The organism is Paenibacillus sp. J22R56, from assembly GCF_056269375.1.
Map to the genome: position 1 here is coordinate 173,015 of NZ_JBWDNV010000002.1, position 230,686 is coordinate 403,700.

The following is a 230,686-nucleotide window of genomic DNA, read 5'->3' on the forward strand; positions in this document are numbered from 1 at the left end:
AGAAGCGATTAAACCATCCGGCACAGGTGAGTCACCACTTGCGAATGTTACCGATTGGGTGAATACAGTTGATCCGGAGACAGGCATGAAAGCTCGTCGTGAGACAAACACGATGCCGCAATGGGCGGGAAGCTGCTGGTATTACCTGCGCTTTATCGATCCGAAGAACGAGAACGAAATTTGTTCGCCAGAGAAGCAAAAGGAATGGCTGCCGGTTGACCTGTACATCGGCGGAGCTGAGCATGCGGTGCTTCACCTCTTGTACGCTCGTTTCTGGCATAAAGTACTCTACGATCTTGGCGTCGTGAATACAAAAGAACCTTTCCACAAGCTGGTTAACCAAGGTATGATTCTTGGTACCAACAACGAGAAAATGTCCAAATCACGCGGAAATGTGATTAACCCGGACGATATTGTTGGCGAGTTCGGTGCTGATACACTTCGTATGTACGAAATGTTCATGGGACCTTTGGAAGCAACAAAACCATGGAACACAAACGGCGTAGAAGGCACTTATCGCTTCCTGAGCCGCGTATGGCGCTTGTTCATCAGTGATGACGGCAGCGTAACATCGAAAATCTCAGATGGCGAGACGACTAAGGCGTTCAAGCAAACTTGGCACCGTACAATCAAGAAAGTAACGGATGACTTTGAGAACCTGCGCTTTAATACGGCGATCAGCCAATTGATGATTTTCGTGAACGAAGCTTATAAAACAGATGTTCTGCCGCTTGAAGCGATGAAGAACTTCCTGCAAATGTTGTCACCGCTTGCTCCGCATATTACGGAAGAGCTGTGGGAGAAGCTTGGCGGTACCGAGTCGATCACTTACGCTGAATGGCCGTCCTATGAAGAAGCTTTGACAGTTGATGACGAAGTTGAAATCGTTGTACAAGTAAACGGTAAAATTATCGAGCGCGTATCCATTGCTGCTAACACGGATGAAGCAGAGATGGAACGGATCGCTAAAGACATGGATAAAGTGAAAGAACTGATAGAAGGCAAAACGATCCGGAAGCTGATCGTTGTTAAGGGCAAGCTCGTCAACATTGTGGCGAACTAAATAGCAGACAAAAGAAGAGGTGAGCGGTCCAGCAGCACAAATTGTGCTACTGTCCGTTCACCTCTTTTCCGTAGAAATCATCGGTTATTTTGGCGACATCTTCGTCGAACTTTTGATGTGTCGTACGGATCAGCCGGTTAAAGGTCCCGTCAAGTTCACGGCTCAGGAGCTGGAGTGCTTTAGCGGTTATTCCTCCGGGAACGGCAACTTTGCGCTGAACATCCTCTGGCGACAGTCCGCCTTCAGTCAAGAGCAGCCCTGTACCGAGCAGCATCTCACTTGCTACCTTTACCGCATCCTCACGGGCAATGCCAGTCTCGCATACGGCAGCATCAACAAATTGCTCTACTAGATAGGCGAAAAAAGCAGGTCCGCAGCTCGACAGGTCCGAGACGATCCGTGTGTAAGGCTCCTCAATCGGAAGCGGTTCGCTTATGAATGCAAGCAGATCTTCAATTGTGCGTTGATCCTCCTCATTTATACGTGAGCCATATATGCACAAGGTAGCTCCGCTCCAGACGAGATTGGTGACACTTGGAATGACCTTTGCAATTTTGCAAGGTAATAACTCTTCCAAATGCGCGATAAGGACCGGACTTGTAATAGATATTAGAAGCTGCTCTGGCTGCAAGACCGGTAGCAGCTCATCGATTACATTTTTATATTCATGCGGTTTGACACATAAAAACAAGATATCGCTTGCACTTGCGGTGCTTGCATTCGAACGCTCGGCTCTCATTCCGGGATATCGCTCGGCAAGCGCCTGCGCTTTGGCGTATGTGCGGTTGCTGATAACGATCTGACACGGGTCGAGTGCTCCCGATGCGACGAATGCTTCGATCAGCAGGCTTCCCATCGCGCCCGTCCCAATGAATCCGACATTCATGCTCAGCCCTCCCAACAGTTTTGCTCTTTTAACCTATTCCGTAAGACTTGCCACATATGACATGAAGTTGCTAAAAATCCCTTTTTACGAAGAAAGGAGCGTTATTTTGGATAGTCATCTCTATGGACGTCGAACAAATAAAAATGTATGGCAGCTGATTGTTCCTTTATTGCTTATCGGTATTGCTGCTTTATTATTAGTTGCTGCCTTCGCCCAGCCGAAGCAGAAGGTACCAGATGATTGGACTCAGTTGAACCGTGAAGTGGATAGTGCGTTACAGACGCAAGCAGAAGTGGAAGTGGAAGAGCAAGTGGTGGTGCCTGAGAAGGCTAAGAGCGAAGTGCCGGAAGAAAATAGTTCATCAATTAAACCAACGGAGACTATATTGGATACTTCTGCTGGTAAACTGGACATTAACCGGGCAACGGCTGAACAGCTTGATTCGCTTAAAGGTATAGGACCGGCTAAAGCGCAGGCCATATTGGCAGACCGTGAACAGAATGGACCTTTCCAATCCGTAGATGATCTATTAAGAGTGAAGGGGATCGGAAGTAAATTGCTGGCAGGTATAAAAGATAGCATTGTCGCTGCGCCTTGAGTATGAGAAAATGGGACAAGGTGCAGGGAGCTATTCCCAGCCCAAAGACCATATTCAGGCAGTAAGCCCGATACTAATGGACTACCATATACCGAGCCGCTTGCTTTGAAGTGGTTGAAGCATGTCCATCCTATAATCCAAGGAGTTGTTGCACATGACGAATCAAGATCAGAACAAGCGATCACTCGACACATTGGCTGTCCACGGGGGCCAGGAAATTGACCCTACTACTTTTGCCAGAGCCGTTCCGATTTACCAGACGACCTCGTACGGTTTCCGAGATACGGACCATGCGGCTAACCTGTTCTCCCTGCAGGAATTTGGCAACATTTATACACGTTTAATGAACCCGACAACGGATGTGCTTGAGAAACGTGTAGCTGAGCTCGAAGGAGCACCAGCGGCACTTGCTGTTGCGTCCGGACAAGCTGCTATTACGTATTCCATTATGAATATTGCTGGTGCAGGCGATGAGATAGTATCTGCTACAAGCTTGTATGGCGGTACATATAATTTGTTCTCGACAACCTTGCCAAAGCTTGGCATTCATGTGAACTTTGTGGATCCGTCAAATCCTGAGAATTTCCGTGCAGCGATTACGGATCGGACAAAGGCTTTGTACGCGGAAACGCTGGGTAACCCGAAGGGTGATGTACTTGATATTGAAGCTGTAGCTGCTATTGCGCATGAACATGGCATTCCGCTGATCGTGGATAATACATTCCCAAGTCCATACTTGCTTCGCCCAATTGAGCATGGCGCTGATATCGTTGTACATTCAGCAACCAAATTTATTGGTGGTCATGGTACATCCATTGGCGGCGTTATCGTAGATGGAGGCAAATTCGACTGGAAAGCCAGCGGCAAATTCCCTGGCCTTACGGAGCCGGATCCAAGTTACAATGGCATAGTATATACGGATGCGGTTGGTCCAATTGCCTATATTATTAAAGCACGGGTGCAGCTGCTTCGGGATATGGGTGCAGCTTTGTCACCGTTCAACTCATTCCTGCTGCTCCAAGGGCTTGAAACGCTGCATTTGCGGATGGAACGGCATAGCTCCAACGCCTTAAAAGTCGCACAGTTCCTGGAAACACATGAAGCTGTGGAATGGGTCAGCTACCCCGGTCTGGAATGTCATCCTTCGTATAAGCTGGCTCAGAGATATATGCCTGACGGCCAAGGCGCAATCTTGACCTTTGGTATTAAAGGTGGAGTTGAAGCGGGCAAGAAAGTCATTAATTCCGTGAAGCTGTTCTCGCATTTGGCAAACGTAGGTGATTCGAAGTCGCTTATTATTCACCCGGCAAGTACGACGCATCAGCAGCTGTCGGCAGAAGAGCAGGGAGCAGCGGGCGTAAGCTCCGGTCTGATCAGGCTGTCGATCGGTACAGAAGGAATTCGGGATATTTTATCCGACCTTGATCAAGCTCTGCGCGGAAGCCAATTGAACTCATAAATTAGTCTTATCATGATAGAACCTTATACAACTAGAAAGAGACAGAACCGGCGATTGCCTCCATGAAAAGGTTTATCGCCGGAAAGCTGTCCGTGCAAAAGGAAAAGGAGCTGGACATAATGTCAGAAGTACAAGATGCGTCACGGAAAGACTGGGACACCTATTTTATGGATATCGCTTATATGGTATCGACACGCTCGCGTTGTCCCCGCCGTCATGTAGGTTCGGTGCTGGTGCAGGGTAAGAAGTTGCTTGGTACTGCTTATAATGGTGCTCCGATGGGTGTGCAGGACTGCTCAGAGGCAGGCTGTATGATTGCAGAGGAATGGGAAATGAAGCTTGGTGATGACGGTAAGGAGCAAATGGTAAAAAAACAGCGCTGCATTCGCACCATTCATGCGGAGCAAAACTTACTGCTGTTCACAGATCGGGCAGACCGAGAAGGTTCTACTGTATACGTAACTGACCAGCCTTGCTGGACCTGTGCCAATATGCTGGCGAACAGCGGAGTGAAGGAAATTGTGTTTCACCGCAGCTATCCGAAGGATAGTGATAAGGTCAGCCTGCTGATGAAGCAAAAGGGGATCGTGTTCCGTTCGCTCACCGATTATGAGCCGCCGCCGCAGGCGAGTATGAAAGTCATATCCTAACTGAATAAGCGAATGGGGAAGAACCTCTGTATGCATCTTATTTGATGTGTTCAGAGGTTCTTTTTGCATTGTAAGGGAGGGAAGAAGGGTGAACAAGCGGCCATTGGTTTGGTTTGCTGTGTTTTGGATGGTTGGGAGTACCATTGGGGCTGAGTTTAATCCTATGGGGATTGTGATGGCGGCAGGGGGAATGGCACTCGTGCTAGTTGCCCTTGTGCTGCTAAAGCAGGCGACGCCAAGGCTCGCCGCTGTCTGTTTGCTAGGCTGCGCCTTGGCTGCCGGGGAGAGATTGTGGGCAGATGCCCGCAATGTGACGGCGCTCGCCGGGCTTGATATGCCGGACGCTTCGTACGAAGTCGAAGTGTCCGGCACGATTGTATCCGCGGTCGAGGTCGATGGCGACCGCGCGGCGTTTCGCGTGACGGCTGATACCGTCCGCGTCCAGGGGAAGCAGCCGCTTAAGCTTCGCGAGCGGCTGCTTGTTCAAGTGCGGCTTGCTGAGCAGCCGCACCAGGAGATCGCCGCCGCGTGGCATCGCGGCGACAAAGTGCGCTTCGCCAGCGAACTGTCGCTGCCGGCGGGCGCATCCAATAGCGGCGGCTTCGATTACCGCCGCTATCTATCCAGCCAGCATATCCACTGGCTGGTCAAGGTCACGGGCATCGGCGCCGTCCATGCGGCGCCGGGCCCGGGCTGGACCGCGGCCGCTGTGCTCGGCCGCGTTGATGCCGCGCGCGACTGGCTTGGCGCGCGGTTTGACTCTTTGTACCCGGCCGATCAGTCCGGGTACATGAAGGGTCTGGTCCTCGGCATCCGCGAGGACCTGGACCCGGATCAGTTCCAGCAGTTTTCACGGCTGGGACTGACTCATATTTTAGCCATATCAGGCCTCCATGTAGCTGTATTTATATACGCGCTTGGCGCTATATTGCGGCTGTTTCGCATGACACGGGAGCGAATGCTGATCACGCTTATGCTGGCTGTACCGCTGTATGTGCTGCTGTCCGGCTCTTCACCTTCGGTGGTGCGGGCAGGACTGATGACCATGCTTGGGCTTCTTGCCGCCCGTATGGACAAGCTGAAAGACGGCTTACATCTCCTCGCAGCAGCAGCGGTTGGTATGCTCATGTGGAATCCTTATTTCATACAAGATGTAAGCTTCCAATTGTCCTTTTCTGTTACAGCAGGGTTGATTTTGTTTGTGCCGTCTGTCAGACATGCAATGCCGCATTGGCCAAAAGGTAAAGCGCTGTTTGATCTGCTTGTCGTGACGATTGTTGCGCAGGCCGTTTCTTTCCCGCTGACTATCTATTATTTTAATCAATTTCACCTGTTATCGATTCCGGCGAATCTCATTCTTGTGCCGTTTATCAGCTTCATTATTATGCCGATTGGTGCAGTTGCTTTGTTTTTTGGGTTGTTGTGGCCGCTTGGCGGACAATTACTCGCTGCTGTAAGTGTATACGCGAATGACTGGACATTCCTGTTAGTCGAGAAGCTTGGGGAAGTAGACGTAGTCCATTCCATATGGGCAACGCCGCCACTATGGTGGATTGCTGCTTGGTATTTAATTCTTGCCGTAATTTGTCGCTTACTTCCAGCAGCCCCATCCGTTGTCCACAAGGAGGATATAGATGAAACGGTCCCCTTGCAAGAAGCTGCGGCAAGCCAGGACATGGCTCCTATATGGGAGCTGCAAGAAGAACAACAACGGCCAATATGGCAGAGCAGATTCGCATTCATCACAGCAGCTGGCTTGGCTGGAATCGCATTGCTTTTATATGCGTATTTTCCCGATGTGCTGAATCGTACGGCAGATGTAGATGTGCTGGATGTTGGGCAAGGTGATTCTATTTACATCCGTACGCCGCAGGGCAAACGGATTTTGGTTGATGGCGGTGGTACTCTTTCCTTTCGAAAGCCTGGAGAGGAGTGGAAGGAGCGAAGTGATCCTTTTGAGGTTGGAGGAAAGGTAGTTGTTCCCTTATTAATGAAGCGGGGTGTTCATGCGATTGATCTCTTGGTTATTTCGCATCTGGACAGTGACCATATTCGTGGATTAAAAGCCGTTCTTGATGCGATCCCGGTTCGAGCCATTTTATGGAATGGAAGTATCAAGCGAGTAGAGGACGCAGAAGGACTTCTCAGCGAAGCTGTGCGGAAGGGTATTCCTCTATATCGTGCGGAGCTTGGACAGCAGTGGAAGATGGATAAGGAAACGGCAATAACGGTTTTATGGCCGCCTCCTGCTTCTAACAAAACGATCCCAATAGTTGAAGAGCAAAACGACGACAGTGTCGTGTTACATATGCAGATCTATCAGTCAACGTTCCTCTTGTCCGGCGATATAAGCTCAGAAGCTGAGTCTGCTATTTTGTCACGTTTGGATGAGGCAGACGCCGCGGGAACGTCATCTCAGTCGTTGAAGCAGCAGCTTGCTAAAAGAATTGATGTACTTAAAGTTGCTCATCATGGGAGCCGATTTTCCACCTCGGAAGCCTGGCTTTCGTTTTGGCGGCCACTTCAGGCAGCGATTTCGGTTGGTGCCACCAATACATATGGGCATCCGCACCCGGATGTGCTGAACCGCCTTAAGGCGGCTGCTGTGGATGCTTTTCGCACGGATCAAGATGGTGAGATTCGTTACAAAGTGAAAAGAACGGGAATATATGAGCAAATCATCAAACAGAAATAGGCAGGTGCGAGACGTCTAAAGTACCCCTTTGCCTATCAGGTCATCCTGTTAAAATGCTCCATTAAACCTAAGTCACTAGGAACTACCTATATACGGGGTTCCATTTTTTTGTTATCCTTTAGGTTGGAGTTTTCTACTTTTTCATTCGAATTATTAAAGTATTTTCATTTAGTTATGCAACATTTTATGCAACCAACTCGTCAGAGAGGTTGCAAGAGAGGGGGATCCTTCGTGGTGGAGCCAGGCCTTATTAGAGCCGCTCAGTCAGGAGATCGGGATGCTTTAATTACTCTGTTGCGAGAGATTGAAACCCATGTTTACCGGACAGCCTATTATATATTGAATAACGAACAGGATGCGATGGATGCGGCTCAAGAAGCGCTTATCCGCATATATACGAAAATCGGCTCCTACGAAGAGAAGGCCCAGTTCAAAACATGGATTCAACGTATTGTAACAAATATTTGTATAGATAAGTTTAGAAGAAGCAAGCCAACCGTATCGATAGACGAGCATGAAATGGTATTCCGAGAGAAGCAAAATGTGGAAGATGAGGTCTTGACGACATATGCCGTTCAAGATATTCGCAATGCAATTGACAAACTGCCTGAGCATCATCGCGCAGTAGTTGTACTGCGGTATTTGCAGGATTTCTCCTATAACGAAATCGCGGATTCGCTTGATCTGCCATTAAATACGGTTAAATCATACTTATTCCGAGCTAGGCAGCAGCTTCAAACTTTACTACATGATTATCAGAAAGGTGGTGTCCGGGGATGACTTGTCAAGAGGTGATCGAATACATGAATCGGCAGCTAGACGACGATCTGAATGAACATGAATATGAGATCTTGATCAAGCATACAAGACATTGTCCGGACTGTGCAGCAATGTTTGAGCGGCTGAAAAAACTGTCCGAGGAGCTGGGGAATCTGCCCCAAGTTATGCCGAGGTTCAGTTTGGTAGATGCCATATTACCTAAGCTTGAATTTATGGAGCCAATACGGCTGCCAGAAGCTGCAGCGGTTGAAATTCCGGCAGTTAATATTCCTTCTCAGCAGTCGAACCGTCGGGCAAAATCACGGCATCAGCTCCGATTCCGGGCTATTAGCGGTATTATTGCAGCCAGTGTTGCTGCAGGCTTATTCCTTGTGTCTTATAACGCAGGTTTGTTTAGTCCTTCGCAAAGATTCAGCGACGCGGATAATGCAGGTGCGAATACAGCATCTTCACAGTCGGCTGATACATTTATGTCTGATGCGAGGGTCCAACCATTCTCTAATGACACCAAAGGCACAGTGAGTACGGAGACCGATCGGTCATTTGCAAAAGAAGAGCAAAGCACGACAAATGAGTTTAAATCGGATTCTAATACTGACGGGACATCGGCCAACACGGGGGATTCAAGTGAGAACGGTATTGCAGCTGAGGAACCGCAAACAGGCAGCAACGCTTCTACTGATGATGCCCCATCCAACAGTGACCCTAATGTAGGCAGTGACAATGGAAGCGGCCCAACCCTAGGTATAACCTCGGACCCTGCACAGCTTGAGGCTGCATCACCCGACGGACAATATATTGCGAAAGTTACTGGGTTCGTCATTCATGTTTATAAGAGTGGCGAGGTAGCATCGGTCTTTGAAGCACGTAAAAACGGTAAATTTGCTAATCTTGTTTGGTCGGACGATAACAAACAGCTGACCTATGACATTCAGCTGGAATCCGGCGGTATGGAGCGTTACGTCATTAGTACCGATACGATGACGGAATCAAAGGCTTCTCATTAATCGAGACAATTTTACCGCGATATTCGCACACTTTTCACTCCACCTGCGTAAGATAAAGGAATTGAAGAGTTAACGTAAGCCTTGATCAAAAGTATGACCATCCGCAGGGCGGTACCATGGACCTGCCTGCCGGTGTTTATATAGATGTTCAGGGACAAAGGGATGAGGCCTTATCTGCTCATCCCTTTGTTGCCGTTCAAAAGGCGAAGTAAGTCGGTGTATTAGGTGAAAGAGGTGCAGCGATGGACGCGAAAGAAGCGTTGAAGGAAATCAAAGCGGGTAAGTTTCGTCCCGCATATGTAATATATGGAAAAGACCGGTTTCGGATCGGACAATTTACGGACACGTTGACGGATGCCATGTTCACACCGGATGAACGTGAGCTTGGTGTAGTGAAATTTGATACTTCGGAGACGCTGATTGAAGAAGCAGCGCTTGAAGCGGAGACCCTTCCTTTCTTTGTAGAACGTAAGCTCGTCATTGTACGTGACTCTGTCGTATTCGCCGCTGGCGGCAAGGAAGGCGGCAAGCTGGATCATAAGACGGATCGGCTACAGCATTATTTGGACATGCCGTCCGAGACGACGGTTATGTTATTTATTATCAATGCAGAGAAGCTGGATGAACGTCGCAAGCTGGTGAAGATGCTGAAGGACAGAGATGCGCTCATTGCCTATCAAGAACTGGATGCGGCCGAGCTGCGGCGCTGGGTCGTTAAGCGGGCGGAGGAGCAGAAGCGCACGATGACCCCGGATGCGGCCGATCTACTACTCGTGCGGACAGGACAGAATATGCAGCAGCTGGCCATTGAAGTGGACAAGCTTTGTCTGCATGCAGGTGAAGGCGGCGTCATTGGTGTAGAAGAGACAGATATGCTGACGGTCTCTACGGTTGAAGAGGATGTATTTGCACTAGTGGATGCAATTGCTGGTCTACAGGTTGACCGCTCGCTTAAGCTTTACAGAGCACTGCTTGTACGTCGCGAAGAGCCGATCAAGATTGCTGCCCTTATTGCCAGGCAACTTCGAATTATGCTACAGATTAAGGAGCTTGAACAGCATAGGTATTCGCCGCAGCAAATGGCGGGCCAGATTGGTCTGCATCCATACGCGGTTAAGCTTGCTGCAGAGAAGAGTCAAAAGTTCCAAGTCAAGCGGCTGGGAGCACTTCTTAATGATGTGGCTGATCTGGATTATAAAATGAAAACAGGCGCCATTGATAAGACGCTTGGACTGGAGCTGTTCCTCCTGTCGCTTGGCGTCCAGCAAAGTGCCAAATGAAAATGAAATTAAAAAAGGCTTCGCTCACCGATTGCTCGGGAGGCGAAGCCTTTTTGTTTGCGGTTATTAAGCTTGAGCCGAAAGGGCGTTCAGCTTTTTAGCAAGACGAGATTTTTTGCGGGAAGCCGCATTTTTATGAATCAGGCCTTTAGTAGCCGCTTTATCCAATTTTTTCGTTGCAGCGATCAGAGCCGCTTTAGCAGCATCTACATCAGTGCCAGCGATCGCTTGATCAGCGGATTTAACAGCTGTGCGAAGCGCAGATTTTTGGGAAGCGTTCAAAGCGCGGCGTTTTTCGCTCGTTTTAACGCGTTTAATTGCGGATTTAATGTTTGGCATCGAATTTCACCTCCTACAAAGTTTGCGTAAGCAAACAAAAAGCATACGCTATAAGTCTAGGTAACACAACTTAAAATATATTACCATGTACAGGTCCGAAAAGCAATAGCGTACCGAGCCTGCCATTTTTGCTCATCTCCTGCCAAAGTATGAAATCGTCTCCCTTGCGAACAATAAGCTGGAGATGATGGCATTGCTTTTGAAGGGAGAATGGATAGATGACTGAACTTGATATGCAGATGTACAATATCCGCACGGATCTGGCGCTGGAAGCAAAGGAAATGGCGGAGCAGCTTGGCGGCGGTGGGCCAATTCCAGGCATCCATTCCGAAACAACAGATGATAATGGGATTATGATCACTCATCTTCATGTTCAGAATGAGCAAGGCTCGCGTGCGATAGGCAAAGTGCCCGGCCGTTACGTCACCATAGAAGTGCCTGCGCTGCGGAATCAGGATACGGAGCTGCAGGATCGTGTAGCAACTCAATTCGCGAAGCATTTCGAGATGTTCTTGGAACGGCTTGGGATAGGTAAGACAGCTAAAGTACTTATTGTTGGTCTCGGGAATTGGAACGTCACACCGGATGCGCTTGGACCGCTGGTGGTGGAGAATGTGATGGTTACGCGCCACTTTTTCGAGCTTATGCCAGATCAAGTTGCACCTGGGTATCGTGCGGTTAGTGCCGTCGCTCCGGGTGTACTGGGGATTACGGGGATCGAGTCGAGCGAGATTGTACAAGGAATCGCGGAGAAAACAAAACCCGATGTCATTATTGCAATTGACGCTTTGGCATCCAAATCACTTGATCGGGTAAATACGACGATTCAAATTGCAGACATCGGTATTCATCCGGGCTCAGGGATTGGCAACAAGCGTAAAGGGTTGACGAAGGAGATTCTAGGTATCCCTGTCATTGCGATAGGTGTGCCGACAGTGGTCTATGCATCAACGATTGTGAACCATACAATTGAGCTGATGAGAAGCCATATGGCAGCGAACAATGGGAATAACGATCAGATCTTTGGTCTGATGAATCAGATGGGCGAGGCAGAACGTCTTCAGCTTGTGAAAGAGGCTCTTAACCCCATGGGCCATGATCTGCTTGTAACACCTAAGGAGATTGACGAGTTTATTGAAGATATCGCCAACATCATTGCCAGCGGACTGAACGCCTCTCTCCATGAAGCAGTCGATACTGACAATGTCGCTGCCTATACACATTGATTAATTAGACGCTCTTGAAGCTTAACAGCCTCAGGAGCTTTTTTTCGTTATAAAAACAACTCTCTTAATCTATCAATTGAAATCTAGTATTTCATTTCTGGTTCTATCAAAGCTTCTTGTCTCATAGATTAATAGCAGATGAGCAACGAGAAGTGGGAGGTAGAACTTGTAATGAAAAAAACCATTATGCTGTTTGATCTGACGAGAGGAAGCAAGCGTATTCGAGAGCTGCTCGTAACGGGTAAAACATTCGTGGTGTTGTCGATATGTTCCATGTTGTTTTTTGTTGCAATTGGTATTGCCGGCATGGCGCATCAGCATTCGCTGTCTGCTCCAGTTTCTTCTATGACAGGTTTTGCAGCTTCCGTTTCAAGCGGGTTCTTTGGGGATATGCTAGAAATGGAGATGCCTCAGTTCCATAGCAGTAAATCAGCTGAGGAGTTATCCGGTACACAAATAAGCAGCTTTCTCATCCGACTAATGACGGATGTTAATCCTAGTGATCCAAGAAGCCTCATCGCCGGTGAAATTCCAGGAATGAGTGCAGATGAATCATTTCTGATCGCCAAAGGGGTCGGAACGGATTTGAATGTTTGGCCGGAAGATAATGCGCCAAGTCAAGGAGATTCTAATTCGAATGGAAATGGAAATGATCCTGGCTTGCCTGGTGGAGTCGATGAGCCCACAGAAACAACGACACCGCCAACACCGACACCAACAGAGACGTCGACCCCAACACCAACGCCAGACAATTCAGGCTCAGAACATACAACAGGAAAAGATAAAGTTGTGTTTATCTACCACTCCCACAGCCGGGAATCCTGGTATCCGGAGCTGACGGATAAGAATGGCGACGCAAATTCGGCATCAAAAAATATTACGCTTGTTGGAGCTAGGCTGGCATCGAAGCTGGAAGACCTCGGCGTTGGCACAACTCACTCGGATACGGATTATCCGACAGCCATTAAGAATTATGATTGGAACTACTCCTATAAGTACTCGAAGAAAACGGTGCAAGAAGCATTAGCGAGCAACAAGAAGCTGAAGTTTTTCTTCGATATCCATCGGGATTCGGGCAGACGCAAAACGACAACGGTTGATATTGAAGGTAAAAGCTATGCACAAGTATATTTCATTATTGGACATAAGAATCCGGATTGGAAAAAGAACGCGGAATTTGCAACACAAATTCATGATGCTTTAGAAAAAGAATATCCGGGCATATCTCGTGGGATCCTGGGGAAAACAACCGCAACCGGTAATGGAGAATATAATCAATCGCTTGCCGATGACAGTGTGCTGATAGAGATCGGCGGCGTGGACAATACGTTAACAGAGAGCTACCGGACAGCGGATGTGCTGGCGAAAATTATCGCAGAAATTTACTGGGATGCAGAGAAAGTGTCTGCTACGAAATAATAAATTAGGTCAAGGCTGCTGCGGCAGCCTTACCTCATGGAAGGAGCTGGAGAGCAATGAAGGGTACTCTGAAATGGATACTGCTTGGAGGAGTTCTTGTCTTTATTATTTTGTACGGAGTAGAGATGTCTTCTTCAGGAATAGAAAAGATCTATGGACCAATTGATGGTGAAGGCACTTCGTCAGCTATTATGTCACAAGACAACACGAGGTCTATCTCGGAAGAAGATTACGAAGATACGGTTGAGAGCACAGGATTGTCCAAATCGGCTGAACGGAAAATTGACGCACTTGAGAAAGAACTGAAGGAAGTTCGGAAGATTGCCGAGGAATCTGCCCGTCATGAGCGGCTGCCAGGCATTTCGTCTGATTCCGGTGAGCCAGCGGTGAATAAGGTAGCGGATGGAACTGCCGGATTGCTTCAGTCCGTATCCAGCGGCAGCATAAGGTTCATCGCTTCCATTCTGAATTCCGTGACAGGCTAGCTCCGCATCTTTGTGGCAAACCGCATTGCTGGTACACCGTATAGCTGATATAATGGAAAGAATGATTAGCTATATAATGGATTGTGTGGGGGTTAGGCATGACTGACGTTCGTGACCGGCAAAAGAAAATTAGGAATTTCTCAATTATTGCACATATTGACCACGGGAAGTCGACGCTCGCTGACCGTATTCTTGAGTTTACCGGAGCGTTATCTTCGCGCGAAATGCAAGAGCAGGTCCTCGACCAGATGGATCTGGAGCGGGAGCGCGGTATCACCATTAAACTTCAGGCTGTACGGCTTACGTACAAAGCGGATGATGGTGAAGAATACTTACTTAACTTGATCGATACGCCTGGGCATGTCGATTTCACGTATGAAGTATCCCGCAGTATGGCTGCGTGTGAAGGAGCACTGCTTGTAGTAGATGCTGCACAAGGCATCGAAGCACAGACGCTTGCGAATGTTTACTTGGCACTCGACAACAGCCTGGAGATTCTTCCGGTTATTAATAAAATTGACCTGCCAAGCGCAGAGCCAGAACGCGTGAAGCAAGAGATCGAGGATGTTATTGGTCTTGATGCAAGCGATGCTGTTCTTGCCTCGGCTAAAGCGGGTATCGGAATTAAAGAAATTTTAGAGCAAGTGGTGCAAAAGGTACCGGCTCCAACTGGTGATCCAGATGAACCACTTAAAGCGCTTATCTTTGACTCCCATTATGACCCATACAAAGGGGTTATCGTGTATGTACGTGTCATTGACGGCAGTATCAAACCAGGCAAGAAAATCCGCTTTATGGCGACAGGCGCTGAATTCGAGGTTATCGAGGTAGGTGCGTTCAAACCACGGATGAGTATTGTGGACGAGCTTGCAGTAGGTGACGTTGGCTTCGTCGTAGCGGGTATCAAGAATGTAAAAGATACACGTGTTGGTGATACGGTGACGGAAGCGAAACGTCCGGCTCCTGAAGCACTACCTGGTTACCGCAAAATTAACCCAATGGTATTCTGCGGTCTGTATCCGATTGAAACGCAAGATTATAATGATCTGCGTGAAGCACTTGAGAAGCTTGAGCTGAATGATGCATCGCTGCGTTATGAGCCAGAGACCTCTACAGCGCTTGGATTCGGCTTCCGTTGCGGATTCCTTGGTCTATTGCATATGGAAATTATTCAGGAACGTATCGAACGTGAATTTAATATTCCGCTCATTACGACAGCGCCAAGCGTAATTTACCGTGTAACGCTTACGAATGGTGATGTACTTACCATCGATAATCCGTCCAATTATCCAGAAGCAGGCAAGCTCGACTTTGTTGAAGAGCCATATGTCAAAGCGGCGATTATTGTACCTAATGATTACGTAGGTGCGATTATGGAATTATGCCAAGGCAAGCGAGGCGAGTTCGTCAATATGGAGTACTTGGACACAAACCGTGTTACGCTTACTTATGAAGTTCCGCTGTCGGAGATTGTGTATGACTTCTTCGATCAACTGAAATCAAGCACTAAAGGTTACGCGTCCTTCGACTATGAGGTATCTGGATACCGCAGATCGAATCTTGTGAAGATGGATATTATGTTGAACAACGAGCAAGTTGATGCCTTGTCCGTTATCGTTCACCGTGATCGTGCTTACCATCGCGGCCGGATTATTTGTCAGAAGATGAAAGAGCTTATTCCGCGCCAAATGTTCGAGGTTCCTGTACAGGCTTCGATTGGTACGAAAGTAATCGCTCGTGAGACGGTTAAAGCAATGCGTAAAAACGTTCTTGCCAAATGTTATGGCGGTGACATCAGCCGTAAACGGAAACTTCTGGACAAGCAGAAGGAAGGTAAGAAACGGATGAAGCAGGTCGGCAGCGTAGAGGTTCCTCAAGAGGCCTTCATGGCGGTGCTGAAAATCGACGAGGATTAAGGGGAGTTGCTCCTTAGTCTGTCGTTTCTATAGTGAGTAGGCGGCAGATTGGGGACAGGGTATCTCGTTACAGCCGCTGTTGCCAGCCATTTGCCTGAATCATATTCGGAAGTAGCAAATGTCTGGCAAAGGCGGGCGCTTCGCTCTTCCACGAGATACCCTTTACCCCATCGCCGTAACTCACGTATAACGAATGACAGGACTAAGGAGAGCTTGCTCACCTTAGTCCTGTCGATTTTTTTAGATAGGTAAAAAGAAAAGAGGGAATTTCAAGATGATTAATTACGCGCCTAAGGCGCTTTATATTCATATCCCGTTTTGTACGAACAAATGTCATTATTGTGATTTCACTTCGTATGTATTAAAGGGACAGCCTGTTGATGAGTATCTGGAAGCTCTTGAGAGAGAGATGGCCTTAACTGTTGCTCAAATGCCGCCGGAGAGAATCGATACCGTATTTGTTGGAGGAGGTACGCCAACGGTACTGACCCCGCCGCAGATGGAACGTTTCCTCGCTTCGGTCAAAAAGTATTTTCCACTTGCAGATGATGTGGAGTTTACGATGGAAGCTAACCCTGGTACAACTGATCCTGAGAAGCTTGCAGCTATGTTCGCTGGCGGTGTGAACCGGATCAGCTTTGGCGTGCAGTCGTTCAACAATGCGCTGCTTGAGCGGATTGGCCGTATTCATAGTGTGGAAGATGTATATAAGAGTCTTGAGAATGCCCGTGCTGCAGGTTTTACGAATCTGTCGATCGATCTGATGTTCGGATTGCCAGGCCAAACGGTAGAGACCTTAGAGGATAGCGTTAACAAAGCGCTGGCATTGGACCTGCCGCATTATTCGTTGTACAGCCTCAAGGTAGAGGAGAATACGTTGTTCCACAAGTTGTATCAACGTGATGAACTGCCTTTGCCTCCTGAGGATGAGGAATTTAATATGTATACACTGCTTATGGACCGTCTGAAGGAAGCAGGACGTAATCATTATGAGATCAGCAACTTCGCACGACCAGGCTATGAGAGCAGACATAATTCGACTTATTGGCGTAATGAGCCGTATTACGGACTTGGGGCAGGGGCACATGGATACGCGAGTGGACTGCGTCACGTCAATGTGAAAGGCGTTCAGCCATACATTGAATATACAAAGACAAAGCTGCCGCGGCTGGAAGAGAACTCCGTACCTGAATACGAAGCGATGGAAGACTTTATGATGGTGGGGCTTCGCCTGCTTAAAGGTGTTCGTGCCTCGGATTACGCTGCTCAATTTGAAGGACGTAAACTTGAGGATAAGTTTGGTTCTATTATTGAGAAACTCGAGAAAAATGGTCTGCTTGAACGCATCGAAGATGCAGGAGATACCGTATATAAATTGACGGATAAGGGCGTTCTTTTTGGCAATGACGTGTTTGGGTCGTTCATTGGACTCGAAGAGGAAGTTGCTGGCTAATATTCGGAAAATTAGATCTTGAGAAAACATGCGACATGCTGTATATTTATTCACATGGAATGAATTTGCACCGGGTGGAGGCGATTGCAGCATGGAGGCGACGGAACAATTAACGGTGGTTTGCAGAAAAGCGGCACCGGAAGATGTGGAAACTTTGTATGAACTCATTAAAGGCTATGCGGAACAGGGTATCATGCTGCCCCGCACCCGGGAGACGCTTAAGTATCAGCTGGATACGTTTGTTGTGGCAGAGCTTGGTGACAAGGTCGTTGGCTGCGGCTCATTATTACGGCTTGGCGCTGATTTGGTTGAGATCCGTTCGCTGGGCATGACTGAGGGTTACAGAGGTCTCAAGATCGGCAATAAGCTTGTTGATTTTCTGATCGAACAAGCAAGAGAGCAAGGCATACCAAAAGTTATGGCGCTCACTTATGCGGTTAATTTCTTCCTGCGGAACGGATTTACCGTTGTGGAGAAAGAGATTTTTCCGGAAAAGGTTTGGAAGGACTGTGTAAACTGTCCGAAGCAGCATGCTTGCGACGAAATCGCTGTATTGAAAATGTTGAGCTAATCCGATGAGGATTAGTCAAATCATAAAATGGACAAAAGGTTAGGCAGCATGCCTAGCCTTTTTATTATGTTAATCATTAGAAGACAGGCCTGAAAATGCTGAACCGACTTGACAATGAACAAGGTGGTTTGGTATTTTTGTATTAATGATTAGCACTCGGCTCTAATGAGTGCTAACGAGAAGGTCAGATAATCTTTTTGGAGGGATGCGAATGTTGACTGAACGGCAAAGAATGATACTGAATGCAATTGTAGACGACTATATCCGTTCTGCTGAGCCAGTTGGTTCTAGAAGCATTTCGAAGCGCGGCGACGTAGGCTTCAGCCCTGCAACCATTCGTAATGAAATGGCCGATCTGGAGGAGCTTGGTTTCCTCGAGCAGCCGCATACGTCGGCAGGACGCATTCCATCTACTAAAGGTTATCGGTATTACGTTGATCATCTCGTGAAGCTAAATGAAATTAATGATACAGATATGAATCAGGCTCGTTCCTTCTTCTCAGAGAAAATGAGTCAGATGGAGCAAGTCATCCAGCATGCAGCGATGATCTTGTCCAATCTTACGAACTACACGTCGATCTTGCTTGGGCCGGAGATGTTCAGCAATTCGCTGAAACATTTTAATTTGGTGCCTCTAGATGATAAGTCGGCTGTTGCGATTATTGTGACGAATACCGGTCATGTTGAGAATAGGACGATTACAATTCCTCCCGGCATCCGAATGGATGAGATGGAGAAGATTGTGAACATCCTGAATGCGAAGTTGATTGGCATTCCGCTCGTTCGTCTCAAGTCAAAGCTGTATGCAGAAGTTGGTCAAGAGCTGGAACGTTATGTTGATCATTGCGAAGAAGTGCTTGGTATTCTGGACAGTGCACTGACAAATGATGATGAGCAGCGGATTTTCCTTAGCGGAACAACGAACATGCTTACACAGCCGGAGTTTAAAGATGTTGATAAAGTGAAGACGATCCTGGATTTGCTAGATCAAACACCTGCCGTTATGAAAATGATTTCCGCAGCACCTTCGGGTATACAAGTGAGGATTGGAACAGAAAATGACCAAGAGGCAATCGCGAATTGCAGTTTGATTACGGCAACTTATCAGTTGGACGGAAAGTCACTTGGCACCATTGGAATACTTGGTCCTACCCGTATGGAATACGGGAAAGTTATTAGCCTCCTTGATGTTATTAGTAAGGATTTGGCTTTAATCATGGGACGCTTCTATAAATAGCGTCGGATTGCTGTTGCTTGTTCGATTGGTGCTGTATGCTTGGCGCGTACGAACGTGGTGTTGCCTTCCGTCGCTGTTTAAAACGGGAATTTGGATTGATATTCCTAGCGGAATATTCCCGTTTTCAAAGGCGAGCGCTGCGCTCTTCAGGCATCACCACGTTCTCCCGCGCACGGCGCGCAGCACCAGACGAACGGCAAGGGCAAGCGCGCACGATTTATCTGCGCTTAGACAGTGTAAAGAATTATGCTAACGAAGTAAGAATTGCTTCGCAATAATGCTTACGAAGTAAGAATTGCACGACTGGCTCAGCCAGTTGTGTTGCAATTCTTTTAAGGATTATGCTTACGAAGTAAGAATTGCACGACTGGCTCAGCCAGTTGTGTTGCAATTCTTTTAAGGAGGTGAATATGGTGAGTAATGACCAACAACATAACGAAACAATCGATGAAGTTATAGACGAGCAAGTGGAAGAGCAGCAAGAGGTTGAAGTGCAGGAAGATTCGCGCCTTGAAGAGCTCGAAAAGCTGGCCGAGGAGAATCAACAAAGATACTTACGTGCACAAGCGGACTTCGATAATTTCCGTCGTCGTACGCAAAAGGAAAAAGAAGATCTTGCGCAATACGCTTCCATGAAGCTGATCGGACAACTGCTTCCAGTTGTCGATAACTTCGAACGTGCTGTATCAGCGGCTACCGCTAATCAGGACTTTGATGCGCTTGCCAAAGGCGTGGATATGATTTTCCGTCAACTCGAGCAAACGCTGCAGCAAGAAGGCCTTAAAGCAATGGAGGCTGTTGGTGAGGCGTTTAACCCTGAATTCCATCAAGCAATTATGACAGTGGAATCAGATGAGCACGAAGAAGGCATTGTCGTTGAGGAAGTGCAAAAGGGTTACATCCTGAAGGATCGTGTCCTGCGTCCTGCAATGGTTAAAGTAAGCGGCTAATAATTATTCCTTTCATTGGAATTTAAATAAGATTGATCTATTAAGGAGGAACTTCACGATGAGTAAAGTTATTGGTATTGACCTTGGTACTACAAACTCTTGCGTTGCAGTAATGGAAGGCGGCGAAGCTGTCGTTATCCCGAATCCAGAGGGCAACCGTACAACACCTTCTGTTGTTGGTTTCAAGAAAGATGGCGAGCGTATTGTTGGTGAAACAGCAAAACGTCAAGCGATCACTAACCCTGACCGTACAGTTATGTCGATCAAACGTCATATGGGTACAAACCACAAAGAAGTAATCGATGGGAAAGAATATACAGCTCAAGAAATTTCCGCAATCATCCTGCAGAAGCTGAAATCCGATGCTGAAGCATACCTGGGCCAAACGGTAACACAAGCGGTTATTACGGTTCCGGCTTACTTCAACGACAGTCAGCGGCAAGCAACAAAAGATGCTGGTAAAATCGCAGGTCTGGAAGTTCTTCGTATCGTCAACGAGCCTACAGCGGCAGCACTGGCATACGGGCTTGAGAAAACAGAAGATCAAACGATCCTTGTTTATGACCTTGGCGGCGGTACTTTCGACGTCTCGATCCTTGAACTAGGCGACGGTTTCTTTGAAGTTAAAGCAACTAGCGGCGACAACAAGCTGGGCGGCGATGACTTTGACCAAGTCATCATCGACTACCTCGTAGCTGAATTCAAGAAAGAGCAAGGCGTTGACCTTTCCAAGGACAAAGCTGCAGTTCAACGTTTGAAAGATGCTGCTGAGAAAGCGAAAAAAGAACTGTCTGGCGTTCTGACTACAACAATCTCGCTGCCATTCATCACTATGGCTGATGGCGTTCCACAGCATTTGGAGCTGAACCTGACTCGTGCGAAATTTGAAGAAATTTCGGCACAATTGGTTGAGCGTTCCCTTGCTCCTACACGTCAAGCACTGAGCGACTCGGGTCTGTCTGTAAGTGAAATCGATAAAGTTGTTCTTGTCGGTGGTTCGACTCGTATCCCTGCTGTACAAGAAGCGGTTAAGAAACTGATCGGCAAAGAGCCGCACAAAGGTGTTAACCCTGATGAAGTGGTTGCTCTAGGTGCAGCCGTTCAAGCTGGCGTATTGACTGGTGATGTGAAAGACGTTGTATTGCTTGACGTAACTCCATTGTCCCTTGGTATCGAGACTGCTGGCGGCGTCTTCACGAAGATGATCGACCGTAATACAACGATCCCAACTAGCAAATCGCAAGTGTATTCCACTTATGCAGATAACCAACCGGGCGTTGAAATTCACGTCCTGCAAGGTGAGCGTCAAATGGCTGCTGGCAACAAAACGCTGGGTCGTTTCCAACTGAATGATATTCCATTGGCACCACGTGGCGTACCGCAAATCGAAGTTACTTTTGACATCGATGCTAACGGTATCGTTAACGTATCGGCACTCGATAAAGGTACTGGCAAAAGCCAAAAAATTACGATCACTTCTTCGGGCGGCTTGAGCGAGGCTGAAATCGAACAAATGATGAAGGATGCTGAGCTGAACGCGGAAGAAGATCGTAAACGCCGTGAGCTTGTAGAAGCGAAAAACAGCGCTGACCAACTTGTGTACTCCGTTGACAAAACGTTGAAAGACCTTGGAGATAAAGTGGATGCTTCCGAAATTGAAAAAGCAAATGCTGCCAAAGAGAAAGTAACAAGCGCAATTGCAACAGATGATCTGGAGCAAATTACGAAAGCTTCTGAAGAGCTGACCGAAATCGTTCAACAGCTGTCTGTGAAGCTTTATGAGCAAGCACAAGCGGCTCAGGGCGGTGCTCCTGAAGGCGCTGAAGCAGCAGATGCTGGCGCTCGTGGTAAAGATAATGTCGTTGACGCTGACTACGAAGTGGTTGACGAAAACAAGAAATAAGACTTAACTTGTAATGGGAGAGGTCAAAGACAGGGTCTTCCTGTCTTTGACCTTCTCGTTTGTAATTGAATCAAACATGGGTGGAGGTGAGATGAGTTGGCAGATAAACGCGATTATTATGAGGTGCTTGGCCTAGGCAAAAGTGCTTCAGGCGATGAGATCAAGAAAGCCTATCGGCAATTAGCGCGTAAGTACCACCCTGACGTCAATAAAGAGGCTGACGCAGAGACGAAGTTCAAAGAAGTGAAGGAAGCTTATGATGTCCTGAGCGATGATGGACAACGCGCAAGATATGACCAGTATGGTCATGTTGATCCGAACCAGGGAATGGGCGGAGCTGGCGGATTCTCGGGCAATGGTGATTTTGGCGGTTTTGGTGATATCTTTGATATGTTCTTTGGCGGTGGCGGTGGAGGTCGACGCGACCCTAACGCACCACAGCGCGGCAATGACTTGCAATATTCGATGACTATTGAATTCAAGGAAGCCGTATTTGGCAAAGAAACGGAAATTACGATTCCACGTACGGAATCTTGCGATACTTGTGTGGGCACTGGTGCGAAGCCTGGTACTAAACCGGAGACTTGTTCGGTATGTCGTGGATCCGGTCAGCAAGAGGTTGTCCAAAATACGCCGTTTGGCCGTATGGTCAACCGTCGCGCTTGTTCGAATTGTGGCGGCGCAGGCAAAGTGATCAAAGAGAAATGCGGTACTTGTCATGGCGCTGGAAAAGTGAAAAAACAGCGTAAAATCAATGTTCGTATTCCAGCTGGTGTTGATGACGGCGCACAAATTCGTCTCTCTGGCGAAGGTGAAGGCGGCCTGCGTGGTGGACCTGCCGGCGATCTTTATATCGTTATCCGCGTGAAGGCGCATGATTTCTTCGAGCGTGAGAATGATGATATTTATTGCGAAGTTCCGCTGACTTTCGTACAGGCAGCACTTGGCGATGAGATTGAAATCCCAACGCTCACTGAGAAAGTGAAGCTGAAGATTCCTGCTGGTACGCAGACAGGTACTTATTTCCGACTCAAAGGAAAAGGTGTGCCTAAGCTGCGCGGTTACGGTCAAGGCGACCAGCATGTTAAAGTAACTATCGTTACTCCAACCAAGCTGACCGATGCTCAGAGAGATTTGCTTCGCGAGTTTGGTGGAATTGGCGGCGAGGCTCCATCAGAGAACAGTGAGCATCATGAATCCATTTTCGATAAAATGAAGAAAGCGTTCCGCGGCGAATAGCCCCGGACGTTTTTTTATTTTTACATATGAATAGATCTAGTTCTTAAGTTGCATGCTATTTAAGTAATAGACATGATCTCTTAAGGAGCTGGATTAACAATGACAAACAAGCAAAAAGAAGATATGGAGAAAGTAAACTTCGGCGATTTGCCAATAGGGAAAAATGAAGATGTTGAGTTTTCGGAGGAACTGGCAGATGAAGCTGACAAACAAGCTACCAGTCGTGCTGCGGCTGCAGATGCTCGTGAAGAAAATGAGCAGGGCATATAAATGACTCAGCAGGTTGAGATCAGAGCCAACTTCGGCGGGCCTGGTGCAGCTCAGGAAGCGCTCCGTAAGCTTCAAGCTCTACGGGCTTTTGAAGTGAATGGATTATATGAAAACGGCCTTTTGACGGCTACAGTAGATGAAGATGTAGTAGAGCGGGCGGTCCATATGATCGAGCAGATTGGCGGCCATTCACAGACTGAAACGATTGGCTGATGTCAGAAGCGGCAAACAAGCACTTTTGTTTGCCGCTTTTTTGTGCATAAATGATGAATAGTGTACAATAGAGGGTAGTTTTCTAAGACTATGTTTACGAAGTGAGAATTAACGCAAAGAACGCGCTAATTCTTTTTCAGGAGGGGTACCAATAATGAAATGGCATGAAATTACGATCTCGACAACGGAGCAAGCGATCGAGATGATCTCAAACTTTTTGCATGAAATGGATGCTGACGGCGTATCCATTGAAGAATCGGGCACGCTGAATAAGGAGCGGGATACTTCACTAGGACAATGGTACGAATTGCCGCTTAACGATATTCCGGAAGGTCAGGCAGTTATTAAAGGTTATTTCCTTGAAAGCGTAGATATGGATGCTCTCAAAGCAGTGGTTGTCCCAAGGATTGAACAGCTTCGTGAGTTTGGCATTGATCCTGGCAATTTTGAGATTACATCTAGAGTTGTTGACGAAGAGGATTGGGCGACAGCATGGAAGCAATACTTCAAACCGATTAGAGTATCGGAACGTTTAACGATTAAGCCGACATGGGAAGAATACGAGCCTGCTGAAGGCGAGAACATCATAGAGCTGGACCCTGGAATGGCATTTGGTACTGGCACGCATCCAACGACGTCACTTTGTCTGCAGACGCTTGAGTCGGTTATTAAGGGCCATGAGGAGATTATTGACGTTGGAACGGGTTCAGGTATTCTTGCCATTGGGGCTATGAAGCTTGGAGCACGCCGAGTACTTGCGCTGGATCTGGATCCGGTTGCTGTATCAAGTGCAACGGAAAACGTAAGATTAAATGGCTTGCAGGATGATATTGAAGTGGTGGAAAGTGATCTGCTTGGTGTGCTCGGAGGAAAAGTTGTCCATGCTGTAAATGAGCGGGATGCTCGCAGTACTTCGGTTACTTTACCGGTAGATCTGGTTGTAGCGAACATTTTGGCGGAAATTATTTTGCTCTTCATCGATGATGTGTTTGCAGCACTGAAACCAAACGGTATTTACATAGCATCTGGTATTTTCAAGAATAAGGAAACCGATGTTGAGGATGGTCTTATCCGTTCAGGCTTTGAAGTCATTGATAAACGCCGCGACCAGGACTGGATTGCATTCGTGGCGAGAAAGCCGCAGGTGAATGAATGAACTGGGAGAGTTTCTTAGCTTATCCGGTTGAAGATTTGCCTTTTGTGGCGCTGGTGCTAATTATCTCCTTCACCGTGCATGAGTTCGCTCATGCATACAGCGCGTACAAATTTGGTGACAGAACCGCCTATGATATGGGACGGGTTACACTTAATCCACGTGTACATATTGATGTGCTTGGCGCTATCCTTATTCTGATCGCAGGCTTCGGTTGGGCGAAGCCTGTGCTCGTGAATTCTAATAATTTCAAGAAGCCGCGTCTTATGGGAGTTATCGTATCGGCATTAGGGCCGATTAGTAACTTGCTGCTTGGGGTTATAGGTATTCTAATCTTGTTTACACTTAATTCAACAGGCTTGATGTATGCAGGTTCTAACGGTGTGGATCTTGCAATTGAACGGTTTTTGAGCTATTTTATTTATCTTAATTTCGTCCTGTTTATCTTTAACTTAATTCCACTGCCGCCTCTAGACGGTTATCGGATCGTACAGGGGATTCTGCCGCGTGAAGCAGGTATTAAGCTAGACCAGAACGTACAGTGGGGTATGTATATCTTCCTCTTGCTGGTGTTTCTTCCGCCGCTCAGACGGGTGACACTTGATCCGATTCTTGGCTGGTGGTTACCGCTTAGCAACTTCTTTGCGAGATTATTCCAGCCGTTGTTTTAAGCCGCTCTCATAGATTTTTGGAGCGGAAACATGCTAATATGAAGGATGGTTAGACTGACGCAATGCAGCGATATTTTGTAGCAGCGGAGCAGTTTGACGGCTCTAGCGTGCGTTTAATAGGGGAAGATGCCTTCCATGCCGTCCGCGTTATGCGGATGAAGCCGGAAGAGAAATTTATTGCCAGTGACGGTCTATCCCGTGTTGTACTTGCTGCAGTACGGGAGGCCGATTCTTCGGAAGTGGTTGCCGACATTGTGGAGGAGCTCCCAATGGACTCTGAGTCTAATTGGTCCGTTACAATCGCGCAAAGCTTGCCGAAGGGAGATAAGATGGAACTGGTTATTCAGAAAGGGACGGAGATTGGCGCTTATTCGTTTGCGCCGTTCCAGTCAGAGAGAATGATCGTTCAATACGACGGCAAGAAGGAAGCGAAGCGCCTGGAGCGTTGGAGTAGGATTGCGAAGGAAGCAGCGGAGCAGTCACACCGTTGCCGTGTTCCTGCGATCGAACCAGTGCGCAGCTGGCGTGAGCTGAAGGAAGCTATACCAACTTTTGATTTAGCGTTATTTTGTTATGAACGGGAAGGCGATGCAGCAGCAGGCAAGGGCATAAGAGATGCCGTGCTTAATTGGAAGAAGCAGGCAGGCGATAAGGCTGCCGAGCCCAAGATGCTGCTCATCGTTGGTCCCGAAGGCGGCTTTACGGAACGTGAGGCTGATGAAGCGGAAGCGGCGGGAGCTGTAATTGTTGGCCTAGGCAGGCGGATATTGCGGACAGAAACCGCGGGCATCGTAGGGCTGACATGCCTCATGTACGAAGCCGGAGAAATGGGAGGAGCGTAAGAAATTTATGCCATCGGTTGCATTTTACACCTTGGGATGCAAAGTTAACTTTTACGACACAGAAGCGATTTGGCAGCTGTTCAAGAATGAAGGATATGAGCAGGTTGACTTTGAGTCAACGGCTGATGTGTATCTGATTAATACATGTACAGTTACGAATACTGGCGATAAGAAAAGCCGTCAGATTATTCGCCGCGCAGTTCGCCGGAATCCGGATGCAGTTATCGCGGTAACGGGCTGCTATGCCCAAACTTCACCAGCAGAAATTATGGCGATTCCAGGTGTTGACCTCGTTATCGGTACACAGGATCGCGAGAAGATCATGACATTTGTTAATCAAATTCATGATGACCGTCAACCGGTCAATGCCGTTCGGAACATTATGAAGACTCGTGAATTCGAGGAGCTTGATGTGCCGGACTTCAATGAACGTACTCGTGCCTTTTTGAAGATTCAAGAGGGGTGTAACAATTTCTGTACGTTCTGTATTATTCCATGGTCGCGTGGATTGTCACGCAGCCGTGATTCGAAGAGTGTTCTGGAGCAAGCCAAACAGCTTGTAGCTTCAGGCTACAAGGAAATTGTCCTGACCGGCATTCATACAGGCGGCTATGGCGACGATATGGAAAATTATCGTTTGACTGATTTGTTATGGGATTTGGATAAAATCGAAGGTCTTGAACGAATTCGGATCAGTTCAATCGAAGCTAGCCAGATCGACGATGCTATGATTGACGTTCTGAAGCGTTCGGAGAAAATGTGCCGTCATCTGCACATTCCACTTCAAGCAGGAGATACTTCGGTGCTCAAGCGGATGCGCCGTAAATATACGACAGAAGAATTTGCAGGCAAGCTGAAACGTATTCGTGAAGCAATGCCTGGTGTAGCTATTACTACGGATGTGATTGTTGGTTTCCCTGGTGAGACTGATGAGATGTTCGAGAATGGTTATAAGTTTATGCAAGAAGTCGGTTTCTCCGAAATGCACGTCTTCCCTTACTCGAAGCGTACAGGTACACCTGCAGCACGTATGGAAGATCAAGTGGACGAAGAAGTGAAGAACGAACGCGTTCATAAGCTGATTGATCTATCGGAGAAGATGCAGCTGGCTTATGCTGAGCAATATGTAGGCGCCGTGCTGGACGTGATTCCGGAACGTGATTATAAAGGTGCTCCAGGCACTGGTCTTGTCATGGGTTATTCAGACAACTACATTCAGGTTATCTTCGAAGGTACTGAGGCGCTTGTTGGCAAGCTTTGCCGAGTGAAAATTACGGAAGCTGGCGTTAATGAATGCCGCGCTCAGCTCGTACGTGTTCTTGATGACGTACCTGCAGAAGCGTTGAGAGCTTAGAAATAGAAAAATACGCACGAGGGTTTCCCGCCCATTTCTGTAAGACTGGAGCAGCGGGAAATCCTCGTTGTTGCATGCAAATGTCAAGCAGGCAAGGGGGAAACGGAAATGGTTGAAATTTCGGCAGGAGGCGTGGTCTATCGTCGGAACGAAGCCGGGCTCTTGCAAATCCAGCTGATTCAGGACCGTTATGGCAAAGTGTCACTCCCGAAAGGCAAGATGGAGCCCGGGGAAACCGTTGAACAGACGGCGCTTCGTGAAATTGCCGAGGAAACCGGATTGATCGGGGCTATTATCAAACCGATTGATCAAATTAAGTATCGGTATCATGATTCGCATAAGGGAACTGTCGATAAAGAGGTCCATTATTATTTGGTCGAGGCGGTTGGCGGCTCGCTGCAGGCTCAGGTTGAAGAGATTCGCGGCGTTGAATGGTTTGACCCGCTTGAAGCTTGGAGGCGGCAAAAACAATCCGGTTACGAGAATAATAACCGGATTGTGGCTGGAGCACTTAGTTTGCTTGGCGTAAAATACGACTAGACCGGCAGTTTGCGGAAGGTTGGCAGATAACAGAATGGTAATGCGATCAGCGAGCTCAGAATATTGAAGATCGTCTGCGCATGTGCGATTTGACTAGCAGGAGATTGTGCGAACCAGCCGGAAGCAGCAGCTAGCTCTCCTAGAAATGGCATAAATAATAATGCCCCTCCCGCATTCAGTATGGTATGGGACCAAGCCACATACTGGCCGGACTTCGAACCGCTGAAGGAAGCGATGAGTGCAGTTGCGCAAGTCCCAATGTTCGCGCCAAGTACAACGGCGACACCGATTTCCAGCGGCATGGCTCCAATCGATGCGAAGCCCATGATGATTCCGATAACGGCTGCACTGCTGTGGACGACAGCTGTCAGCACAGCACCAGCTGCAAGCCCCCACCAGAGGCTCTCCGCTGATTTGCCCAGGAACCAGCTGAATAAGGAGCTCTCCTGAACGGCTGGTCCTATGGCTTGCATGATTGCCATGCCAGCGAGCAGCAGGCTGAAGCCGCCTAAAGCAACGGCAGATGAGCGGATGGTCTCGAGAATGCGAACCGACCGCATTCTGGGCCATAATCTCAGCTCATGCAGCAATACGGTTATTAGCCAACCGGTTAAGGATACGAGGAGTAAGGGAGTGGCCAGCTTGTTTAAGCTGAGACCAATCAATTCGGTTGTTAGACAAGTGCCGATATTGCTTCCCAGTATGATGCCTAGTGTGCGCGGAAACGTTAATAAACCTGCATTGACAAGTCCAATCGCAATGACGGTGACAGCGGTACTGCTCTGCAGGAACGCCGTTGTGGCTGTCCCGATGGCAAGTCCATGTATAGGAGTGGCAGTCGAGCGATGCAGGATATGATTGAGGTAAGGGCCTGCTAATCGATGTAAAGCCAGCTCCATCAGCTTCATACCGCTAATAAAAATAGTGAAGCCGATGGCCATAGGCAGTAAAATGGTTTGAAGCATAGTATGTTCTCCTTTATCATCGTTATCGATTGATACATATGCGTGCCATTAGACAAGCATGACAAGCATGGACTAGAGGAAGTACGGCAGAATCAACCGCGCTTAAGAATAGAGAGGAAGATTAACGAAGTGAGCAAAGCAAAAGTATGGCTGCAGAAAGGCCGTAAGAAGCGTCTTGAAGCAGGCCAACCATGGATTTATGCGAGTGAAATTGACAGGTTGGAAGGTGAAGCAGAGCCAGGGCAGCTTGTTGATGTGGTTGGTCATAACGGCCGGTATTTGGCGACGGGCTATTACAATCCGAAATCACAAATTACGGTACGTGTCGTTTCCTACCAGCCATTGGACGAAATGGATGTTGATTTTTTCCGTGAGCGTCTAAGAGCATGCGAGGCTCATCGCAGCCGGTTTGTACCGGATCGTGACTGCAGACTGGTATATGGAGAGGCCGATTTTCTTCCAGGTCTTGTAGTTGATCGGTTCGATGATGTTCTGGTTGTGCAGATCGTTACGCTTGGCATGGATATCAGACGTGAAGCGATAGTCCAGGCATTGGTTGATGTATTCCAGCCGAAGGGGATCTACGAACGAAGTGATGTAGGCGTTAGACAGCTTGAGGGACTGGAACTTCGAACAGGTGTCATGTACGGGGAGTGCCCTCGTATTCTCGAGATTGAAGAGAATGGCTTAAAGCTGGAAGTTGATATCGTGGAAGGGCAGAAGACAGGCTACTTCTATGACCAGCGCGAGAATCGCGCTTCCATCGCACCTCTGATGAAGGGGTGGGGAGGCCGAAGCGGCATCCAATTGGAAAGTCGTGAGGCAGAAGATGGTTCTGGCGAGCGACTTGTTCCTGTGAATTCGAACGGCAAAGAAGTAACATTCCCCTACTGGGATGGTGCAACCGTACTAGAATGCTTTGCTCATACGGGCAGCTTTACACTTCATGCCTGCAAATATGGGGCAAAGAAAGTAACTTGTCTTGATGTATCTGAACATGCCATCGACACAGCACGCCGCAATGTCGAGCGTAATGGCTTTACAGATCGGGTAGAGTTTGTAGTAGCAGATGCATTTGAATATTTACGTTCGCAGGTTAAAGGTGCGGAGGAAAGAACGGAGCGCAGCCGTGCTGGTACGGATACCTCGAAGCCAATCAGCGGCAATGGACGTACTTGGGATGTTGTTATTCTAGATCCTCCTGCTTTCGCAAAGACGAAAAGCGCAGTGGCAGGAGCATGTCGTGGTTATAAGGATATTAATCTGCACGGGATGAAGCTGGTAAATGAAGGCGGATATTTGGTGACAGCGAGCTGCTCGTACCATATGCGCCCTGACTTGTTCCTGGAGACCATTCAGGAGGCGGCTACCGATGCAGGCAAGCTGCTGCGACTCGTTGAATGGCGGGCGGCAGGCAAAGATCATCCGCAGCTTCTTGGCGTACAAGAAGGTCACTATTTGAAGTTTGCAGTGTTTGAGGTTCGGAGTAAGTAAATATAGCTCAAAAAAGCCGCATGGATCCTGATGAGATCCAAGCGGCTTTTTTTATCGATTCGACAGAATATGATATTTATTTTGGAAAATAATGGTTGTAAGAGTATGGGAGATAAGTTATTCTATTTAATGGGCTTCAACAAAAAAATGATATTAAAAAAGGAGATGGGATGATGGAGATGATGAGCATGAAAATGATGATGGCTATGTGTATGGAGGAAATGATGTGCAAGATGAACAATATGAAGATGATGATGGATCAAATGAGCGAGATGAATCGCATGGACATGATGGATATGGGAATGGAAATGGACAGCATGATGATGAAAATGCAGGAATGTGATGAGATGCTGACATCAATGATGGGCATGATGCGTGAAATGAAACAAACGGCGATTTAGTTCAATAAATATACATTTGAATATGCATATTTGATGTGTATAATAGGAATGTAACGCTGAGAGGCAGTCGACTGCACTTAAGCGAAGTTTCATAACGGACAAAGCAGATAACTGTATGTCTAACCAACCCATAATCCGGCAGAGCGGCTAACCGCATGCGGGATTTTTTATTTTTATAGGCTTACATCGTTTCTTTAAATCGTCTGCTAAGTTCGACACGCTTTAATTTGAGCACCCAGACTTCTTCCTGTAAAGTTCTCAATTCGGAGGAGTCATCCGAGGTTCTTAACTGATGATAGAGATCCATCATTTTCTTATTAATGATATCGAACTGCTGCCATAACTCAGAAGCTTTTCTAGTAAGTGCAAGTTGATGGGATTCTTCTTCGGATTGGGCGAGTATGCGGATTAACTGCTGCTGCCACTCGATATCTCCGATCTGTTTGGCGTAATTGTACAAATCCAGATAATCATTTATCCATTGCCGGGCAATCTTCTGATTCGAGATCATGGCCGCCCCTCCAATCCTCATGGTTTATTACCTAGTATTATACTCGGTATTTAAGGGAATGCAATGGCTATTTATTAAAAAGTTAGCATAACTTCCAGAACATACGTTTGTCGTTTGAATGAAAAAGAACTGCCGATATGGTAGAATAATAGATTATGAGATGGAATCGGAAAGGAAGGTCTGGAGATGGGGCTTCGATTTGTGTTAGGCCGTTCAGGAACGGGGAAAACCACATTTTGCCTGGATGCTATTCGGGCAAAACTGCAGCGTGAACCGGATGGAGCGCCGCTTATTATGCTCGTGCCGGAGCAGGCTACTTTCCAGACAGAGTACGCCTTGCTGAGAGGAACCGAGCTAAGCGGGACTATACGGGCTCAAGCACTGAGTTTCCGCCGTCTAGCCTTTCGTGTGATGCAGGAAACAGGCGGCACTGCGCTTATACCGATCAGCGATAACGGCAAGCATATGATGCTTTTCAAGATCATTCACCGCCTAGGCAAGCAGCTGGAATTGTTCCAGAATGGTGCAGGGCAGCCAGGCTTTATTGAACGGCTTGGAGAATTGCTCACAGAGTGGAAACGCTACGGCATTGATGCAGAATTATTAAAAGCAAAGACAGCTTCAGTAGAGGACGCTTCGCTTCTCAATCGCAAGCTGCATGACCTGCGCTTGGTCTATGATAAATTAGAGCTGGAATTAAGCGGATTATATATTGACTCCGAAGACTATTTAACGCAGTTGATCGCAAGTTACGCTTCCGCTCCTGCTATGCATGGCGCTGAGCTGTGGATTGACGGGTTCCATGGCTTTACACCAAAGGAATATGAAGCACTGGGAGCGTTGATCGCTTCTTCTGCGGAGGTAACTGTAGCTCTGACGCTGGACCGTCCTTACGACGAGGGTGAAGTGCCGCATGAGCTGGAGCTGTTCCATCCTACGGCCGAAACATATGGGAAGCTGCTGGCCTTGGCTGCGCAGGCAGGCGTAACGGTACAGGAGACGGTTGTTCTTAGTGAAGGAGTGCCGTCCAGATTTGGAAGAAGTCCAATGCTGGCACATTTGGAGAAGCATTATGGAGGCAGGACGCCGATGCTTCTGCCGGATAAGAAACTTCTTGCCGTGCAGAACCCCGCATGCGGAGTATCTCTTCATGCATCTGCGAACCGGAGAGCGGAAGTTGAAGCAGCCGCTAGGGATATGGTGCGAAGAGCACGAGAGGATGGACTGCGTTGGCGCGATATGGCTGTTATGGTGCGTAATGCGACAGACTATACAGATTATATTCAAACGATATTTGATGACTATCAAATTCCTTATTTCCTTGACCAAAAGAACAATACCGTTCATCATCCGCTCGTCGAATTTATTCGTTCGGCGCTGGAGACTGTGCTTCATGGCTGGCATTATGAGGCTGTTTTCCGCTGTATTAAGACAGAGCTGTTATTCCCGATTGATGGGAGCATGTCCAGAGAGCTGTTCGACCGGCTGGAGAATTACGTACTTGCCGCGGGTGTAGACGGCTGGAAATGGCTTGACCGCTCCAGGTGGCAGCCGTTAATGCAGCAATCGTTGGAAGATGAACCTGAGACGGCAGCAGAGCCAAGCGCCAAAGCTAAACGCGAGTTTAATGCTGTGCTGGCTGCAAGAGAGGCTATTGTGCCTCCTCTTCGCCGATTTGAACAAGCTCTGAAAAAAGCACCAAACGTAAAGGTCATGTGTGAAGCGCTGTATCGTCTGCTAGACCACTCTGATGCAGCAGATCGTCTGGAGCGCTGGAGCCGTGAGGACAGCGCTGCAGGGCGCACACAGCGTGCTAGGGCCCATCGTCAGCTATGGGACGGCGTGATGCAGCTGCTCGACCAGCTCGTTGAGATGGTTGGTGATGAGGGGATGCCGCCTGAGCTGTTCGCTGGCATGATAGAGACAGGCCTTGAGAATTTGAAGCTGGCCGCAGTTCCGCCTGCCCTAGATCAAGCGCTGATCGGCAGTATGGACCGGACTCGTTCTGGGGATGTAAAGATTTGTTATGTGCTTGGCGCTAATGACGGTGTAATGCCGATGCGTATTCAAGAGGACGGTGTGTTGACCGAGCAGGAACGGGAGCGGCTGGCTGATGAAGGGCTTGTTATGGCTCCTGGCGTCCGACGACGCCTCTTGGATGAACGCTTCTTGATTTATAATGCTTTAACCACACCAAGCGCTCATCTGTGGATCAGCTGGGCGCAGGCAGATGAAGAAGGCAAAAGCCTTCTGCCTTCCGAAGTGATTCGGCAGGTTAAGCAGCTGTTCCCTGGCATCCCTGTCTATCAAGCCGCTGGTGAGCCTTCTCCTGGAATGGAAGAAGACGAGCAGCGCTCCTATATTGAGCATCCACAGCGGACGCTTGCCTATTTGATCACCGAACTTCGGGCTTGGCGGCAAGGAGCGGACATCGCGCCTTTCTGGTGGGATATGTACAACTGGTATGCGATCCGTCCGGAATGGCAGGACAAGCTTCAACTGCTTAATGCATCGCTCAGCTACTCCAATCAAGAGCAGGAGCTTACTTTGGCAACGGCTGAACAGCTGTATGGCACAAGACTCAGGGCAAGTGTATCTCGGATGGAGCGGTTCGTGTCCTGTCCGTTTCAACATTTTGCAATCCATGGCCTGCGACTTCGAGAGCGGCAGATGTATCGGCTGGAAGCGCCGGATGTCGGGCAGCTGTTCCATGCGGCACTCAGCCGCTTAGCAGGAGGTCTTGGTCAACGCTGGGGCTCGATGCCGGAAGGACAGATTCGTGAAGCGGCAGCCAAAACAGTTGATGAACTTGCTCCAAGGCTGCAATCACAAATTTTGCTCAGCAGCGGCAGATTTCAATATATCGCTCGCAAGCTGAAGGAGATTGTTGCACAGGCAGCCGTGATCTTAAGTGAGCATTCGCGCAGAGCGCAATTCCAGCCTGTTGGGCTGGAGGTTGATTTTGGTCCGGATGGAACACTTCCCTCGCTTATCATTCCGCTGAATAATGGTGGAACGATGGAGATTATTGGCCGTATTGACCGCGTAGATGCCGCTGAGACGGAGGAAGGGCTGTTGCTGCGTGTGCTCGACTATAAGTCCAGCTCTACACAGCTGAGGCTGGAAGAAGTGGCATTTGGCCTCTCGCTGCAGATGCTCACTTATTTGGATGTGCTTGTTACGCATGCTTCAGAATGGCTAGGTAAGCCGGCATCACCTGCTGGTGTGCTTTATTTCCATGTTCATAATCCTATGCTTGCCGTATCGAACGGCTTGTCCGGAGCTGAAGTTAATGCAAGAATGTTGAAAAAGTTCAAGACACGTGGTCTTATAACTGCAGAGGCGGAGACCGCACGATTAATGGACGACCAGCTGGAATCCGGTTATTCGGAGATTCTGCCCATTGCACTTAAGCGTGACGGTGGATTTTACAGCAGCTCTTCCGTTGTAACCGACGAACAGTGGGATACCCTTCGAAGTTCGGTCAGACGTACTATCGGCCGGATTGGCTCAGAGATTGGCTGCGGGAAAGTATCCATTGAACCATACCGTCTCGGAACCAAGTCGCCGTGTCAATATTGCGATTATAAGCCGGTATGCCAATTTGATCCGTTATTTGACGGCAATGAATATATGAAGCTTGGTAAGCTCTCGGAAGAAGAAATATGGCAGCAGCTGCATGGAGAGGAGGAGTTAATACGTGGAAACGACGACTAGTGTGCCGGCAAAACCGGAGAACAGTACTTGGACAGATGACCAGTGGCGCGCGATTGTGACCGAAGGGTCGGATGTTCTGGTCGCAGCAGCAGCTGGTTCTGGTAAGACAGCTGTTCTTGTAGAACGGATTATCCGGAAGATCTCTTCCTTCTCTGATGTTGACAGACTTCTTGTTGCTACGTTTACGAAAGCCGCGGCAGCCGAGATGAAGGACCGAATCAGGATCGCACTGGAAAAGGAGCTCGAGCGGCAGCCGGATTCCGAGCATTTGCGAAGGCAGCTTGCCCTTATGAACAGGGCGTCGATTACGACACTTCACTCTTTTTGCCTGGACGTCATTCGCCGGTATTATCCGCTCATTGGGCTTGACCCTGGCTTCCGGATTGCGAACGAAACGGAAAGTGAACTGATGCGGATCGACGTGCTTGATCAGTTGTTTGAGGAGAAATATGAGGGTGCTGGTGACGATGGTGCATTCCTGCGACTAGCGGACCGTTACGGCGGAGAACGCGGCGATGAACCCTTATACAGGCTGGTTCAGCAGCTATATGACTTCGCTCAAAGCCATCCGTGGCCCGAGCATTGGCTTCGTCAGACAGCTGCGAGCTTTGCGGTGAACAATGTGGAGGAGCTTCGCAGCAGCCCGTGGGTGGCAAGTCTCCGGTCTGATGTGGAAATGGCGTTGTCAGGAGCCGCTTCCTTATTGAATCAAGCCATGAATTTGACCAGAGAGCCTGCCGGACCAGCCCCTTATGCTGCAACCTTCGAAGAGGATCTTGGACTCGTGAATGGGCTCTCGGAGACGGTACGTATGCTCCCTTGGGAGTTGTGGTTTGAGTCATTCCAATCGATTCAATTCGGTAAGCTTAAGGCCATGCGCGGCGATGACTATGATAAATCCATGCAGGAACAGGCCAAAGAGCTTCGCGACAATGCGAAAAAGCTGATCAGCTCGCTTGCTGATGAGTTGTTTGGCCGCTCTGCAGAGGAATTTGCTGACGAGCTGCAAGAGCTCTCACCACTGATGGGGGCTTTGTCTGAGCTTGTTATTGAGTTCGGACAAAGATATGAAGCAGCTAAACGGGCTAAAGGACTGCTTGATTTCGGCGATCTAGAACATTATTGCCTGCGAATATTGCGGGCACCGGAATCGACGCCTGAAGTAACGGCTCCATCATCAGCTGCGCTTGAATATCAACGCCAATTTGATGAGATCCTGCTCGATGAGTATCAGGATACGAACATGGTGCAGGAGGCAATCGTATCTCTGATCGCGAATCCGAATGCAGGTAATCGCTTTATGGTAGGCGATGTTAAGCAGAGTATTTACCGGTTCCGTCTTGCGGAGCCCAATTTGTTCATGAGTAAGTATAAAAATTACGGAGCACCTGGTGGAGACGGCCTGCGCATTGACCTTGCCCGCAATTTCCGAAGCCGGCTTGAAGTCGTTGATGGAGTTAACGACGTGTTCCGCGCCATTATGCGGGAATCCGTTGCAGAGATGGATTATGACACACGGGCTGAGCTTGTATGCGGCGCCTCATATCCTGAGCCAGAACAGGCTGGACGATTTGCCGTGGAGCTCGCGGTTATTGATAAAGCAGGCTCTCCTGAATCTGAGGATAATCAGGCGTCAGCGGATTCCGAAGAGGATACTGAGCAGGGATCAAGCGGAGCTGAATCAGTCGAAGAGCTTCAAACTGCACAATTGGAGGCTCGTCTCATTGCCCGTCAAATTAGAACGCTGCTTGATGAGGGCTTCCGTGTCTACGATGGTAAGAAGCGGGAAAGCCGTCCAATGGAATGGCGTGATATCGTTATCTTGCTGCGTGCTACCCAGCAGTGGGCACCTGTTATCATTGAGGAGCTTCAAGCTGCGGGCATTCCAGGGTATGCGGAACTCAGCAGCGGGTATTTTGATGCGACAGAGGTTGAAACGATCTTATCCCTGCTTCGTGTAATCGATAATCCGTATCAAGATATTCCGCTGGCGGGTACGCTCCGATCACCGATCTTTGGGCTTAATGCCGAGGAGCTTGCGCTCATTCGAATTGGTGCGATTCATGACACTTATTATGATGCAGTGCTGCAGGCGGCTGGCGATCTGCTACTTCCTGAGGAGCTAAGACGCAAGCTCTCGCTGTTCCTGGATCGGTTGGACCGGTGGCGGAATGACGCGAGACAAGGCTCATTAGCAGATTTGATCTGGAGTATCTACCGGGAGACGGGTTATTATGATTTTGCCGGCGGACTTCCGGGAGGGATACAGCGGCAGGCAAACTTAAGGGCTTTACATGACCGTGCCCGCCAATATGAGGCGACTTCATTCCGTGGTTTATTCCGGTTCCTGCGGTTTGTTGAACGGATGCGTGACAGCGGTGGAGATCTAGGCACAGCAAGGGCGCTTGGTGAGCAGGAGAATGTTGTACGCATCATGTCCATTCATAAGAGTAAAGGTCTGGAATTCCCGGTTGTGTTTGTTGCAGGATTAGGCAAAAACTTCAATCAGCAGGATTTGCGAAGTGCCTTTCTAAAGCATAAGCAGCTTGGATTTGGTCCTAAATTTATTGATCCGGAGAAGCGTGTCAGTTATCCAGCCTTGCCTTTCTTGGCTATTCGTCGACGTATGCGGATGGAGATGCTCGCGGAAGAAATGCGGATCCTGTATGTTGCTTTAACACGCCCTAAGGAGAAAATGTTTCTAATTGGTACAGTGTCGGATGCTGCTGCGAAGCTTCGTCGCTGGCAATCGGCTACGGATTCAACCGGGAATATTTCAGATTTCCGGCTTAGCACGGCTTCAACCTTCCTAGATTGGCTTGGTCCGCTTGCTGCTTCTTCTTTTAATCAAATGCCAGATGATTTTATCTCCGGTGAGGAAGAAGCGCGCTTGCTGCAATGGAGGGCTGGTGTTGTTGAGGCGGCAATGTTGGGCCTTGAAGTCGCTGTAGGTACAGAGCAGCCAACAGACGCGGATCAAGAGCGAGAGGATCGGCTCCAAGGGGTGTTGTCATTAGCCCAGCTTGATCAAGTGGGAGTCGACGAGGAGCTCCGTATTCGATTGGAGTGGCAGTATAGCCATCAGGCGTCAACAGTCGTAGCTGCAAAAACTTCGGTTACTGAGATGAAACGTCTTCATTCAGAAATCTATGAGGAAGCAGAGTCTCTGATCCCTGCAGTCATTACTGAGCAGGATGACAGCCAGAAAAGCACAGGAGGCGGAAGCTACACGTTCCGTTTAAGACGACCTCGGTTCATGGAGGAAGCGGCATTAACAGCTGCTGAGAAGGGAACAGTCAGCCATTTGCTTATGCAGCATATTCCCCTTACTGGTGACGTAAGTGTAGCTGAGCTGGAGACGATGCTCAGCGATATGATTGCGCGAAGATTGCTTACTACAAGGCAGGCGGAATCGATTGATTTGCCTGCTGTTGCTTCTTTCTTCGATACGACAATTGGCCAGCGATTAGTCGCCGCTGATTGGGTTCGCAGGGAAGTGCCGTTCAGCTGTATGTTTCCGGCTCATCGTGTGTACCCAAGTCTTTCTGCGGATGCTGCTGGCGAACCGGTGCTCATTCAAGGCGTTATCGACTGTTTGTTCGAAGATGCGGATGGGGTTGTACTGCTAGATTACAAAACCGATCGAATCTATATGAAGCAGTGGGAGCAGGCAGCCGAACGTCATAGATTCCAGCTCGAGCTGTATGCTGAAGCCATTGAATCTGTCATAGGTAAACCTATTGCGGAAAGCCATGTCTTTTTCTTTGATGGAGGACAGGCGGTTCGATTATAGTTTAGTCATCGGAAGCATTAACCTAAAAACTTTCCAGCAGGAAAGTTTTTAGGTATCATACATATGCATTGCTCAATGATCAGGAAGGATGGACATTCATGGAACAGGAACAACAATCGAAGAAACGGTCATATGCGTTGCCGATCACGTTACTGCTGCTTGTATTCAGTCTCACCGGTAACGTTTTCTTGTACTCGCAATCACTGCAAGGGGAACAAAACGATAAGTATGACAAAGGTATTGCGATAATCGGATCAGCGACTAAAGCCTCTGCTTATTATCAGGCTGTATTGGATAATGCCGGAGCTATACTTGATGGTAAAGATACTGAGGCGGGCACGGTTATTCGGGATGCCTCAGGATTAGTTGAGTTTTTACAGCAATCACACAGCTTTGACGAGAGTAAGTTTGATTCCGATCAAGTGTATGACTATATCATTGATGTCAATAATTCGCTCCAATACATTAATGAGCAGGATGGAACACTAACAGAGGCAGAAACGGGCTATTTGAAATCTTTGAAGGACGTTTATGCGTCACAGCTGGCGATTTTGGAGCAGTTTCAATTTGAAGCAGCCAAGTCTCGCAGCGGTTCTATCCAGATTGGAGCTGGTATCGGGTGGCTTGATATTCCGAAGCAGCTTGAGCAGTCAATAAGCGGGCATTCTAGCATGAAATATCCAGCCCAGTAGCCAAATGCCCAGTCCTGCATACGATAGTAGCAGACGGGAGGCTCACAAAGATGGAGAAAAGCAAGAAGGAAAAAGGAAAGTCATCAGAGGTAAAACCGGCCGCTTCCAAGCCTGCTTCAATTGCTCCTACGAAGGTGGAGAATCAAGCCCCTGTAGCAGAAGCAGCAATAGCCGTGCAGCAGAAGCAGTCGCTGCAAGATCATTGTTCCGCGCATATGCACCGGTATGTGCTTGCTCAAACGCATGACGGCTGGTGTATTGATGGGATTGTTGAGTATGTGGATGACAAATATGTCTGTTTGGCCGTACCATGCAGCGGGTCGCTTGGCTGGGATGCCAGAGCTTTTGTACCATACCCTGGACTGTACCCATATCCTTATTATCCAAGAGGACGGTTCTATCGTCAGGTGATGCCGCTCACAGGTTTGCTTGCCCTGTCGCTGCTGCCATTTTATTAAAAAGGATGCAATACCGGCTCACGAACGCGGCTGCGTTCTGACCGGCGTCCACCGATTGGACGAGCATACCTGTTATCGGTTATAATATTGGAATAGTATGGATGAAGGGAGGGGCATATTTGGATTGCATTTTTTGCAAAATTATCGAAGGCTCCATTCCTTCGAGTAAAGTGTACGAAACCGAGAACGTAATCGCATTCAAAGATATTCAGCCTGCGGCTCCTGTACATATATTGATTATTCCCAAAAAACATATTCCTACGATGAACGATGTAACTGAAGAGGATGATTCGGTTATCGCGGAATTGTTCGCAGCAGCGCGAGAAATCGCTAAGCAGCAAGGGATTGCCGAGTCTGGTTATCGGCTGATTAATAATGTGAATAGTGATGGCGGTCAGGTCGTATATCATTTACACATCCATTTATTAGGTGGAGAGAAGCTAGGAACGTTAGTAGGAAATAGTGTAAGTTGACACTTCATTTTGTTTTGTCTTATAATGAAATTTGATAAACCGTGTTTATTTAATGCTCTGGACGGTCTGTTTCGGAGGGAGGGAAAACTGGTGTCTGAAACTAAAGTTCGCAAAAACGAAACTATTGATGCTGCGCTTCGCCGCTTTAAACGTTCCATCGCTAAAGATGGTGTTTTGGCTGAGGTGAAAAAACGCAAGCATTATGAAAAGCCAAGTGTTAAGCGCAAGAAGAAGTCTGAGGCTGCGCGTAAGAGAAAGTTTTAGGAGGATCCTTCCATAATGAACCTGAGCGATAGATTGACCGACGATATGAAGCAAGCCATGAAGAATCAGGACAAGTTCAAGTTGACGACGATTCGTATGATTCGCGCGGCAATTAAAAATTTGGAGATTGATTTGAAGCGTCCTCTCGAGGATACTGAAGTGGTAGATATACTCAGTCGTGAGATCAAACAACGTAAAGATTCCCTCCAAGAATTTAGCAAAGCCGGCAGAGATGATCTGGTTACAGATCTTTCAGCAGAAATTGAAATTATTAGTCAATACCTTCCCGTTCAGCTGACCGAAGAAGAGATTAAAGCGATTGTAACGCAGACCATCCAGGAACTCGGTGCTTCTTCTAAAGCCGAGATGGGAAAAGTCATGGGTGCGCTTTTGCCAAAAACAAAAGGGCGCGCTGATGGTAAACTAGTAAATCAATATGTACAACAATTTCTGCAATAACTATATGTTCGGACGGAGACACCCCTTAACAGGGGTGTTTTTGCTTTTAGCTAGACATTCCCTTTAAGAGTGGCTAAGCTATTTTCACGTAGATGTGACAATTTTGAAACATAATGTACATATAAGCGTATAAATGGTTACTGATTGAAAAGGAGGAGCGACACTTTGCAAACGAAACGTTGGCATAGATCGGCTGTCATTTGGCCGCTTCTGATGCTCGTCTCACTGCTGCTTGCGACCGTTGGAGGGCTGCTGTCAGGGGGCAAGGCTGTGCAAGGCGCTGAAGCGGGAAGCATAGGTCCCGCCGTATACGTCGTGCCGGTTAAGCAGTCGGTTGAGTCAGGACTCAAGTCCTTCTTGGAAAGGGCGTATAAAGAAGCGGCAGAGGCTAAAGCAGAAAGAGTCGTGCTTGTCATTAATACATTTGGCGGAGAAGTGACAAGCGCCGAGGAAATCGGAGAGCTGATCCGCAAGAGCAAAATTCCTACAACCGCTTTTGTTGAAGGAAAAGCTGTATCGGCAGGCACGTATATTGCGCTTAATGCGGAAAATATCGTGATGGAACCACAGAGTACAATTGGTGCTGCAGCAGTTGTGGATGGTTCAGGAAAGCTCATTGAAAGTCCAAAGGTTATATCCTTCTGGGTGAAAACGATGAGGGATGCAGCCGAGCTGAATGGACGTAATCCAGATATTGCAGCTGCGATGGTTGATCAGAAATTTGTGTTATCTATGCCAGAGATCAGTCAAATTAAGGAAGCTGGACAGATTCTAACTTTAACCGCAGATGAGGCGATTAAAGTAGGCTATGCGGAGCACAAAGCGCAGTCGGTTGAAGAGACAATCAAATGGCTTGGTCTTGATAACCGGGATCGCATTGATCTAAAGCCTTCAGTAGCGGAGAAGATTGCAACGTGGCTGGTGAATCCTCTAGTTATGACAGTACTCTTCACATTGGGTATTGCAGGTATTGCCATTGAGCTGTTTGTTCCTGGCTTTGGCATTCCGGGGCTAGTCGGGATTTTATCCTTTGGTTTGTATTTCTTTGGTCATTATGTAGCCGGATTTGCAGGAATGGAGTCTGTTGTACTATTCGTGATAGGTATAGCCCTATTGATCGTAGAGCTCTTTGTACCAAGCTGGGGTGTACTTGGCATCATCGGCAGTGTCTCGCTAGTGGCAGGCGTTCTGACGGCGGCATCCAGCCCGATCACAGCTTTTGTCTCGTTGGTCATCGCTTTGGCAGTAGCATCGATCGTTCTGTACTTCGTCGTTCGCAAATATAAAGACAGAGGCATCTGGAACAAATTTATTTTGCGCGAGAAGCTGACAACTGATAAAGGCTATCTGTCCGCGGAAACAAAGGATGAACTTCTGGGTAAGGAAGGTGTAGCTATTACACCGCTTCGTCCTGCAGGAACGATCCTGATCGGCGAGAACCGGATAGATGTCGTCACTTCAGGTGAATTTGTTGCTTCAGGCAAGACAGTGAAGGTCATTAAGACCGAAGGGACCTGGGTTGTCGTAAGAGAAGTAGTATAGGATAATAAGAAAAAAATGACATGGAGGGTTATATCAAATGGATCCGATTGTATCCGTATTAATTATTGTAGTAGTTGCGATTATTGTTCTCTCCGTATTCTTAAGCTTTTTCCCGATTATGCTTTGGATTTCCGCCCTTGCTTCGGGCGTAAGAGTCGGCATTATCACGCTGGTAGCTATGCGCCTCCGCCGCGTAGTGCCTAGCCGGATTGTTAATCCGTTAATTAAAGCAACAAAAGCTGGGCTAGGTCTTACGATTAACCAGTTAGAGAGCCATTTCCTGGCAGGCGGTAACGTTGACCGTGTAGTAAATGCGCTGATTGCCGCGCAACGTGCAAACATTCCGCTCGTCTTTGAACGTGCAGCAGCGATTGACCTTGCAGGCCGTGACGTTCTGCAAGCGGTACAAATGAGCGTTAACCCGCGTGTGATTGAGACACCGATCGTAGCTGCGGTAGCAAAAGATGGTATTGAAGTGAAAGTTAAAGCCCGTGTTACAGTACGTGCGAATATCGAGCGACTTGTCGGTGGTGCTGGCGAAGAAACGATTATCGCCCGTGTTGGTGAAGGTATCGTAACAACAGTAGGTTCTTCTAACTCGCATAAAGATGTGCTTGAGAATCCGGATATGATCTCTCGCACCGTGCTTGGCAAAGGTCTGGATGCAGGTACTGCGTTCGAGATTCTGTCTATTGATATTGCGGACGTTGATGTAGGTAAAAACATTGGTGCTCATCTTCAAACAGAGCAAGCTGAGGCTGACAAACGGATCGCTCAGGCGAAAGCCGAGGAACGCCGTGCAATGGCGGTAGCTCAGGAGCAAGAGATGAAAGCACGCGTTGTTGAGATGCGCGCGAAGGTTGTTGAATCCGAATCGCAAGTACCGCTTGCGATGGCAGATGCTCTGAAATCAGGCAAAATTGGTGTAATGGATTATATGAACCTTAAAAATATTGAAGCGGATACCCAAATGCGTAATACAATTGGCAAGCCGGACACTCCTGCCGATAAAGACAACTAAGGCGCCTTGCCGCGTCGCTTGATGGAGGTGCAGGTGTGAACTTAATCAGCTTTCTTCTAGAAAATATTTATTGGGTCATCGTTGTAGGTGGTGTTCTATACTCGATGTTTGGCCGTAACCGATCCAAAGCGCGCACGAACCGTATGCCAAGTTTTGGCGGTGGAAACGATCCAAATCGGGAATCCCGGCAGGAAACGCATTGGGAAGAAGAGGAAGATGAAAGCGTAGAGCCTGCAAGGCCGATCGCTGCGAGACCTCCTTCCGAGCCGTCACAGCCTGAAGTGATCGCGTCTTATGAACGATCCTCTCAAGCGCCTGCACGCCGTCCAGAGCCGCCTCGCGCTCGTATGGCTTATGCTAGGCCGGATTTCATAGCTCCACTCCCTGAGAGCCCTAAGGAGGCTGCTACGTTGTCTCCGAAGGTTGAGGAGATGCGCAAAGCAGTAGTATGGGCTGAAATTTTAGGACCTCCGCGTTCTAAACGGCCATTTGGCAAATAAATAAGCACACTATATCCGCAGTGCGGAAGCAATTAACGACTGGCTCATGATGCCTAAACATCATGAGCCAGTCGTTTTCTATTTTTATCCATAAAGGATGGCATCGTTTATCTCATAATTCACTCCGCTCAAGCATATTTTGGTACAGTACGATAATGTGCACTCGCGCGGCGGAGGGGGACAATGGATCAGATATGGGCCGTATAAACCGAAAATTACGCAAATGGACTGCCGATATATTGGATTTGCCGCAGGATGTTGTCTATGATCTGCCCCGGATGACCATGATTGGCGACCGCCAGCTTTATATCGAGAACCACCGAGGTGTTCTTCATTTCTCGAGTGAGAAGCTTAGACTGGCACTCAGCAAAGGCGAGCTCGAAGTTACAGGAACCTCGCTTGTAATACGGACAATTTGGACGGAAGAAGTATTTATAGAAGGTCAGATTAAAAGTATTGAAGTAAGGGATCAGGAGGGATAAGCATGGCTGGTCAATGGCTGCAGTGGGTGCGCGGTGTTGTTACGGTGCATATCAGGGATGGACAACCTGAAAGGCTTGTCAATCGGGCTCTCGAGGGGGGGCTCGAGTTGTCTTCCATAAGGTGGACAAGCGACGGGAAGCTGGAATTTGAACTGTCCGTTGGAGATTTTTTTCGTCTTCGTCCGTTCTTAAAGGAGACAGGCTGCCGCGTTCATGTAACGAAAAGACATGGGATGCCTTTTTGGCTCATCCGAGTGGAGAAAAGAAAGTTTTTTGCTATTGGACTAGGTGTATTTTTTATCGGTATTTATTTATTGTCCTCGCTTGTCTGGTCAATCGAAGTGAAGGGGAACGTCAAGCTGACGGAGGAGCAGATCCTGGCTGCGGCCAAGCAAGAGGGGATTTTTCCTATGCAGTGGTCATTCAAATTAAAGGATAAAGATATTTTATCCAAGGAACTGGTCACTGACCTTCCCGGAGCCACGTGGGTTGGTGTGGAGAAAAAAGGGACAAGGATTATCATTCAAGTCGTTGAAGCAACAGAACCAGATAAGCAAGATCTGGAAAGTCCACGTCACCTCATAGCTTCTGATGATGCTGTAATAACGGAAATATATACCGAGAAAGGGCGGCCTGTTGTCAAGAAAAATATGAAGGTTCGTAAAGGACAAACCCTTATCTCCGGAACGATCGGAGGAGGCGAGTATACGCAATCGGTAGTCGCTAAGGGCAAAGTCCGAGGCCTTGTATGGTATGAATATAATGTGGCATCTCCTCTGACTCAGGAGGTAAAAGTATATACCGGCGAAAAGAAAACAAAGTGGTATGCCGTGATCGGCAACCGTGCACTGCAAGTCAGTGGATATGGTAAAAATCCATTTGGCACCTCCGAGGATGTTGTCTATGAGGAGCAAGCGGCCTGGCGTAATTGGAAGCTGCCATTTGGGCGTTTGAAGAAGACGATAATGGAGGTTCGTACCGACGTAAGGGAGCTTACTGTCGAAGAAGCGAAAAATAACGGCATGCTTGAGGCAAAAGCAGATGTGATGCAGAAAGCTGGCAGCGACGCTGTCGTATTAAAGGAAATTGTTTTGCATGAAAACTCGGACAATGGTAAAGTTTATATGAAAGTTCTTTTTGAAGTGGAGCAATCAATCGTAGAAGAGATGCCACTAGTCCAGATGCAAGGAGAATGAGGTTGTTGCAGAGTGAAGCAAAAGTAGTCAAAATTCCGCTCCAGAATGCCGTAGAGGGTTTGGCCGTATTTGGCCCCCAAGATAAGTTTCTTAAGCTGGTGCAGCAGCAGATGGAGTCAACTCTATCTTCTCGCGAAGCGGAAATTGTCATTTCCGGTCCGGTGAAAGAGGTGGAATCACTAGAGCAGTTCTACAATGTGCTGCTACAGCTCGTCCGCGGTGGATATATTCCTTCGGAGAGAGATATCACCTATGCGCTAGATCTAGCGCGCGACATGCAAGCGGAAGAATTGCTCGATTTGCTTAAAGCTGAAATTACGACGACTTACAGAGGTAAGCCGATTCGCGTGAAGACGATCGGTCAGCGCCATTATGTGAAGACGATCAAGAAGCAGGATATCGTGTTTGGGATCGGACCTGCAGGTACCGGTAAAACCTATCTTGCGGTTGTTCTAGCTGTGGCGGCCCTTAAAGAAGGCTCTGTTAAAAAAATAATACTGACTCGTCCTGCCGTAGAGGCCGGTGAAAGTCTGGGCTTCCTGCCAGGCGACTTGCAAGAGAAGGTTGACCCTTATTTGCGACCGCTTTATGATGCGCTTCATGATGTCCTTGGCCCTGATCAAACGGTGAAGGCATTCGAACGTGGTACAATCGAGATCGCACCACTTGCGTATATGCGCGGCCGTACACTTGATGATGCCTTTATTATTTTGGACGAAGCACAAAATACGACTCCAGAGCAAATGAAGATGTTCCTGACTAGGCTCGGATTTGGTTCGAAGATGGTTATCACAGGCGACGTAACTCAAATCGATTTGCCTCGGGGCAAAAACTCGGGTCTCATCGAAGCGCAGCGCATTCTAAGAGATATTGAGGAAATTGGTTTCATTCATTTCACAGAGCAAGACGTCGTTCGTCATTCCTTGGTTCAAAAAATAATCGTGGCATACAACTGGGACGCTGAAAACAAAGCATAGAGAGGAATGTCCGCTCCATGAATCAGACTCAGGCCGGTAAACAAGCTTACCAGCAGCGGGAGAAGCCGGCTGGCTGGAAACAGAGCGCGGCTGTACGTTACTTGCTATTATTTATGTTCGTGCTGTTATTTTATTTCAGCCTTGCGCCGCATGTGGTGCCCGAAACTTATGACATTCAAGTGGATGCACCAAGTGATAAAGATATAGCAGCACCACATCAAATTTTTGATAGCAAAGCAACACTTGAAGCGCAGGAAGAGGCGGCGAACAAGATTGATTCGATTTACTCGAACGTCGCCCTGCGCAACGAACAGCTGATTGATCAGATTTTTGTCCGGATTGAGCAATTGAATCTGGATGATCAAGTGACGGTACAGAACAAGGTTGAAATTTACCGGAATGAGATTCCCGGTAAATACAGTACGTTCGTAGATAATTTCGTCAAGATGAATATGGGCTCCGATAAATACAGCGATACGTTGCTTGATGAAATGACGAAGGTGATCAAGGAGCAGGTCTATACGATCCCGGAGGAGACATTCTACAAGCTTCCTAACTTATCGCTAGACCAATTGGAAGAAATGCGTACCGTTGGTCTAGATGTCGTTCGCAAGCTGATGAGTGAACAGCTGCGTGATGCAGAAACGGCGCGGACGAAGGTTGCTGAGCTTGTTAACGCAAGTTCCTTAACCAATCGTACAAGCCGGGAAATTGTGCAGGAATTGGCCCGTTTTACGATTATGCCAAACCGGTTCCTCGATCAACAAGCTACCGACGAAGCGAAGATTCTGGCGAAGCAGAATACGCCTCAGGTCGTAATCAAGGAAGGCGATCTCATCGTGAAACGCGGAGAGATTATTACGCCTGAAATGTATGAGCTGTTGAAAGAATCTGAACTGCTGCAGGATAAACGGAACTATTGGCCGCAGCTTGGTCTGCTGCTAATGTCCGTAATGATCATTGTCGGCCTGTACACGTATCTGCATCAATATAGCGGCAGCAGCGGCACGAAGCCAAGCTACAGCAATACTCATTTGCTGATGCTGTGGCTCATTTATTTGATTAATATCATTACGATGCAAGTTATCTCGCTTACACAAACGGACTCGGCTCCTTACGCAGGTTATTTGGCGCCGGCTGCGCTGGGTACGATGTTAATTACGCTGCTGCTTGATGTGCATCTTGCTTTAATAAGCTCCGTTTTGTTTGCGATAGCGGGAAGTATTATACTGAATACACAAACAGGGCAAATTTTTGATTTCCAATATGGTTTTGTCATCATCGTTGTTTCCCTAGCAGCGATCTTCTCGATCCATCGGGCAAGCCAGCGGTCCACGATTCTGAAAGCCGGCATTATGGTCAGCTTGTTTGGCTCGCTAGCCGTATTGTCGTTAATGTTCCTGACGGAACAGCTGGAACAAGGACCGTTAGTGTACTCACTCGCATTCGCCTTCGCTAGTGGATTGTTAACCGCTATTCTTGTGATTGGTCTTATGCCATTCTTTGAAATTACGTTTGGTATATTGTCTGCCTTGAAGCTGGTAGAGCTCTCTAATCCGAATCATCCGCTGCTGCGCAAGCTATTAACAGAGACGCCGGGAACTTACCATCACAGCGTTATGGTAGGCAACTTGGCTGAAGCGGCTGCTGAGGCTATTGGTGCGGATGGGCTGCTCTGCCGCGTCGGTTCCTATTACCACGATATCGGCAAGACGAAACGGCCAAGCTATTTTATCGAGAATCAGACTAACATGGAGAATCCTCATGATACGATTGAGCCGAAGCTGAGTAAATCGATCATTGTGGCGCATGCCCGTGACGGTGTGGATATGCTGAAGTCGCAAAATCTTCCGAAGCCTATCCGCGATATTGCGGAGCAGCATCATGGAACGACTTCGCTCAAGTTTTTCTACTTCAAAGCACTTAAGCAGGCCGAGGAGCAGGGAATTCAGGCAAACTTCACTGAAGACGACTATAGGTATCCAGGTCCAAAAGCGCAGTCGAAGGAAGCGGCGATTGTTGGTCTTGCAGACTGTGTTGAAGCAGCCGTCCGAAGCCTGAGAAGCCCAACAGTGGAACAGGTAGAGGCAATGATACAGAAGATTATTAAAAGTCGGGTAGATGACAATCAATATAATGAATGCGATCTGACAATGAAAGAGCTTGATAAAATCGCTCATTCCTTGAAGGAAAGTGTAATTGGCATATTCCACTCGCGCATTGAATATCCGGAAGATGTAAAACCAAAGGAGCGTTAACTTTCATGAGCTTGCAATTAGACTGGAGCAATGAACAAGACAAAATTGAAATTCCTGATCAATGGATTGAGAGGTTAGAACAGCTTCTTCAGATCGCCGGCGAGATGGAAGGACTGACGGATGGTGAAGTGACTCTGACGTTTACTGATAACGAGCAGATTCATCAGCTTAACCGTGAATACCGCGCAATCGACCGTCCTACGGATGTACTGTCATTTGCCATGCAGGATGACGGAACAGAAGAGCTCGACATTATTTTTGAGGTGGAGAGCGAGGACGAAGTAGATCCAATCTCCGGCATGCTTGGCGATATTGTCATTTCCGTTGAGAAAGCACAGGAGCAAAGTGAGGATTACGGTCATTCATTGGAACGGGAGATTGGCTTCCTGTTCGTACATGGCTTCCTTCATTTGCTTGGCTATGATCATATGGACGATGCAGGCGAAGCCGAGATGACCGGTAAACAGGAAGCGGTCCTGCAAAAGGCAGGTTTGTCTCGTTAATGCTGAAGTTTATTCGCAGCTTGGGCTATGCTTTTTCAGGGATTGTCTTGGCAGTTCGGACACAAAGGCATATGAAGATTCATTCGATAGCCGCTGTGATTGTATGCCTAATTGGAGCGATGCTCCCGTTGACACGCTTGGAATGGGCAGTTCTGCTGCTAACTATTGCGGTAGTTTTTTCCTTGGAAATGGTGAATACCGCGGTGGAAAATACCGTTGATATGGCTAGCCCTGACATTCATCCGCTTGCAAAAGCGGCGAAAGATGTAGCTGCCGGCGCTGTACTTGTTGCAGCGTGTATTGCTGTTATAATCGGGCTGCTCATTCTTGGGCCGCCCTTATGGCATTTTATCGTGAAATGATACGAAGAATAGGAGTGAGGCTCATGGCGTTCGAGGGATTATCGAAAGAGTATTCGAAATTGCTTGAAGCAGCGAAGGAGGCTATGTCGCGAGCTTACGTACCATACTCCAACTTTCGTGTAGGTGCGGCACTTCTTGATGACAGCGGCCACATTCATTATGGCTGTAATGTGGAGAATGCTGCTTATAGTCCATGTAATTGCGCTGAACGCACAGCTCTCTTCCGGGCAATTGCAGACGGTAAGCGGCCTGGACAATTTCAGGCTATTGCAGTCATAGGCGATACGGAGGGACCTATCACTCCTTGTGGTGTCTGCCGGCAGGTACTGGTCGAGCTTTGCTCACCGGATATGCCGGTTGTAATGGGCAATCTGAACGGTCACTGGAATATCATGACGGTTACAGAACTGCTTCCCGGCGCATTCACGCCGGCTTCATTAGAGAAAGGGAGTTAAAAATAAAGATGAATCAAAACACAACTTCAAGCACGAAATTCCGCTCCGGCTTTGTAGCGATTATTGGCAGGCCGAATGTAGGGAAATCGACGCTTATGAACCATTTAATCGGGCAGAAGATCGCCATTATGTCGGACAAGCCCCAGACAACTCGTAACAAAATCCATGGTGTATATACGACGGAAACATCGCAGATTGTCTTTCTCGATACGCCTGGTATTCATAAGCCTCAATCCAAGCTTGGCGATTATATGATGAAGACGGCAGAAGGCGCCTTGAAAGAGGTAGAAGCCGTGCTTTTCCTGATTGATGTAGCGGAAGGATTTGGCGGCGGCGATCGATTCATTATTGAGCAGCTCAAGAAAGTAGATACGCCAGTATTTCTTGTGATGAACAAGATCGATAAGGTACAGCCAGAGCAGCTTCTAGCAACTATTACGCAATACAAGGATATGTATCCATTTGCAGAGGTTGTGCCGATCTCGGCGCTTCAAGGTAACAATGTCGATACGCTTCTTGCACAGCTTCAGAAATATTTGCCTGAAGGACCGCAATATTATCCGGCTGATCAAATCACAGACCATCCCGAACAATTTGTCGTTTCAGAGCTGATCCGTGAGAAAATCCTGCATATGACGCGTGAAGAAATTCCGCATTCCATTGCTGTTGGTATTGAAGATATGCGTGTGCAGGAGAACGGTGTGGTGTATATTGGGGCTGTTATTTTCGTCGAGCGTGACTCCCAAAAAGGGATTATTATCGGCAAAAAAGGTGCTCTGCTTAAGGAAGTTGGCAAGCAGGCACGCCGCGATATCGAAGCATTGCTTGGATCACGCACTTTCCTGGAGCTTTGGGTCAAAGTGAAGAAGGATTGGCGCAATCAAGAGCGCGTCTTGAAGGATTTCGGCTTCAGACATGATTAAGCTTTTATTGACGAAATTTGTTAAGGATAGCATTCGAGTATTTATCGTATCCTAATTACCGTCTAGGGCTTCATTTCCAAGGCGGAAAGGATGAATACGAATGCGAAATTTTTCGTGGAAGTATTTTACATTGACCGGTGATGTGGAGTCATACATGCTCTACAAGGAAATGGATCAACTTGGTCCAGAGAATCATCCTCAATATTTGCCGGGAGACAATGAGGAGCTAGCTGCTGAGTTCGAGGATTCGTCTGCCCTTTAATTTGTTATCCTGCAGGCTGCCTTGAAGTAAGCATGGGGGAGAAGGAATCAAATCATGTTATATCGTGTGGAGGGCATTGTCATCCGCAGCATGGACTATGGGGAAGGCAATAAAATTATTACGCTGCTTACGAAAACAAACGGTAAGCTCGGTGTAATGGTGCGCGGCGCGAAGAAGGTGAAGAGCAGACATGCTTCTCTCGCGCAGCCATTTACATACGGTGAATTCGTTTTTTTCCGAAATAAAGGGCTTGGCACTCTCAATCATGGTGAGATTCTCGAATCTCACCATCTTTTACGTGAACAACTGGATTTGTCCGCTTATGCTGCTTACTTAGCAGAGGTTACTGACAAGACGCTGCAGGAGGACGAATCTGGTGAATTGTTATTTGAACAGCTGAAAGCTGGTTTGATGGCAATGGTGGAAGGAAAAGACCCGCAAATTGTTTCGCATCTTTACGAGATGCGTATATTAGAGGCAGCTGGCTATTCACCGGAGCTTGAATTCTGCGTGGGCTGCTCGACCGATCAAGGGCCTTTTCGACTTAGTCCGCATTCAGGAGGCGTGTTATGTCCTCGGTGTGCAAGAAATGATGCCCAGGCAATGGCGATGAGTGAGGGTGCTTATAAGCTGCTTAGGCTGTTCAGCCGAATGGATATAAGACGTCTGGGAACGATTCAGGTTAAGCCGGAGACCAAGAAAGAACTGAAAAAAATGATGCGTGAGCTGATGGATGTTCAAATTGGTATTCCTCTTAAATCCCGTTCCTTTCTAGATCAGATGGATAAATACTCATTCGAATAGAAGAATGGGCAATAATACCTAACGCCTGTTTGACAACTGCATTAAAAATGTTTAATATATGTGAATATCAATATATGGACAGTGATGGAGAAAGTAGCAGTTCAAACCTTGAACAAGCGATTTGGGGATCGTGTGAGCCCAGACAAGCTAAACTGTGAAACGGCACTCCGGAGTCAATTAACCAAAAGAGGATTTTCGCACACCGCTTGGAATGAAGCGGTTGAAGCGAAGTCAAGTAGGGTGGAACCGCGGGAGTCAACTCTCGTCCCTACGTCTGGCAGCAGGCGTAGAGACGAGAGTTTTTTGCGTTCTCCATTCGCCTTACTAAAGAATAAAGGAGCGAGAAAAAATCATGAATTTTCAAGGCATGATATTGACACTGCAGCAATTCTGGGCAGAACAAAACTGTATTCTCGTACAGCCGTACGACGTAGAGAAGGGCGCGGGTACAATGAACCCGATGACGTTCCTCCGTACCATTGGTCCGGAGCCGTGGAATGTTGCATATATTGAGCCTTCCCGTCGTCCTGCAGACGGCCGTTATGGCGAGAATCCAAACCGGTTGTATCAGCATCATCAGTTCCAAGTTATCCTTAAGCCTTCCCCGGACAATATCCAAGAGCTTTATCTGGAAAGCTTGAAGCGTCTTGGCATTGATCCAAAGCATCATGATATTCGGTTTGTTGAAGATAACTGGGAATCGCCAACACTTGGCGCTTGGGGCCTCGGCTGGGAAGTATGGCTTAATGGTATGGAGATCACTCAGTTCACGTACTTCCAGCAAGTAGGCGGTATTGATGCTAACCCGGTTGCAGTAGAGATTACTTACGGTATGGAGCGTCTTGCTTCCTACATTCAAGAAAAAGAAAACGTGTTTGATCTGGAATGGGTTGAAGGCGTGAAATATGGCGATGTATTCTGGCAGCCTGAATTCGAGCATTCGAAATATACATTCGAAACTTCTGACTCGGCGATGTTATTCCAATTGTTCAACATGTATGAGGAAGAAGCGAAGAAGACCATTGAACATAAGCTGGTATTCCCGGCTTACGACTATGTCTTGAAATGTTCCCATACCTTCAACCTGCTGGATGCTCGCGGCGCGATCAGCGTAACAGAGCGTACGGGCTACATTATGCGTGTCCGTAATCTGGCGCGTGCTTGTGCGGCGACTTATTTGGAGGAACGGGAACGTCTTGGATTCCCGCTGCTGAAGAAAGGAGTGGAGAACAATGGCTAAAGATTTATTGCTGGAGATTGGACTTGAGGAAGTACCGGCGCGTTTCGTACGCGGTGCTATGAATCAATTGAAAGAGAAGGCTGTCAAATGGCTTGCTGACTCTCGTATTCCTCATGAAGCGGTAGAAGTATTTGGTACACCGCGTCGTATCGCTTTGTATGTACAAGGCGTTGAAGAGAAACAAGCGGATGTGAATGAGCAAGTAAAAGGTCCTTCGCGTAAAATCGCCCTTGACGATCAAGGCAATTGGAGCAAAGCGGCGCTTGGCTTCGCGCGCAGCCAAGGCGTTGAACCTGAGCAGTTCTTCTTCCAAGAGCTGGCTGGCGTTGAATATGTGTATGCAAACAAAAGCAGCGTAGGGACAGACACAGCCTCCGTATTGCCGGAAGGTCTGACGAACCTGATTACATCGATGTCATTTCCGAAAAACATGCGTTGGGGTAGTTATGAATTGAAATTCATTCGCCCAATCAAATGGCTTATAGCTTTATTTGGTCAAGACATCATTCCGCTGGAGATTACGAATGTAGTGAGCGGCAATGTATCACGTGGTCATCGTTTCCTAGGCGAGGAGACGGTTGTCTCGACGCCTGCTGAATACAAAGAGCGTCTTCGCGAGCAGTATGTCATTGTTGACGTCGCTGAACGCGAGCAGTTGATTGTGTCTCAGATTAAGGAACTTGCCAAAGAGAAGAACTGGGAAATTGCGATTAAAGAAGATTTGCTCGAAGAGGTCTTATTCCTGGTCGAGTATCCGAACGTATTATATGGAACATTCGATCCTGCTTTCTTGAACATCCCGCAAGAGGTTCTGATTACGTCGATGCGTGAACATCAGCGTTACTTCCCTGTACTTAATGCAGAAGGTCAATTGCAGCCTTTCTTCGTAACGGTGCGTAACGGTGACCGGACTTCGATTGAGAATGTGGCAAAAGGTAATGAGAAGGTACTCCGCGCACGTCTGTCTGATGCGAAATTCTTCTATGAGGAAGATCAGAAGCTCGCTATTAACGACGCACTTGCGAAGCTTGAGAATATCGTTTATCACGAGGAACTTGGTACGGTTGCTGATAAGGTGAGAAGAATCCGTTCTACGGCTGATCTGCTGGCTGCGAAGCTTGGTGTTGATGCTGATACTGCGGCTGCAGCAAGCCGTGCTGCAGATATTTGCAAATTCGACCTTGTTACTCAAATGGTATATGAATTCCCAGAGCTGCAAGGGATTATGGGCGAAGACTATGCTCGTAAAGCAGGCGAAAGCGAATTGGTAGCGAAAGCAATCAACGAGCATTATCAGCCTCGTTTTGCCGGTGACCGTGCTCCAGCTTCTGTTGTTGGTGCTATCGTAAGCCTTGCGGACAAAATGGATACAATCGCAGGCTGCTTCTCAATTGGTATTATTCCAACTGGCTCGCAGGATCCCTACGCATTGCGCCGCCAAGCTTCGGGAATCGTTCAGATTATTCTGGCTCAAGGCCTGGATTTGAAGCTGACGGACCTGTTTGATGCTGCACTGGCTGTCCATACAGAACGTGGAATGAAACGTGGCGAGGATGAAATTCGTAAAGACTTGAATGACTTCTTTGCCCTTCGCGTGAAGAATGTATTGTCAGAGCAAGCTAATCGTTACGATGTCGTTGATGCTGTAATGGCTACTGGCTTCAATGACTTGCGTATTACGGTAGAACGTGCATCTCTGATTAATGAACTGACATCCGGCAACGAGCGCAGTGAGTTTAAATTGACGATTGATGCATTCAACCGCGTATGTAACCTGGCTTCTAAAGCAGAATCACGCGGAGTGAATCCGTCCTTGTTCGAAGAAGCAGCTGAAGCCGCGCTTTATGAGCAATGGCAAAAAGCTCATCCGGCAGTTGCAAGTGCAATTGCTGAGGGGGATATTGCATCGGCGCTGGCTAATCTATCTTCTCTTAAAGAAGCTATTACCGCTTACTTCGATTCCGTGATGGTTATGGCAAATGACGACGCGGTACGTAACAACCGTCTGGCGTCACTTGCGGTTATCGCGGATGACATTACGGCAATCGCTGATTTCTCGAAACTTGTTTGGTAATTGACCTCGTCGCCCGTATCTTTTTCGTCAGTCCTGAAGAACATGGAAAGAAGGATGATGATTAATGCCCAATTCAGCGGAAGTCATAATTTATGTTGTATCTGATGCTGCTGGCGATACCGGCGAGCTCGTTGTGCGGGCTGCGGTTGCGCAGTTCCATCCGGTTCAAACTGACATCCGTCGCGCACCATTCGTGATGGATGTTCCTACCTTGGAACGTTTTGTTTTGCAGGCGAAGCTGTCCGGCGCCATTGTGCTGTATACACTTGTTATCCCTCATTTGCGGGATGCGATGAAGAGCTTAGCTAGGGAGCATGAGGTAGAAGCTATTGATTTGCTTGGCTCTTTGATTGAAAGTCTGGAGCGGCAAACAGGTCGTCATTCGCGTCAAGAACCTGGTCTCAACCATGTGCTTGATGCGGATTATTTCCGTAAAGTGGATGCTGTCGAATTTGCTGTCCGTTATGATGATGCGAAAGACCCGTCCGGTGTGCTAAAGGCAGACATTATCCTGATTGGTGTATCGCGAACCTCAAAGACACCATTATCAATGTATCTCGCACATCAGAAATACAAAGTCGCCAATATCCCGCTCGTCCCTGAGCTGAAGCCGCCGAAGGAATTGTTTAATGTCCCTGCTGAACGGATCGTCGGCTTAACGATAGGTGTACCGTATTTGAACACCATACGGAAAGAGCGGCTGAAGGCTCTAGGCTTGCCGAACAGTGCTTCGTATGCGGCAGAGGATCGAATCTTGAAGGAGCTTGAATACGCTGAAGTGATTATGAAACAGCTTGGATGCGTCGTCATTGACGTCTCACATCGGGCAGTCGAAGAGACAGCGAGTCTAATTATGGAGCATTTTCGCGGTATTTAACGGTTCATGCAGGATTTTTTTAAAGTCTTGACGTATATAATAGTACGGTAATTGAAATATAGAAGTGAGCGGTGATGCTTGATTGGAGCAAAATCAACCGACAATCGTCGTTGACGGCGACGCTTGTCCCGTCAAAACAGAGATTGCTCGGGCTGCCCGCAGCAGTCGTGTACCGGTCGTTATGGTCTCCTCTTACGATCACCGTCTTGTGCCTGAAGAGGGTGTATCCGTTGTACAGGTGGATCGAAGCGATCAATCCGTCGATCTGTACATTGTGAATCATATTACCAAAGGCGATATTGTCATTACCCAAGATTTCGGCCTCGCCTGTATTGCGATCGGGAAGGGAGCCATCGTCTTATCTCCACGCGGCGAACAATATTCGGACGAGAACATCGATTATTTGATGGAACGGCGTCATGAATTAGCAAAAAGGAGGCGTGCAGGAGGTAAAACGAAGGGCCCAAAAGCAATGAGTAACGAGGATCGGGAGCGTTTTCAACAAAAGTTGACAAAAGTTTTAGCAATCTTGCAGGAGAAACATGACATTTAGCGAATATTATTTACGTGTCATTAGGATGAAGGTGATGGATAATGACCTACGGTAAAATACCGGATGACGTTATTGAGGCGGTACGCCGTCATCATGACATCGTAGATACGGTGAGCAAATACGTTCATCTTACTAAGAACGGCAAATATATGAAGGGGCTGTGTCCATTCCATTCGGAGAAGACACCTTCATTTACGGTTACGCCGGAACTTCAAATTTTCCATTGTTATGGCTGCGGCAAGACAGGCAACGTAATCCGGTTCGTGGAGGAAATTGAAAGTTATACCTTTCCAGAAGCGGTTCGCGTACTGGCTGAGCAAGCAGGCATACCGGTTACTTGGGCTAATCCGGAGGGCGCTAAGCCTACAGCTGCAGATACGGATCGAAGCGCAGTACTTGAGGCTCATGAGCTGACTGCTAAGTTGTACAACTACTTGCTGAACAACACGCAGCATGGCCGTGTGGCGAAAGACTATTTGCGTGACCGGGGGCTCGGGGACAAGCTGATCAATCATTTTATGATTGGTTATGCACCGGAACAGTGGGATACGTTAAGCCGATTTCTATCGGCAAGGAATTTCGATCCCTCCTTAATGGAGAAAGGCGGGCTCTTATCTGCCAAGTCAGACGGAAGTGGATATGTAGACCGGTTTCGGGGACGAATTATATTTCCGATCTGGGATCGAGACGGTAAGGTAACGGCATTTGCAGGACGTATTATCGGAGAAGGCCAGCCGAAATACTTGAACTCTCCGGAGACGATGCTGTTTACGAAAAGCCGTACGCTATACAATCTGCATCATGCGCGACCTGCCATCCGCAAGAGCAAGCAAGTCGTTTTATTCGAAGGGTATATGGATGTTATTAAATCTTGGAGTGCTGGCGTTAAGAATGGGATCGCGACAATGGGAACGGCTTTAACCGATGATCATTGTACGATACTTGCCCGGCAGGCGGAAGAAATTGTGGTGTGCTATGACGGCGATGAAGCGGGACAAGCTGCTGCAATGAAATCCATTCCGATGCTTGAAGGAGCTGGACTTAGAGTTATGGTGTCCATGCTGCCAAGGGGGAAAGACCCGGATGAATACATCACCGAATATGGTCCGGAAGCCTTCCTTCGTGAAGCCATTGATCAGCCTGTCACCACTACAAAATTTAGACTTATATATTCAAGAAAAAACCATATACTGCTAAAAGAAGAAGGCCGAAAAAATTACTTGCTTGAAGCCGCTGGAATTGTGGCAGAGCTTGATTCCGCTATTGAACGCGAAGTTTATCTGCAGGAGCTTTCACGCGAATTTGATTTCCCATTAGAAGTATTGAAGCAGGATTGTCTTATTAAGCATCAGGAATTGCAAAAAAAGAAACCCGGAAGGGATAATAACGACAATTCGTGGAATAATGGTAGGAATGAAAATCGCCGAAGATCGGGGCCTCCTGCGCTGAAGCCCGCATATACGTATGTGGAGCGTCGGCTGCTTCATGTCATGATGCGCGACAGAGATGTAGCGCAGACTGTTCATGAAAAACTGGGGGACGCGTTCAATATTGAGGATCACGCAGCGCTTGCTGCTTATTTATACGCTTTTTATGCGCAGGGCTATGATCCGGATGCCGGACGGTTTATTGCATCACTCCAAGACGAACGTCTGGAGAGAACAGCAGCAGCCATTCTAATGATGGACGGAGATTTTCCTTTTGACGATGCCATTTTGGATGCCGATATACTGGACATAATCAAGGTTCCTAAGTTCCGGGAAGTCGACCGAAAAAAAGAAGAAATGGTAAAGGCGGAACGCGCCGGAGATCATCTGCTCGCTGCGCAAATGTTAAGTGAGATTATAACCCTAGAGAGACTGCTAAAAGGATCGAATTGACGATCGGTTCTAGGGAGGAGGGAGTCGGAATATGGCGAATGATCAGCATACTGAACTAGATGCCGAACAAAAACTTGATTTAGTGAAGGATCAATTGATCGAACAGGGGAAAAAGAGAGCTTCCCTAACTTATAAAGAGATTATGGAGAAATTATCTCCGTTTGATCAAGATCCGGAACAAATTGATGAGTTTTTCGAACAGCTCGACGATTTAGGTATTGAGGTATTAAACGAAAACGATGAACGTGATCGTGATCCGCTTAACCGCGGTGAAGAGCAAGAACGGGAACAAGGTGAGGATTTCAACTTCGATGATGATCTGGCACTGCCACCTGGTATTAAGATCAATGATCCAGTGCGGATGTATTTGAAGGAGATTGGCCGTGTTCCGCTTCTTTCTGCGGATGATGAGATTGAGTTGGCAAGACGGATTGAGAACGGCGATGAGGAAGCAAAGCGCAGACTTGCTGAAGCAAACCTTCGACTCGTTGTCAGTATTGCAAAACGTTATGTCGGCCGTGGTATGCTGTTCCTTGATTTGATTCAAGAGGGCAACATGGGTCTTATCAAAGCAGTAGAAAAGTTCGACCATCAAAAGGGCTTTAAATTCAGTACGTATGCAACATGGTGGATTCGCCAAGCAATTACACGTGCGATCGCTGACCAAGCGCGTACCATTCGGATCCCGGTTCATATGGTGGAGACAATTAACAAGCTTATTCGGGTCTCGAGACAGCTCCTTCAAGAGCTGGGGCGCGAACCAACGCCGGAAGAAATTGCGGCTGAGATGGAGCTTAGCACGGATAAAGTTAGAGAAATCATGAAGATCGCACAAGAGCCAGTATCGCTGGAAACACCAATTGGTGAAGAAGACGATTCGCATCTGGGTGACTTCATTGAAGACCAGGAAGCACTGGCGCCTGCCGATGCAGCGGCTTATGAGCTGCTCAAAGAGCAACTGGAAGATGTTCTTGATACGCTCACTGAACGTGAAGAGAATGTTCTTCGTCTTCGCTTTGGACTTGATGACGGTCGTACACGTACACTCGAAGAAGTGGGTAAAGTATTCGGCGTAACTCGTGAACGGATTCGTCAGATTGAAGCGAAAGCATTGCGCAAGCTTCGTCATCCAAGCCGCAGCAAACGGCTTAAAGATTTCTTAGAATAAATGATCGATAAACGACCTTTCTGCTCCTTGCAGCAAGGTCTTTTTTTCCAATTGATCATATTGTACCTTGAGAGGACAACATCAGGCATATGAATGAAGAGCGACGTCAGATTATCGTTAGAGAAATTGAACACTGGCGCAGAGGCAAGATGCTGCCGGATCAATATTGTGATTTTCTGCTTAACTTGTATATGGATCATGATCGGGAAACGAAGCGTGAATCTACTCATTCGATAGCCAAAGCAGTGATGGCTGTACAGCATGCCTCCGGCAAGCATTGGCTCCTTACATTTGGTTTTTTTACCTTTATTTCCTTTGTTGTGCTTTATTTTAACGTTTTTCATCCGCTATTGCAAATTGGGGTTACGGCTGTTGGCGTCGCTTGCTTGCTCTGGTTGGGCACCCGTCTTCGCCGTCGTCATGAGGCTGCAGGTCTTGCTGTTACGGGTGCAGGCATGGTGCTTATGCTAGGTGCCGGGCTATACATTTTGCAGCAGCATGAACTAACCGAGTGGGGCTGGAAAGCAGCTATGCTTGGCTTATGCGCGTTATTCTGGGTCATCTATGGAATCACGGCACGAATGCAGCTGCTGCATCTATGTGGTTGGTTAGCGGGCATAATGGTATATGCATGGTTATTGGCTAAATTCACAAGTTCGCCCGACTGGTATGAGTCTCAGCTTTATTGGATGCCGCTTTCTATCCTCTTTGGCTGGAGCAGCTGGTTTGTGCACCGATGGTCCAAACCTTCAGCTATGGTGTTATTTGCGGCATGTGCGATCGTTTGGTTCATGCCTGAATTGTATGTAATGCTTGTATGGAACGAGCCGGTTATGCTGCAGCTTCATCTTCAATTGCTGATTAAGATTGCGGCAGGCGGCGGATTATTATTCTTTATGCGAAAAAATTGGATGGTGTGGGTTGCTTAATGTTGAAACTTTCGAAACGTCTGCAGACGATTGCAGAATTTGTGACACCCGGTTCACGTGTAGCTGATATTGGTTCTGATCATGCGCTGCTTCCGGTCTATTTGATTCAATCGAAGCGAGTTCCATCGGCCATTGCTGGTGAGCTTAATCCTGGTCCCTTCGAGGCTGCACGTAAACAGACAGCCGATGCTGGATTAACGAGTAAGCTTCAAGTTCGCCGCGGGGATGGCCTTTCCGTCCTTCAGCCCGGAGAAGCGGACACCGTTACTATTGCCGGCATGGGCGGCAGCTTAATGAGCGGCATTCTGGAGGAAGGCTATTTAGCTGGTAAGCTGGATGGAGTTAAAGAGCTTGTGCTTCAGCCAAACGTAGGCGAAGAGTTCGTGAGAAGCTGGCTGCTCAAACGCGGCTGGCTGCTTGCAGAAGAGACGATTCTGGAAGAAGACGATAAAATCTATGAAGTACTTCATGCTTTTAAATATGAGGAAGTAGAAGTGCTGAAGCGGAATGCTGAAGTTTATGATGCATCGTTCCTGACGCTGCCTACCCATCAAGAGAAAGGGGCGGCTATTTTAGAAAAAATGGGTCCTCATCTGCTTCGGGAGCCCAAAGAAGTCTTTTTCAAGAAATGGCAGTTTGAGCTCGATAAGCTTGGAAAGATCGTGGCTCAAATGTCGCAATCGGATCTTGAACAGGCGGAACTTAAAAAGAAGCAGTTCCGTGAGGAAATGAGTGTAATTGAGGAGGTGCTTCAATGTTTGCAAACGGGCAAACCGTCGTCCAAATAATGGAGCAGCTTGCTCCCAAGCATTATGCGGTTGAGAATGACAAAATTGGATTGCAGCTTGGCACCTTAAATAAAGAAATCCGTAAAGTCGTTGTTGCATTGGATGTAACGGATGAAGTCGTTAATGAAGCAATTGAGGCCGGCGCCGAACTCATAATCGCGCATCATGCCATTATCTATCGTCCATTGGCGAAGCTGGATACGGCTACACCAGCAGGCAAGCTGTACGAGAAGCTGATCAAACATGACATCGCTGTATACATATCGCATACGAACCTTGACGTTGCTGATGGCGGAATTAATGACTGGATGGCTGATCTCGTTGGCATCAAGACAGAAGGTCGTCAGTGTCTGGAGGAGGTACATACAGATAAGCTGTTCAAGCTGGTCGTATTTGTACCTGAGGATCATCATGAGAAGGTACTTCAAGCGTTGTTTAATGCAGGTGCGGGTCACATCGGAGATTACAGCCATTGCAGCTTTAACATCGAAGGGACGGGGACATTCCTTCCAGGTGAAGGAACCAATCCATTCATCGGAAAACAGGGAGTATTGGAGAAGGCCAAAGAAATCCGCATCGAAACCATTGTTCCGCATAGCGTTCACCGCAAAGTTGTACAGGCGATGCTGAAGGCACATCCGTACGAGGAAGTGGCATATGATTTGTATGCGGTGGATTTGAAGGGCCGTTCGTTTGGTCTTGGTCGCAGCGGCAAGCTTGAGTCTCCTGTCACGCTTGGCGAATTAGCGGAAAAGGTGAAGGAAGTATTCGAAGTTCCTTATGTCCGTCTTGTTGGTGATCCAAATCGGATCATTAAGAAAGCTGCGGTATTAGGCGGCTCTGGCGGACGATATACCCGTCATGCTCAGTTTGCTGGAGCTGATGTGCTTATTACTGGTGATATTGATTACCATACGGCACATGATGCTTTAGCTGATGGATTGTCCATTATTGATCCGGGTCATAATGTCGAGAAAATTATGAAACAACGTGTAGCGGAATGGCTGACGGAACAGCTTGCTGCTCGGAAATATGAGACAAAAGCTGTTCATTCCTCCATCAATACGGAGCCTTTCCGATTTGTGTAGCATTTGGCTTGATAAAACAGGTTGAGCTTTTGTGTAATACCTTGTATACTTAGTCGTGCATCGGAAAGTTTGACAGACAATCGCTGGCGGCCTTGTTGCCGCGAGAGGAAAGTCCGGGCTCCACAGGGCAGGGTGCTGGATAACGTCCAGTCAGCGCGAGCTGAAGGATAGTGCCACAGAAATGGACCGCCGATGGCCGGCTTATGCCGGCACAGGCAAGGGTGGAACCGTGGTGTAAGAGACCACGAGGAGTATGGGTGACTATATTCCTGGTAAACCCCACTTGGAGCAAGACCGAGAGAACGTAGCAGCTTCGAGCTGCAGCCTTAGCCCGAGGCTCGTTCGGGTTGGTTGCTTGAGCTGTTCAGCAATGGATGGCCTAGATAGATGATTGTCGCTTCGTCGTGGGAGGGTCGTTCCCGTTATGACCACTTGGAAGTACAGAACCCGGCTTACGGCAAACTTTCCGCAACGGAATACAAATCACGCTTCCTGGCATTTGCTGGGAAGCTTTTTTGTTGTTTTGGTGCTGGGATGGATCGGGGGCGGACGGGGTAACTCTCTCCGGGCGCTGTTGTCCTTCGGACAAAGGCGACCGGAAAGAGTTACCCCTTACCTTACCCGCCATCTAACCCCAAACAACAAACCAGCAGCCTTGGCTCATGCCAAGGCTGCTGGTTTGTAAATTCCTCAATAATAGGGGAGAGCGGGGTCTTATAGACCCTTTCCCCCCGCGCCAGCTCGAAAGAGCCATACCGTTTCGTATCCGCTCTGCTCTGCTGACTTGCGACAAGCTTAAATACAAAAAATTCAGGCTCGAGAGCCCTATGTAGCACCTTATATTGCATAATCTGCAGTATATTCAGCCTCCTTCGCACCACTGGCCTCTAATTGGGCAATTATACTGCATTCCTACAACGTGGGCTGAAGGCAGTAAATATCCTGCAAAAAATACAACTTAGCTCCCCCCGTTACTTCCACCAGGGGAAAGACTTAACAAAAAACAAGCATCCTCGGCAAATGCCAAGGATGCTTGTTTTTACTTTTTTATTATGGGTTGGGCAAGTATGTTCTGGAAGAGTTTACGTCCGCCTTTTTGAGCTCATTTCAACCTTTCAAATTTAATTCAAGAAATGAGCGAAAAACAGCGGCTGGAAGAACATACTGTCCGTCATTCAAGATCCGATCCGTTACCCGTTACCATACTTCCGGCTAATTGCCTCCAGCCGGCGTTCGGTTTGGCTTGGGAAGTTTTGAAGGGCGGTTGTGTAGTTGGAAGCCGCCTTCAGAGCTTTATCGACGTCGATCAGGCCATAGCCGAAGTAGTTATCTTTGCCTTTATTGCCAAGATCAACTGCTGATTTGCGCATAATTTCCATCACTTCTTCATTATTTAGAGCAGGGTTGATCGAGCGGATCAAGCCTGCTAATGCGGCCACATGAGGGCTGGCCATTGATGTACCTGACAAAGCGGCATATTGGCTGCCAGGGTAGGTGCTTGCAATGCTGTCGCCTGGCGCTGCTACGTCGATGTAGTCGCCAAAGTTCGAGAAGGAAGCTTTGTTATTGCTTGCATCAGTAGCTGCAACTGCGAATACTTCTGGATAGGCTGCTGGGTATCCAGGGCGATCCGTGTTATCATTGCCGCTTGCTGCAACCATAACCACATCATGATCGTAAGCATACTTAATGGCATCATGAAGGAATTCCGCCTGCGCATAGTTGCCAAGGCTCATATTGATAACTTTTGCGCCATGGTCAGTTGCCCAGATAATACCTTGTGCAACAGAGTAGGTGGAGCCTGCACCGCTGCTATCGAGTACTTTAACCGGCATAATTTTGTTATACCAGGAGATACCTGCAACTCCTTCGCCATTGTTAACGGAAGCACCAATAATGCCGGCAACATGAGTGCCATGTCCAACGTCATCATTTGGAGCAGCATTAGCATCCACAATGTTGGTACCATCAAGCAGCTTCCCTTTCAAATCAGGGTGGTCCGCTTGTACGCCAGTGTCTAGAATGGCTACGATGACTTTGTCATTCCCTTTCGATAAGCCCCAGCCTTTTTCCGTTTCAATTGAAGGCAGGTTCCATTGGTACTGGGAATAGAGGGCATCGTTTGGAGTAATTACGTCTGCATCATTTGTTGTCTCATTCGTCATATAGAGGTAATGAGGCTCAACGTATTCTGTTTTCCAAGATTTTTGGAAATAGTGAACCATTTTATCGGCATCCATGTCTTTGGAACGGAAGACGTAAGTGTCTCCGATTTGCTGGATGTTTTGCGCATTGATTTTTTGTTTGATTTGATCCAACTGTTTATCTGTCAACTTGTTCTGGAAATGAACAACGACGTCTCGAACATGATAGTGGCTGGCATTACCATTATCTTCACCATTATGGACGGTTGTCTCGCGGTTGGAGCCGGGCTCGACCGATTCAATCCGATAATTGCCTTCGGATGGATACGGAACGAGGCGGAGATTTCTTTTCTGATGACGCTCCACCTGCATGACAATGTTCTGATTGATGACACCAACAACACCAATGCCATTGTTTTTGCCGCTAGGAACACCTAATACCATATAGCGGCTGCCTGTATCGCTGACGAATGGTTCTGATTGATAGGAATTGCCGGCTTTTACCTTAGCTTTTGCTTGAGCAACAAAGCTTGCTGCTTTCTTATCCGGCAAGGCTCCACGCTCCACGCTTCGATTGCCGTTTATCCAACTGATGTAGGACATGTGTTTGTGCATATTCATCATATGAGTGATTCTGTCTGTCGGGTTGTTGCTTTTAGCATTGCCGCCAGCCATCAGCTTATGGAATTCCTTGCTGCATTCGGTTGTGCATAACAGGGAAGTGGCATCCATATCTTTATTTAAGGTTTTGATTTTGAGCGTTTTTTCCTGCTCGACTGAGAACCCTTTAGACTGCGGAGCAGGAGTATTCCGATCTGGGAAAATGTATCGTCCTGCAGGTACAACAATGGCTACCAGTGCTATAATGGCACAAAGACCAATCCATTTTTTCGCATTCATTATTCCAACGTCCCTCCATCGTTAAGCCAGCGTAGTTGTCACACTAATGGATAGGGTGCACATCGACAGCACGAAAATATGCGCATAACATTGTCTGAAACGCCAGTACCACAACTAAGTAATTTGTGGTATCATATTGTCGGTGCCTTAGTTTTTTTTGTTGTAGTAGAAGAAAGGGGAACTACCTTATGCCATCGACCAATGCGAAGTCGCTTAGTGAAACATCGCGTACAAAGTTAAAAGATGCAATTAATCAATTGGAATCGTTTCTTAACCAGTATTCGCTGAACCAATTAATCGGCGAAGAAACTGGTGATGAAGCACAAACGTTTTATAAAGGCCTATTGTCTGACTTGAGACATTTGTTGGTCTTCTCTGAAGTCTCGGTTGAAAAACTGGGAGTATTGCTCAGACGGCCAAATTTCGATAACGATTTTGCTGAACGCGCGTTATACGATGTTTACCATCAGTGCGTGAACGCCTTCTTCTATCCGAAGAATGAATGTTATTCGGAAGACGGTCGTTATGCATACACTGGACAAGATGCAATCCGTTTCCGCTTTAAGCCGGTACGTGAAGCACGTGATATCGTCCTCAGCGTATCCAAAATTTATGAAGAGCTGCGCGATGAGCTGGCTTATTACGAGAATGACTACATGACCCAGCGCCGTATGCAGGGGCAAAAATAGGACGGAATGAATCACTTTCGATCAGGGAAACTTGATATCGGAGGTGATTTTTTTATGCCGAAAGGTGTATCTTGCAGCGTATCGAATTGTAGCTTCTGGCGAGACGGCAACAATTGCAATGCGAATGCCATTTCCATTGATATCGATCAGCATGCGGATTTCAATGAGGAATTCGCGGCTGATGACCTTGGACTGTATCATCAAGACCAAGCGTCAGAATCGTCCGCTACCTGCTGCCACACTTTTAAACCAAAGGAGTGACGGGGAATGGATCAAAGAGGCGTAAAGATCACGGATCGTCATAAGAACGATTATCCGCAATACGAAGTGTCCGCTCCAAATGCAATGCCTGACTTAAATGGCGGTAAAGTGGAAGAGTGGGCAAATGAAAACAATGTGAACAATATTCATGAAGAAATGGCAGCGGATTTCGCTGTCGGCAGTCCCGTCTCTTATGTACCAAGAGAGCAGAGTATTGAAGAGGCTGCAGCAACAGTAGAGGCCGGAGGTACGGCACTTGGCTGGGTAGCGCTAGTATTCGCGGCAGCGTCATGGTTCTTATGGCCAGTGGTGCTGGGCATAACTTCAGCAGTGCTTGGCTTTATTGCCTATCGCCAAGGTGCAAAAGCGCTTGGCAGCTGGGCAATGGCGCTTGGCCTGATCGCCGTATTGCTTTCATTAGTCATTGTTCCCTTTTATTACGCAGTAACGTAAGCTTAAAAGCCTTGGCGGTTATTTGCCGCTAAGGCTTTTTTTGTTACATATGGGTACGAGCATTAGGAATGACAATAACTTTGGATTGCCCCTCTGCCCGATTTTACCTATAATTTATAGATGTATGGGAGGGGAAGACGAATGATTATTGATATTCAGCAAGCAGGCTGGGAACGTAGTGATAAACAAGTTCTGAATAATATCAACTGGCAGGTTCGACCGAATGAACACTGGTGCCTGCTAGGCCTTAATGGATCGGGAAAAACAACGCTTCTTAATATGATAAATGGTTATATATGGCCCACTAGCGGGCAAATCTCAGTGCTGGGCAAAAAGTTCGGCGAATACGATCTGCGTGAGCTGCGCAAAAGTATCGGCTGGGTCAGCACATCGCTTCAGCAAAAGCTTTATGGGAGCGAGAAAGCATTAAGTATCGTCCTTAGCGGCAAGTTTGCCACCATTGGACTATATGATCAAACAAATGAAGAGGATCGAGACAAAGCTCTTTCCTTATTAACGAATCTAGGCTGCGCTTATTTAGCGGAGCGTACGTATGATACGATGTCCCAGGGTGAACGGCAGCGAGTCTTGATTGCGAGAGCCTTAATGGCGGAGCCGAAGCTGCTTATATTGGACGAGCCATGTACGGGACTTGATGTATTTGCAAGAGAACAGCTGTTGTCCATGATTCATAAAGTGGCTGTTAATGGACCTACTATTATATATGTAACTCATCATGTTGAGGAAATATTGCCTTGCTTTAGCCACACTATGCTTATCAAGCAAGGTGAGGTTTTTGCAGCAGGAGCTACTCAAGAGGTATTAACCTCTGAACGAATGAGTCGATTCTTTGATGTTCCTGTTGAGATTGAGCGCCGTGATGGACGGAATTGGCTATTCGTGAAGGAATCGGAGTCGTTATGGAACTCGAACTAATCCAGCAGCCCGCACCTAGAAGAAGAAGGCTTGCAAGTTGGCTTCGCAATCGATTCACACGAAGGCTGGAGTATGACGGGCCGCTCTGGCGGGCAGGCTCTGCAGGATTACTGTTGTTTGGCTCTGCTGCAATTACAACAGCCGCTTTAGGCATGCCGACTGGATTCGGGACAGCTGTTGATATTGGTGCATTTGTATTGGCTAATGCATTAGCTCTGCTTGTTGTGTCACAATTGTTAGCGATTATTTTATCTCTGCTGCATGTTCTGGTTCCGCGTTTATTTGCAGGTTTTCTACTCTATGTTGGATTTGAATGTTATTATATTCTGTCTTATTCTGATTTCGAATTATGGAATTCGATCATTTGTGCCGCTATTTACACAGTGATTGGCGCTATTGCAGGTGTGTTGATTGGTTGGTTCAGCCGATCACGGCTTAGGATCATTGGTGGTTCGTTCTTAGCTGCAGTCCTTATTATTGGAAGTTTCATTTGGTTATTAGAACCACTGAGCAGCAGAGATGTTGCTGCATCAGCCTTTGCAGATGCTGAGGATGCAGATACTTCAGCTTTGATAGACGCCGATAATCCCGGCCAGCCGGGTAATTATGATTATTCCTTTTTCACCTATGGAAGTGGTTCGGATAAACAGCGTCAAGCCTATAGGGAAAAGGCGGATCTGATCTCGAACTCGGTTGATGCGTCCGATTACATTAAGCATTGGTATTGGATGAAAGAGATGTTCTGGGGTTTTGATGAAGGAAACCTGCCGTTAAACGGCCGGGTATGGATGCCGGAAGGGGAAGGTCCTTTTCCTCTCGTGCTTATGGTGCATGGCAATCATCTTATGGAAGACTTCTCGGATGCCGGATACGATTATTTGGGTCAACTGCTTGCGAGCAGAGGATTCATCGCTATATCTGTTGACGAGAATTTCTTAAACTATTCCACTTGGTCGGGCATCCCGGATAATGACTTCAAGGTGCGCGCTTGGTTGCTGCTCAAGCACATACAGCAAATTCAGAGTTTTAGTGAAATGCCAAATAGTGCTTTCTATAATCGAGTTGATTTTACGAATGTAGCCCTTCTTGGTCATTCTAGAGGTGGTCAGGCGGTTGCGATGGCAGCCGATTGGGACACTTGGTTTGCCAAAGACCAAACGCTTGATAGCTTCAAGAATAATGAGGTGCAAATCCAAACGGTAATCGCACTTGCTCCAACGGATAAGTCGATCGACAGTACAACGGCGAAGCTGACCGATGTTAACTATTTGACATTACAGGGAGCTAGGGACGGCGATGTGAATGATTTTTACGGGGATCGGCAGTATATTCGTACAAGCTTCACCGCAGATTCCGGTTACCGCAAAGCATCCGTTTATTTGTCCGAAGCGAACCACAGCCGCTTTAATACGGAATGGGGCACGATGGATGAACGTCCGCCGGGCGGACTGTTCCTAAGCCAGCGAGGAATGATGAAAGCCGAGGAGCAGCAGCAGGTTGCGAAAGTATACGTGGCCGCTTTTCTTGAAACCACGCTGCATCATCAAACCGACTATGTTCCTCTCCTGCAGGACTATCGAACAGGGATGCAATGGCTGCCGGATTCAACTGCTTACGTGACGCGGTATGAGGATTCGTCATTCGATATGATTGCAAGGTTTGATGAGGATCATAATAAGACAACACTGCCTAAAGGCGGGAAGCTTGAAGCTGACAATCTGAAATCCTGGGATGAGCTGGATGTGAAAGACCGCGACCATAATAACAAGGGAACCGTTGGTGCACAGATGGAATGGCTGGATGACAGCTCTTATACGTTATCATTAGCAAAGCCATTTTCATTGCTTTCTGCCGCTCAAGGGAACCAGGTACTAGCTTTCTCAATGGCTAATATGGCTTCGCAGCTTGATCCTGCTAATCAGGAGTCATCACCACAAATAGAAATCACATTGAACGCGGAAGACGGAGAAAGTATGAGTGTGCCGCTTGCTAAGTATATGCCTGTTCAGCAACCGTTCCAAACGACCTATACGATTATTCCATGGCTGGAAAAGTCGATAAAAGGCGGAAAATATAAGCATGCGACAGAATCTGTGTTTCAGACCTACCGGCTTCCACTGGCGGATTTCGTTCAAGCTAATACGAATGAGGATATATCCATTAGCTCGATTACTTTCCGCTTCATCGGTGGACCGGGGAAAATCATGCTGGATGACATTGGTATATCGCAATAAACAAACAAAGGGCTCCTCTTGGAAGGAGCCCTTTTGTTATGCCGTTATTCTTCTTTGTAAGTAAATCGTCTTGCTGCATATAAGAATGGTGTGGAGAAAACCGAAACGAAAAATTTGATGACATAAGTGGAGAGGAAGACGGAAATCCATACACTTCCTTCCAGTGTGCCTGCGAAAGCAATGGTGCAGAAGATTAAAGTATCTACGAACTGGCTGACAATTGTGCTCCCATTATTCCGAATCCAGAGCTGACCGGGGGCAGGAAAGACCCTTTTAAGAATGGAATAAATTCGTACATCTAGAAACTGACTGACGAAATACGCACATAAGCTGCCTAACGCAATTTGAGGCATAAGCCCAAATATCATATGGAGGGCATCATTGGTATCATGCGCCAGATCTGAGCTGTCCGGATGGAAGAGGAGTGCCATCTGCATAATAATAGTAGATGCAATCAGGGTGAAGAATCCGAACCATACGGCTTTTTTAGCCGCACGCTCGCCATACTTCTCATTCAACAGGTCAGACGCGAGATAAATGGTACCGTACATCGTGTTACCTAGCGTAATGATAATGCCAAAAGGCATTTCAACGGTTTTAACAACCTGAATGTTAGCCAGAACGGTTGCCATGCCAATCCACGCATATATGCCAACACGTCCGAATAGACGGTATGAAACAAGGAATAACGAAAAATGAATAAGCATAAATAGTGCGCCAAACCACAAATTAAACATAATTGCCTCCTAAGGGGATCATAAGGGAATATACGAAGCACGACCTTGCAGCCCGGCAACGCAAGGTGTATGATAGATTTTCTGCCTTTGACATTATAATCGTTCACTATCAGGGAATCAAAACAATTTGTCGTCTTTTCTTTGACAGGCAGATTTTGCTACAATGAGAAAACGATCTTTTTACAAGAATAAGAAAGTAAAGTTGCTTGAAGGAGAGGATAAGTTATGCAAGGCGAGCAGCGTATGGAGGAACAAAAACGAGTTGATCGTGTGATGCGTTTAATTCGAGAGCAGTTAGGGAAACTGCTGCAAAGCTCAAGCGGTATGAGGGAAGATATCGTTGATATTCGAAAAAACTTCTGGGATGATGTTACCCTGAACTTTGAGGATTCGGCTGAAGCAGCGGAGTCAGCGGCAAGCTTGAAGCAGCAGGCTGAGGTTCTTGCTGAACGTGAGCATAGCCATAGACATGCCGAGCAGCAGGTCAAGCTGCTTCGGAAGCTGGAGCAATCTCCTTATTTCGGGCGTGTAGACTTTATAGAAGAATCGAGTACGGAGAATGAACAGATTTATCTTGGGATTGGATCCATGTTGGATGAGACTGGTTCAGATTATCTTATTTATGATTGGCGTGCGCCAGTATCCAGCTTGTACTATGATTACTCTCCAGGTCCAGCTGAGTATATTACGCCAACGGGGAATATCAAAGGCGATATGACGCTGAAGCGGCAGTATGTGATTCGCCGAGGGAATATTGTAAGTATGTTCGATACTGGTGTCACGATTGGTGATGAGCTGCTGCAAGAGGTGCTTGGCAAGCAGTCGGATGCGCAGATGAAAAGTATCGTAGGTACGATTCAGCGTGAGCAGAATCAAATTATCCGTAACGAACGCGCTCGATTGCTTGTCGTGCAGGGAGCTGCCGGTAGCGGCAAGACGTCAGCAGCTCTGCAGCGCGTAGCTTATCTGCTGTACCGTTACCGTGGAACGCTGCAGCCGGATCAAATCGTGTTATTCTCACCAAACTCGATGTTCAATAGTTATGTGGCGACCGTTCTTCCAGAGCTGGGCGAACAAAACATGCAGCAAACGACCTATCAGCAATATTTGGAGCATCGAATTGGGCAATCGTTTGCGCTTGAGGATCCGTTTGCTCAGATGGAATATACACTTGGAGCCATGGATGATCCATCCTACGAAACTCGAATCGCATCGATTCGACATAAATCGGGAGCGGCCTTCATGAAGGTGATCGAGCGATATGTCGAATCCCTTGGGGAGTCAGGACTGCTGTTTAAAGCGATTAAGTTTCGTGGTCGTAAGCTGGTATCAGCTGAGGCGATTGAACAGCATTTTTACAGCCTGAATAAATCGTATACGGTTCCGAATAGGATGAAGATGGTAGCAGATTGGCTGCTTAAGGAGCTGACGAGATTAAGTAAGGTAGAGCGGAAGAAGCAGTGGGTAGAAGATGAGATGGAGCTGCTTGATAAAGAGGCTTATATCCATGTCTACAATGAACTGCGCCGCAAAGAAGGCAGCTCGTCGGAATCCTTTGATGAGTTTGACCGGGAAAAAGATATGCTCGCTTCGATGATCGTACAGGAGCGGTTCAAACGACTGCGGAGCCGAGTGAAAAAGCTTCGATTTGTTGATACGCAGACGCTATACCGTCGATTATATGAGAATGAACAGGCACCATGGCTGGAGGAAGTCCACTTACCAGAGTGGGAAGATATTCGCAAGCTTACGGTAGAACAGCTTTACCGCGGAGAGCTTACTTATGAAGATGCAACACCGTACTTATATATGAAGGATTTAATTGAAGGGTTTCAGATGAATACATCGGTACGGCATTTGTTCATTGATGAGGCACAGGATTATTCGCCGTTCCAATTCCATTATTTAAAGCGGGTATTTCCGATGGCTAAGATGACGGCGCTTGGTGATCTCAATCAGTCGATATTTGCACATGCTGCATTAGGCAATGGTTTTGATCCGCTTGGGGATTTATATAATAAGGAAGAGACGGAGACGATTGTACTAACTCGGAGTTATCGTTCGACAAAGCAAATTGTCGAATTTACGAGCAGTATGATTGAAGGCGGGAGTCGAATTGTGCCGTTTAATCGCAATGGTGATGAACCAACGATAACAGCGGCGGCTAATGTTGAGGAACTGCAAGCTGGGGTTGCAGAGAGGATTCGCACACTTCAGGGCGAAGGTGCGCAATCGATTGCGGTCATTTGCAAAACAGCAGCTGAAAGCTTGGCAGCTTTCGAAGCGTTAGCGGGTGTATGTCCTGGGATCCGGCTTGTTGAGAAAGAAACGGTGACCTTTGAGAACGGAACCGTCGTGATTCCTTCTTACTTGGCCAAGGGTGTAGAATTTGATGCGGTCATTTTGTATAACACCTCTAGAAGCGTTTATGGCAAAGAAAGTGAACGTAAGTTGTTCTATACAGCTTGTACTCGTGCCATGCATGAGCTGCATCTCTTTTACACCTCAGAGCCGTCACCATTTCTTTCTCATGCTTTTTCTACCCAAAAGTAGTTCAGCTATTTACCGGCTGTTCCTAACTTCTGGCCAAATATCGCTGACGGCAACTTGCAGTTCAGCAGCAATAAGCTCAGCCGTTAATCGGTTGGGCTTTTGTATGTGGCCATTGCGAAGCTTGGATATGGTTTGAAGCGAGATATTGGTGGAGGCTGCAAGCTGATTGGTGCTTATATCTCGTTTGGCCATCCACATCTTCAATCTTTTGGCGGAATCAAAAACTTGGATGATTGCATTGTCGAGCGGGATACACTCACTTCGATCCTCGAACATAATCAGAGCGTAGCTCTCGTCATCCTCATCGGTTATCGTCAGCGCTCTAAATTCGACATGTACCGCAATATCCTGTTGATTTGCCATTGTAAGGCATGTCTCTTGTGTAAAATGCAAGCTGCTATCACATGGCAAATGGCTGTTGATCAACAGATCAAGTGATACAGATTGCAGCTGATGATGTCTATATCCTGAAAGCCGGCAAAAGGCTTCATTCGATTCGTGTATGGTTATCGCATCTCTTGTCACTCTGACAAGCACCATGGGCTGATCCAGTATCTGAAAGATGTGATAGTACGGTGGCAATAATCTGTTCCTCCCTTTAATACCAAGTGCGCCAATGTATAAAATCGAGTATAAGCCGTTGGCGGAATCTATACAATAGCTTTACTATATTTAACAAAATCGTCACGAATAAATCAATTTTGGTTTAATAAATTAAACTTGCTGGCAGTAAACGGTTCTATCGTTCGGATGATGCCATATCAATGATGAAATGCTAGATTGATCAGCTATCAGCGAGCTTTATTAGAATCCTAGTTCTCAGTTAAGATAAGACAACGCAGGTTGTAGCTATTAGGGGGAAACATACATCATGAAAACATGCGATATCGAGAATTGTTCCAAACCAGTCAAAGCAAGGGATCTATGCGCTATGCATCATCAACGTCTTATGAGACATGGTGACCCGCTTACCGTATTGCCTCGCAGGACAAAGAAATTGCTTTCATGCAGCTGGGTGAATTGTTCGACTCAGGCTGTATCGAAAGGGTATTGTGTTAAGCATTATTACATAAACCGCGTTATGTTAAAAATCGGTCAGATTAATGTAAGGTAACTTGACATCATTTTCTGAAAATGGGGTGTGAATTTTCATAAAAACATGTATAATAAGGGTATCTCCCTAAATTCTAGAGATTGAGCCCTTTTTCGTTGCGGCACCATTATAACTTATGGAGGCGATTGTCGGAAATGATTCAAACGGCACCGTATGGCCTTCAAATGAGCGATTTGTACTTGTTCAACAAGGGCAGCTCTTACCACAGTTTCCGGTTCATGGGTGCACACGTAATGGACGATGAAGGTGAATTTGGCGTCAGGTTTGCCGTTTGGGCACCGAACGCCAGAGAGGTTCGGCTTGTAGGCGATTTTAACGACTGGGATGGTTCCGGATCGTTAATGGAGCGTGTTGGAACGACTGGGATATGGGTTGTATTCATTCCAGGACTAGGCGATGGCACAGCTTACAAGTACGAGATTATAACCTCATCCGGTGAACGATTACTCAAAGCAGATCCTTACGCATTTCTTGCCGAAAGGCGTCCTCAAACCGCTTCCGTTGTCTCTGATCTCAGCGGGTTCCCTTGGCGGGATAAGAAATGGGTGGATACCAAACATCAACGACCCTCATATACCAATCCACTGTTAATTTACGAAGTGCATGCCGGCTCTTGGAAGCTGAAAGGCAAAGAAGATTTCCTTACCTACGATGAAATGGCGGAGCAACTGGTTCCTTACGCCGCCAAGATGGGATACACCCATATCGAGCTGATGCCGATTAACGAACATCCCTTCGACCAATCCTGGGGCTATCAAATTACAGGCTATTATGCACCATCTAGCCGTTTTGGCAGGCCGAAGCAGCTGATGCATTTTATCGATTGCTGCCACGCAAAAGGAATTGGTGTTATCCTGGATTGGGTGCCCGGACATTTTTGCAAAGATGCTCATGGGCTACGGCTTTTTGACGGAACCCCGTTATTCGAAGGGGAAGATGAGAAACTTGCCGAGAAGCCATTATGGGGCACATTAGCTTTTAATTTTAAACGAAATGAAGTAATCAGCTTCTTAATCTCGAACGCCATTTATTGGATGGATATGTTCCATTTCGACGGCCTTCGAATTGATGCAGTTGCCAGCATGATCAACCTCCACATGGATAAACCGCCAGAGCTGTTCACCTGGAACGAGTTTGGCGGTACTGACAATCTAGACGCTCTCCGCTTTATGAAACGGATTAACGAAACCGTATTTCACTACTACCCAGATGCACTTATGATCGCTGAAGATTCTTCCGCTTGGCCTGCAGTTACCTCACCTACCTACTTAGGCGGGCTTGGCTTCAATTTTAAATGGAATATGGGTTGGATGAACGATTTTTTACGCTATATGTCGACCGATCCAGCTGACCGCTCACACTACCACCACCTACTTACTTTCTCACTTCTATATGCTTTCTCAGAAAATTACGTTTTACCGCTGTCACATGATGAAGTCGTACACGGCAAACGATCCCTCCTGAACAAAATGCCTGGCACCTATGAAGAGAAATTCGCTCAATTACGCTTGTTATATGGTTATTGGATCGCACATCCCGGCAAGAAGCTGCTATTCATGGGCGGAGAGTGGGGACAATTCGATGAATGGAAGGATCGTGATCCTCTTGATTGGATGCTGCTAGATTACGAGCTTCATGCCAAGATGCAAGATTACGTCCGAGTTCTGAATCATGTCTACACCAAAGAACAATCGCTGTGGGAACGAGATCAGGACGCAACCGCTTTCCAATGGATTGATGTGAATAATGCTGAACAATCGATCATATCTTTCATTCGTTATGGCAGGAAAGGCTTTTCCGTGACTGTTGCCAACTTCTCCAGAAATGATTATTCCAATTATCGATTAGGCGTGCCGCAGCCAGGCTGTTATCGCATGATCCTAAACAGCAATGAGGAACAGTTTGGAGGTTCGGATTCACGGTCTACACAGCAGTATGACAGCGAGAAAGTGAGCTGGCACGGCTATAACCAAAGCATTTCCATCTATCTCCCCCCTCTATCCTTCCAATTATTCAGCTTTGTGAGTGGGGACACACATTAAGAAGGGGTTGGTGTCATGGGTCGAAAAAAGGAAATGGTTGCAATGCTTTTGGCTGGAGGAGAAGGTAAAAGATTAGGTGTTCTCACGAAGGATTTGGCGAAGCCTGCGGTTTACTTTGGAGGGAAATATCGCATAATCGACTTTACGCTAAGTAATTGCGCGCATTCCGGAATTGATACGGTTGGTGTACTTACGCAATACCAGCCTCTTGAACTGAATCGGTATTTGGGCATTGGAAGCCCGTGGGGGCTCGACCGCAAGGATGGCGGCATGGCCATTCTTCCTCCGTATGTAAAGCAAAAGGGCGGCGTTTGGTATAAAGGCACGGCAAATGCCATTTATCAAAATATGGCGTTTATCGAGCGCTATGATCCCAACTATGTTCTGGTCATCTCGGGTGACCATATTTATAAAATGGACTATGATCTCATGCTGCAGCATCATAAGAAAAGCGGTGCAGATATTACGATTGCCGGGATTGAAGTGCCTTGGAAGGAAGCAAGCCGATTTGGCGTCATGCACGTCGATGACGAGGATCGTATTACAGCATTTGAAGAAAAGCCAAAAACACCAACCAGCAATATTGCCTCCATGGGCGTTTACATTTTCACATGGTCAGTTCTGCAAAAGTATTTGATCAATGACGAATTAAGCCGTAATTCCAGTCATGACTTTGGTAAAGATATCATTCCGGCGATGATGAGAGATGGACTGCATCTAAGCACTTATTCCTTCCGCGGCTATTGGAAAGATGTCGGCACCATCGATAGCTTATGGGAAGCCAATATGGATTTGCTGGACGATAAGCCATCGCTGGATCTAGCGGACAAAGAATGGCGTATTTACTCGGTAAGTCCAAATCGTCCTGCGCAATACATTACATCGGGGGCGAGTGTAACCTCTTCTCTGGTGACGGAAGGCTGCATTGTAGAAGGGGATGTCGAACGGTCTGTGTTGTTTTATGGCGTAACTACAGGCAAGAACAGTATTGTCTGTGAGTCGGTCATTATGCCAAATGTACGTATTGGCAAAGGCGCCCGCATTTACCGCGCAATTATTGGTGAAGGTGCAGTAATCGAAGATGGTGTTTCAATCGGCAGTCCGGATGATGATGCGATAACCGTAGTTGCTGTAGGAGAATTTGTAGCTAACGAACCTGTACTTCTGGAGGTGGAGCCGTCATGAAACATCAGGTAATGGGCGTTATTAATCTTATTCATGAAACAGATGATATGGAGCGGCTGACTCAGAACCGCTGCCTTGCGACCGTGCCTTTTGGCGCGCGATATCGGCTTATTGATTTCATTTTATCGAGTATGGTGAACTCGGGAATCAATAAAGTAGCCATATTTGCACATACGAAATATCGTTCCCTTATGGATCATGTAGGTTCAGGCGACCATTGGGACTTAAATAATCGTCAAAGCGGCTTATTCCTGCTGCCGCCGGCAACCGATGATATTCAAGAAGTGAGCCGCGGAGACTTATATCATTTCTACCAGCACCGTGATTATTTTAATCGATCGACAGCGGAGTATGTTGTTATTGCCCGCAGCCACATGGTATGCAACATTGACTTCGAGCCTATTATTGAAGCCCATAAAGCACGTGAGGCTGATATAACGGTTGTATGCAGAGAAGATGCCGATCTTATGGGCGGCAAAGCGCGCAAGGTGAAGATGAATGCTGATGGGCGGATTACGGCGATGCAGGATCACTATGGAAGGATGCACAGCAGTGTATCTTCCATGGAGATGTTCATTATGCGTAAAGAGCTGCTCATGGAGCTTGTTGAAACCTCGCTAGCACAAGGGCAGGATCATTTGGTCCGTCATGCGATTTTCTCAAGAATTGATAAGCTGCGTGTATATGGTTATATGTACGAAGGTTATTTGGCTGTAGTGAATACATTATCGAGCTTCTATCAAAGCAATATGAGCCTTCTTAGCCAAGACGTATGGCGTGAATTATTCTTCCAGCCGGGTACCATCTTTACAAAGGGCAAGGATGAGCCGCCTGCTCGTTACCTAGGAACCGCCAAAGTAACCGATTCTCTGATTGCAAATGGCTGCCGCATTGAAGGCACCGTCGAGAACAGTATCTTATTCCGTGGTGTTCATGTCCGCAAAGGAGCCGTTGTCCGCAACAGCATCATTATGCAAAATGGCGATATAGGCGAGAATAGTCTCGTTCAACATTGTATTCTCGACAAAGATGTACGCGTTCAATATGACCGTGATATTCGAGGTTCTTCTGAGAATCCGTTTCTTGCAGGTAAACGTAAAATCATATAAAAAATTATACCCATGGATAGGGTGCGAGGTGATCAGATATGAATATATTAATGGCTACTTCTGAAGCGAATCCGCTCGCTAAGACGGGGGGATTAGCTGATGTTGCAGGCGCTTTGCCGAAGGCTCTGAAGCAGCGTGGAGCTGACGCTAGAATCATTTTGCCTAAGTATGAGGAAATCTCTGAAACTTATATTCAGCAATTTGAGAGAGTTGCAGAATTTCAAGTCAATTTCGGCTGGAGGTCGCAGTATTGCGGCCTGTTGAAGGCTGAAATTGATGGAGTCGTATTCTATTTGATCGATAATGAATTTTATTTCAGACGCAGAGGGCTTTATGGCTATGGCGATGATGCTGAGCGTTTTGTATTCTTCTGCTTCGCTGTGATGGAATGCGTTCGTTATCTCGATTTCCGTCCTGATCTTGTCCATTGTCATGACTGGCAGGCGGGGCTTATTCCGTTCCTGCTCAAGACTCGGTATGTTAATGATCCGGGCTGGGCAGGTGTGAAATCTGTGTTTACGATCCACAACTTGATGTATCAAGGGATATTCGGGATTGACCTGCTGAAGGAGCTGCTTGGAGCAGGCGATGATGTGTTCACCGCTGATCGTCTGGAGTTCGAAGGTGCGGCAAGCTGCTTGAAGGGGGGGCTTGTCTATGCGGACAAACTTACCACTGTCAGCGACACCTATGCCAAGGAGATTCAAGGCTGGGAGTATGGAGAACGTCTTGATGGTCTCCTGCGCTATCGATCCGGTGATTTAACCGGCATTGTGAACGGCATCGACACCGAATTATTTGATCCGATGAATGATGCTTCGTTACATACCCCATACCGTTCTTCAATTGCACGCAAACGGAAGAACAAACTATCTTTACAGGCAGAGCTGGGACTTCCAGAATCGGAAGAGACACCACTTCTTGGCGTCGTCAGCAGACTTGTTGAGTCCAAAGGCCTTGATCTGATTACATCGAAGCTGGAGCAGCTGATGCAGGAGGATGTACAGGTTGTCGTGCTTGGAGCAGGGGAGAAGCAGTACGAGGACAGCATGAATTGGTTCGCGGCCCTTTATCCGCATAAATTTAAAGTATGGCTTGGTTATAATGACCGACTTGCAAGACGAATCTATGCTGGCTCGGATATTTTTCTTATGCCATCAAGGTTTGAGCCCTGTGGTCTCAGTCAGCTTCTGGCTCTTCGTTATCGCTCGATTCCGCTCGTTCGGGAAACGGGCGGTCTAAAGGATACGGTGCAATCTTATAATGAAATGACCGGGGAAGGGAACGGCTTCAGCTTTACGTATTATAATGCGGACGATTATTGGTACACACTGAAGCGGGCGCTCGCCTTCTATAAGGATGAAGAGGTATGGCGTAAAATCGTTGATAATGCCGGGAAGGAAGATTATAGCTGGAACCGGTCGGCGAAAGCTTATATGGCCTTGTATGAACAACTTGTTGTTTCTCGAAAGGGGACTGAACAATGGCCCGTCACCTTGTAATCGGCAATGGTAAACTGCTGCTCAATTTGGATCAGCATTGTTTTATCCGGGATATTTATTATCCGTACGTTGGACAGCTTAACCATGTGGGCGGTCACTATTGCCGATTCGGGATTTGGATCGGAGGCGCATTCTCTTGGCTGGATGAGAAGGAATGGACATTCGAGCTCAATTATATCGAGGATTCCCTTGTGACCAATATTATTGCAAAGCATGAGGGTCTTGGTGTTGAACTGCATATAAACGACGGTATTCATCAGCGCGAGTGTATTTACATTAAGCGTGTAGTCGTTCGAAACCGAAGGAACGATAGTCGTGAGGCGAGATTGTTCTTCCATCAGGACCTGATGATTGAGGGCTCTGAGGTTGGCGATACAGCGGCCTATTTTCCGGAGAATAATACCTTGTTCCATTACAAACGGTCGAATTATTTCATGTTCAGCGGATGTACGGATGAAGGCGGCATTATGCAGTATTCGACGGGGATTAAACGATTCCATTCTGCCGAAGGAACATGGCGTGATGCAGAGGACGGCGTCTTAATGGGCAATACGATTGCCCAGGGGTCGGTCGACAGCACGATTGGCCTGCGTACCACTGTACCGGCTAATGGTGAGAAGACTTTATACTACTGGATGTCTGTTGGTAAGAATCTGGAGGAAGTAAAGACGCTGAATAAATATGTGAAGGATAACCATCCGGAGAAGCTGCTCAGCCGGATCGTGATCTACTGGAAGCACTGGCTGCAGCGCGCAGAGACCGATCTAGGCGATTTGCCGAAGGATGTTGTCCGCATGTTCAAACACAGCTTACTGCTCGTAAGAACGCAAGTGGATGAGCGTGGAGCGATCTTAGCAGCTAATGATACCGATATTCTTCAGTACAATCGTGACCATTACAGCTATATGTGGCCGCGTGATGGGGCTCTTATCGCTGAAGCGATGTCGCTGGCTGGCTATCAAAGTGTCATATCGCCATTTTTCCATTTTTGTGCGAATGCACTCTCACCTGAAGGATATTTATATCACAAATATAATCCGGACGGTACAGTGGGCTCTAGTTGGCATCCCTATATCGTGAAGGGAAGCCAGCGTATTCCTATTCAAGAGGATGAGACTGCGCTTGTGCTGTTCACTTTATGGCAGGATTATTCGCGTAATCAGGTCATCGAACTGCCCCAATCCTTATACAGCAATCTCATTCGGAAGGCTGCTTCCTTCCTAAGCGAATATATCGAGCCTGAACTTTCGCTTCCGAAGCCAAGCTATGATCTATGGGAGGAACGGTATGGAATCTGGACGTATACGGCTGCTTCTGTCTATGCCGGACTTATGGCCGGTGCATTCTTTACCGAGTTATTCGGCGATTATGAGCGGAGTGACCACTACAGGAATGTAGCCCATACCATTAAGACGGGGATTTTAACGCATCTTTGGGATGAAGAAACGGGGCGGTTTGCCCGCGGTCTTGTTCAAAGGGATAATCGATGGGTGAAGGATATGACACTGGAGAGCAGTGTCTTTGGTCTGTGGGAGTTTGGTGTCTTGTCCGTCCATGATGAACGTGTTGCTAAGACGATGGATGCGATTAAGGAAGGATTACAAATTCGGACCGATATTGGCGGCATCGCCAGGTATACGAATGATTATTACTTCCAGCAGTCGGGGGAGATTGATCAGGTTCCGGGTAACCCTTGGATTATATGTACATTATGGGTTGCGAATTATGAGATCGATTCTGCACAAACGCTGGCGGATCTGGAAGGACCGTATAAGACGCTGGAATGGGTAGTTGATCATGCTTTGTCCAGTGGTCTGCTCCCTGAGCAGCTAAATCCGTATGACGGTTCTCCGCTCTCTGTTGCGCCGCTGACATGGTCACATGCAACTTTCGTACAGAGCGTCAGCAAATATGCAGCGAAATACAAGGAATTAAAGTCCTTATAATACGTTAAAGCCGCTTAGATCGCTCTAAGCGGCTATTTTTATGATGTTTTGGCTGCATGCCCGTCAATGAAAGGGAGTCCGGACTCCCTTTCATAAGTTCATTCGACAGCGCTTCTTAGTAGAAGTTGCAAGTGCGAATGATGATTACGAGCAAGACAAACAAAACAAGAACGTAAGCCGCACTATTGTTCCAGACTCCTTGAACAGGTGCACAGCCCGTGTTAGCTCCAGCTACAGGATATCCCATCGTTCATTCCTCCCGAAGTCATTGTTGTGATTGCCAATTACAAGAGCAATATATGACGGGGGGATCTTATCGGAATTGGACATTTGTACCTGTGCATATGCATTTGATGAAAATGCCTATCTGATTTCAATAAGTGATTTCTCATACTGTCTGATATGTTTAATACGTGATTCGGCTGTTGTTCGCATGGCATTGCCGGCAAGAAAGCTGGCGGTGGAGCCAACAGCAGTCACATAAACACAACCTACCTTTATACGAGGACAGTGATTCACACGCTGGATGCAAACATCATATCCGGCTTCTGCTTCCGGATCAACGAGTTTTGGGAGCGGACGGCTGAATATCGAATAAGATTCGAAATAGACGCTCCCAGCCTTCGTGTGGTCAATAGCGCGTTGTACGGCAAGAGCTTTCAGCTTAGGAGTTGCTTCCCCTCGATCTCCAAATTGGACAATAGAGGAAAGTGATACATCAACGATGGAAACTAACGCGATCTCGGAAGTGCGTATCGGAAAGTTCTGCTGCATAATGGAAACCTCACTTATCCAGCCATCGGCGCTTCGCCAGCAGCCTGTTCTTCATCTTCTGGAGTCGGAAGCGGAGCCATTGGACCTGCGATAACGGATTCCGGTGGAGTGTCAAACATGGAATAAAGCGTGACGTAATCGGAGTCGCCAATCTGGAACATAGAAGCTGCGGATACGCCTAAGATTTCAATCGATCCTACAGTTAAGCCGCAATTGTGTACAGTAAAATTCAACATACATTCTCAACTCCTCGTCAAACAATACACACTTAAGTTGGATTGCCGCCGCCATTCTGTAACAGCTGCATATATCTTTGCATTGCGGCATCAACATCCCTTATGGTCTTGGAGAATATGACCTCTTTTTTCTGCTGCTCGGTCTCTGCTCCATTCGAATTGGATTCTCCTTCGCCAGGCTTCAGGGTCATATAGAAATGGATACGGGAAGGCATTTGCTTACGGATGTCTTCCAGAACCATTCGTCGGTGGTAAGGATCGAGCTGCACCCCGTATTCGGATTCCAATTCAACCAGCTTTTGCATACCCTGGGCATTCAAATAGTGATCGACCTCGCTGCGAACATCAGCATAAGGAGCTGAAGGAGGCGTTAAGCCAGATGCCGCCGCCGGATAAACGTTTGGCTTAGGAGGGACAGAGAGCTGTTCAATGTCTCCGTCTCCATTGGGCATTCCTGGCGGCGTCATTCCGATATTTAATGTCCCTTCAAGCTTCTCTACTTTTAATTGGTCAAAATGATACTCAAGCTTCTCGATGTTATAAATAGGCTTGCTCTCGATTTGCTTGAGCTGTTCACATATAACAGCAAGCTGCTGCTCTAGAGAATAAATTTGTGTTTGCTGTGCTTTGAGCTTCGATTGAAGCTCAAGTGACCAGGCTTGCCATGGAGATAACCCATTGCCAGGCGGCGGGGGCTGCTGCATAGGGAATGACTCCTCTCTTTAGGCGGGATCAGGAAGCGGGACAAGGGAGAGGGGGCTTTCTTCCCCAAGCTGCGGAGCAGGGCCCGTGAAACCTCCCGAGTTATACATTTGTGACAAGGACCGAATTGATCCCGCGCTTCCCACTTGCAGAACTGAGCTGTTGGATACACTGTTCACCCGGAGCTGCTGAATGGTAATGGTCTGATATATCGTCCAATTCATACATTACACCACAGTTTCCAGGTTGTTCTGAGAATTGTCTTGCACATCCGGATCTAGCGTATTGGTCGCACTAACCGCGTTGTTTGAGTTAGCCAGGCTTCCTGTTAGGAACGAGCCGGAGCCAGCATAGGTTTTGGTCTGGCTGGACGGTGATACTTGAACGGCGTCTCCGAATTGAACAACGGCACTGGAACCAACGCTAACGACTTTTACAAATCCAACGATAGATGGCATGCGTACTCACCCTTTTCCCTTAAAGCGTCTTGTGTATTATCGTATGCGGCATACGCCTAGAGGTTCCGCAGCCCGTGTGGTTAGAAGCCTAACGGACCATGTAGCCTCCCCGCCCAACTTCGCATATGCTGAAGAAAGAAGGGCTGGAGGTGAACGGGACATGGAGAAGAAATGGGATGAGCTGGAGCGGTGGCTGGACGGTCAACGTCTGCCAAAGGGCTTCGATGTCATGAAGGAACCGGATTGGGTTGAGCAGTTTGTTCGTAAGATGATGACAAAATCACTGCCAGCAGCGGCGAATTCTATTCTGGATCAGGCAGAAGAAGAAGGGATCTCCTTTTTCGAGACGCATCATTTCTTACTCGTGAAGTTTCACCTTCCGCGTGAAGTAAACCGTGAAGAACTACGCCTGCTCGTAAGAGATGACCGTCTTCGAATAGAAGGACTTCCAAATAATCAGAAAGAAACGATAAAGCTGCCAAAGCTTGTTCAGCCCAAAATTTGCCGCGCAGTAGTGAAGAACTTTGTGCTACAGGTGAAGCTTCGCAAGAGGCCGAGGGCAGGAGCCTATTATGAAGCCGATATTCGATGGTTGAAAGGCCGCTAAGGAAGGGCCTTGATACTGTCGTTTTTTTGTCGCTAGCGAATGAATGGACAATCCCTTATAATGCTAATAGTGTGTACTTGCATTATTACATAAGGGAGTGTATGCAGTGACTTTAGTCGATGTCAGTGACATCTCTGCTTCATTATTTATTATTGGGATCGTCTTTCTATTGCTTATCTTTGGATTATTAAGCTTAGGTATTCTCCGCATGTTCCAGCAGCGCTTCCGGTATGGCTGGGTATGTTTTGGCGGAGCAGTGGTCAGCTTCGTTGTATTAATGGTTATTTTAAACAAGTGGTATTTGTAGCGGGAGATCTGCAGATGAATTGGAGGTGTGCCCGTTATGATGTGGACGGCAATATGGTTTGTAGTTAATATGTTATTCGTAGCGTCGGTCATTACGTTATTGTTCATGCATCGCTTCGTTACCGAGGCGGCATTGGATCCAGCGGGTGTGCAGCGACTAGCTGTCGCGAAGCGTAGACGAAAGATCGTATCTTTTGTCAGCTTGCTGTTATTTCTTGCTATGTGCGCAAGTTTCTTGATTAATATGCGACTAAATGGCTGATAAAGTTGTGCCTAGCAAAAGGCTCTCATTGACGAGAGTCTTTTTTTTCGGCATTATGAATAAAAAGAGACTTTTTTGTCGGAGGTTCTTACCTTGCATACAATAGAGGAAATTATACAACGAATGACCGGACAGGGTTTACGAATAACGGATCAGCGGAAATCGCTGGCCAAGTTGTTTGCTGAGACGCCGGGTTATCTTGCACCTAAGGAAGTATATGAATATATGGGCAAATCCTACACGGGATTAAGCTTTGATACGGTATACCGCAACTTGCGTGTTATGGAGGAGCTAGGTGTGCTGGAACAGGTCATCTTCGAGGAAGGTGTTAAGTTCAAGCTGCATTGCAGGGAGAACGAGCATCACCATCATATGATCTGCCTGCAATGCGGCAAGACGTATCCGATTATCTTTTGCCCGATGGAGCAGACTGCCGTACCAGATGAGTTTCGTGTCGTGAAGCATAAATTTGAAGTTTTCGGCTACTGTAAAGACTGCATACAGGAAGAGTCGGCTGCTGGAGAAGAGTAATGGCAGGCGGCCGAAGAGCAAGAAGAGTGCTTCAGGCACCGGTTATCTTTTATCGGAAAGTGATTTCACCACTCACTCCGCCATCCTGCCGCTATTATCCGACTTGTTCGGCGTATGCGCTTGAGGCACTGGAGAAGCATGGCGCACTGAAGGGTTCCTGGCTAGCTGCCAAGCGAATCGCACGCTGCCATCCCTTCCACCCAGGTGGATATGATCCCGTTCCGCCTGTTGCTGGCAGCAATGACGAGGAAGAAGGAACAGCTGCTCCTTGACAATGACGCGCTGAATTGGTTATATTTTGTCATATAAGCATATTTGTATATTCGATGAACGGATAAGTACGATGAAGAGTCCATGACAGAGAGCCGGGCAAGGTGCTGGAAGCCGGTATGGATAAGCATCAGAAGATGGTCCGGGAGGATCTGTTTCCGAGCCTGTATCAGTCAGGTAAGGGAATGGCGCGAAGCTGGCGTTAACAGCTCTGCCGTCCTTAATTGGCGGCACACGAAGCTGCTGTGCTTTAAGTACTTCAATCAGCGCAGCGGAAATTTGGGTGGTACCGCGTGAGTGAATGCAACTCTCGTCCCATGTTGGACGGGAGTTTTTTGCGTTCTCATGCATGTATATGATGATAATGGAGGTAGATGAAATGGGAAACGATAACAAAACCTTTTATATTACAACACCGATTTATTATCCAAGTGATAAGCTTCATATCGGACATGCCTACACAACAGTAGCTGGCGACGCAATGGCTCGTTACAAACGTCTTCGCGGCTATGATGTATGGTATTTGACAGGTACTGACGAGCATGGTCAGAAGATTGAACGTAATGCGAAGGATAAAAATAAATCTCCTCAGCAGTTCGTCGATGATATCGTGGTAGGCATTAAAGAGCTTTGGTCTAAGCTTGAGATCTCCAACAATGATTTCATTCGTACGACGGAGCCCCGTCATAAAGAAGCAGTAGAGAAGATTTTCGCGCAATTGCTGAAGCAGGATGATATTTATAAAGGCGAATATGAAGGCTGGTACTGTACACCGTGCGAATCGTTCTTCCTGGAGCGTCAGCTGGTAAATGGCAACTGTCCGGATTGTGGACGTCCTGTTGAACTTGTTAAGGAAGAGAGCTACTTCTTCCGGATGAGCAAATACGCCGATCGCCTTCTGAAGCACTATGAAGAGAATCCGGAGTTCATTCAACCAGAATCACGCAAGAATGAGATGATTAATAACTTTATTAAGCCAGGCCTCGAGGATCTTGCGGTATCCCGCACAACTTTCGATTGGGGTATCAAGGTTCCTGGTGATCCGAAGCATGTTATCTATGTTTGGATTGATGCTTTGTCTAACTATATTACTGCGCTGGGTTATGGGGCAGAGGGTAAAACCAATGATTTGTACGACCGTTTCTGGCCAGCGGATGTTCATTTGGTCGGCAAGGAGATCGTTCGTTTCCATACGATTTATTGGCCAATCATGCTTATGGCTCTTGGGCTGCCGCTACCGAAGAAAGTATTCGCGCATGGCTGGCTTCTGATGAAGGATGGCAAAATGTCGAAGTCGAAGGGCAATGTCGTTGATCCGGTTACCCTTATCGACCGTTACGGCCTTGATGCGGTCCGTTACTATCTGCTGCGTGAAGTGCCGTTTGGTTCCGACGGAACGTTCACCCCAGAGAACTTTGTTGACCGTATTAACTTCGATCTGGCTAATGACCTAGGCAACCTGCTGAACCGTACCGTTGCGATGATTGACAAATATTTCGATGGCGAAATTCCGGCTTATGGCGGGAATGTAACCGAGTTTGATGAATCCCTTCAAGTGCTTGCGGCAGACACCGTTCGTCAAGTTGAAGCATCGATGGAGACAATGGAATTCTCGGTTGCCTTAGCGGCTATCTGGCAGTTTGTCAGCCGTACAAATAAATATATTGATGAGACTTCCCCTTGGGCACTTGCGAAGGACGAAGCGAAAAAAGGTGAGCTGGCTTCGGTTATGTATCACCTAGCGGAGTCGCTTCGTGTCATCTCGATTCTGCTTCAGCCGTTCCTGACTCATGGTCCTCGTGAACTGTGGCGTCAGCTTGGTCTTGAAGAAGGCGAATTGACTATATGGGACAGCACGAAGCAATTCGGCCAGCTGCCTGGCGGAACACGCGTTAGCAAAGGCGCACCTGTCTTCCCGCGTCTTGATGCAGCGGAAGAGGTTGCTTACATTGCTGCGGCAATGGGCGGAGGAACGGCTAACGTTAACGCGGAGACAGCTGCTCCTGCAGCCGAGAATGCAGCTCCTGTAGTTGAAGCTGAATCAAAAGAAGAAATCGGTATTGAGGATTTCGGTAAAGTCGAGCTTCGTGTTGCCCAAGTTATTGCCGCTGAGCCTGTGAAGAAAGCAGATAAGCTGCTGAAGCTGCAGCTTGATCTTGGTTATGAGCAGCGCCAGGTCGTATCTGGTATTGCGAAATTTTACACGCCTGAGCAAATGGTCGGACGCAAAGTTATTTGTGTCACGAACCTGAAGCCGGTGAAGCTTCGTGGTGAATTGTCCCAAGGGATGATTCTGGCAGCTTCCCATGGTGATCAGCTTACTCTTGCGACGGTACCAGATGACATGCCTAACGGCGCTATCGTTAAATAAGGAAGCAAGTGCAAGGGAGAACCGCCCGGATCTTATGATCCGCGGCGGTTCTTTTGTGTTGACGTATGTGCTAGCCCAAGCGTGTAAATAGTAGATAATAGGTTAACTTCAATTATTTCATATTGTGGGTTGACAGGGTTTAAACCCACTCGTATAATCTTAAACGTAATAGTAACGATTACTAAAAAGAAACGATTGGAGATTATACGAATGCGTTATACCAAAAATATGGGCCTTCTTTTTATTGTAATAACAGTATTTCTGGCGGCATGCGGGAGTAATTCGAATAAGGAGCTTGTCGAAGGCAAGACGAATGTGGTGACCAGCTTTTACCCGCTATATTATTTGGCATCAGAGATTGGCGGCGACAATGTAAATGTCGTAAACTTAATACCGGCTGGTGTCGAACCACATGATTGGACACCAAAGAGTCAAGATTTGACGATCGCTTCGAAAGCACAGCTATTCCTGTACAACGGTGCAGGACTTGAAGGCTGGACGGATGATTTCCTGACAGGTCTGCCTAAGAACAGCGGTCTCGTTGCGGCAGAAATGAGCAAAGGGATTGAAATGATTCATGGTAATCCGGAAGAAGATGAGCATGAAGATGAAGGTCATGACCATGATCTGGATGTTGATCCGCATACCTGGGTAAGTCCAAAATCTGCTATAATTATGGCTGCTAACGTAAGAGACAGCTTAGTTCAAGCGGATGCTGCTCACAAAGATGAGTTTGAAGCTAACTATAAAGAACTGGTAGGTAAGCTTGAGGCACTGAATGATGAGTTCGAGACTAAATTAGCGACGGCGCCGCATAATACAATCGTCGTATCCCATCAAGCTTTTGGTTATTTGGCAAGGGATTACGGTTTGAAGCAAATCGCCATAACTGGCCTATCTCCTGATGCAGAGCCGCGTCCTCAAGATCTGCTGAATGTAGCTAAGCTCGTGAAATCGGAAGGCATCAAATATATTTACTTCGAAGAGCTGGTCTCCCGTGATTTGGCCAATACGATTGCCGATGAGACAAATACAGAGCTGCTCGTGCTTAATCCTATTGAAGGTCTTACACCAAAACAGGAAAAAGCAGGAGAAGATTACTTAAGTCTGATGGAACAAAATCTGCAAAACTTATTAACCGGATTGCAATAATAACAAGAATCGAAAGATCCAGAAAGGAGGGCAACGATGCAAAATTCCAGTTGTCATCAAGATATTATTACCCTTGAGGATGTATCCTTTTCCTATCAGAATCAAGCGGTTCATAAAGGTCTTAATTTCTCTGTAAAAGAAAGAGATTTCATTGGACTTATTGGTTCGAATGGTGCAGGTAAAACAACCTTGCTGCGTATGATCGTTGGTCTGCTAAAGCCGGAGAGCGGTACAATAAGGCTGTTTGGCCAGCCTGTCTCTCAGTTCAAACAATGGGATAGAATCGGATATGTGCCGCAAAAGAATTCTTTTAACCCGTTGTTCCCGGCAACGGTTCGGGAAGTCGTATTATCTGGCTTGTACAGCCGCAATAAACTGTTCCGTAAGATTACGAAGGCCGACCAGAAAAAATGTGATGATGCGCTTCATGCCATGAACATTGAGGATTTGGCTATGAAACGGATTGGTGAATTGTCAGGCGGGCAGCAGCAGCGTGTATTTCTCGCTAGAGCACTCATCAATAATCCATCTTTGCTTATCTTGGATGAACCAACAGTTGGCATTGACTCGGAGACACAGGAAGGTTTCTTCCATATGATCAAGCATATGCATCAGCATCATAATATTACGTTCCTGATGGTATCTCATGACATGGAAATGATTCGGTCCTATCTGGGCCAACAGCCTGCAGTGGAGAGCGGCAAGCTGAAATTTTACAAGAAGCATTCGCATGAATTGCAGGATTGTGTAGAGAATGATCTGACGCATAGCTTGAGGGAGCTTCGTCAGCAAATGGAGAGCAGGAGAGAGGTAGTTACGGTTGGAGATCTTAGCTAGTGATTTTTTTCAACGGGCGCTTATTGGAGGCGTGCTGATCGGGATTACGGCTCCTCTTATGGGAATATTCCTCGTTCTGCGCCGTTTATCGATGATTGGAGATACGCTGTCTCATGTATCCATAGCTGGTGTAGCCTTAGGTTTCCTGGTTGGCGTATATCCGGTAGCGGTTGGTTTATTATTCGCGATTATTGCTTCCTTCTTTATTGAGAAGCTGCGGAAAACGTACAAATCCTATGCCGAACTTTCTATTGCTATTATAATGTCCGGGGGTGTAGCCCTTGCGTCCATTATGTTTACGATGGGAAGAGGCTATAACGTTAATGTGAATGGGTATTTGTTCGGCAGTATTCTTACCTTGAATGATACGGATTTAATTACGATTGCCGTTGTGACTGTTGTGGTGCTGGTGGCTATTCGTACGCAGCTGAAAGAGCTGTTTCTGCTTACTTTTGACGAGGACGCAGCAGCTGTAAGCGGCTTGCCCGTTCGGTTCTATAATGTTATGATTAGCGTGCTTACCGCACTTGTTATTAGTGCTTCGATCAAAATCGTAGGGGCCTTGCTGGTCTCAGCCTTACTGACGATCCCGGCTGCTTGCAGTTTAATTATCGCCCGCAGTTTCCGGCAAAGTGTGATTACGGTTGTTATAATTGGTGAGCTTGCTGTCGTTGCTGGTCTGATGATAGCAGGAGTATGGAACCTCGCGCCAGGCGGTACAATCGTATTGCTGTTGATCGCGATTATGCTTATCCTTATGCTGGTGAAGCGCGGCATGCGGTTAGGCAGTTAACTTTGGGTTGAGGTGTATAACTTTGGATAATATTAATGTATGGCTGGCGTTTGGCGCCGGCTTTGCTTCATTTATTTCACCGTGCTGCCTGCCTTTATATCCATCTTATTTATCTTACATAACCGGTATTTCCGTAAGTGATCTGAAACAGAATAATCACACTTCCCACATGAGAATGAGAACGATGACACATACGTTTTTCTTCATTCTCGGGTTTTGTACGGTGTATTACACGCTCGGGTATGGCTCCAATGTGTTTGCGGAATTTTTCAGCCAATATGAATCGCTTATCCGTAAATTATCAGCCATATTGATTGTATTGATGGGTTTATTCCTCGTTGGTATATTTCAACCGCAAGTGTTGATGAAGGAACGCCGTTTCAACATTGACCCCACTAAGAAGACAGGATACATTGGTTCCTTTATTTTTGGTATTGGTTTCTCTGCTGGCTGGACACCCTGTATTGGACCGGCATTAACAGCGATCCTTGCTTTGGCTGCTTCGAAGCCAGGGACATGGTTTGAACTGACAACAGCGTATGCACTAGGCTTTGCGATCCCATTCTTCGCTTTAGCCTTTTTCCTTGGTTCAGCACGTTGGCTGCTGAAATATTCCACGGTTGTTATGCGTATTGGCGGTGGCGTAATGGTTCTAATGGGGATCCTGCTGTTTACAGACCAAATGACAAAAATTACGATTTGGCTGAACCAAGTGACACCAGCTTTTATGAAGTTTTAATGGAAGAACGCAGGCTGATCGGCTTGCAGAGGCATTAAAAATCATTGTATGATACTAAGAGTAACGCCATAAGACAAGGTGTAGAATGCAGGGTTAGGGGGTTCTTCATTGCCGACTCCGAGCATGGAAGACTACTTGGAACGTATTTATAAGCTTATTGATGAGAAAGGCTATGCGCGCGTTTCGGATATAGCCGAAGGGCTTGAAGTGCATCCTTCATCTGTCACCAAGATGATTCAGAAGCTGGATAAAGACAATTATTTGATCTATGAGAAGTACCGTGGACTTGTTCTGACGAGTAAAGGAAAGAAGATGGGCAAACGACTCGTTGACCGTCATCACTTGCTTGAATCGTTCCTAACGATTATCGGTGTACAGGAAGAGAACATCTATCGCGATGTCGAAGGCATCGAGCATCATTTGAGCTGGGACTCGATTACTTGTATCGAGACGCTCGTTGAATATTTTAACCGTGAGCCATCTCGCTTGGACGAGCTGAGAGGGATTCGGTCTGAATTAGAAACTGAGTAAAAAGCTCGCCGCTTGCGGCGGGCTTTTTTAGTTGCCTGATTTGTGGATGGGCAGACTGTGTGCTTGGGGCACGGGGGATCTCCTTACGGCCGCTCTTGTCCGGATATTGCTAGAATTGTACTCGCAGAGGTTGCAATACCCGGACAAAGGCGAACGCTTCGCTCCTTCAGGAGATACCCCTTAGCCCCGGCGCCTCCGTCTGCCGCTTAAGGCAGGCAACACAGTCAGCCCGCCGCGAAAGCGGCGGCTTATCGGATGGGGACAGGGGTGAGCTTCGCTATGGAAATAGCGAAGCGTGAGAGAAACAAAAAAAAAGTTTCAGGTTAGTTTGTTGGTTCCCAGCTCTTCAACCAATCATAGAGTTCGGTTGATTTTAAACGTGTTTGTGTAAAGCTATTTGTTAGAACAATTTCGTTGTCTACGTTGGAACAACTTTTATAAACAGCATCTTGATGCGGGGAGTAAACCCCAAGGGGAGGAGTTTTGGAAGTTGCACACTTGTAGCCAAGCTCCACGTAAATGGATTCGCCATTGTTCAGTAGAATTTTTAATTTTCTAGGGTATCCATGCCTGCCGTATGCGGGTTGAGTGCCAATTGGAACGGAAGCATTTATCCAGCCAACCATCTTTGTGATCATAGCAGTTCCATTCGCGTTCGCATTTGTATATAAGAGAGAAGGCATGGTGCCAGCAAGTCCCCCTACAATTTGCATGGATGCCACTTCTTGTAGCTTCAGTAATGGGGGACTGGCTGTAAGTGTGGCATTGTTGAAGCTGCATGTAATCAGGGCAAAGCAAAAGACTGCGGTAAACAGTCTGAGATAGAGTTTTTTCAATTTGAATAACCTCCAAGCGTTAATACCTTGTATTCTCCCCTGAATTAGGTTAACCCAAGTACCTCTCGAATTATTTCTCTTATTTCCGGCATTCTCTTTTCTTCGAATGCCGGATGAGCCTTAAACCAGCGAATATTGAGAGGTGATGGGTGGGGAAGCACAATAGCCGGTTTATTGTTAAGCGTGTTATTTTTAAAGATCAAATCTTCAAAACTCTCATTTGGGAACAGATATTTTGCCGCTCTTGCGCCGATGATGATATAAAGCTGGTTATCTACCATTTCAATCTCTCTCGCCAGCCATTTATTCGCACAAGCAAGAGGTGGAGGGTTATCGCCGCCTTTTGGATGTTTACCTGGGAAACAGTGAGCGATCGCCGTAATATAAAAGTTATCTTCATCGTAAAAAATGTCATCTGTAATTTGATACCACTGGTATTTTAACTTCGCTCCTGATGGGTCATTGAACGGTAAGCCGGTCTCGTGAACCTTTTTGGAAGGTGCTTGACTGATCTGCATAATCTTCGACCGCTCTGTCCCGTGAAAGATCGGATTCGGTGTAAAGCCAAACTTTTGCTTACAATCCTGGCATGTCGTAATTTGATCTTTTAATTCATTAAAACTCATTGTTTTATCTCCATTGCTTACATATTTGTCTCTAGGTAATAACTCTTCTATTTATTTTCTCACAAATCGTAACATGTAGACAATTCTCCCCGGCATATATACTTTTGATGGGAGCCGAATCGACACTGCTTCCGTTGTCCGGGGGATGCGGAAGTGAAAATTAATGCAGTGTTCGAAGGTGGCGGAGTGAAGGGGATATCGCTGGCTGGGGCAGTCAGGGCGGCGGAGATGCAGGGAATTGGGTTTGAACAGGTAGCAGGTACATCAAGCGGAGCCATCATTGCAGCAATGCTTGCGGCTGGCTACAGTGGTCTTGAAATTAAACGGATCGTGGAGAATACGCCGTTTTCTACTTTCCTGAAGCGGTCTTTTATCTTCAATATGAAGGTGATTAGTCCAGCCCTTAGATTGCTGGTGAAGAAGGGGCTGTACAGTGGCGAGGCATTGGAATATTGGGTATCGCGCTTAATGGAAGCGAAGGGGATTCGGACGTTTGCGGATTTGCCGGAGTGTAAGCTGCGAATTGTAGCCTCAGATATTACCAATGGGCGGCTGCTAGTTTTGCCGGAAGATATCAAGATTTATGGGATGGATCCGAAAAAGCTTAGTGTTGCGAGAGCGGTGCGCATGAGCGCGAGTATTCCGTATTTCTTTGATCCGGTTGTTGTTCGTTATTCCAAGCTTTATTCTTCGTTATCCCAAAAGGAGAAGGAGGAGAAAGAGAAGCCTCATCTTCAAGCTTATATTGTGGACGGGGGATTGCTCAGCAATTTTCCGCTTTGGCTGTTTGATCGGGAGCAGGCGGGGAGGACGAATCCAGTACCAACGGTAGGGTTTCAAATGGTCGGAAAAAACGACAACGAACCGCATGAAATACGCGGTCCGTTGTCGATGCTTGAAGCAATATTTGAGACGATGATGCAGGCTCATGATGAACGGTATATTAAGAAATATGCCCGTGATCGAACCGTCAAAATCCCTACTTTAGGCATCCGGACTACACAGTTTCATCTACCTGATGGGATGGCAGAGAAGCTGTTTCAGTCCGGATTTAAAGCTGCAAATCAATTTTTCGAAGGATTTCGTCAATGATATTTCGGCAGATCATCGTCATCCTTGCCGCCATCGATAACCCGGAACGGCGTACGGCGCGATTTCGGCTTTTGCCGTGGAGTCGTTCTGGACTGCTTCACAAATGGCTGTTGTCTGACTCGTACATTGCTTCCCCATGTGTTAGGCGGATATTTATATAACAGGAAGATGCCGCCAAGCACAATAATAGGAATTAGAAACGAAGTTAGATGCTGTCCGATTCCGTACAAAATCCCAATTGCTAGAAGGGTCAGCACAATAATTGACGATGCGTTCCATTTCCGCGGCATGATACCACCTGTCCTTTATGTTGGAATGGATTATGCTTTGGTGCTCATTTGCTGGTCAAGCTCACGCATCCGGTTGAAGGAGGCGATAGATACAGCAACTTGTTCATCGTTAGGCTCCTTAGTTGTGAGAAGCTGTAGCCACAGGCCAGGATAGCCCAGATAACGAAGTACGGGTACATCACGCAGTGCATTCGTCCAGCGAAGCACTTCGTAGGAAATACCAAGCGTCACTGGAAGAAGCAGAATACGAATGTAGACACGTTCCCAAATCGTATCCCAATCAAAGATCGGAAGGGAATAGATGATAACCCCAACGATTACTGTGAAAATTATAAAACTGCTTCCGCAACGGTAATGAAGTCTGCTGTATTTTTGCACATTGCTTGGTGTTAATACCTCACCGGCTTCATAAGCGCTTATTACCTTATGCTCTGCGCCATGATATTGGAAGAGCCGCTTGATAAGTGGTGTTACAGACATCAGATACAAGTAAACGAGAAGGATAATAAGTTTGATAAGTCCTTCTAATAAGTTATGACCAACTTTGTTCTCGAATACATCCTCGAACAGTAAACTTTCAAGTGCTGCCGGAGCTGCAGTAAGAAGCAGCTTGCCGAATATAAAGGAGATAACACCTGCCGCGGCAACCCCAACGATCATTCCAAGGCTCCAGCCGGACTTTTCTTTCTTTTGAGCGGCTATTTTTTCTGCCTCGGACATATCGGCCGTTTCATCTTCCGCGTATGTTTCCATGGAGAAGTTCAAATGCTGTGAGCCTTTGGCGCTGGAATCGATAATTCCGACAACACCCCGGACAAGAGGAATCCTCTTGAGCGATTGTACCCACCGTTTGGTCGTGCGGGGAACCTCGTAAAATACGATCTCATCGTTCTTCCTGCGTACAGCGGTTACATTCACATGTTTCCCCGCGAACATAACGCCTTCAATAACAGCTTGTCCGCCGTAAATGCTCATATTGTTTTGAGACAAGAGCTTGTCACCTTCCTTAAATAGTATCGTCCCGATCAGGTGACGAAGGTATAAATCTATTGTACTTGATCGTTTATAGATTTGCCAACGTCATCATCTTCCGTTTCCTTTAGATGCACGAATCCTTGGTTATCCTTGGGGACTACGTTGCATACTAGAAGAAAATTGGTTGTGCATGAGAAATGGAGGCATGATGATGGCAGCAACAGGTGCAAAAGCTTTTGGAAAAGGTACAAAAGATAGCAAACAGAACAACGCCAGACAAAGTGGCCAGAAAGAACGGGAAGGAGCGGAGCATCATACGAATCCATGGCTGTTTAGCAGCATGATTGGTTTTTTTGCAGGTTTGGTATGGGGGATAACCCGCTGGCTCTTTTATGAATTAAAATTTACGGTAGAGCTTCCCGGATTGATTGCCGATCCATTCTTTAAGGCTTCTTATTTAAAGACAGGCTGGGGCATAGTCGTAGGGATTGCATGCTATATCGTTTTCTCCATTATAGCGGCCCTACTTTATAAGGCGCTGCTTGGCAAGCTGCGAGGACCTTGGCCGGGGGTGTTCTACGGACTCGGATGGTGGGTGGTCATGTTCTTGATCCTCGGTCCTACAATTGGCTTCTCTCGTCAGATTACGGTCGCAGGATGGAACACCTTGTTCTCAGAATTATGCATCTTCCTGTTATGGGGACTGTTCATTGGATACTCGATTGCCTTTGAATTTACAGACGAAGCTTCGAGAGAGCCGGTGGGCGCACATTGATCAAGGTTTCGACTTCTCAAGCAGCGGTCATTTGTGGTAAAATGGCTAATGATCTTTGGCTAAGTGCAAGATTCGGCTGACTGGGAGGTGCGAAATTGCTTAGAATTGTTGTATTAAACGGGCCTAACTTAAATATGCTTGGCGTACGTGAGCCTGGTGTATACGGCACAGAGACGCTAGCCCAGATCGAAGCGAAATTGCGCGAACAAGCATTGCAGCTCGGCGTGGAGCTGGAGTTTTTCCAATCCAATCACGAGGGTGCCCTCATTGACCGGATACATAGCGCATTTGGGCAAGCAGATGGTATTGTAATTAATCCAGGCGCTTTGACTCATTATAGTTACGCGCTTAGAGACGCATTGAGCACGGTTGCTTTGCCGGTTGTTGAGGTGCATCTGTCCAATATACATAAACGTGAAGCGTTCCGTCATGTATCGGTCATAGCGCCGGTGGCAATTGGTCAAATCGCCGGCTTTGGCGGTCAAAGCTATGAGCTTGGACTTGCAGCGCTTGTTGCAAAGCTTCAAAATGGTGTTGCGTGAAAGGGGAGCTTAACATGACACTCGAAAGAGTTAATCGGCTGAGACAATTGATGGCCGAACAAAGCCTCGAAGCGATCATTATCGGAAGCGAGCACAATAGGCGTTATATCAGTGGGTTTACGGGATCATCCGGTATTGTGGTAGTTACGCTGCAGGAGCAATTTCTGTTTACGGACTTCCGCTACATGACCCAGGCGCCGCAGCAAGCAGCTTCTTTCCAGGTTATTGAACATGGACCAAGAGCCATTGTGAATATCCGGGAGCTGCTTGCGAGCAAAGGAATTCAAACAGCAGCATTCGAACAGGACCAGGTAGTCTTTAGCGAATATATGGCTTGGAGTGAAGCTCTAGGCAATATTAAGCTGACACCGGTATCAGGTCTCGTTGAGAAGCTGCGTATGTTTAAGGATGCTGCAGAACTGCAAATTATGCAGGAGGCGGCAAATCTAGCCGATAAGACCTTCCAGCATATTTTGAACCATATCAAGCCGGGTGTAAAAGAAAGCGACATCGCTCTTGAGATGGAGATGTTCATGCGCAACAATGGCGCAACTTCGTCGTCCTTTGACACGATCGTGGCATCGGGTGAACGCTCTGCTTTGCCGCATGGCGTGGCTAGTGAGCGAGTAATCGGCAATAATGAGTTTGTAAAGCTGGATTTTGGTGCGTATTATAAAGGTTACTGCTCTGACCTTACTCGTACGGTTGTAGTAGGTAAACCAACGGAGAAGCATCTTGAAATCTACAATATCGTGCTGGAAGCACAGCTGCATGCCTTGGAGCATATCCGTCCGGGTATGACGGGTCATGACGCCGATGCGTTAACACGCGATATTATTACGAAGTACGGCTATGGCGACAAGTTCGGGCATAGCACAGGTCATGGACTCGGTATGGAAATTCACGAGTATCCGCGACTTGCAAGAAACAGCGATACGATTTTAACCCCCGGCATGACAGTGACGGTTGAACCTGGCATCTACCTCCCCGGCTTTGGTGGAGTGCGGATTGAGGACGACATCGTCATCACGGAATCCGGTATTAAAATATTAACCTCATCCCCGAAAGCATTGATTACTCTGGGTTAGGGACCATTAAAGCAGTTATTTCAGGAGGGAATTAGAAGTGACAGTTTCAGTAAATGATTTCAAAACAGGTTTGACCATTGAAGTAGAAGGCGATATTTTCTCGGTTACCGAGTTCCAGCACGTTAAACCAGGCAAAGGCGCGGCATTCGTTCGCTCCAAACTGAAAAACCTTCGCAACGGCAACGTTGTTGAGAGAACTTTCCGTGCAGGCGAGTCACTCGGCCGTGCAATTATCGAGACCCGTGAAGTACAATACCTGTACAACTCCGGCGATGAGTATACTTTCATGGATAACGAGTCTTATGACCAATTTGGTCTGGACTACAAACAACTCGAGTGGGAACTGAACTTCCTGAAAGAAAACATGAATGTTAACATCTCCAGCTACAAAGGCGAAATCATCGGTATTCAAATGCCTAACAGCGTTGAACTGAAAGTTGTTGAGACAGATGCAGCCGTTAAAGGCAATACTGCACAAGGCGCTACGAAAAGTGCAAAAGTTGAAACAGGTCTGAACGTACAAGTTCCACTGTTCATCAACGAAGGCGACGTTCTCTTGATCGATACACGCGAAGGTAAATACATCTCCCGTGCTTAGAAAATAGGACAGGCCGTTTGAATCTTAGGATTCGAGCGGCTTTTTTTAATATAAGACAGTATAGGATGGCTCTTTCCTGAACTTATATTACATTTGGAAAGAAATGCGCCTCGCCTCCAGGTTGCACAGCTTTTTCGACAAAATGCTAGGCGCATATACCCAGACATGCTGGGGTTGTGGTATAATATTGTCTTGTATGTTATATGTCAAGGTTGGGAGTGAATCAGCTTTGTCGTTGATAGTGATGAAGTTTGGCGGAAGCTCGGTAGGATCACCTGAGCGGATGCAGCGTGTTGCGAAGCGGATTATTGATAACCAGCAAGCGGGTAACCGTGTTGTAGTTGTCGTTTCCGCAATGGGAGATACAACAGATGATTTAATCGATCAGTCGAAGGCGCTTAACCCTAACCCGCCAGCGCGGGAGATGGATATGCTGCTTACGACAGGTGAACAAATATCGGTTGCATTATTGTCGATGACGATTCATCAGCTTGGCCATCAAGCGGTATCACTGACTGGCTGGCAAGCTGGCATTCGGACGGAAGCAGTACACAGCAAGGCGAAAATCACAGATATTCGTCCAGATCGTTTGTTCAAAGAGCTTGATGCAGGCAATGTCGTCATTGTCGCAGGCTTCCAGGGCATGACGGAAGACGGCGATATTACGACGCTTGGACGCGGCGGTTCAGATACGACAGCCGTAGCGCTTGCCGCTGCTATCGAAGCAGATGTGTGCGAAATTTACACAGACGTGGACGGCGTTTATTCGACGGATCCACGAGTTGTGAAATGCGCACGTAAATTAAATGAAATTTCGTACGATGAAATGCTTGAATTGGCACATTTAGGTGCTGCCGTCCTTCATCCGCGTGCGGTGGAATACGCGAAGCATAACAATGTAAGACTTGTCGTACGTTCCAGCTTTACGCAAAACGAAGGTACAAGTGTGAAGGAGGAAGCGATCATGGAGCAAGGCGTAGTCGTACGCGGCATCGCTTTTGACAAAAATGTAGCAAGAATCAGCATCCTCGGCGTTGAGGATGAGCCAGGCGTACTCGCTAAAGTATTTGGTGCGCTTGCTAATAACGGCATTGACGTTGACGTTATCGTACAAAGCGGAGTGAAAAGCGGTAAAGCGGATTTCTCCTTCACGGTATCGGGCGATGATGTTGCTCGCGCTGTTGATGTAATTAACGGTAATCGCAACGAAGTGCCATTCAACGAAGTAACTTCGGAAGATAACCTTGTGAAAGTATCGATCGTTGGTGCAGGCATGGTCAGCAATCCAGGAGTTGCTGCTACAATGTTTGCAGCAATTTCGGATCTTGGCGTAAGCATCAAGATGGTCAGCACTTCCGAAATTAAAGTATCCTGCATTATCGCTGCAGAGCCGCTGCAAGAAGTTGTACGCGCTCTTCATACGGCTTACGGCCTCGATACAGCAGAGCAAGTATTCGTCGGCGGACCTCAAGACCGTCGTTAATTGAATTATTGTTAGATATTCAAAAAAAGTGACCGCGCATATGTATACAGCGTGGTCACTTTTTTATTTCCTATAAATTGCATTTCTTTAAAGCAGGTTATTTCCATGCGGAGTATTTGAATGATTCTGTAGAAGCGATAGCGATCGGAAGAACATTCAAATACGAAGTGTGGATTTTAACCCATATTTGGAGTGGGATTTTAACCTCCGCTCATAAGCTTAAACAACTTGTACAATATCGCCGTAATCCCAGCTGCCATCAATGGGCCAACCGGGATACCGCGCAGAAAGATAATGCCAAAGATCGATCCGATAACGAGCCCAACAACCATCTGCGGATCAAGCTTAAGCAGATCAAGCCCTTTAGCATTCATATAAGCTGCTACGGCACCACCAATGAGAGCGAGCCAGCCTGGCCAAGTATTAAACGCGGCAATCAGTTCTTTCATCTGGACCTTCCCAGAGGCGAACGGTACAAGTACGCTTAAAGTGAGGAATAATAAGCCAAGCTCCAGCCCTCGACGTTCAATCGAAGGCAGGAACCGGCTTAGATGCAGCAGTTTGACGGCTAGCAGCACACATGCTGCTGTTGCAATAATAGGCGAGCGGCCTATTAAACCTATGATAATCAATCCTACTAATATCAATTCACCAGTCATTGTTAGAACCCCAGTCATGAAGCGGATAAACTGCTTGCTCCATTATATGGACATCCTGTGGCGAATATGTCAGTAGCAGGAACAGATCAGCATATCTCCATTAGTTTGAAGACGAGGGACCTGGCTGTAAGCATCAACTTCCGCACAAATATCAATATCTCTTCCCATACCCAGTTTAACTAATCGTTTGCCTGTGGCACCGGAGCGGATCGTTTCTTTTATTTCATTAGATCGATTCTGATAGAGTGATAGCATGGCGAGTCCGAAGTCATCCATCGTAAGCTCCGACGTGCATGTTGCCTGCATCTTAGCTAGAAGCAGTCCTGCACATAAACCATCCTCAATGGCAAATTCATCATGGCTTCCTGCACATAAAATGACCACATCCCGTCGCAGATCAATGGCTGCTTTCGCACAGGCAGAGGCATTCAACAAGGCTGCCACCAATACATAATCCGCTCGAGTCGATTTATGAATAGCTCGGGTACCGTTAGTCGTTGTAAGAATGACACGACGATCCTTTACGGAATTCATCAGGAATTCATCAGGAGAATTACCGAGATCGAAACCAGGGATTTTTTTGCAAAAACGCTCTCCGCACAGCAAATCGCCGTCTTTCTGCGCCGCTCGGGCATCCATGACCGTTTCAACGGGGACAACGCCAGAGGATCCGGTAGCCAGCGCGGTAATGATTGAGCTGGTTGCTCGAAGCACATCAATAATGATGGCTGTTTTATGGACAAAATGCGCGGAGCTGGCTTCATTTACGCTTGAAATGACTTGAACCTGCATAGCAATCGCTCTTCCTTTCGTGCTTAAATCATATAATGAACAGGTTCCCCCCGCATTCCGAATTCGAAGGTATCGGAACGCAGCCCCCTGCGCATTGCCTCAAGCGCCAATGCGTCGCCTGGTGGAATATTGCCCAGATGAACATTTGGGCCAAATTGCTGGAGCAAATAAGCTTGCTGCTGCTTCAGCGGAGCTTCCCACATTAAGTAGTCTTGGGTCGTCATTTCAGCTAGGATCTGCTCAATTGCCTGCTCACGGCAATTGCCATTTTCGTCAAATAAGCCAACGTCAATACCAGATTCACGCGCTTCAACGGTAATCCACTCAGCGCCAGCAGCAAGATCATAATCGGCTGTTACGGCTAATTGCTCAGGGTCAATGAGCGAACCTGCTGATTTTTTACCATACTCCGTAATAACAAGAAGCCCTCTTTCTTTGCCCTCTTTAATGAGCTCAGTCCGCTGCTTTCTGCTCATCTCAATCGTTCCATCCGATACCTCGATCCCATTAAAGCCAAGCTCGCATATCGTATCGAAGAAAGAAGGGGCTAACCGCTGCTGAACCGCTGTTTCCAGCAAAGTGCCTCCAGGCATGATAATGAGCCCTGCACTTCGGGCAAGTTCGATTTTACGTTTTAGAAGTTCTGGTTCATATAGGACGGCTGTTCCAAAACCAAGCTTTATTACGTTCATGTAGGGAGCCGCTACTTGAAGAAGATCAGAAAATCCATTTAGTCCAATTCCTTTGTCGATAACCATGGTTTTACCTTTATGGCGAACTGGAGCGTAATCGCGGTGTCCGCTTGGATCATGCAGCGTGCGGTGCCATGCCGCGTTACTTGCTTTTGTCATGGGAGTTGACTCCTAACATTTGATGATTCCCGCGTGGGGGGCGGGGCATGAAGCAATATATGCAGCATCTGCTAGGCGTGTGCCCGAACGATAAGCATGAATTGCAGACGAGCCTGCATATGATGTGTTGATGGAGACGTTGATAGTGAACAAGTCAATGCTTACGAAGTAAGAATCACCACAATGGTCTGGAAAGCGACTCACTTGGTGGCAATTCTTTTTAGTTAATGCTTACGAAGTAAGAATCACCACAATGGTCTGGAAAGCGACTCACTTGGTGGCAATTCTTTTTAGGAGGTGAACGGTTATGTTGAATAAGATCGTGCTCACCATGGCGTCCCTTCGGCTGACATCAGGGACAATCGAGATTTGCGCGGCATTACTCATGCTTAGGCTGAACCAGATCGATAAAGCTCTAGTGGTTAACTCATCGCTAGCTCTAGTTGGACCTTTTATATTAATCGCAACAACGACGGTTGGACTCATAGGGATGACAGACAAGCTGTCCTTTGGCAAATTAGCGTGGGTAACTGCAGGTGTTGTTTGTTTGCTCATTGGCATATTGAAAAAATAGTAGAGTCACTTAAGCTTTGCTATACCATCACACTATAAATCTATCATTCTTCAAGAAGTTGGACATATTCAGCCTGGTCAAGCATACAAATAAAACTACGAAGGACAAACATCCGGGAGTGATGACTCATGCTGGATCGTGTCGTACATTTACTTCCGCCGGAGCTTAAGGCGGTACTGGAGCGGCTTCCTGAATCGTCAATGGAACATCTGGAGGAAATTCGTATCCGGGAAGGACGTCCGCTGGAGCTTGGTATTCGCGGACAGTCTCGGTTTGCAGCCTCCGATGGAACGCTCCGTGCGGGCAGCGATGGAGCGTACAAGCCAACTGCCGATATCTGCCGGAAGCTGCTGGAGAAAATAACAAACCATTCGCTTTATGCCATGGAAGAGGAATTAAAGCGAGGATTTATTACCGTTGCAGGAGGGCATCGAATTGGACTGGCTGGCCGGACCATTCTCGATGGCGGGAACGTTCGAGGGATTCGCGATATTGGCGGCTTCAACATTCGGATTGCCCGTGAAGTAGTTGGTTCTGCAAGGAACCTGATTCCCAAGCTGCTGGACAAGAACCGTAAGACCATTCATTCGACACTCATTCTCGCTCCACCTCAGCAAGGGAAAACAACGATTGTCCGCGATATTGCCCGTTCGATCAGCTATGGACATTGGGGAATGTTCGAGAACGCGGCAGGCTGGTCTGGCCGCAAGGTTGCCATCGTGGATGAACGGTCCGAGATTGCTGCTTGTGTTCGGGGAATCCCTACCTTTGATGTTGGACCTAGGACAGATATTATGGATGCTTGCCCGAAGGCAGAAGGTATGATGATGCTGCTTCGCTCCATGTCTCCTGAAGTGGTCATCGTCGATGAGATTGGCCGTCCAGAGGACGCGGAGGCCATTCAAGAAGCAAGTCATGCGGGGATTAGCGTGATTGCCACAGCGCATGCTTATGATCTGCATGATGCAAGAGGAAGACCGGTGTTACGGCAGCTGCTAGATGATGGCACCTTCACTTACGTGGTCGAATTAAAGCGGACGGCAGAAGGGTTTATGCATCGTGTAGTCGCTGCGGATATGAAAGACAAGCTGCCAGCAGCTGCGAGAGAACCAACTGCTGCAGCAAAGGGCGAGCCGGAGAGGGTTGCGCAGGCCTACAGTGGTTTTCAAAGGGGCGATGTCCCTTGATTAAGCTGATAGGAGCTGTTCTCATTCTTTTCGCAGGCACAATGATCGGCTTTCAGCAAGCAGCTAGGCTGGCCGCAAGGCCCCGTCAGCTTCGCCAGCTGGCCCATGCTCTTCAAAGATTGGAGACAGAAATCGGATACGGCCACACACCACTTCCGGAAGCTCTTGAAAGAACAGCCGAAGTAGTAGCAGCTCCATTGGCAGAGTTGTTCCGGAATGCGGCTGAAGGAGTGAAGGGATCCGATGGCTTTACCTTTCGCGAAAGCTGGGAACTGGCGATGAAGAATGGCTGGAGTTCTACCGCGTTACGTCAGACGGAGCTGGCTGTGATGCTGCGGCTTGGTTCAACCCTTGGCATTAGTGACAAGGAGGATCAGCTCAAGCATATCCACCTGGCGCTCCTGCAGCTGAAAGCGGAAGAAGATGCAGCGAGAGATGATCAATCACGCTACGAAAAAATGTGGAAAAGCCTTGGTGTTTTGATCGCCGTGCTCGTCGTGATATTGATGGTTTAGTGGGGTGCCGCACAAATGAATATGGATGTGAGCGCTATTTTCCAAATTGCAGGGATCGGAATCATCATTGGTATGATCCATACGGTTCTTAAGCAAATGGGAAAAGAAGATATGGCGCAATGGGTAACCTTAATCGGCTTTGTTGTAGTCCTATTTATGGTCATACGGTTACTGAACGATTTGTTTCAAGAAATCAAGACGATCTTTCTGTTTCAGTAACGGAAGACGTCTAGAGAAGCCGCAAGTAGGTGAATAAAGTTGGAAATTATTCAGATCGTCGGCCTTGGGCTGATCGCCACAATTCTCATCATAGTCGTTCGGGAGCAGAAACCGTTATTCGCCTTTCTGCTTGCGGCTTTTACCGGCCTTTTTATCTTCATCTTTCTTATCGGTAAAATCGATTCGGTCATCAAAGTACTTGAGGATTTGGCGAACCGCTCAGGCATTCCATCTATCTACTTGAAGACGATTCTGAAAATAATCGGTATCGCCTATATCGCCGAATTCGGAGCCCAGATCGTAAGAGATGCCGGTCAAGACAGCATCGCATCCAGAATCGAATTCGCGGGTAAGGTTCTCATACTCGTCATGGCGGTTCCGATCATTAGCGTCATCGTCGAGACGGTGATCGGGCTGCTGCCGGCGGGGAGTTGAACGGATGAACAAGTTATATGTATATACCACCCGCTTAATCGCCTTTCTGGTCATCGCCTGGCTGGTTAGTATGCTCCTTGTCACGCCGGTTATGGCAGCGGAGAACACACCATCAGAAGGGTCCGGGCAGGGGCAGCAGCAGACCGATCCAGCAATGACTAATCAGCTGACAGAAAGTCAGTTGAAAGGATTAGATACGCAAACGGTAGAGAATTACTGGAGCCAATTGAAAGAAGAATATGGCGGATATTTTCCCGACGAGAAAATGCCCAGTTTCTTCGAAATGCTGAAGCCAGATGGCGAAGGACTCAAGCTCAAAACGGTATTCAAAGGGCTGCTTGGCTATTTCTTTCATGAAGTGCTGTATAACGGCAAACTCCTCGTGACAATCGTCATGCTGACTGTATTCAGCATGGTGCTGGAGACGCTGCAAAACGCCTTTGAACGTAATGCGGTTAGCAAGGTTGCTTATTCGATCACCTACATGGTGCTTATCATTATCGCAGTCAACAGCTTTCATGTCGCCATTGGTTATGCGAAGGATGCAATCGAGACCATGATCCAATTCATGCTCGCGATGATGCCGCTTCTCCTGACACTGCTTGCTGCAATGGGGAATGTGGTCACGGTTTCCATTTTGCATCCGCTGATCATCTTTATGATTCATACGGTTGGGACGGTCATCTATACGATTGTGTTCCCGCTGCTTTTCTTCTCGGCAGTACTTCACATTGTGAGTGCTCTGACAGATAAATTTAAAGTCACACAACTGGCGAATCTGCTTCGGAATATCGGCGTTGCGATCATGGGTGTGCTGGTAACCGTGTTTCTAGGGGTTCTATCCGTTCAGGGGGCAAAAGGAGCGGTAACAGACGGGATTACGATGCGGACTGCGAAGTTCGTAACGGGTAACTTTGTCCCCGTCGTAGGACGGATGTTCTCGGATGCTGCGGATACCGTTATCTCTGCTTCGCTGCTAGCCAAGAATGCGATTGGTCTCGCTGGTGTTATCATCTTGCTCTTCTTATGTGCCTTTCCCGCTGTGAAAATATTGACTCTGGCGCTTATCTACAATGTCTCTGCAGCTGCCATGCAGCCGCTTGGCGATTCTCCCATCGTTGCCTGCCTGCAAACGATAGGCAAAACGATGATTTATGTGTTCGCTGCTCTTGCCGCAGTCAGCCTAATGTTCTTCCTTGCAGTCACTATCGTGCTGACAGCAGGCAACGCTGCTCTTATGGTGCGATGACAGCAAAGCGAATCGAAGGAGGCGAAGAGGTGTGATTGCTTGGCTCAGCGATTGGCTGAGAGATATTATTGCGGTCATCATGCTTGCAACATTCGTGGAGCTGCTGCTGCCGAACAAATCGATGCAGCGTTATGCAAGGCTGGTCATCGGACTTCTCATTCTGCTCACCATCATGTCGCCAATCCTTCGGCTGCTGCAAGGAGATTTTAATGCCAAGCTGAAGGATGGAATATCGAATTGGGATCAGCTAGAGGCACAGCATGAAGTAAAGATGCCAACTCTAAATGACATCCAGAAGAAAGCGGAAGATCTGAATAAGCAGCAAAACAGTGATGCAGCGGCATTGATGGAGCAGACACTGGAGGACTCGATGGTGGATGCCGTAGTGAAGCAGACGGGGCTTTCAGTAGAAGCCGTAGATGTGACGCTGAAATGGGAACAGCACGGCAAGACGATGACACCGTACGTCAACGCTGTGCTCGTCACCTTGCCTACTGACAAGGCAGTGTCGGCTTCATCCGAGGAGTCCAGTGATAAAGTCAAAGAGGTTGCAGCCGTCAGCGTAGATGTAGATGTGGATGTCAATATTGACCGCAGCCAAGATGAAGATCAGCAAGCTGCTGCAGGAACAGGCAAAGAGAAGCCGGATGATGGGTTTGCGATGGTGAATCCATCAGATAGTGAGGAGATAAGGGATGTTCTGGCGGAGGGCTGGGGTGTTAATCCAAGCAGAATTCAGGTGCGGCAGCGGGCAGAGAGCGGCGTCCATTAAAGCGGAAGGAGAGGAAGCAGAGTGGCCAAATGGCTGAGTGGTCTTGAATCGGTAGTGGGCGGCGGTCCAGGCGGCCCGAAGCGGGTAAAATCCTTACGGCTGCTTCTGATCATCGGCTGTATTGGAGCGGCGCTAATGCTGCTCAACTCCTATATCAACTTCAATAAGGTTGATACCGTAACGCAGGGAGCGAACCCTCCTCCCCAGGATACAGGGGCATTTGGGAATACAGACACAACAGATAATTCGCAGTTCGCTGCAATTGAGAGACCTCTTGAGAATCGGCTGAAGGAAATTTTGGAGAAAATCGTTGGTGTCGGCACAGTGGATGTCCTTTTGACAATCGATTCTACCGAGGAGATTGAAATAGCCAGGGAGAGTTCGGAGTCGCAGAGTACTACAGATGAGGATGATCGAAGCGGCGGCAAAAGGCATATCACCGCTATTACCAAGGATGGTAAGGTGGTTATCGTTGAAGTTGCAGGAGATCAGAAGCCGATCGTAACGAAGACGATTAATCCGAGCATTCGCGGTGTGCTAATCGTCGCCAAAGGCGCCGAGAATCAGACCGTGAGACGCCTTATTATAGACGCGGTGGAAAAGGGCGTGAACGTACCTGCCAACCGCATATCAGTAGCCCCAAGCAAGCAATAATAATAAACCATTATTAGGAGGGTGTTCTATGAACACGAAAAGACAAACAATTTGGCTCGTATCAATGCTCAGTTTGATGGTCGTATTATCCGCGTATTACCTGTTTACGCAAGACACCAAATCACCGGATATGCTTTCTGACGGTACACAAACGGAGCAAAAAACAGGAGCAACAGAAGCTTCAGCAAACAATGATCAGATTGTGGTGGATCAAGTGGATCAAGGCGAAACAGCAAATGCCAGCAATGATGGTTTAACTGATGAAGATAAGCAAGTTCTCGAGCAAATTGAAGCTCAAGGCGGCGTAGACAGCAGTGTATTTGCCCAAGTGGAAGAAAAACGCAGCCAGTTAAACAGCGATCAGCAGGATAAACTGTTCTCGGACATCACTGATCTGCAGGACCCTGAAGACTCCAAAGCTGCTATGCAGCAGCTGGAGCAGCTGGAAGAGAAGAACTCGAAATTAACAAGCATCGAGAATGAATTGATGAAGAGCTTCCAGACGGCAATTGTTAACGAAGAAGGCAACGGTTATAAAGTATTGGTCGAAAGTGAAAAGCTGGATAAGACCCAAGCAGCCAACATTATTGATCTCGTTATGAAAACATTAAACGTAGGTGCTGACCAAGTTTCAGTACAATTTATCAAGTAATGTAGAGGAGGCCGGCAGGGATCTTATCCCTGATCGGTCTCTTTTTCTTTTGTATAAAAGTTCCATTATTAATGGCATATTAAAAAATTGATTCGTGTTCCGCCGCGTTTGTGATATAATGTTAGACGTTATGTGACGGATAAATATCCATTAGAAACTGAATAATGCTATTCTATCAGGGTAAAAGCAAACGCATACGAAGCAACAAGGCTTCGGAAACTTTTAAGGAGTGAAAACTATTCATGTTCAAATTGAGCGAGATTAAGGAATTGATCAAACTGGTTGATCAGACTTCCGTTCATGAGCTGGAGATCGAAAACGAAGGAGCACGCTTATTCATTCGCAAGCCTGGCAAAACCGAAGTGGTGAATGTACAAGCAGCCCCAATTACGCATACATATTCGCAGGCGCCTGTATTTGCACCGCAGCCGGCAGCAGAAGCTCCACAAGCAGCTGTACAAGCCAGCACACCTGCAGCAAGTCCTAATATAGACAATCTGCACCAAATTGTTTCGCCAATGGTTGGTACCTTCTACAGCTCTCCGTCTCCTGACGCAGCAGAATTCGTCAAAGCAGGCGACCGTGTAACGGAAAAGAGCGTTGTATGTATTCTCGAAGCGATGAAGCTGATGAACGAGCTGGAAGCAGAAGTTCGCGGTGAGATTGTTGAAGTTCTGGTGTCCAACGGTCAATTGGTGGAATACGGCCAGCCGTTGTTCCTAGTTAAACCGGAATAAGACCAGCTCCGAATTTGGAGAAATTGTTGCCTGAGAGGAGTACGAATGTGAAATTCCAAAAAGTATTAATCGCTAACCGTGGTGAAATCGCGGTACGCATCATTCGCGCTTGTCGCGAGCTCGGTGTTTCGACAGTAGCTGTTTATTCCGAGGCTGACCGTGATTCGCTGCATGTGCGACTTGCAGATGAAGCCTATTGCATCGGTCCTACCGCTTCCAAGGACAGTTATTTAAATTTGACAAACCTGATGAGTGTTGCCACGATTACAGGCTGTGATGCTGTTCATCCGGGTTACGGTTTCTTGGCCGAGAATGCGGATTTCGCAGAGATCTGTGAATCATGCAACATTACCTTCATTGGTCCTTCCCCAGAAGCGATCAGCAAGATGGGTGACAAGGCCGTTGCGAAGCAAACGATGAAGGAAGCGGATGTACCGGTTATTCCGGGCTCCGACGGCCTTATTGAAAATATGGATGACGCAATCCGTATTGCACGCAGCATTGGTTACCCGGTCATTATTAAAGCAACTGCCGGCGGCGGTGGTAAAGGGATTCGTATTGCCGAGGATGAGGATACGCTCATTCAGCAAATTACGACAGCCCAGCAGGAAGCTCAAAAGGCTTTCGGAAATGCCGGTGTGTATTTGGAAAAATATTTGACGGGCATGAAACACGTCGAAATTCAAATTATGGCCGACAAGCACGGCAATGCCGTTCATTTGTTCGAACGTGACTGTTCTGTGCAGCGCCGTCGTCAGAAACTTGTTGAAGAAGCACCTTGCCCGATCCTGTCGCCAACACTTCGTGAGCGTATGGGAAGTGCAGCTGTTCGTGCGGCATTAGCTGTTCAATATTCGGGTGCCGGAACTCTTGAGTTTCTGCTTGGTCCAGACGGCAACTTCTACTTCATGGAGATGAATACTCGTATTCAGGTTGAACATCCGGTTACAGAGATGATAACGAATGTTGACTTGATTAAAGAGATGATCTCCGTTGCAGAAGGCAATCCGTTGTCATTCAAGCAAGAAGATCTTCAAATTAACGGCTGGGCAATTGAATGCCGGATTAATGCGGAAGATTCGGAGCGTAACTTTATGCCGTCTCCAGGTCTAATTCCGTTCTACCTGCCGCCAGGCGGTACGGGCGTTCGGGTAGACAGTGCGGTGTATCCTGGTTACACGATTTCACCGCACTACGATTCGATGATTGCGAAGCTGATTGTGTGGGGAAGAACGAGGGAAGAAGCCATCGCTCGTATGAAGCGTGCGCTTTCCGAATTTGCAATTGATGGTATTAAAACAACCATTCCTTTCCATCAAAAGCTTCTGAATCACCCGATTTTCGTAAAAGGCACGTTTGATATTAAATTCCTGGAAGAATACGACGTGAATCAGCCGGAACAAGCGGAATAGTACAATCTGCACCTGGTTTGTCATATTTCACGTCGAATGTTATAGTATAGAAATAAGATGCGAAGGTAACACTTCGGTTTTTCTAGCCATTACCGGAGCGCGCAACTTTAAGGAGGTGTACAACCATCATGAGTACGATTGCTGCAGATTATGAGAGAACGGACATTGGCACCATTCAAATTGCACCCGAAGTCATTGAAGTGATCGCAGGACTGGCTACTGTAGAAGTGAGTGGAGTAGCGGGAATGAGTGGCGGATTTGCAGGCGGCATTGCCGAACTGCTTGGCCGCAAGAATTTGTCTAAGGGCGTTAAGGTTGAGGTCGGCCAGCGTGAAGCTGCAGTCGATGTGTCGATTATCGTGGAGTACGGCAACCGGATTCCGGAAATCGCCTCGGAAATTCAACGTAATGTAAAACGCTCCATCGAAATGATGACAGGATTGAATGTAATTGAAGTGAACGTACATATTCACGATGTACATTTCAAGACAGAGAGCAAGCCAGAAGAAGAAGACTCAAATTTCCGCGTGAAATAACACACACGCTGATGAATTGAATTAATATAACCCCCTCGTGATGGTTATGCCGCTTCGCGCAAGGGGGTTTTCATTCGCTCTGACGCGGGGAGGCGTTACGTTGATCAGAATTATAGACAAGCTATTCTTGTTTATTTACAGTATAGCCATCGGCATTATCTCCGTCTTTATTGCTTGTATCGGGTTTAATTGGATACAGGAGGACGATTTGAATGATATGGTCAGTGAGCTCTACGGTACGGATTCTCTTCTAATTACTACTGTTGTAGTAGGTTTTATTCTGCTCCTGCTCAGCTTGCGATTCTTCATTGTTTCGCTGAAGCGTTCTTCTTCATCGGCGCCATCTATCGACCAACGCACCGATTTTGGTGATATCCGGATTTCGATAGAGACAATTGAGAATTTAGCGCTTAAGGCTGCAACAAAGCAGCGTGGTGTTAAAGATTTGAAAGCACGCATCCAAGCGTCTGATACTGGCCTTAACATCATTTTACGCGCAGTCGTAGATGGGGAAAGCTCAATTCCAAGTCTTACGGAGGAAATCCAAAAGGCTGTGAAAGAGCATGTTGAGGAGATTGCCGGTATTCCGGTGACGAATGTAGCGGTATTCATCGCTAACGTCATTCAAACCGGGACGAATAAAAGTCGCGTCGAATAAAGGGGAGCATGCCGATGTGGAGGGAGTACTGGGCATCCTATGGGAAACGGACGATCGGCGCTGCCGCAGGTCTGTTTTTCGGATTTGTGTATTTGTTTGCCGGGTTTTGGGACATGCTGTTTTTCATACTGCTCGTCTCGGTCGGTTATTGGTTTGGCAAGCAAAAGGACATGCAAAACGGTTCAATCTTGCCTTGGCAGCGGCTTTGGTCTTGGTTAATGGAAAGGTATCGGCCGTTTAGATAATCCTGTGGTCTCCTCCGTACGCCGGAAGATGGATTGCCTCCAGTTCCGGGCAGGGAGGAGATCATAGGTTTTTTTTCAAATATAAGAGTATATCGGCAGAGAGCTGCCGAGGAGGAAAGCATGAAACGTAGATTAGCACGCGAGATAGCTGTATCAAGCTTATATCAAATGGAAATGAACGATGTAACTGCCATGGAAGCTGTAGATATGCTGATGGAAGAAGCTCGTACCGAGAATGAAATCGAAGCTGAATTTGTAGAAAGTGATCAGACGGATTCTTATGTTCGTGAGCTCGTTAGTGGAGTTGCAGACAATAAGGCAGCGATCGATGAGATGCTGCAGCAATATTTGACTGGCTGGCAGGTAGACCGTCTGTCTCGTGTTGACCGTCAAGTTCTTCGTTTGGCTTGTTTTGAAATTGTGTATAACAATGATGTACCACCTAAAGCGGCAATTAACGAAGCGATTGAGCTGGCCAAGCATTTTGGTACAGAAGAATCCGGCAAATTCGTTAACGGCGTGTTGGGCAAGCTGTTCAAAGAACATGTAGGCGAACAGGCAAATTCAGAATCGACAAATTAGATAAACGGCCTTTTTTGGCCGTGTACATAGGGGAGAGATGATGATGAGCGCACAAATTATTGCAGGGAAACAGATTTCTGATATGATTCGGGAAGAAATTCAGAAAGAGGCAGCTGATCTTAGAGAGAAAGGCATCGTTCCTGGTCTGGCTGTCGTTCTCGTAGGCGAAGATCCAGCATCCAAGGTCTATGTAGGCTCGAAAGAAAAAGCATGCCAACAACTTGGCTTCCATTCCGAGGTTCATCGTTTGGAGGAGTCGACTTCGGAAGAGCAATTGCTTGCGCTTATTGATCAATTGAATAACGATGACAAAATCAACGGTATTCTCGTACAGCTTCCATTGCCTAAACATATTAATGAAAAAGCAGTGATCGACGCTATTCATGTTGACAAAGATGTTGATGGTTTCCATCCGGAAAGCGTAGGCAACCTTGTTATTGGAGACGACAGTCTGCTTCCTTGTACACCTGCCGGCGTTATTGAATTGATCAAACGGAGCAGTGGTGACATCGCGGGCAAACATGCCGTTGTCATTGGCCGCAGTAACATTGTAGGCAAGCCGGTTGCTATGCTTCTTCTTCGTGAGAATGCAACGGTAACGATCTGTCACTCTCGTACAGCGAATATGGAAGAGCTTGCAAAGCAAGCCGACATTCTAGTTGTAGCGATTGGTAAAGCCAAAGCAATTGACAGCAAATATGTGAAACCAGGTGCAGTTGTCATTGATGTGGGCATTAATCGTCTGCCAGACGGCAAACTCGCCGGCGACGTGGATTATGAAGATTGTCTGGAAACAGCAGGCTTTATTACTCCTGTTCCGGGCGGCGTAGGACCGATGACTATTACAATGCTCATGAACAATACGATTACAGCTGCGAAACGAGCACACAAAGTCGGGGAGTGATGATGTCTTATGGCAGATCAACCTCGTATTTATTCGATAAAAGAAATTAACCGTTACATTAAAATGAAACTGGAATCCGATAACCTGCTTGGCGATGTATGGCTAAGAGGGGAAATATCCAATTTCACGCATCATTCCAGTGGTCATATGTACTTTACGTTGAAAGATAAAGATAGCCGACTCAAATGCATCATGTTCGCATCGCATAATCAGCGGCTTCCTTTTATTCCGCGAGAGGGTACGAAAGTAATGGCACGTGGCAATGTATCGGTCTATGAACGTGACGGCAATTATCAATTTTATGTAACTGCAATGCAGCCGGACGGAATTGGAAGCCTGTATCTAGCCTATGAACAGCTGAAGACGAAGCTGGAAACGGAAGGGTTGTTTGCCGAATCGCGCAAACGGCCCATTCCGCGTTTTCCTAAAGGTATTGGAGTTATTACATCCCCTACTGGCGCAGCGGTTCGGGATATCATCATAACCTTGCAGCGCAGACATCCATCGGTTCCCATCTATGTGTTCCCGGTGCTGGTCCAAGGGACGCAAGCAGCACCTTCGATTGTGAAAGCAATCGAATCGATGAACCGTTTTGGCGAAGTCGACGTATTAATTGTAGGCAGGGGCGGCGGGTCTCTCGAAGAGCTTTGGGCATTTAATGAAGAGCTTGTCGCTAGAAGCATCGCTTCATCACAAATTCCGGTCATTAGTGCGGTTGGGCATGAGACGGATTTTACAATTGCTGATTTTGTTGCTGATCTTCGGGCAGCAACGCCAACGGCCGCTGCTGAGCTTGCTGTTCCGCATGTTGCGGAGCTGCAGCAGCAGCTAGTTAGACAACGGCAGCGATTAGAACAATCGCTGCGAATGATGGTACAAGGGAGGAAGGAACGGCTGGAACGAGTTAGGCGGTCGCCGTTCTTCATACATCCCCGCAGATATTTACTTGATCAGGCTCAGCGGCTGGATCGACTCCAGGAACGGCTGCAGCAGAGAACAGTACGGTTAGCAGAACGTGGGAAAGCAAGGCTTGATCGGCTGCATAGTCAATTATCCGGACATCATCCAGGGGAACAAGCGGCCTTCGCAGCTAAGCGGCTTCAAGGTGACGTCAAGCGGTTGGAGCAAGCTATGCAATCATCGCTGAAAGAACGGCGGCTGCAGCTGCATAGTGCGATTCGCCAACTTGATGCTCTAAGTCCTCTGAAGGTAATGGCCAGAGGCTACAGCCTAGTCTATGACGAGCAAGAAAAGCGATTGATTAAATCTATTGCTGATGTTCAGCCAGGTGATCTTGTGAAAGTGAAGGTAGCCGACGGACAGCTTGATTGTCACGTCTGGTCGATGAAAGGAGAAGATGGCGTTGAAAGCAGCAGCGAATAATGAAATAAGCTTTGAAGAAGCCATGGAACAGCTCGAGAAAATCGTTGAGCGGCTTGAAAGCGGAGATGTTCCGCTGGAAACGGCAATCGAATTGTTCCAAGAGGGTATGAAGCTCTCGCAGCTTTGCGGGGGCAAGCTGGAGCAGGTTGAACGCAAGATCGAATTGCTTATTGAGACAGAGCAAGGTTTTCAAAAGAAGGCATTCGCTCCAATGAACGAGGAAAAAGGGGAATAACGTTGATTACAGATATCAAGTCTTACTTGCATGAATGTGCTGCGCTTATTGAAAAGTCACTTCCCGAAGCTCTGCCTGCCGACTGGAATATCCCGCAGCAGCTCAGAGAGTCGATGCTGTATTCCCTGCAGGCTGGCGGTAAACGTTTAAGGCCTGCTCTTGTACTGGCTGCTGCTGAGGCGATCAAAGGTCAATCTGATGCGGTACAACATGCGCTTCCAGTTGCATGCGCGATTGAATATATCCATACTTACTCACTTATTCATGACGATCTTCCTGCCATGGATAATGATGATTACCGCCGCGGGAAGCTGACCAATCACAAGGTATTTGGAGAAGCAATGGCTATTCTTGCAGGCGATGCCTTATTGACGCATGCTTTTCACCTTATTCCAAAGGCGGCTCGTCTTGGTGGGGTAAGCGCTGATGTAGCACTTGATATCGTCGAGGATCTCGCAATGCTCGCAGGGGCTAGAGGCATGGTTGGTGGTCAAGCAGCTGACATGCAAGGGGAACAAGGAACGACCTCGATTGAAGAACTTGAATATATTCATCTTCATAAAACGAGCGATTTGATTGTTTTCTCGGTTACTGCCGGTGGCCGAATTGGTGGTGCAACAGCAGAACAGCTGGAAGCGCTGCGTCTGTACGGACGTAACATCGGCCTTGCTTTCCAGATTCAAGACGATATTCTTGATCTGATTGGTGACGAGAAAAAGCTCGGCAAAAAAACGAACAGCGATGTTGAGCAGCAAAAGGTAACCTACCCGTACCTGCTTGGGATTGAGGAAAGTAAAGCACAAGTCAAACGTTTAACCCGTGAAGCGAAGGCAGTGATCCTTGAAGCTCAAATCGCCGCACCGGATAAATTGCTCTTAATTGCCGATTATCTTGTCCAACGTGACTACTAAGTTAGGATTGTGTAAATGGGTACATTGGGAAAATATCGGAGCTTATGCTATAATGATTGAAATATTTTGACGTTTATTGTGGAATAAGATGTGATCTGATGTCGTATTCCAGAAAGCGAGGAAGTAACGTGCTGCTTGATCAAATTAACGGACCTCAAGATCTGAAAGATTTTTCATTGGAAGAGCTGGAGCAGTTATCTGAAGAAATTCGCCAGTTCCTCATTGAGAAGCTTTCCGTTACAGGTGGTCATCTCGCACCGAATCTTGGAGTTGTGGAGCTGACACTGGTCCTCCATTATCTTTTTGACAGTCCGAAGGATAAGTTTCTTTTTGACGTAGGTCATCAATCGTATGTTCATAAGATTCTGACCGGACGTAAAGACCGGTTTGATACATTACGTGAATATAAAGGTCTATGCGGTTTTGTTAAACGTGCGGAAAGTGAGCATGATGTTTGGGAAGCCGGACATAGCAGTACTTCACTTTCAGGAGCTATGGGTATGGCGTTGGCTCGTGATTTGAAAGGTGAAGACAACCGAGTTGTTGCCATTATTGGCGATGGTGCATTAACGGGCGGAATGGCACTTGAAGCACTCAACCATATTGGCGACGAGAAGAAAAACCTCATTGTTGTTCTGAATGATAATGAGATGTCTATTGCTCCAAACGTAGGTGCGATGCACCATTATTTGAGCAAAATCCGTACAGACCGCCATTATCAGAAAGCGAAGGATGAACTTCAGCATTTCCTGAATAAAATCCCGGCAATCGGCGGTAAACTGGCTAAGACGGCAGAGCGTTTCAAAGACAGCTTGAAATATTTGCTGGTCAGCGGTATTTTGTTTGAGCAATTTGGCTTCACTTACCTTGGACCTGTTGATGGTCATGATATGGAACAGATGCTGGATCTGTTCAAGCAGGCGGACTCCATCCCAGGACCTGTACTGGTACATGTCATTACCGTTAAAGGCAAAGGGTACTCGCCTGCAGAAGCTGATTCCTTCAAGTGGCATGGCATCACGCCATACAAAATTGAATCAGGTCAAGTGATGAAGGCAGTAGGCCCGCCAATGTATACTGATGTATTTGGTAATACGCTGATTGAAATGGCTGAGAAGGACAACCGGATTGTTGCAGTTACTCCGGCAATGCCAGGTGGATCTGGGCTTCTCAAATTTGCAGAGCGATTCCCTGACCGGATGATTGACGTTGGTATCGCTGAGCAGCATGCGGCAACAATGTCTGCAGCGCTTGCAATGGAAGGTATGAAGCCTGTCTATGCAGTGTATTCAACTTTCCTTCAACGTGCTTACGACCAAGTAGTGCATGATATTTGCCGGCAAAATGCAAATGTAGTATTTGCAATTGACCGAGCGGGCTTTGTTGGGCCTGATGGCGAGACTCATCAAGGTGTATATGATATTGCTTTCTTGCGTCACATACCGAATCTTGTCATTATGATGCCTAAGGACGAAAATGAGCTTCGCCGTATGATGAAGACGGCAATTGATTATAATGAAGGACCTATTGCGGTTCGTTATCCGCGTATCAGTGGTCTTGGTGTCAAAATGGATGAAGAACTTCTACCGCTGCCAATTGGTAAGTGGGAGACGGTTAGAGAAGGCGATTCCGCCGTGATCCTGGCAATTGGACCAATGCTTCAGGTTGCAGAAGAAGCTGCAGAGCTTCTAAAGAGAGATGGCCTCAATGTACAAATCGTGAATGCCAGATTCATTAAACCGCTTGATGAGGAAATGCTGCTCTCGTTCGCTTCGGAAGGCAAGCATATTCTTGTTATTGAAGAAAGTTCGGAGCTGGGCGGCTTTGGCAGCGCAGTACTGGAATTCTACTCCCTGCGGGGGATTTATGGCATGCCGGTTCGTATTATGGGTGTTCCAGATCTATTCGTGGAGCATGGTTCCATCAAGGAACAGCGTGTGGAAGTTGGCTTAACTGGAGAGCGAGCAGCGATGGAGCTTAAGAGCATGCTGCCAAGCCGCCAGAAGCGTGCAACAGGGCAGTAACGAAGGAGAACCATGACAACGACACCGAAGGAAAGAATAGATGTATTGCTTGTGGAACGTGGGTTCTATGAGAGCAGAGAGAAGGCTAAAGCAGCTGTTATGGCTGGTTTGGTGCTTGTGAATAACGAGCCTGTTGATAAAGGTGGCATGAAGATTCCGCGGGAAGCCGAGATCAAGGTCAAAGGAGCAGTTCACCCCTATGTTAGCAGAGGTGGACTTAAGCTTGAGAAAGCTATTCGCTCTTTTGAGATTGATTTGACGGACAGAGTTATGCTCGATATTGGGGCTTCTACTGGCGGTTTTACAGATTGTGCCTTGCAGAACGGCGCCTCATTTGTATATGCGATTGATGTTGGCTACAACCAACTGGATTGGTCGCTTCGGCAAGATGAGCGCGTTCGTGTCATGGAGCGAACTAATTTCCGTTATACACAGCCGTCTGATTTGGAAGGACCGCCTCCGACCTTTGCTACAATTGATGTATCCTTTATTTCACTCAAGCTTATTTTACCGGCACTTAGTGGTCTGTTGAGTGTTGGTTCGGGTATTGTAGCACTAATAAAGCCGCAATTCGAAGCAGGGCGGGAGAAGGTTGGGAAATCTGGTGTTGTTCGTGAACCAAGTGTTCATCAAGAAGTTCTCGTAAAGGTTCTCCATACTGCTGCTGAACTAGGTTATAAGCTGCAGGACCTGACCTTCTCGCCAATCACTGGCGGTGAAGGTAATATTGAGTTTCTTGCCTATTGGACATGGGAGAACGAACCTAGTGACCACCTGCCTGACGAGCAAGCGATTACAGCTGTTGTCCGTCAGGCAGGTGAGACCTTTACTGTTCATAAAAAACATTAACCGTTGCAGAACTATGCTGATTCGTGAAATTAACTGCACTCGACGATCAAGTCTGCGCAGGTGTGAAACATTTCCAAGGGAATGCTACGACCGCTATTTAAGCGGCCAGCGTTCCCTTTTGTTTTCCCTCTTTACAAACATGTGTTCGTTTTGCTAAACTAAAAGCAACCAAACATGCGTTCGTCCAATTGTTCAGATATAAGAAAGTATATGTTTTCTCTATACTGTGCTTATATTCCAACGCGAAACGTATGCCCCACTCATAATGATGGTGTAGCCGTTTACGCTCGAGAGAGGAAAATGCTCCCTTCATCACGAACCAATTTAAGAAAGGTTTTAATGAGATGGAGGGTTGCGTATGGGAATGTACGGTGACTGGTTTATTATGCTGGTCGCTGGCGCATTTTTGTTGTTCTGGTTATACCGAGGCGCCTATCGATGGCTGCATCAGCCTATAAGCGTGAATCGTTTAACATTGGGTAAGGGCGGCGAGCTTACAGAAGACGATGAGAACATCATATTCCTGGAACGTTCGGGCTATGAGGTTATATCTGGAAAGCATCGGGTTCCGATCAGAATAGACTTGGACGGACAATCACTTAACAGCCGACTATATATTGATTATATTGCTGAGCAAGATGGCAAAATGTATATAGTGAAAACTGCACGCGAACGAATGCCAATGGATTGGACAGGCAGTGGTGTAAGAGACCGGTTGCTTGTTTATTCGCTTCTGCTGCCGGAATGTACCGGAGTCTTATTCGTTGATGCGAAAGAGCAGATCATTCGGCAAATTATTTTTAATATAAGCGACTAGCATGTTTTGGGAGGAACGTTATGAAAGGCATTAGACAGTACAAGATCAAAGAAATTATCACAAAGCATACGATTGAGACGCAGGAGGAACTGGTGGACGCCCTTCGGGAGGCTGGCTTACAGGTTACTCAAGCGACTGTATCTAGAGATATGAAAGAACTGATGCTCATTAAAGTGCCCGCGGAAGATGGTCGTTATAAGTACTCTCTGCCACAGGAGCAACAGCGTCAGAATCCAGTTAATAAGTTGAAACGTGCACTGATTGACCATTTCACCCATATTGATTACACAGAGAATCTTGTGGTAATGAAATGTTTACCTGGTACAGCCAATACGATTTGCGCGTTAATTGATAATATGGAATGGCCGGAAGTAATGGGGACCATATGCGGTGATGATACGATCCTTATTATTTGCCGGACCAAAGATAAGAGCAGCGAGCTTGTTGAGAAGCTGCTCGAATTACTGAACTAAACATTGTTGGGGGTTATTGGCCATGCTGCGCGAGTTATCCATTCGGAATTTAGCGGTTATTGAGGAAGTAAACGTTTCGTTTCATCGTGGATTTCATGTATTAACAGGAGAGACAGGTGCGGGGAAATCGATTATTATCGATGCACTTAGCTTAATTGTTGGTGGACGAGGCTCCGCAGATATGGTCAGGTACGGTTGTGATAAAGCTGAGATGGAGGCTATGTTTGATTTGCCGGCTATTCATCCGGTGTGGAATGTATTAGAACGGCTTGGTGTCCAAGCGTCCAGAGAAGAGATGCTGGTCATTAGACGTGAGCTGACCTCGCATGGTAAGAGCAGCAGCCGCGTTAATGGTCAACTTGTAACGATGACCATGCTGCGAGAGATCGGCGAATGCCTGGTGAACATTCATGGTCAGCACGAGCATCAATCGTTGTTGCGTACAGAACAGCACTTGGAATGGCTGGATTTGTTCGCTGGTGATTTGCTTATCGAACGAAAGACTGCTTACCGCGCTGTATATCAGCAGCTACAGCAGTCACGTGCATCTGTACGTGAATTAGAGGAGACAACTCGTCATAATGTACAAATGCTCGACTTATATCGGTATCAGATTGAAGAAATTACGAATGCTAATCTAAAAGCAGGTGAAGATGAGCAGCTTGTGGAGGAGAAGCGCAAGCTGCAATATGCAGGCAAGCGCATGGACAGCGTAGCTGAAGCTTACACTCTTCTGTACAATGGCAAGGGCTTGGATGCAATCAGCAAAGCGATAACTAAGCTTACGGATATCCAAGGATATGACCCTGCAGTGCTGACACCTATGCTTGAGCAGCTGCAATCTGCCTTTTATCAAGCGGAAGATGCTGTGTTCCAGCTGCGTGATTATCGGGACAGTATTGATTCTGATCCTGAGCAGCTCTCTATTATTGAAGACAGGCTTGATCTAATTAACGGTCTGAAACGTAAATATGGGGAGTCCATTCCGGAAATTCTTGATTATCTTGACCGAATTGCAACTGAACGAGACAAAATCGAGAACCGCGATGAATATTTGGATAAGCTGCGTAAGGATGAGCTTCGTCTTTATCTTCAGGCACATGAATTAGCGCAGGAGCTGTCAGAACTTCGTGCTCATGCGTCGGATCAATTATCGGCAGCCATTGAGCTTGAGCTGAAGCAGCTACAAATGGGCAATACCGTATTCCGTGTGAAATTGGATCATCCGGCAACCTCGGATACTGCGGAAATGGCTGCTTTAAATGCAAATGGCATTGATGAAGCCATCTTTATGTTATCGACTAACCCAGGTGAGCCGCTTAAGCCATTAAATAAAATTGCCTCCGGCGGTGAAATGTCGCGTATTATGCTCGCCCTGAAAGCAATATTTGCTGAAATTGATCAGGTACCGGTGCTTATATTCGACGAGGTTGATACTGGCGTCAGCGGCAGAGCAGCACAAGCTATTGCAGAGAAGATGTCACAGCTCTCCGTGAAATGTCAGATCTTCTCGATTACGCATTTGCCTCAAGTTGCATGTATGGCCGATCACCATTACGAAATTCGCAAGCATATTATTGAACAGCGTACTTCGACGAACGTGACGAAGCTTGCGGAGCATACACGAATTGAGGAACTTGCCCGTATGTTGGGCGGTGTAGAAGTAACGGAAAAAACTCGTCATCATGCTCAAGAAATGCTTGTTTTGGCGGATCGCCAGAAAGGAGCCTAATGGTAGGCATTCAGGGAATGTTTTTGCGGTCATAAAACATACGGCTGAGGGTAACTTAAAGGTACGCCAATGGCGAAACGACCTACCTCGTCATGCGATGGAATAACAGGGAGCGTGAAATCATTGAACTCCAGCCCAAGGAAGAAATGGTTTGGCCTAGTTCTCGTTATCTGCGTCTGCATGATCGGACTCTCCGCGCCGTTTCAACATTTTGCCGCATTCCCGAATGAACTTCGTTTATTCTCCGGCCAACTGAAACGATTACAATATGGAGTTCCCGTACATGCAGAAGTTACCGTGGATCCACGAATGCTTCAAATTAATGGCTCAACCCGTCAGTCATTATCAGTCAATTTGAATGACCCAATCTCGTTAGAGCCGCATCAAAGCGGGCAAACGAGCATGAAAGTGAAATTATTTGGTAAAATCCCGTTTAAGACCGTCAAAGTAAATGTCGTACCGGATTTGCGGGTAATTCCCGGAGGCCAGACAATAGGCGTGAAAGTGAAATCCGCAGGCATTCTTGTTGTTGGTCATCATCAGGTACGAGCAAGTAACGGTGCGAAGGAGTCTCCAGGTGAAAAGGCTGGTCTCCGTTTGGGTGATCTCATTATTAAGATCGATGGGCAGAATATCAATGAAGTACGCAAGGTCGCTGATCTAGTGGAACAAGCAGGCAAACAGCAGCGTCCACTTTCGATCACTTACAAACGCGGCGGTACAATTGGGGAAACGAAGCTTTATCCGATCAGAGATGCTGAGGAACGTAATTGGAGGCTTGGTCTCTATATTCGAGACTCCGCAGCAGGTGTGGGTACGTTAACGTTCTATGCCCCTGATCAAGGTGTCTACGGTGCTCTTGGCCATGTGATAACGGATATGGATACACAAACGCCAATCGAAGTTGGCGAGGGTCAAATTTTGCAATCCAGTGTGACGTCCATTAACAAAAGTCAAACTGGCGAACCGGGAGAGAAACGGGCGCATTTTGTGAAGGAAAGCAAAGTTTTAGGGAATATAGAACGTAATACACCATTCGGTATTTTTGGCAAGATGAGTGAAAATCCGAATCATAGCTATAGCGAAAAATCAGTTCCGGTGACATTTGCTGAAGAAGTGAAGGAAGGACCGGCTCAAATTTTGACTGTTGTTAATGGTCAGAAGGTCGAGCGATTTGATATTGAAATCGCTCATGTAACCAGACAGCCAGCACCGGCAACGAAAGGTATGGTTATCAAGATTACCGATAAACGTCTTCTTGATAAAACAGGAGGAATCGTTCAAGGGATGTCTGGATCACCAATCATTCAGAACGGGAAGCTAGTTGGGGCAGTAACACATGTATTTGTTAATGATCCTGCTTCTGGTTATGGCTGTTTTATTGAATGGATGCTTCAGGATGCTGGAATCTTGATGAGGGAGCAGCAACAGCAACAATCCACTCAAGGTACAGCTGCGTAATGAAGCTTTAGATGAATAAAACCGCTGTTTGGCCATATTAAGCCATCAGCGGTTTCTTACTTTTTGAACGTCAATAAATGGTTAGATTTGTCGAATATTTCCGAAGCACATCATAAATTGTAATAAATTATTTATTATAACGAAAAAGATTAAAAAATCAAAGGAAAAAATTTTTCGACAGGAGGAATTTAAACTCACATGTCGAAAACTTTATTCAAGACAACTAGGGAAGGTAATCGCGAGTGAATACCAATTAAGGGAGGACCAGACCTTGCACAAGATCGAAGTATTGCTGGCAGATGACAATCGTGAATTCACCAATTTATTATCCGAATACATATCGGATCAAAATGATATGAACGTAAGCGGAGTTGCTTATAACGGTGAAGAGGTATTGTCTTATTTCGAAGAAGGCAGAAAAATACCTGATGTTCTAATTCTTGATATTATAATGCCGCATTTAGATGGTTTAGGCGTACTGGAACGTATCAAAGAAATGAATATTTCTCCAATGCCAAAAATCATCATGCTAACCGCATTTGGTCAAGAAAACATCACTCAAAAAGCCGTTCAGCTTGGCGCGTCATATTATATTTTGAAACCATTCGATATGGAGATTTTAGCGAACCGGATCCGCCAATTGGTGAGCAATACAACGTTTTCATCCTCGGCATCATTTAGTTCTGCCACAACAACGACGATCAAATCAAACGTCGTCCCACTTGCAAAAGGAAAAAACCTGGATGCGAATATTACAAGTATTATCCATGAAATTGGTGTACCTGCTCACATTAAAGGTTATCAGTATCTGCGTGAAGCTATTACCATGGTGTATAACAACATCGAAATTCTTGGAGCAATTACTAAAACGCTTTATCCTGCGATTGCTGAAAAGTTCAAGACGACGCCTTCCCGCGTCGAACGTGCGATTCGCCACGCAATTGAAGTCGCATGGACGCGAGGCAATATCGACAGCATCAGCCACCTGTTCGGGTATACGATTAACATCAGCAAGTCGAAGCCAACCAATAGCGAATTCATCGCTATGGTAGCGGACAAGCTGCGGATCGAGCATAAAGTTAGCTAAACCAAAAAACCGCTATTTATTATTGGGTCTGATTTCACCAATATGAAGGCGGTTTTTTTTCTCCCTAAAAAAATCTTGAGCTCAAGAATAAAAAAACACCCCGCTGCACTCTAAGAGTTGTTGCGGGGTGTTCTATGTAACTTAAGCTTGTGGCTTTGGTGGTCTAGGCCGCTTCGGACGGAATCTAGGGGCAACATAATTACGTTTGCGGTCACGGAAGAAGATCCAGCCGCCGATAAAACCTACTCCAATAGCAAACAATACAAGACCAAACAGGAAACTGAGCCATTGAAAATCTGGAGTAATCGCATCATTACCGAAAGCAGAGAAGTAATTAAATATAGCATTTTTCATTTTCAGAAAACCAATACAAGCCAGAATGCCAGGAATGACAAGCAGCAAAACGGCAATTAAACGAGCAGTAACTAATCTCATGCGTTTGTTGTTCTCCTTATGATCTGATGTACTTTTCTATGATACCTTTTTCTGCTGGTAGTGTCTATTTCGGAAATTTAACGATGTAAATAGGGTTGAAAAAAGGTACAATAGGACGAGTGGTATTAATGATGTGGATGCTTACTAAGTAAGAATTGTCACAAATTCACCCATAATGGTCTTACTAGGTAACAATACTTTAAGCTGATGTTTACGAAGCAAGAATTGCTTCGCAATTCTTTTTAGGAGGGAATACATAATGACAATCCAAGTGGATGTAGCTGTGCTTGGTGGTGGCCCAGGCGGATATACGGCGGCAATTAGAGCCGCTCAGCTTGGCAAAAGCGTAGCAATCGTCGAGCTTGATAAGCTAGGCGGCACTTGCTTACATAGAGGTTGTATACCAAGTAAATCGCTTCTTCGGAGCGCGGAAGTATATGCGACTTTGCTGGAAGCTGATAAATACGGAATTTCGGTGGCAGACGGGGCGTTGTCGCTAAATTTCAATAAAGTACAGGAACGTAAGGAAAAGACGGTTGAGCAGCTGCATCGTGGCTTGAAAGGCCTTATGAAGAAATACGATATTCAAATAATAAATGGTAAAGGCCGGGTTATTGGTCCTTCCATCTTTTCTCCGCGCAGCGGTTCGCTGGCAGTAGAACTTGCCGATGGTGAGATGGAGTCGGTTGTATCTACGAACCTTATTATCGCAACGGGCTCAAGGCCTCGTCATCTGCCGGGTCTAAAACCGGATGGCGTGCATATTTTGTCCAGCGACGATGCTCTTCAGCTTGATAACCTTCCAGCCTCGATTCTCATTGTTGGAGGCGGCGTGATTGGTGTGGAATGGGCTTCCATGCTGCAGGACTTTGGTGTACAAGTAACACTTGTAGAAGTAGGTGGCAGATTACTGCCAGGTGAAGATGTTGAAGTATCGGCAGAGCTCACCCGTCTGCTTCGCCGCCGCGGCGTAAGAGTGTTAACTAATGTCCAATTAAAGACGGAAGAGTTATCTATAAATGCAGATGAAGTATCCATTCATGCTGAGACATCGGAAGGTAATATTCTGATTACAGCGAATAAGATACTTCTGTCTGTTGGCCGTCAAGCAAACATCGAAGGAATTGGCCTTGAAAATACGGACATTCAGACGAAAAACGGCTTTATTTATGCCAACGAACATGGCCAAACAACTGAGCCTCATATTTACGCGATTGGCGATGTCATTGGTGGGGTACAGCTTGCGCATGCAGCAGCACATGAAGGTGTAACAGCGGCTGAGCATATTGCTGGTCATAAGAAAGATGCTATTGATCCAAACCTAATCCCACGTTGTATCTATTCTCGTCCTGAAGTGGCCTCTTATGGCTTAACCGAAGATAGCGCGCGGTCTAAAGGGCATGATATTAAGACGGGAAAAATTCCATTCCAGGCAATCGGCAAAGCACTAGTTCTTGGAGAAGCAGATGGCTTCGTGAAAGTTATTGCTGACCGTAAAACAAATGATATCCTAGGCGTCCATATGATAGGTCCTCATGCAACGGATTTAATCTCAGAAGCTTCTCTTGCAGGCTTATTAAACGCTTCGCCATGGGAAGTAGGGCAGCTTATTCATCCACATCCAACCTTATCGGAAGCACTTGGCGAAGCGATGCTTGCTATTGATGGCAAATCACTGGCTTTGTAGTAGTGAAACATTTTCTTTTTCGTCTAAATGCGGTTATAATAAGTAATATCAAGTCTTAGTACCTGGTTTTAAAATCAGGTTAAAGGAGGCAAAACCTCATGAGTCAAAAGGGTTCAACTGAACAAACCTTTCGTCACAATGAACTGGGCTTAAGCAATGAGCTAGCCGTTGAAATGTATGCAACTATGGTGCTTTCGCGCAAATTCGACGAGAGAAATATGCTATTGCAGCGCGCTGGTAAAATCAACTTCCATGTATCCGGCATCGGCCAAGAAGTGGCACAGGTTGCTGCTGCTTTCGCTTTAGACCGGGAGAATGATTATTTCCTGCCTTATTATCGCGATTATGGATTTGTACTTGCGGTAGGAATGACTGTAAAAGAACTGATGCTGTCTGTATTCGCAAAGGCGGAAGACCCAAACAGCGGTGGTCGTCAAATGCCTGGCCATTTCGGCAGCAAGCGTCTTCGGATTGTAACTGGCTCTAGTCCGGTAACTACACAAGTGCCGCATGCAGTAGGCATTGCAATGGCAGCGAAGATGAAGAAGCAGCCAATCGTCAGCTTCGTAACATTCGGAGAAGGCTCGAGCAACCAAGGGGACTTCCATGAAGGCTGTAATTTTGCCGGAGTACATAAACTACCGGTTATCTTAATGTGTGAGAACAATCAATACGCGATTTCTGTACCGGTGCACAAGCAGCTTGGCGGACGTGTTGCAGACCGTGCATTGGGCTATGGGTTCCCAGGTTTCCAGGTTGACGGTAATGACGCCCTGGAAGTATTCCGCGTCGTGAAAGAAGCTCGTGAACGCGCAATCGCTGGCGAAGGTCCAACACTTATTGAAGCAATGATGTACCGTTTATCCCCGCATTCTACTTCCGATAATGATCTTGCATACCGTACAAAGGAAGAAGTAGATGAGAACCGGGCGAAGGACGGTATTCCTAAATATAAGCAATATTTAGAAGAGTGCGGCCTTTGGAACGAGGAGCTGGAAGCTGAGCTTCTGGCACGTATCCGGAAAGTGGTCGATGAAGCAACGGAATATGGCGATAACGCTCCGTTCCCTGCGCCTGAGTCCGTACTATTGCATGTGTATGCAGAGGAGGGACACTAAAATGGCGAATATGGATTATATCGATGCTATTCGGTTGGCAATGAAGGAAGAAATGGAACGCGATGAGGATGTATTCGTGCTTGGGGAAGACGTCGGAGTAAAAGGCGGCGTATTCACAACTACAAAAGGTCTGCAGGAGCAGTTTGGCGAAAGCCGTGTCCTCGATACGCCGCTTGCGGAGTCTGCCATTGCAGGTGTCGCGATTGGTGCAGCCATGTATGGCATGAAGCCAATTGCTGAAATGCAGTACTCAGACTTTATGTTCCCGGCAACGAACCAGATCATCAGCGAAGCGGCTAAAATTCGTTACCGCTCAAATAACGACTGGACCTGTCCGATCGTTATCCGTGCTCCAATCGGCGGCGGTATATTTGGCGGCTTGTACCATTCTCAATGTCCGGAATCTGTATTTTTTGGTACTCCGGGCTTAAAAATTGTGGCGCCATACAGAGCTTATGATGCAAAAGGGCTGCTCAAGGCTGCGGTACGCGATCCGGATCCTGTTATCTATTTCGAAAATAAAAAATGCTATAAAATGATCAATGGCGATGTGCCGGCTGATGATTTTATTGTAGAAATCGGCAAAGCGAATGTGCTTCGTGAAGGCGATGATATTACAGTAATCGGGTACAGCATGCCTCTTATGTTTGTTGAGCAAGCGGCTGCCGATCTTGAACAGGAAGGCATCAGCACTCATATTCTTGATTTGAGAACCTTGCAGCCGTTAGATAAAGAAGCCATTCTCGCAGCTGTACGCAAGACAGGTAAAGTTCTGATTATTCATGAAGACAACAAAACTGGCGGCGTAGGTGCAGAAGTATCGGCCATTATTGCGGAAGAGCTGTTGTTTGAGCTGGATGCTCCAATTCAAAGGCTCTGCAGTCCGGATGTACCGGCTATGCCGATCAATCCGCCGGGCGAGAAGTACTACATGCTTAATAAAGATAAAGTAAAAGAAGCAATGCGCAATTTGGCGCTATATTAAGCGGCAAGCACGCGTCAGGTAGGGAGATGAATAGTTAATGAAATCAGTGAAGGAGATCGTCATTCCTCAGTTGGCGGAATCATTGGTCTCGGCGACAATTGATAAATGGCTGAAGCAGCCTGGTGACCGGATTGAGATGTATGAGCCGATCTGTGAGCTAATTACAGATAAAGTAAGCGCCGAGCTGCCTTCGACTTTTGCAGGTACAATAGTTGAGATTATGGTTGGCAATGGCGAGACAGTTCCCGTTGGTACTCCTGTATGTCGTGTAGAGACTGAAGTGGCATCCTCAGAAGCTGTTCCAGCTTCTCCAGGGACTAACGGTGCAGCGGCGAATGAAAGCTCGCAAGCTGATGATGGCGATAAATCGATGCGCAATCGTTTTTCTCCGGTTGTACAGCAGTTAGCTGCTGAGCATGGCATTCGTCTAGCTGACGTGCAGGGAACAGGACTTGGCGGAAGAATTACGCGTAAGGACATATTGGCGTACGTTTCTTCAGGAGCAGGACAAGCAGCGGCCAAACCAGTTGCTGCGCCTGCTAGTACAACGGTATCGGAAGTTCGTTCATCTGGACTGCATTTGAGCGAGTCCCCTCGTACACCAACCGTGAATAATCAAAGCACGTCGAATTCGGGCCGTGGAGAAGACTTCATTGACGTATCGCCGATTCGCAGTGCGATTGCACGTAATACGATGCTTAGCGTCAACGAAATTCCGCATGGCTGGATGATGATTGAAGTAGATGTAACGAATCTGGTTCAGCTTCGCAATAAAGTGAAGGATGAATTCATGAAGCGTGAAGGCCTTAACTTGACGTACTTGGCTTTTGTTCTTAAGGCAGTCGTCAATGCTTTGAAAGACTTCCCGATTATGAACTCGATGTGGGCGGTCGACAAAATCATCGTAAAGCGGGATATCAATATTTCGCTTGCGGTAGGTACGGAAGAATCCGTCGCAACTCCTGTCATTAAGAATGCCGATCACAAAACAATTGCCGGGCTTGCTCGTGAAATCGATGATTTAGCTCGTCGCGGCCGTGAAGGTAAACTGACGCTTTCCGATATGCAAGGCGGTACTTTCACTGTTAATAACACGGGTTCATTTGGTTCGATCATTACTAACCCGATCATTAATTATCCACAAGCTGCCATCCTGACCTTCGAATCAATTGTGAAACGTCCTGTCGTGATTAACGACATGATTGCGATCCGTTCGATGGCGAATATGTGCTTGTCCCTTGACCATCGTGTGCTCGACGGCGTCATTTGCGGCCGTTTCCTGCAACGTGTGAAGGACAATTTGGAAAGCTTTAATCTAGACACGAAATTGTATTAAGAAACGGGGTAATCCAGGCATGACTAACACGGTAAAGCAACACGTGGAGCGGCAATTGGAAGCCCGATATATACCGATGATCGGTTATGCAGAAGCTTGGGAGCTGCAGAAATCGATCGTGCGGCAAATCAGCCAGGAGGAGCGTCAGGAGACGCTTCTCCTTCTTCAGCATCCGCCGACTTATACACTAGGTACGGATCGTCATCACGAGCATTTGCTGTTAAGCGAAGATGAGCTGAGAGAGCGCGGGATATCGGTCTTTGAAATCGATCGGGGCGGGGATATTACCTATCATGGACCAGGACAATTAGTTGGTTATCCGATGCTGTTCCTTCCGATGGAAGGGCTGGATCTGCATGCTTATCTACGTACGGTTGAGCAGGCTATAATCAATTGGCTGGCCGAATATGGTATAGAAGCGGGAAGAAAACCGGAATATACAGGGGTATGGGTTGGGAATGAGAAAATTGCCGCTATCGGGGTGAAATTCAACAGAGCCCGAGATCGGGGAGGGTTTGTTACCAGTCACGGGTTTGCCTTGAATATTGAGGCGGGTATTGGCAATCAGGGCTTTAGCGGCATTATCCCTTGCGGGATTGAAGAGTATGGGGTTACATCCTTTAATGACCTCACAAGTCAGAAGGTAACCGTTGAAGAGGCAGCGCGGCAGCTACTGCCGCATTTCTGCCATGTATTTGGGTTCGATACTCCCGAGCTGCTAGAGCAGCGAGCTGAGTGAGGCAACCAGTGTCGTAACCACCAAGGCAGCTACAACTAGAATAGCAACTAGACGAATAAGCTTTTGCATCTTCAAAGAAAAAACTCCTTTCTCTTTTAATTGAAGCGTAAACGCTTGTCCCGCCATCAGTAGGGGCAGCAAGTGGTGTGGCTATGAGTCTATTGTAATCGAAAACATCGAGTGGAGGGAATAGTTATGGTCAATCAGGATCGTATTGTTAATGAATTTATCGAATTGGTGAAGGTAGACAGCGAGACGAGGTTTGAACAAGAAATCAGCAAAGTACTAAAAGCAAAATTCACGGAGCTCGGACTGTCGATAGAAGAAGATGATGCTCAAGAGAAGACAGGTCATGGCGCGAACAATCTGTTCGTTTACATGGAAGGTTCGGATGCGGACAATGCACCAACCATTCTGTTTACTTCGCATATGGATACAGTGGCGCCAGGTAATGGGATTAAGCCGCAAATTGACAACGACGGATACATACGCAGTGATGGAACGACCATTCTTGGCAGTGATGATAAAGCAGGGCTTGCAGCTATGCTGGAGGCGGTCCGCGTATTGAAAGAAAATAATATTCCTCATGGTCCTATTCAATTCGTTATTACGGTAGGGGAAGAATCGGGTCTTCTAGGCGCGCGGAGTATGGATGCTTCCAAACTGAAAGCATCATTTGGCTATGCCATTGATTCCAATGGCTCAATTGGGGATATGGCGGTTGCCGCTCCAACGCAGGCGAAAGTGATCATGAAGCTTCATGGCAAATCCGCTCATGCTGGAGTGAATCCGGAGGATGGCATCAGTGCAATTCAAGTGGCGGCAAAGGCCATTTCACGTATGCCTCTTGGCCGTATTGATAAAGAGACAACTGCGAATATCGGAAGCTTTGAAGGGGGCGGTGCGACAAATGTCGTATGCGACTTCGTGAAGCTGGTAGCGGAAGCGCGCAGTATTGCACAGGAGAAGCTGGATCGGCAGGTCGAGGCGATGCGTCAAGCACTGGAGAGCGCAGCAGAGGAATTTGGTGCACGTGCTGAGTTTGAGAGCAGCTTAATCTACCCGGCTTATGTGCATGACGATAATGCTCCTGTTGTTCAGTTGGCCAAAGCAGCGGCAACAGCAATTGGACTTACGCCTCGCACCTTCCACTCGGGTGGCGGCAGTGATGCTAATATTTTCAACGGGCTTGGTGTTCCTACGGTAAATCTTTCTGTTGGTTATGAGCATATTCATACGACGAAGGAGCAAATCAAGGTCGCTGATCTTGTTAAGATCACAGAGCTGGTTATTGAAATTATTAAGCACGCTGCTAAAGTATAAGAGCTGCTTAGTATATCCACTATTTTGTTTTCTGCGGGGAAAGCAGCTTGTTCAGTGGAATATCCAATCTGGAAAGCTTACGAAGCTGGCTTTGAATTTCCCATGCTTTACCGACAAGACGAAGCTCATTATGCGTTAAATATTGTTTCATCCTTAACACTCTCCTTGTTTAGTAGCTATAAGCAATGGATATGTAAGAATGGGACAAGTTATTCCGATAAAGCATACAGATGTAGATATTAAACGGATTGGGGAGAGGAAAAAGATGAGTCAGAATAACGAGCTGTGGCGTGAGGAAACGATCAGCACAGAACCGATCTTTGAGGGGAAAATGATTACGCTTCAGGTAGACACGGTTGCGATGCCTGATGGTCGTACGGCTACCCGGGAGATTGTAAAACATCCTGGAGCTGCAGCAGTAATGGCACTACTCGATGGTAAGCTGCTAGTTGTAGAACAGTTCCGTAAGCCGCTTGAGAAGTTCCAGATCGAAATTCCTGCCGGCAAGCTGGACGCAGGAGAGGATCCGCTTGAAGCGGCCGCACGTGAGCTGGAAGAAGAGACAGGTTACCGGGCTGACAGCTTGAAGCTGGTCAGCGCATTCTTCACTTCTCCCGGATTTGCCGATGAGAAATTGTATCTGTATTTTGCCGATCAGGTAACGTTAGGTACACAGCATACGGATGAGGATGAGTATTTGCAGGTAGAAGCCATCACTCTCGAGCAGGCGGAAGCTTATATCGCAGAAGGTCGTATCAGCGACGCGAAGACGGTTCTGGCTGTATATGCATGGAAGCTTTATCAACTGACTGGAACCATTTAAATCTTGTCCAGGTTGCTCTCTCAAACGTCATACGATGAAGTAAGGGATCATACACTTTACCATCGGGACAAGGGGGGAGTGTGCCATGCGTTCGCCAACTTTTCAAGAATCGGTGAAAAATCAGCTGACTTTATATGTTTTCGTAGCGGTATTGTTTGTCGTAGGGGCTATATTCGGCGGGCTGATGGTTAACGCTTTGACACTGGAGCAGCAGCAGGATTTGGCGACAGATGTCAATCAATATATCCGTCTGATTAATGACGGCGTGACGCCGGATGCGGCGTTGTCATTTTGGGATCGGCTCTTTTTCCATGGTAAATGGCTATTCCTATTATGGTTTCTTGGCATATCGGTTGTAGGAGTTCCGTTTGTTCTTGCACTCGATTTCTTGAAAGGAGCGCTAGTTGGCTTTGCGGTCGGGTCACTTATTGCCCAACACGCTTGGAAGGGAGTCTTATTCTCTCTAGCCTCAATCGCTCCACCAAATCTGATCGTCGTTCCGGCGATAATGATTACGAGTGTAGCAGCGCTCACTTTTTCGACATTTGTAATCAAGAACAGGCTTTTGCAGCAAAAAGGAGCTTTAGCCCCACAAATAGCCAGCTTTACGTCTACCGCACTGCTGATGCTGCTGCTCCTTGCTGGTGCAGCACTGCTGGAAGCGTATCTTTCGCCCTATTTTATGCAGTGGGCAGCTCCTTATCTGACGGGAGCTTAAACAGGCGTATAGAGGCAAAATGTTTGACTTTAGGAATGGTTAACCCCTATAATGAAAGCAAACGTTTCCTGATGTTGGCGCAGACATGTGGTAGGGGGGAAATCATGGAAGCCCGGATTGAAAAGATTAAACAACAGTTGCAGTCGCAGGGCTACAAATTAACCCCGCAGCGTGAAGCAACCGTCCGTGTATTACTTGAGAATGAAGAAGATCATTTAAGCGCGGAAGATGTGTTCATGCTCGTAAAGGACAAGGCACCGGAAATCGGCCTCGCTACTGTATATCGGACGCTCGAATTGTTGAGCGAGATGCATGTGGTTGAAAAACTTAACTTTGGCGACGGTGTTGCCCGCTATGATCTCCGGACAGATAGCAGCAAGCATCATCACCATCATCTAATCTGCGTACAGTGTGGTGCAATGGACGAGATCAAGGAAGATTGGCTGCTTCCATTGGAAGAACGACTGGAGCAGGAATACGGGTTCACCGTACTCGATCATCGTCTCGACTTCCAAGGCATCTGTCATCGCTGCAACGCAAATAATGACAAAACAAATGAATAAACGGCTTTGCTGCCCAGCGATTCTGGACGGCAAAGCCGTTTTGGCGTTTTTATACACGATCTAACTGTAGAAGTCCAGCTCCTTGCTTAGTCTCCATTTCTGAAGGAAGCGGCAATGCCCAGCTCCGAAGCAGTTCAGCAACTTGGGAAGGACTTAAATTTGGCTGCCTGGACAGCAGAAGAGCAACTCCGCCTGCAGCATGTGGAGAAGACATGCTGGTGCCGGATAAGGTCATATAGCCGCCGTTCAGCCATGTGGATCTAATTTGCTCGCCGGGAGCTGCTAGATCGATGCCGGTGCCTCGGCTGCTGAAGTTCGTTACTTCATTTGCCCGATTTGTGGCGGCGATCGCCATCGTCTCGGGAAAGGAAGCCGGCGCATCTATCATGCCATTATCTTCGGTGCCGGAGTTTCCCGCTGATGCTACGATAACAATTCCTTGATTGTAGGCTTTTGTAATGACATCGCGAAGCGCTTTGCTTACAGATGAGCCAACAAGGCCAAAGCTCATATTAATGACGTTCATCTTATTTCGTATACACCAATCGACACCGGCAATAATGCTGGATACGAATCCGCCGCCTTGGCTGTCTAATGCCTTAATAGCGTACAACTCCACGTCGGGAGCAACCCCTTTAACTCCATCAAGTCCTTTTCCAGCGGTTATGCCTGCAACATGTGTGCCATGCCCATTATCATCAGCATAACTTCCGCCTCGAATCGTATTGACGCCGCCAGCTATTTTCAAATTAGGATGTTCGGCAATTCCAGTATCAATAATAGCTACTTTAATGCTGCTTCCGGTTGTACGAGCCCACGCCTCATTTGCTTTGACTCGGCATATATTCCACGTCAGTTCTGGAGGACAGGTCGAAAGAGCTTGGACCTTCTTCTGCCCAGCCGTGTGGCGATGTTTCTGGTAAAGATGTACCCGAATACGAGCATCACTCTCGACCCGTTTAACTTCCGGATGTCTCGCAATGACTTTCCATGATCGGCGTTTGTCGAAATGGCAGCCAAGGGTGCGAAGGTTGGGAAGCCGCTTATATGGCTTTATTCCTTTTACACGAAGCCTCTTCAAGCATCTTTTATACGAGCGACCCGTTTTAAAGGTAATAAGCTTACGAACCGTATTTTTGGATGGGACGCGCACAGACCTTGTGAACAGCAGCTTTTCCAGCTTAGGCATATACATTCTCCTATTCGTTCTATATAAAGCTGTAAGTGGCTTATGAAAACGTGCTTGTTCAGTGTATGGGGTAAGCGGCGTATTCGTTATGGTCAACTGTACGGACTAAGCGCACATATTTTTAGTTCTTGCTGGAAAAGGTACGCTTAAGGACTAACAATTGTCCCTCACGAATCATACAACATAGTAGATAGTGCGCCACATTCATGAAGGGGGAAGCTAAGCTATGATCATTGGCGTTCCAAAGGAAATCAAAACGAGCGAATATCGAGTTGCTCTTACCCCGGCAGGCGTAACCATGCTGAAGGCGGCAGGCCATGAGGTTATTGTGGAGACGAAAGCCGGCGATGGAAGTGGATTTGAAGATTGGGATTATGAAAGGGAAGGCGCGGAAATTCGGCAAACCGCAGCGGAGATTTGGAACGAAGCGGACATGATTATGAAGGTGAAAGAGCCGCTCAAGGAAGAGTTTCAATATTTTCGTGAAGGTTTATTATTATTTACGTATTTGCACTTGGCGGCAGCTCCTGAGCTGACCCGTGCTTTGATGGACAATGGAGTAACAGGGATCGCTTATGAGACGATACAATTAGCTAATGGAAGCTTGCCGTTATTAACTCCTATGAGTGAAGTAGCAGGACGGATGGCCGTACAGGTTGGTGCGCAATTTCTTGAGGCGTTCCATGGCGGCAGAGGAGTGCTTTTAGGTGGAGTTCCTGGAGTGCCTCCAGCAGAGGTTGTCATTATTGGCGGTGGAATCGTAGGGACGAATGCAGCCAAAATCGCTCTTGGAATGGGAGCTACTGTGGTTATTTTGGAAAGAAGCACAGATCGCATGAGATATTTGGATGACGTCTTTGGTGGAAGGATTCGAACGTTGATGTCGAGCCCTTACAATATTGCGGAAGCCGTAGGCAGAGCAGATCTCCTCATTGGTGCGGTCTTAATTCCCGGTGCGAAAGCCCCGCATCTGGTTACGGAAACGATGGTTCAGGGGATGAAAAAGGGTTCTGTCATTGTGGATGTTGCTGTTGATCAGGGCGGATCGATTGCTACGGTTGACCGGCCTACGACACACAAAGATCCGATCTATGTGAAGCATGGCGTCATTCATTATGCAGTCGCGAATATCCCAGGCGCCGTCCCGCGAACCTCAACATTCGCGCTGACGAACGTTACGATTCCGTATGCCTTGGATCTAGCGAGCCGCGGCTGGGAAGCTGTACGGAGCAGTGTACCGCTGCAAAAAGGTGTAAATACGCATCGTGGCACCGTCACCTACGAACCGGTTGCAACGGCAGCTGGCTTGCCTTACACGCCGATTGAACGATGGCTGGACAGTATTGCCTTTGATAAGCTGGAGCCTTGAACAAGCGCTGGTTCTTGGCTCCTTTAGCATATCCGGCGAACCTCTTTCATAGATTGTTACGGATGGACAACCGTAATGGATGAAGGGGGAAGGAAGAATGGTCCTCTCGGTGCGTAAGTGGTTAAACCGCATTTTGTTTGTTATTATATTCACCTTATTGTTTCTAATCGCGACGGGCAGCTATCGATGGCTGGTTGACGTCATCGCTCCCGTCAATCCTTATCAAACTCCAAAAGGTGCATCCCTTAAAGTGTTTCAAGCTGATCCGGCGACAGCAGAGAAAGGCAGTGTAACAGAACAACTGCGGTGGTTTTATTGGTACGGCGAATGATCAATCAAATATGAATTAAAGTTCAAAAAGCAGGATTTGATCTGCCGGTTGTGGAATAGTTGGTTAGCAGGATATATTGCCACAAGCAAGACCATCGCCCTAAGGCGAATGGCCTTGATCATCTTTCTTGAACGAAAGGAACCGGCATGAAAGATCAAGTACAATCCTTTATAAAATACTTAACCAATGAGCGTGCTTTATCAAGCAGTACGCTGGAATCGTATGGCCGTGACTTACAGGGCCTGCTCAACTATTTGGAAGAACAGTCGGTTGCGAACGTGGGGGACATTCAACGTCACCATTTGTCGCATTATTTGCTGCGTCTGAAAGAGAGCGGACGAAAGGTATCCACCGTATCCAGGCATATTGCTTCCATTCGCGCATTTTTTCATTATTTGGCGGTAAACGGATTGATTCAGCTTAATCCCGCCATCTACATAGAGTCACCCAAGCAGGAGAAAAAAGAGCCCAGTGTCCTGTCTGTCGAGAACGCCGGCCTGCTGCTTGAAACGCCTCAGCCGGTTAATGCTCCCGGGAAGCGAGATAAAGCGATGCTGGAGCTGTTATATGCGACGGGTATCCGGGTCTCTGAGCTCATCTCCCTCAATGTAGACAGTGTTAATGCGCAGCTTAATGTCATCCGTTGCGTCGGCAGCGGGATGAAAGAGCGAATTATCCCTTTTGGCCGCATGGCTGCCACAGCCATAGACGATTATTTGCAATCCGGCCGTTCGGAGCTGCTTAGGCATAATGAATCGGAGCCTGCTCTGTTTCTGAATCAACTGGGTACACGTATGACACGTCAAGGGTTTTGGAAAATGGTGAAAAAATATGCGAAGGAAGCGGGTATTTCGGAGGAAATAACGCCGCATACGCTGCGCCACTCCTTCGCTGCTCATTTGCTGGAGAACGGGGCTGACCTCCGTGCTGTGCAGGAGCTGCTTGGACATGCTGATATTTCGACCACACAGCGTTACACCCGTTTGTCTAAGGTAAGAATGAAGGATGTATACTCGAATGCTCATCCCCGTGCTTAAAGGATATCCATACGCCGGGAGTAGGAGGTAAAATTTATGAAATTTGATCGAATTGCCGTAATTGTGTTAGACAGCGTTGGAATTGGAGAACTGCCGGACGCCTCATCCTTTGGGGACAGTGGTTCTCATACACTTGGCCATATTATAGAGCGGGTGCCAACAATTGAACTCCCGAATATGCGCCGCTGGGGACTCGACCGGATCGCCCAATTATCGGATTGGAAGCCGGAAGGCGAAGCGGCTGCAGCTTACTATGGCAAAATGGCGGAAGTATCGGTTGGCAAAGATACAATGACTGGGCATTGGGAGCTAATGGGGCTCAATATGACAGTTCCATTTCAAGTTTTCCCTGAAGGTTTTCCAGATGAACTGATCTCTGTGTTCGAGGAGCGGACAGGCCGTAAGGTCATTGGCAATAAGCCTGCAAGCGGGACCGAAATATTGGATGAGCTTGGTTCGGAGCAAATGGAAACAGGGGCATGGATCGTTTATACCTCAGCAGACAGTGTCTTTCAAATTGCTGCACATGAGGAGATTATTCCGCTGGAAGAGCTTTACCGCGGCTGCGAAATTGCCCGTGAATTAACGATGGATGAGCGATTTACAGTAGGCAGAGTAATTGCAAGACCGTACACAGGTTCGCCAGGAGCGTTCAAACGTACACCAAACCGCCATGACTATGCTGTGAAGCCTCCGGAGGCGACAGTTCTCAATACGCTTAAGGATAATGGCTTCGATACCATTGCAATCGGGAAGATTAATGATATTTTTGACGGGGAAGGCATTACAGCAACAACCTCGACCAAAAGCAATGCAGATGGAATTACGCGTACAATTGAAGCTCTTAAGAAGCCGTTCAAAGGTCTGCTGTTCACGAATCTTGTGGATTTCGACTCCTTGTTTGGCCATCGCCGTGATCCGGAAGGATATGCAGGTGCGCTGGAGGAATTTGACCGTGCTATTCCTGAGCTTGAAGGAACGATTGGTGAGCGTGATCTGCTAATCGTAACGGCCGACCATGGGAATGATCCGGTTCATCCAGGGACCGACCATACGCGTGAATACGTGCCTCTTTTGTTATACAGCCCGGCATTTGCTAAACCGGCCTTGCTGGATACGAGAGCGACATTCTCAGATCTTGGCGCTACGATTGCTGATAATTTCGGTGTATCATCCCCGCCAAACGGTACAAGCTTTTTGAACTTGCTTCATACAAAAGAATAGATAAGGATTAGAGGAGGAACTTACGATGAGTTCAAATACAATGACGGCAGCCCAGATTAAAGAGGCAGCAGCTTATATTGCAGGTCGTGTACAAGTAAAGCCGGAGATTGGCTTGATTATGGGTTCTGGACTAGGTGTTCTTGGAGATCATATCGAGAATGCAGTAACGATTGATTACAGCGAAATCCCACATTTCCCGGAATCAACGGTAGAAGGTCATGCAGGTGAACTGCTGGTTGGTACATTGTCAGGACGTACTGTACTGCTTATGCGCGGAAGATTTCATATGTATGAAGGATATGGACCACAGCTTACGGCATTCCCTGTCCGTGTCATGAAGGCACTTGGCGTTACTACCTTGCTTGTTACCAATGCTGCTGGCGGTGTGAACCTGGACTACGAAGCAGGTAATTTGATGGTGATCTCTGATCATCTGAACATGACAGGCAAAAATCCGCTTATCGGCCCGAACGATAATGAACTAGGTGTAAGATTCCCGGATATGTCAGAGGCGTACAGCAAACGTCTGCGTGCTATTGCTCGTGAGACAGCTGCCAAACAAGGGCTTAAACTACAAGAGGGTGTTTATGCAGGACTGCTTGGTCCTTCGTATGAAACGCCTGCAGAAATTCGCATGCTGCGCGTATTGGGTGCCGATGCTGTCGGCATGTCGACCGTTGCAGAAGTCATTGCTGCACGTCATTCTGGTATAGAAGTACTAGGTATTTCCTGTATCAGCAATATGGCTGCCGGTGTTTTGGATCAACCATTGTCCCATGATGAGGTTATGGAAACGACTGAGCGGGTAAAAGCTGAATTTTTGGCTCTTGTTAAGGAATTAATCCGACAATTCTAATGGGTGATTGTAATGAAATTGTAATATTCGCCTCGACGGAATATGACAGTATTTGATGGCGGATCGGTCGTATAATGTCCATGATTACGGAGTGATGGAGTGGAGAGAACATGGACAAGCAATTACTCGTCGAAATAGAGCAGTTGCGAGGGAAAATGGTTGAAAAAGCAATGATAAAGAAAACATTTGTACATCGTGAAGTGCTCCAGCTCAGCCAAATGCTGGACGAGCTGATCGTTCGGGAGCAGATGCTGCGAGCGCATTCACATAAATGATTGCGCAGGCCGAAACGGAGTGGATAACATGCGTGCAGTAGATCTTATACAAAAGAAGCGGGACGGCGGTGAGCTGACTGCGAAAGAATTGACGTTTCTGGTGGATGGCTATTGCGAGGGCGGTATTCCGGATTATCAAATGTCAGCTTGGGCGATGGCAGTCTTTTATCGTGGAATGACTCCAGCAGAGACTGCAGCGCTTACGATTGCCATGGCGAATTCGGGAGATCAGGTAGACCTGGCTCCGATTGCAGGCGTAAAGGTAGATAAGCATAGTACAGGCGGCGTAGGAGATAAGACAACTCTTATCATTGCACCGCTGGTAGCGTCTGCAGGAGTTCCGGTTGCCAAGATGTCGGGAAGAGGCCTAGGCCATACAGGCGGTACAATCGACAAATTGGAATCGATTGCAGGTTTTCAAACCGAGCTGTCCAGGGAGAAATTCCTCGAACAGGTGAATGAGCTCGGAATTTCGGTTATTGGGCAAAGCGGTAATTTGGCTCCAGCCGACAAAAAGCTGTATGCTCTGCGGGATGTGACAGCTACCGTCGAATCAATACCTCTAATTGCAAGCTCAGTGATGAGCAAGAAGATTGCTGCAGGTGCAGATGCCATTGTGCTGGACGTGAAGACGGGCAGCGGCGCTTTTATGAAGACGGTTGAGGATTCGGAACAATTAGCGCAAGCGATGGTTGAGATCGGCACACAAGTCGGCCGACAAACAGCAGCTGTTATTAGTGATATGGACCAGCCGCTTGGTTTTGCCATTGGTAATGCACTTGAGGTTCGAGAAGCTATTGAAACTTTACAGGGCAAAGGTCCTGCTGATCTGACTGAATTATGTTTAACGTTAGGTGCGCATATGGTTGTGCTTGGAGGTAAGGCGAAGGATTTTTCCGAGGCAAAAGCCTTGTTGCAGCGGCAATTGGATAGTGGAGAGGCGCTCTCCAAGTTCAAGCAGTTTATTGCAGCACAAGGCGGCGACGCTTCGGTGGCCGATGATGTTGAGCTCTTGCCACAAGCGGCAGAGCAGGTGGAAGTGAAAGCGGCTGGTGCAGGCTACATTGCTTCTATTCACGCCGAGCAGCTTGGTATTGCGGCGATGCTCCTTGGAGCGGGCCGAGCGACAAAGGAAGCGTCAATTGATTACTCTGTAGGGATCATCATCCGCAAAAAGGTTGGCGATTCAGTAAGTGAAGGGGATACGCTGGCTGTACTGCATACCCGCGCTAATGATTCCACTCTGGAAGAAGTAGCAGCGAAGGTTCGGGATGCCTACACCATATCGACTGACAAGCCGGAAGAACGTCCTCTGCTGCTGTCTGTCGTGACGGCTGAAGGAACGGTACGTTACTAGAATTTGAATTTAACCGCCTTACTCCACGGAGTGAGGCGGTTTTTTGTTGTTTATTACACTAAAGCTCGATATCCCCGTAAGTCTGAAATCAGCCTTACAGTATCCAATCTCCTCGCAACGGTTGTTGAACCCCGCCTGAAGGCGCCGAAGGCATCTAAACAGATCGGAAAAATAGCAGATTGCTCACTGTTTTTTTCTAAGGAGTCTAACAGCATGCCGACATGTCCATCGATCTCCTAATTTCCCCACCTGAAGCTCCCAATGAATCTAACAACTCGGATAAAGCAGCAACTCGGATGCTGTAAGCCCCGAAGGAGTCAATCGACTCAGTGAACTGCCTGTCAGATGGTGGTATCAAAAACCGACATCTATCGCGTGGAATATTTTTCATGAAAGAGGTCAAGACTGGAGAAGACAATATAGCCCAATTGCGGTGTTAGAAGCTAACGACATGTACCGCATCATCTTGGAGGAGACCTGCTCATGAAAAAAGTTTGTACGAAGCTGTTCATTCTATTCGCTGCATTCGCCCTCGTTGCAATGCCTGCTGCTGCTTATGCTAATGACAATGTTATTGCTAAGGAGCCAGTACCTTCCGCTCCAGGTCAGCAGCAAGCCGCATCGCTTGATCTAGCACCTTCTGCACGTTCGGCGGTTTTAATGGACGCTGACAGCGGAACTATCATTTTCGAGAAAGACAGCAACGTCAAGCTTCCCCCAGCCAGCATTACGAAAGTGATGACTCTGCTGCTGATCATGGAAGCGCTGGACGACGGAAAACTCAAACTGACCGACAAAGTGCCAACTAGTGAGTACGCTGCTTCGATGGGCGGTTCACAAATCTTTCTCGAGCCAGGCGAAGAAATGTCCGTCGATGAAATGTTGAAAGGCATCGCGCTTGCTTCCGGTAATGATGCATCTGTTGCAATGGCTGAGAAGCTGGCAGGTACCGAGCAGCAGTTCGTCGCCATGATGAATGAGAAGGCACAGCAGTTGGGTCTCCAGAACACCCATTTTGCCAACTGTAATGGTTTGCCTGCGTCAGATCATTACACATCTGCAAATGATATTGCCGTGATGTCTCGTGAGCTTCTTAAGCATTCCGAGATTACGAAATACACCGGTATGTATCAGGATTATTTGCGCAAGTCCTCTGAGAAACCATTCTGGCTTGTAAACACCAATAAGCTTGTACGCTTCTACAGCGGGGCTGACGGGCTGAAAACAGGTTTCACGAATGAAGCCAAGTTCTGCCTAACCGCGACTGCCAAACGCGACAATCTGCGTGTTATTGCCGTTGTTATGGGCGAGCCGAATACCAAAACAAGAAATGCTGAAGTATCGCAAATGCTCGATTTCACGTTCGCCCAGTATATGACGCACCCGATCTTTAAAGAAGGCGACACGATGGGAACGGTGAAAATCGAAAAAGGCGCTGTGAGAGAATTGCCATTGGTTGCGAAGCATCCATATAGCATTTTGCTCAAAAAAGGTGCTGCTACGAAGGATATCCGTTACGAGCTGCAGATCGATCAACCACTTAAAGCACCAGTTGCGATTGGACAATCAATCGGCAAGCTGGTCGTCTATCAGGGTGATCAAATTGTGAAGGAGTTCCCGGTCGATGCTCCTCAGTCAATTGGCAAAGCAGGCTGGTGGATGATGCTCAAACGGTCCTTCGGAGGGTTATTCTAGTAGCGTATTTTGTCGGGTTCTAGCGCTCTGCTTCTAGTTTTGTCGCCGTGCAGGAAACATCGCGATGGATGGAGAAATCGTAGATCGATCCAATAGCGAAGCTTAAAGGAGTTGAACGGCGACAATGAGTTTGCAAGCAGAACTGGAGCATTATCGTAATGTATTGATTGTTCGTCTCCGTGGAGAGCTAGATCATCATACGGCGGACATTGTCAGGAGCAAGATGGAAGCGGAGATCATGCGAGGCGATAGTCGCCACATTATACTCAGCCTGAAGGATCTGCAGTTTATGGACAGCTCCGGATTAGGCGTCATTTTGGGCAGATATAAGCAGGTTCGCAGTAAAGGCGGCAAGATGGTCGTCTGTGATGTGAACCCTAGTGTCTACCGCCTGTTTGAAATGTCGGGCTTGTTTAAAATAATGAGCATCTACGACAACGAGAGAATGGCGATTTCTAGTCTGGAGGTGGTCTCGTAATGGGACGCAACGAAATGACGTTAACCTTTAGCGCCCGGTCGGAGAATGAGGCTTTTGCCCGTATTACTGTAGCCTCGTTTGTGTCACAGCTTGATCCGACTCTTGAGGAGCTGAACGACCTGAAGACCGCGGTGTCTGAGGCCGTTACGAACGCGATTATTCATGGCTACGACAGTGATCCTGCTGGTAAAGTGAACATTGAGGCTTCCATTGACGGAGATGTTGTGTCGATCTCGATTAGCGATAATGGCCGAGGCATTGAGGATCTCGACCTGGCTCGTCAGCCGCTCTATACCTCGAAGCCGGAGCTCGAACGTTCGGGTATGGGCTTTACGATTATGGAAAATTTCATGGACCGTTTTGAAGTTACAAGTGCGCTGGGCCAGGGTACGCGGGTAGCAATGCTAAAGCGTATTGAATCGAAAAAAGCGCTGTATAACTAGCGCATAGGGGTTGAACCTCATGGATGTCGATTTGAAGCAAACGGCTCAGCCGTATTTGGATGATGCGGAAGTTAAGCGTCTTATTGCGTTAAGCCAGTCAGGCGATACATTAGCAAGAGATACGCTTGTGCAGTGTAATATCAGGTTAGTCTGGTCCGTCGTTCAGCGGTTCATTAACCGCGGTTACGAACCGGAAGATTTGTTTCAAATTGGCTGTATCGGCTTACTGAAGTCTGTCGATAAGTTCGATCTATCCTATGATGTGAAATTCTCTACTTATGCGGTGCCAATGATTATCGGGGAGATCCAGCGTTTTCTGCGCGATGATGGTACGCTGAAGGTAAGTCGTTCACTGAAGGAAACCGCGAATAAGGTACGGAAAATGAAGGATGAGTTATCCAAAACGCTTGGTCGCCTGCCAACGGTAAGCGAAGTAGCGGATCGGCTTGGCATAACGCCGGAGGATGTTGTATTCGCTCAGGAAGCGAACAAACCTCCAACTTCCATTCACGAGACCGTATTCGAAAATGACGGCGATCCTATCACGTTGATGGACCAAATCGCCGACGATTCCCAGGAGCGCTGGTTCGATAAGCTGGCTTTGTTAGAAGCAATCGAAGGACTAAGTGAGCGCGAACGGCTTATCGTATACTTACGTTATTACCGTGATAAAACGCAATCCGAGGTCGCCAGCCGACTGGGGATTTCCCAGGTCCAGGTGTCGAGGTTGGAGAAGAAAATTTTGCAGGTTATACGAGAACAAATCGCCCAGTAATGGCGATTTGCTCGTCGTAAATACGTGAACAGATTGCCCAGTAATGGCAATCTGTTCATCGTAGGAAGAGAACAAATCGCCCAGAACTGATCGTTATAGAAACGATCAGTCCACCAGTAACTCCGATTTAAATCCCTACAAAAAGACCAAATGACCAAACGAACCATCTTTACAGATGTTCGTAAGGCCATTTGGTCTTTTTTGTTTCGATAATTATCGTAACAAATGAAATGTATGTACCGTTAAGAATTATAAATGGATATTTTTATTGGAAATCACATAAACAGGGGGTCAAACATGAAGAAGCAAGTTTTTCTCTATGGCATCTTAATCACTCTTGTATAGACATAAATGGTGCTGTTCCAGTACCTTTCGAGCTTACCTTGCCAGCTGGTGATATGGCTCATCGAGAGTTCTTGTTTGCGTATATTTTCCATTCGAAGGTAGAGAGAATTCGTGTCGACGAATCTGCTGGATCACCTTCTCCAATCAAGTTAAGTGATCTGTATCCTAATGTAATCAGAACCAAAAATGTCTTAGTCATCTATTGGTCTTATGACAAAGAGAAACCACTTCTTATGAAGCAGTTCAGCAATGCAATGAAAAAGGTATAGGTATTATGTTAGATGTGCATGAATTCCAGAATGTGGTAATATGGATTTGGAATATTGGATTGTAGAGGAGTGAGACATTGAAGAAATCTGGTTTAATTATTATCCTATTACCTTTTATTATTTTGTTGTTAATCTATAGTAAGGAAATGCCTAAGGATGAGTACACCGTAGTAACTCCAGTTGCTGCTATTAGTACTGACACTCCCGCTCAAGAAGCTCAGGACCAAGCTGAAAAGTTCTCTTTTCTTAAACAACTGCCCTTAGAGAAGCAGGAGGCATTAAACAGATTTAGAGGGGGTTGGGACTTAAGCGAGCTTAATCAGTTTACACCTGAGGACATGATGCTGGTGTATATGTACTGCATATCGATAGGAGACCCTGATTTGCTATATCAGATCACCTACAATGGCGGACAACTTCCGGACTCGAATACCTTTCATGACGATTATTTTAAATATGCAATGACAAATGATTCTGAAACAGCTATGCATTACAGATACTATGATTCTATCAAAGTGGAAGAGAGTACAGCCAAGGAGAATAAAGTAGCCGTATTGATTACTGTAAGTTTAGAAACCAGTACGCAATCCATGGCTTTAGGTCTGCAAAAAGAAGATGGGGTGTGGAAGATAGATATCTACCATTTGTTACAAGATTATAAAAATAAAGCGATTAAGAATGAAGAGGTAAACCATTGATTTTCGACAAGTACATCAGGGGGATTGCAGTTATGGACGGGAAAATACGAACAAGGTGGTTAGGAATTTGCACGTCAGTATTAGCTGTTCTTATCCTATTTGTTGTTGCGATTTATGCTTATGATAGTCCTGGAGGGATCGCAGACTGGAGGTTTTCACGCGCAATAGGAAATGATTGGATCATGCAAATTCCAGTAGGAAAAACTCCTGATGAAGCGGTACAAAAGTTTAGGGGAATTACAAATAATCATGTCATTCATCAGGAGAAGATAGACGGAGGAGCTATTCTGTTCTATAAAAATAATGAGCATAAGGAAGGTTCCGATCTGCAAATCGAGATTGTTCACCATACATGGCTCGGATGGAAATGGGTGTGGGGTGGTGGATATAGCATATCTAATGGTACAGATTCTGATGTTGCATTTGATTATATGAGTATGCCGAGATCTAAAGGTTTACATGGACCGTTTCCTATCTTGGTTGGACAGGTGATGGACTCGAATATAGATAATGTTACGGTTTCTTCAGACGGCGTTAATGCATCAACCTATGATGCCAAGCTGATTCCTATTGGGGCAGAGGAGAAACTATGGTATGTTGTCCTGCCAGCGTCAGCAACTGCACCCTTTAAGATTGATGCACGTAATGCCGATCATAAACTTATTGCCAGCACAACGTTTACGGATCCGCACAATTCCGAAAGTGTTCGCTTAACTAGTTAGATCCTACACATACACTCTTCAAAACAGACCAAATGGCCAAGTGAGTCATCTTGAAAAGGATGATCCTCTGGCCATTTGGTCTATTTTCAAACGCTTATTCCTCTGGCAATGTTCCTGATTTACTAACCGACTCTAGATACCGCTTCGCCTCTCTAGGTGATTTCAAAATCACGATCTGCTTCTCACCAGACAATTGCTTCAGTTTGCTTATGGTCTCCGGTCTCTTTGTCTTCGGATATTCCCAAATCCATTTCAAAAATGTAAGATCGAATCTTTCCTCGCAGCCTTCACCCATATCTGGGCGTGATTGTTTCCGATACTGGATTGTTCTCTTAATTGCACGGTAGAGGCAAATCACTCTAGGAAAATCCAATAATATAATTGTATCCGCCGCATGTAATCGGATGTCAATTGTAGCAGCGTAATTGCCATCAATGATCCAGTCCTTCTGTTTCACTAAGTCATTTTGGACATTTATTTGCTCAACTCTAGGCACCAAAGCCCAATTTGGTTTCCAGAACAAGGCATCTAGATGATACACCTTTTGGTTTAAATCCTGTCCAAGCTTCCTGGCAAACGTAGATTTACCCGCACCACCTGAGCCAATAATGGCGATTTTCATGATGTGATCTCCTTTGGATAATAACGTATCTCTTATAATTCCATTCGATGTGTTTATTTCCTTGTGGAAAGTTTGCATATTTTACCTCTACAAGAATGACTATCCGTTTACTCCTTTTCTCATACTAACAAGGAAGTAAACCCTATGGGAAACAAAGGAATGATGACAGATGGAAGCAGCTCAGCCATCCGCCCTCTATCTTCGTCTTAAGAAAAAAGTAAATATCCGGCCGGAGCGAAGTGTGACACTTGGACAGGTATCACGTCTGCTGGCGCCTACGGATGAGCTGGAGCAGGAGTTAAATGAACTGGTGCTGTACCGTCATCACAAAGGTGACGGCAATCGCGTCGTTATTGACTTGCTTCAGATCGTACGTGTCATACGAGAGGTGGTCCCGTCGTTGTCCGTAGAGGCTTACGGGGATCCTCAAGTGTTGATCATGATTTCGCCCAAGCCGCAGAAGCCCCGGATCGTGGTGCTTTTGTTCGCTTGGCTGCTGCTCTTTTTTGGAGCAGGACTTGCGATTATGAATTTCCATACCGACGTTAGCATGAAGGAAGTGCATATCCGCATTGTGGAGCTTCTGACCGGCAAACGTACCGATCATCCTCTGTGGTTCCAGATCCCGTACTCGCTTGGAATCGGGCTAGGCATGATTTTGTTCTTCAACCATCTCTTCCGTAAAAGGTTCAACGAGGAGCCGAATCCGTTAGAGGTCGAGCTCTATGCCTATCAAGAAAATGTGAATGCCTATGTCATCGCCGATGAGATGCGCAAAAAAAACAACCAACACGGTGAGCGGAGCGAGGATGATGGGTGATTGGCTTATGCATGTTTTCATCATCCTCCTTGGCTTGTCAGGGGGACTTGCGGTCGGCAGCGGATTGGTCGCTTTCCTTATTGTACTTGATCTTATCCCGCGGATCGCCCAAATCGCATACGCGTACCGGATGTCCATTTGGTTCGAATCAGCTGTTATTTGCGGCTCTATGTACTGGACATTCGCTGATTTTATGGATTGGCGGCTTAGCCTGCCGAAGGCTCTGATCTTGACGATCTCCGGACTAATGTCTGGTGTATTTGTTGGAATGCTTGCAGGGGCGTTGACGGAAGTGATGAACGTGCTGCCAATCCTCGCCAAACGTATGAATTTGTCTGATTATCTGGTTGGTCTTGTGATGGCGATGGTACTTGGCAAAACGTTAGGCTCTTTATTTGATTGGCTGTATTTCCAATGGTAATGATCAAAAAGGCGTGGAGGTAGATGGCAGTGACAGATCGGGAAAAAGAACGAGATAAAGATAGAGATAAAGATCGGGAGCACTCAAACGGAGAGCCCCCGTATATGTACATACCGAGTGAACAAAAGAATGAAGAGCAGGGTATGGCGATCCCTACTCCTGCCTTTGAATTGACGAAGGAGTCTAGTCGAACTCGTAAATCTGAGGCCAAAGAAAGTGACAAAAATGACGTCATCCCTGACAGCCTGGATGAAGTCTATACGCGGCTGGAGAATGAAGTTGGTTATAAAGTAAGCTTTGACATCGTTGTGCGGGAAATGACGTTTGGCGAGAGACGTGTTGCCTTTTTCTATATGAACGGATTAGCCAAAGATACGATATTAACCGAGATATTAAAACGCCTTACCTACTTGCAGCAGGATGAGATATCCAGTGATGCTTTCCATTCCTTTCTGAATCATTATGTGCCCGCTGCGCAGGCCGAGAAAAAGGAAAAATGGAATGAGATGCTGACCTTCGTGTTATCTGGCTCAACAGCCATGTTTATTGATAAAGAATCAGAAGTCATTATTATTGATGCCAAAGCTTTCCCGGCACGTAATCCGGAGGAACCAACGCTTGAACGTGTCGTGCGCGGCAGCCGTGATGGCTTTGTCGAGACGATGATGATGAACATTTCACTCGTTCGCAGACGGCTGCGGGATCCGCAGCTTCGCTATGAACTCGTCAGGGTAGGGGAACGGACACAATCCGATGTTTGTATTGCTTATATTAATGACTTGGCTGATCCGGAACTGGTCAAATCGATTAAGGATAAAATCGAGCTGGTGCATATTGACGGCTTGCCCCTCGCCGATAAACAGCTGGAAGAAGCAACGGTGCAGCGTGGCTGGAATCCGTTCCCGCTTGTCCGTTATTCGGAGCGTCCTGACGTTGTAGCTGCCCATTTACTCGAAGGGAATGTCGTTGTCTTTGTGGATACATCGCCAAGTGCGATGATCTTACCAACAACCTTCTTCGACCTGGTTCAACACGCAGAGGAGAACCGCCAGACGCCGTTTATCGGCACCTATCTGCGCTGGGTCAGATTTCTTGGCATATTTTCCTCTCTGTTCCTGCTTCCGCTATGGCTCTTGTTTGTCCTTCATCCGGAGCTGAAGCCTCAGGCGCTTGAATTCCTTGGTCCGGAGAAGATCGGTAAGCTGCCGCTGATCGTCCAGTTCTTAATTGTCGAGGTAGGCGTCGACCTGATGAGGCTTGCCGCCGTGCATACGCCTTCCACGCTGGCCACTGCCGTATCCCTCGTTGCGGCCATCATGGTTGGCGATATAGCGGTCAAGACGGGGCTGTTCATCAATGAGATTATTCTCTATATGGCGATTGCAGCTGTTGGGATGTTTGCAACGCCAAGTTATGAGCTAGGGCTTGCCAACCGCATCGTGCGTCTTGTGCTCATTTTAGCCGTATCAATTTTCCATGCACCTGGTTTTGTTGTTGCAACAACGGCGATTCTCATGATGCTGTGCCTGCAGCGCTCGTTCAATCGTCCGTATATGTGGCCGTTTATTCCATTCGATTACCGGGCAATGTGGAACATCATTGTAAGGAAGCCTGTGCTTAAAAACCGGTCTCGTCCTAATCTGCTTCGGCCGCAGCAAAGCGATAAAATGCCTCGCTCAGAATAGAGGCTAAGAAATACAAATGAAATGTTATTTTATCCATTTCTCTCAAGGGTAGATTACGATATACTGTGTCTATTGGTGCAAATCGTAATTAACTTCTATCGTGTAATGGTAGTCGAAATCCAAGGGGGAAATGATTCATGTATTTACATGGCACAAGCAAAATTAATGCCGAAGGGCATTTAGAAATTGGCGGAGTAGACGTAACAGGATTGGCGCAAGAGTACGGCACTCCGCTGTATATTGTTGACGAGGCGCTTGTTCGTCAACGCGCTAACGAATATGTTACAGCATTCAAGGCTTCCGGCCTTAAATTCCAAGTAGCTTATGCAAGCAAAGCATTCTCTGTTATGGCAATGTGCGCAATTGCTGAGCAAGAAGGATTGTCGCTTGACGTTGTTTCCGACGGTGAGCTTTACACCGCTCTGCAAGCAGGCTTCCCGGCTGCACGCATTCATTTCCATGGCAACAACAAGACACCTGATGAAATCAATATGGCGCTTGACGCGAACATCGGCTGTTTTGTTGTCGATAACTTCGTAGAGCTCCGTTTGCTGAATGCACTTGCTGCTGACAAAGGCAAAAAAGTGAAAATCTTGTTCCGCATTACACCAGGCGTAGAAGCACATACGCATGAATATATTTCGACTGGCCAACAAGATTCGAAGTTTGGCTTCGACCTTGGTAACGGTGCAGCAAAAGAAGCGATCAAAGAAGCGCTTGAGCTTTCGAACATCGAGATTCTGGGCGTTCATTCCCACATCGGCTCCCAAATCTTTGAAGTAGACGGCTTCCGCATGGCAGTTGACAAAGTGGCAGCATTTGCTGTTGAAATCCGTAATGAGCTTGGCCATACTTTCCAAGTTATCAACCTTGGCGGCGGCTTCGGCATTCGTTACGTGGAAGGCGATACACCACTTCCAGTAGCGCAATATGTTGGTGCAATTACAGACGCGATCATTACGAACTTCACAGCTGCAAACTTCCCGCTTCCTGAGATCTGGGTTGAGCCAGGCCGCAGTATCGTAGGCGATGCTGGTACAACACTGTACACAGTGGGCACAATGAAAGAAATTCCAGGCGTTCGCAAATATGTTGCAGTAGATGGCGGTATGATGGATAATCCGCGTCCTGCCCTGTATCAATCCCGTTACGAAGCAATTTTGGCTAATCGCGCGAACGAAGCAAATGTTGAGACGGTTACAATTGCTGGCAAAGCTTGTGAGAGCGGCGATAAGCTGATTATTGACCTTGAACTGCCTAAATCAGAGACAGGCGACCTGCTTGCCGTGTTCTGTACTGGTGCTTACAACTACGCGATGGCGAGCAACTACAACCGTTTCCGCCGCCCTGCAGTTGTATTCGTAAAAGACGGTCAATCGGACCTCGTTGTACAACGTGAATCCCTTGAAAATATCGTGGGCAATGACGTAATTCCGGCAAGACTTCGCAAATCGCTTGCTAAGTAAGGGCGAAATTTGGTAACGTAGTCTTATTCGGACAAAGAAAGGTAGATGTTAGAAATGGCTAAACAAGCAAAAATCACACTTGAGAACGGTGCAGAGGTTATTCTCGATCTGTTCGACCAAGATGCTCCAAAAACAGTAGAAAACTTCGAAAAGCTTGTAAACGAAGGTTACTATAACGGTCTGGTATTCCACCGCGTTATTCCTGGCTTCGTAGCACAAGGCGGCTGCCCTAACGGTACAGGCACCGGTGGTCCAGGCTACACAATCAACTGCGAGATCAACCCGAACAAGCATGAGCGTGGTACACTCGCAATGGCACATGCCGGCCGCAACACTGGCGGAAGCCAATTCTACATCTGTTACCAACCACAGCCGCATCTTGACGGCCAACATACTGTTTTTGGTAAAGTTACAAAAGGTATGGAGCATGTTGACGCGTTCAAAGGACGCGACAAAATGCAAAAGGTTGAAGTTTACGAAGCTTAGTGTTAAGATACTAACAAAATTATAGTATTGTGGCTTACCTTCGGGGCGGGGTGAAATTCCCAACCGGCGGTGATCGAGCGGCGCCTGCACAACTGGTATACCAGCGTGCGGCGCTTTCTCGTCAGTCCGTGACCCGGGCCATTCATGACAAGAGCGATTCCTCGTATTGTTATGGACGGAACGGTGGACCTGGTGCAAATCCGGGACCGACAGTATAGTCTGGATGGGAGAAGGGGACACATTCGATACGAATACGCTGACATGCTTATTTCTTTCTTGTGCATATTTTCACAAGGGAATGATAGGTTTGTTTGAAATATAAAAAAGTATAGGCATATTTATACTGTGTTTATATTTCACTAGCGGAACGTTTACTGCACCTCCTATGGGCGGCGCAGCCGTTTACGCTTGAATAGCTTATTTTTGTTATCTTCGAATGATATTTTCCCACCCCCGTTGGCTAAGCTGGCTAATGGGGGTGTTTTTGCATTTATGGAGATTTTAAATGATTCTTATTATATGAGTCTTGCGATTGAGATGGCCGCTAAAGCCTCAGGGCAAACCGGTATTAATCCGGTGGTTGGCTGTGTTGTAGTAAAAGAAGGGCGGATCATTGGTATCGGCACCCACTTGAAGCGGGGAACAGGCCATGCAGAGGTTCATGCCTTACAAATGGCTGGAGATGAAGCTGAAGGGGCTACGGTCTATGTTACGCTGGAGCCATGCAGCCACTTCGGGAAGACTCCGCCATGCTGTGAACGCATCATTAATGCCAAGGCAGCCCGGGTTGTAGTCGCAACGACAGACCCTAATCCGCAAGTAGCGGGACGAGGTATTGCTCGCCTTCGCGAAGAAGGGATTGAGGTTGAAGTTGGCCTCCTGGAAGAACAATCCCGCAATATGAACGAGAAGTTCAACAAATATATTACGACCCGCCTTCCATTCGTTACGCTTAAGACAGCCAGCACGTTGGATGGGAAGATTGCATCTCATACAGGTGACAGCCGTTGGATTACAGGTTCTGCAGCGCGCGAGCAGGTACATACGCTGCGTCACCAGCATGAAGCGATCATGGTGGGGATCGGCACTTTGCTTGCAGATGACCCGCAATTGACGACGAGATCGGCAGTACCAGCCATCCACCCTACTCGTATTATCGTAGACAGCCAGCTTCGTTTGCCGCTAAACGCCAGAGTGGTGACAGACGGATTGACCAGAACAATTGTCCTCACGTCTGATCAGGCAGAACAATCTCGAGAGGAAGCTTTGATCTCTGCTGGTGTCGAGGTCATCCGCTGCGGCAATGGCCAGCAGGTTGATCTAGCTGAAGCGATGCGTAAGCTCGGCGAGCTCGAGATCGGATCGATTCTGCTTGAAGGCGGCGGCAAATTGAATGGTGCTATGCTGGAAGCGGGATTAATCGATAAAATAATGATTTATATGGCAACGAAAATTATCGGCGGCATTGAATCCCCTGGAACTTTCACTTTCGCCGGATATGAGAAGATGGCGCAGGCGATTGAACTGGAGAACGTGAAAGTCGAGATGGCCGGCGAAGATATTTGTATTTCTGGATATCCCGCTTACGGCAATGAATAGAATGGGGGAGTGCCCGTGTTTACCGGCCTGGTTGAGGAAGTTGGCACATTAAGACGGGTTAAAAAGCAAGGAGAAGCGATGGTGCTTACTGTGGAAGCATCCCATGTGACGGAAGGCGTGGCGCTTGGGGACAGTATTGCTGTGAACGGTGTATGTTTAACCGTTATCGCATTTGATCGCACTTCCTTTGATGCGGATGTAATGCCAGAGACATACCGGAAGTCGAACTTGCAGCAGCTTCGTCCTGGTCAATCTGTGAATCTTGAGCGGGCAATGCTCGCTGGAGGCCGATTCGGCGGGCATATCGTCCAAGGGCATGTGGACGGAACCGGTGTTATTACCGGCCGTGAGACAGATGCGAACGCGGTTGTATTCGCTATTCGTCTTGCAGATGATGACATGCTTCGATATGTCATTCCGAAAGGCTCGATTACGATTGACGGCATTAGCTTAACGGTTGTTGGTACAAATGCGAATGGGTTTTCCGTATCCGTCATCCCGCATACCCTTGCAGAGACAGCCTTGCAGAACAAAAAAGCCGGTGAATCGGTCAATATAGAATGTGATGTCATTGGCAAATATGTCGATCACCTGCTGCATTTCAAGCCGGCTAAGGAAACAGGCAAAGCATCAAGCCGGACGGAATCAAAGCTAAGTGTTGCTTTTCTGAGCGATAATGGATTTCTATAAAAGAAAGATTGGATAGCAGGGAGGGAAATTAATGAACAGACAAGAACTTGAGCTTCAAGAAGAAATCTTTGATTCCATTGAATCTGCATTAGAAGATTTGAAAGCTGGCAAGCCGATCATCGTAGTTGATGATGAAGACCGTGAGAATGAAGGGGATTTGATTGCCCTTGCGGAGACAGCATCACCAGAGGTAATTAATTTCATGATTACTGAAGCACGTGGTTTGGTCTGCGTACCGATTACTCAGGAACGTGCAGAGCAGCTTGATCTGCCGCCGATGGTTCAGCATAATACGGACTATCATGGTACAGCCTTTACTGTCTCCGTGGACCATGTCTCCACAACGACAGGGATCTCGGCCTTTGAACGCTCCCAAACGGTCAAAGCCCTTATTGATCCAGCAACAAAAGCAACGGATTTCCGTAAGCCAGGGCATATTTTCCCGCTGGTTGCAAGAGAAGGAGGAGTCATTCGCCGTGCTGGTCATACGGAAGCAGGCATTGATCTTGCACGTCTTTGCGGCTCTGAACCAGCTGCCGTTATCTGCGAGATCATCAAAGAAGACGGTACGATGGCTCGTCTGCCTGATTTGATTACTTTCAAAGAGAAACATGATTTGAAGCTGATCACCATTCAAGGAATGATTGCTTACCGTAATGCGAAGGAAAAGCTTGTTGATCGTATTGTGGATGTACAAATGCCAACTGACTTTGGCGATTTCCGTGCGATTGCTTTCTCTAATCAGGTAGACGGCAATGAGCATGTCGCTTTCGTGAAAGGGCAGATCGATCCCGCTAAGCCCGTTCTAGTACGTGTTCACTCGGAATGCTTGATGGGCGATGTCTTCCATTCCCGTCGTTGTCAATGTGGCTCTAAGCTCGAATCCGCACTTAAGCAGATCGATGCTGAAGGTGTTGGCGTTCTGCTGTACATGCGTCAAGAAGCCGTTGCGAATGGGCTTGTGAATAAGTTGAAGATGTATGCTTCTCAAGATCAGGGGCAGGGTATTGTGGATGCGAAACATAGACTTGGATCTCCTTCTGATCTTCGTGACTACGGAATTGGCGCTCAAATTCTGAGGGAGCTTGGTGTTAGAAAGCTGCGTCTTCTCTCGAATAATCCGCGCAAAATCAAAGGACTCGAAGGCCATGGTATCGAAATTGTAGAGCGAGTGCCGATCCAAATGGAAGATAACACAAGCAACAATCGTTAGTAACTTGGACGATAAATATATATACAAACATAATTTATAGGAGGCTTTATCATGCCAAACGTATTTGAAGGAAATGTTATTGCAGAAGGATTGAGATTTGGTGTTGTAGTTGGTCGTTTCAATGAATTTATCTCTGGTAAATTGCTGGGTGGAGCGCTTGATGCTTTCAAGCGTCACGGTGCAGAAGACAGCAATGTAGATATCGCTTGGGTACCAGGCGCATTCGAAATTCCATTGATCGCGCAAAAAATGGCTGAGAGCGGCAAATACGACGCTGTTATTACGCTTGGCGCTGTCATCCGTGGTTCAACTCCACATTTCGACTTTGTGTGCAACGAGGCTGCTAAAGGTGTAGCTGCTATTGCACTCAAAACAGGCATTCCTACCATTTTTGGTGTTCTTACGGTGGATTCCATTGAGCAAGCAATTGAACGTGCAGGTACAAAAGCAGGAAATAAAGGATATGAAGCAGCTGTTTCTGCAATAGAGATGGCAAATTTGTCGAAATTACTGCATAATTAGAGTAATAGCTCAAATTATGCTGTCGTTACTTGTTATAGGACGTCAGCCGTTTGCGCATGGCAGGGGGATCGTAAGAAGTGACGATGCATTACAAGTTGGAATCCTTTGAAGGACCACTCGATTTGCTACTTCATCTGATTGATAAGTCAGAAATCGACATTCATGAGGTTTCGATTAGTGAAATAACAGATCAATATATGGAGTATTTGAATGCGATGAAGGAACTGGAGCTTGAGCTCACAAGTGAGTTTCTTGTTATGGCGGCTACTTTGCTTGCCATCAAGAGCAATCAGCTGCTTCCTAAGCCTCCCGTATTTGAAGACTTCTATGAAGAATGGCCGGATGATGGGCTTGACCCAAGGGACGAGCTTATTCAGAAGCTGGTCGAATATCGTAAATTCAAGCAAATTGCAGAACAGCTTCGGGAGAAGGAAATGGAACGCAGTCTCATTTTTTCCCGCGAGCCGGATGATATGACACCATATATGAAAGAAGAGGTCATTAATCCGCTTGAGGGCTTGCATATTTCCGATCTGATTGTCGCATTCCAGCGGGCGCTGCGCAGAGCCGCACGCCGCAACATTGTGGCAACCGTCCAACGGGACGAGATCTCGGTTAAAGACAGAATTCGGGATATTGTAGAGGTCCTGAAGCAGTTTGAGACCGTGCGATTCTCCCGTCTGATCCGCGAGAATATGGGCAAGCATGAGATTGTGGTCACTTTCCTGGCCATTCTGGAACTGATGAAGATGAAACATATTCGCTGCTTCCAGCATCAGCTGTTTGATGACATCGTCATTCATTGGAGAGGAGAAGCGGCGAACGATGGATTACCCGAAATTGAAGTCGATTATTGAGGGCTTATTATTTATGGCTGGCGACGAAGGGCTGAACAAACGTCAGCTTGCCGATATATTGGAGCTGGACGCAGATCTGGCAGCGGACCTTGTGTACGACTTGCATCGCGATCTTGCACGTGAAGAACGCGGTGTTCAAGTGGCAGAGGTGGCCGGTGCTTACAGGATGACAACCAACCCGGATCATGCTGCGTACTTCGAACGTATGGCTTATACACCAACACGTTCCCAGTTATCACAGGCTGCGCTTGAGACACTGTCGATAGTCGCATACCGTCAGCCGATTACCCGTATCGATATTGAAGAAATTCGCGGGGTTAAGAGCGACAGAGCTATTCAATCACTCGTCTCGAAGGATTTAATCGAAGAAGTAGGCCGTGCGGAAGCGATCGGCAGACCGATTTTATACGGTACAACGAAATCATTCCTAGATTATTTTGGATTACCCCATATTAAGGCATTACCAGAGCCAAGACAGGTTGATATTGACGAGGCGCTGGAAGAACAAACGCAGATGCTGTTCGAACGGCTTGGGGAACGTCAAACGACGCTCGACGAGTTCATTCCAGTTGATGCGGATAAGGAATAAGGGTTACATCAGGTCATTCAACAAAATGGATGGTCAAAATGGTGAACGTTTGGTCCGTTATTTCCCGTCACAATGGGATAACGGACTTTTTTACTTTATTATCTAGTGACAACAAGGGCTAAAGTTGTTTATAATGGCCGTTGTTCTTTATTTAGCATGAACAAGGTGTAACAGGGGATTCTAGCAGAAATGGCATAATGGCAGGAGGTTATACCACTGATTGAGCTTTTAGATATAAAAAAATCTTACGGTAATGGTAAAGGCGCAGTTGAAGCTGTTAAAGATATAAGCCTAACCATACAAAAAGGCGAGATTTTCGGCATTATTGGACATTCTGGAGCGGGTAAAAGCACGTTGCTCCGATGCGTTAATTTGCTGGAGCGGCCGACATCCGGGTCGGTTAAGGTAGGCGAAGTAGAGCTGACTCGGTTATCGACGAATCAGCTGCAGAAGGAACGCCGCAGAATTGGCATGATTTTTCAGCATTTTAATCTGCTGTCAATGGCGACTGTCCGCGATAATATCTCATTCCCACTCGAGCTGGCTAAGCTGCCAAGAGCAGAGATCAAGAAGCGTGTGGACGAGCTGCTGAAGCTGGTAGGGCTTGAGCAGCATGCGGATAAGTTCCCGGCCCAGCTCTCAGGCGGGCAAAAGCAGCGCGTTGGGATCGCAAGAGCGCTTGCGAACAACCCAGATGTGCTTCTTTGTGACGAGGCTACCTCGGCATTGGATCCACAAACAACGAATGCTATCTTGTCACTGCTTCTCGATATTAATGCGAAGCTTGGCATAACGATATTGCTTATCACACATGAGATGCACGTTATCCGTTCCATCTGTGACCGTGTTGCGGTTATTGATGGGGGTGAAATCGTCGAGATGGGCGACGTTGTGGAGGTCTTTTTGAAACCGCAGCATTCCATTACAAAGGATTTCGTCAGCCAAATCGCGGATTCATTTGATCCACGTGAGCTCATCAACACAAGGAGCGGGCGTCTCGTGAAAATCAATTATGTAGGTGAGATTACGTACGAGCCACTGTTATTCAATGCGGTCAAATCAACTTCCGTTCAATTTACGATTTTGCAAGGAACGGTATCCCGGATGAAGAATACGCCTTACGGACAGCTGGTTATCGAATTTATTGGTGCAGACGCCGAGATCGACAAGGTGTTTGACGAGCTTCGGGCCAAAGGGCTGGAAGTAGGTGATTTGAAATGATGATGAAACAAGACGTTGATTGGAGCGAAGTGCGCTGGGAGGAAGTTTGGCAAGCATCTAAGGACACGCTGACGATGTTAGGCGCATCGCTGCTATTTACAATTATTCTTGGTCTGCTTATCGGAGTTGTATTGTTCCTGACCTCTAAACGGCAGCTGCTTGAACAGCCAGTTGTATATGCGGTGCTGTCGCTAGTGGTTAACGTACTTCGATCGGTTCCGTTTATTATTCTGATGATTCTCATCATGCCATTGACGAAGGCTCTGACAGGCACGACGTTAGGTGTGCAGGGCTCTATTCCGCCGCTTGTTGTGGCGGCTGCACCGTTCTTCGCCCGATTGGTAGAGACCTCACTGCGCGAGGTGGATCGTGGCGTAATTGAAGCGGCACAAGCGATGGGAGCATCCAGATGGGATATCGTAAGACGGGTGCTGCTCCTTGAAGCAAGACCAGGGCTGCTCGCAGGTATTACCATTACGGCGGTTACACTTGTTTCCTATACGGCAATGTCAGGTGTAATCGGCGGGGGCGGTCTTGGTGACTTAGCGCTTCGATATGGCTATCAAAGATTCCAGACCAGTGTAATGATTGTAACGGTTGCACTGCTTATTATTTTGGTTCAACTCCTGCAGATGGCTGGCGATCATTTGGTTCGTCGTTTCAGCCGGAAGTAAGGTGGACAACATAGAAGCAACATACAGATGATGGAGGAAAAGAAAATGAAGAAATTCAGTTTTATTCTGCTTGCACTTGCGGTTGTTATCGCATTGTCCGCATGCGGCGCCAAGAAAGATGAGAATACGAACAACAATGCGGCGGCGGGTAACAATGAAGTGAAGGAAGTAACATTAAAGGTTGGTGCTTCACCAGTACCTCACGCTGAAATTCTTAATTTCATCAAACCTGCTTTGAAAGAAAAAGGCATTAATCTTGAGGTTGTTGAGTTTAACGATTATGTTCAACCGAATACACAGTTACATGAAAAGCAGCTGGACGCAAACTTCTTCCAGCATGTCCCTTATCTTGATGATTTTAATAAAGAACATGGTTATGACCTTGTTAATGTCGCAGGTGTTCACTTTGAGCCAATGGGCGCTTATTCACAAAAAATCAAAAGTATTGATGAATTGAAGGATGGCGCTAAAGTGGCTATTCCAAACGATGCTACCAACGGTGGACGTGCGCTGCAATTGCTTGCCGCTAACAAGCTGATTACACTGAAGGACGGCGTAGGTGTTGCAGCTACTGTACATGACATTACAGAAAATCCGAAGAACCTGAAAATTACAGAAGTAGAAGCGGCTACTCTTCCGCGTGTTCTTGGTGAAGTGGATCTTGATCTGATCAATTCGAACTTCGCGCTTGAAGCGGATCTTGTTCCGACAGAGGATGCGCTCTTCATCGAAAGCAGCGATTCTCCTTACGTGAACATTCTCGTTGCTCGTCCGGACAACAAGGATTCCGAAGCGATTAAAGCTTTGGCTGCTGCTCTTCAAACTCCAGATGTGAAGAAATTCATTGAAGATACTTATAAAGGTGCCATTTTGCCGGCATTTGAATAATCTTTAAGGTCACAGACTGCTTCCGTACCTCGGAGCGGTCTTTTTTTATGAGGAATTTTCCTTTAAAATGAAATGATAAGGGAAAATAAGGAAGGTGGGTGCTCGTTGTTTAAATTGTTCAGATTTGCACTGGAGTGGATCATCAGTATCATCTATTTATGTTTTTCCCTTGTGCTTCTTGGGATGCTAGATAGCAGCTTGTTTGCGGGTATAAATGATCAGCTCCCTTGGGGGTGGTCTATTATAGGAATAGCTAATTTAATCATTATCTTTATTGTATTTCGTAACTGGTTTGCTCCGAGGTTCAATTGGCTGTTTCAAACAACGGAAAAGCTGCCAAAAACCTATGCCCGTGTGATGGCCGGCTCAGCTATTTTCGCAATCCTCATCATTTATATCTTGCCAGCTATTATCTCTTAGGCATCTTTAGAACTGTTCCATTAGGGACAGTTTTATTTTTTATCTAAATTAATCCGATTAATCGCATAGGATATATAAAATTTAATTGTGGAATAATTTGGTGCATGTTATGATCTACTCGTAATCTACCTTAATAACGTTTAGGAGGAATGAAAGATGGCAAATCAAACTGCGCAAAATTCGACACAGTTAGAGGAGGTTAAGAGGAATATCCGCTTCGATTCCACACCTCGCTGGATTCGTGTGAAATTTAACGGGGAGACAATTGCGGACAGCAAAAATGTCATTGTCGTGCATGAACGCGGCCATTTGCCGGTCTATTATTTTCCAGAGGCGGATGTCCGAACAGATCTCCTCGAGCAAACGGAGCAGTCGACATTCTGCCCATTAAAAGGTGATGCTTCCTACTGGACCATTACAGCAGGCGACCGGTCTTCAGAAAACGCGGTTTGGAGCTACCCGAATCCGATTCCTGAAAGTGAAGGCATCAGAGGGTATTATGCTTTTTATTGGAACAAGGTAGATGCCTGGTACGAGGAAGAGGAGCAGATTTTTGTCCATCCGCGCGATCCGTATAAGCGTGTCGACGCCATTGCCAGCTCACGCCATATTCAAATCAAGCTGAATGGGGAGTTGATTGCTGAGAGCAAACGTCCTGTCATTGTGTTCGAGACTGGAGTTCCAGTCCGTTATTATTTGCCGCAGGAAGATGTCCGCTTCGACCTGCTTGAAGCCTCTGACTCCCAAACAAGCTGCCCTTACAAAGGTAATGCTGTTTATTGGACGGCTGCGGTTAACGGCGAAGTCTATAAAGACATCCTGTGGAGCTATCCGAATCCGATTCCGGAGATCCCTAAGATTGCGGGATTAGTGTCATTCTATAACGAGAAGACGGAAGTATTCGTAGATGGAGAGCGTGAAGCTGAGCCCAAATGGTACAAGTCGGCTTTAGATTTCTTTAACGCAAATGAGATCAAGGCAACAGAATAGACTCGTGCGTGAGTGCAGAATGGCTGACCTGTTCGACGGGAAGTCTTTTTTTATACCTTTAAAACATATAATTCCGATAGAATTAGTAAAAATAATGATTGACAAGGTCAATCCCTACATACTAGTATTGGAAATACCACTAAGAAATGAAAAAAGAATAAAGCGGACTCACCTAACGGTAGGAGGTCTTGTTCCCAATAAGGGGAATAAGGCCTCCTCTTTGTTTTTTTTAGGAATCCGCTTGAGAAAAAGGAGTGGGTAGGGTGGCGGAAGCGGCCGTTGAATTTCGAGATGTAAGTAAAACGTATCGGGCGGACTCCGGATTTGGATTAGACCGGTTTAACCTGCAAATTTCGCAGCGAAAGATCGTGTGTATCATTGGTCCTTCAGGCTGTGGGAAAACAACCCTTCTCAAGCTGATTAACCGGCTGATCGAGCCGGAATCTGGTCAAATCTTCGTAGAAGGCGAGGATATCAGCAAACTGAATCCCGTCCATCTCCGCAGAAGAATCGGCTATGTCATCCAACAAATCGGACTATTCCCGCATATGACCATCGAAGAAAATATTTCGATTGTACCTCGGCTCAGGGGAGACAGCAAAAAAAAGCAGCAGATCAGAACAGAAGAATTGCTTGAGTTAATTGGCCTTCAGCCGGATCAATTCCGTAAACGGTATCCAAGCGAGTTAAGCGGCGGGCAGCAGCAGCGTATCGGTGTAGCAAGGGCGCTTGCAGCAGAACCATCCATAATCCTGATGGATGAACCATTCAGCGCACTGGATCCGATCAGCCGGGTACAACTGCAGAAGGAACTCATCAAACTGAATGAACAGCTGCACAAAACAATTGTTTTCGTTACTCATGACATTGACGAAGCCTTTAAGATCGCCGATGAAATTGTTCTGCTCAAGGATGGGGAATTGGTTCAAGCTTCTGAACCAAATGAGATCATCAGGCAGCCAATTAACAACTTTGTAAGAGATTTTATTGGCCAGGAGCGCTTTGGGGCGGGCTATGCCATCTAAGGGGAGATCTCGGTTATGGATCAATTTTGGAATACGGTAAAAGCAGACTGGCCGCTCATCGTACAGAAAACCGGTGAGCATATTCAGCTGTCGCTGTGGTCGGTGCTTATCGCCTGTGTGATTGCTATCCCGACTGGTATCTTGTTAACCCGCCAGAAAAGGCTCGCTAATGGAGTTATAACGGTCATCTCGGTCATCCAGACAATTCCGAGCCTCGCTTTATTCGGATTCATGATTCCGTTCGTCGGAATCGGGGAAAAGCCCGCAATTATTGCCCTGACGTTATATGCGCTGCTGCCGATTTTGCAAAATACGTATACCGGCATCAGTGAGGTACCGCCAGCGCTCATTGAAGCAGGAACAGGAATGGGTATGACACGCTGGCAGATCTTGCGGTTAGTACAGCTGCCGATTGCTCGAAGCGTCATTATGGCAGGGATCCGGCTCGTAACCGTCCAGACAATCAGTATGGCGACGATCGCGACATACATTGCAGCGGGTGGCCTTGGCGATATCATTACGAGGGGAATCTCGATGATTAATACGATCACGATTTTCGAAGGGGCAATACCGGTTTCCCTCCTTGTTATTGCCGTTAACTTGCTACTGCTGTACATCAACAGGCTGTTAACGCCAAGGGGCTTACGTTCACAGAACAAAATTAAAGGATAGATCGAGAGGAGTATAGGATGATGAGAAGACATAGTTGGAATGTTGTCCAGAAGAAAAAGACATTTGGAGCTTCACTTATCTTGTTAGTTGGTTTGTTAGTTCTGGGTTTGACAGGATGCAGTAATGCAAAGGATTCCTCTTCCGGTAAAAATGATTCAATCGTTGTTGCAACAAAAGGGTTTGCTGAATCGGATATTTTGGCGAATGCTCTTAAGCTTCTCGTTGATCAGGACACGGATCTGAAAACTTCAATTAAGACGCTAGACAATAATCTGCTGTGGGCGGCGATTGATAATGGAGAGGTTGACACTTACGTGGAGTATACGGGGACAGCATTGCTCAATATTTTGAAGGAGCAGCCGATTTATGATCCGCAGCAGGCTTATGAGAGTGTGGTAAAGCTGCTCAAGGAACGTAACAAAATCGATGTGCTTGATCCAATTGGCTTTAATGATACATACGCCTTTGTCATTCGCAAAGAGACTGCAGATAAGCTTGGAATCACAAATGTATCGCAGTTGTCTGAGAAATCTGGTGAGCTCGTATTTGGTACAAATGCGGAGTTTCTGAAGCGGGAAGACACTTGGCCGCTGGTTGAGAAAGTATACAATCCGAAGTTTAAGGAACAAAAGACGATCCAGGAAGCTGGCCTTGCTTATCAGGCGATTGGCCAAGGACTCATTGATGTTATGGTAGCCTATTCAACTGACAGTAAAATTGCGGATAAAGATCTGATCGCTCTCGAGGACGACAAGCATGTATTTGTCCCTTATTATGCGGTGCCAGTCATACGAGAATCGACACTAGCTGACCATCCTGAACTGAAAGAAGTGCTGAACAAGCTGAAGGGCAGCATCACGGATGCGGAGATGCAGCAACTAAACGGCGAAGTGGAACTTAAGCAGCGCCCGGCGTTAGATGTTGCGAAGGAATGGCTGACAAGCAAAGGTCTCTTGAAATAAGACGGATTTAAGTAATATCGAGGAGGCGTCAGGAATGGGGAAAGAGAAACGGCAAATTGCGCTTGGAGCGATGATGTTTTTTCCAGCAGGTGAGCATATCTCAAGCTGGAGACACCCGGGATCAGATGCAGGAGCACTACTGGATTTTGATTATTACAAGCGGATCGTGCAAAAGGCGGAGGAAGGCAAGTTTGATATGTTCTTTTACGCAGATGAGCTATATGTGTGGGATCGTTTCGAATCCAGCGTGAAACAAGCGAACAGCATTCGGCCGGAGCCGTTTACTCTGCTGTCGGCACTGGCGGCGGTAACCGAGCGAATTGGGCTGGCGGCAACGATCTCAACGACCTATAACGAGCCTTATCATATCGCAAGAAAGCTTGGAACGCTTGATCACTTGAGCCGCGGCCGGGCTGCCTGGAATATCGTAACCTCGCAGACAGATGAGGAAGCGCGGAACTTTGGTCAGGAGAAGCATCTCTACCATGCTGTTCGTTATGAGCGCGCGAAGGAGTTTGTCGAGGTGACACAAGGGCTGTGGGACAGCTGGGAGGAGGATGCTCTTCTGCTCGATAAAGAAAGTGGACAGTTCGCAGATCCTGGCAAGCTGCATTATTTGAATTACGAAGGGGAGCATTTCAAGGTAAGAGGACCACTTAATGTGACGAGACCGCCGCAAGGTTATCCTGTTCTCATTCAAGCAGGTGCTTCAGAAGCCGGCAAGGAGCTAGCAGCAGCAACGGCAGAAGTGGTATTTGCACCAGGCGGTTTACTGGAGGACGCTAAACGATTGTATGCCGATTTGAAGGGCAGATTGGCCAAATATGGTCGAAATCCGGATGAACTGCGTATTCTGCCTGGTGTGATGCCGATTGTTGGCCGGACCGAAGAGGAGGCTAACGCGAAGCGGGCTATTGTAGAAGAGTTAACTCCGCTCGAGCTAGGACTTGATCTCTTATCTCATTATCTTGGTCGTGATGTCTCGCAATTTCCGCTGGATGAGCCTCTGCCCTATCTGCCTGAAGTAGAGGGCTTTAATCAAAGTCAAAGTGGTCTGCAGCGGCTGCGGGAGCTGATTGAGAAGGAGAATCCAACGCTTCGCCAGCTGGTCAAACGGGCGAAAAGCACTTTCGTAGGAGGCTTTGTTGGAACACCAGTTCAAATCGCAGACCGACTGGAAGAGTGGTTCACAAGCGGCGCTGCAGATGGCTTCAATATTGCATTTTCTCATCTGCCTGGTGGTCTGGAAGATTTTGTTGATCTAGTTGTTCCAGAACTGCAGCGGAGAGGTTTGTTCCGAACTGAGTATGAAGGCACGACACTACGGGATCATCTTGGTCTTGGCCGTCCCGTATACCGGGAAGTGGCGGCGGGGAGTGTGCAGCATTGAGCCTGATACAAGCAAGTCGAGGGACAGAGCTGCGGTGTAAGGGATGGCGGCAGGAAGCCCTGCTTCGGATGCTCGAGAATGTATTGGAAAATGGAGAAAATCAAAAAGAATTAATCGTATATGCCTCGCTTGGCAAGGCGGCCCGAAACTGGCCGTCTTACCATGCTATCGTCCGTACACTCAAGGAGCTTGAGGAGGATGAGACATTAGTAATCCAATCTGGCAAGCCGATTGGTGTCTTCCGTACTCATCGGCAAGCGCCTCTTGTTGTAATGGCCAACTGTAATCTGGTCGGGAAATGGGCGACGAGCGAGAACTTCTATGAATTACAAGAGAAGGGTCTTATTATATGGGGCGGTTTAACAGCTGCCGCTTGGCAGTATATCGGTTCGCAAGGGGTTATTCAGGGAACTTACGAAATCTTTCAAAGCATAGCCCGGCTGCATTTCGGTGGTGATCTACGGGGAAGGTTCATTCTTACGGCTGGCCTAGGAGGCATGGGCGGCGCACAACCGCTTGCAGGCACGATGTCGAATGCGGCTATTTTATGTGTGGAAGTATCCGATGAACGGATCAACAAGCGGCTGTCTTCCGGCTATTTGCAGCGCCGGACAGAGAGCTTGGATGAAGCGCTTGATTGGATCGATGATGCCCGTAACAGGGGGGAAGCATTGTCCGTTGGTTTAAGGGGTAATGCGGCTGATATTTACCCAGAACTATTGCGGAGAGGAATTATCCCGGACATCGTTACCGATCAGACCTCAGCTCATGATCTGCTCTATGGTTATATTCCAAGTGGTTATACGACTCATGAGGCTGCTCGGGTAAGGCAATCTAACCCGGCGGAGCTTCAATCGGCGGCTGGCCACTCGATTGCACAGGAAGTTGAAGCAATGCTGGCTTTCAAAACAGCAGGTGCTGTTGTGTTTGATAACGGTAATAACATTCGCACACAAGCAAAGGCTTACGGAGTAGAGGATGCTTTTCAAATTGATATCTTTACGGAGGCGTTTCTTCGGCCATTATTTGCAAGGGCAATAGGTCCGTTCCGCTGGATTGCACTTAGTGGTGAGGCACAGGATATCCGGGTTATTGATGATCACATTCTTGAGCATTTCCGCCATAACGAAACGGCTGTTAATTGGATTCAGCTGGCTCAGAAGCATGTTCCTATCGAAGGATTACCTGCAAGAATCGGTTGGTTTGGTCATGGGGAGAGAACAAAGCTTGCGCTTAATGTGAACCTGCTTGTTAAGGAAGGCAAGTTGGCAGGACCTATTGCTTTCTCCCGTGACCATCTGGACGCTGGAGCAATGGCACATCCGAATATTATGACGGAGCGAATGAAAGATGGGAGCGACGCCATTGCCGATTGGCCGCTTCTTAATGCAATGCTGAACTGTTCTTCTATGGCAGATCTCGTCGCGATTCACTCTGGAGGCGGCGGTTATGCCGGTTTTATGACAAGTGCAGGGGTTACGTTAGTGGCTGACGGTACAGAAGAAGCTGAGATCCGGCTGCGTACCGCACTCGATAATGATACAGGCCTTGGCGTGCTGCGTTATGCGGATGCCGGCTATGAAGAATCACATGATGAGATACGGGTAAAAGGAATTCGCAGAATATCAACGGAAGGTTAGGTGATGGGATAAGATGGCTAGAGAATTAACAAAGCAGGATGTGCTGGCAGCCGTAAAGGGTGGATCGGTCTACGCAAGCGGTGGAGGCGGCTGGGTGGAACATGGCCTTGAGATTGGTGGTGCTGCGGTCACGATTGGCCGGCCAAAACTGGTCAGTGTAGATGAGCTTCCAGATGATGCGATTATCTTGACCTGCACAGCGATAGGAGCACCGGCTGGAACTGAATGGCAGATGCTTGGCAAAGATTATATTAAAGCAGTTCAGCTTATTATCGAGCAATATGAAGGCCGAATCGTTGGGGTGATGACACCGCAAAACGGCATGTCGAGCTCCATTAACGGCTGGCTGCCTGCTGCTGCGCTTGGGCTTGTAGTGGTGGATGCAACTGGCGATATCCGTGCTCATCCTACAGGCAAGATGGGATCGCTTGGACTAGCATCGCGTGAAGATATCGAGACCATTCAAGCTGTAGCTGGAGGGAAACCAGAGAATGGTACCTACCTTGAGCTAGCCGTTAAAGGTTCACCAAGCCGCACTTCGAATGTTCTTCGGACAGCAGCTGATTTGGCCGGAGGCTTTATTGCTGCAGCACGTCTGCCAGTCCCTGTAAGCTATGTCCGTGAGCATGCTGCAGTTGGGGGGATTTCCAGAGCAATTGGACTTGGCGAAGCAATTCTGAAAGCCGAACCGGAAGGTGCTGAGAAGGTCCTTGAAACAATCAGTTCCTATACTGGCGGCAGTTATATCGGCAGAGGTGTTGTTGTTCGCAAAGATATCCGTTACCAAGGCGCCTTTGATATCGGTACGATTGAAGTGGAGACAGAAGGAAAGAGGCTTATCCTTCATGTCATGAACGAATACATGGCAGTTGATGACGGTTCCGGCAACCGGCTCTCTACATTCCCGGATGTCATTACGACCATTTCGCTTGAAACAGGTGAACCTGTGAGTGTTGGTTATCTGTATGAAGGCCAGGTAATTGCGGTATTTACGATTGATAGATCACTTATTCCGCTTAGTACGGGGGTAAAAGACCCGGCCGTATATCCGGAAGTGGAGCAGGCTCTAGGAATCAAACTGTTCGACTACGCTTTTCCCAAAGGCACTCAGGTCTATGTCTAAGAAAGAGCCGCTTGTATTAGACGGCAGTGTGCTATCTCTTTCCTCTATAGAGGAGGTCGCGAGGTTCGGCAGGCCAGTCCAAATCGCTGAATCTGCCCGGACACGGCTGGAGGCTGCACGGGGGCTTGTCTATGAACTTGTCGAACAAGATGTTCCTGTCTACGGATTTAATCGTGGTGTAGGCTGGAACAAAGACAAGAAAGTAGATCCTGCTTTTTTTGCTCAATATAACCGTAATTTGATCTTGTCGCATAGCTCAGGAATCGGTCCAAATGCGGCAGACGATGAAGTTCGTGCGGTGTTGCTCGCGCGGCTTAATGGCTTGTTGGCAGGCTGTACTGGAGTACAGCCTGCCATTGCCGACCGATATGCTGCATTTCTGAATCTTGGCATTTCCCCTGTTCTTCCGCTGAGAGGGTCGGTTGGAGCCGCCGATATTACGAACCTGCCCCATATCGGACTCGCCATGATTGGAGAAGGGGAAGTCGACGCGCAAGGCCAGCGGCAGCCTGCTGCTACTGCTTTGCAGGAAGCTGGACTTGCCCCGCTACAGCTTGGACCCAAAGACGGGCTTGCTATTGTAAGCTCTAACGCCTTATCGGCGGGTATTGGCGCACTTGCTCTTGTTGACACCATAAAAGTGCTTGAACTAGCGGATGTTATCTATGCGATGTCGCTTGAAGCCATTCATGGCCAACTGTCTCCCTTGGATGAGTCTGTACATCGAATGCGGCCATTCCCAGGACAATTGACTAGTCTTGCGGTTGTCAGGAATGCTCTCGAAGGAAGCCATTTATGGCAGCATCAAACTGTAGAAAAACTGCAGGATCCGTTAAGCTTTCGTGATGCCGTTCAAGTCCATGGTGCGGCGAGGGATGCCTGGCGTTATGTGAAGGACCAGCTTGAACTGCACTTGAACAGTTCAGATGACAATCCATGCTTATTGCTGGAGGAACGTCGTATCGTTTCTTGCGCCAACTTCGAACCAATCGCATGGACTTTAGGCTTTGAGATGCTTGGTCAAGCGCTCCATCATGTATCCCGCTGCTCTGTATTTCGCACTTTACGTCTTGGCGACCCGTCATTTACAGGTTTAACCCGATTCCTTACACCGAATGAGCAGTATTCCATCGGTTTCTGTACGCTGCAGAAAACCGTAACATCGCTTGATGCCGAAATTCGTCATTTATCGAATCCTGCATCTGCTGATTACGCCTCATTAGCGGGAGATATGGAAGACCATGCAACGAACTCACCATTTGTCGTGTATAAGACGCGTGAAATCATTGACCGGCTTTATTACATCTTAGGGATCGAAGCGATTCATGCGGCACAGGCTATTGATCTTCGGAGTTCACAAGATAGCTTGGGCAAAGGTGTAAGAAAGGCTTATGAAGCCATACGGGAATCGGTTCCCTATTTATCAGAAGACCGGGCTTTAACTAAGGATATCGAGCAGGCTTATCAGATCATGAGGAGGAGACATACAAATGGCAATTGGGCATTATGATCCCCAGTGGAATTTGCGGGATGGAGAGCGGAAGGAATGGGAGATCCGTGCAGAACGTAGTCCCAAGCGAGTTCGAGTCAAGTTTGGAGAAATTACGGTAGCTGACAGCAAACGGGCTCTGCTCGTTACAGAGACGGGCAAGCTTCCGGTTTACTATTTTCCAGAATCGGATGTTCGGAAGGACCTATTCGAGCCTTCAGGCTTTCGCCAAGAACATCCTGTTAAAGGAGAGGCTGTCTATTGGCATATTCGTAACGGTGAACGTCTAGTAGAAAACGTGGTTTGGAGTTACTTCCAACCGGTGGAGGAGAGTGCTATTCTAAGGGGCTATTATTCTTTTGTATGGAAAAAAGCTGATGCCTGGTACGAGGAAGACGAAGAGATTTTCGTTCATGCGCTGGATCCGTATACAAGAATTGATGCGATACCTAGCTCCCGCCACATTCAAGTTGTCATTAACGGAAAGATAATTGCAGACAGCAAACGTCCAGTCGTCTTGTTTGAGACAGGCTTAACCCCTCGTTATTATATTCCGGTGGAAGACGTTAGGATGGATTTGCTTGAATCATCTGATACAACAACCCGGTGTCCCTACAAAGGGATAGCAACCTATTGGAATGCGAGTGTGCTTGGCCGCAAATATGCCGATGTCGTGTGGAGCTACCGCAAACCTCTTCCTGAGGTTCATGAGATTGCACGGCTGCTCAGTTTCTATAATGAACGTGTCGATGCTGTCTATATAGATGGGAAGAGATGGGCATTGGAGGATAAGGACAGACTGCCTTACAGCGGTGTGTCTTAGGCAGATCAACCCTTAGGATTGAACAGATCCTGAGGGTTTTTTTGCATGAAATCGGATCTTCAAGCCATACTACAGGTAACCTAGTTTTCGGAAAGTTGGAGGAAGCATGGCATGATCGGTTATCCGTATTTATGGGTACTAGCAGCCGGTCTCATCATTGTGCTTTTTCTGCTCATTGCCTTGGTGTCACCAGTAGTCATTCAAGGACATATGAAACGAGATGGAGATAATGACGATATCGAGATCAAGTTCAAAGCGATCTTTGGTTTACTGCGTTATAAGATGAAGATCGGTTCGGTTGATTTCAGCGGCAAAGCAATCCGTTTGCATGAGCATTTGATGGGTACAAGCATTGGTATGAGCAGTAAGGATGAGAAAAATGATGAGATCGATAAAGACCGTGTGATGGCGGGAATTGATAAGTTTAAACGTGCTGCAGCGCTAACGAATAATTTATCGAAATGGGCAAAAGGAACTTTAGCGAAGATCAAGCTGGAAGAATGGAGATGGTCAAGCTCTGTTGGTACAGGTGATGCGATGTGGACAGCTATGGCAACGGGAGCATTGTGGTCAGTGAAGACAACTACTTTAGGTGTTTTGTCACAATTCGTCAAACTAAAAGCGGAGCCAAAGGTCGATGTTAAACCAGTATATGCGCAGCCTTGTTTTACAACGGAATGGTCCTGCGTCGCCAGAATTGGGTTTGGGAATGCCGTTATGGCAGGAATCCAACTACTTATACGCTTGAAGAAAGCAAAAGAAGGTGTACAGGCTTGGCGAACTCTGCTGTTTAAGGCTTAAAATCCGAGATGACTTTTGGTTCCATACATAGTCGAGCGCTGTGATGAGCAGAATACAAAAGCGTAGGCGAGTCCTCATCCATAACGCACAAACACAATACAAATTCAGGAGGAGTCACAATGCCAGAACATCCGATTCAAGGCCTAATGCAAACTGCTATGGAAAATATTAAAGAGATGGTCGACGTCAATACGATTGTCGGTGATCCTGTCCAAACGCCTGATGGCAGCATTATTATGCCAATCTCGAAAGTGGGATTCGGTTTTGTGGCTGGCGGCAGCGATATCCGTTTTGATGGTTCAGCATCACACGAGCATACGTCGCCATCTGACGGCCACAACCATAATGCCAGTGTTTCAGCACCTTTCGGCGGCGGCAGCGGCGGCGGGGTATCGATTACGCCAATCGCTTTCCTTGTTGTAGGTACACAAGGTGTGAAGATTGTTCCGCTTGATAATCAAACGCATCTGATGGAACGGATTATTGATTCTGCTCCACATGTATTCGACAAGGTTCAATCGATGTTCAAAACATCAGCAAGTTCAAATCCAAGCTCAAATGACTATATAACAGATGGAACTGACACCCTCATCTAGGGAACTGCCCGCAAGGGCTGCTGATTACCACAATAGATAATCCCTACCTCTAGACGCGGTCGCTCTTCTCCGAGAGACCTCGATAGAGGTTTTCTCATTTCTGGAGGTAGGCATGTCTTAATTTGCCCATCCGAAGCATATACTGTACAAGGTGAGGGCTGACGATAGGAAAGGAGCAACGAAAACGTGAAGGTTACTCGCCGAATAGGAATAGGATTATGGATAGCCAGTTTGATATGGGGGACAAGCTTAGCGACGCCGGCATTCGCGGCGCCAAAGCCGATTCATACCAGTGCAAATGCTTCTGCGCTTGTTGATGTAAAGTCAGGAAGACTGCTGTACAGCGAGAATGGAGAACAATCCATGCGAATAGCCAGCTTGACAAAGATCATGACGGCTATTGTCGCGATTGAGCATGGCAAGCTTGCAGATCATGTGAAGACGAGCAAAACAGCGGTTGGCAAGGAAGGCTCATCTATTTATTTGCAGCTTGGTGAGGAAATGACACTGCTTAATATGCTGTATGGGCTTATGCTCCGTTCAGGTAATGATGCGGCAACAGCAATCGCCGAGCATGTAGGTGGATCGGAAGAGGGCTTTGTTCATCTCATGAATGCGAAAGCGGAGATATTAGGCCTTACTCATACGCAGTTCAAAAATCCACATGGTTTGGATGCGGAAGGGCATTACTCTTCTGCAAATGATTTAGCAAAATTAACGGCTTATGCTTTAAGAAACCCGGTATTCGCCGAGATTGTTAGCACGAAGGTAAAGAGTGTTCCAAACCCTCATGAAAAATGGCAATACAGCTGGGCAAACAAGAATAAAATGCTCGCTATGTATGAAGGGGCAGATGGAGTTAAAACCGGCTATACCAAAAAGGCACTTCGCTGCCTGGTCAGTTCCGCAACAAGAAACGGACAGCAGATTGCGGCTGTGACGTTAAATGATCGTGATGACTGGATTGACCACCGCCATATGTTAGACTGGGGCTTTAAATACTATCCCCTTATGGAAGTAGCAAGCAAGGGCCAAACCTTAGCAGGCTATCCATATGCGGTTGGAAACTCCTTTTATTATCCGTTAGCCGAAGAGGAGCGGGACATGCTTCAATCCCGTCTTGTTGTCCTTGATATGGCAACGATGAATTATAGACTAGGGGAACGTGGTGCGCTGGAATGGTATTTGAACGATCAGAAGATTGGATCCATTCCTGTCTATGATATTGGCAGTGCAAGAATGAGCTTGCCAGAACGCAAGCCGATGTCGGATGCTGCTATGCTTGATTATAAGAGGGCAAAAACGGAACATGACAGCTTCATACATTCGATAACATCCGTTATCAATGCATTATTCGAAATGTAAGAAAGTATAGCTATACTTTGCTTATATTTCACCCGCGAAACGAATGCTGCCCCTCTATAGGACGACGCAGCCGTTTACGCTTGGCTAATCGGGGGAGGCGGCCAATTTATGGTGAACTGGATATGGTTGTTTTTTATCGTGGTAAGTGTAGTAGTTGGAGCGGTTAATGGCAGAATTGATGCCGTTACGCAAGCGGCGTTTGATGGTGCTAAATCAGGAGTAACGATAAGCTTTGGGCTGATTAGTATTATGGTGTTCTGGCTGGGAATGATGCGGATCGCAGAGGATGCGGGTATGCTGAAGAAGCTTGCCCGGATGTTAAGCCCTGTTGTGAAGCGTCTATTCCCGGACGTGCCACCTAATCATCCGGCAATGGGTTATATTATGAGCAATTTAAGCGCCAATCTGTTTGGACTAGGCAATGCAGCTACGCCAATGGGAATAAAAGCAATGCAGGAGCTTCAAAAGCTGAATCCTGACCAAACGACTGCTACGCCGGCAATGTGTACGCTGCTTGCGCTAAATACCTCCAGCATAACTCTTGTACCTACAACGCTGATTGCCATTCGAATGAACTATGGTTCCGCGAATCCGGCAGAAATCGTCGGCACGACGCTGGCGGCGACCTTTGTTGCGACAGGCGCCGCTATCGTTGCTGACCGATGGTATCGCAGGCGATCTGCACCACCTCCAGGCAAGACCACCCGCAATTCTAAACAAATGCCGATCAAATCCTCCATAGATCCACCTGTCTCAGCATCAGCTACACTTCCAAGAGGAGGAGGTGGAGAAGTTGTTTGAGCTGTTTACCCGCCTGTCAGCCTGGCTTATTCCAGCAATTATTGTATTTATCCCATTATATGCAGCTTTTCGTAAAGTCCCTGTCTATGAAACCTTTATTGAGGGGGCAAAAGACGGATTTGGCACCGCTATTAATATTATTCCTGCTCTTGTTGGCATGATGGTGGCGATCAGTATGTTCCGCGCGTCCGGTGCAATGGATCTCATGCTGGGCGCCGTGCGCCCCTTGTTTGATCTGTTGAGTATTCCGACGGAGGTATTACCGCTTGGTATTCTTCGGCCGCTTACCGGTGCAGGCTCACTCGCCTTCACCGCAGATCTTATCGCCACACATGGACCGGACTCGATGATCGGCCGTATTGCTTCAACGATTCAAGGCAGCACCGATACAACGCTGTATGTGCTGACGGTTTATTTTGGTGCTATTGGTATACGAAAGACAAAATATGCCTTGAAAGTAGGCTTATTCTCGGATCTTGTCGGATTTTTGGCAGCAATTCTTATTTGTATGTACATATTCAAGTAGTCGCGACTTGTGCTTTCCCTTCCATATCGTTATGATGGAGGTTGAGGTGAAAGCATTGGAACGTTTACAAAAGATATTAGCTCAAGCGGGTATCGCATCCCGTCGAAAATGCGAAGACATGATATTAGCCGGTGCCGTAGAGGTAAACGGTGAGAAAGTAACAACGCTTGGCGTCAAAGCGGACCCAACGACTGATGAGATTAAGGTTAACGGCAAGTCGATCCGCAGTGAGAAAAAGATCTATCTGATGCTGAATAAACCAAAAGGTGTCATCACTAGCGCGAAGGATCCGCAAGGGCGCAAAGTGGTGGCTGATTTTTTGCCCGGTATTAGGGAGCGTGTCTATCCGGTTGGACGACTGGATTACGATACGGAAGGTCTGCTCTTGCTAACGAATGACGGTGAGTTTGCCAATCTGCTAACGCATCCAAGTCATCACGTGCCGAAGATGTATTTCGCAACAGTCAAAGGCACACCACATGGTTCTTTGCTGGAGAAATTGAAGTCCGGTATTATGCTTGAGGATGGAATGACGGCACCGGCAGATGTTGAATATCAGGATGTTGATGAGGAGAATAAGACCTCAACGATCCGTATTACAATCTACGAAGGTCGTAATCGACAAGTACGTCGGATGTTCGACGCGATCAATCATCCGGTTGTGAGATTAAGACGTGTAAAATTCGGCGATATTGGTCTTCAGAACTTGGCGAGAGGTCAGTTCAGACACCTGACTCCCGTTGAAGTGAAAGAGCTTCGGGAAGCGGCTCGCAAGACACATAAAGTTCATAAAAAGTAAGCGGCGGCAGCGGTTATTGCCGCCCGTTTTTCGTTATAATGAATGTATTCTAAGCTGACATCAATGGTGAAATGTAGGTGATGGGACAGGAATGGGCAAGTATCGAAAAACGGTGCAAATTGTCATTCTGCTTGCCGTGCTTGTTGTAGGCGGATATGCCATTGGCAATACGTTATTCGCTGCAAATGAAGGTGGAATCCCGAAGATTGGGGAACAAACGCCAGATTTTACGCTGGTAGATTTGCAGGGGAATACGCACAATTTATCTGATTATAAAGGTAAGGCTGTTGTTATTAACTTTTGGGGCAGTTTTTGTCCCCCTTGCGTAAAGGAAATGCCAGAGTTCGAGCGTCAGTATGAGAAGTGGAAGGACGCAGGACTTGAGATACTGGCGATAAACTTAAGCGAGGACACGCTTACTGTGAACAATTTCGTTCGCCGGTTCGATCTGAACTATCCGATTTTAAGAGATGTGAACCGAAAGACAGAGCATAAATACGGACTGGAGTCGTATCCGACAACCTTCTTTGTACTTCCGGATGGGACCGTTCAGGATGTTTTTGTGGGTGGTATGAGCGAGAAGGATATTGATTCACGTGTAGACAAGCTGCTTCAGTAAGATTGCCTCGAGTTAGGAGGCTGATGGATGGGATTAGGGGGTTTCACGGTGTTATCTCTACCTAACACGAAATGCGAATGCGGACATCAGAATGCCGTTGGTACCGTGCTGTGCGAAAGCTGCGGCAAACCGCTTATGGAAGACATGGAGTCAGATGCCCCGCTCGAGATGCGATACGACGGCGTCGCGAGAAGGTCGCAGAAGAGTAATCCAAGCTGGATTGACCGGATTTGGAATTTTTTCTCGTCCGTCAAGATTGCTGTTTATCTCATTGTCATTACATTGATCACAGCAATGTTTGGTACCATTTACCCGCAGGAAGGCTCATTTCTGAATAATTTCGAGCCTTCTATCTATTACGAGGAGACATATGGTTTATCCGGCAAGCTTTATTATAAGCTGGGATTGTCTCATACATACGATTCATGGTGGTTCATTACACTGCTTGTTATGATTGGTACTTCTCTTGTTATCTGCAGCTTGGACCGCGTGCTGCCGCTGTATAGAGCACTAAGCAAGCAGCAGATCCGCAAACATTTGCGTTTCATAACGAGACAGAAGACAGTGTACAATGCCCCGATTGAAGGAGATTCTGAAGAATGGGTGAAGCAGTTTTCCACTCATTTGAAGAAAAAGCATTACAAAGTGTATACAGACGGAACTGCGATGCTTGCCGAGAAGAACCGGTTCAGCCGTTGGGGGCCTTATATTAATCATATTGGCTTGATTTTGTTCTTGCTCGCTATCTTAGGCAGAAGCCTTCCTGGCTGGCAAATGGACAGCTATGTGAGCATACCAGACGGTGATACGGTTCAGATCGAAGGTACGAACTACTACGTGAAAAACGAGAAGTTCACAGTCGAGTACTATACGGATGACGAATTGCCGCCAGAACTTCATGGCACTCTCCGTGCCAAACGTTATGAGACTGCAGCAGTTCTATATAAATGTACAAGCAACTGCGGTGAAAATGCCACGGGTGAACCTGAGCTGAAAGAAATCAAAAAGCAGGACATCCTTGTGAATCATCCGCTCAAGTATGATGGGCTTAAGCTGTATCAGTTTGACTACGATGTTACGCCAAAGCTGAAAAGTGTTAGTCCGGAACTCGTAAATAAGGAAACTGGCGAGAGTTACGGGAAATTTGATTTGCCAATGAAGGATGCACCTCTGGATTATAAGCTAGGGCCTTACACGATGAAGCTTGCGGCTAATTATATGGAGTTCAGCATTGGCGAAGATGGGGAACCCGTAACGCTCAGCCGTGATCCGAATGCACCAGCCTTTATCTTCCTGATTACAGGTCCAGGGTTACCTGAGAAGGGTCAGCCTTATATCTACTTCCCGATGCAGAAGGATAAAGAGAAATTTGGACAAGACACGATTAATGCTGCGATTTCGGACAAGCTGGAGATTAAAGTGAATGGCATGGACAATGTTCACTTTGCCGAAGCTTCCACGTATTTGAACGTACGTAAGGACAAAGCTCTTACTTATGTTTGGTATGGGGCAGCCATTTCGATGCTGGGATTATTACTTGGCTCTTACTGGCAGCATCGACGCATTTGGCTGCGGATCGACGACGGTAAGCTGTCGCTTGGCGCACATACAAATAAAAACTGGTACGGCATGAGAGCAGACGTGGCTTACGCACTCCGGAAGACCGGAATTGCCGTAGAGCCTAAGTCGCTTGATAACGGAGGGAATAACGCGTGAGTTATGTCGATTTCAGCAGCGATGCCTTTATCGCCGCCTTTTTCCTATATTGCTTTGCATTCCTGTTCTATGTAGTAACGATTGCAGGAAAAAAATGGAGCAACCGTGATCCGATAAAACATGAGAAACGCTGGTCGCGCATCTCGTTCATCACATCGTCACTCGGCCTTGCCGCCCATCTGACGTTCTTCTTTACAAGATGGATTGGAAGCGGTCAAATTCCAACAAGTAATATGTATGAGTTTATTACGTTCCTAGGCATGGCTATTATGATCGCATTTACGATCGTATATGCGATTTACCGAGTACCTTTACTTGGAATGTTCGCCTTACCGCTAGTTGTACTGGTAGTGGCTTACGCATCGGTATTCCCGCAAGAGGTTCAGCCGCTTATTCCAGCACTGAGCTCCATGTGGCTGAAGGTGCATGTAACGACTGCAGCAACTGGCGAAGCCTTCTTCGCAGTAGGCTTTGCAGCAGGTCTGATGTATCTCCTTCGTGTAGTTGACTTTAAGCAAACCTCGAAGGAAGCTAGAAGAGATCAATTTTGGGTAGAATTCTCTTTATATACGATTGTCCTGGTTATTGGCTTCATTGCTGTTGTATTTATTTTCAAAGGGGCAGGCTACGAGGCTACATTCACCCAAGAGAAAGTCACTATCGACAGCAAGGGCGTTGATCATTCCTCGACCGATACAGCCAATTATACGCTGCCGCCAATTGTTAAACCTTATAACAGCCAAGCCGTTCAGATGGATTCTTTCCTTGGTATGGATAAGCCATTGTTCGAAGCACCAAGCTGGTTAACTGGTGTTAATGGAGGACGTAAGTTAAATACGGTAATCTGGTCTGTAATTGCAGGTTCTATTTTGTACGGATTAATTCGCTTGCTGTTCCGTAAACGGATTGGTGCAATTATCCATCCGCTTATGGAAGATATCGATCCGGAAGATCTGGATGAAATCAGCTATCGTGCAATTGCGATCGGCTTCCCAATCTTTACGCTAGGTGCCCTTATTTTCGCTATGATCTGGGCGAACATCGCATGGGGCCGCTTCTGGGGCTGGGATCCGAAGGAAGTATGGGCGCTTATCTCTTGGCTCTACTACAGTGCCTACTTGCACTTCCGTCTATCGCGCGGCTGGCAGGGCAAACGCTCTTCGTGGCTCGCGGTTATCGGTTTCGTCGTTATCTTGTTCACATTGGTAGGGGTTAACCTCGTTATCGCTGGTTTGCACTCTTACGCAGGCGTATAATCATTAATAATAAATTGTTTTGAAAGGAGCAACACCGCATGTCCGACTATGCAAGCCGTATTCTAGTGGTAGATGACGAGGAACGGATTCGTCGTTTGCTGAAAATGTATTTGGAGAAGGAAGGCTATCTGATCGACGAAGCGGAAGACGGTGAGACCGCGCTTCGGCTCGCAACAGTAACCGATTATGCGCTCATTCTGCTCGACGTTATGCTTCCGGGCATTGACGGCGTGGAGGTGTGCTCCCGCTTGCGGCAAGTAAAAGCAACGCCGGTTATTATGCTGACGGCCAAAGGCGAAGAAATGAATCGTGTGCAAGGCTTTGAAGTTGGTGCAGACGATTATGTCGTGAAGCCATTCAGCCCACGCGAAGTCATTTATCGTGTAAAGGCGATTTTGCGCCGCTCATCCGCTACGGCCTTTTTGACAAAAGAAGTGAATTCAAGCAACAATATTGTTTTCCCGCATCTCGTTATTGAACATGATGCACACCGCGTATCAGCTGGCGGACAGGAAGTGAGCTTAACTCCTAAAGAGTATGAGCTTCTGCATTATTTGGCCGTATCGCCGGATAAAGTTTTCTCGCGTGAGGAACTGCTGAAGGATGTATGGAACTATGAGTTCTTTGGTGATCTGCGTACGGTAGATACACATGTGAAGCGCCTGCGTGAAAAGTTAAATAAAGTATCGCCTGATGCTGCTTCGATGATTACGACAGTATGGGGCGTTGGTTATAAGCTTGAGGTACCGAAGTAATGAGGCTGTTGAAACGTTGGGGGAACTTTGCCCTGCATACGGTAGTCGGGAAACTGTGGTGGACGATTATGTTTCTCGTCGCACTTGTCCTCGTTATTCTTGGGACGTTCCTGCTCCAGTATATCGATATTGCCTTTAATAGTGATTCCCAGCATCGAATTAAAGTGTTATTTATCGTTGTAGCGGTTATCGGTTTTTTGCTTTCTACGTTCTTCGCGTTCTTCCTGTCGTCACGGATTCAGCAGCCATTGCTGGCGCTGAAGAAAGCAGCGGATTCCATTGCAGGCGGTAATTATAAGACAAAAGTAGAAATTCGTTCTTCGGATGAGATCGGTGATCTTGCCAAAACATTTAACCATATGACAGAACAGCTGGAGATGCTGATTGATGATCTGAATCACGAGAAGGAGCATCTCTCCAGCATTCTGCGCAGTATGGGGGATGCGGTGATTACGTTTGGCGCGGATGGCGAGGTTATTCTTACAAATCCTCCTGGCCATATGCTGGTGAGCCGCTGGTCGGATCTCGATATGGATGTTGATTTTGAAGATGAAGGAGCACCTACGTTCCATTGCGTGCCCGGTCCGCTGCGGGATACGTTCCAGCTTGTCATGCAAGCGGGACGTGATTGTACGAATAAAGTGCAGGTCCATAACAATGTATGGTCGGTTGTAATGGCGCCTCTTCAGACAGATGGTGTCATTCGTGGCGCAGTTGCCGTTATTCGAAATGTAACAGAAGAGCATAAGCTCGAGAAGCTGCGTCGGGACTTTGTTGCTAACGTCTCCCATGAGATTCGGACACCACTTTCGATGCTGCAAGGTTACAGTGAAGCCCTTCTTGATGATATCGTGGCTTCGCCGGAAGAGCGGAAAGAGCTCGTCCAAGTCATCTATGATGAGTCTCTTCGGATGGGCAGGCTCGTAAATGACTTCCTCGATATGGCCCGGATGGAAGCCGGTCATGTTGAGCTCAGTCTGCAGGAGTTTGATATGAGTAATGTTGTGAGGCGTGTTCATCGGAAATTCCAAGTGTATGCGAAGGAACGTGATGTCAGCTTGATTGCAGAGCTCCCAGATGAACCGCTTGCTGTTTATGAGGCGGATGAGGACCGGATTGAGCAGGTATTGACGAATCTGATGGATAATGCACTTCGTCACACTCCAGCAGGTAAATCGATCCGAATAGCCGGAGATCTCGCGACGATTAATAAGAAACGTTATGTAAAGCTTATTATTGCTGACGAAGGGCAGGGTATTCCTAGCGAGGATGTCCCGTATATCTTTGAACGGTTCTACAAAGCCGATAAAGCACGTAAACGTGGTGCATCGGGTGGTACCGGACTAGGACTTGCTATCGTCAAAAATATCATTACTCAGCATAATGGCCGAATCGAAGTCGACAGCGTCCTCGGTAAAGGCACGACATTCACTTTGCTGCTGCCTGTCGAATCCAATCAATAGATGTCACTACGCTCCCTTCGGGGAGCGTTTTTTTGTTGAATGAGGGGATTTAATCTTGTTGTTCGTGAAACATTGTTGTTTGCTGACGGCGTCGGTCTCTGAGGGCTCGAGGTTGGCTCGTGGGACGGGGTAACGTGCTTTCGGCCGCTGTTGTCTGTCCATTGCCTCGGATTGGAATGGGGCTAGGGTAGGCAATGGACAGACAAAGGCGGACGCTCCGCTCCTCAAGCACGTTACCCCTTACCCTCTCGCACCGAGCCCCCAAGAGCCGCGCGCGCCGTGCTGCGCTGGCGCGGGATCGTTAATGCCACACCAATCTGTGGTGTGGAAAGGTTAGGGCAAAAAGCAGGCTCGATAGCTCGAGTGGCGGGGGTAGCGTGCTTTCGGCCGCTGTTGTCTATCCATTGCCTCCGATTAGAGTTGGGCTAGGGTAGGCAATGGATAGACAAAGGCGGACGCTCCGCTCCTCAAGCACGTTACCCCTTATCCCCCCTCGCGAGCCATGGGCCGCGTTACACTGGCCCAAAAGACCCAAGGACAAAAGACCAAAGATAAAGGACAAAAGACCAAAGATAAAGGACAAAAGACAAAAGATAAAACACAAAAGATAAAACACAAAAGATAAAACACAAAGGGCAAAATTCAACCGAAAAGGCAGCACCGTTAGTTATATAACGGTGCTGCCTTTTTCGGTTTATGCAAGTAGGCGCTAGGCTTGTATCTTTTACTGGCAAGTATCACTAACGGGTATCTATCAATGATTGATAGGAGATGGTTTTCATAGAGAAGGGGTTATAGACCAGTGCGAGCTAATTGTCTTGTACATATAAATACAGTACATCGCAAGTTTTATAGCTATAAGAAGGGAGGGAATCTATGAAAATAATCGTTTGGGCATCAGGATTCTAATAGTAATGAAATTAAAATGAAAGTGTAGTGAGCTGAGTATGAAGAGAGGCTAGAACATGTTTGATTGGATGGCGATAATCACAATTTGTACCTTCATTCTTACAATTGGATTCATATTCTGGAAACCAAATATTAATGAAGCAATACCAGCATCTGTTGGTGCATTCATCGTACTGTTAACAGGTACCGTATCATTGAGTGACTTGGGAGCTATTACAGAAACTATAAGTGGAGCTGCTATCACCATAATAGCAACGATCGTAATGGCGATTGTACTCGAAAGCTTTGGCTTCTTTCATTGGGCTGCCGAAATCTTATTAAGAAAAGCCCGAGGCTCAGGTATAAGGTTGTTCTGGCTAACCAATTTATTTTGTTTTCTAATGACGCTTTTCGTTAATAATGATGGCAGTATTCTCATTACAACCCCTATTTTATTAATGCTGCTTAGAAGTATGGGACTTAAAAATCATCAAAAGATTCCTTATTTGCTCTCAGGCGCACTTATAGCGACAGCTTCAAGCGCTCCAATCGGAGTAAGTAATATCGTAAATTTAATTGCTCTTAAAATCGTTCACATGGATCTGTATATGCATACAGCAATGATGTTCGTCCCAGCATCGCTTGGACTAGTAGTAATGGCTCTGCTTCTGTTCGCGCTCTTTTACCGGACACTTCCGAAGAAACTCCCACAAATCGCGCAATGGAGCTTAACACCGGGAGGTCATCCGCTTAAAGGGGATATACCCAAAGTTAGAAGTGCGAAATTCATGCGCAATGTATTGATTTTCGTTTTTTGCGTGCGAGTTAGCTTATTTGTAGCCTCCTATATCAACTTCCCTGTTTCGCTGATGGCTGTCATCGGATCCGTGTTCCTTTTAACCTGGCGTTGGATTTTCTTAAAGATTCCTCCTGTTGATATGATCAAGAAGACACCATGGTATATACTCATTTTTGCATTTGGTATGTATGTGATCATTTATGGTCTTCGTAATCTTGGACTTACAGAGTGGCTTATTCACTTTCTACAGCCGCTTATCGCCGGTAGTTTACTGCATGCCAGCATGCTGATGGGACTGCTTATGAGTATTTTATCTAACTTATTTAATAATCACCCTGCTCTGATGGTTGGTACGCTGACGTTAACGAATATGGGACTAGATCCAATTACGTTGAAGATTGCGTATCTAGCGAGTGTTATTGGCAGCGATATCGGTTCACTTTTGCTTCCAATTGGTACACTCGCAACGATCATGTGGATGCACATTATTAGAAAGGACGGAGTGAAAATGAGCTGGAGTAATTACTTGAAGGTTACTGTGCTCGTCATTCCAATTACGGTGATCGTGTCTTTGGTCTTATTGAGTTTATGGGTATCTTGGTTGTTCTAAAAAAAAACAGATATGCATGCAAATGGAGGGCTTATTTTGAATGAGTTTACATCCTATCTATCGGAAAAAGTGGTTGTAGAAATATCCGGGAATCGCCCCAAACATGGGAAGTTGATCGAGGCGGGGAAAGATTTGTTAGTCCTTCTGCATCAGCAGCGTTACTACTACATCCCAATGACCCATCTGCATAGTCTCAAAGCAGACTCAAGAGCTGGGAGTGATGATGATAAAGATATTAATTTGACACCATTTATAAAGCAAGATGAACAAATATCACTAGCTAAAATGTTGCAGAATGCAAAAGGTTTATTCGTAGAAATATCCGTATGTGGCAATAAACCCATTCATGGGTATTTAAATGAAGTGATGACGGACTATCTGATCTTACATTCTCCTATATACAATACCATTTATGTTGCCCTTGATCATTTGAAATGGTTAATCCCTTATCCTAGCTCTTATACACCGTTCTCACTAAACGCAGTAACAGTTACGGTTGATGTTAGTTCTAAAACGTTTGCAGAACTGTTTCAAGAAGAAAAGGGGAATAAGGCTGCTATCGATTGGAGTAGTCCATCAGAACGGATAGGTGTAATCAAATCTATGAGCAATAATATTGTTGATTTAATCGAGATTGACGGAAGCAGCACATTACTTCAACTTGGTCATATTCATACGCTGTATGTACCGAGGTAGAATGATGCGATGAATGAATATAGGTGCAGGAGGAAATCAGTACAAATTCGGTTGGTTCTACAAAAAGAAAAAGACCTTCGGAAAGGAAGGTCATGGTAAGCACATCATCAGTTTATGAGTGAGTCAGTTTATAAGCGTGGGTATTTTACATCGTGAAAGCCCGGTCAACATAAATCGGGCTTTCAATCACGTGTAGAATTGATATGATAGGAAAGAACATTCATTATTGTGAGGTGGAATAGTATGCAAACCATGTTCCGTTACAATTGGTTGGTCAGGGAAGAATGGTATCGCTGGTGTGAAGACGTGCCTGAAGAGGAACTGCTGCGGATCCGGACAGGTGGAGTAGGGGGAATTCTACATACGTTGTTCCATATCGCTGATGTAGAGTGGAGCTGGATACGCGCTTTGCAGGGGAAACCGGATTTTCAGGAAAGCTTTGAGGATTATAGAAGTTTAGAGAAGGTTCGCAGGCTGGATGCATCTTTCCACCAAGAAGTTGAAGAGTTTTTACAGTCTTGGGAAGCGGATATGGAGACATTGCCGTTTTACGATCAGCAAAAGGACGGCGAGTTTTCCGGTTATTCATGGGGAGAAGTCATACGTCACGTGATTGCTCATGAAATTCACCATATTGGCCAGCTGTCGATCTGGGCGAGAGAAATTGGCAATAAGCCTGTCTCCGCGAACTTTATTGGCAAGGGTCTTATAAAGCCTAACACTCGTCATACTTAATAAATAATAATGAAGGTGGTTTTAATGAGGTTCATTATATGGATTGTCCTTGCATTCCTGTTCGCAGTGGCAGGTTGTGGTGGCAAAACCAATCAATCGAACGAGGCAAATACTCCTAATGACGATCTTGTTGCTAAGGCTGAGGTAACGGAAGGGGATTTCGTGTATAGACTTGTATCGGAAAAAGCGGTATATACCAGCGGAGAAAAAGTAAACCTTTATGCCGAAATAGAGTATGTAGGTGATCAAGAGGAGATCCAAATTGGTCATTCTGCGTCTCCGTTTTATTTCCCCATGAAAGAAGAAACAAGAGGATATGATATCGAGTATGCCATGAATGACCCTTTTATTGTCACAACATTAAAAAAGGGGGTCGCTCTGAGAGAGTCATACAAAGGCGGCGGCGGATACGACGAATCTCAGGACCTGAAGGAATACGTCAATTTTATAAAAGCATTTACAGAAGCATCTAGAAAAGGCACACTGCCTTCTGGTGAATATATCGTTTCCGGCTTTGCTGATTTTATGGTCTATGAGGAGTCGGTCAATAGTCAAGAGAGTAATAAATACCGATTAAGTTCAGAGATTAAATTTATTGTGGAGAAGTAGACCCCAAACAGAAAAACGCCGAACATCAAATGATGTTCGGCGCTTTTCTTATTAGAACAACGAAATTTCTTTCGCTGTGTTCATTTCAGGCAGGTTAGTCAGTTGCTCGAGGATTTCTTTGCCTGCGTTCTTGTCGACAGTCAGAACCATGATTGCAGAACCGCCAACCAGTTGGCGACCTACTTGCATCGTAGCGATGTTCACATCGTTGTTGCCAAGAAGTGTACCAACGCGGCCGATGATGCCCGGTTTGTCGTTATGCGAGATCAGGATCAGGTTACCTTCAGGAGTAACGTCAACAGGGAACTTATCGATTTGTACAACGCGCTCACCGTAACCAGTAAGCAGTGTACCTGCTACGATACGTTCTTCCTTCTTCGTACGAAGCGATACCGTTACCAGGTTCGTGAAGTCTTTGGAAGCCTGCGATTTTTGCTGTACGATGTTCAGGTCACGCACTTTTGCAAGGTGCATCGAGTTAACAACGTTAACTTGGTCAGAACCAAGGTGATGCGACAGCACGCCTTTTACAATGTAGCGAGTCAGCGGCTGAGTATCAACCTCTGCAAGCTCACCGGAATAACGAACTGTAATTTCTTGAACGGCACCTTCCGTAATTTGTGCAACCAGGCTGCCGAGTTTCTCGCCCAGAGCGTAGTATGGTTGCAGCTTGCTTTGCAGGTTAGCCGGAATAGGAGGCATATTAACCGCATTGCTGAAAGGTTCGTTGCGCAGAATGTGCAATACTTGCTCCGATACGTCGATCGCTACGTTCTCTTGTGCTTCAACAGTTGATGCACCAAGATGCGGAGTAACGATGATTTTCGGATTTGTCAGGAATGGATGATCTTCAGCCGGCGGCTCAACTTCGAATACGTCAAATGCTGCACCAGCAACGATACCAGCATCAACGGCTTCAACAAGCGCAAGCTCATCAATAATACCACCGCGTGCACAGTTAACGATACGCATACCAGGCTTCATCACTTCGAATTGCTTCTTGCCGATCATATGACGAGTCTCAGGAGTCAGTGGAGTATGAACAGTCATAAAGTCTGCGTTACGAACGATCTCGTCTACAGTAGCCAGCTTAATGCCAAGCTTCTCTGCACGCTCTTCCGTCATGAACGGGTCATAACCCATAATTTCCATACCAAATGCTTTCGCACGTTTTGCTACTTCGCTACCGATACGGCCCATGCCAAGTACACCAAGCGTTTTGTTACGAAGTTCAACACCAAGGAAAGATTTACGATCCCATACGCCGCCAACTGTTTTCAGGTAAGCTTGTGGAATGTGACGGGCAACTGCCATCATCATGGCAAAAGTATGCTCACACGTTGTAATCGTATTGCCATCTGGTGCATTAATAACGATGATACCACGTTGTGTTGCCGCTTCAAGATCGATATTGTCTACGCCTACGCCTGCACGGCCTACAACTTTCAGTTGTTTGCCAGCTTCCATAATACGCGGTGTTACGCGCGTTTGGCTGCGTACAAGCAGGGCATCGTATTCACCAATAATGCTCACCAATTCGTCTTCGCTAAGTCCAGGCTTTTTGTCGACTGCTACATCTTGCGCGTCTACAAGCTGTTGGATGCCCAGATCACTGATCGGATCCGATACTAACACTTTAAACATATGTAGATTGCCTCCTAAAATTTTTGTGAAGTGCCGACATACCAGGCAAACTGTATGTTTGCTCGATATGTCGGCACTTCACGCCTATTTGATGATCTTATAGATGGATGCTAAAACAAAAAACCTCGTCTCGGCACAGAAACAAAGCGAGCCGGACGAGAAGTTCGTCTTTTTCTTCGGAATGAAACGCGCTCTGCTGAACCGTTTCACCTAGCGGCAAACGTAGATGTCTGTTGTTGTCCTTGGTGTGTGAAAAATTGCACGCTTTATTATAAAACGCAAGGGTTTAAAAGCGACAGGGACAACCGTTCTTATTTTATAGCAATGTAGTGGACAATTGCAATGTGTAAACTTGATCAAATGTGAAATTTTCGTTATGATTCAACCAATACAAGAGATATTCTTGAGGTTAGGGGAGAGACAGCTATGAGCGAATGGAAAGAATTTGAACCTGAATCTTTGCTGAAGCTGCTTAAAGAGGGGCAGCTTGAAGCGGAGCAGGTAATTGACGTGCGTGAACAGCAGGAGTGGGACTACTATCATTTGGAATCATCCATTTTACTTCCCATGAATACGATCCCATACAGTCTCGGAACCATTTCGGATGACAAACCGTTATATATTGTATGCGCGCATGGTGTGCGCAGTGCGGCCGTTTGCAATTATTTAGAAGAACAAGGCTACAGCAACCTCCACAATGTTACCGGCGGAATGGCTGCTATAGCCTCGTTACAAGGATTTCAATACGATTAAGCTCAAACTTAAGAGAAGAATGGAAGCTGGGGCAGGAGCTCTTGCTTGTACAATTTCGTACGGTTCGTTATAAAATCTCCGCTGCGTACAGCTTCGGTCTCAATCAGTAGATCAGCAATTGCTGAGATGGATTTCAAATTCATCTTCGAAGGCTGACCAGAAGCGATAAAGTCATCGATCCGGCTCGTTAGATCCTGCGGATAAAATATTGTAAGCTGCTTGCGGGCAGCAAGTTGATCGGCTATAAGTTTGTTTTTGACGATTAACGGAAGGCTAGACCATTTCTTGATCTCGATGACCTTCGGCATTTTATATTCGGAAGGAATGTTGGGTTCAACGGTTGCTCCCCATTTCAGCATGGCTGAGTAATACGATTGTTGAGCCGCTAGCGATTGCTGGACGGCAGTCAGATAGGATTGCTCCTGCTCGATGGTGCTTTGCAGCTTAGAGCCATCTGTTGACTTCACGGTAGCCGCCGCTGCTTTTGCAGCCTGCTCGAATTGCTCCAGGCTTCTAATGAAGTTCGATTGTGCATCGCCAAGAAGTGGTGAGTTCTGCATATCAAACGATGATGCTTCCGCTTTTTGCGAATGTGCCAAATCCGCTAAATCCTTCAGTCTGCTTGACGCATTGCTGGACTGACCTTGTGCAAAGTCATTTATCGCATCGTCCCATTCGGTTAGAAATTCACGGTAAGGCAAAAATACGGTATGATAAAATGAGACAAGATCCTGCTGCTGATAGGGAGTGTTGTTCTCAACTGCTGCAGATTTTAATTCCTTCATTTCGTACTTGGTTTCCGTTTTGGACGTCCCGATCTTTACGCCGTAAAAGAATGCGCCAACTGCGCAGACGAGCATAAAGACAAACCCCAAACTAAATATCATTGCGGAACGAGATAAACGTTTCTCCATCACAAATCTCCTTCTATGTATTAGTAGATTATGCCGTCATTTTGTGCCCTATCAGTATAGGTGAAATGATCATAAAAGGAAATATGACCTTCTAGACAGGCGGGAAGCTATGAAAAAATTCGATCTCCGTAATATCCGCGTGCGTCAGTTATCTGTCGATGAGCTCGACGACCGCATGCTGCTTATGAATCTTTACGTCACACAAGCGATTACTATTATTATCGGTTTGATATGGGCATTATTTCAGCGTTCAAATCCATTTCAATTATTACAAATTCCAAACAACCTTAATTTCCTATGGTGGGGGCTTGGCTTAGGGGCAGCTGTTATCGTAGTGGACCTTCTCATTTCAAGATGGGTTCCCGAGGAAGCGACGGACGATGGTGGAATCAATGAACGTATCTTCCGTTTGAGACCAGTATGGCATATTGCTGTTATTTCTCTGGTCGTTGCCATATGTGAGGAAGTGTTATTCCGGGGGGCTGTGCAGCATTCATTTGGTCCCTATTGGACAAGTATTATTTTCGCAGCGATTCATGTCCGTTATCTAAAACATTGGATACCTACTGGTCTTGTCTTCTCCATTAGTTATGGCTTAGGCTGGATTTACGTGGAATCAGGCACATTATGGGCGCCAATTCTTGCACACTTTGTTGTTGACTTTATAATGGGTCTTATTATTCGATTCAGGAGGGAGCAAACAGAGCAGTGATGAGCAGAGTGGAGAAATTCGGTAGCTCAAGAGGCAAAGGACATCAGGAACAGGCGGCAGGTCTTGCGCCTCGCAACGCGACCGACACGAATGCAGAGGCGCTGCCGCCTAGACGCAAGAAACACCCTTCAAATGTTCAAAAAGTAACCAAATGGTATTATAATGCGTTATTCCTATTATTCGTTTGTTTAGTGGCAGGGCTTTTCTGGTATGGCATCCGATTTACAGATTAACCTCAATCGTTCCGGGATCTATAAAGGTATAACCTTTCTCCTCTAATTTCGTAAGGAGATCGTCTAAAGCCGAGGCTGTCCATGTTAATTCATGCATCAATATATTCGCCCCTGGGTGGAGCTGGTCCAGTACATTGGTGACTACTTTATTAGGATCTCCAGGCGATTTCTGTTCCCAATCCAGCGAACCATTTGACCACGTCATGTATAACATGCCGTGGTTTTTTGCGATTTCTTTTACAGTGCCACCACCGGAACCGTAAGGAGGACGGAAAAACCGCGGCTCTTTCCCGATAATCGATTTGACTTCGGATTGTACATCAGCTAATTGTGATTCAACTTTGGTTTTATCTTCCTTCTTCAGATCGATATGGTCCCAGGAATGATTGCCGATCGTTTGACCGCGTTCATTGATTTTTTTCAATAATTCAGGATGCTGCTTGACTCTGTAACCGTTTACGAAAAAGATTGCTTTTGCTTTATGTTTATCAAGTGTATCAAGCAGGCTTACGATTACTTCTTCATTATGGGGAGCATCATCAAATGTCAACAGAACGGCTTTCTTAGTCGTGGCTGTTTCATCTATGGGGACGAACCGGTAGACGCTTGTCATTTTATACAGTGGTGCCTTCAATTCAGGAGTCGGACTTGGGGTAGCCTGTGCAGTTTGAATGGGTTCGGAAGTGACTTTAGGGACAGTTTGCACGTCAGTTGAAGTTGCTGATGGTTCCGGATTTGATTCCACAGTAGTCGTCTTTGAAGGAGAACTGCAGGAAGACAAGATTGCGGTTATGGCAAGTACAGCATAGATCTTTCTCAAATGTGCTTTCGTCATCGAATCTCCGCCTTGTTGTCGTTTGTTGGATCACCTGGTAAATACTATTCCAATCTTAACATAGGATTAAGCCTGTTGCCTGTTTCCTTTATTTGAGGAGAATGTATGAGCCCGCAAGGGAGAAAATAATTGTTGCAACGATCCCCGAAGGAGGTTACTTAAATCATGAGAATCGGCGGGTTTATGTTAGGTGCAGTCGCCGGGATGGCAGCTGCGGTATATGTGTCGCGCAAAAGACCCGGTATGGCAGCGTGGGCATCCAGCTCGCTTGCAGGTGCGTGTTCATCGATTGGTAAAAGTGCTGCATCGATGATGATGAAACGAGGAATGAAGATGACAATGTCAGCTTCATCAATGGCCCCAAAGCATTCAGACGATACCGCCGCAAAGCAAGGAGGAGGCTGGGAGCAGGTTGAGCACTTAATCAACAGTGATCCCGGACTGAAAGAGCAGACAAATCAGATCATGGCGGAATCGTCTTCCAAACCGCATTAATGAAGTAGTTCATGGAATCGCTTGATGTTCGCGCCTTATTTTGCGCGGCTCAAACGATTCTTTTTTTGCCTAATTTAGGTGCAATCCGAGGACAGACATGATAAAGTATTTACATAGTACGATTTGATCATTTTGATCACATCCTGCAAATAATTTCATACGCTATATACAACAGATGCTGCAGAGGAGGATCCTGTCATGAAAATCGAACGGCTTAGTCAGGACAAGATACGGATTTTCCTGACGTTCGACGACCTGCTCGAGCGGGGGATCCAGAAGGAAGACATGTGGCGCGAAATTCCCAAAGTACACGATCTATTCAGTGAAATGATGGAACAAGCATACAGTGAACTTGGGTTCGATGCCAGCGGCCCTCTTGCGGTCGAAGTGTTTGCCCTCCCCGCCCAAGGAATGGTGGTGATCGTCACCCGTGGTAAGATGAACGGTGTATCCGATGAGCGGGCAACCGACGATGAAGACACGGAAGACGAGATATACGAAATGGAAGTTACGATGGAGCAAAGCGATATCGTCATGTACTCCTTTCGAGATTTTGAGGATGTCATTAATGTCTGCAAACAGCTGCAAGCGGCCTCTCTGACGGAAGATGGGAGATTATACTCTTACAACGGCAGATATATTTTAGCGCTTGAGCCTGCTCTGATTGAGACAGCACGCCATAACGCGGTTATAGCGCTGCTTGCTGAATATGGAGAAGCGACATCCGTCACCTACGCCATGCTTGAGGAATACGGCAAAGTCATTATGCCATCTCAAGCTGTGCGGGAAATTTGCACTCATTTCTATAATTGAGAAGCACATGGGATAGAGCATCGGCAGACAATTGATTGTCTGCAGGATGCTCTTCTTGCATGTAATGGGGTACTTTTGGAATATCGTGATGTATACACGCTCATATTACAAGTAGACAAAGGCGGGTGAACGTAATTATGGCGGATGCAAATACACATGATGTTCTCAAATCTACTCAGGTTGTGATTGAAGAAGCCCTATTGAAGCTTGGCTACAAAGAAGATATGATTGATCTCTTGAAGGAACCGATGCGCGTTCTAACGGTGCGGATACCAGTTAAGATGGATACCGGCATAACGAAAGTATTTAAAGGTTACCGTGCGCAGCATAACGATGCTGTAGGGCCAACAAAGGGCGGTGTGCGGTTCCATCCGGATGTTACAGAGCTAGAGGTAAAAGCATTATCGATCTGGATGAGTCTCAAATGCGGTATTGCCGATTTGCCATACGGCGGGGGCAAAGGCGGCGTGATCTGCGACCCAAGAAAGATGTCATTCGGAGAACTAGAACGGCTTAGCCGCGGATATGTGCGCGCGGTCAGCCAAATTGTGGGTCCAACGAAAGATATACCAGCCCCTGATGTGATGACGAACTCTCAAATTATGGCCTGGATGCTGGATGAATACAGCCGGATAAGAGAATTTGATTCACCTGGTTTTATCACCGGCAAGCCGATTGTACTTGGCGGCTCCAGAGGCCGCGAGACTGCCACAGCACGTGGGGTAGTCATTATGATCCATGAGGCACTCGCATTAAGAGGGATTGAACTGAATAAGGCAAGAATTGTCATTCAGGGCTTCGGCAATGCTGGAAGTTATCTTGCCAAATTCATGCATGAGGCCGGTGCGAGAGTAATTGGTATATCCGATGTGAACGGAGCGTTGTATAATGAAGATGGATTAGACATTCCTTACTTGCTCGATCGGCGTGATTCCTTCGGCAATGTAACGAATCTTTTCCCTTCGACGATTTCGAATACTGATCTGCTTGAGCTTGATTGCGATGTGCTTGTTCCGGCTGCAATTGAGAATCAGATTACGGAAGAGAATGCTCCTCGCATTAAAGCGACGATTGTTGTAGAAGCAGCGAATGGTCCTACTACGCTCGAGGCGACAAGGATACTAACAGAACGCGGCATTCTTCTGGTGCCCGATGTTCTTGCAAGTGCCGGAGGCGTCATTGTTTCGTATTTCGAGTGGGTCCAGAATAATCAAGGCTTCTATTGGGATGAACAAGAAGTGGATGACCGGCTGCGTGTTATGATGATTCGCGGCTTTAACCAAGTATATGAGATACACAAAACTCGAAATGTAAACATGCGGTTAGCTGCCTATATGGCTGGCGTACGCAAAATGGCAGAGGCGGTACGTTTTCGCGGCTGGGTATAAAAGCCGGCGCGGCTACGCCGGATGCCTGGGAGGTGAAACATCGAATTGCTATTGTTTTCAGTGCTGACTGCTGCGGTTGCACCTGGTGTATCGCTGCTTACCTATTTATATTTGAAGGACCGTTATGACGCAGAGCCGATTCATATGGTCGTTCGTATGTTTCTGCTCGGTGTCCTCATAGTAGTGCCGATCGTCGTTATCCAGCATGGTCTGCAGCTATGGCTTGGAGATCACCCAGTATTGTTCTCGTTCTTGGAATCCGCGGGAATAGAGGAATTTGTAAAGTGGTTCGTCCTTTACCACATGATTTATAATCATACCGAGTTTGACGAGCCTTATGACGGTATCGTCTATGCGGCATCAATCTCGCTTGGCTTTGCGACATTGGAGAATGTGTTGTATGCGATCTACTCGCCAGCTACCTATGGCACATTGCTTATGCGTGCATTATTGCCAGTGTCCGGGCATGCGCTGTTTGGTGTCATGATGGGTTATTATGTGGGCAAGGCGAAGTTCGCCACAGCTTCAAAGCGGAATATTTATTTGGGTATTTCGCTTGCGCTGCCGCTGCTCTTGCACGGGACATATGACTATATAATGCTCTCGTTCAAGACGAATTGGATTTACGTCATTATTCCTTTCATGGTCGCTCTATGGGTGTGGGGCCTCCGCAAAATGAATCGTGCCAATTCGAGGTCGCCATTCCGCTTCCTTAGCAGGGAAGATGAGATTAAACTTTAAGGCTTTCGTCCATACTGATATGTAATAATTGGATATTGATGGAGGCATGAATGGAACCAAGGGTAAAGGTAACGATTCGATGCAATGTATGCGGTGAGAAGTTTGTCCTGCGCGGCAAACGTGAGAAAGGTATGATTGATACCGGCTTCAAGCAATGTATCTGTAACAACATCAATGATTTGGATATTGAAGAACACAGCATTTGACACAGATGCATAAAGCTCCCTTCTGCAAACCAAACTAACGCTAGGTTTGGTAGAAGAAAGGAGCTTTTTTGTTATGTATAAACGGCTAAGCGCGGTGTTGTTTCCCGTTATGACCCTTTTCTTAATTGGTTCAGTGTATTGGGGCTATCAAGAGCATCAGGAGAAAAACTCGATTCTAATTAAGGCGGAGAATCAGTACCAGCGTGCCTTTCATGATTTAACCTATCATGTTGAGCAGCTGCATCAGCAGCTCGGTAATACGCTGGCGGTTAACTCTACATCTCAAAGCTACCACCGTAAAGGGCTTGTTAATGTGTGGCGCCTCACAAGTGAAGCGCAGAACGAGATTAACCAGCTTCCTTTAACGATGCTGCCGTTTAATGAAGCAGAAGACTTTTTATCGCGGATCGCGAATTTTGCATACAAAACGTCGGTTCGTGATTTGTCGAAGCAACCCTTATCTCCGGATGAATTCAAAACGTTAAAAACGTTATATGCTAACTCCGAAGATATCTCGAAAAATCTATTTGCGATGCAGGAGAAGGTGTTAAGCGATCATCTGCGCTGGATGGACGTAGAAGTGGCGCTTGCCAAACAAAACTCCCCGAATGACAATACAATCATTGACGGCTTCAAGACGGTGGACAAAAAAGTAAGTGAATATCCAGAAATTAACTGGGGTCCATCAGTTGCAAGCATGTATCAGAAGCGTTCAATTAATATGTTAAGCGGTAAAATGGTAACAGCTGATGATATCAAAAAGCATGTTTCTGAATTTATGGGCACGGAGCCTAAAGAGATCCGTGTGGTAGAGAACGGCAAAGGGACAGAATATTCCTCTTACTCTGCTTCTGTAACCGATCCTAGAACAGGTCAGAAGATGCAGATGGACTATACGCAAAAAGGCGGCAAGCTGATCTGGTTTATGGATTCCCGTGATATTGGCGAGAAGAAAATCAATCAGGACAAAGCGCAGGCGGCAGCTGAAAAGTTCCTCGGCGATCATGGATTTAAAGGAATGCGGGCAGTTAGCTACAACATGTACGAGAATACGGGTGCCTTTACATTCGTAAGCACGCAGAATGACGTCTTGATTTATCCAGAAAAGGTGACTGTCAAGGTTGCCCTTGATAATGGTGAAGCGGTTGGCCTTCAGGCAAATGATTATGTCTATGAGCATCATGAGCGCAGATTGCCTAAAGCAAAGCTGACGAAGGCAGAAGCGAGAAAAGCGCTGAATCCGGAATTTAAAGTAGCTAATGACCAGATGGCACTCATCTTAAACGAGATGGGTGAGGAAACACTTTGTTATGAGTTCACCGGTCGGGTGAATGGCAGTGATTACCGGATCTATATCAATTCGGAGACCGGTGTCGAAGAATCGATCGAGGAGCTGTCACCACTCGACAAACGGACAAGTTCCGGCAAATAACGATATGGCTCCCCTCAAATTGACGTGTTATAATAAACACCAATATGGGAGGGGAGCCAATTGTTGCCTAGAGTAAATCAAATGTTGTTTTTCGAGATCGCTTCTGCTGACGAAGAAGAGGCAGCTGCCCAGTACAAAGCTAGAATTGCTGACGAGCTGGAAGATGGTTTGTTAATTGAGAATCCAATAAATTTGACGACCAGCCGTATGAAACGGCTTTTTTTAGGGGACGAGCTGTCGGTTTACTACTTATCAGAAGATGGGATTAAACATTATTTCGATTCGCATGTAATTGGCTTTCGTGATGATGTTGTAAAGATGATAAAGATTCGCAAGCCTGATCCGGATCGGATTACGAAGGTGCAGCGCAGGCATTTCCTGCGGGTTGCCGCAGATCTTGAAATCGCGGTTAATTTATCCGGCAATATCCGTTTTGTTACCGTAACGGATGATGTAGGTGGTGGAGGCATTTCCTATATTTGTGATAGCAAGTGGCCGGTTAAACCTGGCATGGAGATGGACTGCTGGCTGCTTATTCCATACAAGAACGGCACCATTGAGCATTCCTCTTTCAAGGCAGAGGTTGTCAGAGTAGTTGACCTCGTAACAGGACGCAAGCAAGTCATGAGTAAATTTATAACTATTAGCGACAGTGAACGGCAGAAAATAATTAGATATTGCTTTGAAAGACAACTGGAATTCCGCGGCAGATAATGATTGTATAAGAAGCAGGCGACCTTGGCATCCTATCGATGAAATAGCAAAAAAAGGAAGAGTTGCCCATGCGGATTACAGAAGATGAAGAGCAATTAAAACAGCAGATTGATATGGTGTCCAGACGTCTGGTTTGGATTGCCGTTGTATTAATAGTAGGTGTTATAGGAGCACAGCTGTTGCTTCAAAATGACATGCTTCGACACTTATTGACGGCGGTTGACCGCTGGGAAGGTACAGCCTATCGATAGGCTGTTTAGGCGCTGTAACAGCGACTTTGGGCGGTTTCCGTTTTTGCATCTGTATTTATTGTGTGGTATAATTTTCACGATGCAGGCGGTGCCTGCTTTTTTCTTGGATTCTAAGATTTTCTTGGTTTCAATAAGGCTAAGAATTTATAAGTTTCATTTTATAAATAATGCTTAGAATTCATTGGAATGAAACGCGCCCCGCTATCAGATAACAGCGAAGCCGTTTCACCTTGAAGTATAACTTATACATAGTACCGGTTATATTTCATTGTTTATGGACCGCTAGAACGGGCCAAGCCGCTAATGCTTGAGAGGCAGATGCTCGCATCACATCAGCATTCGGCCAGCCATTTAACTAAGGAGGTAGGATGTTGGTGATGCAGCAAGACGGTGACAGCGACCGGATTAACATTGCGATTGACGGTCCTGCCGGTGCAGGCAAGAGTACGGTCGCGCGCAAGGTTGCCGAACAGCTAGATTACATTTATATTGATACAGGAGCAATGTATCGAGCCGTTACACTTAGTGCCCAGAGGGCAGCTATTGTACCTCAGGACAGTAAGAAGCTTTCCGCACTCGCGAAGACGCTGGACATTAAGCTGGCACCGAGTGAAAGCGGTCAAGCCGTATTTCTAAATGGCGAGAATGTAACAAATCTCATCCGTTCTCGTGAGGTAAACCTTGCGGTTTCGCATATCGCTGCGAATGAAACTGTCAGAGAACTGCTGGGCACGTTGCAGCGGCAATTAGCAGAACGCAAAGGTGTAGTAATGGACGGCCGGGATATCGGTTCCCATGTACTGCCGAACGCGGAACTTAAAATTTTCCTCACCGCATCCGTACAAGAGCGTGCTCTTCGCCGTTATAAGGAAGTGTCGGAAACACAATCGATCTCCTTGGAGCAGCTTGAGCAAGAAATCGCGGAACGTGATCGTTTGGATGAGCAACGCGAGTTGTCCCCGCTTATTTGTGCGAAGGACGCTATCGTGCTCGACAGCACGTCAATGTCAATCGATGAAGTTGCGGCAGCAATTGTGAAATTAAGCCGAACCAAATTGGCGGAGGCGAAGTAAACTAATGTTATATCGAATTTTTAGAGCATTGTTCAGTTTCCTGTATGGAATATTGTTCAGACTCGAAGTAACAGGGCTCGAGAACATCCCCAAAGATGGCTCCGTAATCCTGTGCTCAAACCATTTGAGCCTTCTGGACCCGCCGGCTGTCGGTATAAGGGTACCACGCAAGGTTCATTACATGGCCAAATCAGAGCTGTTCAAGATTCCAGTCTTTGGTCCTTTGATCCGGGCTTGGGGCGCATTTCCTGTTAAGAGAGGTGTCGGCAAAGATGCGATCCGCTCTGCACTTAACCTTCTAGGCGAGGGGAAAGTAATGGGTATCTTCCCTGAGGGAACAAGGAACACGGACGGAAGTGCTGCTAAGAAAGGCGCAGCTATGATTGCTTACCGCAGCGGTGCAACCATTATTCCTGTAGCGGTAGTGGGCAATTATAAGCTATTCCGTAAAGTGAGAGTATACTACGGCCAACCAGTTGATATTTCTGCTATTATTAATGAATCCTCTCCGGATAAGCTGGACCGTATTACGGACGCCATTATGTCTCGCATTTATGAGATGATTAAGAAGAACAAATAACAGTCGTTTTAAATACTGCTTTCTATATGAGAAAGTAGATTTAAATAAAGTTGGGGTATGAATTGAGGAGGTTATTTCCATGTCAGAAGAAATCAATGTTCAAGACCAAGCAGCTATGGACAACTTTGTGTCCTTGAAAAAAGGCGATACTGTAAAAGGCACGATCGTCAAAATCGATGATAACCAAGCTTATGTAAGCCTTGGATATAAATATGACGGTGTCATCCCGGTTCGCGAACTTTCCGCGATTCAACTGGGCAATGCGAGCGAAGCTGTTCAAGTTGGCCAAGAGGTTGAACTGAAAGTAGTTAGCATCGACGACGAGAAAGAAAAACTCGTTCTGTCGAAACGCCTGATCGACGGCGAAAAAGCTTGGGACGGATTGCAATCCCGTTTCGAGAGCGGAGAAGTATTTGAAGTAGTTGTTGCTGACGTTGTAAAAGGCGGCCTTGTCGCTGATGTTGGCGTACGCGGCTTCATTCCAGCTTCGATGGTTGAACGTCATTTCGTTGAAGACTTCAGCGATTACAAAGGCCGTACGCTCCGCGTTAAAGTTAAAGAAATTGACCGTGAGAACAACAAAGTGATCCTGTCTGCGAAAGAAGTACTGGACGCTGAGTTCGAACAAAACAAACAACAAGTAATCGCTGGTCTGCAAGTTGGAGCGCAGCTGGAAGGTACTGTACAACGCTTGACTCCATTTGGTGCATTCGTAGACATCGGCGGCATCGACGGTCTGGTTCACGTATCTGAGCTGTCGTGGCAGCATGTGGCACATCCGAAAGATGTTGTTTCGGAAGGTCAAGCGGTTACTGTTAAAGTACTTAAAGTTGACCCAGCTGCTGGTAAAATCAGCCTGAGCTTGAAAGCTGCTCAACCAGGTCCTTGGGAATCGGCTGCAGGCCAATTCAATGTAGGCGATATCGTTACAGGTACTGTACGCCGCCTTGTAACATTTGGCGCTTTTGTTGAAATCGCACCAGGTGTTGAAGGTCTTGTACACATCTCGCAAATCGCTCACCACCACATCGCGACTCCTTTCGAAGTATTGAAAGAGGGCCAAGAAGTGCAAGCGAAAGTGCTTGATTTCAACTCTGCTGAGAAGCGTGTCAGCCTAAGCATTAAAGAAACTCAAGAAGCACCAGAGCAATCGGCTTCTGAACAAAAAGCACCTAAAGCAGGCGGTGGCAGACCACAACGCGGCGAGCGTCCAGTGAAAGCAGAAGATTTGGGTAACAACCCGAATGTCAGCTTGAACAGCTCGAGCATGAGCTACTCCCTGGCAGAACGTTTCGGCGACAAGCTGAGCAAATTGAAATAATTAATATCGTTGACTTTAAGAGGCTAATCCTTATTACAGGGTTAGCCTCTTTTCTATGTTCAATTTGAAAAAATCGGGAATAGCACCTTTTATTTGGAGCATAATAGGTCGACGAGAGGTGATCATGCTGGTGAATGCCGGATATATTTCAATTTGGATTATGCTAATGGCTTTTATATTAATGACAACAGGATGGTCAGACTTTGTAGGGCTGCCTATGAAGAACAAAAAGTGGTTCATTATTGCGCTCTCAGTGTGCGTAACTCTACAGCCTATACAGGAAACCTTTCATCTAGGAAATGTTCAGATCCACCTCTACGCAGGCACCATTCTGCTTATGCTGATTGCCTTGCTTGCCATGCGTGGTCCATTAGTGTGGGATTCGAGAGGATATTTGCTGGTCTGTGCGCTCCTAGCCGGTATGATTTGGGGCAGTGTAAGGAAGATGTATAATGTTGATCCGGTCTTCTTCTGGCTGGATCCATTATTGGACGGGCCGATTGTAGCGGGAGTATTGGCTTCTGCTTTCTCATCGAAAGGTCAGCATCAATTCACGGTTCTCTTGTTCGCAGGCGCGACTGCGGAGCTGGTTCATGCCTTGCTGCAGAGAAACATATATGAAGCTGCCATTGGCTCCTTGCAATGGTGGGACAGTGTTTGGATTGCCTTTGCCGCCTCCAGAGTCGTCAGTCTTGTCTTTTTGGCTGCACGTGCAGGCGTAGTTCGATTTATAGCCATACCATGGAGGAATAAAGGAGGAAGCTCATCGGAATGAATGCTTATTTGGTGGAACATAAAATGTTGATCGGCGTATTGATGGGTATCGTTTTTGGTATTGTATCCCGTCTTCTTATGCTGCGTACCGATTACAGGCAATACCCAACTTACCCGCATGGAAGAATAATCCATATCTCTCTTGGTGTTATTGCTGCAGCGCTTGGTGCAGTTGCCGTACCGGCACTTTACAATAAAGACTACACGGCTATCACCTTCCTGTCGCTCGCGGCACAGCAGTTTAGGGATGTGAGGAGCATGGAGCGGACGACGCTGACGAAGATTGACAGCATGGAGCTAGTCCCTCGTGGATCGACCTACATAGAAGGCATTGCAATGGTGTTTGAAGGACGAAACTACCTGGTTATTATGACGGCACTTGTTACAAGCCTGTTCGCCATTGTCTGGAATATCTACTTTGGGGTAGTAGGCGGCATCCTATCTCTCCTGTTTGTTCAGTATTTGAAATCGGGTAAAGCCATGTCCCATATCGTTCGTGCGGAAAGCGCAGAAGTGCGGGTTGACGGACCGGATCTATTTGTTGGTGATATCTATATCATGAACGTTGGCCTTCAAGCGAACCAAGAAATCATTAAAGAACGGGGAATGGGATTTATTCTGACGCCTTATAATCCCAATGGCAAAGTAACGATTAGCAATTTGGGACAGCGGCAGGCTATTCTTTATGATTTGTCCACGATCTTAGGTGTATATCGTGATGACGGAGAGCCGGCATTAATTCCAATGGCTAAGCTGGATATGAAAGACGGGCGGATGGCGATATTTTTCCTGCCGCAGGATATGGATGTGGAGAAAGCGCTGCTTATTATCAATAAGGTGCCTATTCTAGAATCGGCTGTTCGTATGCCTACAGAAGCGTCGGTAAATAAGGAGGCAGCTAATAATGGCTAAGATTATTGCAGTTGTATCTCTTGAAGCTGATAAAATTGGTGGTGGGGCTCCTATCTTTATAGCTCCTGATGAGGCAGCGATGCAGCAGACTGCTTTTCTGTTGGAGAAAATATTGGATGCCAGTGCGCATGACTTGAAAAACGGTACGATTATTATCGTAAACCATCACTAAAAGATGAAAAGTTAGCCAAGAACGTTGTTTTTTGCTATGATGTTAAGCGTGAGTATTTCTGAAGGAGTGAGCATTCAGCTATGGCAAGACCCGTTATTGCAATAGTCGGTCGCCCGAATGTGGGCAAATCCACCATTTTTAACCGGGTGGTTGGCGATCGTCTGGCAATTGTTGAAGATAAACCGGGCGTAACCCGGGACCGTCTTTATAGCCCAGGAGAATGGAATGGTAAAGCATTCAGCATCGTAGATACAGGCGGTATTGAAATTGATGGTGAAGATGAAATTATGAAATCAGTCCGGATGCAGGCAGAGCTTGCAATCGAGGAAGCGGATGTCATCATCTTCATGTGCGACGCCAAAACAGGCATTACACATGCGGACGAAGAAGTGGCACAAATGCTGTTCCGTTCCCGTAAACCGGTTGTTCTTGCTGTCAATAAAGTGGACAACTTAAACCGGATGGATGAGGTCTATGAATTTTACGGCTTAGGCTTTGGTCAACCAATCGCAATATCTGGTTCGCATGGACTTGGTATCGGCGACTTGCTTGATGCGGCTATTGAGAAGCTTCCGGAGCTTGAGGATGACGGCTATGATGACGACGTTATTCGTGTAGCCCTGATCGGCCGCCCGAATGTAGGGAAGTCCTCGCTTGTTAACGCCATTCTTGGGGAAGAGCGTGTTATTGTCAGCGACGTCGCGGGCACAACGCGTGATGCAATCGATACCCCATTCGAGAAAGATGGCCAGCGGTATGTACTCATTGATACGGCCGGTATGCGTAAACGTGGTAAAGTGTATGAGTCTACAGAGAAGTACAGCGTTATGCGCGCGATGAAAGCAATTGAGCGTGCCGATGTTGTACTTGTGCTCATTAATGGGGAAGAGGGCATTATCGAGCAGGATAAACATATTGCCGGTTATGCACATGAGGCGGGTAAAGCTTCAATCTTTGTCGTGAACAAGTGGGATGTCGTTGATAAAGATGATAAAACGATGCAGGCGTTCACACAAAATATCCGTGACCACTTCCTGTTTATGACGTATGCACCAATTGTCTTCCTATCTGCGAAAACAAAACAGCGTTTGCATAAGCTGCTCCCTGTTGTTAACCATGTATCGGAACAACATGCGATGCGGATTCAGACGCATCTGCTTAATGATGTCGTATCGGATGCGGTTGCTTATAACCCGCCGCCAACTGACAAAGGTAAGCGCCTCAAAATCAACTATGTGACGCAAGTGGCGACCAAGCCGCCTACGATCGTTATCTTCGTAAACAATCCGGAGATGATGCATTTCTCTTACGAGCGTTACTTGGAGAATAAGATTCGTGCAGCCTTCGATTTCGAAGGAACGCCTGTCCGTCTGTTTACAAGACGGAAGTCCGATGAAGATTAGGGGAGAAGAAGCTTGATATACGCTGTAATCGCGGTTATTCTGAGTTATTTGCTAGGCTCGGTATCGTTTAGCATTGTTATTGCCAGATTAGTCAAAGGCATCGATATCAGGGAGCATGGCAGCGGCAATGCAGGCGCAACAAACACCATTCGTGTTCTGGGCAAAGGCCCAGGCCTGCTTTGCTTTGTGCTTGATTTAGGTAAAGGGATTGCTGCTGTATGGATCGGCCACTGGCTGGGACAGGATGACTGGACATCCGCAATATGTGGTCTCGCTGCTATTATGGGGCATAATTGGCCGATCTACTTCAACTTCAAAGGAGGCAAAGGGATTGCGACTACAATTGGCGCAATCTGTGCGCTTGCCTTTGTACCGGCCCTTGTTGCTGGTGTTGTTACGATTATCGTCATTGCCATTACGCGTTACGTATCGCTTGGATCACTTATTTTCGCGGCTTTGACGCCTGTCCTTATTGCGATTTTTTATTATTCCGCTCCCGTATTAACGGTTAGTCTTATTCTGTGCTTATTTGCATTCTGGCGTCATCGTTCGAATATCGTGAAGCTGCTGCAAGGAACGGAGAACAAGCTAGGAGCTAAGAAAGGATCGTGATTGGCAGATGACGCAAGTAAAGACGGAACATAAAGGGCGTGCTGCGGTTCTAGTGGCAGGAAGCTGGGGAACTGCGCTTGCTGCTGTACTGGCGAGCAACGGCTACAACGTACAGCTATGGACGCGTTCTGCTGAGCATGCGGAGCAGATGAATACGAGCCGTACGAATGAGAAGTATTTACCTGGCGTAATTCTGCCGGAATCGCTGTATGCGACAACAGATATGCAGGAAGCGCTGCAAGGAGCAGAGCTAGCGTTATTCGTAGCTCCTTCGTCTGCTATGCGGTTGGTTGCGAAGCAAGCCGCTCCATATCTAACGGAAGATACATTGGTTGTCCATGCGACAAAAGGCTTTGAAGCCGATACGTTGAAACGGATGACGACCGTACTTGCGGAGGAGCTTGACCGTCCTGCGGAGAAGATCGTGGTCCTCTCCGGCCCAAGTCATGCGGAAGAGGTTATTCGCAAACAGCCGACAACGGTTGTTGTCGCGTCGGCTGATCTGAAAGCGGCCGAGCAGGCACAAGATGCCTTCATGAACACCGATTTCCGTGTTTATACGAATCCGGATGTGGTAGGCGTTGAAGTAGCGGGTGCTATTAAAAATATTATCGCGCTTGGCGCGGGCTTATCAGATGGCCTTGGCTTTGGCGATAATGCCAAGGCAGCACTGTTAACCCGTGGTCTTGCAGAGATCAGCCGACTTGGCACTGCAATGGGGGCCAACCCGCTTACCTTTGCAGGTCTTGCTGGCGTTGGTGACTTAGTTGTAACTTGTACGAGCCAGCATAGCAGGAACTGGCGTGCAGGCTCCATGCTGGCAGACGGTACGCCTCTTGATGAAGTGCTGGAACGTATGGGCATGGTTGTCGAAGGGGTTCGTACAACACGTGCAGCTAATGAGCTTGCTAAGCAATATAACGTTCAAATGCCGATTACGGCTGAGCTGTATAGTGTCTTGTTCGCGAATAATTCACCAAAATCAGCGGTTGAGAATTTGATGGGCCGGTTAAAGACCCATGAAATTGAACAGCTAGACTAAGACATGCGCCTATACCATTCAATTCCCCCTCTCATATGATGTTGCAAGGCTAATGCTTATATGGTCCGCAGCGACATCGAAGGAGGGGAATAGAATGGCTAAAGATATTTCCAAAGATGTTCTTAATGCAATAAACAAGAAAACGGGGAAAAACATTTCCGAGAATGCGGTTAAAAAATTAGCGAACGGTGTATCGGCATCAACGATGCAGAATGAAGAAGAGCTTCGCAAGCTGATTAAGCAGGTTTCGGATATGGCAAAGGTTCCAGTCTCGGATAAAACGATGAATGATATTGTGAAGGCCGTGAAAGCAAGCGGCATGAGCATAGGCGGTATAGAATCGCTGATCAAAATGATGATCAAGTAACACAAAACGCCCAAAAGCTGCTCTTTTTCAGCAGCTTTTGGGTTTTTTTGTCCTTTTTTGTACTTGATGTTATAATAATTGTTGCATTTATCACGGTTATCGATTAGGAGTAGATTAGTTCATGGATCCAATGACGAAGATGTGGGTATCTTTAATCGGAATAGGGTTGATGGCGATCGCCGCCGTTATGATTACATTTGCCCGATTAAAGACAAAGGGCGTACTTAAATTTTCTTTATCCTTTATTTCTTTTATTTTGCTTATATTTGGTTTTCTATGTGGATTAATCGCGATTTTGTAGCTGCATGAACGTACATAATGCCGGTGTGAAAGGAATCATTGTCTCATGATTGAACTAAAGGGGAGAACAAAAACCGCGATTGTCGATCCAGAGGTTGGTGAGTCGCTGCTTCGGCACGCGTTAAAGGCGAAGGTTGACTGGTCCTCGAATTGTACACGTGGAACTTGTGCAAGATGTCGCTGTTTCATTGAAGAGGGGGCAGCTGGTCTCGCAGGAATTACGGATGCGGAATGGGATCGGTTGGAGCCGGAGGAGTTCGAAGAAGGATACCGTCTTGCTTGTCAGGCTATCGTGAATAATAAAGATATATCGATCAAAGCGATTAACAAGCCGTATTTCTGATTCTGACGTGTTAAAGGGACTAAGCTTGGAAGGATGTGCAGTGAATGGGGAAGAGAACACAGATCGAGAGCGCTTTAGCTGCCATCGTCCAGGCGCTTAATGGCACAAGTGCAGCATGGGTAGTAGGAGGCAGTACGGGTTTAATGCTTCGTGGTCTTCCATTGCCGGCTGCACCTAATGATATTGATTTATATACGGATGACGAAGATTATGATTTGATTTACGAGAGGCTGGAGCCTTATGCGGCGGATACGAAGCATTTGAGCGAATGCGGCAGTTATCGTTCGATGCTGAGTCACTTTGTCATAGAAGGTGTGTCCGTAGAGCTGGTTGGAGGCTTCGTTGTGCGTGCGAAGGGCTGCCGTTATGTGACGGAAGTTCGGTCGCTGCTGGGACCATCCTCAGAGCTGGTTGTTATTCAGCATGAAGGACGGGATATAGCTGTCCCGGTTATTCCGCTTGCACATGAGCTTTGGTTCAACGTGCTGCGCAATCGAGAAGACCGCATTCAACTAATTGTAGAACATTATATTATGGATCCATCCCGTCATGAGAGATTAAGGCTGCAGTTGGAAAAGCGAAATGTACTAACGGTGGAAGCGAAAAAGCAATTAACGCAGCGGCTTGCTGATCGTCAGGCAGGTGTTGCTAGATGAGCACCAAAGTGACATTCTGGCCGTCTGGTAAGGCCATTGAGGTGAAGCCCGGAACATCATTACTCACAGCGGCAAGAAAAGCTGGTGTCCTTATTCAAACGCGCTGCGGTGGTAATGCGGCTTGCTTTATGTGTAAAGTACAAGTTCGTCCAGGCAGTGATCTGATGCCAATTGCTGATGACGAAAGGCGCAAGCTGGCTGGTTTAGATGAACAAGGCTGCAGGCTGGCCTGCCAAGCGAAAGCGAGAGGGCTTGTAGAGGTGGATGTGCCGCTTGATCCACTACGGGCAGCTGTCCAGAAGCTGCTGGCCAAGCAAGCGGAGGAAAGCGATGATTTGTGGTAGAACGAGGAGGAGCAGCAAGTCATGTGGAATAAGAAGAAATTGAAGTCTGGTATTATGCTTGTCATTCTTACGGTTACCGTTCTTTCATTAAGCGGTTGTATGTATCCGAAGAATGAGTTGAAGCAGAATCAGTTCGCGCCAAAGGAAGCGGTTCGTAATGTCCAGGCAGCCATTGATCAATATCAATCGGAAACAGGTATGCTTCCAATGAAGAACAGCGATGCAGATACGCCAATATATGAAAAGTTTCTCGTTGATTTTGCCCAACTGAAGAACAAAGGCTATTTGAGCAGTATCCCGACTGCAGCCTTTGAGAATGGCGGTAATTATTATTTCTTAATTATCAATGAAGAGACCAAGCCGCAAGTCAAGCTGATGAATCTGAAGACTTATCAGCAAATCAATGACATTCAAAGCTGGGTTACTGAATACGCCAATAACCATAATGGTGAGTGGCCAAAAGGTGAGCAAGCCTACCCGGGTTATTACTACATAAATTACAAGGCGATGAACAAGAAAGCTCCTGATCTGCGCAGCGACTATTCCTATCAGACGCTTGCAGCAATCATGGACGAGCAAGGACATGTGTATATGGACTACGGAATTGATATCATGCAGACGATTCAGAAGAATGGTGAAGATGGTCTTACTGCGGATACTGATCTTCGCTCCATTTTGGCTGATGCTGATATGTTCGTACCGGTCAAAGCTCCCGTTTATCATTGGGTAAATAAGGAACCGCAAGCAGTAACGACACAGGCGAAATAACCGATAATCTATAGCTTTTGATAAATCCTCATTACAGTCCGCAGCGGATCTGTAATGAGGATTTTTTGGTATAGAAACTCTCTCTGGCTCATATAACTCAATCTTGGAAGGGCAAGAACGTGACCCGATTTAATAAAAAAAGATTTCGTGAGGGAATCGGCATAATCGGTGAGCTAGGACAATATGATATTACTAGTCCAACAAAGCTGTACGAGTTGCGTCGCTGGCCTGCCCTCTTGTCCGGTGGAAGGCGGCGAACCGGAAAATCAATTGGGAGGGGATATTCAGTGGAGAAAGTGGACATTTTCAAGGATATAGCCGAACGTACTGGCGGGGATATTTACCTCGGGGTAGTAGGGGCTGTCCGTACGGGCAAATCAACGTTTATTAAACGGTTTATGGAGACGGTCGTGCTGCCGAATATTGCTAGCGAAGCCGAGCGTGTTAGAGCCGTTGATGAACTTCCTCAAAGCGCCGCGGGAAAAACTATCATGACAACTGAACCGAAATTCGTACCGAATCAAGCGGTACAGCTGCGGGTCAGCGAAGGTCTTGATGTGAACATCAGGCTGGTTGATTGTGTTGGCTACGCCGTTGAAGGGGCGAAGGGCTATGAGGACGAGAATGGTCCTCGTATGATTACAACGCCTTGGTTCGATGAACCAATCCCGTTCCAAGAGGCGGCGGAGATTGGGACCAGGAAGGTTATTCAAGAGCATTCTACCTTAGGCGTAGTCGTAACAACTGACGGCTCTATTGCGGAAATTCCTCGCAGTTCTTACGTGGAAGCAGAAGAGCGCGTAATCAGTGAGCTGAAGGAAGTTGGCAAGCCATTCGTCCTCATTATTAACTCGACGCGTCCTCGCGGTGAAGAAGCGATTCAGCTTCGTGGTGAACTGCAGGCCAAATACGATATTCCGGTTATTACAATGAGCGTTGCGACAATGGGTGAAGAAGAAGTCATCTCTGTCCTGCGTGAAGTGCTCTACGAGTTCCCTGTTCATGAAGTCAATGTAAATCTGCCGAGCTGGGTTATGGTTCTTAATGAGAATCACTGGCTGCGCAGCAATTACGAAAACTCCGTTCGTGATACAGTCAAAGATATCCGCAGATTAAGAGATGTTGATCGTGTTGTCTCTCAATTCTCGGAATATGACTTTATCGCAAGAGCCGGACTTAGCGGCATGAATATGGGGCAAGGTGTTGCTGAGATCGATCTGTACGCACCAGATGAGCTCTATGACCGTATCCTGATGGAGGTTGTTGGGGTTGAAATCCGAGGCAAGGATCATCTCCTCCAGCTGATGCAGGAATTCTCTCATGCGAAGCGGGAGTACGATCGGTTCGCAGAGGCGCTGGAGATGGTCAAAGCTACCGGTTACGGTATCGCAGCTCCTACGCTTGCTGAGATGGCACTGGATGAGCCAGAGCTTATCCGTCAAGGCTCACGCTTTGGCGTAAGGCTGAAAGCGACAGCGCCTTCGATTCATATGATCCGTGTCGATGTGGAATCTGAATTCGCACCGATTATCGGATCGGAGAAGCAGACTGAAGAGCTGGTTCGTTACTTAATGCAGGACTTCGAAGCAGATCCGATCAAGATTTGGGAGTCCGACATATTCGGCAGATCACTTCATTCCTTAGTGCGTGAAGGTATTCAAGGCAAAATCGCCATGATGCCGGATAACGCTCGCTACAAGCTGCAGGAGACACTCGGAAGAATTATTAACGAGGGCTCTGGCGGTCTCATTGCTATCATTTTATAAAGCTAGAAGGAAGAACGGTTGAACCGGCTTACATGCCGGATCAGCCGTTCTTTTTGTTTGTAACAATTTATTCATTGCAATTATGCCTGACCGTTACTATAATGGCAATTGTTGCACAGTTCGATCTTTTTCGACAAAAGCAAGCTTCAAATGTTTCTTTTTTCCTATTTTAATGAAAATAATACTTAAATTCCGATTGACATACTTGGTGAAAATGATATGATAGCAAATAGATAATTCATCTATCATTTATGGTTAGAGAAAAAGGGAGAGAAGATCATGAAAAAATGGGGTAAACTTTCTTTGACACTGCTTGTTGCCATTGTTCTTGTTATTGCATCGGCATGCGGAAACAGCAAAACGAACAACAATGAATCCGCTAACAACGCTGCAACGAACGCACCAGCGAACGCGGCAGAGAACACATCCACAGGCAACAGCGAGCTGGATGCACTGAAAGGCAAGAAAGTCGCACTTGTTATGCAATTCAATACGGGCACATTCTCTTCACAATATGTAGAAGGCGTGAAAGAACAAGTCGAGAAGTTCGGCGGCACAGCTCAAGTATTTGCTTCAGATAACGATCTGGCTAAAATGTCCTCTAACCTGGATGCAGCAATTAACCAAGGCTTCGATGGTATTCTGATCGACCATGGCCAAGCTGGCGCATTGGAACAAGGAATCAATAAAGCAAAAGAAAAAGGCATCAAAGTTGTTGTATTCGACGCTGATGTGAAAATTGACGGCGTACCAGTTCTGCAACAGGATGATCAAGCGATGGCTGACCTGACGCTAGAGCAGCTTGCGAAAGACGCTGGCGGTAAAGGCAACATTGTTAAAGTATGGGTAGCAGGCTTTGCACCAATGGAACGCCGCCAAGTGGCATATAAAGCTTTCCAAGAAAAATATCCAGACATTAAACAAATCGCAGCTTTCGGTAACGCGAACAACCCTGCAATGGATACACAAGCACAAATGGAAGCAATTCTGAAGCAATACCCGAACAAAGGTGATATTACAGCGGTTTGGGCTGCATGGGATGAGTTTGCTAAAGGTGCTGCTCGTGCGATTCAACAAGCAGGCCGTACTGAAATTAAAGTATATGGTATCGACATGAGTGATGAAGACTTGCAAATGATTCAAGATCCGGCTAGCCCATGGGTTGCATCGGCTGCTGTAGATCCAAAAGATATCGGCCGCGTTCAAGTTCGTACGCTTTATAAAGAATTCAAAGGCGAGCAAAATGATCCGCTTGTTGTACTGAACGCTGTTTATGTTCACCGTGATCAACTGCCTTCTGAGAAAGTAAGTACGACTCAATTGTCCCAATACATCGATGGTTGGGGTAGCAGCACGCAGAACTATGAAGACTGGATGAAAGAACTGGAAGGTTCGAAATAAGGCTTATGCTTACGAAGCAAGAATTGTTTCACAATTCTTTTTAACGAAACGCTGGAGAGGTGCACATGATGAGTGTTGCAAAGCAATTGCAAATGATGGGGATCCGGAAAGCTTTTTCCGGCGTCCCCGCCCTCCGCGACGTCGATTTTAATCTGCAAAGCGGCGAAGTTCATGCGCTGCTCGGTGCCAATGGCGCCGGTAAGAGCACTTTGATGAAAATATTATCAGGTGCATATAGCCAGGACGAAGGTACCGTAACAATCGACGGGCGACAGGTTCATATTGATTCACCCGGGGATGCCAAACAGTTGGGCATCCATTGTGTCTATCAGGAAGTGGATACCGCTCTTGTTCCGCAGCTAAGCGTAGCAGAGAACGTTATGCTCGACCGAATTTCCAGTAAAGGCAGCAGCTTATGGCTGAATTGGCGCAAGTTGGAGAAGCAGGCTGAGGCGACATTAGCACGGCTTGGTGCAACGATTCCGGTCAAGAAGAAGGCAGGAGAACTGACGCTTGCTGAGAAGCAGCTTGTTTTGATCGCCAGACTACTTACCGAGCAAGCTAAATACGTTATTTTTGACGAGCCGACCGCACCGCTAAGCCTCGAGGAAGCGGAGCGGTTATTCCGTGTTATTGGGCAGCTCAAAGAGCAGGGAATAGGCATTGTGTTCATCTCCCACCGTCTGCCAGAGGTGTTCCAGCTCTGTGACCGCATTACGGTTATGCGTGATGGGCAGCAGGTCCTAACGGAGCTTACTTCAGCTGTCACGATTGATGAAGTCGTTCAAGCGATGCTTGGCAGAGTGTTCGAGGAGGAGTTCCCGAAGGCGGAGGTCGCAATCGGCGAGCCGCTGCTTGAAGTATCCGGCATCTCACGCGGCCATCATGTTAGGAATGTCAGCTTTAACGCTAGAAGTGGTGAAATTGTTTCAATTGTAGGTCTTGTTGGTGCGGGTAAGACTGAGCTGTCTAGAGTATTGTTTGGAGCTGATCCTGCGGATCAAGGAACGGTATCGATCAGCAAGAGAGTCATAAACAACAGCGAACCAGCTGATGCCATCGCTGGAGGTGTTGTTCTTGTGCCGGAAGAGCGGCGCAAACAGGGCATTCTTGTAGGTGAATCTGTTCAAAACAATCTAAGCCTTCCGATTCTGAAGCTATTGACGAAGAGCGGCTTTTTGTCCGGGAAGAAGGAGTCTAACAATGCGGAAGCGATTATCGGCAAGCTTGGCATTAAGACATCTTCACCTCAGCAGAAAACCGGCCATTTGAGCGGCGGCAATCAGCAGAAGGTATCAATAGGCAAATGGCTGCCGACAGGTGCAGAGGTGTACTTGTTCGACGAGCCGACAAAAGGCGTAGATATCGGCGCAAAAAGTGATATTTTCCGTATTATCGGATCACTTGCCGAGCAAGGAAAAGCAATTGTGTACTTAACATGTGAGTTTGCAGAGGCTATGGGCATTGCCGACAGAATTCTTGTCATGTGCGACGGCGCATTGGTGAAGGAATTTAAGCGCGGTGAAGCCACGCAGGAGCTGTTGATGCTGTATGCGAGCGGCGGCAAGGAGGAGCAGGCATGAGAGAGAAGTCACTAGATTTCATTTTTAAATTTGGATCATTACTTGTTATTGCCTTAGTTATCCTATTCTTCTCGATGTGGGATGAGCATTTCTTTACTTACGCGAATTTGTCTGATATATTACGGTCGATTTCCATCACAACGTTTGTCGCAATTGGCGTAACGTTCTCCCTGACGGTTGATGGCTTTGACTTATCGGTTGGTTCTACTGTATCGTTAACAACAGTTGCGACAGCGGCCTTAATGGTCTGGTATGAGCAGCCACTTGTTGTTGTTATCATTGTTGCCCTGTTGATTGGTGCCATAGTGGGATTGCTTAATGCGCTGCTTATCGTCAAAATCCGTATACCGGATATGCTGGCAACGCTGGCGGTTATGTACATCATTGGCGGTATTCATAAGACATACACAAAGGGTTATTCGATCTATAACAACATGCCTATGCCGGACGGCTCTACAGCACCTGGTAAGTTTAGTGACTCCTTCCTGTGGCTGGGTCAAGGCAAATTGCTTGGAGTTCCTGTACCGGTTGTGTTGATGGTCGTTGCAGTCATTCTCGTGCATTTGTTCTTCAAATACACAAGATGGGGCCGTCAAATGTATACAACAGGCGGCAATGAAGAAGCTGCCCGCTTGTCAGGTGTACGCGTACGCCGTATTCGTATGGCTGCTTACATCGCATCCGGTATTTTTGCGGCAATTGGCGGTATTTTATATGCTGCTCGGGTTGGTACCGGACAAATTGATGCAGGTGCTCCGATGATGATGGAATCGGTCGCTGCTGTGTTTATCGGGTACTCCGTACTTGGAGCCGGCAGACCTAATGTAATCGGCACATTCTTTGGTGCGATCTTGATCGGTGTGCTCTTGAATGGCATGACCATGATGAAGGTGCAATACTATGCGAATGACATTGTAAAAGGAACTGTGCTTGTCCTCGCGCTGGCTGTTACCTTTATTCATTTGTCCAGAAGACGCAGCGGATAAGATGAAAAATAGATGAAAGTGTAGAGAACCTCTCTTGGCTACTTGAAATTGGAAATCGCCTGTATTACTATAAGTTTGTTTGAGGTTGAGGTATATTTTTCAAGTATTCCGTTAATAAGAGGGATAAGATGACTCTTCATTTGTCTTTAGGGAGGTGAAACAAATGAACAAAACCGATTTGATTAACAAAGTGGCTGAATTATCCGATCTGTCGAAGAAGGACGCAACGAAAGCTGTTGATGCAGTATTCGAAGCGATTTCCGATGCACTTCAAAGCGGAGATAAAGTACAACTTGTAGGCTTTGGTAACTTTGAAGTTCGCGAACGTCAAGCTCGTAAGGGCCGTAACCCGCAAACTGGCGAAGAGATTGATATCGCTGCAAGCAAAATGCCTGCATTCAAGCCTGGTAAATCTCTCAAAGACCTCGTCTCCAATTAATTGCTTTTGCACAGCGTCCGAACGCCCAGCGTTCGGACGCTTTCGTTTGTATAGACTACCAAGTCTTGCATGACGGAGCTGGTCTATAGTATAATCGAGCGCAGCAATAGGATGCTAGAGCAGCCAAAGGCTTACGAAGTAAGAATTATCACAACTGGCTGAACAAGCCATTTGTGTGACAATTCTTTTTAGGAGGGTTAAGATGGAGCCGACTCAAGGCGATTACATCGTTATTAAAGCGAAGGATCAAGGCGTTCAAGTGATTGGCCTCACGCGTGGTCAGGATACCAAGTTCCATCATACGGAGAAGCTGGACAAGAATGAAATATTGATCGTACAATTTACGGACCATACATCAGCGGTTAAAATCCGCGGCAAAGCTTCAGTTATGACCAAGCACGGTATTGTGGATACAGATCAATAATAATAGGAACGGACAAGCTCCCTCTCACGATATCGTGTGCAGGGAGTTTTTTTTGTGCATAGCTTGGCTACTTTGGTTGTAAAATGGGATATAAGGATCATTGGCAACGTAAATTGATCGGAGGGATTCCGTTATGCGAAAAGCTTATCTCACAGCGCTTGGAGCTGCGCTAGCCGTAACAGCGGTTATTGGCTTGCTGCCTCACTCAGGTGTTGGCCCGGGCAAGGATAGGGGAGAGATTGCTGTATTTCATCCCTCCGAAATGAAAAGACTGACGAGCAGTAACCTTGTTGATGCGTTAATTGGGCTGCAACTGACGGGAAGTGTAGATAAAGTGGAGTGGAGCCAAGCCGTGCTGACCGTGGAAATGCGTGCGGATGAGGATCAGCAGATAGAACGCTGGTACAAGGATATGGAGAAGCTGATTCGATTGTCGTTCACCCAGATGGAAAATATTAACCGGCTGCTCATCCGATACGTGGATAAGAAGGAAAGCAGTCGATTATTGTTTGCAGCGGATGTTCGCCGTTCGGACAGCTGGCTGGAAGAAAATTTAAGTGAACTTGCCGATGCAGATCCGCTTCATGATGAGCTCTGGAGAAAGCGGCTGCGTATCACTTATACCTCTGAGCTTGAGAAGCTGCTTGGTCCCATTGACACCTATTCTACTGCGCCGCTCCGATCTTCATAGAGGATTGTATCAAATTCATGAACAATTCTCAGTTACAGCTAGTATCGTATGCTCATTACATAAAGTTGTGCTATAATAGTTTAGATTATTTAGCGGCGATTCCGCTTGTCTGTTCGGAGGCTTACCCCATGAAACCATATCGTATCAACGAGCTCGCATCCAAGTATGTCGAGTATGACATGATTCAAACTTACACCGAGCTGCCTGCTTTTCCCGATCCAAGGCTGCGGTTATTGCACGCTGTACTGAATGAGCACGGAGCCTTGGCCCCGAATAGCGAGCTTTATTCGCTTGTCGTATCGCTCGTACAGCTGGGCATGGATACGCATGACCTGATTGATACGGAGGAGAACCGGCGCTCAGAGAAAGAAATGAGAGCAAGACAACTTAAGGTGCTGGCAGGCGATTATTTCAGCAGCCGATTTTATTCGCTTCTGTCGCAAGCTGGACAGATTAGCATGATATCCAAGATTAGTACGGCCGTATGCGAGGTTAACCGATTGAAAATGGATCTTTATATAAAGATGCAGCAATCGAAGCTGAAGGCAGAAGATTATCTGAACAAACTAACACGGCTTAAGAGCGAAATGTTCCAGTTGTTTGCTGAGATGATGGAAGGGGCATTCGTGAAGTTATGGCCGGAGATGCTGCAGGATGTAAGTCGCTGCGAGGCAGTACTGGACGAAATGGAGCGTTTTGATTCACCATCCCGGTTTCATCAAAGCTGGGCTTATTGGCATGTCATGCAGGAAGGCACACCCGATGAGCAGCAGCGATTGGCTGACAAGCTGGAACCTTCCCTGATTTATGATCTGCTTGGGAAGTATGAATTGCAGAGCAGACTGGTCTCCAAGCTGAAACACGCGGCAGATAATCTGCGCAGTACAGCAGATAAGCTCGAATCCGACCAGTTGAAGAAAGTGGTTCAGGATTTGGCGGATTCATTCTTGGAGAAGATGGCAGCCCATACCAGTGCTTAACGAAATGAGGGGAACAACAGATGAACGCAAAAGCAAACTCCAGCTCCAGTTCTAGCTCGAAAGAACATGTGCATGCGCTCTTTGAGAACATTGCACCGAAATACGATATGATGAACGATCTGCTCAGCTTCCGCCGACATAAAGCCTGGAGAAAGTTTACGATGCGGAAAATGAACGTACAGCCGGATCAAACAGCGCTTGATCTGTGCTGCGGTACGTGTGACTGGACGATTGCCATTGCGAAAGCAAGCGGCACCGGCCATATAACCGGACTTGACTTCAGTCAGAATATGCTCGATGTGGGAGCGGTTAAGCTGCAGAAGGAAGGCCTTAAGGAGCAGATTACACTTGTGCAAGGGAATGCGATGGAGCTGCCTTTTGCCGATAATTCCTTTGACTATGTCACGATAGGCTTTGGTCTTCGGAATGTTCCGGACTACTTGCAGGTTCTGAAGGAGATGGAACGGGTCGTTAAGCCTGGGGGCATGGTTGTGTGCCTAGAGCTGTCGAAGCCGATGTGGCAGCCGTTCAAAGGGCTGTATTACTTATACTTCGAACGTATGCTTCCGATGATGGGCAAATGGGTGGCGAAGAGATTCGACGAATATAAGTGGCTTCCTGATTCTTTGAAGCTGTTTCCAGATGCCAAGCAGTTGTCCGAATTATTCCGTCAAGCTGGATTAAATGGAGTACAAGCTTATCCACTGACCGGTGGAATAGCGGCACTTCACATCGGTACAAAGGAGAAATCACAGCAATGATTCGCAAACTTCGTATTATTTTGGAAATGATAAAATTTGAGCATTCTGTCTTTGCACTTCCATTTGCCTTTATGGGTGCAGTGCTGGGCACATTAGCGGTTGAGAAACGGCTGCCAACCTGGGGAGAGATTGGCTGGATTGCACTTGCAATGGTGGGTGCCCGCAGCGCGGCAATGAGTCTTAACCGGGTTATTGATAAAGCTATTGATAAAGCTAATCCAAGAACGGCGCAGAGGGCGCTGCCAGCTGGCCTCCTCAAATCGTTCGAGGTCTTATTATTTATTATTGTCTCGTTTGCCCTGCTGTTTGTGGCAGCGGCGAATCTGGACCCAATCGCGATGAAGCTGATGCCAATTGCGGTTGCGATGCTTGTGCTGTACTCGTATATGAAAAGAATTACTTGGCTCTGCCATGTTTTCCTTGGCCTCACCATCGCATTGTCTCCACTAGGCGGCTGGGTCGCTGTTACGGGTTCATTAAATGCTTCGGCGTGGGTGCTTTACTTCACTGTAGCGCTCTGGATCGCCGGCTTCGATATCGTCTATGCGACACAGGATTACGAATATGACCGCGATAACGGTCTGCATTCTATTCCTGCCCGGTTTGGCCTTTCTGGTGCTCTATGGATCGCTAGATGCTTCCACGTTGTAACAGCTATCGGGTTCTTTGCTTTGTTCTGGATGACAGAGCTGAGCTGGGTCTACTTGATCGGTACAGTTGCATCGATTGTTATGCTGTTCTATCAGCACTGGCTGGTACGTCCAAATGACCTGTCCCGTGTACAAATTGCATTTTTCGGGATGAATGGTACGCTTAGTGTAGTCCTGTTTGTATTCGCTATGGTTGATTTGCTGGCGGTGCATCAATGGTAGAACGGACGAAAGAGGCTAGACCCAAACGTTGGGTAGTTGGTATCACAGGTGCCAGTGGATCCATCTACGGCATACGGCTTATCGAAGAACTGCTTCAGTCAGACTACCTTGTTCATGTCGTTGTGACAGAAGCGGGCTGGCGTGTACTTAAGGAAGAGCTTGGATGGGATACGTCACGTCGGCAGGCAGCTCTGGAGAAACATTTTGGAGAAGCTCTAACTTCTGGCAGACTGGTATTTCATCCGAACGCCGATATAGGCGCCAGCATTGCAAGCGGCTCCTTCCTGGTGGAGGGAATGGCTATCGTACCTTGCTCGATGGGTTCCTTGGCCTCTATGGCTAGAGGGATCTCGGATGATCTGCTGACCCGCGCAGCGGATGTCATGCTGAAGGAAGGACGCAAGCTGATCATTGTACCGCGCGAAACACCGCTCCATGCGATTCATTTGGAGAACATGCTGACGCTGGCACGCCTTGGGGTAAGAATCATTCCGGCTATGCCGGCCTTTTATTATAAACCGCAATCGATGGACGAAATGATTAATTTCCTTGTCGGCAAAGTGCTTGATAACATGGCGATCGAGCATCAATTATTTAGAAGATGGGGAGATGAACATCATGATGGGCAGACCGAATGAGCCGCTCCGTGTCGGACGCATTGACTATGCAAATGCATGGCCGTTATTTCACTATCTAGAAGATTACACCGAACAAGCCGGCATTGATGTTGTGCTGAAGGTACCTGCGGAGCTTAACCGGCTGCTGCGAGAAGGGGAGATACAAGTTTCGGCTGTGTCTTCTTATGCTTACGGGATGAATGATCAAGATTATATTCTACTGCCGCATTTATCGGTGGGCTCTGAGGGGAAAGTAAACTCAATCCTTCTATTCCTGAAGGAACCGATCGAGCAATCTCCGCCGAAGCACATCGCAGTAACAACTGCTTCCGCAACCTCGGTTAATTTACTTAAAATATTGATGAAAAAGTATTATGAGCTTGATCCTATATACGAACCCGCTGAACCTAATCTCGAGCAGATGCTTGAATCGGCAGATGCTGCCCTCCTCATTGGGGACCCGGCGATTCGCGAGTCATGGGAAAGCAAAGGTCTGACAGTTATTGATCTGGGTGAAGTGTGGAATCTCTGGACGGGACTTGCTATGACATACGCAGTTGTAGCTGCTCGCAAAGAAGCGGTGGAGTCTTACCCTAATGCTTTCCAGCGCTTGTACAGAGCGTTTACAGCTAGCAAAGAACAAAGTGTAGACAATCTTAAGCCGCTTATCGAGAAGGCCTGCGAACAGCTTGGCGGCGATCCTGCTTATTGGCAAATGTACTTCACAAGCCTGAATTATGATTTTGGGCAAAAGCAGCAAGAGGGTTTGACCTTATATTTCCGCTATGCGAAGGAACTTGGTTTGCTGGATCATGAGGTTAGCCTGCATTTTTATAAAGAAGAATCTCTGCCGAACAGGTGAAAGAATGAAACTATTAGATATTTTCGCAAAGTTAAAAGGTGATATGAACCGAATCGAGCAGGAGCTGGAACGTAGTATAACGTTCGGTAATGAACTGCTTAGCGAGACGTCTCTTCACCTGCTGAAGGCAGGGGGGAAGCGGCTGCGTCCCGTCTTCGTGCTGCTTGCGGGCAAGTTCGGCCATTACGATCTAGATAAATTGACGAAGGTTGCCGTACCTCTGGAACTCATTCATATGTCTTCTCTGGTACATGACGATGTCATCGATGATGCATCGACACGGCGCGGACAACTTACCGTCAAATCCAAATGGGATAACCGAATTGCCATGTACACGGGCGATTTTATTTTTGGCAGGGCACTTACGATTGCGACAGAACTGGAAGATCCGTTTATCCACCAGATGCTGTCGAAATCATTAGTCCAAATGAGTATTGGCGAAATGGAGCAAATCCGGTATTTCTTCAACACGGAGCAATCCATTCGGGATTACTTGCTGCGCATTCGGCGTAAGACAGCGCTTCTTATTGCAATCAGCTGTCAGCTTGGTGCAGCTGCCGCAGGTGCAGACCGGGACACGGTGAACCGCTTATACCGGTATGGCTATAACGTTGGCATGACGTTCCAAATTCGTGATGATCTGCTTGATTTGTTTGGCACCGAGAAGCAGATTGGTAAACCCCCGGGATCGGATATTCGTCAAGGCAACATTACGCTGCCGGTTATCCTGGCGCTTCAGGATGAGAAGGTACGCGAACCGCTGCTAGAGCAGATCCGTATTATTCGGGAACATAACGGCAATGTTGATACTAAGCCGGCCATTTCGCTTATTAAAAGCAGTAAAGGCATTCAACTGGCGGAACAACTTGCCGATGATTATATAAAGAAAGCTTTGCATGCTCTGGAGGGATTGCCGAGTATCGGGGCGAAGAAGAACTTGATTGACATTGCGCATTTCGTCGGAAAGCGTAATTATTAAAAGGATAAGACAGAAGCAAGAATTGCTTCGCAATTCTTTAAGCTAATGCTTACGAAGCAATAATTGCTTCGCAATTCTTTAAGTTAATGCTTACGAAGTAAGAATCGCTTCGCAATTCTTTTTAGGAGGGAACCAAATGGAAAGAACATTTTTGATGATTAAACCAGATGGTGTACAGCGTGGCCTTATCGGTGAAATTATGTCGAGGTTTGAGCGGAAAGGTCTGAAGCTTGTTGCTGCTAAGTTTATGGTTGTAAGCAAGGAACTTGCGGAAAGCCATTATGCTGAACATAAAGGCAAACCCTTCTACGAGCCGCTGCTTACGTTTATTACTGCAGGCCCTTCCTTTGCGATGGTGTGGCAAGGTGACAATGTCATTGCGCTTACACGTGCGATGATTGGCAAGACGGATGCGGTTGATGCTTTCCCAGGCACCATTCGTTCAGATTTTGCTGTACATACGAACTTGAACTTGATTCATGGATCGGATTCACCAGAAAGCGCAGCACGGGAAATTGCGAATTTCTTCTCTCCTGAGCAGCTTGTAGATTACGAACATACGATACAGCGCTGGATCTGATTTTTCTCGAGCTGTAATACTGGAGGCGGCTATGTCGGAGGATCTGGATTTCAATCTTTTTATACAAAGAATGAAGGATAAGACGAACATTGATTTATCGCAATATAAAGAAGCACAGATGAAGCGGCGGCTTACGACTTTGCGGCAAAAGCATGGTTACGATACGTTCGAACTGTATTGGCGGGCGATTGAGCAGAATCGGAGTCTGATGAATGAATTTCTGGACCGGATGACGATTAATGTCTCAGAGTTCTGGCGTAACCCGAACCGGTGGGAAGTGCTGCAAAGCCGCTTCCTGCCGGAAATGCTGCAGCGCAGTGAACGGCTAAAAGTATGGAGTGCAGCATGCTCGACGGGAGAAGAGCCTTACACAATCGCGATGATCCTCTCCGAGCTAGGTGCACTTGGCAAGGCATCGGTAACAGCGACTGATTTGGATACGGTTGTTCTGGAGAAAGCGAAGGAAGGGCAATATTTGGAACGCTCCCTTCGTGATGTCCCGCCGGCATACCGACAGAAATATTTTCAGCCTGATGAGGGTATGTATGCGGTGTCGGATAAGCTCAAGAACGCGATTCAATTCAAACAGCAGAACCTGCTGCATGATACCTTCGACCATTCTTTTGATCTCATTGTTTGCCGTAATGTTATGATTTATTTCACTGAAGAAGCCAAGCACTTATTATATCAAAAATTCGCAGCAGCCCTTCGTCCGGGCGGATTGCTCTTCGTCGGCAGTACAGAACAAATTTTCTCACCTTCTCAATATGGATTTGAATCGGCGGATACCTTCTTCTACAGAAGAATCGAAGGGTAATTTTCAATTCATGTATACCGTTTTCCATCGACTCCAATACTAGTGGTAACCGAAACTTAATTGGAGGGTGAAGATGGACAAGCGACAAGTGATTCAAGCTTATCGTAGCGGGATCATTTCCATTCAAGAATGTGCTCAAATTCTCGGTCTCGATAGTCGTCAATTACCGAATTTGATGAATCAGATGGTATATAAGACGGAGCTGGATACGAGCAAACGATTTGTGAACAGCTAGGAGACAAGGCGGATGTTAAAGTCAGTGATGACTGTAACGTCCGCCTTTTTTATGCGATTACAGGCAGTCCTCATTTCTTGTCAAAGCATACAGCCTGTACTATAATGAGCAAAGATGTTTACATAACAAAACGCTCGGAATATAAACAGTTAGGATGGTACGAATCATGCGCGAACTGAAAGTTGAGCTTGGCGAACGCTCTTATCCCATTTATATCGGCGAAGGTCTCTTGCAGGAGGCTCCTGCTTATTTCAAAAAGCACCAAATCAGCATGAAATCACCACTTCTTATTATCACGGATGAACGTGTAGCCCCGCATTATTTGGAGCCGCTCGAGAACAATCTGCGTGAAGCTGGATTTACAGTGTCGAGTGCAGTAGTTCCTGCAGGTGAGAGCTCTAAGTCTTTGACCATGCTGGAAAGCCTCGTAACGAAAGCGCTGGAAGCTGGACTTGACCGGAAATCTGCCATTGTCGCTCTTGGCGGCGGAGTTGTAGGCGATCTGGCTGGGTTTGTTGCGGCATCTTATATGCGCGGAGTCAAATTCATTCAAATTCCAACGACTATTTTGGCACATGACTCCAGTGTAGGCGGCAAGGTTGCGGTTAACCACCCGCTCGCGAAGAACATTATTGGTGCTTTCCATCAGCCAGAGATGGTTCTATATGATTTGAATACGCTGCAGTCGCTTCCTCCAAGAGAAGTTAGCGCTGGGTTATCCGAAGTCGTGAAGCATGGACTAATCTGGGATGCTGAATTTACGGCTTGGTGCGAAGAGAATGCAGACCGGCTGCTGGCTCTCGATCCGGATGCGCTTGGATATGCCTTATATAAAGGATGCAGTGTTAAAGCTGCTGTCGTATCCAAGGATGAACGGGAGAATGACCTGCGGGCTATTCTAAACCTTGGCCATACGATAGGCCATGCGCTTGAGGCAGTTGCCGGCTATGGGGAGCTGCTGCACGGTGAAGCGATCTCGATTGGTATGATTGGATCTGCCAAGCTTGGATTGCGCTATGGAGCACCTGAGGAAGTCTATACAACAACCAAACGTGTATTATCCAAAGTTGGCCTGCCGGTTAAACTGCCGGAGCATTTTGACGTGGATGCCATTATGGATGCAATGATGCACGATAAGAAATTCAGCGAAAGTACGATGGTATTTGTTGTACCAACAGAGATCGGTAAAGTGGACATTAAGAAGGATGTTCAGTCCGCTTGGGTACGGGACATTGTTGAGCAATTGAAACTGGAGGCGTAAGAAGATGAGTGTTAGAGGAATCCGCGGAGCCATTACTGTAGAAGCGAATGAGAAAGAACAAATGTTGCAGGCAACCCTTGAGTTGTTGAACGAAATCGTGAAGCAAAATGCAATTGACCCAAGCGATATCGGCAGCGTATTTATTACGGTTACCCAGGATTTGGACGATACATTCCCTGCGATCGCAATCCGCCAGATGGCTGGATGGGATCTTGTCCCATTAATGTGTGCGTTGGAAGTGCCGGTTAAAGGCAGTCTGGAACGTTGTATCCGATTCATGATTCATTATAATACGGATAAGTCTCAAGCAGAAATTAATCATGTGTACTTAGCTGGCGCACGTGTGCTTCGTCCTGATTTATCCAAAAAATCATAATTGACGTACAGTCCAATCGGTAGTATATTGAGAACTAATAATAAATAGCACAGAAGAGACGCAAGACAAGAGACAGGTTTTAGTTGAGGTAGCAGGCTTTATAGTTGAGTAGAGATGAGAAGAGTAGAGAAGAGTGCAGTGAAGAAGAGAGTAGAAGGTTTGTTATCTAATAGCGCAAGGAATGGCATGTTGCTGTTATGCGCCTTAGGTCTATTCTTTATTTGCGTGCAATCTCAATTGTCATCATCTTACATTCAACGCCCCTGCACCCGCAGGGGCTTTTTTAATGCCCTTCCCATTCAAACGAAAGAATGCTCGTTGCCGCTTCCGGTACGAAGCTATGAGGAGGAACCCCCCATGACAAATGAATTGCAGCAAGTAACGAAGCTGGCCGACCAGTACAATATTATTCCAATTGTTCGCTATATGCTTGCCGATACCGAAACACCAATTCGCTTGTTCCAGCATTTTGCGAAAGAGCAGCATGCCTTTCTGCTGGAGAGTGTTGAAGGTGGTGTGAAATGGGCTAGATATTCATTTATCGGAACGGATCCTTTCATGATGCTGTACGGTAAGAACGGCAAGATGGTACTCGAGCATAACGGAGATAGACAAGTATTCGACGAGAAGCCAATTGAGCTCTTGAAAGCTCAGCTTCGCGGCTATCGCAGCCCGTCGCTGCCAGAACTTCCTCCATTTACAGGTGGAGCAATTGGTTACTTTGGTTATGATCTGCTTCAATACTATGAGAACCTGCCAAAGCATCGGATTGATGATCTGCAAATGAATGATCTGCAATTTATGTTCTGTGATCAAGTCATCGTATTCGACCATTTCAAGCAGCAGCTTCAAATCATCGGCAACGTTCATATCCCGCATGCAGCAACAGATGCGGCTATCGAGAAAGCTTATAATCGTGCCGTAAAGAAGATCGAAGCAACGATTGAACGTTTGCAGCAGCCGCTCAAGGTTCCGGTTATGACCGGAGGGACGATTCCGAATGACCCTGAGCTTGGTGATGTACAATCGAACCTGACCAAGGAGCAGTTCATCTCGAATATTGAGCAGGCCAAAGAATATATTCGCTCAGGAGATATTTTCCAAGTAGTATTATCTCAACGCTTCAGTATCGAGACGGATATTGATCCGCTGCATGTCTACCGTGTATTGCGTACGATGAACCCATCCCCTTATATGTACTATTTGAAAATGGGCGATGAAGTTATCGTTGGCACTTCGCCAGAGGCGCTTGTGAAGGTCGATGGCAACCGTAAGGTAGAGACTCGGCCGATTGCCGGAACTAGGCCACGCGGCAAGACACCGGAAGAGGATAAGGCGCTTGAGGTGGAGCTGCTCGCTGATGAGAAGGAACGTGCGGAGCATTTGATGCTGGTCGACCTCGGACGTAATGATATTGGCCGTGTATCTGAATTTGGTTCTGTACGCTGCGACTCCTTTATGGAGATTGAACGTTATTCGCATGTCATGCACATCGTATCTAATGTATCGGGCAAGCTTCGTGAGGATAGAGATTTCTTTGATGCCTTCCTGTCTTGTTTGCCAGCTGGGACTGTATCGGGGGCTCCTAAGCTTCGGGCAATGGAGATTATTGCTGAGCTTGAGAATGAAGCGCGAGGTGCATATGCAGGTGCGATTGGTTATTTAGGCTTTGGTGGATCGCTGGATACCTGTATTACAATCCGCACGATTGTGTTCAAGAACGGAAAAGCTTATGTACAGAGCGGGGCGGGTATTGTATGGGACTCCGTACCTGAGAGTGAATATATGGAAACAGTCAATAAGGCTAAAGCAAGCTTGAAGGCAATTCGGGCAGCTGAAGCGATTTTTGGAAAACGGAACAATACGGCCGAGCAGGCGGTTAATACAGATTACTATGTGACAAGTGGAGAGGTGTTGTAAAATGAGTTTGATGACAGAATCGATGACGATGCAAGAGGCACTTAATAAACTTGTAAGCAGCACTGATCTGACGCGTGAAGAAGCTCGGTCGGTTATGGATTTTATTATGAGCGGTAATGCAACGTCTTCACAAATTGCAGGAGTAGCAACTGCCCTTCGTATGAAAGGCGAGACGAAAGACGAGATCACTGGCTTTGCGGAAGCTATGCGTGAGCATTCGAGCCATGTCCAAACCAAGCAGGAAGGGTTACTGGATACATGTGGTACCGGCGGCTCAGGCATTCATAAATTCAATATTTCTACCGCATCCGCTATTATTGCATCTGCAGCTGGCATCCGTGTCGCCAAACATGGCAATCGTGCTATGTCGGGGAAAGCAGGCAGTGCAGATGTTCTTGAAGCTTTAGGCGTGCAAATTACGTTGACTCCTGAGCAAGCTGCCGAATGTCTTCATCAAATCGGTATTTGTTTTATGTTCGCTATGCTGTATCATCCTTCGCTGAAACATGCGGCTGCGCCTCGCCGTGAACTTGGTGTTCGTACGATCTTCAATATGCTGGGTCCGTTAGCGAATCCCGCTGGAGCTGATCGTCAACTGATCGGTCTGTATGACCGCACGAAGACAGCTACGATTGCGGCTGTGCTCAATGAGCTTGGGGTTAAACGTGCAATGGTCGTCAGCAGTATTGACGGACTCGATGAGATTAGTATTTCGGCACCTACACGAATTTCGGAACTTCGGAATGGTGAAGTGGTGACATACGAGCTTACACCGGAAGATCTTGGCCTGACCCGTTACCCGATCTCTGAAGTAATAGGCGGGGACGCTGCTACCAATGCATCGATTATTCGAGGGATCTTCAGCGGTCAGCAGCGTGGTGCTTATCGTGATATCGTCCTCGCTAACGCAGGTGCTTGCATTTATGTAGGTGGCCATGCAGATTCGTTGCAAGAAGGAGTTGCTATTGCGGCCGAGATGATTGATTCCGGCAAAGCAGAACAACAATTGCTTAAGCTTATTCAAACGACAGGAGAGTTGGCTCATGTTTCTTGATAAAATCGTAGTTACAAAGCGGGAAGAGGTTACTCATCTCGCTTCCCAGTTTCAGCTTTCAGATTATGAACGACAAATTGCTTTGCTGCCGGAATGCCGCGGCTTCGAGCGTGCTCTAACAGCAGGCCGCAAGCGGGACATTGGTTTGATTGCAGAAGTAAAGAAGGCATCGCCTTCCAAGGGCCTTATTCGTCCAGATTTTCATCCAGCACAGCTTGCTGCTGCTTATGAGCGCGCGGGTGCGGATTGTATATCCGTATTAACTGACCGCGATTATTTCCAAGGCTCTAACGAATACTTAAGCTTGATCAAAGAGACAGTGAGTATTCCGCTTCTCCGCAAAGACTTCATCATTGACTACCGTCAAGTGTATGAGGCTCGTCTAATTGGCGCAGATGCTGTACTATTAATAGCAGCAATTCTTACTTCATCTGAATTATCGGAGTTATATGATACGGCCAAATCTCTTGGTATGGACGTTCTGGTTGAAGTCCATGACCGGGAAGAGCTGGAACGTGTTCTAGAGCTCGATAAAGCGACGCTTATTGGCGTAAACAATCGGGATTTGAAATCATTTGTTACTGATCTGCATACGACAGAGTCGTTAATTGATCTGATGCCAGCAGGAGTTACCGTTATTAGTGAAAGCGGGATCGCTGGACGCCAGGACATGGATTATCTGCAAACTGTAGGAGCAAATGGTGTATTAATTGGCGAGCATTTCATGCGCCAGCCGGATGCTGGACAAGCGGTTATTGAACTTATGGGACCGGTGAAGGTGACGCAAGGATGACAGCAACGCCAAGAATCAAGATTTGTGGTTTAAAGGATTCGGCAACGATTGAAGCGATGGAGGGTCTTCCTTTCCATGAGATAGGATTTGTATTTGCCCCTAGCAAACGTCAAGTCGATCCCGGGACAGCTGCCGGCCTCATTCATTCGGCGAAGCAGTTGAAAGCTGCCAATGGTGAGGCTCCACAAACAGTTGGTGTATTCGTCAACCCCGATCTTACCGAGTTGGAACATATTTTGGCCAAAGCTCCCCTTGATGTGGTGCAGCTGCATGGTCAAGAAACACCGGAGTTCAGCCGATTAGTGAAGAGTAATTTTCCTGTCAAGGTATGGAAGGTTATGTCTATTGGAAAAGACGGACAAAGTGCGGCTGAGCGAGTTTCTCCTTTTGCCGGTGCGATAGACGCTTTATTGATTGATACGGCTGGCGGCGGTACTGGCCAAACATTTGATTGGCAGGTTATCTCCGAATATCAGAAGGCTGCTGCAGCGATCCAAGTGCCTCTTTATGTAGCTGGAGGCTTGAATTCAGGCAATGTAGGCGAGCTTCTCGCAGGTAATCAGGTTGATGGTATTGATGTATCGAGTGGAGTCGAGACAAACGGACACAAAGACATCGAGAAAATTAGATTATTCGTTGGAAAGGTGATTGAACATGAACCAAGTACCAGATGATAACGGGCGCTTTGGCAAATTCGGCGGACGGTATGTACCAGAGACGCTGATGAATGCTTTGCTGGAGCTAGAAGAAGCTTATAAACATTATTCGCAGGATCCTGCTTTCCAGCA

At 47.0% G+C, this 230,686-nt stretch carries 247 protein-coding genes, 1 other RNA gene, 1 pseudogene and 1 riboswitch (2 of these 250 cut by a window edge); of the genes and pseudogenes, 222 read left to right on the forward strand and 27 right to left on the reverse strand.

Translation table 11 applies throughout. From position 1 onward, the window contains the following. Positions 1-1,063: the end of a leucine--tRNA ligase gene (gene leuS / locus AC0YNT_RS04570; RefSeq protein ID WP_475803549.1), read on the forward strand. The gene continues 1,370 nt to the left of window position 1, outside the view; only the last 1,063 of its 2,433 coding nucleotides appear in the window; its start codon lies off the left edge, out of view; its stop codon occupies positions 1,061-1,063. A 46-nt stretch (positions 1,064-1,109) separates the two neighbouring features. Here leuS and comER read toward each other — a convergent pair whose 3' ends face one another. Further along, complete coding sequence (gene comER, locus AC0YNT_RS04575) at positions 1,110-1,949, reverse strand: late competence protein ComER (RefSeq protein WP_475803550.1); 840 nt, start codon at positions 1,947-1,949, stop codon at positions 1,110-1,112. A 106-nt stretch (positions 1,950-2,055) separates the two neighbouring features. On the opposite strand from comER, the gene AC0YNT_RS04580 reads away from it, so the two are divergent. The 7 genes from AC0YNT_RS04580 to holA all read left to right on the forward strand — a co-directional run bounded on the left by AC0YNT_RS04580 (position 2,056) and on the right by holA (position 10,418). Beyond that, entirely contained in the window at positions 2,056-2,547 is a 492-nt protein-coding gene (locus AC0YNT_RS04580; RefSeq protein ID WP_475803551.1) for a ComEA family DNA-binding protein, read from the forward strand. 154 nt (positions 2,548-2,701) lie between these two features. Next, entirely contained in the window at positions 2,702-4,006 is a 1,305-nt protein-coding gene (locus AC0YNT_RS04585; RefSeq protein ID WP_475803552.1) for a homocysteine synthase, read from the forward strand. A 119-nt stretch (positions 4,007-4,125) separates the two neighbouring features. After that, on the forward strand, positions 4,126-4,656 hold the full coding sequence (locus AC0YNT_RS04590) for a deoxycytidylate deaminase (RefSeq protein ID WP_167272301.1): 531 nt from the start codon (positions 4,126-4,128) through the stop codon (positions 4,654-4,656). A gap of 88 nt (positions 4,657-4,744) precedes the next feature. After that, positions 4,745-7,351 carry a ComEC/Rec2 family competence protein gene (locus AC0YNT_RS04595; protein ID WP_475803553.1) on the forward strand — a complete coding sequence of 869 codons (2,607 nt, stop codon included), beginning with the start codon at positions 4,745-4,747 and terminating at the stop codon, positions 7,349-7,351. Between the two features lie 231 nt (positions 7,352-7,582). Continuing rightward, positions 7,583-8,131 (forward strand): sigma-70 family RNA polymerase sigma factor, encoded by a 549-nt coding sequence (locus tag AC0YNT_RS04600; RefSeq protein ID WP_167272307.1) that lies wholly within the window; start codon positions 7,583-7,585, stop codon positions 8,129-8,131. Further along, a complete protein-coding gene (locus AC0YNT_RS04605; protein ID WP_475803554.1) occupies positions 8,128-9,138 on the forward strand; it encodes an anti-sigma factor family protein in 1,011 nt (336 codons plus the stop codon). Before AC0YNT_RS04600 ends, AC0YNT_RS04605 begins: the two co-directional genes overlap by 4 nt. Positions 9,139-9,380: 242 nt before the next feature. Continuing rightward, positions 9,381-10,418: a DNA polymerase III subunit delta gene (gene holA / locus AC0YNT_RS04610; RefSeq protein ID WP_167272343.1), complete on the forward strand. Its 1,038-nt coding sequence runs from the start codon at positions 9,381-9,383 to the stop codon at positions 10,416-10,418. A 66-nt stretch (positions 10,419-10,484) separates the two neighbouring features. Here the strand turns inward: holA and rpsT are convergent, their stop codons facing one another. Continuing rightward, positions 10,485-10,757: a 30S ribosomal protein S20 gene (gene rpsT, locus AC0YNT_RS04615; RefSeq protein WP_167272346.1), complete on the reverse strand. Its 273-nt coding sequence runs from the start codon at positions 10,755-10,757 to the stop codon at positions 10,485-10,487. 218 nt (positions 10,758-10,975) lie between these two features. On the opposite strand from rpsT, the gene gpr reads away from it, so the two are divergent. From gpr to AC0YNT_RS04700, 17 genes are all read left to right on the forward strand, one after another. Continuing rightward, positions 10,976-11,983, forward strand: a complete 1,008-nt coding sequence (gpr, locus tag AC0YNT_RS04620) for a GPR endopeptidase (RefSeq protein WP_167272349.1) — start codon at positions 10,976-10,978, stop codon at positions 11,981-11,983. 171 nt (positions 11,984-12,154) lie between these two features. Continuing rightward, a complete protein-coding gene (gene spoIIP, locus AC0YNT_RS04625) occupies positions 12,155-13,402 on the forward strand; it encodes a stage II sporulation protein P (RefSeq protein ID WP_475803555.1) in 1,248 nt (415 codons plus the stop codon). A gap of 56 nt (positions 13,403-13,458) precedes the next feature. Continuing rightward, complete coding sequence (locus AC0YNT_RS04630; protein WP_475803556.1) at positions 13,459-13,887, forward strand: hypothetical protein; 429 nt, start codon at positions 13,459-13,461, stop codon at positions 13,885-13,887. 98 nt (positions 13,888-13,985) lie between these two features. Then, positions 13,986-15,803, forward strand: a complete 1,818-nt coding sequence (lepA, locus tag AC0YNT_RS04635; RefSeq protein ID WP_475803557.1) for a translation elongation factor 4 — start codon at positions 13,986-13,988, stop codon at positions 15,801-15,803. Positions 15,804-16,077: 274 nt separating this feature from the next. Then, entirely contained in the window at positions 16,078-17,256 is a 1,179-nt protein-coding gene (gene hemW / locus AC0YNT_RS04640; RefSeq protein WP_475803558.1) for a radical SAM family heme chaperone HemW, read from the forward strand. A 91-nt stretch (positions 17,257-17,347) separates the two neighbouring features. Beyond that, positions 17,348-17,827, forward strand: coding sequence for an N-acetyltransferase (locus AC0YNT_RS04645; protein ID WP_167272363.1), 480 nt, complete (start codon positions 17,348-17,350; stop codon positions 17,825-17,827). Positions 17,828-18,038: 211 nt separating this feature from the next. Then, positions 18,039-19,064, forward strand: coding sequence for a heat-inducible transcriptional repressor HrcA (hrcA, locus tag AC0YNT_RS04650; protein WP_167272367.1), 1,026 nt, complete (start codon positions 18,039-18,041; stop codon positions 19,062-19,064). A gap of 410 nt (positions 19,065-19,474) precedes the next feature. Continuing rightward, positions 19,475-20,014 (forward strand): nucleotide exchange factor GrpE, encoded by a 540-nt coding sequence (gene grpE, locus AC0YNT_RS04655; protein ID WP_167272371.1) that lies wholly within the window; start codon positions 19,475-19,477, stop codon positions 20,012-20,014. 58 nt (positions 20,015-20,072) lie between these two features. After that, positions 20,073-21,917 carry a molecular chaperone DnaK gene (gene dnaK, locus AC0YNT_RS04660; protein ID WP_475803559.1) on the forward strand — a complete coding sequence of 615 codons (1,845 nt, stop codon included), beginning with the start codon at positions 20,073-20,075 and terminating at the stop codon, positions 21,915-21,917. 96 nt (positions 21,918-22,013) lie between these two features. Then, the gene (dnaJ, locus tag AC0YNT_RS04665) at positions 22,014-23,156 is read left to right on the forward strand and encodes a molecular chaperone DnaJ (protein ID WP_475803560.1); all 1,143 of its coding nucleotides are present in this window, start codon (positions 22,014-22,016) and stop codon (positions 23,154-23,156) included. A 99-nt stretch (positions 23,157-23,255) separates the two neighbouring features. Further along, positions 23,256-23,426: a YfhD family protein gene (locus AC0YNT_RS04670; RefSeq protein WP_475803561.1), complete on the forward strand. Its 171-nt coding sequence runs from the start codon at positions 23,256-23,258 to the stop codon at positions 23,424-23,426. After that, positions 23,427-23,639, forward strand: coding sequence for a hypothetical protein (locus AC0YNT_RS04675; protein WP_475803562.1), 213 nt, complete (start codon positions 23,427-23,429; stop codon positions 23,637-23,639). It begins immediately after the preceding gene. A 154-nt stretch (positions 23,640-23,793) separates the two neighbouring features. Beyond that, a complete protein-coding gene (gene prmA / locus AC0YNT_RS04680; protein WP_475803563.1) occupies positions 23,794-24,795 on the forward strand; it encodes a 50S ribosomal protein L11 methyltransferase in 1,002 nt (333 codons plus the stop codon). After that, complete coding sequence (locus tag AC0YNT_RS04685; RefSeq protein WP_475803564.1) at positions 24,792-25,463, forward strand: site-2 protease family protein; 672 nt, start codon at positions 24,792-24,794, stop codon at positions 25,461-25,463. Before prmA ends, AC0YNT_RS04685 begins: the two co-directional genes overlap by 4 nt. A 62-nt stretch (positions 25,464-25,525) precedes the next feature. Next, complete coding sequence (locus AC0YNT_RS04690) at positions 25,526-26,305, forward strand: RsmE family RNA methyltransferase (protein ID WP_475803565.1); 780 nt, start codon at positions 25,526-25,528, stop codon at positions 26,303-26,305. A gap of 7 nt (positions 26,306-26,312) precedes the next feature. Continuing rightward, a complete protein-coding gene (mtaB, locus tag AC0YNT_RS04695) occupies positions 26,313-27,659 on the forward strand; it encodes a tRNA (N(6)-L-threonylcarbamoyladenosine(37)-C(2))-methylthiotransferase MtaB (protein ID WP_475803566.1) in 1,347 nt (448 codons plus the stop codon). A gap of 108 nt (positions 27,660-27,767) precedes the next feature. After that, the gene (locus tag AC0YNT_RS04700; RefSeq protein ID WP_167272399.1) at positions 27,768-28,199 is read left to right on the forward strand and encodes an NUDIX hydrolase; all 432 of its coding nucleotides are present in this window, start codon (positions 27,768-27,770) and stop codon (positions 28,197-28,199) included. Here the strand turns inward: AC0YNT_RS04700 and AC0YNT_RS04705 are convergent. Beyond that, a complete protein-coding gene (locus AC0YNT_RS04705; protein WP_475803567.1) occupies positions 28,196-29,164 on the reverse strand; it encodes a Na/Pi cotransporter family protein in 969 nt (322 codons plus the stop codon). The genes AC0YNT_RS04700 and AC0YNT_RS04705 overlap by 4 nt on opposite strands. 129 nt (positions 29,165-29,293) lie before the next feature. Here AC0YNT_RS04705 and AC0YNT_RS04710 point away from each other — a divergent pair, with 129 nt between their 5' ends. Together AC0YNT_RS04710 and AC0YNT_RS04715 are read left to right on the forward strand one after the other, a co-directional pair. Next, a complete protein-coding gene (locus AC0YNT_RS04710) occupies positions 29,294-30,658 on the forward strand; it encodes a class I SAM-dependent rRNA methyltransferase (RefSeq protein ID WP_475803568.1) in 1,365 nt (454 codons plus the stop codon). A 188-nt stretch (positions 30,659-30,846) separates the two neighbouring features. Further along, positions 30,847-31,059 (forward strand): hypothetical protein, encoded by a 213-nt coding sequence (locus AC0YNT_RS04715; protein WP_475803569.1) that lies wholly within the window; start codon positions 30,847-30,849, stop codon positions 31,057-31,059. A 181-nt stretch (positions 31,060-31,240) separates the two neighbouring features. Here the strand turns inward: AC0YNT_RS04715 and AC0YNT_RS04720 are convergent, their stop codons facing one another. Next, complete coding sequence (locus AC0YNT_RS04720) at positions 31,241-31,570, reverse strand: hypothetical protein (RefSeq protein WP_475803570.1); 330 nt, start codon at positions 31,568-31,570, stop codon at positions 31,241-31,243. Between the two features lie 186 nt (positions 31,571-31,756). Here AC0YNT_RS04720 and addB point away from each other — a divergent pair, with 186 nt between their 5' ends. The 30 genes from addB to rnpB all read left to right on the forward strand — a co-directional run bounded on the left by addB (position 31,757) and on the right by rnpB (position 63,778). After that, on the forward strand, positions 31,757-35,287 hold the full coding sequence (addB, locus tag AC0YNT_RS04725; protein ID WP_475803571.1) for a helicase-exonuclease AddAB subunit AddB: 3,531 nt from the start codon (positions 31,757-31,759) through the stop codon (positions 35,285-35,287). Further along, positions 35,271-39,080, forward strand: coding sequence for a helicase-exonuclease AddAB subunit AddA (gene addA / locus AC0YNT_RS04730; protein ID WP_475803572.1), 3,810 nt, complete (start codon positions 35,271-35,273; stop codon positions 39,078-39,080). Before addB ends, addA begins: the two co-directional genes overlap by 17 nt. A gap of 98 nt (positions 39,081-39,178) precedes the next feature. Further along, on the forward strand, positions 39,179-39,772 hold the full coding sequence (locus AC0YNT_RS04735; protein ID WP_475803573.1) for a hypothetical protein: 594 nt from the start codon (positions 39,179-39,181) through the stop codon (positions 39,770-39,772). Positions 39,773-39,822: 50 nt separating this feature from the next. Then, positions 39,823-40,230, forward strand: a complete 408-nt coding sequence (locus AC0YNT_RS04740; RefSeq protein WP_475803574.1) for a hypothetical protein — start codon at positions 39,823-39,825, stop codon at positions 40,228-40,230. A gap of 119 nt (positions 40,231-40,349) precedes the next feature. Beyond that, entirely contained in the window at positions 40,350-40,703 is a 354-nt protein-coding gene (locus AC0YNT_RS04745; protein WP_475803575.1) for a histidine triad nucleotide-binding protein, read from the forward strand. 90 nt (positions 40,704-40,793) lie between these two features. Next, the gene (gene rpsU / locus AC0YNT_RS04750) at positions 40,794-40,967 is read left to right on the forward strand and encodes a 30S ribosomal protein S21 (protein WP_005547957.1); all 174 of its coding nucleotides are present in this window, start codon (positions 40,794-40,796) and stop codon (positions 40,965-40,967) included. Positions 40,968-40,982: 15 nt separating this feature from the next. After that, entirely contained in the window at positions 40,983-41,426 is a 444-nt protein-coding gene (locus tag AC0YNT_RS04755) for a GatB/YqeY domain-containing protein (RefSeq protein WP_167272418.1), read from the forward strand. Positions 41,427-41,591: 165 nt separating this feature from the next. Then, positions 41,592-42,968: an NfeD family protein gene (locus tag AC0YNT_RS04760; protein ID WP_475803576.1), complete on the forward strand. Its 1,377-nt coding sequence runs from the start codon at positions 41,592-41,594 to the stop codon at positions 42,966-42,968. A 37-nt stretch (positions 42,969-43,005) separates the two neighbouring features. Next, positions 43,006-43,989 carry a flotillin-like protein FloA gene (floA, locus tag AC0YNT_RS04765; protein ID WP_475803577.1) on the forward strand — a complete coding sequence of 328 codons (984 nt, stop codon included), beginning with the start codon at positions 43,006-43,008 and terminating at the stop codon, positions 43,987-43,989. 35 nt (positions 43,990-44,024) lie between these two features. Continuing rightward, entirely contained in the window at positions 44,025-44,489 is a 465-nt protein-coding gene (locus AC0YNT_RS04770; protein ID WP_475803578.1) for a hypothetical protein, read from the forward strand. A gap of 194 nt (positions 44,490-44,683) precedes the next feature. After that, positions 44,684-44,971, forward strand: coding sequence for a sporulation protein YqfC (gene yqfC / locus AC0YNT_RS04775; RefSeq protein ID WP_167272438.1), 288 nt, complete (start codon positions 44,684-44,686; stop codon positions 44,969-44,971). A gap of 2 nt (positions 44,972-44,973) precedes the next feature. Next, positions 44,974-46,167: a sporulation protein YqfD gene (yqfD, locus tag AC0YNT_RS04780; RefSeq protein ID WP_475803579.1), complete on the forward strand. Its 1,194-nt coding sequence runs from the start codon at positions 44,974-44,976 to the stop codon at positions 46,165-46,167. Beyond that, positions 46,164-47,144 (forward strand): PhoH family protein, encoded by a 981-nt coding sequence (locus AC0YNT_RS04785; protein WP_167272447.1) that lies wholly within the window; start codon positions 46,164-46,166, stop codon positions 47,142-47,144. Before yqfD ends, AC0YNT_RS04785 begins: the two co-directional genes overlap by 4 nt. A 17-nt stretch (positions 47,145-47,161) precedes the next feature. Then, positions 47,162-49,402 carry an HD family phosphohydrolase gene (locus AC0YNT_RS04790; protein WP_475803580.1) on the forward strand — a complete coding sequence of 747 codons (2,241 nt, stop codon included), beginning with the start codon at positions 47,162-47,164 and terminating at the stop codon, positions 49,400-49,402. Positions 49,403-49,407: 5 nt separating this feature from the next. Further along, on the forward strand, positions 49,408-49,905 hold the full coding sequence (gene ybeY, locus AC0YNT_RS04795) for an rRNA maturation RNase YbeY (RefSeq protein ID WP_167272455.1): 498 nt from the start codon (positions 49,408-49,410) through the stop codon (positions 49,903-49,905). After that, positions 49,905-50,267 carry a diacylglycerol kinase family protein gene (locus AC0YNT_RS04800; RefSeq protein WP_475803581.1) on the forward strand — a complete coding sequence of 121 codons (363 nt, stop codon included), beginning with the start codon at positions 49,905-49,907 and terminating at the stop codon, positions 50,265-50,267. Before ybeY ends, AC0YNT_RS04800 begins: the two co-directional genes overlap by 1 nt. Positions 50,268-50,290: 23 nt before the next feature. Continuing rightward, positions 50,291-50,722: a cytidine deaminase gene (gene cdd / locus AC0YNT_RS04805; RefSeq protein WP_475803582.1), complete on the forward strand. Its 432-nt coding sequence runs from the start codon at positions 50,291-50,293 to the stop codon at positions 50,720-50,722. Positions 50,723-50,730: 8 nt separating this feature from the next. Beyond that, complete coding sequence (gene era / locus AC0YNT_RS04810) at positions 50,731-51,645, forward strand: GTPase Era (RefSeq protein ID WP_167272475.1); 915 nt, start codon at positions 50,731-50,733, stop codon at positions 51,643-51,645. A 100-nt stretch (positions 51,646-51,745) separates the two neighbouring features. Further along, on the forward strand, positions 51,746-51,907 hold the full coding sequence (locus AC0YNT_RS04815; protein ID WP_167272484.1) for a YqzL family protein: 162 nt from the start codon (positions 51,746-51,748) through the stop codon (positions 51,905-51,907). 54 nt (positions 51,908-51,961) lie between these two features. Continuing rightward, positions 51,962-52,711 carry a DNA repair protein RecO gene (recO, locus tag AC0YNT_RS04820; RefSeq protein ID WP_167272487.1) on the forward strand — a complete coding sequence of 250 codons (750 nt, stop codon included), beginning with the start codon at positions 51,962-51,964 and terminating at the stop codon, positions 52,709-52,711. A gap of 352 nt (positions 52,712-53,063) precedes the next feature. Continuing rightward, complete coding sequence (gene glyQ, locus AC0YNT_RS04825) at positions 53,064-53,951, forward strand: glycine--tRNA ligase subunit alpha (RefSeq protein WP_167272490.1); 888 nt, start codon at positions 53,064-53,066, stop codon at positions 53,949-53,951. Beyond that, the gene (gene glyS, locus AC0YNT_RS04830) at positions 53,944-56,025 is read left to right on the forward strand and encodes a glycine--tRNA ligase subunit beta (protein ID WP_475803583.1); all 2,082 of its coding nucleotides are present in this window, start codon (positions 53,944-53,946) and stop codon (positions 56,023-56,025) included. Before glyQ ends, glyS begins: the two co-directional genes overlap by 8 nt. A gap of 64 nt (positions 56,026-56,089) precedes the next feature. Then, a complete protein-coding gene (locus AC0YNT_RS04835) occupies positions 56,090-56,902 on the forward strand; it encodes a pyruvate, water dikinase regulatory protein (RefSeq protein ID WP_475803584.1) in 813 nt (270 codons plus the stop codon). 82 nt (positions 56,903-56,984) lie between these two features. Then, complete coding sequence (locus AC0YNT_RS04840; protein ID WP_167272500.1) at positions 56,985-57,455, forward strand: YaiI/YqxD family protein; 471 nt, start codon at positions 56,985-56,987, stop codon at positions 57,453-57,455. Between the two features lie 41 nt (positions 57,456-57,496). Next, positions 57,497-59,335 (forward strand): DNA primase, encoded by a 1,839-nt coding sequence (dnaG, locus tag AC0YNT_RS04845; protein WP_475803585.1) that lies wholly within the window; start codon positions 57,497-57,499, stop codon positions 59,333-59,335. 31 nt (positions 59,336-59,366) lie between these two features. After that, entirely contained in the window at positions 59,367-60,503 is a 1,137-nt protein-coding gene (rpoD, locus tag AC0YNT_RS04850; RefSeq protein ID WP_167272506.1) for an RNA polymerase sigma factor RpoD, read from the forward strand. Positions 60,504-60,592: 89 nt separating this feature from the next. Next, entirely contained in the window at positions 60,593-61,432 is an 840-nt protein-coding gene (locus tag AC0YNT_RS04855; protein WP_475803586.1) for a hypothetical protein, read from the forward strand. Beyond that, a complete protein-coding gene (locus AC0YNT_RS04860) occupies positions 61,432-62,220 on the forward strand; it encodes a tRNA (adenine(22)-N(1))-methyltransferase (RefSeq protein WP_475803587.1) in 789 nt (262 codons plus the stop codon). The genes AC0YNT_RS04855 and AC0YNT_RS04860 overlap by 1 nt, the downstream gene beginning before the upstream one ends. Further along, a complete protein-coding gene (locus AC0YNT_RS04865; RefSeq protein WP_475803588.1) occupies positions 62,187-63,308 on the forward strand; it encodes a Nif3-like dinuclear metal center hexameric protein in 1,122 nt (373 codons plus the stop codon). The genes AC0YNT_RS04860 and AC0YNT_RS04865 overlap by 34 nt, the downstream gene beginning before the upstream one ends. Positions 63,309-63,372: 64 nt before the next feature. Continuing rightward, an RNA gene (rnpB, locus tag AC0YNT_RS04870) (RNase P RNA component class A) lies at positions 63,373-63,778 on the forward strand. A 720-nt stretch (positions 63,779-64,498) separates the two neighbouring features. Here rnpB and AC0YNT_RS04875 read toward each other — a convergent pair. Beyond that, complete coding sequence (locus AC0YNT_RS04875; protein WP_475803589.1) at positions 64,499-66,352, reverse strand: S8 family peptidase; 1,854 nt, start codon at positions 66,350-66,352, stop codon at positions 64,499-64,501. A gap of 188 nt (positions 66,353-66,540) precedes the next feature. Between AC0YNT_RS04875 and AC0YNT_RS04880 the strand changes: the two genes are divergently transcribed. The 5 genes from AC0YNT_RS04880 to AC0YNT_RS04900 all read left to right on the forward strand — a co-directional run bounded on the left by AC0YNT_RS04880 (position 66,541) and on the right by AC0YNT_RS04900 (position 70,925). Continuing rightward, entirely contained in the window at positions 66,541-67,041 is a 501-nt protein-coding gene (locus AC0YNT_RS04880; protein ID WP_091188870.1) for a YpuI family protein, read from the forward strand. A 54-nt stretch (positions 67,042-67,095) separates the two neighbouring features. Then, positions 67,096-67,302: a DUF1540 domain-containing protein gene (locus AC0YNT_RS04885; protein ID WP_167272536.1), complete on the forward strand. Its 207-nt coding sequence runs from the start codon at positions 67,096-67,098 to the stop codon at positions 67,300-67,302. A gap of 6 nt (positions 67,303-67,308) precedes the next feature. After that, positions 67,309-67,755 (forward strand): hypothetical protein, encoded by a 447-nt coding sequence (locus AC0YNT_RS04890; RefSeq protein WP_167272539.1) that lies wholly within the window; start codon positions 67,309-67,311, stop codon positions 67,753-67,755. A 141-nt stretch (positions 67,756-67,896) separates the two neighbouring features. After that, positions 67,897-68,691: an ABC transporter ATP-binding protein gene (locus tag AC0YNT_RS04895; RefSeq protein WP_475803590.1), complete on the forward strand. Its 795-nt coding sequence runs from the start codon at positions 67,897-67,899 to the stop codon at positions 68,689-68,691. After that, positions 68,676-70,925 carry an alpha/beta hydrolase gene (locus AC0YNT_RS04900; RefSeq protein WP_475803591.1) on the forward strand — a complete coding sequence of 750 codons (2,250 nt, stop codon included), beginning with the start codon at positions 68,676-68,678 and terminating at the stop codon, positions 70,923-70,925. Before AC0YNT_RS04895 ends, AC0YNT_RS04900 begins: the two co-directional genes overlap by 16 nt. A 44-nt stretch (positions 70,926-70,969) precedes the next feature. On the opposite strand, the gene AC0YNT_RS04905 is transcribed toward AC0YNT_RS04900, so the two are convergent. After that, complete coding sequence (locus tag AC0YNT_RS04905; RefSeq protein ID WP_475803592.1) at positions 70,970-71,662, reverse strand: queuosine precursor transporter; 693 nt, start codon at positions 71,660-71,662, stop codon at positions 70,970-70,972. 225 nt (positions 71,663-71,887) lie between these two features. Between AC0YNT_RS04905 and helD the strand changes: the two genes are divergently transcribed. Then, positions 71,888-74,215 carry an RNA polymerase recycling motor HelD gene (helD, locus tag AC0YNT_RS04910; protein WP_475803593.1) on the forward strand — a complete coding sequence of 776 codons (2,328 nt, stop codon included), beginning with the start codon at positions 71,888-71,890 and terminating at the stop codon, positions 74,213-74,215. A 9-nt stretch (positions 74,216-74,224) separates the two neighbouring features. On the opposite strand, the gene AC0YNT_RS04915 is transcribed toward helD, so the two are convergent. After that, positions 74,225-74,797, reverse strand: coding sequence for a helix-turn-helix domain-containing protein (locus AC0YNT_RS04915; protein ID WP_475803594.1), 573 nt, complete (start codon positions 74,795-74,797; stop codon positions 74,225-74,227). Positions 74,798-75,463: 666 nt separating this feature from the next. Here AC0YNT_RS04915 and glgB point away from each other — a divergent pair. Genes glgB through AC0YNT_RS04940 form a run of 5 tightly spaced genes read left to right on the forward strand, consistent with a single transcriptional unit; the run spans position 75,464 to position 83,113 of the window. Then, the gene (gene glgB / locus AC0YNT_RS04920) at positions 75,464-77,371 is read left to right on the forward strand and encodes a 1,4-alpha-glucan branching protein GlgB (RefSeq protein ID WP_475803595.1); all 1,908 of its coding nucleotides are present in this window, start codon (positions 75,464-75,466) and stop codon (positions 77,369-77,371) included. 15 nt (positions 77,372-77,386) lie between these two features. Then, the gene (locus AC0YNT_RS04925; protein ID WP_475803596.1) at positions 77,387-78,556 is read left to right on the forward strand and encodes a glucose-1-phosphate adenylyltransferase; all 1,170 of its coding nucleotides are present in this window, start codon (positions 77,387-77,389) and stop codon (positions 78,554-78,556) included. Further along, positions 78,553-79,665 (forward strand): glucose-1-phosphate adenylyltransferase subunit GlgD, encoded by a 1,113-nt coding sequence (gene glgD, locus AC0YNT_RS04930; RefSeq protein WP_475803597.1) that lies wholly within the window; start codon positions 78,553-78,555, stop codon positions 79,663-79,665. Before AC0YNT_RS04925 ends, glgD begins: the two co-directional genes overlap by 4 nt. Positions 79,666-79,703: 38 nt before the next feature. After that, positions 79,704-81,167 carry a glycogen synthase GlgA gene (gene glgA / locus AC0YNT_RS04935; protein WP_475803598.1) on the forward strand — a complete coding sequence of 488 codons (1,464 nt, stop codon included), beginning with the start codon at positions 79,704-79,706 and terminating at the stop codon, positions 81,165-81,167. Next, positions 81,149-83,113: a glycoside hydrolase family 15 protein gene (locus AC0YNT_RS04940; RefSeq protein WP_475803599.1), complete on the forward strand. Its 1,965-nt coding sequence runs from the start codon at positions 81,149-81,151 to the stop codon at positions 83,111-83,113. The genes glgA and AC0YNT_RS04940 overlap by 19 nt, the downstream gene beginning before the upstream one ends. A 115-nt stretch (positions 83,114-83,228) precedes the next feature. Here the strand turns inward: AC0YNT_RS04940 and AC0YNT_RS04945 are convergent, their stop codons facing one another. From AC0YNT_RS04945 to AC0YNT_RS04970, 6 genes are all read right to left on the reverse strand, one after another. Then, positions 83,229-83,360 (reverse strand): sporulation protein YjcZ, encoded by a 132-nt coding sequence (locus AC0YNT_RS04945; protein ID WP_167272572.1) that lies wholly within the window; start codon positions 83,358-83,360, stop codon positions 83,229-83,231. A 116-nt stretch (positions 83,361-83,476) separates the two neighbouring features. Further along, complete coding sequence (locus AC0YNT_RS04950) at positions 83,477-83,887, reverse strand: spore germination protein GerPE (protein ID WP_475803600.1); 411 nt, start codon at positions 83,885-83,887, stop codon at positions 83,477-83,479. Positions 83,888-83,901: 14 nt separating this feature from the next. Further along, a complete protein-coding gene (locus AC0YNT_RS04955) occupies positions 83,902-84,123 on the reverse strand; it encodes a hypothetical protein (protein WP_475803601.1) in 222 nt (73 codons plus the stop codon). A gap of 32 nt (positions 84,124-84,155) precedes the next feature. Continuing rightward, positions 84,156-84,827, reverse strand: a complete 672-nt coding sequence (gerPC, locus tag AC0YNT_RS04960) for a spore germination protein GerPC (protein WP_475803602.1) — start codon at positions 84,825-84,827, stop codon at positions 84,156-84,158. Between the two features lie 18 nt (positions 84,828-84,845). Continuing rightward, entirely contained in the window at positions 84,846-85,049 is a 204-nt protein-coding gene (locus AC0YNT_RS04965) for a spore germination protein GerPB (RefSeq protein ID WP_132304456.1), read from the reverse strand. Between the two features lie 3 nt (positions 85,050-85,052). After that, positions 85,053-85,283, reverse strand: coding sequence for a spore germination protein (locus AC0YNT_RS04970; RefSeq protein WP_015843867.1), 231 nt, complete (start codon positions 85,281-85,283; stop codon positions 85,053-85,055). Between the two features lie 160 nt (positions 85,284-85,443). On the opposite strand from AC0YNT_RS04970, the gene AC0YNT_RS04975 reads away from it, so the two are divergent. The 11 genes from AC0YNT_RS04975 to mntR all read left to right on the forward strand — a co-directional run bounded on the left by AC0YNT_RS04975 (position 85,444) and on the right by mntR (position 93,682). Continuing rightward, positions 85,444-85,890: an Hsp20/alpha crystallin family protein gene (locus tag AC0YNT_RS04975; protein ID WP_167272586.1), complete on the forward strand. Its 447-nt coding sequence runs from the start codon at positions 85,444-85,446 to the stop codon at positions 85,888-85,890. A 106-nt stretch (positions 85,891-85,996) separates the two neighbouring features. After that, positions 85,997-86,197, forward strand: a complete 201-nt coding sequence (locus AC0YNT_RS04980) for a hypothetical protein (RefSeq protein ID WP_167272590.1) — start codon at positions 85,997-85,999, stop codon at positions 86,195-86,197. Positions 86,198-86,233: 36 nt separating this feature from the next. After that, positions 86,234-86,458 (forward strand): hypothetical protein, encoded by a 225-nt coding sequence (locus AC0YNT_RS04985; RefSeq protein ID WP_475803603.1) that lies wholly within the window; start codon positions 86,234-86,236, stop codon positions 86,456-86,458. 123 nt (positions 86,459-86,581) lie between these two features. After that, a complete protein-coding gene (locus AC0YNT_RS04990) occupies positions 86,582-86,989 on the forward strand; it encodes a Fur family transcriptional regulator (protein ID WP_475804075.1) in 408 nt (135 codons plus the stop codon). Further along, positions 86,989-87,261 (forward strand): membrane protein insertion efficiency factor YidD, encoded by a 273-nt coding sequence (gene yidD, locus AC0YNT_RS04995; protein ID WP_475803604.1) that lies wholly within the window; start codon positions 86,989-86,991, stop codon positions 87,259-87,261. Before AC0YNT_RS04990 ends, yidD begins: the two co-directional genes overlap by 1 nt. Before the next feature lie 377 nt (positions 87,262-87,638). Further along, complete coding sequence (gene metG / locus AC0YNT_RS05000) at positions 87,639-89,630, forward strand: methionine--tRNA ligase (protein ID WP_475803605.1); 1,992 nt, start codon at positions 87,639-87,641, stop codon at positions 89,628-89,630. 210 nt (positions 89,631-89,840) lie between these two features. Beyond that, positions 89,841-90,782, forward strand: coding sequence for a metal ABC transporter solute-binding protein, Zn/Mn family (locus AC0YNT_RS05005; protein WP_475803606.1), 942 nt, complete (start codon positions 89,841-89,843; stop codon positions 90,780-90,782). 36 nt (positions 90,783-90,818) lie between these two features. Further along, the gene (locus AC0YNT_RS05010; RefSeq protein ID WP_475803607.1) at positions 90,819-91,619 is read left to right on the forward strand and encodes a metal ABC transporter ATP-binding protein; all 801 of its coding nucleotides are present in this window, start codon (positions 90,819-90,821) and stop codon (positions 91,617-91,619) included. Continuing rightward, positions 91,603-92,412 (forward strand): metal ABC transporter permease, encoded by an 810-nt coding sequence (locus AC0YNT_RS05015; RefSeq protein WP_475803608.1) that lies wholly within the window; start codon positions 91,603-91,605, stop codon positions 92,410-92,412. Before AC0YNT_RS05010 ends, AC0YNT_RS05015 begins: the two co-directional genes overlap by 17 nt. A 22-nt stretch (positions 92,413-92,434) precedes the next feature. Beyond that, positions 92,435-93,151, forward strand: a complete 717-nt coding sequence (locus AC0YNT_RS05020) for a cytochrome c biogenesis CcdA family protein (RefSeq protein WP_167272615.1) — start codon at positions 92,435-92,437, stop codon at positions 93,149-93,151. 108 nt (positions 93,152-93,259) lie between these two features. Next, the gene (gene mntR, locus AC0YNT_RS05025) at positions 93,260-93,682 is read left to right on the forward strand and encodes a transcriptional regulator MntR (RefSeq protein ID WP_167272618.1); all 423 of its coding nucleotides are present in this window, start codon (positions 93,260-93,262) and stop codon (positions 93,680-93,682) included. A 323-nt stretch (positions 93,683-94,005) separates the two neighbouring features. Here the strand turns inward: mntR and AC0YNT_RS05030 are convergent, their stop codons facing one another. Both AC0YNT_RS05030 and AC0YNT_RS05035 read right to left on the reverse strand, forming a co-directional pair. Beyond that, on the reverse strand, positions 94,006-94,518 hold the full coding sequence (locus AC0YNT_RS05030) for a hypothetical protein (protein ID WP_475803609.1): 513 nt from the start codon (positions 94,516-94,518) through the stop codon (positions 94,006-94,008). A 44-nt stretch (positions 94,519-94,562) separates the two neighbouring features. Further along, entirely contained in the window at positions 94,563-95,144 is a 582-nt protein-coding gene (locus AC0YNT_RS05035; RefSeq protein ID WP_475803610.1) for a uracil-DNA glycosylase family protein, read from the reverse strand. A 153-nt stretch (positions 95,145-95,297) separates the two neighbouring features. Here AC0YNT_RS05035 and AC0YNT_RS05040 point away from each other — a divergent pair, with 153 nt between their 5' ends. After that, entirely contained in the window at positions 95,298-96,236 is a 939-nt protein-coding gene (locus AC0YNT_RS05040) for a patatin-like phospholipase family protein (RefSeq protein ID WP_167272621.1), read from the forward strand. Here the strand turns inward: AC0YNT_RS05040 and AC0YNT_RS05045 are convergent. Beyond that, positions 96,230-96,526 carry a hypothetical protein gene (locus AC0YNT_RS05045; RefSeq protein ID WP_441890121.1) on the reverse strand — a complete coding sequence of 99 codons (297 nt, stop codon included), beginning with the start codon at positions 96,524-96,526 and terminating at the stop codon, positions 96,230-96,232. The genes AC0YNT_RS05040 and AC0YNT_RS05045 overlap by 7 nt on opposite strands. A 30-nt stretch (positions 96,527-96,556) precedes the next feature. Next, the gene (locus tag AC0YNT_RS05050; protein WP_167276251.1) at positions 96,557-97,501 is read right to left on the reverse strand and encodes a DUF1385 domain-containing protein; all 945 of its coding nucleotides are present in this window, start codon (positions 97,499-97,501) and stop codon (positions 96,557-96,559) included. Between the two features lie 205 nt (positions 97,502-97,706). Here AC0YNT_RS05050 and AC0YNT_RS05055 point away from each other — a divergent pair, with 205 nt between their 5' ends. From AC0YNT_RS05055 to AC0YNT_RS05075, 5 genes are all read left to right on the forward strand, one after another. Further along, positions 97,707-98,276: a YqhR family membrane protein gene (locus AC0YNT_RS05055; RefSeq protein ID WP_475803611.1), complete on the forward strand. Its 570-nt coding sequence runs from the start codon at positions 97,707-97,709 to the stop codon at positions 98,274-98,276. A 95-nt stretch (positions 98,277-98,371) separates the two neighbouring features. After that, entirely contained in the window at positions 98,372-98,818 is a 447-nt protein-coding gene (gene aroQ, locus AC0YNT_RS05060) for a type II 3-dehydroquinate dehydratase (protein ID WP_441890125.1), read from the forward strand. Positions 98,819-98,832: 14 nt separating this feature from the next. Next, positions 98,833-99,906 (forward strand): M24 family metallopeptidase, encoded by a 1,074-nt coding sequence (locus tag AC0YNT_RS05065; protein ID WP_475803612.1) that lies wholly within the window; start codon positions 98,833-98,835, stop codon positions 99,904-99,906. 37 nt (positions 99,907-99,943) lie between these two features. Continuing rightward, the gene (efp, locus tag AC0YNT_RS05070; protein ID WP_441890129.1) at positions 99,944-100,504 is read left to right on the forward strand and encodes an elongation factor P; all 561 of its coding nucleotides are present in this window, start codon (positions 99,944-99,946) and stop codon (positions 100,502-100,504) included. 229 nt (positions 100,505-100,733) lie between these two features. Beyond that, positions 100,734-101,987, forward strand: coding sequence for an aspartate kinase (locus AC0YNT_RS05075; protein ID WP_167272636.1), 1,254 nt, complete (start codon positions 100,734-100,736; stop codon positions 101,985-101,987). A 200-nt stretch (positions 101,988-102,187) separates the two neighbouring features. Here the strand turns inward: AC0YNT_RS05075 and AC0YNT_RS05080 are convergent, their stop codons facing one another. From AC0YNT_RS05080 to comA, 3 genes are all read right to left on the reverse strand, one after another. Continuing rightward, a complete protein-coding gene (locus AC0YNT_RS05080) occupies positions 102,188-102,646 on the reverse strand; it encodes a DUF441 domain-containing protein (protein WP_167272639.1) in 459 nt (152 codons plus the stop codon). A 69-nt stretch (positions 102,647-102,715) separates the two neighbouring features. Then, the gene (locus AC0YNT_RS05085) at positions 102,716-103,438 is read right to left on the reverse strand and encodes a 2-phosphosulfolactate phosphatase (RefSeq protein WP_167272642.1); all 723 of its coding nucleotides are present in this window, start codon (positions 103,436-103,438) and stop codon (positions 102,716-102,718) included. Positions 103,439-103,461: 23 nt separating this feature from the next. Further along, positions 103,462-104,289: a phosphosulfolactate synthase gene (gene comA / locus AC0YNT_RS05090; protein WP_475803613.1), complete on the reverse strand. Its 828-nt coding sequence runs from the start codon at positions 104,287-104,289 to the stop codon at positions 103,462-103,464. A 307-nt stretch (positions 104,290-104,596) separates the two neighbouring features. On the opposite strand from comA, the gene AC0YNT_RS05095 reads away from it, so the two are divergent. The 26 genes from AC0YNT_RS05095 to spo0A all read left to right on the forward strand — a co-directional run bounded on the left by AC0YNT_RS05095 (position 104,597) and on the right by spo0A (position 126,592). After that, positions 104,597-104,863, forward strand: coding sequence for a YqhV family protein (locus AC0YNT_RS05095; RefSeq protein ID WP_167272648.1), 267 nt, complete (start codon positions 104,597-104,599; stop codon positions 104,861-104,863). A gap of 128 nt (positions 104,864-104,991) precedes the next feature. After that, positions 104,992-106,050: a stage III sporulation protein AA gene (spoIIIAA, locus tag AC0YNT_RS05100; RefSeq protein WP_475803614.1), complete on the forward strand. Its 1,059-nt coding sequence runs from the start codon at positions 104,992-104,994 to the stop codon at positions 106,048-106,050. After that, a complete protein-coding gene (gene spoIIIAB, locus AC0YNT_RS05105; protein WP_167272655.1) occupies positions 106,047-106,565 on the forward strand; it encodes a stage III sporulation protein SpoIIIAB in 519 nt (172 codons plus the stop codon). Before spoIIIAA ends, spoIIIAB begins: the two co-directional genes overlap by 4 nt. Positions 106,566-106,580: 15 nt before the next feature. Beyond that, entirely contained in the window at positions 106,581-106,784 is a 204-nt protein-coding gene (gene spoIIIAC / locus AC0YNT_RS05110) for a stage III sporulation protein AC (protein WP_015843896.1), read from the forward strand. Between the two features lie 39 nt (positions 106,785-106,823). Continuing rightward, complete coding sequence (gene spoIIIAD, locus AC0YNT_RS05115; protein WP_167272658.1) at positions 106,824-107,219, forward strand: stage III sporulation protein AD; 396 nt, start codon at positions 106,824-106,826, stop codon at positions 107,217-107,219. A 4-nt stretch (positions 107,220-107,223) separates the two neighbouring features. After that, positions 107,224-108,468 (forward strand): stage III sporulation protein AE, encoded by a 1,245-nt coding sequence (spoIIIAE, locus tag AC0YNT_RS05120; protein WP_475803615.1) that lies wholly within the window; start codon positions 107,224-107,226, stop codon positions 108,466-108,468. 31 nt (positions 108,469-108,499) lie between these two features. Continuing rightward, positions 108,500-109,240: a stage III sporulation protein AF gene (gene spoIIIAF, locus AC0YNT_RS05125; protein WP_475803616.1), complete on the forward strand. Its 741-nt coding sequence runs from the start codon at positions 108,500-108,502 to the stop codon at positions 109,238-109,240. A 21-nt stretch (positions 109,241-109,261) separates the two neighbouring features. Next, positions 109,262-109,894 (forward strand): stage III sporulation protein AG, encoded by a 633-nt coding sequence (gene spoIIIAG, locus AC0YNT_RS05130; protein ID WP_475803617.1) that lies wholly within the window; start codon positions 109,262-109,264, stop codon positions 109,892-109,894. Positions 109,895-109,922: 28 nt separating this feature from the next. After that, a complete protein-coding gene (locus AC0YNT_RS05135; protein WP_475803618.1) occupies positions 109,923-110,546 on the forward strand; it encodes a SpoIIIAH-like family protein in 624 nt (207 codons plus the stop codon). Positions 110,547-110,788: 242 nt separating this feature from the next. Further along, the gene (accB, locus tag AC0YNT_RS05140; protein ID WP_475803619.1) at positions 110,789-111,283 is read left to right on the forward strand and encodes an acetyl-CoA carboxylase biotin carboxyl carrier protein; all 495 of its coding nucleotides are present in this window, start codon (positions 110,789-110,791) and stop codon (positions 111,281-111,283) included. A gap of 47 nt (positions 111,284-111,330) precedes the next feature. After that, positions 111,331-112,695 carry an acetyl-CoA carboxylase biotin carboxylase subunit gene (accC, locus tag AC0YNT_RS05145; protein ID WP_475803620.1) on the forward strand — a complete coding sequence of 455 codons (1,365 nt, stop codon included), beginning with the start codon at positions 111,331-111,333 and terminating at the stop codon, positions 112,693-112,695. Between the two features lie 128 nt (positions 112,696-112,823). Then, positions 112,824-113,231, forward strand: coding sequence for an Asp23/Gls24 family envelope stress response protein (locus AC0YNT_RS05150; protein ID WP_167272680.1), 408 nt, complete (start codon positions 112,824-112,826; stop codon positions 113,229-113,231). Between the two features lie 100 nt (positions 113,232-113,331). Continuing rightward, positions 113,332-113,889 (forward strand): alkaline shock response membrane anchor protein AmaP, encoded by a 558-nt coding sequence (amaP, locus tag AC0YNT_RS05155; protein ID WP_475803621.1) that lies wholly within the window; start codon positions 113,332-113,334, stop codon positions 113,887-113,889. A 14-nt stretch (positions 113,890-113,903) separates the two neighbouring features. Further along, positions 113,904-114,134, forward strand: coding sequence for a DUF2273 domain-containing protein (locus AC0YNT_RS05160; RefSeq protein WP_475803622.1), 231 nt, complete (start codon positions 113,904-113,906; stop codon positions 114,132-114,134). 120 nt (positions 114,135-114,254) lie between these two features. Continuing rightward, positions 114,255-114,716 (forward strand): transcription antitermination factor NusB, encoded by a 462-nt coding sequence (gene nusB, locus AC0YNT_RS05165; protein ID WP_167272694.1) that lies wholly within the window; start codon positions 114,255-114,257, stop codon positions 114,714-114,716. Positions 114,717-114,759: 43 nt separating this feature from the next. Further along, positions 114,760-115,620, forward strand: a complete 861-nt coding sequence (folD, locus tag AC0YNT_RS05170; protein WP_167272698.1) for a bifunctional methylenetetrahydrofolate dehydrogenase/methenyltetrahydrofolate cyclohydrolase FolD — start codon at positions 114,760-114,762, stop codon at positions 115,618-115,620. Positions 115,621-115,629: 9 nt separating this feature from the next. After that, positions 115,630-117,003: an exodeoxyribonuclease VII large subunit gene (xseA, locus tag AC0YNT_RS05175; protein ID WP_167272701.1), complete on the forward strand. Its 1,374-nt coding sequence runs from the start codon at positions 115,630-115,632 to the stop codon at positions 117,001-117,003. Beyond that, positions 116,978-117,238 (forward strand): exodeoxyribonuclease VII small subunit, encoded by a 261-nt coding sequence (gene xseB, locus AC0YNT_RS05180; protein WP_441890169.1) that lies wholly within the window; start codon positions 116,978-116,980, stop codon positions 117,236-117,238. Before xseA ends, xseB begins: the two co-directional genes overlap by 26 nt. Before the next feature lie 2 nt (positions 117,239-117,240). After that, complete coding sequence (locus AC0YNT_RS05185) at positions 117,241-118,149, forward strand: polyprenyl synthetase family protein (protein WP_475803623.1); 909 nt, start codon at positions 117,241-117,243, stop codon at positions 118,147-118,149. 98 nt (positions 118,150-118,247) lie between these two features. Beyond that, positions 118,248-120,173, forward strand: a complete 1,926-nt coding sequence (dxs, locus tag AC0YNT_RS05190; RefSeq protein ID WP_475803624.1) for a 1-deoxy-D-xylulose-5-phosphate synthase — start codon at positions 118,248-118,250, stop codon at positions 120,171-120,173. A 12-nt stretch (positions 120,174-120,185) separates the two neighbouring features. After that, a complete protein-coding gene (locus tag AC0YNT_RS05195) occupies positions 120,186-121,022 on the forward strand; it encodes a TlyA family RNA methyltransferase (RefSeq protein ID WP_475803625.1) in 837 nt (278 codons plus the stop codon). A 358-nt stretch (positions 121,023-121,380) separates the two neighbouring features. Then, entirely contained in the window at positions 121,381-121,839 is a 459-nt protein-coding gene (locus AC0YNT_RS05200; RefSeq protein WP_475803626.1) for a hypothetical protein, read from the forward strand. Between the two features lie 20 nt (positions 121,840-121,859). Next, positions 121,860-122,312 carry a transcriptional regulator AhrC/ArgR gene (ahrC, locus tag AC0YNT_RS05205; RefSeq protein ID WP_167272723.1) on the forward strand — a complete coding sequence of 151 codons (453 nt, stop codon included), beginning with the start codon at positions 121,860-121,862 and terminating at the stop codon, positions 122,310-122,312. A 22-nt stretch (positions 122,313-122,334) separates the two neighbouring features. Further along, positions 122,335-124,044, forward strand: a complete 1,710-nt coding sequence (gene recN, locus AC0YNT_RS05210) for a DNA repair protein RecN (RefSeq protein WP_475803627.1) — start codon at positions 122,335-122,337, stop codon at positions 124,042-124,044. Between the two features lie 123 nt (positions 124,045-124,167). Next, a complete protein-coding gene (gene spoIVB / locus AC0YNT_RS05215) occupies positions 124,168-125,505 on the forward strand; it encodes a SpoIVB peptidase (protein ID WP_475803628.1) in 1,338 nt (445 codons plus the stop codon). A gap of 271 nt (positions 125,506-125,776) precedes the next feature. Next, positions 125,777-126,592: a sporulation transcription factor Spo0A gene (spo0A, locus tag AC0YNT_RS05220; protein WP_167272733.1), complete on the forward strand. Its 816-nt coding sequence runs from the start codon at positions 125,777-125,779 to the stop codon at positions 126,590-126,592. A gap of 141 nt (positions 126,593-126,733) precedes the next feature. Here the strand turns inward: spo0A and AC0YNT_RS05225 are convergent, their stop codons facing one another. After that, positions 126,734-127,027, reverse strand: a complete 294-nt coding sequence (locus tag AC0YNT_RS05225) for a DUF2627 domain-containing protein (protein ID WP_167272738.1) — start codon at positions 127,025-127,027, stop codon at positions 126,734-126,736. Between the two features lie 259 nt (positions 127,028-127,286). On the opposite strand from AC0YNT_RS05225, the gene lpdA reads away from it, so the two are divergent. The 6 genes from lpdA to AC0YNT_RS05255 all read left to right on the forward strand — a co-directional run bounded on the left by lpdA (position 127,287) and on the right by AC0YNT_RS05255 (position 134,215). Then, positions 127,287-128,714, forward strand: a complete 1,428-nt coding sequence (gene lpdA, locus AC0YNT_RS05230; protein ID WP_475803629.1) for a dihydrolipoyl dehydrogenase — start codon at positions 127,287-127,289, stop codon at positions 128,712-128,714. A 98-nt stretch (positions 128,715-128,812) separates the two neighbouring features. Then, positions 128,813-129,832: a thiamine pyrophosphate-dependent dehydrogenase E1 component subunit alpha gene (locus AC0YNT_RS05235; RefSeq protein WP_441890189.1), complete on the forward strand. Its 1,020-nt coding sequence runs from the start codon at positions 128,813-128,815 to the stop codon at positions 129,830-129,832. 1 nt (position 129,833) lies between these two features. Next, positions 129,834-130,817 (forward strand): alpha-ketoacid dehydrogenase subunit beta, encoded by a 984-nt coding sequence (locus AC0YNT_RS05240; RefSeq protein ID WP_475803630.1) that lies wholly within the window; start codon positions 129,834-129,836, stop codon positions 130,815-130,817. A 37-nt stretch (positions 130,818-130,854) separates the two neighbouring features. Further along, positions 130,855-132,153 carry a dihydrolipoamide acetyltransferase family protein gene (locus AC0YNT_RS05245; protein ID WP_475803631.1) on the forward strand — a complete coding sequence of 433 codons (1,299 nt, stop codon included), beginning with the start codon at positions 130,855-130,857 and terminating at the stop codon, positions 132,151-132,153. Positions 132,154-132,172: 19 nt separating this feature from the next. Next, the gene (gene lipB / locus AC0YNT_RS05250; RefSeq protein WP_475803632.1) at positions 132,173-132,892 is read left to right on the forward strand and encodes a lipoyl(octanoyl) transferase LipB; all 720 of its coding nucleotides are present in this window, start codon (positions 132,173-132,175) and stop codon (positions 132,890-132,892) included. A 195-nt stretch (positions 132,893-133,087) separates the two neighbouring features. Continuing rightward, positions 133,088-134,215, forward strand: a complete 1,128-nt coding sequence (locus tag AC0YNT_RS05255; protein ID WP_475803633.1) for a M20/M25/M40 family metallo-hydrolase — start codon at positions 133,088-133,090, stop codon at positions 134,213-134,215. Between the two features lie 19 nt (positions 134,216-134,234). On the opposite strand, the gene mciZ is transcribed toward AC0YNT_RS05255, so the two are convergent. Beyond that, positions 134,235-134,366: a Z-ring formation inhibitor MciZ gene (gene mciZ, locus AC0YNT_RS05260; protein WP_167272765.1), complete on the reverse strand. Its 132-nt coding sequence runs from the start codon at positions 134,364-134,366 to the stop codon at positions 134,235-134,237. A gap of 114 nt (positions 134,367-134,480) precedes the next feature. Here mciZ and AC0YNT_RS05265 point away from each other — a divergent pair, with 114 nt between their 5' ends. The 3 genes from AC0YNT_RS05265 (at position 134,481) to fur (ending at position 136,319) form a co-directional block, all read left to right on the forward strand. Then, positions 134,481-135,038 carry an NUDIX domain-containing protein gene (locus tag AC0YNT_RS05265; RefSeq protein ID WP_167272769.1) on the forward strand — a complete coding sequence of 186 codons (558 nt, stop codon included), beginning with the start codon at positions 134,481-134,483 and terminating at the stop codon, positions 135,036-135,038. 85 nt (positions 135,039-135,123) lie between these two features. Continuing rightward, the gene (gene spoIIM / locus AC0YNT_RS05270; protein ID WP_475803634.1) at positions 135,124-135,756 is read left to right on the forward strand and encodes a stage II sporulation protein M; all 633 of its coding nucleotides are present in this window, start codon (positions 135,124-135,126) and stop codon (positions 135,754-135,756) included. A gap of 104 nt (positions 135,757-135,860) precedes the next feature. Then, complete coding sequence (gene fur, locus AC0YNT_RS05275; RefSeq protein WP_167272778.1) at positions 135,861-136,319, forward strand: ferric iron uptake transcriptional regulator; 459 nt, start codon at positions 135,861-135,863, stop codon at positions 136,317-136,319. Between the two features lie 49 nt (positions 136,320-136,368). Here the strand turns inward: fur and AC0YNT_RS05280 are convergent, their stop codons facing one another. After that, on the reverse strand, positions 136,369-137,508 hold the full coding sequence (locus tag AC0YNT_RS05280) for a S8 family peptidase (protein WP_475803635.1): 1,140 nt from the start codon (positions 137,506-137,508) through the stop codon (positions 136,369-136,371). A gap of 226 nt (positions 137,509-137,734) precedes the next feature. Between AC0YNT_RS05280 and ald the strand changes: the two genes are divergently transcribed. The 14 genes from ald (at position 137,735) to AC0YNT_RS05350 (ending at position 149,382) form a co-directional block, all read left to right on the forward strand. After that, a complete protein-coding gene (gene ald / locus AC0YNT_RS05285) occupies positions 137,735-138,877 on the forward strand; it encodes an alanine dehydrogenase (protein ID WP_475803636.1) in 1,143 nt (380 codons plus the stop codon). Between the two features lie 97 nt (positions 138,878-138,974). Continuing rightward, entirely contained in the window at positions 138,975-139,208 is a 234-nt protein-coding gene (locus AC0YNT_RS05290; protein ID WP_167272792.1) for a DUF4227 family protein, read from the forward strand. A gap of 146 nt (positions 139,209-139,354) precedes the next feature. Further along, complete coding sequence (xerD, locus tag AC0YNT_RS05295) at positions 139,355-140,245, forward strand: site-specific tyrosine recombinase XerD (protein WP_475803637.1); 891 nt, start codon at positions 139,355-139,357, stop codon at positions 140,243-140,245. A 36-nt stretch (positions 140,246-140,281) separates the two neighbouring features. Further along, a complete protein-coding gene (gene deoB, locus AC0YNT_RS05300) occupies positions 140,282-141,469 on the forward strand; it encodes a phosphopentomutase (RefSeq protein WP_475803638.1) in 1,188 nt (395 codons plus the stop codon). Positions 141,470-141,494: 25 nt separating this feature from the next. Further along, positions 141,495-142,325: a purine-nucleoside phosphorylase gene (locus AC0YNT_RS05305; protein WP_475803639.1), complete on the forward strand. Its 831-nt coding sequence runs from the start codon at positions 141,495-141,497 to the stop codon at positions 142,323-142,325. Between the two features lie 110 nt (positions 142,326-142,435). Then, complete coding sequence (locus tag AC0YNT_RS05310) at positions 142,436-142,600, forward strand: aspartyl-phosphate phosphatase Spo0E family protein (RefSeq protein ID WP_167272810.1); 165 nt, start codon at positions 142,436-142,438, stop codon at positions 142,598-142,600. A gap of 28 nt (positions 142,601-142,628) precedes the next feature. Next, positions 142,629-143,957, forward strand: coding sequence for a pyrimidine-nucleoside phosphorylase (locus AC0YNT_RS05315; protein ID WP_475803640.1), 1,329 nt, complete (start codon positions 142,629-142,631; stop codon positions 143,955-143,957). Between the two features lie 483 nt (positions 143,958-144,440). Beyond that, positions 144,441-145,652 carry a D-alanyl-D-alanine carboxypeptidase family protein gene (locus tag AC0YNT_RS05320; protein WP_167272815.1) on the forward strand — a complete coding sequence of 404 codons (1,212 nt, stop codon included), beginning with the start codon at positions 144,441-144,443 and terminating at the stop codon, positions 145,650-145,652. Between the two features lie 124 nt (positions 145,653-145,776). After that, positions 145,777-146,130 carry an anti-sigma F factor antagonist gene (spoIIAA, locus tag AC0YNT_RS05325; RefSeq protein WP_475803641.1) on the forward strand — a complete coding sequence of 118 codons (354 nt, stop codon included), beginning with the start codon at positions 145,777-145,779 and terminating at the stop codon, positions 146,128-146,130. Beyond that, positions 146,130-146,573 (forward strand): anti-sigma F factor, encoded by a 444-nt coding sequence (spoIIAB, locus tag AC0YNT_RS05330; RefSeq protein ID WP_167272823.1) that lies wholly within the window; start codon positions 146,130-146,132, stop codon positions 146,571-146,573. The genes spoIIAA and spoIIAB overlap by 1 nt, the downstream gene beginning before the upstream one ends. 19 nt (positions 146,574-146,592) lie before the next feature. Further along, positions 146,593-147,348, forward strand: a complete 756-nt coding sequence (gene sigF, locus AC0YNT_RS05335; RefSeq protein ID WP_167272826.1) for an RNA polymerase sporulation sigma factor SigF — start codon at positions 146,593-146,595, stop codon at positions 147,346-147,348. Between the two features lie 398 nt (positions 147,349-147,746). Further along, positions 147,747-147,962 (forward strand): hypothetical protein, encoded by a 216-nt coding sequence (locus AC0YNT_RS05340; RefSeq protein WP_475803642.1) that lies wholly within the window; start codon positions 147,747-147,749, stop codon positions 147,960-147,962. A gap of 77 nt (positions 147,963-148,039) precedes the next feature. After that, positions 148,040-148,660: a hypothetical protein gene (locus AC0YNT_RS05345; RefSeq protein ID WP_475803643.1), complete on the forward strand. Its 621-nt coding sequence runs from the start codon at positions 148,040-148,042 to the stop codon at positions 148,658-148,660. Positions 148,661-148,692: 32 nt separating this feature from the next. Beyond that, positions 148,693-149,382, forward strand: coding sequence for a hypothetical protein (locus tag AC0YNT_RS05350; protein ID WP_475803644.1), 690 nt, complete (start codon positions 148,693-148,695; stop codon positions 149,380-149,382). Positions 149,383-149,476: 94 nt separating this feature from the next. Here the strand turns inward: AC0YNT_RS05350 and AC0YNT_RS05355 are convergent, their stop codons facing one another. Next, positions 149,477-150,007 (reverse strand): DNA topology modulation protein, encoded by a 531-nt coding sequence (locus AC0YNT_RS05355; protein WP_475804076.1) that lies wholly within the window; start codon positions 150,005-150,007, stop codon positions 149,477-149,479. A gap of 166 nt (positions 150,008-150,173) precedes the next feature. Between AC0YNT_RS05355 and AC0YNT_RS05360 the strand changes: the two genes are divergently transcribed. From AC0YNT_RS05360 to AC0YNT_RS05550, 39 genes and pseudogenes are all read left to right on the forward strand, one after another. Continuing rightward, positions 150,174-150,824, forward strand: a complete 651-nt coding sequence (locus tag AC0YNT_RS05360; protein ID WP_475803645.1) for a stage V sporulation protein AA — start codon at positions 150,174-150,176, stop codon at positions 150,822-150,824. Then, positions 150,814-151,245 (forward strand): stage V sporulation protein AB, encoded by a 432-nt coding sequence (locus tag AC0YNT_RS05365; protein WP_475803646.1) that lies wholly within the window; start codon positions 150,814-150,816, stop codon positions 151,243-151,245. Before AC0YNT_RS05360 ends, AC0YNT_RS05365 begins: the two co-directional genes overlap by 11 nt. 23 nt (positions 151,246-151,268) lie before the next feature. After that, positions 151,269-152,930: a spore germination protein gene (locus AC0YNT_RS05370; RefSeq protein WP_475803647.1), complete on the forward strand. Its 1,662-nt coding sequence runs from the start codon at positions 151,269-151,271 to the stop codon at positions 152,928-152,930. A 137-nt stretch (positions 152,931-153,067) separates the two neighbouring features. Next, a complete protein-coding gene (gene lysA / locus AC0YNT_RS05375) occupies positions 153,068-154,396 on the forward strand; it encodes a diaminopimelate decarboxylase (protein ID WP_475803648.1) in 1,329 nt (442 codons plus the stop codon). A 54-nt stretch (positions 154,397-154,450) separates the two neighbouring features. Beyond that, entirely contained in the window at positions 154,451-154,882 is a 432-nt protein-coding gene (locus tag AC0YNT_RS05380; protein ID WP_167272849.1) for a peptidylprolyl isomerase, read from the forward strand. 32 nt (positions 154,883-154,914) lie between these two features. Further along, positions 154,915-155,121, forward strand: a riboswitch (FMN riboswitch). Between the two features lie 253 nt (positions 155,122-155,374). Further along, entirely contained in the window at positions 155,375-156,481 is a 1,107-nt protein-coding gene (gene ribD, locus AC0YNT_RS05385) for a bifunctional diaminohydroxyphosphoribosylaminopyrimidine deaminase/5-amino-6-(5-phosphoribosylamino)uracil reductase RibD (protein WP_475803649.1), read from the forward strand. Positions 156,482-156,496: 15 nt separating this feature from the next. After that, positions 156,497-157,171 (forward strand): riboflavin synthase, encoded by a 675-nt coding sequence (ribE, locus tag AC0YNT_RS05390; protein ID WP_475803650.1) that lies wholly within the window; start codon positions 156,497-156,499, stop codon positions 157,169-157,171. Between the two features lie 31 nt (positions 157,172-157,202). Next, the gene (locus tag AC0YNT_RS05395) at positions 157,203-158,384 is read left to right on the forward strand and encodes a bifunctional 3,4-dihydroxy-2-butanone-4-phosphate synthase/GTP cyclohydrolase II (protein ID WP_475803651.1); all 1,182 of its coding nucleotides are present in this window, start codon (positions 157,203-157,205) and stop codon (positions 158,382-158,384) included. A gap of 51 nt (positions 158,385-158,435) precedes the next feature. Then, positions 158,436-158,906 carry a 6,7-dimethyl-8-ribityllumazine synthase gene (ribH, locus tag AC0YNT_RS05400; protein ID WP_441890244.1) on the forward strand — a complete coding sequence of 157 codons (471 nt, stop codon included), beginning with the start codon at positions 158,436-158,438 and terminating at the stop codon, positions 158,904-158,906. A gap of 77 nt (positions 158,907-158,983) precedes the next feature. Continuing rightward, a complete protein-coding gene (locus AC0YNT_RS05405; RefSeq protein ID WP_441890246.1) occupies positions 158,984-159,763 on the forward strand; it encodes a segregation and condensation protein A in 780 nt (259 codons plus the stop codon). Next, entirely contained in the window at positions 159,732-160,352 is a 621-nt protein-coding gene (scpB, locus tag AC0YNT_RS05410; RefSeq protein WP_167272873.1) for an SMC-Scp complex subunit ScpB, read from the forward strand. The genes AC0YNT_RS05405 and scpB overlap by 32 nt, the downstream gene beginning before the upstream one ends. Before the next feature lie 216 nt (positions 160,353-160,568). Next, positions 160,569-161,573 (forward strand): methionine ABC transporter ATP-binding protein, encoded by a 1,005-nt coding sequence (locus AC0YNT_RS05415; RefSeq protein ID WP_475804077.1) that lies wholly within the window; start codon positions 160,569-160,571, stop codon positions 161,571-161,573. Then, positions 161,573-162,247: a methionine ABC transporter permease gene (locus AC0YNT_RS05420; RefSeq protein WP_475804078.1), complete on the forward strand. Its 675-nt coding sequence runs from the start codon at positions 161,573-161,575 to the stop codon at positions 162,245-162,247. The genes AC0YNT_RS05415 and AC0YNT_RS05420 overlap by 1 nt, the downstream gene beginning before the upstream one ends. Before the next feature lie 45 nt (positions 162,248-162,292). Further along, positions 162,293-163,135 (forward strand): MetQ/NlpA family ABC transporter substrate-binding protein, encoded by an 843-nt coding sequence (locus AC0YNT_RS05425; protein WP_475803652.1) that lies wholly within the window; start codon positions 162,293-162,295, stop codon positions 163,133-163,135. Positions 163,136-163,240: 105 nt separating this feature from the next. After that, positions 163,241-163,555 carry a hypothetical protein gene (locus AC0YNT_RS05430; protein WP_475803653.1) on the forward strand — a complete coding sequence of 105 codons (315 nt, stop codon included), beginning with the start codon at positions 163,241-163,243 and terminating at the stop codon, positions 163,553-163,555. A gap of 156 nt (positions 163,556-163,711) precedes the next feature. Next, on the forward strand, positions 163,712-164,545 hold the full coding sequence (locus AC0YNT_RS05435; protein WP_475803654.1) for a DUF427 domain-containing protein: 834 nt from the start codon (positions 163,712-163,714) through the stop codon (positions 164,543-164,545). A gap of 263 nt (positions 164,546-164,808) precedes the next feature. Next, a pseudogene (locus AC0YNT_RS05440) lies at positions 164,809-165,546 on the forward strand (ABC transporter ATP-binding protein); the annotation flags it as partial. A 39-nt stretch (positions 165,547-165,585) separates the two neighbouring features. Beyond that, positions 165,586-166,242 carry an ABC transporter permease gene (locus tag AC0YNT_RS05445; RefSeq protein ID WP_475803655.1) on the forward strand — a complete coding sequence of 219 codons (657 nt, stop codon included), beginning with the start codon at positions 165,586-165,588 and terminating at the stop codon, positions 166,240-166,242. A gap of 17 nt (positions 166,243-166,259) precedes the next feature. Then, positions 166,260-167,204 carry an ABC transporter substrate-binding protein gene (locus tag AC0YNT_RS05450; RefSeq protein ID WP_475803656.1) on the forward strand — a complete coding sequence of 315 codons (945 nt, stop codon included), beginning with the start codon at positions 166,260-166,262 and terminating at the stop codon, positions 167,202-167,204. A gap of 34 nt (positions 167,205-167,238) precedes the next feature. Further along, positions 167,239-168,594: an LLM class flavin-dependent oxidoreductase gene (locus AC0YNT_RS05455; RefSeq protein ID WP_475803657.1), complete on the forward strand. Its 1,356-nt coding sequence runs from the start codon at positions 167,239-167,241 to the stop codon at positions 168,592-168,594. Continuing rightward, on the forward strand, positions 168,591-170,234 hold the full coding sequence (locus AC0YNT_RS05460; RefSeq protein WP_475803658.1) for a urocanate hydratase: 1,644 nt from the start codon (positions 168,591-168,593) through the stop codon (positions 170,232-170,234). The genes AC0YNT_RS05455 and AC0YNT_RS05460 overlap by 4 nt, the downstream gene beginning before the upstream one ends. A gap of 13 nt (positions 170,235-170,247) precedes the next feature. Beyond that, positions 170,248-171,357 (forward strand): DUF917 domain-containing protein, encoded by a 1,110-nt coding sequence (locus tag AC0YNT_RS05465; RefSeq protein WP_475803659.1) that lies wholly within the window; start codon positions 170,248-170,250, stop codon positions 171,355-171,357. Beyond that, positions 171,350-172,867 (forward strand): HAL/PAL/TAL family ammonia-lyase, encoded by a 1,518-nt coding sequence (locus tag AC0YNT_RS05470; protein WP_475803660.1) that lies wholly within the window; start codon positions 171,350-171,352, stop codon positions 172,865-172,867. Before AC0YNT_RS05465 ends, AC0YNT_RS05470 begins: the two co-directional genes overlap by 8 nt. Next, a complete protein-coding gene (locus AC0YNT_RS05475; RefSeq protein ID WP_475803661.1) occupies positions 172,848-173,669 on the forward strand; it encodes a DUF427 domain-containing protein in 822 nt (273 codons plus the stop codon). The genes AC0YNT_RS05470 and AC0YNT_RS05475 overlap by 20 nt, the downstream gene beginning before the upstream one ends. Before the next feature lie 111 nt (positions 173,670-173,780). Next, complete coding sequence (locus tag AC0YNT_RS05480; RefSeq protein ID WP_475803662.1) at positions 173,781-174,470, forward strand: DUF2953 domain-containing protein; 690 nt, start codon at positions 173,781-173,783, stop codon at positions 174,468-174,470. Positions 174,471-174,589: 119 nt separating this feature from the next. Beyond that, the gene (gene ytfJ, locus AC0YNT_RS05485) at positions 174,590-175,066 is read left to right on the forward strand and encodes a GerW family sporulation protein (RefSeq protein ID WP_475803663.1); all 477 of its coding nucleotides are present in this window, start codon (positions 174,590-174,592) and stop codon (positions 175,064-175,066) included. 234 nt (positions 175,067-175,300) lie between these two features. Next, on the forward strand, positions 175,301-176,431 hold the full coding sequence (locus tag AC0YNT_RS05490; RefSeq protein WP_475804079.1) for a D-alanyl-D-alanine carboxypeptidase family protein: 1,131 nt from the start codon (positions 175,301-175,303) through the stop codon (positions 176,429-176,431). Between the two features lie 108 nt (positions 176,432-176,539). Further along, positions 176,540-177,232, forward strand: coding sequence for a nucleoside recognition domain-containing protein (locus AC0YNT_RS05495; RefSeq protein WP_475803664.1), 693 nt, complete (start codon positions 176,540-176,542; stop codon positions 177,230-177,232). Beyond that, the gene (locus AC0YNT_RS05500) at positions 177,225-177,758 is read left to right on the forward strand and encodes a spore maturation protein (RefSeq protein WP_475803665.1); all 534 of its coding nucleotides are present in this window, start codon (positions 177,225-177,227) and stop codon (positions 177,756-177,758) included. The genes AC0YNT_RS05495 and AC0YNT_RS05500 overlap by 8 nt, the downstream gene beginning before the upstream one ends. Before the next feature lie 55 nt (positions 177,759-177,813). Continuing rightward, on the forward strand, positions 177,814-178,557 hold the full coding sequence (locus AC0YNT_RS05505; protein WP_475804080.1) for a pseudouridine synthase: 744 nt from the start codon (positions 177,814-177,816) through the stop codon (positions 178,555-178,557). Positions 178,558-178,648: 91 nt separating this feature from the next. After that, a complete protein-coding gene (locus tag AC0YNT_RS05510) occupies positions 178,649-179,176 on the forward strand; it encodes a redoxin domain-containing protein (protein WP_475803666.1) in 528 nt (175 codons plus the stop codon). A 27-nt stretch (positions 179,177-179,203) separates the two neighbouring features. Beyond that, positions 179,204-180,892 carry a cytochrome c biogenesis protein ResB gene (gene resB, locus AC0YNT_RS05515; RefSeq protein ID WP_475803667.1) on the forward strand — a complete coding sequence of 563 codons (1,689 nt, stop codon included), beginning with the start codon at positions 179,204-179,206 and terminating at the stop codon, positions 180,890-180,892. Next, positions 180,889-182,148 carry a cytochrome c biogenesis protein CcsA gene (gene ccsA / locus AC0YNT_RS05520; protein ID WP_475803668.1) on the forward strand — a complete coding sequence of 420 codons (1,260 nt, stop codon included), beginning with the start codon at positions 180,889-180,891 and terminating at the stop codon, positions 182,146-182,148. Before resB ends, ccsA begins: the two co-directional genes overlap by 4 nt. A gap of 38 nt (positions 182,149-182,186) precedes the next feature. Beyond that, on the forward strand, positions 182,187-182,903 hold the full coding sequence (locus tag AC0YNT_RS05525) for a response regulator transcription factor (RefSeq protein WP_015843966.1): 717 nt from the start codon (positions 182,187-182,189) through the stop codon (positions 182,901-182,903). Then, complete coding sequence (locus AC0YNT_RS05530; protein WP_475803669.1) at positions 182,903-184,366, forward strand: ATP-binding protein; 1,464 nt, start codon at positions 182,903-182,905, stop codon at positions 184,364-184,366. Before AC0YNT_RS05525 ends, AC0YNT_RS05530 begins: the two co-directional genes overlap by 1 nt. Before the next feature lie 965 nt (positions 184,367-185,331). Further along, positions 185,332-186,663, forward strand: a complete 1,332-nt coding sequence (locus AC0YNT_RS05535) for an arsenic transporter (RefSeq protein ID WP_475803670.1) — start codon at positions 185,332-185,334, stop codon at positions 186,661-186,663. A 36-nt stretch (positions 186,664-186,699) separates the two neighbouring features. Next, positions 186,700-187,359, forward strand: coding sequence for a hypothetical protein (locus tag AC0YNT_RS05540; RefSeq protein ID WP_475803671.1), 660 nt, complete (start codon positions 186,700-186,702; stop codon positions 187,357-187,359). Positions 187,360-187,602: 243 nt separating this feature from the next. Then, the gene (locus tag AC0YNT_RS05545) at positions 187,603-188,094 is read left to right on the forward strand and encodes a DinB family protein (protein ID WP_475803672.1); all 492 of its coding nucleotides are present in this window, start codon (positions 187,603-187,605) and stop codon (positions 188,092-188,094) included. A gap of 24 nt (positions 188,095-188,118) precedes the next feature. After that, on the forward strand, positions 188,119-188,703 hold the full coding sequence (locus tag AC0YNT_RS05550; protein ID WP_475803673.1) for a hypothetical protein: 585 nt from the start codon (positions 188,119-188,121) through the stop codon (positions 188,701-188,703). 51 nt (positions 188,704-188,754) lie between these two features. On the opposite strand, the gene serA is transcribed toward AC0YNT_RS05550, so the two are convergent. Then, entirely contained in the window at positions 188,755-190,347 is a 1,593-nt protein-coding gene (gene serA, locus AC0YNT_RS05555) for a phosphoglycerate dehydrogenase (RefSeq protein ID WP_167272947.1), read from the reverse strand. Positions 190,348-190,773: 426 nt separating this feature from the next. Between serA and AC0YNT_RS05560 the strand changes: the two genes are divergently transcribed. Further along, positions 190,774-191,100, forward strand: coding sequence for a rhodanese-like domain-containing protein (locus tag AC0YNT_RS05560; RefSeq protein ID WP_475803674.1), 327 nt, complete (start codon positions 190,774-190,776; stop codon positions 191,098-191,100). An 8-nt stretch (positions 191,101-191,108) separates the two neighbouring features. On the opposite strand, the gene AC0YNT_RS05565 is transcribed toward AC0YNT_RS05560, so the two are convergent. After that, on the reverse strand, positions 191,109-192,014 hold the full coding sequence (locus AC0YNT_RS05565; RefSeq protein WP_475803675.1) for a hypothetical protein: 906 nt from the start codon (positions 192,012-192,014) through the stop codon (positions 191,109-191,111). 109 nt (positions 192,015-192,123) lie between these two features. Between AC0YNT_RS05565 and AC0YNT_RS05570 the strand changes: the two genes are divergently transcribed. Beyond that, positions 192,124-192,726, forward strand: coding sequence for a CPBP family intramembrane glutamic endopeptidase (locus tag AC0YNT_RS05570; protein WP_167272961.1), 603 nt, complete (start codon positions 192,124-192,126; stop codon positions 192,724-192,726). Further along, positions 192,723-192,959 (forward strand): hypothetical protein, encoded by a 237-nt coding sequence (locus AC0YNT_RS05575; protein ID WP_167272966.1) that lies wholly within the window; start codon positions 192,723-192,725, stop codon positions 192,957-192,959. Before AC0YNT_RS05570 ends, AC0YNT_RS05575 begins: the two co-directional genes overlap by 4 nt. Here AC0YNT_RS05575 and AC0YNT_RS05580 read toward each other — a convergent pair. Continuing rightward, a complete protein-coding gene (locus tag AC0YNT_RS05580) occupies positions 192,949-193,794 on the reverse strand; it encodes a polysaccharide deacetylase family protein (protein ID WP_475803676.1) in 846 nt (281 codons plus the stop codon). The genes AC0YNT_RS05575 and AC0YNT_RS05580 overlap by 11 nt on opposite strands. A 165-nt stretch (positions 193,795-193,959) precedes the next feature. Here AC0YNT_RS05580 and AC0YNT_RS05585 point away from each other — a divergent pair, with 165 nt between their 5' ends. From AC0YNT_RS05585 to trpB, 46 genes are all read left to right on the forward strand, one after another. Continuing rightward, positions 193,960-194,289: a hypothetical protein gene (locus AC0YNT_RS05585; protein WP_475803677.1), complete on the forward strand. Its 330-nt coding sequence runs from the start codon at positions 193,960-193,962 to the stop codon at positions 194,287-194,289. 198 nt (positions 194,290-194,487) lie between these two features. Then, positions 194,488-195,102: a genetic competence negative regulator gene (locus AC0YNT_RS05590; RefSeq protein ID WP_167272977.1), complete on the forward strand. Its 615-nt coding sequence runs from the start codon at positions 194,488-194,490 to the stop codon at positions 195,100-195,102. Positions 195,103-195,239: 137 nt separating this feature from the next. Then, positions 195,240-196,490, forward strand: coding sequence for a Glu/Leu/Phe/Val family dehydrogenase (locus AC0YNT_RS05595; RefSeq protein WP_167272982.1), 1,251 nt, complete (start codon positions 195,240-195,242; stop codon positions 196,488-196,490). Between the two features lie 45 nt (positions 196,491-196,535). Next, positions 196,536-197,231, forward strand: coding sequence for a glutamic-type intramembrane protease PrsW (gene prsW, locus AC0YNT_RS05600; protein WP_475803678.1), 696 nt, complete (start codon positions 196,536-196,538; stop codon positions 197,229-197,231). A gap of 50 nt (positions 197,232-197,281) precedes the next feature. Beyond that, positions 197,282-197,437, forward strand: a complete 156-nt coding sequence (locus AC0YNT_RS05605; RefSeq protein ID WP_167272991.1) for a hypothetical protein — start codon at positions 197,282-197,284, stop codon at positions 197,435-197,437. 73 nt (positions 197,438-197,510) lie between these two features. After that, on the forward strand, positions 197,511-198,869 hold the full coding sequence (gene ypeB, locus AC0YNT_RS05610; protein WP_475803679.1) for a germination protein YpeB: 1,359 nt from the start codon (positions 197,511-197,513) through the stop codon (positions 198,867-198,869). 60 nt (positions 198,870-198,929) lie between these two features. Continuing rightward, complete coding sequence (locus AC0YNT_RS05615) at positions 198,930-199,583, forward strand: flagellar brake protein (RefSeq protein ID WP_475803680.1); 654 nt, start codon at positions 198,930-198,932, stop codon at positions 199,581-199,583. 68 nt (positions 199,584-199,651) lie between these two features. Then, complete coding sequence (locus AC0YNT_RS05620; protein ID WP_475803681.1) at positions 199,652-199,834, forward strand: hypothetical protein; 183 nt, start codon at positions 199,652-199,654, stop codon at positions 199,832-199,834. A 368-nt stretch (positions 199,835-200,202) separates the two neighbouring features. Continuing rightward, on the forward strand, positions 200,203-200,907 hold the full coding sequence (gene cmk / locus AC0YNT_RS05625; RefSeq protein ID WP_475803682.1) for a (d)CMP kinase: 705 nt from the start codon (positions 200,203-200,205) through the stop codon (positions 200,905-200,907). Positions 200,908-200,911: 4 nt separating this feature from the next. After that, the gene (locus tag AC0YNT_RS05630; protein WP_475803683.1) at positions 200,912-201,487 is read left to right on the forward strand and encodes a lysophospholipid acyltransferase family protein; all 576 of its coding nucleotides are present in this window, start codon (positions 200,912-200,914) and stop codon (positions 201,485-201,487) included. 79 nt (positions 201,488-201,566) lie between these two features. Further along, positions 201,567-202,808 (forward strand): 30S ribosomal protein S1, encoded by a 1,242-nt coding sequence (gene rpsA, locus AC0YNT_RS05635; protein ID WP_475803684.1) that lies wholly within the window; start codon positions 201,567-201,569, stop codon positions 202,806-202,808. A gap of 124 nt (positions 202,809-202,932) precedes the next feature. Next, on the forward strand, positions 202,933-203,583 hold the full coding sequence (locus AC0YNT_RS05640) for a YphA family membrane protein (protein WP_475803685.1): 651 nt from the start codon (positions 202,933-202,935) through the stop codon (positions 203,581-203,583). Continuing rightward, positions 203,580-204,494: a YIEGIA family protein gene (locus tag AC0YNT_RS05645; RefSeq protein ID WP_167273013.1), complete on the forward strand. Its 915-nt coding sequence runs from the start codon at positions 203,580-203,582 to the stop codon at positions 204,492-204,494. The genes AC0YNT_RS05640 and AC0YNT_RS05645 overlap by 4 nt, the downstream gene beginning before the upstream one ends. Next, the gene (locus tag AC0YNT_RS05650) at positions 204,487-204,666 is read left to right on the forward strand and encodes a capping complex subunit for YIEGIA (protein WP_475803686.1); all 180 of its coding nucleotides are present in this window, start codon (positions 204,487-204,489) and stop codon (positions 204,664-204,666) included. Before AC0YNT_RS05645 ends, AC0YNT_RS05650 begins: the two co-directional genes overlap by 8 nt. A gap of 80 nt (positions 204,667-204,746) precedes the next feature. Further along, entirely contained in the window at positions 204,747-206,069 is a 1,323-nt protein-coding gene (gene der, locus AC0YNT_RS05655; RefSeq protein WP_475803687.1) for a ribosome biogenesis GTPase Der, read from the forward strand. 12 nt (positions 206,070-206,081) lie between these two features. Beyond that, positions 206,082-206,681, forward strand: a complete 600-nt coding sequence (gene plsY, locus AC0YNT_RS05660; RefSeq protein ID WP_475803688.1) for a glycerol-3-phosphate 1-O-acyltransferase PlsY — start codon at positions 206,082-206,084, stop codon at positions 206,679-206,681. A gap of 7 nt (positions 206,682-206,688) precedes the next feature. Then, on the forward strand, positions 206,689-207,723 hold the full coding sequence (locus AC0YNT_RS05665) for an NAD(P)H-dependent glycerol-3-phosphate dehydrogenase (protein WP_475803689.1): 1,035 nt from the start codon (positions 206,689-206,691) through the stop codon (positions 207,721-207,723). Between the two features lie 94 nt (positions 207,724-207,817). Further along, positions 207,818-208,090, forward strand: coding sequence for a stage VI sporulation protein F (locus AC0YNT_RS05670; RefSeq protein WP_167273030.1), 273 nt, complete (start codon positions 207,818-207,820; stop codon positions 208,088-208,090). A 121-nt stretch (positions 208,091-208,211) separates the two neighbouring features. After that, positions 208,212-208,391 (forward strand): DUF2768 family protein, encoded by a 180-nt coding sequence (locus AC0YNT_RS05675; protein WP_475803690.1) that lies wholly within the window; start codon positions 208,212-208,214, stop codon positions 208,389-208,391. Positions 208,392-208,436: 45 nt separating this feature from the next. Further along, positions 208,437-208,733: a 2Fe-2S iron-sulfur cluster-binding protein gene (locus AC0YNT_RS05680; protein WP_475803691.1), complete on the forward strand. Its 297-nt coding sequence runs from the start codon at positions 208,437-208,439 to the stop codon at positions 208,731-208,733. Positions 208,734-208,777: 44 nt separating this feature from the next. Continuing rightward, positions 208,778-209,389 carry a nucleotidyltransferase family protein gene (locus tag AC0YNT_RS05685; protein WP_475803692.1) on the forward strand — a complete coding sequence of 204 codons (612 nt, stop codon included), beginning with the start codon at positions 208,778-208,780 and terminating at the stop codon, positions 209,387-209,389. Beyond that, the gene (locus tag AC0YNT_RS05690; RefSeq protein ID WP_167273037.1) at positions 209,386-209,733 is read left to right on the forward strand and encodes a 2Fe-2S iron-sulfur cluster-binding protein; all 348 of its coding nucleotides are present in this window, start codon (positions 209,386-209,388) and stop codon (positions 209,731-209,733) included. The genes AC0YNT_RS05685 and AC0YNT_RS05690 overlap by 4 nt, the downstream gene beginning before the upstream one ends. 21 nt (positions 209,734-209,754) lie before the next feature. Next, positions 209,755-210,501 (forward strand): hypothetical protein, encoded by a 747-nt coding sequence (locus AC0YNT_RS05695; RefSeq protein WP_475803693.1) that lies wholly within the window; start codon positions 209,755-209,757, stop codon positions 210,499-210,501. 287 nt (positions 210,502-210,788) lie between these two features. After that, complete coding sequence (gene spoIVA, locus AC0YNT_RS05700; RefSeq protein ID WP_167273042.1) at positions 210,789-212,267, forward strand: stage IV sporulation protein A; 1,479 nt, start codon at positions 210,789-210,791, stop codon at positions 212,265-212,267. 279 nt (positions 212,268-212,546) lie between these two features. Beyond that, positions 212,547-213,668: a sugar ABC transporter substrate-binding protein gene (locus AC0YNT_RS05705; protein ID WP_475803694.1), complete on the forward strand. Its 1,122-nt coding sequence runs from the start codon at positions 212,547-212,549 to the stop codon at positions 213,666-213,668. A 68-nt stretch (positions 213,669-213,736) separates the two neighbouring features. Continuing rightward, positions 213,737-215,251 carry a sugar ABC transporter ATP-binding protein gene (locus AC0YNT_RS05710; protein WP_475804081.1) on the forward strand — a complete coding sequence of 505 codons (1,515 nt, stop codon included), beginning with the start codon at positions 213,737-213,739 and terminating at the stop codon, positions 215,249-215,251. Next, positions 215,248-216,237, forward strand: a complete 990-nt coding sequence (locus AC0YNT_RS05715) for an ABC transporter permease (RefSeq protein ID WP_167273048.1) — start codon at positions 215,248-215,250, stop codon at positions 216,235-216,237. Before AC0YNT_RS05710 ends, AC0YNT_RS05715 begins: the two co-directional genes overlap by 4 nt. 163 nt (positions 216,238-216,400) lie before the next feature. Beyond that, on the forward strand, positions 216,401-216,676 hold the full coding sequence (locus AC0YNT_RS05720; protein ID WP_127494178.1) for an HU family DNA-binding protein: 276 nt from the start codon (positions 216,401-216,403) through the stop codon (positions 216,674-216,676). 202 nt (positions 216,677-216,878) lie between these two features. Next, a complete protein-coding gene (gene mtrB / locus AC0YNT_RS05725) occupies positions 216,879-217,100 on the forward strand; it encodes a trp RNA-binding attenuation protein MtrB (protein ID WP_167273051.1) in 222 nt (73 codons plus the stop codon). Between the two features lie 133 nt (positions 217,101-217,233). Next, a complete protein-coding gene (locus AC0YNT_RS05730; RefSeq protein WP_475803695.1) occupies positions 217,234-217,791 on the forward strand; it encodes a hypothetical protein in 558 nt (185 codons plus the stop codon). 128 nt (positions 217,792-217,919) lie between these two features. Next, the gene (locus AC0YNT_RS05735; protein ID WP_475803696.1) at positions 217,920-218,771 is read left to right on the forward strand and encodes a heptaprenyl diphosphate synthase component 1; all 852 of its coding nucleotides are present in this window, start codon (positions 217,920-217,922) and stop codon (positions 218,769-218,771) included. A gap of 20 nt (positions 218,772-218,791) precedes the next feature. Further along, positions 218,792-219,532, forward strand: a complete 741-nt coding sequence (locus tag AC0YNT_RS05740; RefSeq protein WP_475803697.1) for a demethylmenaquinone methyltransferase — start codon at positions 218,792-218,794, stop codon at positions 219,530-219,532. Further along, a complete protein-coding gene (locus tag AC0YNT_RS05745; RefSeq protein ID WP_475803698.1) occupies positions 219,529-220,404 on the forward strand; it encodes a UbiA-like polyprenyltransferase in 876 nt (291 codons plus the stop codon). Before AC0YNT_RS05740 ends, AC0YNT_RS05745 begins: the two co-directional genes overlap by 4 nt. Next, positions 220,398-221,042, forward strand: coding sequence for a UbiX family flavin prenyltransferase (locus AC0YNT_RS05750; protein WP_441890360.1), 645 nt, complete (start codon positions 220,398-220,400; stop codon positions 221,040-221,042). Before AC0YNT_RS05745 ends, AC0YNT_RS05750 begins: the two co-directional genes overlap by 7 nt. Continuing rightward, the gene (locus tag AC0YNT_RS05755; protein WP_475803699.1) at positions 221,023-221,883 is read left to right on the forward strand and encodes a menaquinone biosynthesis protein; all 861 of its coding nucleotides are present in this window, start codon (positions 221,023-221,025) and stop codon (positions 221,881-221,883) included. The genes AC0YNT_RS05750 and AC0YNT_RS05755 overlap by 20 nt, the downstream gene beginning before the upstream one ends. A gap of 4 nt (positions 221,884-221,887) precedes the next feature. Beyond that, on the forward strand, positions 221,888-222,862 hold the full coding sequence (locus AC0YNT_RS05760) for a polyprenyl synthetase family protein (protein ID WP_475803700.1): 975 nt from the start codon (positions 221,888-221,890) through the stop codon (positions 222,860-222,862). Positions 222,863-222,998: 136 nt separating this feature from the next. Continuing rightward, positions 222,999-223,442: a nucleoside-diphosphate kinase gene (gene ndk / locus AC0YNT_RS05765; protein ID WP_475803701.1), complete on the forward strand. Its 444-nt coding sequence runs from the start codon at positions 222,999-223,001 to the stop codon at positions 223,440-223,442. Positions 223,443-223,473: 31 nt separating this feature from the next. Next, on the forward strand, positions 223,474-224,259 hold the full coding sequence (locus tag AC0YNT_RS05770; protein ID WP_475803702.1) for a CheR family methyltransferase: 786 nt from the start codon (positions 223,474-223,476) through the stop codon (positions 224,257-224,259). A 73-nt stretch (positions 224,260-224,332) separates the two neighbouring features. Then, positions 224,333-224,494, forward strand: coding sequence for a hypothetical protein (locus AC0YNT_RS05775; RefSeq protein WP_475803703.1), 162 nt, complete (start codon positions 224,333-224,335; stop codon positions 224,492-224,494). A 166-nt stretch (positions 224,495-224,660) separates the two neighbouring features. Beyond that, entirely contained in the window at positions 224,661-225,755 is a 1,095-nt protein-coding gene (gene aroB, locus AC0YNT_RS05780; RefSeq protein WP_475803704.1) for a 3-dehydroquinate synthase, read from the forward strand. 4 nt (positions 225,756-225,759) lie between these two features. Then, a complete protein-coding gene (gene aroH, locus AC0YNT_RS05785; protein ID WP_167276287.1) occupies positions 225,760-226,131 on the forward strand; it encodes a chorismate mutase in 372 nt (123 codons plus the stop codon). A gap of 357 nt (positions 226,132-226,488) precedes the next feature. After that, on the forward strand, positions 226,489-228,051 hold the full coding sequence (gene trpE / locus AC0YNT_RS05790) for an anthranilate synthase component I (protein ID WP_475803705.1): 1,563 nt from the start codon (positions 226,489-226,491) through the stop codon (positions 228,049-228,051). Between the two features lies 1 nt (position 228,052). Then, on the forward strand, positions 228,053-229,105 hold the full coding sequence (gene trpD / locus AC0YNT_RS05795; RefSeq protein WP_475803706.1) for an anthranilate phosphoribosyltransferase: 1,053 nt from the start codon (positions 228,053-228,055) through the stop codon (positions 229,103-229,105). Continuing rightward, entirely contained in the window at positions 229,095-229,898 is an 804-nt protein-coding gene (gene trpC, locus AC0YNT_RS05800; protein ID WP_475803707.1) for an indole-3-glycerol phosphate synthase TrpC, read from the forward strand. The genes trpD and trpC overlap by 11 nt, the downstream gene beginning before the upstream one ends. Further along, positions 229,895-230,572: a phosphoribosylanthranilate isomerase gene (locus tag AC0YNT_RS05805; RefSeq protein ID WP_475803708.1), complete on the forward strand. Its 678-nt coding sequence runs from the start codon at positions 229,895-229,897 to the stop codon at positions 230,570-230,572. The genes trpC and AC0YNT_RS05805 overlap by 4 nt, the downstream gene beginning before the upstream one ends. Further along, positions 230,553-230,686 carry the 5' end (the start) of a tryptophan synthase subunit beta gene (gene trpB, locus AC0YNT_RS05810; RefSeq protein WP_475803709.1) on the forward strand. 1,063 nt of this gene lie beyond the right edge of the window, so the window shows 134 of its 1,197 coding nt (coding positions 1-134); its start codon is at positions 230,553-230,555; its stop codon lies off the right edge, out of view. The genes AC0YNT_RS05805 and trpB overlap by 20 nt, the downstream gene beginning before the upstream one ends.

Coding starts and splice junctions, on each gene's coding strand:
- comER (WP_475803550.1), bottom strand. CDS start 1,949: ATGAATGTCGGATTCATTGGGACGGGCGCGATGGGAAGCCTGCTGATC.
- AC0YNT_RS04585 (WP_475803552.1), top strand. CDS start 2,702: ATGACGAATCAAGATCAGAACAAGCGATCACTCGACACATTGGCTGTC.
- AC0YNT_RS04590 (WP_167272301.1), top strand. CDS start 4,126: ATGTCAGAAGTACAAGATGCGTCACGGAAAGACTGGGACACCTATTTT.
- AC0YNT_RS04605 (WP_475803554.1), top strand. CDS start 8,128: ATGACTTGTCAAGAGGTGATCGAATACATGAATCGGCAGCTAGACGAC.
- holA (WP_167272343.1), top strand. CDS start 9,381: ATGGACGCGAAAGAAGCGTTGAAGGAAATCAAAGCGGGTAAGTTTCGT.
- rpsT (WP_167272346.1), bottom strand. CDS start 10,757: ATGCCAAACATTAAATCCGCAATTAAACGCGTTAAAACGAGCGAAAAA.
- gpr (WP_167272349.1), top strand. CDS start 10,976: ATGACTGAACTTGATATGCAGATGTACAATATCCGCACGGATCTGGCG.
- spoIIP (WP_475803555.1), top strand. CDS start 12,155: ATGAAAAAAACCATTATGCTGTTTGATCTGACGAGAGGAAGCAAGCGT.
- AC0YNT_RS04630 (WP_475803556.1), top strand. CDS start 13,459: ATGAAGGGTACTCTGAAATGGATACTGCTTGGAGGAGTTCTTGTCTTT.
- lepA (WP_475803557.1), top strand. CDS start 13,986: ATGACTGACGTTCGTGACCGGCAAAAGAAAATTAGGAATTTCTCAATT.
- hemW (WP_475803558.1), top strand. CDS start 16,078: ATGATTAATTACGCGCCTAAGGCGCTTTATATTCATATCCCGTTTTGT.
- AC0YNT_RS04645 (WP_167272363.1), top strand. CDS start 17,348: ATGGAGGCGACGGAACAATTAACGGTGGTTTGCAGAAAAGCGGCACCG.
- hrcA (WP_167272367.1), top strand. CDS start 18,039: ATGTTGACTGAACGGCAAAGAATGATACTGAATGCAATTGTAGACGAC.
- grpE (WP_167272371.1), top strand. CDS start 19,475: ATGGTGAGTAATGACCAACAACATAACGAAACAATCGATGAAGTTATA.
- dnaK (WP_475803559.1), top strand. CDS start 20,073: ATGAGTAAAGTTATTGGTATTGACCTTGGTACTACAAACTCTTGCGTT.
- AC0YNT_RS04670 (WP_475803561.1), top strand. CDS start 23,256: ATGACAAACAAGCAAAAAGAAGATATGGAGAAAGTAAACTTCGGCGAT.
- AC0YNT_RS04675 (WP_475803562.1), top strand. CDS start 23,427: ATGACTCAGCAGGTTGAGATCAGAGCCAACTTCGGCGGGCCTGGTGCA.
- prmA (WP_475803563.1), top strand. CDS start 23,794: ATGAAATGGCATGAAATTACGATCTCGACAACGGAGCAAGCGATCGAG.
- AC0YNT_RS04685 (WP_475803564.1), top strand. CDS start 24,792: ATGAACTGGGAGAGTTTCTTAGCTTATCCGGTTGAAGATTTGCCTTTT.
- AC0YNT_RS04690 (WP_475803565.1), top strand. CDS start 25,526: ATGCAGCGATATTTTGTAGCAGCGGAGCAGTTTGACGGCTCTAGCGTG.
- mtaB (WP_475803566.1), top strand. CDS start 26,313: ATGCCATCGGTTGCATTTTACACCTTGGGATGCAAAGTTAACTTTTAC.
- AC0YNT_RS04700 (WP_167272399.1), top strand. CDS start 27,768: ATGGTTGAAATTTCGGCAGGAGGCGTGGTCTATCGTCGGAACGAAGCC.
- AC0YNT_RS04705 (WP_475803567.1), bottom strand. CDS start 29,164: ATGCTTCAAACCATTTTACTGCCTATGGCCATCGGCTTCACTATTTTT.
- AC0YNT_RS04715 (WP_475803569.1), top strand. CDS start 30,847: ATGAAAATGATGATGGCTATGTGTATGGAGGAAATGATGTGCAAGATG.
- AC0YNT_RS04720 (WP_475803570.1), bottom strand. CDS start 31,570: ATGATCTCGAATCAGAAGATTGCCCGGCAATGGATAAATGATTATCTG.
- addB (WP_475803571.1), top strand. CDS start 31,757: ATGGGGCTTCGATTTGTGTTAGGCCGTTCAGGAACGGGGAAAACCACA.
- AC0YNT_RS04735 (WP_475803573.1), top strand. CDS start 39,179: ATGGAACAGGAACAACAATCGAAGAAACGGTCATATGCGTTGCCGATC.
- AC0YNT_RS04740 (WP_475803574.1), top strand. CDS start 39,823: ATGGAGAAAAGCAAGAAGGAAAAAGGAAAGTCATCAGAGGTAAAACCG.
- AC0YNT_RS04755 (WP_167272418.1), top strand. CDS start 40,983: ATGAACCTGAGCGATAGATTGACCGACGATATGAAGCAAGCCATGAAG.
- floA (WP_475803577.1), top strand. CDS start 43,006: ATGGATCCGATTGTATCCGTATTAATTATTGTAGTAGTTGCGATTATT.
- yqfC (WP_167272438.1), top strand. CDS start 44,684: ATGGGCCGTATAAACCGAAAATTACGCAAATGGACTGCCGATATATTG.
- yqfD (WP_475803579.1), top strand. CDS start 44,974: ATGGCTGGTCAATGGCTGCAGTGGGTGCGCGGTGTTGTTACGGTGCAT.
- AC0YNT_RS04785 (WP_167272447.1), top strand. CDS start 46,164: ATGAGGTTGTTGCAGAGTGAAGCAAAAGTAGTCAAAATTCCGCTCCAG.
- AC0YNT_RS04790 (WP_475803580.1), top strand. CDS start 47,162: ATGAATCAGACTCAGGCCGGTAAACAAGCTTACCAGCAGCGGGAGAAG.
- ybeY (WP_167272455.1), top strand. CDS start 49,408: ATGAGCTTGCAATTAGACTGGAGCAATGAACAAGACAAAATTGAAATT.
- AC0YNT_RS04800 (WP_475803581.1), top strand. CDS start 49,905: ATGCTGAAGTTTATTCGCAGCTTGGGCTATGCTTTTTCAGGGATTGTC.
- cdd (WP_475803582.1), top strand. CDS start 50,291: ATGGCGTTCGAGGGATTATCGAAAGAGTATTCGAAATTGCTTGAAGCA.
- era (WP_167272475.1), top strand. CDS start 50,731: ATGAATCAAAACACAACTTCAAGCACGAAATTCCGCTCCGGCTTTGTA.
- AC0YNT_RS04815 (WP_167272484.1), top strand. CDS start 51,746: ATGCGAAATTTTTCGTGGAAGTATTTTACATTGACCGGTGATGTGGAG.
- recO (WP_167272487.1), top strand. CDS start 51,962: ATGTTATATCGTGTGGAGGGCATTGTCATCCGCAGCATGGACTATGGG.
- glyQ (WP_167272490.1), top strand. CDS start 53,064: ATGAATTTTCAAGGCATGATATTGACACTGCAGCAATTCTGGGCAGAA.
- glyS (WP_475803583.1), top strand. CDS start 53,944: ATGGCTAAAGATTTATTGCTGGAGATTGGACTTGAGGAAGTACCGGCG.
- AC0YNT_RS04835 (WP_475803584.1), top strand. CDS start 56,090: ATGCCCAATTCAGCGGAAGTCATAATTTATGTTGTATCTGATGCTGCT.
- dnaG (WP_475803585.1), top strand. CDS start 57,497: ATGACCTACGGTAAAATACCGGATGACGTTATTGAGGCGGTACGCCGT.
- rpoD (WP_167272506.1), top strand. CDS start 59,367: ATGGCGAATGATCAGCATACTGAACTAGATGCCGAACAAAAACTTGAT.
- AC0YNT_RS04855 (WP_475803586.1), top strand. CDS start 60,593: ATGAATGAAGAGCGACGTCAGATTATCGTTAGAGAAATTGAACACTGG.
- AC0YNT_RS04860 (WP_475803587.1), top strand. CDS start 61,432: ATGTTGAAACTTTCGAAACGTCTGCAGACGATTGCAGAATTTGTGACA.
- AC0YNT_RS04865 (WP_475803588.1), top strand. CDS start 62,187: ATGTTTGCAAACGGGCAAACCGTCGTCCAAATAATGGAGCAGCTTGCT.
- AC0YNT_RS04875 (WP_475803589.1), bottom strand. CDS start 66,352: ATGAATGCGAAAAAATGGATTGGTCTTTGTGCCATTATAGCACTGGTA.
- AC0YNT_RS04880 (WP_091188870.1), top strand. CDS start 66,541: ATGCCATCGACCAATGCGAAGTCGCTTAGTGAAACATCGCGTACAAAG.
- AC0YNT_RS04885 (WP_167272536.1), top strand. CDS start 67,096: ATGCCGAAAGGTGTATCTTGCAGCGTATCGAATTGTAGCTTCTGGCGA.
- AC0YNT_RS04890 (WP_167272539.1), top strand. CDS start 67,309: ATGGATCAAAGAGGCGTAAAGATCACGGATCGTCATAAGAACGATTAT.
- AC0YNT_RS04895 (WP_475803590.1), top strand. CDS start 67,897: ATGATTATTGATATTCAGCAAGCAGGCTGGGAACGTAGTGATAAACAA.
- AC0YNT_RS04900 (WP_475803591.1), top strand. CDS start 68,676: ATGGAACTCGAACTAATCCAGCAGCCCGCACCTAGAAGAAGAAGGCTT.
- AC0YNT_RS04905 (WP_475803592.1), bottom strand. CDS start 71,662: ATGTTTAATTTGTGGTTTGGCGCACTATTTATGCTTATTCATTTTTCG.
- helD (WP_475803593.1), top strand. CDS start 71,888: ATGCAAGGCGAGCAGCGTATGGAGGAACAAAAACGAGTTGATCGTGTG.
- glgB (WP_475803595.1), top strand. CDS start 75,464: ATGATTCAAACGGCACCGTATGGCCTTCAAATGAGCGATTTGTACTTG.
- AC0YNT_RS04925 (WP_475803596.1), top strand. CDS start 77,387: ATGGGTCGAAAAAAGGAAATGGTTGCAATGCTTTTGGCTGGAGGAGAA.
- glgD (WP_475803597.1), top strand. CDS start 78,553: ATGAAACATCAGGTAATGGGCGTTATTAATCTTATTCATGAAACAGAT.
- glgA (WP_475803598.1), top strand. CDS start 79,704: ATGAATATATTAATGGCTACTTCTGAAGCGAATCCGCTCGCTAAGACG.
- AC0YNT_RS04940 (WP_475803599.1), top strand. CDS start 81,149: ATGGCCCGTCACCTTGTAATCGGCAATGGTAAACTGCTGCTCAATTTG.
- AC0YNT_RS04945 (WP_167272572.1), bottom strand. CDS start 83,360: ATGGGATATCCTGTAGCTGGAGCTAACACGGGCTGTGCACCTGTTCAA.
- AC0YNT_RS04950 (WP_475803600.1), bottom strand. CDS start 83,887: ATGCAGCAGAACTTTCCGATACGCACTTCCGAGATCGCGTTAGTTTCC.
- AC0YNT_RS04955 (WP_475803601.1), bottom strand. CDS start 84,123: ATGTTGAATTTTACTGTACACAATTGCGGCTTAACTGTAGGATCGATT.
- gerPC (WP_475803602.1), bottom strand. CDS start 84,827: ATGCAGCAGCCCCCGCCGCCTGGCAATGGGTTATCTCCATGGCAAGCC.
- AC0YNT_RS04965 (WP_132304456.1), bottom strand. CDS start 85,049: ATGAATTGGACGATATATCAGACCATTACCATTCAGCAGCTCCGGGTG.
- AC0YNT_RS04970 (WP_015843867.1), bottom strand. CDS start 85,283: ATGCCATCTATCGTTGGATTTGTAAAAGTCGTTAGCGTTGGTTCCAGT.
- AC0YNT_RS04975 (WP_167272586.1), top strand. CDS start 85,444: ATGGAGAAGAAATGGGATGAGCTGGAGCGGTGGCTGGACGGTCAACGT.
- AC0YNT_RS04985 (WP_475803603.1), top strand. CDS start 86,234: ATGATGTGGACGGCAATATGGTTTGTAGTTAATATGTTATTCGTAGCG.
- AC0YNT_RS04990 (WP_475804075.1), top strand. CDS start 86,582: ATGACCGGACAGGGTTTACGAATAACGGATCAGCGGAAATCGCTGGCC.
- yidD (WP_475803604.1), top strand. CDS start 86,989: ATGGCAGGCGGCCGAAGAGCAAGAAGAGTGCTTCAGGCACCGGTTATC.
- metG (WP_475803605.1), top strand. CDS start 87,639: ATGGGAAACGATAACAAAACCTTTTATATTACAACACCGATTTATTAT.
- AC0YNT_RS05005 (WP_475803606.1), top strand. CDS start 89,841: ATGCGTTATACCAAAAATATGGGCCTTCTTTTTATTGTAATAACAGTA.
- AC0YNT_RS05010 (WP_475803607.1), top strand. CDS start 90,819: ATGCAAAATTCCAGTTGTCATCAAGATATTATTACCCTTGAGGATGTA.
- AC0YNT_RS05035 (WP_475803610.1), bottom strand. CDS start 95,144: ATGAGTTTTAATGAATTAAAAGATCAAATTACGACATGCCAGGATTGT.
- AC0YNT_RS05045 (WP_441890121.1), bottom strand. CDS start 96,526: ATGCCGCGGAAATGGAACGCATCGTCAATTATTGTGCTGACCCTTCTA.
- AC0YNT_RS05050 (WP_167276251.1), bottom strand. CDS start 97,501: ATGAGCATTTACGGCGGACAAGCTGTTATTGAAGGCGTTATGTTCGCG.
- AC0YNT_RS05055 (WP_475803611.1), top strand. CDS start 97,707: ATGATGATGGCAGCAACAGGTGCAAAAGCTTTTGGAAAAGGTACAAAA.
- AC0YNT_RS05065 (WP_475803612.1), top strand. CDS start 98,833: ATGACACTCGAAAGAGTTAATCGGCTGAGACAATTGATGGCCGAACAA.
- AC0YNT_RS05080 (WP_167272639.1), bottom strand. CDS start 102,646: ATGACTGGTGAATTGATATTAGTAGGATTGATTATCATAGGTTTAATA.
- AC0YNT_RS05085 (WP_167272642.1), bottom strand. CDS start 103,438: ATGCAGGTTCAAGTCATTTCAAGCGTAAATGAAGCCAGCTCCGCGCAT.
- comA (WP_475803613.1), bottom strand. CDS start 104,289: ATGACAAAAGCAAGTAACGCGGCATGGCACCGCACGCTGCATGATCCA.
- AC0YNT_RS05095 (WP_167272648.1), top strand. CDS start 104,597: ATGTTGAATAAGATCGTGCTCACCATGGCGTCCCTTCGGCTGACATCA.
- spoIIIAA (WP_475803614.1), top strand. CDS start 104,992: ATGCTGGATCGTGTCGTACATTTACTTCCGCCGGAGCTTAAGGCGGTA.
- spoIIIAC (WP_015843896.1), top strand. CDS start 106,581: ATGAATATGGATGTGAGCGCTATTTTCCAAATTGCAGGGATCGGAATC.
- spoIIIAE (WP_475803615.1), top strand. CDS start 107,224: ATGAACAAGTTATATGTATATACCACCCGCTTAATCGCCTTTCTGGTC.
- AC0YNT_RS05135 (WP_475803618.1), top strand. CDS start 109,923: ATGAACACGAAAAGACAAACAATTTGGCTCGTATCAATGCTCAGTTTG.
- accB (WP_475803619.1), top strand. CDS start 110,789: ATGTTCAAATTGAGCGAGATTAAGGAATTGATCAAACTGGTTGATCAG.
- AC0YNT_RS05150 (WP_167272680.1), top strand. CDS start 112,824: ATGAGTACGATTGCTGCAGATTATGAGAGAACGGACATTGGCACCATT.
- AC0YNT_RS05160 (WP_475803622.1), top strand. CDS start 113,904: ATGTGGAGGGAGTACTGGGCATCCTATGGGAAACGGACGATCGGCGCT.
- nusB (WP_167272694.1), top strand. CDS start 114,255: ATGAAACGTAGATTAGCACGCGAGATAGCTGTATCAAGCTTATATCAA.
- folD (WP_167272698.1), top strand. CDS start 114,760: ATGAGCGCACAAATTATTGCAGGGAAACAGATTTCTGATATGATTCGG.
- xseA (WP_167272701.1), top strand. CDS start 115,630: ATGGCAGATCAACCTCGTATTTATTCGATAAAAGAAATTAACCGTTAC.
- xseB (WP_441890169.1), top strand. CDS start 116,978: ATGGCGTTGAAAGCAGCAGCGAATAATGAAATAAGCTTTGAAGAAGCC.
- dxs (WP_475803624.1), top strand. CDS start 118,248: ATGTCGTATTCCAGAAAGCGAGGAAGTAACGTGCTGCTTGATCAAATT.
- AC0YNT_RS05195 (WP_475803625.1), top strand. CDS start 120,186: ATGACAACGACACCGAAGGAAAGAATAGATGTATTGCTTGTGGAACGT.
- AC0YNT_RS05200 (WP_475803626.1), top strand. CDS start 121,381: ATGGGAATGTACGGTGACTGGTTTATTATGCTGGTCGCTGGCGCATTT.
- ahrC (WP_167272723.1), top strand. CDS start 121,860: ATGAAAGGCATTAGACAGTACAAGATCAAAGAAATTATCACAAAGCAT.
- recN (WP_475803627.1), top strand. CDS start 122,335: ATGCTGCGCGAGTTATCCATTCGGAATTTAGCGGTTATTGAGGAAGTA.
- AC0YNT_RS05225 (WP_167272738.1), bottom strand. CDS start 127,027: ATGAGATTAGTTACTGCTCGTTTAATTGCCGTTTTGCTGCTTGTCATT.
- lpdA (WP_475803629.1), top strand. CDS start 127,287: ATGACAATCCAAGTGGATGTAGCTGTGCTTGGTGGTGGCCCAGGCGGA.
- AC0YNT_RS05235 (WP_441890189.1), top strand. CDS start 128,813: ATGAGTCAAAAGGGTTCAACTGAACAAACCTTTCGTCACAATGAACTG.
- AC0YNT_RS05240 (WP_475803630.1), top strand. CDS start 129,834: ATGGCGAATATGGATTATATCGATGCTATTCGGTTGGCAATGAAGGAA.
- AC0YNT_RS05245 (WP_475803631.1), top strand. CDS start 130,855: ATGAAATCAGTGAAGGAGATCGTCATTCCTCAGTTGGCGGAATCATTG.
- lipB (WP_475803632.1), top strand. CDS start 132,173: ATGACTAACACGGTAAAGCAACACGTGGAGCGGCAATTGGAAGCCCGA.
- AC0YNT_RS05255 (WP_475803633.1), top strand. CDS start 133,088: ATGGTCAATCAGGATCGTATTGTTAATGAATTTATCGAATTGGTGAAG.
- mciZ (WP_167272765.1), bottom strand. CDS start 134,366: ATGAAACAATATTTAACGCATAATGAGCTTCGTCTTGTCGGTAAAGCA.
- AC0YNT_RS05265 (WP_167272769.1), top strand. CDS start 134,481: ATGAGTCAGAATAACGAGCTGTGGCGTGAGGAAACGATCAGCACAGAA.
- spoIIM (WP_475803634.1), top strand. CDS start 135,124: ATGCGTTCGCCAACTTTTCAAGAATCGGTGAAAAATCAGCTGACTTTA.
- fur (WP_167272778.1), top strand. CDS start 135,861: ATGGAAGCCCGGATTGAAAAGATTAAACAACAGTTGCAGTCGCAGGGC.
- AC0YNT_RS05280 (WP_475803635.1), bottom strand. CDS start 137,508: ATGCCTAAGCTGGAAAAGCTGCTGTTCACAAGGTCTGTGCGCGTCCCA.
- ald (WP_475803636.1), top strand. CDS start 137,735: ATGATCATTGGCGTTCCAAAGGAAATCAAAACGAGCGAATATCGAGTT.
- AC0YNT_RS05290 (WP_167272792.1), top strand. CDS start 138,975: ATGGTCCTCTCGGTGCGTAAGTGGTTAAACCGCATTTTGTTTGTTATT.
- xerD (WP_475803637.1), top strand. CDS start 139,355: ATGAAAGATCAAGTACAATCCTTTATAAAATACTTAACCAATGAGCGT.
- deoB (WP_475803638.1), top strand. CDS start 140,282: ATGAAATTTGATCGAATTGCCGTAATTGTGTTAGACAGCGTTGGAATT.
- AC0YNT_RS05305 (WP_475803639.1), top strand. CDS start 141,495: ATGAGTTCAAATACAATGACGGCAGCCCAGATTAAAGAGGCAGCAGCT.
- AC0YNT_RS05310 (WP_167272810.1), top strand. CDS start 142,436: ATGGACAAGCAATTACTCGTCGAAATAGAGCAGTTGCGAGGGAAAATG.
- AC0YNT_RS05315 (WP_475803640.1), top strand. CDS start 142,629: ATGCGTGCAGTAGATCTTATACAAAAGAAGCGGGACGGCGGTGAGCTG.
- AC0YNT_RS05320 (WP_167272815.1), top strand. CDS start 144,441: ATGAAAAAAGTTTGTACGAAGCTGTTCATTCTATTCGCTGCATTCGCC.
- spoIIAA (WP_475803641.1), top strand. CDS start 145,777: ATGAGTTTGCAAGCAGAACTGGAGCATTATCGTAATGTATTGATTGTT.
- spoIIAB (WP_167272823.1), top strand. CDS start 146,130: ATGGGACGCAACGAAATGACGTTAACCTTTAGCGCCCGGTCGGAGAAT.
- sigF (WP_167272826.1), top strand. CDS start 146,593: ATGGATGTCGATTTGAAGCAAACGGCTCAGCCGTATTTGGATGATGCG.
- AC0YNT_RS05340 (WP_475803642.1), top strand. CDS start 147,747: ATGGCTCATCGAGAGTTCTTGTTTGCGTATATTTTCCATTCGAAGGTA.
- AC0YNT_RS05350 (WP_475803644.1), top strand. CDS start 148,693: ATGGACGGGAAAATACGAACAAGGTGGTTAGGAATTTGCACGTCAGTA.
- AC0YNT_RS05360 (WP_475803645.1), top strand. CDS start 150,174: ATGGAAGCAGCTCAGCCATCCGCCCTCTATCTTCGTCTTAAGAAAAAA.
- AC0YNT_RS05365 (WP_475803646.1), top strand. CDS start 150,814: ATGATGGGTGATTGGCTTATGCATGTTTTCATCATCCTCCTTGGCTTG.
- AC0YNT_RS05370 (WP_475803647.1), top strand. CDS start 151,269: ATGGCAGTGACAGATCGGGAAAAAGAACGAGATAAAGATAGAGATAAA.
- lysA (WP_475803648.1), top strand. CDS start 153,068: ATGTATTTACATGGCACAAGCAAAATTAATGCCGAAGGGCATTTAGAA.
- AC0YNT_RS05380 (WP_167272849.1), top strand. CDS start 154,451: ATGGCTAAACAAGCAAAAATCACACTTGAGAACGGTGCAGAGGTTATT.
- ribD (WP_475803649.1), top strand. CDS start 155,375: ATGGAGATTTTAAATGATTCTTATTATATGAGTCTTGCGATTGAGATG.
- AC0YNT_RS05395 (WP_475803651.1), top strand. CDS start 157,203: ATGAACAGACAAGAACTTGAGCTTCAAGAAGAAATCTTTGATTCCATT.
- ribH (WP_441890244.1), top strand. CDS start 158,436: ATGCCAAACGTATTTGAAGGAAATGTTATTGCAGAAGGATTGAGATTT.
- scpB (WP_167272873.1), top strand. CDS start 159,732: ATGGATTACCCGAAATTGAAGTCGATTATTGAGGGCTTATTATTTATG.
- AC0YNT_RS05420 (WP_475804078.1), top strand. CDS start 161,573: ATGATGAAACAAGACGTTGATTGGAGCGAAGTGCGCTGGGAGGAAGTT.
- AC0YNT_RS05425 (WP_475803652.1), top strand. CDS start 162,293: ATGAAGAAATTCAGTTTTATTCTGCTTGCACTTGCGGTTGTTATCGCA.
- AC0YNT_RS05435 (WP_475803654.1), top strand. CDS start 163,712: ATGGCAAATCAAACTGCGCAAAATTCGACACAGTTAGAGGAGGTTAAG.
- AC0YNT_RS05445 (WP_475803655.1), top strand. CDS start 165,586: ATGGATCAATTTTGGAATACGGTAAAAGCAGACTGGCCGCTCATCGTA.
- AC0YNT_RS05450 (WP_475803656.1), top strand. CDS start 166,260: ATGATGAGAAGACATAGTTGGAATGTTGTCCAGAAGAAAAAGACATTT.
- AC0YNT_RS05455 (WP_475803657.1), top strand. CDS start 167,239: ATGGGGAAAGAGAAACGGCAAATTGCGCTTGGAGCGATGATGTTTTTT.
- AC0YNT_RS05465 (WP_475803659.1), top strand. CDS start 170,248: ATGGCTAGAGAATTAACAAAGCAGGATGTGCTGGCAGCCGTAAAGGGT.
- AC0YNT_RS05470 (WP_475803660.1), top strand. CDS start 171,350: ATGTCTAAGAAAGAGCCGCTTGTATTAGACGGCAGTGTGCTATCTCTT.
- AC0YNT_RS05475 (WP_475803661.1), top strand. CDS start 172,848: ATGGCAATTGGGCATTATGATCCCCAGTGGAATTTGCGGGATGGAGAG.
- AC0YNT_RS05480 (WP_475803662.1), top strand. CDS start 173,781: ATGATCGGTTATCCGTATTTATGGGTACTAGCAGCCGGTCTCATCATT.
- ytfJ (WP_475803663.1), top strand. CDS start 174,590: ATGCCAGAACATCCGATTCAAGGCCTAATGCAAACTGCTATGGAAAAT.
- AC0YNT_RS05495 (WP_475803664.1), top strand. CDS start 176,540: ATGGTGAACTGGATATGGTTGTTTTTTATCGTGGTAAGTGTAGTAGTT.
- AC0YNT_RS05510 (WP_475803666.1), top strand. CDS start 178,649: ATGGGCAAGTATCGAAAAACGGTGCAAATTGTCATTCTGCTTGCCGTG.
- resB (WP_475803667.1), top strand. CDS start 179,204: ATGGGATTAGGGGGTTTCACGGTGTTATCTCTACCTAACACGAAATGC.
- AC0YNT_RS05525 (WP_015843966.1), top strand. CDS start 182,187: ATGTCCGACTATGCAAGCCGTATTCTAGTGGTAGATGACGAGGAACGG.
- AC0YNT_RS05530 (WP_475803669.1), top strand. CDS start 182,903: ATGAGGCTGTTGAAACGTTGGGGGAACTTTGCCCTGCATACGGTAGTC.
- AC0YNT_RS05535 (WP_475803670.1), top strand. CDS start 185,332: ATGTTTGATTGGATGGCGATAATCACAATTTGTACCTTCATTCTTACA.
- AC0YNT_RS05545 (WP_475803672.1), top strand. CDS start 187,603: ATGCAAACCATGTTCCGTTACAATTGGTTGGTCAGGGAAGAATGGTAT.
- AC0YNT_RS05550 (WP_475803673.1), top strand. CDS start 188,119: ATGAGGTTCATTATATGGATTGTCCTTGCATTCCTGTTCGCAGTGGCA.
- serA (WP_167272947.1), bottom strand. CDS start 190,347: ATGTTTAAAGTGTTAGTATCGGATCCGATCAGTGATCTGGGCATCCAA.
- AC0YNT_RS05560 (WP_475803674.1), top strand. CDS start 190,774: ATGAGCGAATGGAAAGAATTTGAACCTGAATCTTTGCTGAAGCTGCTT.
- AC0YNT_RS05565 (WP_475803675.1), bottom strand. CDS start 192,014: ATGGAGAAACGTTTATCTCGTTCCGCAATGATATTTAGTTTGGGGTTT.
- AC0YNT_RS05570 (WP_167272961.1), top strand. CDS start 192,124: ATGAAAAAATTCGATCTCCGTAATATCCGCGTGCGTCAGTTATCTGTC.
- AC0YNT_RS05580 (WP_475803676.1), bottom strand. CDS start 193,794: ATGACGAAAGCACATTTGAGAAAGATCTATGCTGTACTTGCCATAACC.
- AC0YNT_RS05585 (WP_475803677.1), top strand. CDS start 193,960: ATGAGAATCGGCGGGTTTATGTTAGGTGCAGTCGCCGGGATGGCAGCT.
- AC0YNT_RS05590 (WP_167272977.1), top strand. CDS start 194,488: ATGAAAATCGAACGGCTTAGTCAGGACAAGATACGGATTTTCCTGACG.
- AC0YNT_RS05595 (WP_167272982.1), top strand. CDS start 195,240: ATGGCGGATGCAAATACACATGATGTTCTCAAATCTACTCAGGTTGTG.
- AC0YNT_RS05605 (WP_167272991.1), top strand. CDS start 197,282: ATGGAACCAAGGGTAAAGGTAACGATTCGATGCAATGTATGCGGTGAG.
- ypeB (WP_475803679.1), top strand. CDS start 197,511: ATGTATAAACGGCTAAGCGCGGTGTTGTTTCCCGTTATGACCCTTTTC.
- AC0YNT_RS05620 (WP_475803681.1), top strand. CDS start 199,652: ATGCGGATTACAGAAGATGAAGAGCAATTAAAACAGCAGATTGATATG.
- cmk (WP_475803682.1), top strand. CDS start 200,203: ATGTTGGTGATGCAGCAAGACGGTGACAGCGACCGGATTAACATTGCG.
- AC0YNT_RS05630 (WP_475803683.1), top strand. CDS start 200,912: ATGTTATATCGAATTTTTAGAGCATTGTTCAGTTTCCTGTATGGAATA.
- rpsA (WP_475803684.1), top strand. CDS start 201,567: ATGTCAGAAGAAATCAATGTTCAAGACCAAGCAGCTATGGACAACTTT.
- AC0YNT_RS05640 (WP_475803685.1), top strand. CDS start 202,933: ATGCTGGTGAATGCCGGATATATTTCAATTTGGATTATGCTAATGGCT.
- AC0YNT_RS05645 (WP_167273013.1), top strand. CDS start 203,580: ATGAATGCTTATTTGGTGGAACATAAAATGTTGATCGGCGTATTGATG.
- AC0YNT_RS05650 (WP_475803686.1), top strand. CDS start 204,487: ATGGCTAAGATTATTGCAGTTGTATCTCTTGAAGCTGATAAAATTGGT.
- der (WP_475803687.1), top strand. CDS start 204,747: ATGGCAAGACCCGTTATTGCAATAGTCGGTCGCCCGAATGTGGGCAAA.
- AC0YNT_RS05665 (WP_475803689.1), top strand. CDS start 206,689: ATGACGCAAGTAAAGACGGAACATAAAGGGCGTGCTGCGGTTCTAGTG.
- AC0YNT_RS05670 (WP_167273030.1), top strand. CDS start 207,818: ATGGCTAAAGATATTTCCAAAGATGTTCTTAATGCAATAAACAAGAAA.
- AC0YNT_RS05675 (WP_475803690.1), top strand. CDS start 208,212: ATGGATCCAATGACGAAGATGTGGGTATCTTTAATCGGAATAGGGTTG.
- AC0YNT_RS05680 (WP_475803691.1), top strand. CDS start 208,437: ATGATTGAACTAAAGGGGAGAACAAAAACCGCGATTGTCGATCCAGAG.
- AC0YNT_RS05685 (WP_475803692.1), top strand. CDS start 208,778: ATGGGGAAGAGAACACAGATCGAGAGCGCTTTAGCTGCCATCGTCCAG.
- AC0YNT_RS05690 (WP_167273037.1), top strand. CDS start 209,386: ATGAGCACCAAAGTGACATTCTGGCCGTCTGGTAAGGCCATTGAGGTG.
- AC0YNT_RS05695 (WP_475803693.1), top strand. CDS start 209,755: ATGTGGAATAAGAAGAAATTGAAGTCTGGTATTATGCTTGTCATTCTT.
- AC0YNT_RS05705 (WP_475803694.1), top strand. CDS start 212,547: ATGAAAAAATGGGGTAAACTTTCTTTGACACTGCTTGTTGCCATTGTT.
- AC0YNT_RS05710 (WP_475804081.1), top strand. CDS start 213,737: ATGAGTGTTGCAAAGCAATTGCAAATGATGGGGATCCGGAAAGCTTTT.
- AC0YNT_RS05715 (WP_167273048.1), top strand. CDS start 215,248: ATGAGAGAGAAGTCACTAGATTTCATTTTTAAATTTGGATCATTACTT.
- AC0YNT_RS05720 (WP_127494178.1), top strand. CDS start 216,401: ATGAACAAAACCGATTTGATTAACAAAGTGGCTGAATTATCCGATCTG.
- mtrB (WP_167273051.1), top strand. CDS start 216,879: ATGGAGCCGACTCAAGGCGATTACATCGTTATTAAAGCGAAGGATCAA.
- AC0YNT_RS05730 (WP_475803695.1), top strand. CDS start 217,234: ATGCGAAAAGCTTATCTCACAGCGCTTGGAGCTGCGCTAGCCGTAACA.
- AC0YNT_RS05735 (WP_475803696.1), top strand. CDS start 217,920: ATGAAACCATATCGTATCAACGAGCTCGCATCCAAGTATGTCGAGTAT.
- AC0YNT_RS05740 (WP_475803697.1), top strand. CDS start 218,792: ATGAACGCAAAAGCAAACTCCAGCTCCAGTTCTAGCTCGAAAGAACAT.
- AC0YNT_RS05745 (WP_475803698.1), top strand. CDS start 219,529: ATGATTCGCAAACTTCGTATTATTTTGGAAATGATAAAATTTGAGCAT.
- AC0YNT_RS05750 (WP_441890360.1), top strand. CDS start 220,398: ATGGTAGAACGGACGAAAGAGGCTAGACCCAAACGTTGGGTAGTTGGT.
- AC0YNT_RS05755 (WP_475803699.1), top strand. CDS start 221,023: ATGATGGGCAGACCGAATGAGCCGCTCCGTGTCGGACGCATTGACTAT.
- AC0YNT_RS05760 (WP_475803700.1), top strand. CDS start 221,888: ATGAAACTATTAGATATTTTCGCAAAGTTAAAAGGTGATATGAACCGA.
- ndk (WP_475803701.1), top strand. CDS start 222,999: ATGGAAAGAACATTTTTGATGATTAAACCAGATGGTGTACAGCGTGGC.
- AC0YNT_RS05770 (WP_475803702.1), top strand. CDS start 223,474: ATGTCGGAGGATCTGGATTTCAATCTTTTTATACAAAGAATGAAGGAT.
- AC0YNT_RS05775 (WP_475803703.1), top strand. CDS start 224,333: ATGGACAAGCGACAAGTGATTCAAGCTTATCGTAGCGGGATCATTTCC.
- aroB (WP_475803704.1), top strand. CDS start 224,661: ATGCGCGAACTGAAAGTTGAGCTTGGCGAACGCTCTTATCCCATTTAT.
- aroH (WP_167276287.1), top strand. CDS start 225,760: ATGAGTGTTAGAGGAATCCGCGGAGCCATTACTGTAGAAGCGAATGAG.
- trpE (WP_475803705.1), top strand. CDS start 226,489: ATGACAAATGAATTGCAGCAAGTAACGAAGCTGGCCGACCAGTACAAT.
- trpD (WP_475803706.1), top strand. CDS start 228,053: ATGAGTTTGATGACAGAATCGATGACGATGCAAGAGGCACTTAATAAA.
- trpC (WP_475803707.1), top strand. CDS start 229,095: ATGTTTCTTGATAAAATCGTAGTTACAAAGCGGGAAGAGGTTACTCAT.
- AC0YNT_RS05805 (WP_475803708.1), top strand. CDS start 229,895: ATGACAGCAACGCCAAGAATCAAGATTTGTGGTTTAAAGGATTCGGCA.